The organism is Pseudomonas sp. PB3P13 (assembly GCF_054897735.1).
Genome location: NZ_CM142702.1, coordinates 2,170,720 through 2,397,965 on the forward strand (window position 1 = coordinate 2,170,720; position 227,246 = coordinate 2,397,965).

207 protein-coding genes, 10 tRNA genes, 1 other RNA gene and 4 pseudogenes (2 of these 222 only partly in view) are annotated in these 227,246 nt (G+C 58.7%); 116 read left to right on the forward strand and 106 right to left on the reverse strand.

Annotated features, from left to right (window positions below; all coding sequences use genetic code 11):
* From nuoL to ACYZT1_RS10065, 20 genes are all read right to left on the reverse strand, one after another.
* Positions 1 to 79: the 5' end (the start) of an NADH-quinone oxidoreductase subunit L gene (nuoL, locus tag ACYZT1_RS09970; RefSeq protein ID WP_462018781.1), read on the reverse strand. Its footprint begins 1,775 nt before the window's first position; the window shows 79 of its 1,854 coding nt (coding positions 1–79); the start codon lies at positions 77 to 79; the stop codon falls past the left edge of the window.
* The gene (gene nuoK, locus ACYZT1_RS09975) at positions 76 to 384 is read right to left on the reverse strand and encodes an NADH-quinone oxidoreductase subunit NuoK (RefSeq protein WP_010458852.1); all 309 of its coding nucleotides are present in this window, start codon (positions 382 to 384) and stop codon (positions 76 to 78) included. The genes nuoL and nuoK overlap by 4 nt, the downstream gene beginning before the upstream one ends.
* A 2-nt stretch (positions 385 to 386) precedes the next feature.
* Complete coding sequence (gene nuoJ / locus ACYZT1_RS09980; protein WP_028623951.1) at positions 387 to 890, reverse strand: NADH-quinone oxidoreductase subunit J; 504 nt, start codon at positions 888 to 890, stop codon at positions 387 to 389.
* 9 nt (positions 891 to 899) lie between these two features.
* Positions 900 to 1,448 carry an NADH-quinone oxidoreductase subunit NuoI gene (gene nuoI, locus ACYZT1_RS09985; RefSeq protein ID WP_462019220.1) on the reverse strand — a complete coding sequence of 183 codons (549 nt, stop codon included), beginning with the start codon at positions 1,446 to 1,448 and terminating at the stop codon, positions 900 to 902.
* A 9-nt stretch (positions 1,449 to 1,457) separates the two neighbouring features.
* The gene (nuoH, locus tag ACYZT1_RS09990; protein ID WP_028623953.1) at positions 1,458 to 2,465 is read right to left on the reverse strand and encodes an NADH-quinone oxidoreductase subunit NuoH; all 1,008 of its coding nucleotides are present in this window, start codon (positions 2,463 to 2,465) and stop codon (positions 1,458 to 1,460) included.
* Positions 2,462 to 5,176, reverse strand: coding sequence for an NADH-quinone oxidoreductase subunit NuoG (gene nuoG / locus ACYZT1_RS09995; RefSeq protein WP_462018782.1), 2,715 nt, complete (start codon positions 5,174 to 5,176; stop codon positions 2,462 to 2,464). The genes nuoH and nuoG overlap by 4 nt, the downstream gene beginning before the upstream one ends.
* Before the next feature lie 138 nt (positions 5,177 to 5,314).
* Positions 5,315 to 6,673, reverse strand: a complete 1,359-nt coding sequence (gene nuoF, locus ACYZT1_RS10000) for an NADH-quinone oxidoreductase subunit NuoF (protein ID WP_461990460.1) — start codon at positions 6,671 to 6,673, stop codon at positions 5,315 to 5,317.
* The gene (nuoE, locus tag ACYZT1_RS10005) at positions 6,670 to 7,167 is read right to left on the reverse strand and encodes an NADH-quinone oxidoreductase subunit NuoE (protein WP_462018783.1); all 498 of its coding nucleotides are present in this window, start codon (positions 7,165 to 7,167) and stop codon (positions 6,670 to 6,672) included. Before nuoE ends, nuoF begins: the two co-directional genes overlap by 4 nt.
* A gap of 2 nt (positions 7,168 to 7,169) precedes the next feature.
* A complete protein-coding gene (gene nuoC, locus ACYZT1_RS10010; RefSeq protein ID WP_462018784.1) occupies positions 7,170 to 8,954 on the reverse strand; it encodes an NADH-quinone oxidoreductase subunit C/D in 1,785 nt (594 codons plus the stop codon).
* A gap of 72 nt (positions 8,955 to 9,026) precedes the next feature.
* Positions 9,027 to 9,701: a NuoB/complex I 20 kDa subunit family protein gene (locus ACYZT1_RS10015; RefSeq protein WP_008146035.1), complete on the reverse strand. Its 675-nt coding sequence runs from the start codon at positions 9,699 to 9,701 to the stop codon at positions 9,027 to 9,029.
* Between the two features lie 10 nt (positions 9,702 to 9,711).
* Positions 9,712 to 10,125, reverse strand: coding sequence for an NADH-quinone oxidoreductase subunit A (locus ACYZT1_RS10020; RefSeq protein ID WP_003223812.1), 414 nt, complete (start codon positions 10,123 to 10,125; stop codon positions 9,712 to 9,714).
* Between the two features lie 448 nt (positions 10,126 to 10,573).
* A complete protein-coding gene (gene aceA, locus ACYZT1_RS10025; protein WP_462018785.1) occupies positions 10,574 to 11,899 on the reverse strand; it encodes an isocitrate lyase in 1,326 nt (441 codons plus the stop codon).
* 472 nt (positions 11,900 to 12,371) lie between these two features.
* A complete protein-coding gene (locus tag ACYZT1_RS10030; RefSeq protein ID WP_462018786.1) occupies positions 12,372 to 13,133 on the reverse strand; it encodes a secretin N-terminal domain-containing protein in 762 nt (253 codons plus the stop codon).
* A gap of 366 nt (positions 13,134 to 13,499) precedes the next feature.
* Positions 13,500 to 13,925 (reverse strand): GNAT family N-acetyltransferase, encoded by a 426-nt coding sequence (locus ACYZT1_RS10035; protein WP_462018787.1) that lies wholly within the window; start codon positions 13,923 to 13,925, stop codon positions 13,500 to 13,502.
* On the reverse strand, positions 13,918 to 15,087 hold the full coding sequence (locus ACYZT1_RS10040; protein WP_462018788.1) for a ribosomal protein uL16 3-hydroxylase: 1,170 nt from the start codon (positions 15,085 to 15,087) through the stop codon (positions 13,918 to 13,920). Before ACYZT1_RS10040 ends, ACYZT1_RS10035 begins: the two co-directional genes overlap by 8 nt.
* 86 nt (positions 15,088 to 15,173) lie before the next feature.
* Positions 15,174 to 16,544 (reverse strand): adenylosuccinate lyase, encoded by a 1,371-nt coding sequence (gene purB / locus ACYZT1_RS10045; protein WP_462018789.1) that lies wholly within the window; start codon positions 16,542 to 16,544, stop codon positions 15,174 to 15,176.
* Positions 16,545 to 16,659: 115 nt separating this feature from the next.
* Complete coding sequence (gene hflD / locus ACYZT1_RS10050; RefSeq protein ID WP_462018790.1) at positions 16,660 to 17,283, reverse strand: high frequency lysogenization protein HflD; 624 nt, start codon at positions 17,281 to 17,283, stop codon at positions 16,660 to 16,662.
* Positions 17,280 to 18,425 carry a tRNA 2-thiouridine(34) synthase MnmA gene (gene mnmA, locus ACYZT1_RS10055; protein WP_462018791.1) on the reverse strand — a complete coding sequence of 382 codons (1,146 nt, stop codon included), beginning with the start codon at positions 18,423 to 18,425 and terminating at the stop codon, positions 17,280 to 17,282. Before mnmA ends, hflD begins: the two co-directional genes overlap by 4 nt.
* A gap of 59 nt (positions 18,426 to 18,484) precedes the next feature.
* On the reverse strand, positions 18,485 to 18,931 hold the full coding sequence (locus tag ACYZT1_RS10060; protein ID WP_462018792.1) for an NUDIX hydrolase: 447 nt from the start codon (positions 18,929 to 18,931) through the stop codon (positions 18,485 to 18,487).
* 99 nt (positions 18,932 to 19,030) lie between these two features.
* A complete protein-coding gene (locus ACYZT1_RS10065) occupies positions 19,031 to 21,256 on the reverse strand; it encodes an NADP-dependent isocitrate dehydrogenase (RefSeq protein ID WP_462019221.1) in 2,226 nt (741 codons plus the stop codon).
* A 490-nt stretch (positions 21,257 to 21,746) separates the two neighbouring features.
* On the opposite strand from ACYZT1_RS10065, the gene icd reads away from it, so the two are divergent.
* On the forward strand, positions 21,747 to 23,003 hold the full coding sequence (gene icd, locus ACYZT1_RS10070; RefSeq protein WP_462018793.1) for an NADP-dependent isocitrate dehydrogenase: 1,257 nt from the start codon (positions 21,747 to 21,749) through the stop codon (positions 23,001 to 23,003).
* Between the two features lie 78 nt (positions 23,004 to 23,081).
* Here the strand turns inward: icd and cspD are convergent, their stop codons facing one another.
* Positions 23,082 to 23,348: a cold shock domain-containing protein CspD gene (cspD, locus tag ACYZT1_RS10075; RefSeq protein WP_462018794.1), complete on the reverse strand. Its 267-nt coding sequence runs from the start codon at positions 23,346 to 23,348 to the stop codon at positions 23,082 to 23,084.
* 225 nt (positions 23,349 to 23,573) lie between these two features.
* On the opposite strand from cspD, the gene clpS reads away from it, so the two are divergent.
* Together clpS and clpA are read left to right on the forward strand one after the other, a co-directional pair.
* A complete protein-coding gene (gene clpS / locus ACYZT1_RS10080) occupies positions 23,574 to 23,957 on the forward strand; it encodes an ATP-dependent Clp protease adapter ClpS (protein ID WP_020799529.1) in 384 nt (127 codons plus the stop codon).
* A gap of 30 nt (positions 23,958 to 23,987) precedes the next feature.
* Positions 23,988 to 26,258, forward strand: coding sequence for an ATP-dependent Clp protease ATP-binding subunit ClpA (clpA, locus tag ACYZT1_RS10085; RefSeq protein ID WP_150582726.1), 2,271 nt, complete (start codon positions 23,988 to 23,990; stop codon positions 26,256 to 26,258).
* Between the two features lie 233 nt (positions 26,259 to 26,491).
* On the opposite strand, the gene infA is transcribed toward clpA, so the two are convergent.
* The 3 genes from infA to aat form a co-directional block, all read right to left on the reverse strand.
* Positions 26,492 to 26,710 carry a translation initiation factor IF-1 gene (gene infA / locus ACYZT1_RS10090; protein WP_002553999.1) on the reverse strand — a complete coding sequence of 73 codons (219 nt, stop codon included), beginning with the start codon at positions 26,708 to 26,710 and terminating at the stop codon, positions 26,492 to 26,494.
* 100 nt (positions 26,711 to 26,810) lie between these two features.
* On the reverse strand, positions 26,811 to 27,518 hold the full coding sequence (locus tag ACYZT1_RS10095; protein WP_462018795.1) for an arginyltransferase: 708 nt from the start codon (positions 27,516 to 27,518) through the stop codon (positions 26,811 to 26,813).
* Positions 27,519 to 27,573: 55 nt separating this feature from the next.
* Positions 27,574 to 28,254 (reverse strand): leucyl/phenylalanyl-tRNA--protein transferase, encoded by a 681-nt coding sequence (gene aat / locus ACYZT1_RS10100; protein WP_462018796.1) that lies wholly within the window; start codon positions 28,252 to 28,254, stop codon positions 27,574 to 27,576.
* A gap of 501 nt (positions 28,255 to 28,755) precedes the next feature.
* Between aat and ACYZT1_RS10105 the strand changes: the two genes are divergently transcribed.
* The 6 genes from ACYZT1_RS10105 (at position 28,756) to cysG (ending at position 36,463) form a co-directional block, all read left to right on the forward strand.
* Positions 28,756 to 31,167, forward strand: coding sequence for a DNA translocase FtsK (locus tag ACYZT1_RS10105; RefSeq protein ID WP_462018797.1), 2,412 nt, complete (start codon positions 28,756 to 28,758; stop codon positions 31,165 to 31,167).
* 66 nt (positions 31,168 to 31,233) lie between these two features.
* Complete coding sequence (lolA, locus tag ACYZT1_RS10110) at positions 31,234 to 31,857, forward strand: outer membrane lipoprotein chaperone LolA (protein ID WP_462018798.1); 624 nt, start codon at positions 31,234 to 31,236, stop codon at positions 31,855 to 31,857.
* A gap of 218 nt (positions 31,858 to 32,075) precedes the next feature.
* Complete coding sequence (locus tag ACYZT1_RS10115) at positions 32,076 to 33,398, forward strand: replication-associated recombination protein A (RefSeq protein ID WP_462018799.1); 1,323 nt, start codon at positions 32,076 to 32,078, stop codon at positions 33,396 to 33,398.
* Positions 33,398 to 33,772 carry a fluoride efflux transporter CrcB gene (crcB, locus tag ACYZT1_RS10120; protein WP_462018800.1) on the forward strand — a complete coding sequence of 125 codons (375 nt, stop codon included), beginning with the start codon at positions 33,398 to 33,400 and terminating at the stop codon, positions 33,770 to 33,772. The genes ACYZT1_RS10115 and crcB overlap by 1 nt, the downstream gene beginning before the upstream one ends.
* A gap of 15 nt (positions 33,773 to 33,787) precedes the next feature.
* Positions 33,788 to 35,068 carry a serine--tRNA ligase gene (serS, locus tag ACYZT1_RS10125; RefSeq protein ID WP_462018801.1) on the forward strand — a complete coding sequence of 427 codons (1,281 nt, stop codon included), beginning with the start codon at positions 33,788 to 33,790 and terminating at the stop codon, positions 35,066 to 35,068.
* A complete protein-coding gene (cysG, locus tag ACYZT1_RS10130) occupies positions 35,069 to 36,463 on the forward strand; it encodes a siroheme synthase CysG (RefSeq protein WP_462018802.1) in 1,395 nt (464 codons plus the stop codon). It abuts the gene before it with no gap.
* Positions 36,464 to 36,791: 328 nt separating this feature from the next.
* Here the strand turns inward: cysG and ACYZT1_RS10135 are convergent, their stop codons facing one another.
* The 8 genes from ACYZT1_RS10135 to ACYZT1_RS10170 all read right to left on the reverse strand — a co-directional run bounded on the left by ACYZT1_RS10135 (position 36,792) and on the right by ACYZT1_RS10170 (position 40,968).
* A complete protein-coding gene (locus tag ACYZT1_RS10135; protein WP_462018803.1) occupies positions 36,792 to 37,793 on the reverse strand; it encodes a glutathione S-transferase family protein in 1,002 nt (333 codons plus the stop codon).
* 90 nt (positions 37,794 to 37,883) lie between these two features.
* Positions 37,884 to 38,885, reverse strand: a complete 1,002-nt coding sequence (locus ACYZT1_RS10140; RefSeq protein WP_462018804.1) for a glycosyl transferase family protein — start codon at positions 38,883 to 38,885, stop codon at positions 37,884 to 37,886.
* Complete coding sequence (locus ACYZT1_RS10145) at positions 38,882 to 39,217, reverse strand: TusE/DsrC/DsvC family sulfur relay protein (protein WP_462018805.1); 336 nt, start codon at positions 39,215 to 39,217, stop codon at positions 38,882 to 38,884. Before ACYZT1_RS10145 ends, ACYZT1_RS10140 begins: the two co-directional genes overlap by 4 nt.
* Positions 39,214 to 39,507, reverse strand: a complete 294-nt coding sequence (gene tusB / locus ACYZT1_RS10150; protein ID WP_462018806.1) for a sulfurtransferase complex subunit TusB — start codon at positions 39,505 to 39,507, stop codon at positions 39,214 to 39,216. Before tusB ends, ACYZT1_RS10145 begins: the two co-directional genes overlap by 4 nt.
* Positions 39,507 to 39,869, reverse strand: coding sequence for a sulfurtransferase complex subunit TusC (tusC, locus tag ACYZT1_RS10155; RefSeq protein ID WP_462018807.1), 363 nt, complete (start codon positions 39,867 to 39,869; stop codon positions 39,507 to 39,509). Before tusC ends, tusB begins: the two co-directional genes overlap by 1 nt.
* 1 nt (position 39,870) lies before the next feature.
* A complete protein-coding gene (gene tusD / locus ACYZT1_RS10160) occupies positions 39,871 to 40,263 on the reverse strand; it encodes a sulfurtransferase complex subunit TusD (protein WP_462018808.1) in 393 nt (130 codons plus the stop codon).
* A 110-nt stretch (positions 40,264 to 40,373) separates the two neighbouring features.
* The gene (locus ACYZT1_RS10165; RefSeq protein WP_462018809.1) at positions 40,374 to 40,703 is read right to left on the reverse strand and encodes a DUF6388 family protein; all 330 of its coding nucleotides are present in this window, start codon (positions 40,701 to 40,703) and stop codon (positions 40,374 to 40,376) included.
* Positions 40,704 to 40,722: 19 nt separating this feature from the next.
* A complete protein-coding gene (locus ACYZT1_RS10170) occupies positions 40,723 to 40,968 on the reverse strand; it encodes a hypothetical protein (RefSeq protein WP_054053620.1) in 246 nt (81 codons plus the stop codon).
* Positions 40,969 to 41,128: 160 nt separating this feature from the next.
* On the opposite strand from ACYZT1_RS10170, the gene ACYZT1_RS10175 reads away from it, so the two are divergent.
* Positions 41,129 to 41,479: a hypothetical protein gene (locus ACYZT1_RS10175; protein ID WP_462018810.1), complete on the forward strand. Its 351-nt coding sequence runs from the start codon at positions 41,129 to 41,131 to the stop codon at positions 41,477 to 41,479.
* A gap of 45 nt (positions 41,480 to 41,524) precedes the next feature.
* On the opposite strand, the gene ACYZT1_RS10180 is transcribed toward ACYZT1_RS10175, so the two are convergent.
* The gene (locus tag ACYZT1_RS10180; RefSeq protein WP_462018811.1) at positions 41,525 to 41,971 is read right to left on the reverse strand and encodes a GNAT family N-acetyltransferase; all 447 of its coding nucleotides are present in this window, start codon (positions 41,969 to 41,971) and stop codon (positions 41,525 to 41,527) included.
* A gap of 144 nt (positions 41,972 to 42,115) precedes the next feature.
* Here ACYZT1_RS10180 and ACYZT1_RS10185 point away from each other — a divergent pair, with 144 nt between their 5' ends.
* Positions 42,116 to 42,559 carry a hemerythrin domain-containing protein gene (locus ACYZT1_RS10185; RefSeq protein WP_462018812.1) on the forward strand — a complete coding sequence of 148 codons (444 nt, stop codon included), beginning with the start codon at positions 42,116 to 42,118 and terminating at the stop codon, positions 42,557 to 42,559.
* A 46-nt stretch (positions 42,560 to 42,605) separates the two neighbouring features.
* A complete protein-coding gene (locus ACYZT1_RS10190; RefSeq protein ID WP_462018813.1) occupies positions 42,606 to 43,199 on the forward strand; it encodes an NUDIX domain-containing protein in 594 nt (197 codons plus the stop codon).
* A 98-nt stretch (positions 43,200 to 43,297) separates the two neighbouring features.
* On the opposite strand, the gene ACYZT1_RS10195 is transcribed toward ACYZT1_RS10190, so the two are convergent.
* Positions 43,298 to 43,813, reverse strand: a complete 516-nt coding sequence (locus tag ACYZT1_RS10195) for a methylated-DNA--[protein]-cysteine S-methyltransferase (RefSeq protein WP_462018814.1) — start codon at positions 43,811 to 43,813, stop codon at positions 43,298 to 43,300.
* A 135-nt stretch (positions 43,814 to 43,948) separates the two neighbouring features.
* On the opposite strand from ACYZT1_RS10195, the gene ggt reads away from it, so the two are divergent.
* The 9 genes from ggt (at position 43,949) to recR (ending at position 54,814) form a co-directional block, all read left to right on the forward strand.
* Entirely contained in the window at positions 43,949 to 45,676 is a 1,728-nt protein-coding gene (ggt, locus tag ACYZT1_RS10200; RefSeq protein WP_462018815.1) for a gamma-glutamyltransferase, read from the forward strand.
* A gap of 135 nt (positions 45,677 to 45,811) precedes the next feature.
* The gene (locus ACYZT1_RS10205; protein WP_462018816.1) at positions 45,812 to 46,345 is read left to right on the forward strand and encodes a cysteine hydrolase family protein; all 534 of its coding nucleotides are present in this window, start codon (positions 45,812 to 45,814) and stop codon (positions 46,343 to 46,345) included.
* Positions 46,346 to 46,524: 179 nt separating this feature from the next.
* Complete coding sequence (locus tag ACYZT1_RS10210; protein WP_462018817.1) at positions 46,525 to 48,318, forward strand: thiamine pyrophosphate-requiring protein; 1,794 nt, start codon at positions 46,525 to 46,527, stop codon at positions 48,316 to 48,318.
* Between the two features lie 210 nt (positions 48,319 to 48,528).
* Complete coding sequence (locus ACYZT1_RS10215; protein ID WP_462018818.1) at positions 48,529 to 49,695, forward strand: zinc-binding metallopeptidase family protein; 1,167 nt, start codon at positions 48,529 to 48,531, stop codon at positions 49,693 to 49,695.
* Positions 49,696 to 49,991: 296 nt separating this feature from the next.
* An RNA gene (gene ffs / locus ACYZT1_RS10220) (signal recognition particle sRNA small type) lies at positions 49,992 to 50,088 on the forward strand.
* Positions 50,089 to 50,376: 288 nt separating this feature from the next.
* On the forward strand, positions 50,377 to 52,434 hold the full coding sequence (gene dnaX, locus ACYZT1_RS10225) for a DNA polymerase III subunit gamma/tau (RefSeq protein WP_462018819.1): 2,058 nt from the start codon (positions 50,377 to 50,379) through the stop codon (positions 52,432 to 52,434).
* 65 nt (positions 52,435 to 52,499) lie between these two features.
* Complete coding sequence (locus ACYZT1_RS10230; protein ID WP_028621409.1) at positions 52,500 to 52,838, forward strand: YbaB/EbfC family nucleoid-associated protein; 339 nt, start codon at positions 52,500 to 52,502, stop codon at positions 52,836 to 52,838.
* 260 nt (positions 52,839 to 53,098) lie between these two features.
* On the forward strand, positions 53,099 to 54,133 hold the full coding sequence (locus tag ACYZT1_RS10235) for an NADP-dependent oxidoreductase (RefSeq protein WP_462018820.1): 1,035 nt from the start codon (positions 53,099 to 53,101) through the stop codon (positions 54,131 to 54,133).
* Positions 54,134 to 54,211: 78 nt separating this feature from the next.
* Positions 54,212 to 54,814: a recombination mediator RecR gene (gene recR / locus ACYZT1_RS10240; RefSeq protein ID WP_462018821.1), complete on the forward strand. Its 603-nt coding sequence runs from the start codon at positions 54,212 to 54,214 to the stop codon at positions 54,812 to 54,814.
* Between the two features lie 100 nt (positions 54,815 to 54,914).
* On the opposite strand, the gene ACYZT1_RS10245 is transcribed toward recR, so the two are convergent.
* The 17 genes from ACYZT1_RS10245 to ccoN (ACYZT1_RS10325) form a co-directional block, all read right to left on the reverse strand.
* On the reverse strand, positions 54,915 to 55,463 hold the full coding sequence (locus ACYZT1_RS10245) for an adenine phosphoribosyltransferase (RefSeq protein WP_462018822.1): 549 nt from the start codon (positions 55,461 to 55,463) through the stop codon (positions 54,915 to 54,917).
* Positions 55,464 to 55,542: 79 nt separating this feature from the next.
* Complete coding sequence (gene fnr / locus ACYZT1_RS10250; RefSeq protein ID WP_462018823.1) at positions 55,543 to 56,277, reverse strand: fumarate/nitrate reduction transcriptional regulator Fnr; 735 nt, start codon at positions 56,275 to 56,277, stop codon at positions 55,543 to 55,545.
* A 91-nt stretch (positions 56,278 to 56,368) separates the two neighbouring features.
* Positions 56,369 to 57,751, reverse strand: a complete 1,383-nt coding sequence (gene hemN, locus ACYZT1_RS10255) for an oxygen-independent coproporphyrinogen III oxidase (protein ID WP_462019222.1) — start codon at positions 57,749 to 57,751, stop codon at positions 56,369 to 56,371.
* Positions 57,752 to 57,991: 240 nt separating this feature from the next.
* On the reverse strand, positions 57,992 to 58,675 hold the full coding sequence (locus ACYZT1_RS10260; RefSeq protein ID WP_462018824.1) for a sulfite exporter TauE/SafE family protein: 684 nt from the start codon (positions 58,673 to 58,675) through the stop codon (positions 57,992 to 57,994).
* A complete protein-coding gene (gene ccoS, locus ACYZT1_RS10265) occupies positions 58,668 to 58,886 on the reverse strand; it encodes a cbb3-type cytochrome oxidase assembly protein CcoS (RefSeq protein WP_462018825.1) in 219 nt (72 codons plus the stop codon). The genes ACYZT1_RS10260 and ccoS overlap by 8 nt, the downstream gene beginning before the upstream one ends.
* A 24-nt stretch (positions 58,887 to 58,910) precedes the next feature.
* A complete protein-coding gene (locus ACYZT1_RS10270) occupies positions 58,911 to 61,361 on the reverse strand; it encodes a heavy metal translocating P-type ATPase (RefSeq protein WP_462018826.1) in 2,451 nt (816 codons plus the stop codon).
* Positions 61,362 to 61,534: 173 nt separating this feature from the next.
* Positions 61,535 to 62,074 (reverse strand): FixH family protein, encoded by a 540-nt coding sequence (locus ACYZT1_RS10275; protein ID WP_462018827.1) that lies wholly within the window; start codon positions 62,072 to 62,074, stop codon positions 61,535 to 61,537.
* 11 nt (positions 62,075 to 62,085) lie between these two features.
* Positions 62,086 to 63,501: a cytochrome c oxidase accessory protein CcoG gene (ccoG, locus tag ACYZT1_RS10280; RefSeq protein WP_462018828.1), complete on the reverse strand. Its 1,416-nt coding sequence runs from the start codon at positions 63,499 to 63,501 to the stop codon at positions 62,086 to 62,088.
* A 204-nt stretch (positions 63,502 to 63,705) separates the two neighbouring features.
* A complete protein-coding gene (locus ACYZT1_RS10285) occupies positions 63,706 to 64,116 on the reverse strand; it encodes a PIN domain-containing protein (RefSeq protein ID WP_462018829.1) in 411 nt (136 codons plus the stop codon).
* Complete coding sequence (locus ACYZT1_RS10290; protein ID WP_462018830.1) at positions 64,116 to 64,370, reverse strand: type II toxin-antitoxin system Phd/YefM family antitoxin; 255 nt, start codon at positions 64,368 to 64,370, stop codon at positions 64,116 to 64,118. The genes ACYZT1_RS10285 and ACYZT1_RS10290 overlap by 1 nt, the downstream gene beginning before the upstream one ends.
* 173 nt (positions 64,371 to 64,543) lie before the next feature.
* On the reverse strand, positions 64,544 to 65,527 hold the full coding sequence (ccoP, locus tag ACYZT1_RS10295) for a cytochrome-c oxidase, cbb3-type subunit III (RefSeq protein ID WP_462018831.1): 984 nt from the start codon (positions 65,525 to 65,527) through the stop codon (positions 64,544 to 64,546).
* Positions 65,524 to 65,709 carry a CcoQ/FixQ family Cbb3-type cytochrome c oxidase assembly chaperone gene (locus ACYZT1_RS10300; protein ID WP_003175465.1) on the reverse strand — a complete coding sequence of 62 codons (186 nt, stop codon included), beginning with the start codon at positions 65,707 to 65,709 and terminating at the stop codon, positions 65,524 to 65,526. Before ACYZT1_RS10300 ends, ccoP (ACYZT1_RS10295) begins: the two co-directional genes overlap by 4 nt.
* 5 nt (positions 65,710 to 65,714) lie before the next feature.
* Positions 65,715 to 66,323 (reverse strand): cytochrome-c oxidase, cbb3-type subunit II, encoded by a 609-nt coding sequence (gene ccoO, locus ACYZT1_RS10305; RefSeq protein ID WP_028621424.1) that lies wholly within the window; start codon positions 66,321 to 66,323, stop codon positions 65,715 to 65,717.
* Positions 66,323 to 67,765 carry a cytochrome-c oxidase, cbb3-type subunit I gene (gene ccoN / locus ACYZT1_RS10310; RefSeq protein ID WP_462018832.1) on the reverse strand — a complete coding sequence of 481 codons (1,443 nt, stop codon included), beginning with the start codon at positions 67,763 to 67,765 and terminating at the stop codon, positions 66,323 to 66,325. Before ccoN (ACYZT1_RS10310) ends, ccoO (ACYZT1_RS10305) begins: the two co-directional genes overlap by 1 nt.
* A 476-nt stretch (positions 67,766 to 68,241) precedes the next feature.
* Complete coding sequence (ccoP, locus tag ACYZT1_RS10315) at positions 68,242 to 69,198, reverse strand: cytochrome-c oxidase, cbb3-type subunit III (RefSeq protein ID WP_462018833.1); 957 nt, start codon at positions 69,196 to 69,198, stop codon at positions 68,242 to 68,244.
* A gap of 61 nt (positions 69,199 to 69,259) precedes the next feature.
* Entirely contained in the window at positions 69,260 to 69,868 is a 609-nt protein-coding gene (gene ccoO / locus ACYZT1_RS10320) for a cytochrome-c oxidase, cbb3-type subunit II (protein ID WP_462018834.1), read from the reverse strand.
* 10 nt (positions 69,869 to 69,878) lie between these two features.
* Positions 69,879 to 71,303, reverse strand: coding sequence for a cytochrome-c oxidase, cbb3-type subunit I (gene ccoN / locus ACYZT1_RS10325; protein ID WP_462018835.1), 1,425 nt, complete (start codon positions 71,301 to 71,303; stop codon positions 69,879 to 69,881).
* A 94-nt stretch (positions 71,304 to 71,397) separates the two neighbouring features.
* On the opposite strand from ccoN (ACYZT1_RS10325), the gene ACYZT1_RS10330 reads away from it, so the two are divergent.
* Positions 71,398 to 72,075 carry an alpha/beta family hydrolase gene (locus ACYZT1_RS10330; RefSeq protein WP_462018836.1) on the forward strand — a complete coding sequence of 226 codons (678 nt, stop codon included), beginning with the start codon at positions 71,398 to 71,400 and terminating at the stop codon, positions 72,073 to 72,075.
* A 262-nt stretch (positions 72,076 to 72,337) separates the two neighbouring features.
* On the opposite strand, the gene ACYZT1_RS10335 is transcribed toward ACYZT1_RS10330, so the two are convergent.
* A protein-coding gene (locus ACYZT1_RS10335) for an IS3 family transposase (protein ID WP_462018837.1) occupies positions 72,338 to 73,713 on the reverse strand; the annotation gives its coding sequence in 2 pieces (ribosomal slippage) (positions 72,338 to 73,240 and positions 73,243 to 73,713; 1,374 coding nt in all).
* Positions 73,714 to 74,075: 362 nt separating this feature from the next.
* Complete coding sequence (locus ACYZT1_RS10340) at positions 74,076 to 75,641, reverse strand: methyl-accepting chemotaxis protein (protein WP_462018838.1); 1,566 nt, start codon at positions 75,639 to 75,641, stop codon at positions 74,076 to 74,078.
* On the opposite strand from ACYZT1_RS10340, the gene ACYZT1_RS10345 reads away from it, so the two are divergent.
* Positions 75,640 to 75,885: a hypothetical protein gene (locus ACYZT1_RS10345; RefSeq protein WP_462018839.1), complete on the forward strand. Its 246-nt coding sequence runs from the start codon at positions 75,640 to 75,642 to the stop codon at positions 75,883 to 75,885. The genes ACYZT1_RS10340 and ACYZT1_RS10345 overlap by 2 nt on opposite strands.
* Before the next feature lie 90 nt (positions 75,886 to 75,975).
* Here ACYZT1_RS10345 and ACYZT1_RS10350 read toward each other — a convergent pair.
* Positions 75,976 to 76,104: pseudogene (locus tag ACYZT1_RS10350) on the reverse strand (hypothetical protein); the annotation flags it as partial.
* A gap of 221 nt (positions 76,105 to 76,325) precedes the next feature.
* Here ACYZT1_RS10350 and ACYZT1_RS10355 point away from each other — a divergent pair.
* Positions 76,326 to 78,173, forward strand: coding sequence for a colicin-like pore-forming protein (locus ACYZT1_RS10355; RefSeq protein WP_462018840.1), 1,848 nt, complete (start codon positions 76,326 to 76,328; stop codon positions 78,171 to 78,173).
* Between the two features lie 73 nt (positions 78,174 to 78,246).
* Entirely contained in the window at positions 78,247 to 78,795 is a 549-nt protein-coding gene (locus ACYZT1_RS10360) for a hypothetical protein (RefSeq protein ID WP_462018841.1), read from the forward strand.
* A gap of 78 nt (positions 78,796 to 78,873) precedes the next feature.
* Here the strand turns inward: ACYZT1_RS10360 and acnA are convergent, their stop codons facing one another.
* Positions 78,874 to 81,615 (reverse strand): aconitate hydratase AcnA, encoded by a 2,742-nt coding sequence (gene acnA / locus ACYZT1_RS10365; protein WP_462018842.1) that lies wholly within the window; start codon positions 81,613 to 81,615, stop codon positions 78,874 to 78,876.
* A gap of 209 nt (positions 81,616 to 81,824) precedes the next feature.
* Between acnA and rlmM the strand changes: the two genes are divergently transcribed.
* Positions 81,825 to 82,898 (forward strand): 23S rRNA (cytidine(2498)-2'-O)-methyltransferase RlmM, encoded by a 1,074-nt coding sequence (gene rlmM / locus ACYZT1_RS10370; RefSeq protein WP_462018843.1) that lies wholly within the window; start codon positions 81,825 to 81,827, stop codon positions 82,896 to 82,898.
* Positions 82,899 to 83,080: 182 nt separating this feature from the next.
* Positions 83,081 to 83,332, forward strand: a complete 252-nt coding sequence (gene tusA / locus ACYZT1_RS10375; protein ID WP_462018844.1) for a sulfurtransferase TusA — start codon at positions 83,081 to 83,083, stop codon at positions 83,330 to 83,332.
* On the opposite strand, the gene ACYZT1_RS10380 is transcribed toward tusA, so the two are convergent.
* Positions 83,329 to 84,738, reverse strand: coding sequence for an MATE family efflux transporter (locus ACYZT1_RS10380; RefSeq protein WP_462018845.1), 1,410 nt, complete (start codon positions 84,736 to 84,738; stop codon positions 83,329 to 83,331). The two genes, tusA and ACYZT1_RS10380, sit on opposite strands and share 4 nt — an antisense overlap.
* 332 nt (positions 84,739 to 85,070) lie before the next feature.
* Between ACYZT1_RS10380 and pdxB the strand changes: the two genes are divergently transcribed.
* The gene (gene pdxB, locus ACYZT1_RS10385) at positions 85,071 to 86,222 is read left to right on the forward strand and encodes a 4-phosphoerythronate dehydrogenase PdxB (RefSeq protein WP_462018846.1); all 1,152 of its coding nucleotides are present in this window, start codon (positions 85,071 to 85,073) and stop codon (positions 86,220 to 86,222) included.
* 57 nt (positions 86,223 to 86,279) lie between these two features.
* Here pdxB and ACYZT1_RS10390 read toward each other — a convergent pair whose 3' ends face one another.
* Positions 86,280 to 86,459 carry a PA1571 family protein gene (locus tag ACYZT1_RS10390; protein WP_462018847.1) on the reverse strand — a complete coding sequence of 60 codons (180 nt, stop codon included), beginning with the start codon at positions 86,457 to 86,459 and terminating at the stop codon, positions 86,280 to 86,282.
* Between the two features lie 255 nt (positions 86,460 to 86,714).
* On the opposite strand from ACYZT1_RS10390, the gene ACYZT1_RS10395 reads away from it, so the two are divergent.
* Both ACYZT1_RS10395 and ACYZT1_RS10400 read left to right on the forward strand, forming a co-directional pair.
* Entirely contained in the window at positions 86,715 to 88,481 is a 1,767-nt protein-coding gene (locus ACYZT1_RS10395; RefSeq protein WP_462018848.1) for an ABC transporter transmembrane domain-containing protein, read from the forward strand.
* Between the two features lie 67 nt (positions 88,482 to 88,548).
* The gene (locus ACYZT1_RS10400; RefSeq protein WP_462018849.1) at positions 88,549 to 89,583 is read left to right on the forward strand and encodes a Fic family protein; all 1,035 of its coding nucleotides are present in this window, start codon (positions 88,549 to 88,551) and stop codon (positions 89,581 to 89,583) included.
* Between the two features lie 61 nt (positions 89,584 to 89,644).
* Here ACYZT1_RS10400 and ACYZT1_RS10405 read toward each other — a convergent pair whose 3' ends face one another.
* Entirely contained in the window at positions 89,645 to 91,573 is a 1,929-nt protein-coding gene (locus ACYZT1_RS10405; RefSeq protein WP_462018850.1) for a transglycosylase SLT domain-containing protein, read from the reverse strand.
* 214 nt (positions 91,574 to 91,787) lie between these two features.
* Here ACYZT1_RS10405 and ACYZT1_RS10410 point away from each other — a divergent pair, with 214 nt between their 5' ends.
* Positions 91,788 to 93,707 carry an ATP-binding cassette domain-containing protein gene (locus ACYZT1_RS10410; protein ID WP_462018851.1) on the forward strand — a complete coding sequence of 640 codons (1,920 nt, stop codon included), beginning with the start codon at positions 91,788 to 91,790 and terminating at the stop codon, positions 93,705 to 93,707.
* 101 nt (positions 93,708 to 93,808) lie between these two features.
* Here ACYZT1_RS10410 and ACYZT1_RS10415 read toward each other — a convergent pair whose 3' ends face one another.
* Positions 93,809 to 94,249, reverse strand: a complete 441-nt coding sequence (locus ACYZT1_RS10415; RefSeq protein ID WP_462018852.1) for a universal stress protein — start codon at positions 94,247 to 94,249, stop codon at positions 93,809 to 93,811.
* A gap of 104 nt (positions 94,250 to 94,353) precedes the next feature.
* On the opposite strand from ACYZT1_RS10415, the gene ACYZT1_RS10420 reads away from it, so the two are divergent.
* The 7 genes from ACYZT1_RS10420 (at position 94,354) to ACYZT1_RS10450 (ending at position 103,021) form a co-directional block, all read left to right on the forward strand.
* Positions 94,354 to 94,791 (forward strand): hypothetical protein, encoded by a 438-nt coding sequence (locus ACYZT1_RS10420; protein WP_462018853.1) that lies wholly within the window; start codon positions 94,354 to 94,356, stop codon positions 94,789 to 94,791.
* A gap of 659 nt (positions 94,792 to 95,450) precedes the next feature.
* Positions 95,451 to 97,598 (forward strand): fatty acid oxidation complex subunit alpha FadB, encoded by a 2,148-nt coding sequence (gene fadB, locus ACYZT1_RS10425; RefSeq protein ID WP_462018854.1) that lies wholly within the window; start codon positions 95,451 to 95,453, stop codon positions 97,596 to 97,598.
* 32 nt (positions 97,599 to 97,630) lie between these two features.
* Positions 97,631 to 98,806: an acetyl-CoA C-acyltransferase FadA gene (fadA, locus tag ACYZT1_RS10430; protein WP_462018855.1), complete on the forward strand. Its 1,176-nt coding sequence runs from the start codon at positions 97,631 to 97,633 to the stop codon at positions 98,804 to 98,806.
* A gap of 99 nt (positions 98,807 to 98,905) precedes the next feature.
* Positions 98,906 to 99,142, forward strand: a complete 237-nt coding sequence (locus ACYZT1_RS10435) for a DUF1653 domain-containing protein (RefSeq protein ID WP_046047845.1) — start codon at positions 98,906 to 98,908, stop codon at positions 99,140 to 99,142.
* A gap of 114 nt (positions 99,143 to 99,256) precedes the next feature.
* Positions 99,257 to 101,887 (forward strand): type I DNA topoisomerase, encoded by a 2,631-nt coding sequence (gene topA, locus ACYZT1_RS10440; RefSeq protein ID WP_462018856.1) that lies wholly within the window; start codon positions 99,257 to 99,259, stop codon positions 101,885 to 101,887.
* A gap of 222 nt (positions 101,888 to 102,109) precedes the next feature.
* On the forward strand, positions 102,110 to 102,634 hold the full coding sequence (locus ACYZT1_RS10445; protein WP_462018857.1) for a DUF6586 family protein: 525 nt from the start codon (positions 102,110 to 102,112) through the stop codon (positions 102,632 to 102,634).
* A 153-nt stretch (positions 102,635 to 102,787) separates the two neighbouring features.
* On the forward strand, positions 102,788 to 103,021 hold the full coding sequence (locus ACYZT1_RS10450; RefSeq protein ID WP_150582097.1) for a hypothetical protein: 234 nt from the start codon (positions 102,788 to 102,790) through the stop codon (positions 103,019 to 103,021).
* 86 nt (positions 103,022 to 103,107) lie between these two features.
* On the opposite strand, the gene sulA is transcribed toward ACYZT1_RS10450, so the two are convergent.
* Positions 103,108 to 103,581, reverse strand: a complete 474-nt coding sequence (sulA, locus tag ACYZT1_RS10455) for an SOS-induced cell division inhibitor SulA (protein WP_462018858.1) — start codon at positions 103,579 to 103,581, stop codon at positions 103,108 to 103,110.
* A gap of 10 nt (positions 103,582 to 103,591) precedes the next feature.
* Positions 103,592 to 104,200 carry a transcriptional repressor LexA gene (gene lexA / locus ACYZT1_RS10460; RefSeq protein WP_028621954.1) on the reverse strand — a complete coding sequence of 203 codons (609 nt, stop codon included), beginning with the start codon at positions 104,198 to 104,200 and terminating at the stop codon, positions 103,592 to 103,594.
* Positions 104,201 to 104,430: 230 nt separating this feature from the next.
* On the opposite strand from lexA, the gene ACYZT1_RS10465 reads away from it, so the two are divergent.
* The 4 genes from ACYZT1_RS10465 to ACYZT1_RS10480 all read left to right on the forward strand — a co-directional run bounded on the left by ACYZT1_RS10465 (position 104,431) and on the right by ACYZT1_RS10480 (position 110,399).
* Complete coding sequence (locus ACYZT1_RS10465) at positions 104,431 to 105,138, forward strand: TetR/AcrR family transcriptional regulator (protein WP_461992332.1); 708 nt, start codon at positions 104,431 to 104,433, stop codon at positions 105,136 to 105,138.
* A 158-nt stretch (positions 105,139 to 105,296) separates the two neighbouring features.
* Positions 105,297 to 106,307 (forward strand): beta-N-acetylhexosaminidase, encoded by a 1,011-nt coding sequence (gene nagZ / locus ACYZT1_RS10470; protein WP_462018859.1) that lies wholly within the window; start codon positions 105,297 to 105,299, stop codon positions 106,305 to 106,307.
* 12 nt (positions 106,308 to 106,319) lie between these two features.
* A complete protein-coding gene (locus ACYZT1_RS10475; protein ID WP_462018860.1) occupies positions 106,320 to 107,063 on the forward strand; it encodes an S-methyl-5'-thioinosine phosphorylase in 744 nt (247 codons plus the stop codon).
* A gap of 39 nt (positions 107,064 to 107,102) precedes the next feature.
* Entirely contained in the window at positions 107,103 to 110,399 is a 3,297-nt protein-coding gene (locus tag ACYZT1_RS10480) for a DEAD/DEAH box helicase (RefSeq protein ID WP_462018861.1), read from the forward strand.
* 139 nt (positions 110,400 to 110,538) lie between these two features.
* Here the strand turns inward: ACYZT1_RS10480 and ACYZT1_RS10485 are convergent, their stop codons facing one another.
* Genes ACYZT1_RS10485 through mfd form a run of 3 tightly spaced genes read right to left on the reverse strand, consistent with a single transcriptional unit; the run spans position 110,539 to position 117,267 of the window.
* The gene (locus ACYZT1_RS10485) at positions 110,539 to 113,229 is read right to left on the reverse strand and encodes an SNF2-related protein (protein ID WP_462018862.1); all 2,691 of its coding nucleotides are present in this window, start codon (positions 113,227 to 113,229) and stop codon (positions 110,539 to 110,541) included.
* A gap of 11 nt (positions 113,230 to 113,240) precedes the next feature.
* Positions 113,241 to 113,807 carry a CsiV family protein gene (locus ACYZT1_RS10490; protein WP_462018863.1) on the reverse strand — a complete coding sequence of 189 codons (567 nt, stop codon included), beginning with the start codon at positions 113,805 to 113,807 and terminating at the stop codon, positions 113,241 to 113,243.
* Positions 113,808 to 113,817: 10 nt separating this feature from the next.
* Positions 113,818 to 117,267: a transcription-repair coupling factor gene (gene mfd, locus ACYZT1_RS10495; protein WP_462018864.1), complete on the reverse strand. Its 3,450-nt coding sequence runs from the start codon at positions 117,265 to 117,267 to the stop codon at positions 113,818 to 113,820.
* 365 nt (positions 117,268 to 117,632) lie between these two features.
* Between mfd and ACYZT1_RS10500 the strand changes: the two genes are divergently transcribed.
* From ACYZT1_RS10500 to sthA, 3 genes are all read left to right on the forward strand, one after another.
* On the forward strand, positions 117,633 to 119,096 hold the full coding sequence (locus tag ACYZT1_RS10500) for a glyceraldehyde-3-phosphate dehydrogenase (protein ID WP_462018865.1): 1,464 nt from the start codon (positions 117,633 to 117,635) through the stop codon (positions 119,094 to 119,096).
* Positions 119,097 to 119,237: 141 nt separating this feature from the next.
* Positions 119,238 to 120,182 carry an FAD:protein FMN transferase gene (locus tag ACYZT1_RS10505; RefSeq protein ID WP_462018866.1) on the forward strand — a complete coding sequence of 315 codons (945 nt, stop codon included), beginning with the start codon at positions 119,238 to 119,240 and terminating at the stop codon, positions 120,180 to 120,182.
* Positions 120,183 to 120,389: 207 nt separating this feature from the next.
* Positions 120,390 to 121,784 (forward strand): Si-specific NAD(P)(+) transhydrogenase, encoded by a 1,395-nt coding sequence (gene sthA, locus ACYZT1_RS10510; protein WP_462018867.1) that lies wholly within the window; start codon positions 120,390 to 120,392, stop codon positions 121,782 to 121,784.
* A 42-nt stretch (positions 121,785 to 121,826) separates the two neighbouring features.
* Here the strand turns inward: sthA and ACYZT1_RS10515 are convergent, their stop codons facing one another.
* Together ACYZT1_RS10515 and ACYZT1_RS10520 are read right to left on the reverse strand one after the other, a co-directional pair.
* The gene (locus tag ACYZT1_RS10515) at positions 121,827 to 122,549 is read right to left on the reverse strand and encodes a glycerophosphodiester phosphodiesterase (RefSeq protein ID WP_462018868.1); all 723 of its coding nucleotides are present in this window, start codon (positions 122,547 to 122,549) and stop codon (positions 121,827 to 121,829) included.
* A 14-nt stretch (positions 122,550 to 122,563) separates the two neighbouring features.
* The gene (locus ACYZT1_RS10520; RefSeq protein ID WP_462018869.1) at positions 122,564 to 123,145 is read right to left on the reverse strand and encodes a PilZ domain-containing protein; all 582 of its coding nucleotides are present in this window, start codon (positions 123,143 to 123,145) and stop codon (positions 122,564 to 122,566) included.
* Positions 123,146 to 123,239: 94 nt separating this feature from the next.
* On the opposite strand from ACYZT1_RS10520, the gene ACYZT1_RS10525 reads away from it, so the two are divergent.
* The 3 genes from ACYZT1_RS10525 to ACYZT1_RS10535 all read left to right on the forward strand — a co-directional run bounded on the left by ACYZT1_RS10525 (position 123,240) and on the right by ACYZT1_RS10535 (position 126,490).
* A complete protein-coding gene (locus tag ACYZT1_RS10525) occupies positions 123,240 to 124,490 on the forward strand; it encodes a lipoprotein-releasing ABC transporter permease subunit (RefSeq protein WP_462018870.1) in 1,251 nt (416 codons plus the stop codon).
* A gap of 7 nt (positions 124,491 to 124,497) precedes the next feature.
* The gene (gene lolD, locus ACYZT1_RS10530) at positions 124,498 to 125,181 is read left to right on the forward strand and encodes a lipoprotein-releasing ABC transporter ATP-binding protein LolD (protein WP_177326960.1); all 684 of its coding nucleotides are present in this window, start codon (positions 124,498 to 124,500) and stop codon (positions 125,179 to 125,181) included.
* Positions 125,182 to 125,245: 64 nt separating this feature from the next.
* Positions 125,246 to 126,490 carry a lipoprotein-releasing ABC transporter permease subunit gene (locus ACYZT1_RS10535; RefSeq protein ID WP_462018871.1) on the forward strand — a complete coding sequence of 415 codons (1,245 nt, stop codon included), beginning with the start codon at positions 125,246 to 125,248 and terminating at the stop codon, positions 126,488 to 126,490.
* Positions 126,491 to 126,615: 125 nt separating this feature from the next.
* Here ACYZT1_RS10535 and ACYZT1_RS10540 read toward each other — a convergent pair whose 3' ends face one another.
* Together ACYZT1_RS10540 and ACYZT1_RS10545 are read right to left on the reverse strand one after the other, a co-directional pair.
* Entirely contained in the window at positions 126,616 to 127,965 is a 1,350-nt protein-coding gene (locus ACYZT1_RS10540; protein ID WP_462018872.1) for a heavy metal sensor histidine kinase, read from the reverse strand.
* The gene (locus ACYZT1_RS10545) at positions 127,965 to 128,645 is read right to left on the reverse strand and encodes a heavy metal response regulator transcription factor (RefSeq protein ID WP_462018873.1); all 681 of its coding nucleotides are present in this window, start codon (positions 128,643 to 128,645) and stop codon (positions 127,965 to 127,967) included. Before ACYZT1_RS10545 ends, ACYZT1_RS10540 begins: the two co-directional genes overlap by 1 nt.
* A 154-nt stretch (positions 128,646 to 128,799) precedes the next feature.
* Between ACYZT1_RS10545 and copI the strand changes: the two genes are divergently transcribed.
* The gene (copI, locus tag ACYZT1_RS10550; protein WP_462018874.1) at positions 128,800 to 129,318 is read left to right on the forward strand and encodes a copper-resistant cuproprotein CopI; all 519 of its coding nucleotides are present in this window, start codon (positions 128,800 to 128,802) and stop codon (positions 129,316 to 129,318) included.
* Between the two features lie 54 nt (positions 129,319 to 129,372).
* Positions 129,373 to 130,203 carry an NADPH-dependent 7-cyano-7-deazaguanine reductase QueF gene (queF, locus tag ACYZT1_RS10555; RefSeq protein WP_462018875.1) on the forward strand — a complete coding sequence of 277 codons (831 nt, stop codon included), beginning with the start codon at positions 129,373 to 129,375 and terminating at the stop codon, positions 130,201 to 130,203.
* A gap of 73 nt (positions 130,204 to 130,276) precedes the next feature.
* On the opposite strand, the gene ACYZT1_RS10560 is transcribed toward queF, so the two are convergent.
* Together ACYZT1_RS10560 and ACYZT1_RS10565 are read right to left on the reverse strand one after the other, a co-directional pair.
* Positions 130,277 to 130,540: a DUF4404 family protein gene (locus ACYZT1_RS10560; protein WP_462018876.1), complete on the reverse strand. Its 264-nt coding sequence runs from the start codon at positions 130,538 to 130,540 to the stop codon at positions 130,277 to 130,279.
* A gap of 110 nt (positions 130,541 to 130,650) precedes the next feature.
* Positions 130,651 to 131,271: an HAD family phosphatase gene (locus ACYZT1_RS10565; RefSeq protein WP_462018877.1), complete on the reverse strand. Its 621-nt coding sequence runs from the start codon at positions 131,269 to 131,271 to the stop codon at positions 130,651 to 130,653.
* A 199-nt stretch (positions 131,272 to 131,470) separates the two neighbouring features.
* Between ACYZT1_RS10565 and ACYZT1_RS10570 the strand changes: the two genes are divergently transcribed.
* A complete protein-coding gene (locus ACYZT1_RS10570) occupies positions 131,471 to 132,160 on the forward strand; it encodes an MlaA family lipoprotein (protein WP_462018878.1) in 690 nt (229 codons plus the stop codon).
* Between the two features lie 60 nt (positions 132,161 to 132,220).
* Here ACYZT1_RS10570 and ACYZT1_RS10575 read toward each other — a convergent pair whose 3' ends face one another.
* Entirely contained in the window at positions 132,221 to 132,520 is a 300-nt protein-coding gene (locus tag ACYZT1_RS10575; protein ID WP_462018879.1) for a PilZ domain-containing protein, read from the reverse strand.
* Between the two features lie 275 nt (positions 132,521 to 132,795).
* Between ACYZT1_RS10575 and rssB the strand changes: the two genes are divergently transcribed.
* A complete protein-coding gene (gene rssB, locus ACYZT1_RS10580) occupies positions 132,796 to 133,980 on the forward strand; it encodes a two-component system response regulator RssB (protein ID WP_462018880.1) in 1,185 nt (394 codons plus the stop codon).
* Positions 133,977 to 134,459, forward strand: coding sequence for an anti-sigma factor antagonist RssC (gene rssC / locus ACYZT1_RS10585; RefSeq protein ID WP_462018881.1), 483 nt, complete (start codon positions 133,977 to 133,979; stop codon positions 134,457 to 134,459). Before rssB ends, rssC begins: the two co-directional genes overlap by 4 nt.
* Positions 134,460 to 134,531: 72 nt before the next feature.
* Here the strand turns inward: rssC and tal are convergent, their stop codons facing one another.
* The 5 genes from tal to ACYZT1_RS10610 form a co-directional block, all read right to left on the reverse strand.
* Positions 134,532 to 135,458, reverse strand: a complete 927-nt coding sequence (gene tal / locus ACYZT1_RS10590) for a transaldolase (RefSeq protein WP_462018882.1) — start codon at positions 135,456 to 135,458, stop codon at positions 134,532 to 134,534.
* Between the two features lie 223 nt (positions 135,459 to 135,681).
* Entirely contained in the window at positions 135,682 to 136,701 is a 1,020-nt protein-coding gene (gene dusA, locus ACYZT1_RS10595) for a tRNA dihydrouridine(20/20a) synthase DusA (RefSeq protein ID WP_462018883.1), read from the reverse strand.
* A gap of 223 nt (positions 136,702 to 136,924) precedes the next feature.
* The gene (locus tag ACYZT1_RS10600; protein WP_462019223.1) at positions 136,925 to 137,371 is read right to left on the reverse strand and encodes an OmpA family protein; all 447 of its coding nucleotides are present in this window, start codon (positions 137,369 to 137,371) and stop codon (positions 136,925 to 136,927) included.
* Between the two features lie 77 nt (positions 137,372 to 137,448).
* On the reverse strand, positions 137,449 to 138,711 hold the full coding sequence (locus ACYZT1_RS10605) for a diguanylate cyclase domain-containing protein (protein ID WP_462018884.1): 1,263 nt from the start codon (positions 138,709 to 138,711) through the stop codon (positions 137,449 to 137,451).
* Positions 138,708 to 139,271 (reverse strand): YfiR family protein, encoded by a 564-nt coding sequence (locus tag ACYZT1_RS10610; protein WP_462018885.1) that lies wholly within the window; start codon positions 139,269 to 139,271, stop codon positions 138,708 to 138,710. Before ACYZT1_RS10610 ends, ACYZT1_RS10605 begins: the two co-directional genes overlap by 4 nt.
* A 354-nt stretch (positions 139,272 to 139,625) precedes the next feature.
* Between ACYZT1_RS10610 and ACYZT1_RS10615 the strand changes: the two genes are divergently transcribed.
* Both ACYZT1_RS10615 and ACYZT1_RS10620 read left to right on the forward strand, forming a co-directional pair.
* Positions 139,626 to 140,822 (forward strand): sensor histidine kinase, encoded by a 1,197-nt coding sequence (locus ACYZT1_RS10615; protein WP_462018886.1) that lies wholly within the window; start codon positions 139,626 to 139,628, stop codon positions 140,820 to 140,822.
* Between the two features lie 579 nt (positions 140,823 to 141,401).
* On the forward strand, positions 141,402 to 141,767 hold the full coding sequence (locus ACYZT1_RS10620) for a histone-like nucleoid-structuring protein, MvaT/MvaU family (protein WP_462018887.1): 366 nt from the start codon (positions 141,402 to 141,404) through the stop codon (positions 141,765 to 141,767).
* Between the two features lie 359 nt (positions 141,768 to 142,126).
* Here ACYZT1_RS10620 and ACYZT1_RS10625 read toward each other — a convergent pair whose 3' ends face one another.
* Positions 142,127 to 142,831 carry a murein L,D-transpeptidase catalytic domain family protein gene (locus ACYZT1_RS10625; protein ID WP_462018888.1) on the reverse strand — a complete coding sequence of 235 codons (705 nt, stop codon included), beginning with the start codon at positions 142,829 to 142,831 and terminating at the stop codon, positions 142,127 to 142,129.
* Between the two features lie 82 nt (positions 142,832 to 142,913).
* On the opposite strand from ACYZT1_RS10625, the gene ACYZT1_RS10630 reads away from it, so the two are divergent.
* Entirely contained in the window at positions 142,914 to 144,653 is a 1,740-nt protein-coding gene (locus ACYZT1_RS10630) for a L,D-transpeptidase family protein (RefSeq protein WP_462018889.1), read from the forward strand.
* 146 nt (positions 144,654 to 144,799) lie between these two features.
* Positions 144,800 to 146,371 carry a sensor domain-containing diguanylate cyclase gene (locus ACYZT1_RS10635; RefSeq protein WP_462018890.1) on the forward strand — a complete coding sequence of 524 codons (1,572 nt, stop codon included), beginning with the start codon at positions 144,800 to 144,802 and terminating at the stop codon, positions 146,369 to 146,371.
* Positions 146,372 to 146,439: 68 nt separating this feature from the next.
* Here the strand turns inward: ACYZT1_RS10635 and ACYZT1_RS10640 are convergent, their stop codons facing one another.
* Complete coding sequence (locus tag ACYZT1_RS10640) at positions 146,440 to 146,742, reverse strand: hypothetical protein (protein WP_462018891.1); 303 nt, start codon at positions 146,740 to 146,742, stop codon at positions 146,440 to 146,442.
* 169 nt (positions 146,743 to 146,911) lie between these two features.
* Between ACYZT1_RS10640 and xth the strand changes: the two genes are divergently transcribed.
* Entirely contained in the window at positions 146,912 to 147,706 is a 795-nt protein-coding gene (gene xth / locus ACYZT1_RS10645) for an exodeoxyribonuclease III (protein ID WP_462018892.1), read from the forward strand.
* 113 nt (positions 147,707 to 147,819) lie between these two features.
* Entirely contained in the window at positions 147,820 to 148,647 is an 828-nt protein-coding gene (locus ACYZT1_RS10650) for an arylamine N-acetyltransferase family protein (protein WP_462018893.1), read from the forward strand.
* A gap of 68 nt (positions 148,648 to 148,715) precedes the next feature.
* Here ACYZT1_RS10650 and ACYZT1_RS10655 read toward each other — a convergent pair whose 3' ends face one another.
* Positions 148,716 to 149,033, reverse strand: a complete 318-nt coding sequence (locus ACYZT1_RS10655) for a BrnA antitoxin family protein (RefSeq protein ID WP_462018894.1) — start codon at positions 149,031 to 149,033, stop codon at positions 148,716 to 148,718.
* Positions 149,023 to 149,319: a BrnT family toxin gene (locus ACYZT1_RS10660; RefSeq protein WP_462019224.1), complete on the reverse strand. Its 297-nt coding sequence runs from the start codon at positions 149,317 to 149,319 to the stop codon at positions 149,023 to 149,025. Before ACYZT1_RS10660 ends, ACYZT1_RS10655 begins: the two co-directional genes overlap by 11 nt.
* 255 nt (positions 149,320 to 149,574) lie before the next feature.
* On the opposite strand from ACYZT1_RS10660, the gene ACYZT1_RS10665 reads away from it, so the two are divergent.
* The gene (locus ACYZT1_RS10665; protein WP_462018895.1) at positions 149,575 to 151,092 is read left to right on the forward strand and encodes a nucleobase:cation symporter-2 family protein; all 1,518 of its coding nucleotides are present in this window, start codon (positions 149,575 to 149,577) and stop codon (positions 151,090 to 151,092) included.
* 147 nt (positions 151,093 to 151,239) lie between these two features.
* On the opposite strand, the gene ACYZT1_RS10670 is transcribed toward ACYZT1_RS10665, so the two are convergent.
* Positions 151,240 to 151,315: transfer RNA gene (locus ACYZT1_RS10670), tRNA-Asn, on the reverse strand.
* 227 nt (positions 151,316 to 151,542) lie between these two features.
* On the opposite strand from ACYZT1_RS10670, the gene ACYZT1_RS10675 reads away from it, so the two are divergent.
* Positions 151,543 to 151,773 (forward strand): hypothetical protein, encoded by a 231-nt coding sequence (locus ACYZT1_RS10675; RefSeq protein ID WP_462018896.1) that lies wholly within the window; start codon positions 151,543 to 151,545, stop codon positions 151,771 to 151,773.
* Here the strand turns inward: ACYZT1_RS10675 and ACYZT1_RS10680 are convergent.
* Positions 151,770 to 151,979, reverse strand: a complete 210-nt coding sequence (locus ACYZT1_RS10680; protein WP_462018897.1) for a hypothetical protein — start codon at positions 151,977 to 151,979, stop codon at positions 151,770 to 151,772. The genes ACYZT1_RS10675 and ACYZT1_RS10680 overlap by 4 nt on opposite strands.
* Positions 151,980 to 152,109: 130 nt before the next feature.
* Complete coding sequence (locus tag ACYZT1_RS10685) at positions 152,110 to 153,306, reverse strand: amino acid aminotransferase (protein ID WP_462018898.1); 1,197 nt, start codon at positions 153,304 to 153,306, stop codon at positions 152,110 to 152,112.
* A 338-nt stretch (positions 153,307 to 153,644) separates the two neighbouring features.
* Between ACYZT1_RS10685 and uvrB the strand changes: the two genes are divergently transcribed.
* The 12 genes from uvrB (at position 153,645) to ACYZT1_RS10745 (ending at position 163,293) form a co-directional block, all read left to right on the forward strand.
* Complete coding sequence (gene uvrB, locus ACYZT1_RS10690) at positions 153,645 to 155,660, forward strand: excinuclease ABC subunit UvrB (protein ID WP_462018899.1); 2,016 nt, start codon at positions 153,645 to 153,647, stop codon at positions 155,658 to 155,660.
* A gap of 122 nt (positions 155,661 to 155,782) precedes the next feature.
* Complete coding sequence (gltX, locus tag ACYZT1_RS10695) at positions 155,783 to 157,264, forward strand: glutamate--tRNA ligase (RefSeq protein WP_462018900.1); 1,482 nt, start codon at positions 155,783 to 155,785, stop codon at positions 157,262 to 157,264.
* Between the two features lie 316 nt (positions 157,265 to 157,580).
* Positions 157,581 to 157,656: transfer RNA gene (locus ACYZT1_RS10700), tRNA-Ala, on the forward strand.
* 79 nt (positions 157,657 to 157,735) lie between these two features.
* Positions 157,736 to 157,811, forward strand: a tRNA-Glu gene (locus ACYZT1_RS10705).
* A gap of 53 nt (positions 157,812 to 157,864) precedes the next feature.
* Positions 157,865 to 157,940: transfer RNA gene (locus ACYZT1_RS10710), tRNA-Ala, on the forward strand.
* A gap of 79 nt (positions 157,941 to 158,019) precedes the next feature.
* Positions 158,020 to 158,095, forward strand: a tRNA-Glu gene (locus ACYZT1_RS10715).
* Between the two features lie 183 nt (positions 158,096 to 158,278).
* Positions 158,279 to 158,818, forward strand: coding sequence for a TetR/AcrR family transcriptional regulator (locus ACYZT1_RS10720; protein WP_462018901.1), 540 nt, complete (start codon positions 158,279 to 158,281; stop codon positions 158,816 to 158,818).
* A 31-nt stretch (positions 158,819 to 158,849) separates the two neighbouring features.
* Positions 158,850 to 159,683 carry an alpha/beta fold hydrolase gene (locus tag ACYZT1_RS10725; RefSeq protein ID WP_462018902.1) on the forward strand — a complete coding sequence of 278 codons (834 nt, stop codon included), beginning with the start codon at positions 158,850 to 158,852 and terminating at the stop codon, positions 159,681 to 159,683.
* A gap of 48 nt (positions 159,684 to 159,731) precedes the next feature.
* Positions 159,732 to 160,169: an acyl-CoA thioesterase gene (locus ACYZT1_RS10730; RefSeq protein ID WP_462018903.1), complete on the forward strand. Its 438-nt coding sequence runs from the start codon at positions 159,732 to 159,734 to the stop codon at positions 160,167 to 160,169.
* A 69-nt stretch (positions 160,170 to 160,238) separates the two neighbouring features.
* Positions 160,239 to 161,198, forward strand: a complete 960-nt coding sequence (locus ACYZT1_RS10735; RefSeq protein ID WP_462018904.1) for a tRNA dihydrouridine synthase — start codon at positions 160,239 to 160,241, stop codon at positions 161,196 to 161,198.
* A 118-nt stretch (positions 161,199 to 161,316) separates the two neighbouring features.
* Positions 161,317 to 161,763, forward strand: a complete 447-nt coding sequence (locus ACYZT1_RS10740) for an Hsp20 family protein (protein ID WP_462018905.1) — start codon at positions 161,317 to 161,319, stop codon at positions 161,761 to 161,763.
* 105 nt (positions 161,764 to 161,868) lie between these two features.
* Positions 161,869 to 163,293: an IS1182 family transposase gene (locus tag ACYZT1_RS10745; RefSeq protein ID WP_462015231.1), complete on the forward strand. Its 1,425-nt coding sequence runs from the start codon at positions 161,869 to 161,871 to the stop codon at positions 163,291 to 163,293.
* Positions 163,294 to 163,459: 166 nt separating this feature from the next.
* Here ACYZT1_RS10745 and ACYZT1_RS10750 read toward each other — a convergent pair whose 3' ends face one another.
* Together ACYZT1_RS10750 and ACYZT1_RS10755 are read right to left on the reverse strand one after the other, a co-directional pair.
* The gene (locus ACYZT1_RS10750) at positions 163,460 to 166,738 is read right to left on the reverse strand and encodes a sensor domain-containing protein (protein ID WP_462018906.1); all 3,279 of its coding nucleotides are present in this window, start codon (positions 166,736 to 166,738) and stop codon (positions 163,460 to 163,462) included.
* A 68-nt stretch (positions 166,739 to 166,806) separates the two neighbouring features.
* Positions 166,807 to 167,697, reverse strand: a complete 891-nt coding sequence (locus tag ACYZT1_RS10755; RefSeq protein ID WP_462018907.1) for a LysR family transcriptional regulator — start codon at positions 167,695 to 167,697, stop codon at positions 166,807 to 166,809.
* A gap of 149 nt (positions 167,698 to 167,846) precedes the next feature.
* Between ACYZT1_RS10755 and leuC the strand changes: the two genes are divergently transcribed.
* From leuC to ACYZT1_RS10850, 19 genes are all read left to right on the forward strand, one after another.
* A complete protein-coding gene (leuC, locus tag ACYZT1_RS10760; protein WP_462018908.1) occupies positions 167,847 to 169,265 on the forward strand; it encodes a 3-isopropylmalate dehydratase large subunit in 1,419 nt (472 codons plus the stop codon).
* A gap of 11 nt (positions 169,266 to 169,276) precedes the next feature.
* A complete protein-coding gene (leuD, locus tag ACYZT1_RS10765) occupies positions 169,277 to 169,921 on the forward strand; it encodes a 3-isopropylmalate dehydratase small subunit (RefSeq protein ID WP_462018909.1) in 645 nt (214 codons plus the stop codon).
* A 147-nt stretch (positions 169,922 to 170,068) separates the two neighbouring features.
* Complete coding sequence (locus tag ACYZT1_RS10770; protein ID WP_462018910.1) at positions 170,069 to 170,836, forward strand: class I SAM-dependent methyltransferase; 768 nt, start codon at positions 170,069 to 170,071, stop codon at positions 170,834 to 170,836.
* A gap of 66 nt (positions 170,837 to 170,902) precedes the next feature.
* Positions 170,903 to 171,985 carry a 3-isopropylmalate dehydrogenase gene (gene leuB / locus ACYZT1_RS10775; protein ID WP_462018911.1) on the forward strand — a complete coding sequence of 361 codons (1,083 nt, stop codon included), beginning with the start codon at positions 170,903 to 170,905 and terminating at the stop codon, positions 171,983 to 171,985.
* A 68-nt stretch (positions 171,986 to 172,053) separates the two neighbouring features.
* Complete coding sequence (asd, locus tag ACYZT1_RS10780) at positions 172,054 to 173,166, forward strand: aspartate-semialdehyde dehydrogenase (RefSeq protein ID WP_046026895.1); 1,113 nt, start codon at positions 172,054 to 172,056, stop codon at positions 173,164 to 173,166.
* A gap of 286 nt (positions 173,167 to 173,452) precedes the next feature.
* Entirely contained in the window at positions 173,453 to 174,463 is a 1,011-nt protein-coding gene (locus ACYZT1_RS10785) for an aspartate-semialdehyde dehydrogenase (RefSeq protein WP_462018912.1), read from the forward strand.
* A gap of 205 nt (positions 174,464 to 174,668) precedes the next feature.
* On the forward strand, positions 174,669 to 177,344 hold the full coding sequence (locus tag ACYZT1_RS10790) for a FimV/HubP family polar landmark protein (RefSeq protein WP_462018913.1): 2,676 nt from the start codon (positions 174,669 to 174,671) through the stop codon (positions 177,342 to 177,344).
* A gap of 161 nt (positions 177,345 to 177,505) precedes the next feature.
* Positions 177,506 to 178,330, forward strand: coding sequence for a tRNA pseudouridine(38-40) synthase TruA (gene truA, locus ACYZT1_RS10795; RefSeq protein ID WP_462019225.1), 825 nt, complete (start codon positions 177,506 to 177,508; stop codon positions 178,328 to 178,330).
* 62 nt (positions 178,331 to 178,392) lie between these two features.
* Complete coding sequence (locus ACYZT1_RS10800; RefSeq protein ID WP_462018914.1) at positions 178,393 to 179,013, forward strand: phosphoribosylanthranilate isomerase; 621 nt, start codon at positions 178,393 to 178,395, stop codon at positions 179,011 to 179,013.
* Positions 179,014 to 179,194: 181 nt separating this feature from the next.
* Positions 179,195 to 180,115, forward strand: coding sequence for an acetyl-CoA carboxylase, carboxyltransferase subunit beta (gene accD, locus ACYZT1_RS10805; protein WP_462018915.1), 921 nt, complete (start codon positions 179,195 to 179,197; stop codon positions 180,113 to 180,115).
* Complete coding sequence (gene folC, locus ACYZT1_RS10810; protein WP_462018916.1) at positions 180,112 to 181,419, forward strand: bifunctional tetrahydrofolate synthase/dihydrofolate synthase; 1,308 nt, start codon at positions 180,112 to 180,114, stop codon at positions 181,417 to 181,419. Before accD ends, folC begins: the two co-directional genes overlap by 4 nt.
* Positions 181,403 to 182,086: an SPOR domain-containing protein gene (locus tag ACYZT1_RS10815; protein ID WP_462018917.1), complete on the forward strand. Its 684-nt coding sequence runs from the start codon at positions 181,403 to 181,405 to the stop codon at positions 182,084 to 182,086. Before folC ends, ACYZT1_RS10815 begins: the two co-directional genes overlap by 17 nt.
* Positions 182,087 to 182,254: 168 nt before the next feature.
* Positions 182,255 to 182,815: a CvpA family protein gene (locus ACYZT1_RS10820; protein ID WP_462018918.1), complete on the forward strand. Its 561-nt coding sequence runs from the start codon at positions 182,255 to 182,257 to the stop codon at positions 182,813 to 182,815.
* Between the two features lie 41 nt (positions 182,816 to 182,856).
* A complete protein-coding gene (gene purF, locus ACYZT1_RS10825; RefSeq protein WP_462018919.1) occupies positions 182,857 to 184,362 on the forward strand; it encodes an amidophosphoribosyltransferase in 1,506 nt (501 codons plus the stop codon).
* Positions 184,363 to 184,438: 76 nt separating this feature from the next.
* Positions 184,439 to 185,650: an O-succinylhomoserine sulfhydrylase gene (locus ACYZT1_RS10830; protein ID WP_462018920.1), complete on the forward strand. Its 1,212-nt coding sequence runs from the start codon at positions 184,439 to 184,441 to the stop codon at positions 185,648 to 185,650.
* A complete protein-coding gene (locus ACYZT1_RS10835; RefSeq protein WP_462018921.1) occupies positions 185,647 to 186,420 on the forward strand; it encodes an SDR family oxidoreductase in 774 nt (257 codons plus the stop codon). Before ACYZT1_RS10830 ends, ACYZT1_RS10835 begins: the two co-directional genes overlap by 4 nt.
* A gap of 181 nt (positions 186,421 to 186,601) precedes the next feature.
* A tRNA-Val gene (locus ACYZT1_RS10840) sits at positions 186,602 to 186,677 on the forward strand.
* Positions 186,678 to 186,731: 54 nt separating this feature from the next.
* A tRNA-Asp gene (locus tag ACYZT1_RS10845) sits at positions 186,732 to 186,808 on the forward strand.
* 105 nt (positions 186,809 to 186,913) lie between these two features.
* Positions 186,914 to 186,990, forward strand: a tRNA-Asp gene (locus ACYZT1_RS10850).
* A 122-nt stretch (positions 186,991 to 187,112) separates the two neighbouring features.
* Here the strand turns inward: ACYZT1_RS10850 and aldA are convergent.
* From aldA to ACYZT1_RS10870, 4 genes are read right to left on the reverse strand one after another with little or no spacing between them, the layout of a single operon-like run.
* Positions 187,113 to 188,546: an aldehyde dehydrogenase gene (gene aldA / locus ACYZT1_RS10855; protein ID WP_462018922.1), complete on the reverse strand. Its 1,434-nt coding sequence runs from the start codon at positions 188,544 to 188,546 to the stop codon at positions 187,113 to 187,115.
* Between the two features lie 14 nt (positions 188,547 to 188,560).
* Positions 188,561 to 189,361 carry an aldolase/citrate lyase family protein gene (locus tag ACYZT1_RS10860; RefSeq protein WP_462018923.1) on the reverse strand — a complete coding sequence of 267 codons (801 nt, stop codon included), beginning with the start codon at positions 189,359 to 189,361 and terminating at the stop codon, positions 188,561 to 188,563.
* 12 nt (positions 189,362 to 189,373) lie between these two features.
* Complete coding sequence (rhmD, locus tag ACYZT1_RS10865; RefSeq protein WP_462018924.1) at positions 189,374 to 190,558, reverse strand: L-rhamnonate dehydratase; 1,185 nt, start codon at positions 190,556 to 190,558, stop codon at positions 189,374 to 189,376.
* A 17-nt stretch (positions 190,559 to 190,575) separates the two neighbouring features.
* A complete protein-coding gene (locus ACYZT1_RS10870) occupies positions 190,576 to 191,871 on the reverse strand; it encodes an MFS transporter (protein ID WP_462018925.1) in 1,296 nt (431 codons plus the stop codon).
* A gap of 126 nt (positions 191,872 to 191,997) precedes the next feature.
* Between ACYZT1_RS10870 and ACYZT1_RS10875 the strand changes: the two genes are divergently transcribed.
* The 5 genes from ACYZT1_RS10875 (at position 191,998) to ACYZT1_RS10895 (ending at position 198,698) form a co-directional block, all read left to right on the forward strand.
* A complete protein-coding gene (locus ACYZT1_RS10875; RefSeq protein WP_462018926.1) occupies positions 191,998 to 192,939 on the forward strand; it encodes a LysR family transcriptional regulator in 942 nt (313 codons plus the stop codon).
* Between the two features lie 184 nt (positions 192,940 to 193,123).
* Positions 193,124 to 195,955, forward strand: coding sequence for a xanthine dehydrogenase family protein molybdopterin-binding subunit (locus ACYZT1_RS10880; RefSeq protein ID WP_462018927.1), 2,832 nt, complete (start codon positions 193,124 to 193,126; stop codon positions 195,953 to 195,955).
* A complete protein-coding gene (locus tag ACYZT1_RS10885) occupies positions 195,948 to 196,487 on the forward strand; it encodes a (2Fe-2S)-binding protein (protein ID WP_028624063.1) in 540 nt (179 codons plus the stop codon). The genes ACYZT1_RS10880 and ACYZT1_RS10885 overlap by 8 nt, the downstream gene beginning before the upstream one ends.
* A 2-nt stretch (positions 196,488 to 196,489) precedes the next feature.
* The gene (locus ACYZT1_RS10890) at positions 196,490 to 197,725 is read left to right on the forward strand and encodes a c-type cytochrome (RefSeq protein WP_462018928.1); all 1,236 of its coding nucleotides are present in this window, start codon (positions 196,490 to 196,492) and stop codon (positions 197,723 to 197,725) included.
* Position 197,726: 1 nt separating this feature from the next.
* Positions 197,727 to 198,698, forward strand: a complete 972-nt coding sequence (locus tag ACYZT1_RS10895) for an XdhC family protein (RefSeq protein ID WP_462018929.1) — start codon at positions 197,727 to 197,729, stop codon at positions 198,696 to 198,698.
* A 204-nt stretch (positions 198,699 to 198,902) separates the two neighbouring features.
* On the opposite strand, the gene ACYZT1_RS10900 is transcribed toward ACYZT1_RS10895, so the two are convergent.
* On the reverse strand, positions 198,903 to 200,186 hold the full coding sequence (locus tag ACYZT1_RS10900) for an NAD(P)/FAD-dependent oxidoreductase (protein WP_462018930.1): 1,284 nt from the start codon (positions 200,184 to 200,186) through the stop codon (positions 198,903 to 198,905).
* A 182-nt stretch (positions 200,187 to 200,368) separates the two neighbouring features.
* Here ACYZT1_RS10900 and ACYZT1_RS10905 point away from each other — a divergent pair.
* Positions 200,369 to 200,445 (forward strand) — tRNA-Val (locus ACYZT1_RS10905).
* Between the two features lie 153 nt (positions 200,446 to 200,598).
* On the opposite strand, the gene ACYZT1_RS10910 is transcribed toward ACYZT1_RS10905, so the two are convergent.
* Entirely contained in the window at positions 200,599 to 201,174 is a 576-nt protein-coding gene (locus tag ACYZT1_RS10910) for a hypothetical protein (RefSeq protein ID WP_462018931.1), read from the reverse strand.
* Between the two features lie 149 nt (positions 201,175 to 201,323).
* On the opposite strand from ACYZT1_RS10910, the gene ACYZT1_RS10915 reads away from it, so the two are divergent.
* The 4 genes from ACYZT1_RS10915 (at position 201,324) to ACYZT1_RS10930 (ending at position 204,086) form a co-directional block, all read left to right on the forward strand.
* The gene (locus ACYZT1_RS10915) at positions 201,324 to 201,632 is read left to right on the forward strand and encodes a hypothetical protein (RefSeq protein ID WP_462018932.1); all 309 of its coding nucleotides are present in this window, start codon (positions 201,324 to 201,326) and stop codon (positions 201,630 to 201,632) included.
* Between the two features lie 508 nt (positions 201,633 to 202,140).
* On the forward strand, positions 202,141 to 202,392 hold the full coding sequence (locus ACYZT1_RS10920; protein ID WP_462018933.1) for a hypothetical protein: 252 nt from the start codon (positions 202,141 to 202,143) through the stop codon (positions 202,390 to 202,392).
* Positions 202,393 to 202,467: 75 nt separating this feature from the next.
* Positions 202,468 to 203,541, forward strand: coding sequence for a reverse transcriptase family protein (locus ACYZT1_RS10925; protein WP_462018934.1), 1,074 nt, complete (start codon positions 202,468 to 202,470; stop codon positions 203,539 to 203,541).
* A gap of 83 nt (positions 203,542 to 203,624) precedes the next feature.
* Complete coding sequence (locus tag ACYZT1_RS10930) at positions 203,625 to 204,086, forward strand: hypothetical protein (protein ID WP_462018935.1); 462 nt, start codon at positions 203,625 to 203,627, stop codon at positions 204,084 to 204,086.
* Positions 204,087 to 204,297: 211 nt separating this feature from the next.
* Here the strand turns inward: ACYZT1_RS10930 and ACYZT1_RS10935 are convergent.
* The 4 genes and pseudogenes from ACYZT1_RS10935 to tnpA form a co-directional block, all read right to left on the reverse strand.
* Positions 204,298 to 204,878 (reverse strand): annotated as a pseudogene (locus tag ACYZT1_RS10935) (plasmid pRiA4b ORF-3 family protein).
* Between the two features lie 3 nt (positions 204,879 to 204,881).
* The gene (tnpC, locus tag ACYZT1_RS10940; RefSeq protein ID WP_462018458.1) at positions 204,882 to 206,387 is read right to left on the reverse strand and encodes an IS66 family transposase; all 1,506 of its coding nucleotides are present in this window, start codon (positions 206,385 to 206,387) and stop codon (positions 204,882 to 204,884) included.
* Between the two features lie 35 nt (positions 206,388 to 206,422).
* Positions 206,423 to 206,764 carry an IS66 family insertion sequence element accessory protein TnpB gene (gene tnpB, locus ACYZT1_RS10945; RefSeq protein WP_462018936.1) on the reverse strand — a complete coding sequence of 114 codons (342 nt, stop codon included), beginning with the start codon at positions 206,762 to 206,764 and terminating at the stop codon, positions 206,423 to 206,425.
* Positions 206,761 to 207,135, reverse strand: a complete 375-nt coding sequence (gene tnpA, locus ACYZT1_RS10950; RefSeq protein ID WP_462018937.1) for an IS66-like element accessory protein TnpA — start codon at positions 207,133 to 207,135, stop codon at positions 206,761 to 206,763. The genes tnpB and tnpA overlap by 4 nt, the downstream gene beginning before the upstream one ends.
* A 208-nt stretch (positions 207,136 to 207,343) precedes the next feature.
* Between tnpA and ACYZT1_RS10955 the strand changes: the two genes are divergently transcribed.
* Positions 207,344 to 207,544 (forward strand): hypothetical protein, encoded by a 201-nt coding sequence (locus tag ACYZT1_RS10955; protein ID WP_462018938.1) that lies wholly within the window; start codon positions 207,344 to 207,346, stop codon positions 207,542 to 207,544.
* Between the two features lie 592 nt (positions 207,545 to 208,136).
* Here ACYZT1_RS10955 and ACYZT1_RS10960 read toward each other — a convergent pair.
* The 5 genes and pseudogenes from ACYZT1_RS10960 to ACYZT1_RS10980 all read right to left on the reverse strand — a co-directional run.
* Positions 208,137 to 208,436 (reverse strand): hypothetical protein, encoded by a 300-nt coding sequence (locus tag ACYZT1_RS10960; protein WP_462018939.1) that lies wholly within the window; start codon positions 208,434 to 208,436, stop codon positions 208,137 to 208,139.
* Entirely contained in the window at positions 208,411 to 208,980 is a 570-nt protein-coding gene (locus ACYZT1_RS10965) for a hypothetical protein (protein ID WP_462018940.1), read from the reverse strand. The genes ACYZT1_RS10960 and ACYZT1_RS10965 overlap by 26 nt, the downstream gene beginning before the upstream one ends.
* A gap of 333 nt (positions 208,981 to 209,313) precedes the next feature.
* Entirely contained in the window at positions 209,314 to 209,649 is a 336-nt protein-coding gene (locus tag ACYZT1_RS10970) for a hypothetical protein (RefSeq protein WP_462018941.1), read from the reverse strand.
* A gap of 134 nt (positions 209,650 to 209,783) precedes the next feature.
* The gene (locus ACYZT1_RS10975; protein WP_462018942.1) at positions 209,784 to 210,071 is read right to left on the reverse strand and encodes a hypothetical protein; all 288 of its coding nucleotides are present in this window, start codon (positions 210,069 to 210,071) and stop codon (positions 209,784 to 209,786) included.
* 695 nt (positions 210,072 to 210,766) lie between these two features.
* Positions 210,767 to 211,273, reverse strand: a pseudogene (locus ACYZT1_RS10980) (site-specific integrase); the annotation flags it as partial.
* Between the two features lie 299 nt (positions 211,274 to 211,572).
* Here ACYZT1_RS10980 and ACYZT1_RS10985 point away from each other — a divergent pair.
* Positions 211,573 to 212,052 carry a hypothetical protein gene (locus ACYZT1_RS10985; RefSeq protein ID WP_462018943.1) on the forward strand — a complete coding sequence of 160 codons (480 nt, stop codon included), beginning with the start codon at positions 211,573 to 211,575 and terminating at the stop codon, positions 212,050 to 212,052.
* 140 nt (positions 212,053 to 212,192) lie between these two features.
* On the opposite strand, the pseudogene ACYZT1_RS10990 reads toward ACYZT1_RS10985, so the two are convergent.
* Positions 212,193 to 213,149: pseudogene (locus tag ACYZT1_RS10990) on the reverse strand (tyrosine-type recombinase/integrase).
* A gap of 23 nt (positions 213,150 to 213,172) precedes the next feature.
* Between ACYZT1_RS10990 and ACYZT1_RS10995 the strand changes: the two are divergent.
* From ACYZT1_RS10995 to ACYZT1_RS11005, 3 genes are all read left to right on the forward strand, one after another.
* Positions 213,173 to 213,272, forward strand: a tRNA-Val gene (locus ACYZT1_RS10995).
* Between the two features lie 514 nt (positions 213,273 to 213,786).
* Positions 213,787 to 215,079 carry a group II intron reverse transcriptase/maturase gene (gene ltrA, locus ACYZT1_RS11000; protein ID WP_462018944.1) on the forward strand — a complete coding sequence of 431 codons (1,293 nt, stop codon included), beginning with the start codon at positions 213,787 to 213,789 and terminating at the stop codon, positions 215,077 to 215,079.
* Positions 215,080 to 215,308: 229 nt separating this feature from the next.
* Positions 215,309 to 215,764 (forward strand): DUF2214 family protein, encoded by a 456-nt coding sequence (locus ACYZT1_RS11005; RefSeq protein WP_462018945.1) that lies wholly within the window; start codon positions 215,309 to 215,311, stop codon positions 215,762 to 215,764.
* A gap of 205 nt (positions 215,765 to 215,969) precedes the next feature.
* Here the strand turns inward: ACYZT1_RS11005 and ACYZT1_RS11010 are convergent, their stop codons facing one another.
* The gene (locus ACYZT1_RS11010) at positions 215,970 to 216,182 is read right to left on the reverse strand and encodes a hypothetical protein (RefSeq protein ID WP_462018946.1); all 213 of its coding nucleotides are present in this window, start codon (positions 216,180 to 216,182) and stop codon (positions 215,970 to 215,972) included.
* 309 nt (positions 216,183 to 216,491) lie between these two features.
* The gene (csrA, locus tag ACYZT1_RS11015; RefSeq protein ID WP_245141876.1) at positions 216,492 to 216,683 is read right to left on the reverse strand and encodes a carbon storage regulator CsrA; all 192 of its coding nucleotides are present in this window, start codon (positions 216,681 to 216,683) and stop codon (positions 216,492 to 216,494) included.
* A gap of 250 nt (positions 216,684 to 216,933) precedes the next feature.
* On the opposite strand from csrA, the gene ACYZT1_RS11020 reads away from it, so the two are divergent.
* Positions 216,934 to 217,299, forward strand: a complete 366-nt coding sequence (locus ACYZT1_RS11020) for an SPOR domain-containing protein (RefSeq protein WP_462018947.1) — start codon at positions 216,934 to 216,936, stop codon at positions 217,297 to 217,299.
* Between the two features lie 79 nt (positions 217,300 to 217,378).
* On the opposite strand, the gene ACYZT1_RS11025 is transcribed toward ACYZT1_RS11020, so the two are convergent.
* From ACYZT1_RS11025 to ACYZT1_RS11035, 3 genes are all read right to left on the reverse strand, one after another.
* Positions 217,379 to 218,068 carry an endonuclease gene (locus tag ACYZT1_RS11025; protein WP_462018948.1) on the reverse strand — a complete coding sequence of 230 codons (690 nt, stop codon included), beginning with the start codon at positions 218,066 to 218,068 and terminating at the stop codon, positions 217,379 to 217,381.
* A gap of 4 nt (positions 218,069 to 218,072) precedes the next feature.
* Positions 218,073 to 218,363 carry a DUF1654 domain-containing protein gene (locus ACYZT1_RS11030; RefSeq protein WP_462018949.1) on the reverse strand — a complete coding sequence of 97 codons (291 nt, stop codon included), beginning with the start codon at positions 218,361 to 218,363 and terminating at the stop codon, positions 218,073 to 218,075.
* A gap of 161 nt (positions 218,364 to 218,524) precedes the next feature.
* Positions 218,525 to 219,613, reverse strand: a complete 1,089-nt coding sequence (locus ACYZT1_RS11035; protein ID WP_462018950.1) for an asparaginase — start codon at positions 219,611 to 219,613, stop codon at positions 218,525 to 218,527.
* A 350-nt stretch (positions 219,614 to 219,963) separates the two neighbouring features.
* Here ACYZT1_RS11035 and ACYZT1_RS11040 point away from each other — a divergent pair, with 350 nt between their 5' ends.
* The 8 genes from ACYZT1_RS11040 to ACYZT1_RS11075 form a co-directional block, all read left to right on the forward strand.
* Entirely contained in the window at positions 219,964 to 220,413 is a 450-nt protein-coding gene (locus tag ACYZT1_RS11040; protein ID WP_462018951.1) for a hypothetical protein, read from the forward strand.
* Between the two features lie 175 nt (positions 220,414 to 220,588).
* Positions 220,589 to 221,545 (forward strand): substrate-binding domain-containing protein, encoded by a 957-nt coding sequence (locus ACYZT1_RS11045; protein WP_462018952.1) that lies wholly within the window; start codon positions 220,589 to 220,591, stop codon positions 221,543 to 221,545.
* 55 nt (positions 221,546 to 221,600) lie between these two features.
* A complete protein-coding gene (locus ACYZT1_RS11050; protein WP_462018953.1) occupies positions 221,601 to 223,154 on the forward strand; it encodes a sugar ABC transporter ATP-binding protein in 1,554 nt (517 codons plus the stop codon).
* Positions 223,151 to 224,128, forward strand: a complete 978-nt coding sequence (locus ACYZT1_RS11055; protein WP_462018954.1) for an ABC transporter permease — start codon at positions 223,151 to 223,153, stop codon at positions 224,126 to 224,128. Before ACYZT1_RS11050 ends, ACYZT1_RS11055 begins: the two co-directional genes overlap by 4 nt.
* Positions 224,129 to 224,131: 3 nt before the next feature.
* Positions 224,132 to 225,151 carry a LacI family DNA-binding transcriptional regulator gene (locus ACYZT1_RS11060; protein ID WP_462018955.1) on the forward strand — a complete coding sequence of 340 codons (1,020 nt, stop codon included), beginning with the start codon at positions 224,132 to 224,134 and terminating at the stop codon, positions 225,149 to 225,151.
* Between the two features lie 44 nt (positions 225,152 to 225,195).
* The gene (gene rbsK / locus ACYZT1_RS11065; protein WP_462018956.1) at positions 225,196 to 226,113 is read left to right on the forward strand and encodes a ribokinase; all 918 of its coding nucleotides are present in this window, start codon (positions 225,196 to 225,198) and stop codon (positions 226,111 to 226,113) included.
* Positions 226,110 to 226,514, forward strand: coding sequence for a D-ribose pyranase (gene rbsD / locus ACYZT1_RS11070; RefSeq protein WP_462018957.1), 405 nt, complete (start codon positions 226,110 to 226,112; stop codon positions 226,512 to 226,514). Before rbsK ends, rbsD begins: the two co-directional genes overlap by 4 nt.
* Positions 226,515 to 226,558: 44 nt before the next feature.
* Positions 226,559 to 227,246 carry the 5' portion of a nucleoside hydrolase gene (locus ACYZT1_RS11075; protein WP_462018958.1) on the forward strand. Its footprint extends 341 nt past the window's final position, so the window shows 688 of its 1,029 coding nt (coding positions 1–688); it begins with the start codon at positions 226,559 to 226,561; the stop codon falls past the right edge of the window.

The following is a 227,246-nucleotide window of genomic DNA, read 5'->3' on the forward strand; positions in this document are numbered from 1 at the left end:
CCGAGAGCCGTCCACGGGAGAACGACAGCAGCAGAAAACCAATCAGAGGGAATACGAAAGTCAGATAGAGAAGATTCATCCGCGCATCTCGCTGGCAGCGTCGATATCGAGAGTGTGGAAGCGGCGATACAGCTGCAACAGAATCGCCAGGCCAATACTGGCCTCGGCGGCCGCGAGGCTGATCACCAGGATGAACATGATTTGCCCATCCGGCTGACCCCAACGGCTACCGGCAACGATGAAGGCCAGTGCGGAGGCATTCATCATGATCTCCAGGCTCATCAGCACGAAAAGAATGTTGCGGCGGACCATCAGGCCGACCAGACCGAGGCAGAACAGGATGCCGGCGACCGCCAGACCATGCTCCAAAGGGATAGCAGGCATCGTCATTGCTCCTTGGCTTCGTTACGGCCGAGATGGAACGCCGTGACAGCTGCAGCGAGCAGCAACATCGAGGCGAGTTCGACCACCAGCAGATACGGGCCAAACAGGCTGATGCCCACGGCCTTGGCGTCTACGGTGGTGTGGCCGATGGCCTGACCGCTCTGGTCGCTGAACAGCACATACAGCAGTTCGACCAGCAGCAAGGTGCCGAGAATCACCGGGCCCAGCCAGATACCTGGCTTGAGCCACACGCGCTCCTGCTGAACTGAGGCGGGGCCGAGGTTGAGCATCATCACCACGAACACGAACAGCACCATGATGGCGCCAGCGTAGGCGATCACTTCCAGCACACCGGCAAACGGTGCGCCAAGGGCGAAAAACGTCATCGCCACGGCAATCAGCGAAATGATCAGGTAGAGCAGGGCGTGCACAGGGTTGGTGTGAGTGATCACGCGAAGCGTGGACACCACAGCGATACCCGATGCGAAATAGAAAGCGAATTCCATCTTTCTTCCTTAAGGCAGCAAGCTCTTCACGTTGATCGGTTCGGCTTCATTTTGCGCGGAGCCTTTGGGCTTACCGGCAATCGCCATACCTGCAACACGGTAGAAGTTGTAATCAGGGTTTTTGCCGGGGCCGGAGATCAGCAGATCTTCTTTCTCGTAAACCAGGTCCTGACGTTTGAACTCGGCCATCTCGAAGTCCGGTGTCAGCTGGATCGCGGTGGTCGGGCAGGCTTCCTCGCAGAGGCCGCAGAAAATGCAGCGCGAGAAGTTGATGCGGAAGAAGTCCGGGTACCAGCGACCGTCTTCGGTTTCAGCTTTCTGCAGCGAGATGCAGCCCACCGGGCACGCCACGGCGCACAGGTTGCAGGCTACACAGCGCTCTTCGCCATCGGGGTCGCGGGTCAGAACGATACGGCCCCGGTAGCGCGGCGGCAGGTAAACCTGCTCTTCCGGATACTGCAGCGTGTCGCGCTTGCGGAAGGCATGGCCGAAAATCATCACCAGGCTGCGAAGCTGGGTGAAGAAGCCATGCACGATGTCAATTATGTACTTCATGATTCTCTATCCTCACTGAGCCGCGACGGCGGGCGTGTTGAGCAACACGATCGCAGCGGTCACCAGCATGTTGACGAGGGTCAGCGGCAGGCAGAACTTCCAGCTGAAATCCATCACTTGGTCATACCGTGGGCGCGGAATCGAGGCGCGCAACAGGATGAAGATCATGATGAAGAACGCGGTTTTCAGCGCGAACCAGATGAACGGGATCTGCGGCAGAATGCCGAACGGGCCGTGCCAGCCACCAAAGAACAAGGTCACCAGCAGCGCCGAAATCAACACGATGCCGATGTACTCGCCTACAAAGAACATGCCCCATTTCATGCCGGCGTATTCAATGTGGTAGCCGTCGGCCAGTTCCTGTTCCGCTTCCGGCTGGTCGAACGGGTGACGGTGAGTCACGGCGACGCCGGCAATGAAGAAGGTCAGGAAACCGAAGATCTGCGGAATGATGAACCACAGGTTCTGCGCTTGATATTCGACGATGTCGCGCATGTTGAACGAGCCGACCTGGATCACGATGCCCATCAACGACAGGCCCATGAACACTTCGTACGACACGGTCTGTGCCGAGGCCCGCAAGCTGCCCAGCAGGGCGAACTTGTTGTTGCTGGACCAACCGGCGAACAGCACCGCGTAAACCGACAGACCGGCCATGGCGAAGAAGAACAGGATGCCGATGTTGATGTCCGCCACGCCCCAGGTCGGGGTGATCGGGATGATCGCGAAGGCAATCAGCAGGGCGCTCATCGCCACAACCGGTGCCAGGGTGAAGATCATCTTGTCGGCGAACGGCGGCGTCCAGTCTTCCTTGAAGAACATCTTGATCATGTCGGCCGCGATCTGGAACGCGCCGAACGGGCCGACGCGGTTCGGACCGTAACGGTCCTGCCAGAGGGCGAGCAGACGACGCTCGACCCAGCTCAGCAGCGCGCCGCACACCACCACGGCGAGCAGAATCACGATGGCCTTGAGGACCGCGATGATCACGTCAATCACTTCAGGCGTGAACCAGGTCATTGAGCTGCCTCCTGCAGACCGTCAACGGATGTGCCGAAGATGGCGGGCGGAATGCCGGCGATGCCCGCAGGCAATGCCACCAGACCGGCACCCAGCGTTTCGTTGATGCGCAGCGGCAGACGCAAGGTCTGGCCGGCAACATTCAGGCTCAGCAGCGCACCGTCGTTGACACCCAGGCGGTCGGCTTCGGATTTGGCCAGCGACACGTAAGCGGCCGGAATGCGTTCCTGAACCGGTGCGGCTTTCGAAGAGTTTTCTTCGCTGCCGAACAGGTGGAAGAACGGCACAACCTGCCAGGTGCCCGGTGCCGGGTTGAAGGCACGCGGTACGGCGGCGAACCAGTTCAGCGAATCTCCCGTGCTTTCGATCAGGCGGGTGCCCGGGTCGCCAGCGCGGATGTGACCACCGACTTCATCCTGGAACTTGTTCCACGCTTGCGGCGAGTTCCAGCCCGGAGACCAGGCGAATGGCACTTGCTGACGCGGTTCAACCGAGCCCGAGTAACCTTCCATCGAGAAGTTGAACGCGGTGTCGTTGTCCTGCGGGGTACGCGGTTCATGCACGCTGATGTCGGCGCGCATGGCGGTGCGACCGGAATAACGCAGCGGCTCGCGGGCCAGTTTCATGCCCTTGATGCGGAATGCGGCGGACGGTGCAGCGTCGACGATGCGCGCCAGTTGCGGGGTGCTCGAAGCGACGGCAGCGGTGACGTGATCCAGCTGGGTCCAGTCGATCGGCTGGTTCAGCAGAGTGGCGCGCAGGGCATGCAGCCAGCGCCAGCCTTCATGGACCAGGATGCTCGCGTCCATGTATTTCGGGTCGAACACCTGGAAGAAGCGTTGGGCGCGACCTTCCTGGCTGACCAGCGTACCGTCGCCTTCAGCGAAGCTCGCGGCGGGCAGAACCAGGTGCGCACGATCGCTGGTGGCGGTTTTCTGATGGTCGGCGACGATCAGCACTTTCGCGGCGTTCAGGGCGGCATCGACCTTGGCCTTGTCAGTGCGGGTGTACAGGTCGTTTTCCAGCACGACGAGGGCATCGGCACGGCCGTCGATGACCGCTTGCAATGCATCGTCGACCGAATCACCACCGAGCATGGCCAGGCCGAGGCTGTTGGCCTCTGGCACGATCAGGCTGATGGAACCGTTCTTCTCGCGCAGCTTCAGTGCCTTGGCGATGTTCGCAGCCGCTTCGATCAGCGCCTTTGAACCCAGCGAGGTCCCGGCAATGATCAGTGGACGTTTGGCCGCGAGCAGAGCGTCGGCAATGCGTTGAGCCAGGCCGAGGGCTTCAGGGTCCAGGCCTTCAACCGCCGGGGCAGTGGCATCGAGGGCGTGCGCCACGGCGAAACCGATGCGGGCCAGGTCGTCTGGCGCTGCGTGAACGCATTCTTCGGCGATGTCGTCGAGCTTGGTTTCAGCCAGGCTGGCAATGAACAGCGGGTTCAGCGCGTGCTGACCGATGTTCTTCACCGCCGCATCCAGCCAAGGCTGAACGCGCATGGCGTCGGCCATGTCTTCGGCTTTGCCCTTGACCGATTGACGCAGGGACAGTGCCATGCGCGCAGCGGTCTGGGTCAGGTCTTCACCGAGGACGAAGATTGCATCGTGGTCTTCGATGTCGCGCATGTTCGGGATTGGCAGCGGGCTGTCTTTCAACACCTGCATGACCAGACGAATACGCTCCAGCTCGGCAGCTTCGATGCCGGAGTAGAAGTGCTCGGCGCCAACCAGTTCGCGCAACGCGTAGTTGCTTTCGAGGCTGGCGCGTGGCGAACCGATGCCGACGATGTTGCGACCGCGCAGCAGGTCAGCGGCTTTATCCAGCGCTTCGTCGAGGCTCAGCTTGACGCCATCGGCCAGCAATGGTTGACGCGGACGGTCTTCGCGGTTGACGTAGCCATAACCGAAACGGCCACGGTCGCACAGGAAGTACTGGTTGACCGAACCGTTGAAGCGGTTTTCGATCCGGCGCAGTTCACCGTAGCGCTCGCCCGGGGAAATGTTGCATCCGCTGGAGCAGCCATGGCAGATGCTCGGCGAGAACTGCATGTCCCACTTGCGGTTGTAGCGCTCGGAGTGAGTCTTGTCGGTGAACACACCGGTCGGGCAGACCTCGGTGAGGTTGCCGGAAAACTCGCTTTCGAGGGTGCCGTCTTCAACGCGACCGAAGTACACGTTGTCGTGGGCGCCGAATACGCCCAGGTCGGTGCCGCCGGCGTAGTCCTTGTAGAAGCGCACGCAGCGATAGCAAGCGATGCAGCGGTTCATCTCGTGGGAAATGAACGGACCCAGTTGCTGGTTCTGGTGAGTACGCTTGGTGAAACGATAACGGCGCTCGTTGTGGCCGGTCATCACCGTCATGTCTTGCAGGTGGCAGTGGCCGCCCTCCTCACAGACCGGACAGTCGTGGGGGTGATTGGTCATCAGCCATTCAACGACGCTGGCGCGAAATACTTTCGCTTCTTCGTCGTCGATGGAGATCCAGCTGCCGTCGGTGGCGGGGGTCATGCAGGACATGACGATCCGACCACGCTTGTCGTTCTCGTCGGTGTACTGCTTGACCGCGCACTGGCGGCAAGCACCAACGCTGCCTAGGGCTGGGTGCCAGCAGAAATACGGAATATCGAGGCCTAGCGACAGACATGCCTGTAACAGGTTGTCTGCCCCGTCGACTTCGAGCTCTTTGCCGTCTACGTGGATAGTGGCCATGGTTCAAAGTTCTTCGTTGGCCCGGTGTCAGCGGGCGTGGCTAATGGAATCTTGTTGTTCGCACGAATCAAAACAGCCCATCAAAGGCGTCATCGAACGAGAAGGCGAAGGGCACGGACCCTTCGCCTTGTTAAGCGTTTACACGCCAACCATGGTCGGCGTTACCACTTGATTGAGGTCGCCTGCGCGGGTTGGCGCGATGCCGGCCTCGAACTCGTGGCGGAAGTATTTGATTGCGCTGCCCAACGGCTCCACGGCGCCCGGTGCGTGAGCACAGAAGGTCTTGCCCGGGCCGAGGAAACCGACCAGACCCAGCAGGGTCTCGATGTCGCCGGCTTGACCTTCGCCGTTTTCGATTGCGCGCAGCAGCTTGACGCTCCACGGCAAACCGTCACGGCATGGGGTGCAGAAACCGCACGACTCACGGGAGAAGAACTCTTCCATGTTGCGCAGCAGGGACACCATGTTGACGCTGTCGTCCACCGCCATGGCCAGGCCGGTACCCATCCGGGTGCCCACCTTGGCGATGCCGCCGGCGTACATTTGTGCGTCGAGGTGTTCCGGCAGCAGGAAACCGGTACCGGCGCCTCCTGGCTGCCAGGCCTTGAGCGTGAAGCCGTCGCGCATGCCACCGGCGTAGTCTTCGAACAACTCGCGACCGGTGACGCCGAATGGCAATTCCCACAGACCGGGGTTTTTGACCTTGCCGGAGAAGCCCATGAGCTTGGTGCCCATGTCTTCACTGCCTTCACGGGCCAGCGATTTATACCAGTCGACGCCGTCGGCAATGATCGCCGGCACGTTGCACAGGGTTTCCACGTTGTTCACGCACGTCGGCTTGCCCCACACGCCAACGGCGGCAGGGAAGGGCGGCTTGGAGCGCGGGTTGGCGCGGCGACCTTCGAGGGAGTTGATCAGTGCGGTTTCTTCACCGCAGATGTAACGCCCGGCGCCGGTGTGGACGAACAGCTCGAAATCGAAGCCGCTGCCCAGGATATTTTTACCCAGCAGGCCTGCGGCCTTGGCTTCTTCCACGGCACGGTTGAGGTGCTTGGCGGCGGTGGTGTATTCGCCTCGCAGGAAGATGTAGCCACGGTAGGTTTTCAGCGCGCGGGCACTGATCAGCATGCCTTCGATCAGCAGATGGGGCAGTTGCTCCATCAGCATGCGGTCTTTCCAGGTGTTCGGTTCCATCTCGTCCGCGTTGCACAGCAGGTAGCGGATGTTGATGGATTCGTCCTTGGGCATCAGGCCCCACTTCACGCCCGTGGGGAAGCCTGCACCGCCGCGACCTTTGAGGCCGGCGTCTTTCACGGTCTGGACGATGTCGTCCTGGGCCATGTCGGCGAAAGCCTTGCGCGCAGCGGCGTAACCGTTCTTGGCCTGGTACTCGTCGAGCCACACAGCCTCGCCGTCGTCACGCAGGCGCCAGGTCAGCGGATGAGTCTCGGCCGAACGCTTGATGCGGTTGGCAGGACCGAAGGAAGTCAGGGTCATACGTAGCCCTCGAGCAGTGTGGCAACGCTGGCAGGCTGCACATCACCGAAAGTGTCGTCGTCGATCATCAACGCCGGCGCCTTGTCGCAGTTGCCGAGGCAGCAAACCGGCAGCAGCGTGAAACGACCGTCGGCGGTGGTCTGGCCGAGGCCGATGCCGAGTTTGCTCTGGATTTCGCTCACCACCGACTCGTGGCCGCCGATGTAGCAGACCATGCTGTCGCAGACGCGAATGATGTGACGGCCGACCGGCTGACGGAAGATCTGGCTGTAGAAAGTCGCCACGCCTTCGACGTCGCTCGCCGGGATGCCCAGGATTTCGCCGATCGCGTAGAGCGCGCCGTCAGGCACCCAGCCACGTTCCTTCTGGACGATCTTCAAGGCTTCGATCGACGCCGCTCGCGGGTCTTCGTAGTGATGCAGCTCGTGCTCAATGGCCGAGCGCTCGGTTTCACTGAGGGTGAAACGGTCTGTCTGGATAAGCGTGCTGTTCATGCTTAGCGGTCCACGTCGGCCATAACGAAATCGATACTACCCAGGTACGCAATCAAGTCCGCGACCATGCTGCCTTTGATCACCGAAGGGATCTGCTGCAGGTGCGGGAAGCTTGGGGTGCGAATCCGGGTGCGGTAGCTCATGGTGCCGCCATCGCTCGTCAGGTAATAACTGTTGATGCCCTTGGTCGCTTCGATCATCTGGAAGGATTCGTTGGCCGGCATGACCGGGCCCCACGAAACTTGCAGGAAGTGCGTGATCAGGGTCTCGATGTGCTGCAGCGTGCGCTCTTTCGGTGGCGGCGTGGTCAGCGGGTGATCCGCCTTGTACGGGCCTTCCGGCATGTTGCGCATGCACTGCTCGATGATCTTGATGCTCTGGCGCATCTCTTCCACGCGCACGATGCAACGATCGTAGGCATCGCCATTGGCGGCCAGCGGCACTTCGAATTCGAAGTTCTCGTAACCGGAATATGGACGCGCTTTACGCAGGTCAAAATCGCAACCGGTGGAACGCAGGCCGGCACCGGTGACACCCCATTCCAGCGCTTCCTTGGTGTTGTAGGCGGCGACGCCGATGGTCCGGCCACGCAGAATGCTGTTATCCAGGGCGGCTTTCTGGTACTCGTCCAGACGCTTTGGCATCCACTCGACGAAGTCTTTCACCAGTTTTTCCCAGCCGCGTGGCAGGTCGTGGGCGACGCCGCCGATGCGGTACCAGGCCGGGTGCAGACGGAAACCGGTAATGGCCTCGATCACCGTGTACGCCTTCTGGCGGTCGGTGAAGGTGAAGAACACCGGGGTCATGGCGCCGACGTCCTGGATATACGTCCCGAGGAACAGCAGGTGGCTGGTGATCCGGAAGAACTCGGCCATCATGATGCGGATGACGTCGACCCGGTCCGGTACCTTGATCCCGGCCAGTTTCTCGACCGAGAGCACGTACGGCAGGTTGTTCATCACACCACCGAGGTAATCGATACGGTCGGTGTATGGAATATAGCTGTGCCAGGACTGGCGCTCGCCCATCTTCTCGGCACCACGGTGGTGGTAGCCAACGTCCGGCACGCAATCGACGATTTCTTCACCGTCCAGTTGCAGGATGATGCGGAAGGCACCGTGCGCCGAAGGGTGGTTGGGACCGAGGTTGAGGAACATGTAGTCCTCGTTCGCGCCGGAACGCTTCATGCCCCAGTCTTCAGGTTTGAAGCGTGCAGCTTCTTCCTCGAGCTGTTGCTTGGCCAGCGTCAGGCTGAACGGGTCGAACTCGGTGGCACGGGCCGGGAAGTCCTTGCGCAGCGGGTGACCTTCCCAGGTCGGCGGCATCATGATGCGCGTCAGGTGCGGGTGACCGGCGAAGTTGATGCCGTACATGTCCCACACTTCACGTTCGTACCAGTTGGCGTTCGGCCAGAGCCCGGTAACGGTTGGCACATTCAGATCGCTCTCGGACAGGGCGACCTTGATCATCACGTCACTGTTACGTTCGATCGACATCAGGTGATAGAACACGGTGAAGTCGGCGCCGCTTGGCAGCCCTTGACGCTTGGTGCGCAGACGCTCGTCCACACCGTGCAGGTCATAGAGCATGACGTACGGTTTTGGCACATTGCGCAGGAAGGTCAGGACTTCAACGAGTTTGGCCCGGGCAACCCACAGCACCGGCATGCCGGTGCGGGTAGGCTGGGCGGTGAACGCCTCGGGGCCAAAACGGTTATTCAGTTCGACGACCACATCCTGGTCGTCTGCCTTGTAAGGCGGGATGTACAGAGCACTGCCTGTAGTCATGGTTATTTATCGCTTTCGGTCAACGTAAAGAATGAAGCCAGGTTCTCGTTCTATTAAAGAAGCAGAGCTGGATCAGACTTCGTCGGGGCTGCGCAGGTTGGTGACTGCGATTCGCTGTTCGCGGCGCTGTTCCTTTTGCGAAGGCATCTCGGCGCGATAAACGCCTTGATCACCCACGACCCAGGAAAGCGGACGACGCTCCTGTCCAATCGACTCTTGCAAGAGCATCAAGCCTTGCAGAAAAGCTTCGGGACGGGGCGGGCAGCCAGGCACGTAGACGTCCACGGGCAGGAACTTGTCCACCCCTTGAACGACAGAGTAGATGTCGTACATGCCACCGGAGTTGGCGCACGAACCCATGGAAATCACCCATTTAGGTTCGAGCATTTGCTCGTAGAGACGCTGAATGATCGGCGCCATCTTGATGAAGCAGGTACCGGCGATAACCATGAAATCCGCCTGGCGCGGCGATGCCCGGATAACCTCGGCGCCAAAGCGCGCGATGTCGTGGGGCGCCGTGAAGGCGGTGGTCATTTCCACGTAGCAGCACGAAAGGCCGAAGTTATACGGCCACAGGGAGTTCTTGCGCCCCCAGTTGATCGTGCCGTTAAGCACGTCTTCGAGCTTGCCCATGAAAATGTTTTTGTGGACTTGATCTTCTAACGGATCGGAAACGGTTTCCCGCTCGCCAATCGGATACTGCTCGTTAGGAGCATCGGGGTCGATCCTGGTGAGATTGTATTGCATTGCCAAAGCCTCATTGTTTCAGCTTCGCCTGCCGCTTGCGACGAGCTTCCGGAGCCCAGTCAAGGGCGCCCACTCGGAACAGGTAGACAAGACCTGCCAACAGAATTGCTATGAAAACGAGAGCTTCGACGAATCCGGTCCAGCCGCTTTCGCGGACGGACACAGACCAGGCAAAGAGAAAGAGGGCTTCGATATCGAAGATCACGAACAGCATCGCGACCAGATAGAATTTGGCTGAGAGCCGCAAGCGGGCGCCACCTGTAGGTAGCATGCCGGATTCGAACGGTTCGTTTTTGCTGCGGCCCCAGGCTTTTGACCCAAGGAGGCTGGAGACACCCAGCATGAAGGCACAGAGGCCGACAACGCCCAGAAGGAAAATGGCAAAGCCCCAATTGTGGGCCATGAGTCCTGTCGCTTCGGGCATGCTGATAATCCTTAACAGAGAGCAAAGGTCTCTGAGCTTGAATAGAACAAAGCAGTGACGATATGTCGCAGCAATCAATCGCGATGATTTTATGGCACAACACGGTGCAAGTAAAATTCCTGTAGCGAAATTATTTAGCGGAATAAGGACATAGCGCGCCCCCGAAACCGCGCAGGCCATGCGATGCGGGCATTAGCCGGGTTTTCATCAATTAAGTTTGGTTGTGAATGTAACGGATATAATTCCCGCTAAATGATAATCACTATTGTTTGTGCGAGTTTTGTAACTTTTTACCGGGTGCGCAAGTGGGAAGTTGTCTTATATAGCGGTTATTGCAAGTAGCAAGAGCACCAAAAAAAACGCCCCGAACCAGTCGGGGCGTCAGATGTGCGGCGTTGCGGTTAGCTTTTATTCGGTCCGCAACGGCCGTTTGTTCAGGTGAAGCAGATCAGTGGAACTGCTCTTCTTCGGTCGAACCGGTCAGCGCGGTGACCGAAGACGAGCCACCTTGAATCACAGTGGTCATGTCGTCGAAGTAGCCGGTGCCCACTTCCTGCTGGTGAGCCACGAAGGTGTAGCCCTTGGCGGCGTCAGCGAATTCCTGCTCTTGCAGCTTCACGTAGGCGGTCATGTCGTTGCGGGCGTAGTCGTGCGCCAGGTTGAACATGCTGTGCCACATGTTGTGAATGCCGGCCAGGGTGATGAACTGGTGCTTGTAGCCCATGGCGGACAGTTCGCGCTGGAACTTGGCGATGGTCGCGTCGTCCAGGTTTTTCTTCCAGTTGAAGGAAGGCGAGCAGTTGTACGACAGCAGTTGGTCCGGGTATTCCTTCTTGATCGCTTCAGCGAAACGGCGGGCTTCGTCCAGATCCGGCTTGGCGGTTTCGCACCAGATCAGGTCGGCGTACGGCGCGTAAGCCAGGCCGCGAGCGATGGCCTGGTCGAGACCGGCGCGCACTTTGTAGAAACCTTCCTGGGTACGTTCGCCAGTCACGAACGGCTTGTCGTACGCGTCGCAATCGGACGTGAGCAGGTCAGCCGCGTTAGCGTCGGTCCGCGCCAGAATGATGGTCGGCGTGCCGGCAACGTCAGCCGCCAGACGAGCAGCGGTCAGCTTCTGCACAGCTTCCTGGGTTGGCACCAGTACCTTGCCGCCCATGTGGCCGCATTTTTTCACGGAAGCCAGTTGGTCTTCGAAGTGAACGCCGGCGGCGCCTGCCTCGATCATGCTTTTCATCAGCTCGTAGGCGTTCAGTACGCCGCCGAAACCGGCTTCAGCGTCAGCCACGATTGGTGCGAAGTAGTCGATGTAGCCTTCGTCGCCCGGGTTCTTGCCGGCTTTCCACTGGATCTGGTCGGCACGACGGAAGGAGTTGTTGATGCGCTTGACCACAGTTGGAACCGAGTCCACCGGGTACAGCGACTGGTCCGGGTACATCGATTCGGCGGAGTTGTTGTCCGCAGCCACTTGCCAGCCCGACAAGTAAATTGCCTGGATGCCGGCTTTGACTTGTTGCACAGCCTGGCCGCCAGTCAGGGCGCCCATGCAGTTGACGAAATCTTTCTCGGGACGGAAGGACGGTTTGGCACCTTGGGTGACCAGGTTCCAGAGCTTCTCTGCGCCCATTTTTGCAAAGGTGTGCTCAGGTTGCACCGAGCCACGCAGACGGACGACGTCAGCAGCGGAGTAAGCGCGTGTCACGCCTTTCCAGCGCGGGTTTTCAGCCCAGTCTTTTTCGAGGGCTGCAATTTGCTGTTCGCGTGTCAGTGCCATGGAGATAAACCTCGTCGCGTCTTGTATGGAAAGTTGTTCTGCGGTGAAGCAATGCGCTCGCTGACCAGAAGCTTAGGCGGTCAAGTCGGATTCGGCGGGGGTGGCGACGGGATGAACGATGGGCTCGAGGGGAAGTGAGCAGGTAAAGGCGAACTGGCGAGCGCATTCGGGCGTCGTGGGCCTTGGTGCAAACATCAGTGTGAAGCCGGGTTACCTAATTACGCTTCCGTCCCTCGGGACAACTTCGTTCCAGTCGGCAACCTCGTCAAACACACCTTGTGGGCGGTACAGACACGAAACGGCTCGCGGGGTAGGTGCGAGCATCGCTTCGAAGGCCCTTGCCAGGGCCCCTGATTAGCGGGAGCGAGGCCATCATGCCTTTGCTTTTTTCGATCGTCAAACGTTTTGTAGTGCTTTTTTTCGAGCACTACATATTTGCTCCGATACGACTAATCAGTCAGTTTTCGGTGGTTTAGTCCAAGGTGTCGACTTTCACCCGCAAGATCATGTCATCGCGGCCTTGAGTCGAGTAGCTGCGGGTCAGGCCCTGTTGGTCGGCCTGGGTCTGGCGATTGACGCCGGCCAGCATGATCCATTCGCCGAGACGTCCGGTGACAGTTGTGTCGGTACTTTGCACGTTCACTACATCGGGGCGTTCCTGGCTCATACGATCACGATTGGTGCTGATCGACAGGTGAACGATGTCGCCGGTAACGCTGGCGGTGACATAGAAACCCTGCGTGACGTTGCGGTATTCGGTCTGGCTTTGCAGATCGCCGTAGGAATCGGCACGGCTACTGGTGAGCGGCACGCTCTGGCCAACCTGGATCAACGCCGGGGAACCTTCGCTGGCCTGGATTTGCTGAATGCCCCCGTCACGGCTGTTGGTGCTGCGATTGATGATTCGCGTCTGGCTCGGCCTGGCACCGTTCACCGAGTAGCCTTGATCTCCCTGAACGTTGTTTTCATTGGTGTCGACGGTGATCAGCAACCGCTTTGGCGCGATATCAAGCTGAGCGACAAGGGCTTTAAGTTCGTCGATCCTGCGCTGATCGGCGTTGACGATCAGCTGGTTGCCATAGGCGCTGACCTGACCGTCCTTGCCGATGAAATCCTGCGCCATCGGAAGCATGTCGGCGCTGGTGTGATAGTTCAGCGGCACGATTTCGGTGGCGGCCATGACCGGAATATTGCAGGTCAGCAGCAATGTGGTGAGCAGGGTTCGTAGGAACATGTCCGTTATCTCCGACATCTTGAAGTGTTGATATTGCCAGTTTGTCGGCCCGGCGTGGGGCAAGTTGAATCCCGGACAGCAAAACGCCCCGGCATCCGAAGACGGCGGGGCGTTTTGTGGTGTTCTTCAGAACGTTGTGGCGAGGGGGCTTGCCCCCGTTGGGCTACGCAGTAGCCCCATAAAACTTGGGGCCGCTGCGCAGCCCAACGGGGGCAAGCCCCCTCGCCACAAGATCTTCTACCCTGTGCCACAAGATCTTGAACCCTATGCCACAAGATCTTGGAGTTTATGCCACAAGATCTTGAACCCTATGCCACAAGATTTGGACGTGATGCCTCAAAATCTCAGACCTTCTGCCGCAGGTTCTCAGGCCGAATGCCGCACCATGTCCACATGCGGAATCCCTGCTTCCAGAAACTCTTCACTGACCAGGCTGAAACCCAGGCGCTCATAGAACGCCGTGGCCTGCACCTGTGCGCTTAGCATCTGCTGCTTCAAGCCGCGCTGCTCCGCTTCACCGATCACGGCCTGCATCAGCGCATCGCCGACTTTCAAGCCGCGCCAGTCTTTCAGCACCGACACTCGGCCGATGTGGCCATCGGGCAGCAAGCGCGCGGTGCCAATCGGGAAGTCGCCTTCGAATGCGAGGAAATGCACCGCTGTCGCGTCGTCAGCATCCCATTCCAGTTCAGGTGGAACGGATTGCTCGGCGATGAACACCGTCTCACGAATGCGCCGGATCTCGGCGTTGTCCTTTTGCCAGTCTGCGACACGTACGTGAATTTTATTCATCAGCAAACCCCAGGCTTCCTTGCTTGATCAGTTCACACAGCAGGCAGCGACCGTCTTCGTCGTTCAACCAATCACCGAGGTTGTCGGCGTGCAGCGCATCAGCGGCGCAAATCATCTTCAGCAACTCACGCAGCTTGCCCGGCAGGTAACGGCTCTGGCCGCTGGCGAAGAGCAGCAGGTCGTCGTCGACTTCGGACCAGGCCAGACGCGCGCTCGGATTGCGAATCAACACTGCGCCTTGTTCAAGGCTGGCGAGCAGGTCTTCTTCTTCGATTTCTTCCGGGCCCACCACCAGCTCCGGGTAGCGCGGTTCGGTCATGAACTGGCCGAACCAGGTCAGCAGCAGACGCTCGTCGCTCATGTGCTCGGCCAGCAGGCCCTTCAAGCGATCCAGAGCATCGTGCTGAATCTGATGCGGATCAGCAGCGGGCAGGGCGTCAGCATCGGTGTAGCGCTCTTCGTCCGGCAGGAACTGGCTGAGGAAGTCGGTGAAGTGGGTCAACACTTCAGCGGCACTCGGTGCGCGGAAACCCACCGAATACGTCATGCAGTCATCGACGGCTACGCCGCAATGGGCCAGGCGCGGTGGCAGGTAGAGCATGTCACCCGGTTCCAGAACCCATTCATCGGTGGCTTCAAAATCCGCGAGTATGCGCAGATCGGCATGTTGCAGCAGCGGGCTCTCGGAATCGCACATCTGGCCGATTTTCCAGTTGCGCTTGCCGTGGCCCTGCAACAGGAATACGTCGTAGTTGTCGAAATGCGGACCGACGCTGCCACCCGGGGCAGCGAAGCTGATCATCACATCGTCGATGCGCCAGCTCGGCAGAAAGCGGAAGTGCTCAAGCATTTCGCTGACTTCCGGCACGAACTGGTCGACGGCTTGCACCAGCAAAGTCCACTCGGTTTCCGGCAATTTGCTGAATTCATCTTCAGCGAACGGGCCGCGGCGCAATTCCCAGGGACGCTCGCCGTGCTCGATCACCAGGCGCGATTCAACTTCTTCTTCCAGCGCCAGACCGGCCAGTTCGTCGGCGTCGATCGGGCTTTCGAAATCAGGAATCGCCTGGCGGATCAGCAGCGGTTTTTTCTGCCAGTAGTCGCGCAGGAACTCGCGCGCCGTGATGCCGCCCAGAAGTTGAAGAGGAATATCAGGATTCATGTGTAACCTATTGAAAAAATGTACTTTCCAGACGGGAATAAAAACGCCCGGCGCAGCCGGGCGTCTCAAACGGGTACAGCGGTCGATCAGACGCGTCTGGCTTGTGCCGCGGCGTTGCCGATGTAGTTTGCCGGGGTCAGCAATTTCAGCTCGGCCTTCGCCGCGGCTGGCATGTCCAGACCGTCGATGAAAGTTTGCAGCGCTTCAGGGCTGATGCCCTTGCCACGGGTCAATTCTTTCAACTTTTCATACGGATTTTCGATGTTGTAGCGACGCATCACAGTCTGGATCGGCTCGGCCAGTACTTCCCAGCACGCATCCAGGTCAGCGGCGATTTTCTGCGCGTTGAGCTCCAGTTTGCTGATGCCTTTGAGGCTGGCTTCGTAGGCGATCACGCTGTGAGCGAACCCGACGCCGAGATTGCGCAGTACGGTGGAGTCGGTCAGATCACGCTGCCAGCGCGAGATCGGCAGCTTGCTCGCCAGGTGCTGGAACAGCGCGTTGGCGATACCCAGGTTGCCTTCGGAGTTTTCGAAGTCGATCGGGTTGACCTTGTGTGGCATGGTCGACGAACCGATTTCGCCAGCGATGGTGCGCTGCTTGAAATAACCGAGGGAAATGTAGCCCCAGATGTCGCGGTCGAAGTCGATCAGGATGGTGTTGAAACGTGCATTCGCGTCGAACAGTTCGGCAATGTAGTCGTGCGGTTCGATCTGCGTGGTGTACGGATTGAAGCCCAGGCCCAGCTCGTCTTCGATGAAGGCGCGGGCGTTTTCTTCCCAGTCGATGTCCGGGTAGGCCGACAGGTGCGCGTTGTAGTTGCCGACAGCGCCGTTGATCTTGCCCAGCAGCGGGACGGCAGCGACCTGAGCGACCTGACGCTCCAGACGGTAAACCACGTTCGCCAGCTCTTTGCCCAGCGTGGTTGGCGAAGCCGGTTGACCGTGGGTGCGCGACAGCATCGGCACGTCGGCAAAACGGATGGCCAGTTCGCGGATGGCATCGCAGGTCTGGCGCATCAGCGGCAGTATCACATCATCACGGCCTTCGCGCAGCATCAAGGCGTGGGACAGGTTGTTGATGTCCTCGCTGGTGCAGGCAAAGTGGATGAATTCACTGACGGCGGCCAGCTCTGGCAGTTTGGCGGCTTGCTCTTTGAGCAGGTATTCGATGGCTTTGACGTCGTGGTTGGTGGTGCGCTCGATCTCTTTGACGCGCTCGGCGTGGTCCAGAGAGAAGTTTTGCGCAAGGGTGTTCAGTACAGCGTTGGCCTCGGCGGAGAACGCCGGCACTTCGCTGATGCCAGGGTGAGCGGCCAGGCGCTGGAGCCAGCGCACTTCAACCAGGACGCGAGCACGGATCAGGCCGTACTCGCTGAAAATCGGGCGCAGGGCCTGGGTTTTGCCGGCGTAGCGGCCGTCAACAGGGGAAACCGCAGTGAGCGAAGAAAGCTGCATAGGGTGTTCTCGGACAGTCGGGCAACGAAATGGGGCGCGTATCATACATGAAAAAAACCGCCGGTCCGTTGCCAACTGACCAGCGTCTTACGCGTTACAGGCTACAACAGGTGGTTCAGCTGTTGCGCATCAACGGGTAGAGCTCTTTAAGCAATTTGCGTCGGCTGATCACCAGTTGCCAGCGATGACCGCCCAGCTGTCGCCACAGGCGCGCCGAACGAATGCCGGCAAGCAACAGGGCGCGGATCTTCGAGGCGTTGCTCGGTTGCTGCAGATTGCGCATGTCGCCGTGCACCTGAATCCGTTGGCGCAATGTGCTCAAAGTGTCCTGATACAACGCGCCGCACGCCGCAATCACGTTTTCGTGCGCCGTGCCAAAGTGCTCGACCTGAGCCTGGATCTGCGGCAGACGCTTGCCGATCTCGTCCAGCATGTCGTCACGTTTGGCCAGTTGCCGCTCAAGGCCAAGCATTGCCAGCGCGTAACGCAAAGGTTCGCGCTGCAGGGTGCTCGGATCACGCTCGAGGGCGCCGATCAGTGCGCGGTAACCTTCCCGCAGATTGAGGTCGTCGCCGCCGTAGACTTCCAGCGTGTCCTTGGGGTCGCGAATCAGCAGGCTGCCGAGCATGCAGGTCAGGCCGGCTTCGGTGGTCTGCCCGGTCTTGGCGATCCTGTCGACCAGCACGGCGGCGAGGAAGACGCCGCCCAGCGCCGTCAGTTGCTCCTGAGTCGGATTCATTGGGCCTGGCTCTGGGGTTGCGTGCTGCTGGTCCACGGCTCGGCCACTTCGATCACGCCGCCGCCGAGGCAGATTTCGCCGTCGTAGAACACCACGGACTGGCCGGGTGTGACTGCGCGCTGCGGGTCATCAAAGGTTGCGCGGTAACCGGTGGCGGTTTTTTCCAGCGTGCAGGGCTGGTCACTTTGGCGATATCGCACCTTGGCGGTCAGCCGGCGCGGCTCGCTCAGATCGATCGGGTTGACCCAATACATGTCTGAAGCGAGCAGGGCGCGGGAAAACAGGTACGGGTGATCGTTGCCCTGGCCGACGATCAGTTCGTTGTGTTCCAGGTCCTTGATCAGCACGTACCACGGCTCGTCACCGGCGTCTTTCAAGCCGCCGATGCCCAAACCCTGACGCTGGCCGATGGTGTGATACATCAAGCCGTGGTGACGGCCGATCACTTCACCTTCGGTGGTCTTGATCTCGCCGGGCTGGGCCGGCAAGTACTGCTTGAGGAAGTCGCTGAAACGACGTTCGCCGATAAAGCAGATGCCGGTGGAGTCCTTTTTCTTCGCGGTGGCGAGGTCGTGCTTCTCGGCAATCGCGCGCACTTCAGGTTTCTCCAGCTCGCCGACCGGGAACAGCGTCTTGGCAATCTGCTCGCCGCCAACGGCGTGCAGGAAATAACTCTGGTCCTTGTTGGGATCGAGGCCCTTGAGCAGTTCGGTACGGCCGTCGATGTCGCGACGGCGCACGTAGTGACCGGTGGCGATCAGGTCGGCGCCGAGCATCATCGCGTAGTCGAGGAACGCCTTGAACTTGATCTCGCGGTTGCAGAGGATGTCCGGGTTCGGCGTGCGACCGGCCTTGTATTCGGCCAGGAAGTGCTCAAACACGTTGTCCCAGTACTCGGCGGCGAAGTTGGCGGTGTGCAGCTTGATGCCAATCTTGTCGCACACGGCCTGAGCGTCCGCCAGGTCGTCCATGGCGGTGCAGTACTCCGTTCCATCGTCTTCTTCCCAGTTCTTCATGAACAGGCCTTCCACCTCGTAACCCTGCTCGATCAGCAGGAGAGCGGAAACGGAAGAGTCCACGCCGCCGGACATGCCGACAATGACGCGCTTCTTTTGTGTGTCAGAAGGGGCTGGATCACGCATAGGGATTCAACGAGTGTCTTGAAAAAGGACGCGATTCTAGCAGGCCCAAGGCCACAAGGCTAAAGAGAAGGGCGGATCAATTCGAGGCCGAAGTGTTTGCCGTCCAGATAATCATCGATGCAGCGGATGATCAGTTCACTGCGCCAATTGCCCCGCTGTTCGATTAATTCCTCACGCGTCAGCCACTTGGCGCCGACGATGCCTTCGTCCAACTGATAGTCGGGGTGATGCCGGAGCGGTTTGGCGGTAAAACAAATCCGCTGATAGGTCACGCCGTTGCTTGGCGCGGTGTAGAGGTAAATGCCCACGATGCCGGCGGGTTCAACGTCCCAGCCGGTTTCTTCGAGGGTTTCGCGGATGGCGGCGTCAATCAGCGTTTCGTCCGGGTCAAGATGACCCGCGGGCTGATTGAGCACCATGCGCCCGCCCTTGAGCTCTTCGACCATGAGAAAGCGGCCGTTGTCTTCGACGATGGTCGCGACGGTGATGTGGGGTTTCCAATCCATGAACTTACCTCGGTCTTGTTGGAAGGTGTAGCAGAGGCAGCGCCAGTCAGAAACAAAAACCCCGGCACTGGGCCGGGGCTTCTTTGCTTCCTTACAACCTTACACCAGCGCAGCAATTGCCGCGTTGAAGGTGTTGCTCGGGCGCATGGCCTTGCTGATCAGCTCGGCATTGGCGTGGTAGTAACCGCCGATGTCCACTGGCTTGCCCTGAACGGCGTTGAGCTCGGCAACGATGGTTGCCTCGTTCTCGGTCAGGGTCTTGGCCAGTTCGCCAAACTGCGCTTGCAGTGCTGCGTCTTCAGTCTGGGCGGCCAGGGCCTGAGCCCAGTACAGCGCCAGGTAGAAGTGGCTGCCGCGGTTGTCGATGTTGCCGACTTTGCGCGATGGCGACTTGTTGTTGTCGAGGAACTGGCCAGTGGCCTGATCCAGGGTCTTGGCCAGCACCAGCGCTTTCGGGTTGTTGTACGTCACACCCAGATGCTCAAGGGACGCGGCCAGGGCGAGGAACTCACCCAGCGAATCCCAGCGCAGGAAGTTTTCTTCCAGCAGTTGCTGAACGTGCTTGGGTGCCGAACCGCCGGCGCCGGTTTCGAACAGACCGCCGCCATTCATCAGCGGCACGATCGACAGCATCTTGGCGCTGGTGCCCAGTTCCATGATCGGGAACAGGTCAGTCAGGTAGTCGCGCAGCACGTTGCCGGTCACCGAGATGGTGTCCTTGCCGTCGCGAGTGCGCTGCAGGGTGAACTTCATCGCATCGACCGGCGCCATGATCTGGATATCCAGACCGGCCGTGTCGTGATCCTTCAGGTAGGCCTGAACTTTTTCGATCACTACGCCATCGTGAGCGCGCATCGGGTCCAGCCAGAAAATCGCTGGCGTGCTGCTCGCGCGAGCGCGGTTGACGGCCAGTTTGACCCAATCCTGGATCGGCGCATCTTTGGTCTGGCACATGCGGAAGATGTCACCGGCTTCCACCGATTGCTCCAGCAGCAGGGCGCCCTTGCTGTCAGTGACGCGGACGACGCCGTTGGTCTTGATCTGAAACGTCTTGTCGTGCGAACCGTACTCTTCGGCTTTTTTCGCCATCAGGCCAACGTTTGGCACGCTGCCCATGGTGGTCGGATCGAACGCGCCGTTGACCTTGCAGTCTTCGATCACCGCCTGGTAAATGGTGGCGTAGCAGCGATCCGGGATCACCGCCTTGGTGTCGTGCAACTGACCGTCAGTGCCCCACATCTTGCCGGAGTCACGGATCATCGCCGGCATCGAGGCGTCGACGATCACGTCGCTCGGCACGTGCAGGTTGGTGATGCCTTTGTCGGAGTTGACCATCGCCAGCGACGGACGAACGGCGTAGACCGCCTGAATGTCTGCTTCGATCTGCGCTTGCTGCTCAGCCGGCAGGGCTTTGATGCGAGCGTACAGATCGCCAATGCCGTTGTTCAGGTTGAAGCCGATCTGTGCCAGCACGTCAGCGTGCTTGGCCAATGCATCTTTATAGAACTCTGCAACGATCTGGCCGAACATGATCGGGTCGGAGACCTTCATCATGGTGGCTTTGAGGTGAACCGACAGCAATACACCTTTGGCCTTGGCGTCTTCGATTTCCGCTGCGATGAAGCTGCGCAGGGCGTTTTTGCTCATGACGGCGCAATCGAGGATCTCACCGGCTTGCACGGTGGTCTTTTCTTTCAGGACGGTGGTGGTGCCGTCTTGAGCGAGCAGTTCGATTTTGACAACGTCAGCTGCGTCGATCAGGGCAGCTTTCTCGCTGCTGTAGAAATCACCGCTGCTCATGTGCGCAACGTGGGACCTGGAATCGGCAGCCCAGGCGCCCATTTTGTGCGGGTGCTTGCGCGCGTAATTCTTGACCGACAGCGGTGCGCGGCGATCGGAGTTGCCTTCGCGCAGAACCGGGTTCACGGCGCTGCCCTTGATCTTGTCGTAGCGCGATTTGGCTTCTTTGTCAGCGTCGCTGGTCACGGCTTCCGGATAGTCCGGCAGCGCGAAGCCCTGTGCTTGCAGTTCTTTGATCGCGGCTTGCAGCTGCGGAACCGAAGCGCTGATGTTCGGCAGTTTGATGATGTTGGCTTCAGGCGTAACGGCCAGGTCGCCCAGTTCGGCGAGGTGGTCGGCTACGGCTTTGTCGCCCAATTGCTCGGGGAAGCTGGCCAGGATGCGCCCTGCAAGAGAGATATCGCGGGTTTCAACGGCGATATCAGCCGAAGCGGTGAACGCTTCTACGATAGGCAACAGTGAATAGGTGGCGAGGGCTGGGGCTTCGTCGGTGAAGGTATAGATGATCTTCGAGCGGGTGGGCATATTCGGATTAACTCTCTCTTCTTTGCTAAGCGTGCGCAGAAACTCGAGGGGCGCCGGGTAAGCGCGTTCGTTCAAAGTCATCCATGAGCCGAATGTCGAGATTGTGCGCGGTGATGTTGGGTGCATCAGTCGAGCGGCAGCGGGTGGACTGCGATAACAGTCCTGCTTTTCGGGCCGGAAGTCTCGTCGTAGAGAGGTCGGCCGTCGTGACTCTGTGGTCAGCGGGCGGCATTATACATAGGTAGCTGGCAATCTGCCGATGGTTCATAGGTGACGATTCTCGTCCATTGGTCTAAAGGTCGCAGGGCAGCGGGGCACGGTGAGTCGTCGAACATGCTTGAGTTTGGCGCTTTTCCCTTTGCTTTCAGGCTTGTATGTCGCGAACGGCGCAGCTTTGCGCCAGATGGCTGGAACATAGGGTTTGCGTGCTGATTCAACTGGGGTACGCTCGGACGAAGCCAGATGTCCAATCCAAACAATGGAGTTCAGCATGGGATACAAGAAGATTCAGGTTCCAGCCGACGGCGACAAAATCACCGTCAACGCGGACCATTCTCTCAATGTTCCTGACAACCCGATTATCCCCTTCATCGAAGGTGATGGTATTGGTGTTGATATCAGCCCGGTCATGATCAAGGTTGTCGATGCTGCTGTTAAGAAGGCTTACGGCGGCGAGCGCAAAATTTCCTGGATGGAAGTCTACGCCGGGGAGAAAGCGACTCAGGTTTACGATCAGGACACCTGGCTACCTCAGGAAACCCTCGACGCAGTCAAGGATTACGTGGTTTCCATCAAGGGCCCGCTGACCACGCCGGTCGGTGGCGGCATCCGTTCGCTCAACGTGGCACTGCGTCAGCAACTCGACCTTTATGTGTGCCTGCGCCCGGTGCGCTGGTTCGAAGGCGTGCCTAGCCCGGTCAAAAAGCCTGGCGACGTCGACATGACGATCTTTCGCGAAAACTCGGAAGACATTTATGCCGGTATCGAGTGGAAGGCCGGTTCGCCGGAAGCGATCAAGGTCATCAAGTTCCTCAAAGAAGAAATGGGCGTCACCAAGATCCGGTTCGACGAGAACTGTGGCATCGGCGTCAAGCCGGTTTCCCTGGAAGGCACCAAGCGTCTGGCGCGCAAGGCCCTGCAATACGTGGTCGACAATGACCGCGACTCGCTGACCATCGTGCACAAAGGCAACATCATGAAGTTCACCGAAGGTGCCTTCAAGGAATGGGCCTACGAAGTGGCGGCCGAAGAATTCGGCGCGACCCTGCTCGACGGCGGTCCGTGGATGCAATTCAAGAATCCGAAAACCGGCAAGAATGTCGTCGTCAAGGATGCCATCGCCGATGCCATGCTCCAGCAGATCCTGCTGCGCCCGGCCGAATACGATGTGATCGCGACCCTCAACCTGAACGGCGATTACCTCTCCGACGCTCTGGCGGCGGAAGTGGGTGGCATCGGTATCGCACCGGGTGCCAACCTGTCCGACACCGTGGCCATGTTCGAAGCCACCCACGGTACTGCGCCGAAATACGCCGGCAAAGACCAGGTCAACCCGGGTTCGCTGATCCTGTCCGCCGAAATGATGCTGCGTCACATGGGTTGGACTGAAGCGGCTGACCTGATCATCAAAGGCACCAACGGCGCAATTTCCGCCAAAACCGTGACCTATGATTTCGAGCGTCTGATGGACGGCGCGAAGCTCGTATCGTCTTCCGGGTTTGGTGAGGCGCTGATTTCGCATATGTAAGCGAATTGCAATAACAAAAAAACCGCCCGACTTGGTCACTGAGTCGGGCGGTTTTTTTCTGGCCGGAGAATGCTCGAATTACGCTGTAACAGTTGTTTCGTCAGCGGGAGCGAAAGCTGGCTGAGTTTCCTGAGCCTCGCAGATGTTCACGGCGTGCAGGCCCTTCGGCCCCTGGATTATTTCGAAGACCACGGCCTGGCCGGCTTTGAGGGTTTTATAACCGTCCATCTTGATGGCCGAATAGTGAGCGAACAGGTCTTCACTCTTGCCTTCCTCAAGGATGAAACCGTAACCCTTGGCGTTGTTGAACCATTTCACCTTGCCACTGACCCGGACAACTGACATACCCATATCCCTCTGCTACAGACTCCATCACTGGAGTATCATCCAGTACATCCGCAATCGAATCCGATAAATAAGATTGACTCAGCGGACCTTTTTTACCCACTGTGGGCTCTATTGGTTGTAACACCGTTTTGCCGATAGTCAAGGTGACGAGGCGGTCGGAGTTGAAATCGCCGCGGCCCGCCCCCACCACTGTATTTGAACCACAGACGAACCTTTCTTTCCATGCATGCAATCAGCCAGATTCGACTAACATTCAATCAGGATCGCCCGACTCTCCAAAAAGATCGCCCGGAGGAACACGACGACGATTCCGCAGGCATTGCTGTTCAGGAGGCCAAGCCTGCGTTACAGGCGCCGCCGATGTACAAGGTGGTTTTGTTTAATGATGACTACACACCGATGGATTTCGTCGTCGAAGTGCTCGAGGTGTTTTTTAACCTGAATCGCGAGCTGGCGACCAAGGTCATGCTGGCCGTCCATACAGAAGGACGGGCAGTATGTGGAGTGTTTACCCGCGACATCGCCGAGACCAAGGCCATGCAGGTCAACCAGTACGCCCGGGAAAGCCAGCATCCGCTGCTCTGTGAAATCGAGAAGGACGGTTAATCGCCGACCACTTGGGTATGAGGTGAAGCTATGTTAAACCGCGAGCTCGAAGTCACCCTCAATCTTGCCTTCAAAGAGGCACGTTCGAAGCGTCATGAGTTCATGACCGTCGAACACCTCTTGCTGGCCCTATTGGATAATGAGGCTGCCGCCACCGTATTGCGTGCGTGCGGCGCCAACCTCGACAAACTCAAGCATGATCTGCAGGAGTTCATCGACTCCACTACGCCGCTGATCCCCCTTCATGACGAGGATCGCGAGACCCAGCCAACCCTGGGCTTCCAGCGCGTTTTGCAGCGTGCTGTGTTTCACGTGCAGAGCTCGGGCAAGCGCGAAGTGACCGGCGCGAATGTGCTGGTTGCAATCTTCAGTGAGCAAGAGAGTCAGGCAGTGTTCCTGCTGAAACAGCAGAGCGTTGCGCGCATCGATGTCGTCAACTACATCGCCCACGGCATTTCGAAGGTGCCGGGGCATGGCGATCACTCTGAAGGTGAACAAGATATGCAGGACGACGAGGGCGGCGAGTCTTCTTCTTCAGGCAATCCGCTGGATGCTTATGCCAGCAACCTCAACGAACTCGCGCGCCAGGGTCGAATCGATCCATTGGTCGGCCGTGAGCTGGAAGTCGAACGTGTCGCGCAGATTCTCGCGCGACGTCGTAAAAACAATCCGCTACTGGTTGGCGAGGCGGGCGTGGGCAAGACCGCGATTGCCGAAGGACTGGCCAAGCGCATAGTCGACAACCAGGTGCCGGACTTGCTGGCGAACAGCGTGGTGTATTCGCTCGATCTGGGCGCATTGCTGGCCGGGACCAAATACCGCGGTGATTTCGAGAAGCGCTTCAAGGCGTTGCTCAATGAGCTGAAAAAACGTCCGCAGGCAATCCTGTTCATTGACGAAATCCATACCATCATCGGTGCAGGTGCTGCATCCGGTGGCGTCATGGATGCCTCGAATCTGCTGAAACCGCTGCTGTCCTCGGGCGATATTCGATGCATCGGTTCGACTACGTTCCAGGAGTTTCGCGGGATTTTCGAGAAGGATCGGGCCTTGGCGCGACGCTTCCAGAAGGTCGACGTATCGGAGCCGTCGGTGGAAGACACCATCGGTATCCTGCGCGGTTTGAAAGGGCGCTTCGAACAGCATCACAGTATCGAATACTCTGACGAAGCCCTGCGCGCCGCTGCCGAACTGGCCTCGCGTTACATCAACGACCGGCATATGCCGGACAAGGCCATCGACGTGATCGACGAGGCGGGCGCCTATCAGCGTCTGCAGCCGGTCGAGAAACGCGTGAAACGTATTGAAGTGCCACAGGTCGAGGACATCGTTGCAAAAATCGCGCGGATTCCGCCGAAGCACGTCACCAGCTCCGATAAAGAGCTGCTGCGTAACCTTGAGCGTGACCTGAAGTTGACCGTGTTTGGCCAGGATGCTGCGATCGACTCGCTGTCGACCGCGATCAAACTGTCCCGTGCGGGCCTCAAGTCGCCTGACAAACCAGTCGGCTCGTTCCTGTTCGCAGGACCGACGGGTGTCGGTAAGACCGAAGCGGCGCGTCAGCTGGCGAAGGCGCTCGGGATTGAACTGGTTCGCTTCGACATGTCCGAGTACATGGAGCGCCACACCGTTTCGCGTTTGATCGGTGCGCCTCCGGGGTATGTCGGGTTTGATCAGGGCGGTCTGCTGACCGAAGCGATTACCAAGCAGCCTCATTGCGTGCTGCTGCTCGATGAAATCGAGAAAGCGCATCCGGAAGTCTTCAACCTGCTGCTGCAGGTCATGGACCACGGTACGCTGACCGACAACAACGGGCGCAAGGCGGATTTCCGTAACGTGATCGTCATCATGACGACCAACGCCGGCGCCGAAACTGCGGCACGTGCTTCGATCGGTTTCACCCATCAGGATCATTCCTCTGATGCGATGGAGGTGATCAAGAAGAGCTTTACGCCCGAGTTCCGCAACCGTCTGGACACCATTATCCAGTTTGGTCGCCTCAGTCATGAGGTTATCAAAAGCGTGGTGGACAAGTTCCTTACCGAGCTTCAGGCGCAGCTGGAAGACAAGCGTGTGCTGCTTGAAGTAACCGATGCTGCGCGTAGTTGGCTGGCGGCGGGCGGTTATGATTCGGCAATGGGTGCTCGACCAATGGCTCGTTTGATTCAGGACAAGATCAAGCGTCCGCTGGCGGAGGAGATTCTGTTTGGTGAACTGGCCGAGCATGGCGGTGTGGTGCACATCGACATCAAGGACGGGGAGTTGACGTTTGACTTCGAGACGACGGCGGAGATGGCCTGACGGTTAACCGCAATAAGCAAAAGGCGCCGAGAGGCGCCTTTTTGCTGTCAGTGAGTCGAGCACCGACCCGTGGGAGCGAGCTTGCTCGCGAATGCGTCAGCATGTTCGATGACACTGCAGCTGACCCACCGCCTTCGCGAGCAAGCTCGCTCCCACAGGGGATGGTGTTGATCCATCAAATTTCAGACAAACAAAAACGCCCGGCATACACCGGGCGTTCTGTATTGACCTGATTAGCGAGCGCGGTAAGTGATGCGCCCTTTGCTCAAGTCATAGGGCGTCAGCTCGACGCGCACTTTGTCACCGGTAAGAATACGAATGTAGTTCTTGCGCATCTTGCCGGAGATATGCGCGGTTACGACGTGCCCATTTTCCAACTCCACACGAAACATGGTGTTGGGCAGGGTGTCGACGACAGTGCCTTCCATTTCGAAGCTGTCTTCTTTCGACATGCAGTAAAGCCCTCGGTGTCCAATGAATGGCCCGGTGCAACTGCGCCAGGCAAAAGCGGCGTGCATTGTGCCCGAAAAATGGGGTTTAAGCCAAGGGGTTCTAGTTCAGGATGACCCAACGCTGATTAATCAGCAGTTCAATAGGCCGATATTGCGTCTTGTAACTCATCTTCTTGCAGTTCTTGATCCAGTAGCCCAGGTAGACCGCTTCCAGTTGCAGGCGCCGGGCCTCGGCGATTTGCCAGAGGATCGCGTAGCGCCCCAGGCTGCGGCGTTCTTCGTCGGGTTCGTAGAAGGTGTAAACGGCCGACATGCCGTTGGGCAGCAAATCCGTTACTGCCACGGCTAACAGCCGGCCTCCGAGGCGAAACTCATAAAATCGCGAGAAGGGCAGATCACGCACCAGGAACGTCGAAAACTGATCGCGACTCGGCGGATACATGTCGCCATCGGCATGCCGCTGTTCGATATAACGCTGATAAAGGTCGAAGTACTCTTCGCTGAACTTCGGCTTGGCCGGACGCACCTGCAGGTCGAGGTTGCGCTTGAAAATGCGTTTTTGCTGACGATTGGGTGTGAACTGCGCAACGGGAATGCGTGCCGGGACGCAGGCGTTGCAGTTTTGGCAATGCGGCCGATAGAGATGATCGCCACTGCGCCGAAAGCCCATTTCCGACAGATCCGCGTAGACATGCACGTCCATGGGCTGACTAGGATCGAGGAACAGGGTCGTCGCCTGCTCTTCAGGCAGATAGCTGCAAGAGTGGGGCTGAGTGGCATAAAACTTCAAGCGCGCCAACTCGGTCATGATCGACCCTCGGGATAAGCTTTTGTTAAGTGTAAGCCACGCACGCCAAAGTCGCTCAGCAAACCCAGGTAGCGCGGTCGGGCTGATCGAGGTGGCGGGCCAGATAGCCGGCAAATTCCCTGCGGGGAATCGCCCGGGCGCCAAGGCTGTGCAGGTGGTCGGTCGGCATCTGGCAATCAATCAGCACGAACCCCGAATCTTTCAGATGACGCACCAGCGTGGCAAAACCGAATTTTGATGCATTGTCCGCGCGACTGAACATCGATTCGCCAAAAAATAGCTGCCCCATGGCCAGGCCGTACAGCCCGCCAACCAGATTCTCACCCTCCCAGACTTCGACCGAATGCGCGTAGCCGCGCCGATGCAGCTCAAGGTAAGCGTCCTGCATGGCCTGCGTGATCCAGGTGCCGTCGGCATAGTCGCGAGGTGCGGCACACGCGCGGATGACCGCCGCGAAATCCTGATCGAATGTCACCCGATAGCGTTGCTGGCGCAGCAATTTGTTGAGACTGCGCGATACATGCAATTCGTCGGGAAAGAGCACTGTGCGTGGATCGGGTGACCACCAGAGAATCGGCTGGCCTTCCGAAAACCATGGAAAGCAGCCGTGCCGGTAAGCCTGAATGAGTCGATCTGCGCAGAGATCGCCGCCCGCAGCGAGTAACCCGTTGGGGTCACGCATGGCTTTGTCCAGCGGCGGGAAACTCAAGGTATTACGTTGTAACCAAGTCAACATGGCATTCAGGCTTGCGGAAGGGGAGGGCGGGTGGCGGGCCAGGGTCCGCCGTCGGTGTGCCGTCAAAATGCACGGGATGTCCTTCAGGATAACCGCGACATCGCAGGATGCAATTGCAACTTGCCCGTATGGGCAGGGTCGTAAACGAGCCCGGTGGTAGAGTGTCAGGGTGTTTCCTGGCACTGGCCGCGCATCGCTTCGTCCATAACAACGCCTCATAAGCCTTTGTCACACAAGAAAATGCATGCTCAAATTGAACCGCTGATTCAGGCTGGTTGATCCGGGCATTCACGGCAGCCGCGACCATGGCATCCCGCGAACAAATCCGTACAATGCCGGCTTGTTACAGAATATTCGGTACGCACTGAGTTTTTAAAAGCCTGAACGCAGTGTTAAAAGTATTCCGGGTTGCGCCGGTTCACTGTTCACCTGCCTGGATTGGGCAGTTTTTCATAGTCATTCAACAGATGGACGCGCCGTTGGCGCAGGAAAAGAAGCGTTTTGAAGAAATCCACCGCAGCACCTAAACCAGCCGTCGTGCCGCTCTGGCGCCAGCAATTGCACTACCGACTCAAGGAAGGTGCATTGATCGCCATTGGCGCCCTGTGCCTGTTCCTGATGATGGCCTTGTTGACCTATGGCAAGGACGATCCGGGCTGGAGCCATAACAGCAAGATCGACGACGTACAGAATTTCGGCGGCCCTGCCGGTTCGTACAGCGCCGACATCCTGTTCATGGTGCTGGGTTATTTCGCCTACATTTTCCCGTTGTTACTGGCGGTCAAGGCGTATCAGATTTTTCGCCAGCGGCATCAACCGTGGGAATGGAGCGGCTGGCTGTTTTCCTGGCGTCTGATCGGCCTGGTGTTTCTGGTCCTGTCCGGTGCTGCGCTGGCTCATATCCATTTTCACGCCGCGACCGGTTTGCCGGCCGGCGCGGGCGGTGCGCTGGGCGAAAGCCTGGGCGACCTGGCCCGCAACGCGCTCAATATTCAGGGCAGCACGTTGCTGTTCATTGCGCTGTTCCTGTTCGGGCTGACGGTGTTCACCGACTTGTCGTGGTTCAAGGTGATGGACGTCACCGGCAAGATCACCCTCGACCTGTTCGAACTGTTCCAGGGCGCGGCCAATCGCTGGTGGACCGCCCGTGTCGAGCGCAAGCAGCTGGTCGCGCAACTGCGTGAGGTCGATGACCGCGTGCATGACGTCGTGGCACCGATGGTGACCGACAAACGCGAGCAAGCCAAGGTCAAGGAGCGCCTGATCGAGCGTGAACAGGCGTTGAGCAAGCACATGCAGGAACGCGAGAAGCAGGTGCCACCGGTGATTGCCCCCGCGCCACCGAAGCCTGCCGCACCCAGCAAGCGTGTGGAGAAAGAGAAGCAGGCGCCGTTGTTCGTCGACAGCGCGGTTGAAGGCACCTTGCCACCGATCTCGATTCTCGACCCGGCAGAAAAGAAACAGCTTAACTATTCCCCGGAATCGCTGGCCGCGGTCGGCCATCTGCTGGAAATCAAACTGAAAGAGTTCGGCGTGGAAGTCTCGGTGGATTCGATCCACCCGGGCCCGGTGATTACCCGCTACGAGATTCAGCCAGCTGCCGGGGTCAAGGTCAGCCGCATTTCCAACCTGGCCAAGGACCTCGCGCGTTCGCTGGCTGTGACCAGTGTGCGGGTGGTGGAAGTGATTCCGGGCAAGACCACGGTCGGTATCGAGATCCCCAACGAAGACCGGCAGATCGTGCGCTTCTCCGAAGTGCTGTCGACCCCCGAGTACGACAACTTCAAATCCCCGGTCACTTTGGCCCTGGGGCATGACATCGGCGGCAAGCCGGTCATCACCGACCTGGCCAAAATGCCGCACTTGCTGGTGGCCGGTACGACCGGTTCCGGTAAATCGGTGGGTGTGAACGCGATGATCCTGTCGATCCTGTTCAAGTCCGGGCCGGAAGACGCCAAGCTGATCATGATCGACCCGAAGATGCTTGAATTGTCGATCTACGAAGGCATTCCGCATTTGCTCTGCCCGGTCGTGACCGACATGAAAGATGCGGCCAACGCGCTACGCTGGAGCGTGGCGGAGATGGAGCGTCGCTACAAACTGATGGCGAAAATGGGCGTACGTAACCTTGCCGGCTTCAATGCCAAGATCAAGGAAGCCCAGGATGCGGGCGAGCCGTTGTCCGATCCGCTGTACAAACGCGAAAGCATTCACGACGAAGCGCCGCTGCTGACCAAGCTGCCGACCATCGTCGTGGTCGTCGACGAATTCGCCGACATGATGATGATCGTCGGAAAAAAGGTTGAAGAACTGATCGCTCGTATTGCGCAGAAGGCGCGTGCGGCCGGTATTCACTTGATTCTCGCCACCCAGCGGCCATCGGTGGACGTGATCACCGGCCTGATCAAGGCGAACATTCCCACGCGTATGGCGTTCCAGGTGTCGAGCAAGATCGATTCCCGGACCATCATCGACCAGGGCGGCGCCGAGCAGCTGCTGGGTCACGGTGACATGCTCTACATGCCGCCGGGCACCAGCCTGCCGATTCGGGTCCACGGCGCATTCGTGTCCGATGACGAAGTCCACCGTGTGGTTGAAGCCTGGAAACTGCGCGGCGCGCCTGAATACAACGATGACATCCTCGCCGGCGTCGAAGAGGCCGGCAGCGGTTTCGAAAATGGCGGCAGCGGCGGTGGTGACGACGATGCGGAAACCGATGCGCTCTACGACGAAGCCGTGCAGTTCGTGCTGGAAAGCCGCCGGGCGTCGATCTCGGCGGTGCAGCGCAAGCTGAAAATCGGCTACAACCGCGCAGCACGCATGATCGAAGCCATGGAAATGGCCGGCGTCGTGACCTCCATGAATACCAACGGTTCGCGTGAAGTCCTGGCGCCTGGCCCGGTTCGCGACTGATCTGAATTTGAAGGGGGGGCGCCATCGGGCGCCACCCGCACTCCCACGAATGTTATGAGGACTCCCATGCGTCTTATCCGCATGCTGTTGCTGCCGGTACTGGCTTTGACCACGTTCTCGGCCCACGCCGATGACAAGGACGTGACGCGTCTGACCCAACTGCTGGAAAAATCCCAGACCCTGTCCGCACGTTTCTCGCAGCTGACCCTCGATGGCGGCGGCACCCAGTTGCAGGAGACCACCGGCGAGATGGCGCTGCAGCGTCCGGGCCTGTTCTATTGGCACACCGATGCGCCGGCCGAGCAGACCATGGTCTCTGACGGCAAGAAAGTGACCCTGTGGGACCCGGATCTCGAGCAAGCCACCATCAAAAACCTTGATCAACGCCTGACCCAGACCCCGGCCTTGCTGCTTTCCGGCGACGTGTCGAAGATCAGTCAGAGTTTCGATATCAGTGCCAAGGAAGCTGGCGGGGTGATCGATTTCACCCTCAAGCCGAAAACCAAAGATACCCTGTTCGACAGTCTGCGCCTGTCGTTCCGCAATGGTCTGGTCAATGACATGCAGATGATCGACAGCGTCGGTCAGCGCACCAACATCCTGTTCACGGGCGTGAAGGCCAATGAACCGATTGCCGCGTCCCGATTCAAGTTCGACATCCCGAAGGGTGCGGACGTGATTCAGGAGTAGGACGCATAACCTGTGCGAGAGAGCCATTTGTGGTGAGGGGGCTCGCCCCCGTTGGGCAGCGAAGCAGGCCCTTTCGATTCATCAGTGAGACCTGATTGGCAGGTTTTACGACTGCTCCGCAGCCGAACGGGGCGGTGCGACGTTTCACCAAGCCTCCTCGCCACAGATTTCGCCAGACGATGAGTACTGCGCAACAATTGAGGTTTTAACAATACGTGATGGACCTGTTTCGCAGTGCCCCGATTGCTCAACCATTGGCCGCGCGTTTGCGTGCGACCAATCTGGACGAGTACGTCGGTCAGGAGCATCTGCTCGCCCGCGGCAAGCCTCTGCGTGAAGCGCTGGAGCAGGGCGCTCTGCACTCGATGATTTTCTGGGGCCCGCCGGGTGTCGGCAAAACCACCCTGGCGCGTTTGCTTGCGGAAGTCTCCGATGCCCACTTCGAGACCGTTTCGGCTGTGCTGGCCGGCGTCAAGGAAATCCGCCAGGCCGTTGAAATTGCCAGGCAGCAAGCAGGGCAATATGGCAAACGCACCATTCTGTTCGTCGACGAAGTGCATCGCTTCAACAAGTCGCAGCAGGATGCTTTCCTGCCTTACGTTGAGGACGGCACGCTGATCTTCATCGGCGCGACCACCGAAAACCCTTCATTCGAACTCAATAACGCCTTGCTCTCGCGGGCGCGTGTCTACGTGCTGAAAAGCCTCGACGAAGCGGCGCTGCGCAAATTGGTGCACCGCGCGCTGACCGAAGAGCGTGGCCTTGGCAAACGCCAGCTGACCATCAGTGACGAGGGCTTTCAGATGCTGTTGTCGGCCGCCGATGGCGACGGTCGGCGCTTGCTCAATCTGCTCGAAAACGCCTCGGACCTGGCGGAAGATGACAGCGAGATCGGCACTGACCTGTTGCAAAGCCTGCTGGGCGACACCCGTCGGCGGTTCGACAAGGGTGGCGAAGCCTTTTACGACCAGATTTCCGCTTTGCACAAATCGGTGCGCGGCTCCAACCCCGACGGCGCGCTGTACTGGTTCGCGCGAATGATCGACGGCGGTTGCGATCCGCTCTACCTGGCGCGGCGCGTAGTACGCATGGCCAGCGAAGACATCGGCAACGCCGACCCGCGCGCCCTGAGCCTGTGCCTGGCCGCGTGGGAAGTGCAGGAGCGACTGGGCAGCCCTGAAGGCGAACTCGCTGTTGCACAAGCCATTACCTATCTGGCCTGTGCACCGAAGAGCAACGCGGTGTACATGGGTTTCAAAGCGGCGATGCGCAGCGCTACCGAACACGGTTCGCTGGAAGTGCCGCTGCACCTGCGCAACGCACCCACCAAGCTGATGAAGCAGCTGGGTTACGGCGACGAATACCGTTACGCCCACGATGAGCCTGACGCTTATGCCGCTGGCGAAGATTATTTCCCGGACGAGCTCGATCCTCAGCCGTTCTATCAGCCGGTGCCTCGCGGTCTGGAACTGAAAATCGGCGAGAAACTGAACCACCTCGCGCAACTCGACCGTCTCAGCCCCCGACAGCGGAGAAAATAGTGCTGCCATTGATCGTTGCAGTTTCCATCGGCGGCGTCGCCGGTACGCTCTTGCGCTTTGCCACCGGCAACTGGATCAACGCGAATTGGCCGCGGCACTTCTATACCGCGACGCTGGCCGTTAATATCGTGGGCTGTTTGCTGATCGGCGTTCTTTACGGTCTGTTTTTGGTCCGCCCGGAGGTGCCCATCGAGGTCCGTGCCGGGCTGATGGTCGGCTTCCTCGGGGGGCTGACAACTTTTTCATCCTTTTCACTGGATACGGTGCGCCTGCTGGAAAGCGGGCAGGTGCCGCTGGCTCTGGGCTATGCGGCCATCAGCGTATTCGGCGGGCTGCTTGCCACCTGGGCCGGCCTGTCCTTGACCAAACTTTGATAACGAGAGACCGACATGCTCGATTCCAAACTGTTACGTAGCAACCTTCAGGACGTAGCGGACCGCCTCGCATCCCGTGGTTACACGCTGGATGTTGCGCGCATCGAAGCGCTGGAAGAACAGCGCAAGACCGTCCAGACCCGTACCGAAGCACTGCAGGCTGAACGAAATGCGCGCTCCAAATCCATCGGTCTGGCCAAGCAGCGCGGCGAAGACATCGCGCCGCTGATGGCGGACGTCGAGCGCATGGCGAACGAATTGAGCGCCGGTAAGGTCGAGCTGGACGCGATCCAGACCGATCTGGACTCGATCCTGCTGGGTATTCCCAACCTGCCGCACGAGTCCGTGCCGGTCGGCAAAGATGAAGAAGACAACGTTGAAGTGCGCCGCTGGGGCACGCCGACCGCGTTCGATTTCCCGGTTCGGGACCACGTCGCCCTGGGCGAGAAGTTTGGCTGGCTGGATTTCGAAACGGCGGCCAAATTGTCCGGCGCCCGTTTCGCCGTGTTGCGTGGCCCGATCGCACGCCTGCACCGTGCACTGGCGCAGTTCATGATCAACCTGCACACCAGCGAACACGGCTACGAAGAGGCTTACACGCCGTATCTGGTCCAGGCGCCGGCGCTGCAAGGCACCGGTCAGTTGCCCAAGTTCGAAGAAGACCTGTTCAAGATCGCCCGCGAAGGCGAGGCTGATCTGTACTTGATCCCGACTGCTGAAGTCTCGCTGACCAATATCGTAGCCGGCGAAATCGTCGATTCGAAACTGCTGCCGATCAAGTTCGTCGCGCACACACCGTGCTTTCGCAGTGAGGCCGGTGCCTCGGGGCGCGATACTCGCGGCATGATCCGTCAGCACCAGTTCGACAAGGTTGAAATGGTCCAGGTTGTCGAGCCTTCGACTTCGATGGAAGCGCTCGAAGGCCTGACCGCCAACGCCGAGAAGGTCCTGCAATTGCTGGAACTGCCTTACCGCACGCTGGCACTGTGCACGGGGGACATGGGCTTCAGTGCGGTCAAGACCTACGACCTGGAAGTGTGGATTCCGAGCCAGGACAAATACCGCGAAATTTCCTCATGCTCCAACTGCGGCGATTTCCAGGCCCGCCGCATGCAGGCGCGTTTCCGCAACCCGGAAACCGGCAAGCCCGAACTGGTTCACACCCTCAACGGCTCCGGCCTGGCAGTCGGGCGTACGCTGGTGGCCGTGCTGGAAAACTATCAGCAGGCCGACGGTTCGATCCGTGTGCCGGACGTGCTGAAGCCGTACATGGGTGGCCTCGAGGTCATCGGTTAAATGGACTATCTGCCGCTGTTTCATAACCTGCGCGGCAGTCGTGTGTTGGTCGTCGGCGGGGGGGAGATTGCCTTGCGCAAATCCCGCCTGCTGGCCGAAGCCGGCGCGCTGCTGCGGGTCGTTGCGCCCGAAATCGAACCACAACTGCGAGAGCTGGTGGTGGGCAGCGGTGGCGAGTGCGTGTTGCGTGGCTACGTCGAGGCGGATCTTGACGGTTGCGGGCTGGTCATCGCCGCCACCGACGACGAACCGTTGAATGCGCAGGTCTCCGCCGACGCGCATCGGCGCTGTGTACCGGTGAACGTGGTCGATGCGCCTGCGCTGTGCAGCGTGATCTTCCCGGCGATCGTTGACCGTTCTCCGTTGATCATCGCGGTGTCCAGCGGCGGCGATGCACCCGTTCTGGCGCGGCTCATTCGGGCCAGGGTGGAAACCTGGATTCCTTCCACTTACGGACAATTGGCCGGTCTGGCGGCGCGTTTTCGCAGCCAGGTCAAAGGGTTGTTCCCCGACGTGCAGCAGCGCCGGGCATTCTGGGAAGACGTTTTCCAGGGTCCGATCGCCGACCGGCAATTAGCCGGGCAGGGGGCTGAGGCCGAGCGCTTGCTGCTGGCAAAAATTGCCGGCGATGCACCAGCCGCCACTGGCGAGGTTTATTTGGTGGGCGCTGGCCCGGGTGATCCCGATCTGCTGACTTTTCGCGCCTTGCGCCTGATGCAGCAAGCCGATGTGGTGCTGTATGACCGTCTGGTAGCGCCGGCGATTCTCGATTTGTGTCGTCGCGACGCCGAGCGGGTCTACGTCGGCAAGCGCCGCGCTGAACACGCGGTGCCACAGGATCAGATCAATCAGCAACTGGTTGATTTGGCCAAGGCGGGCAAACGCGTCGTGCGGTTGAAGGGCGGTGATCCGTTTATCTTCGGCCGTGGCGGTGAAGAGATTGAAGAGCTGGCGGCGCATGGCATTGCGTTTCAGGTCGTGCCGGGCATTACCGCAGCGAGCGGTTGTGCGGCTTACGCGGGTATCCCGTTGACCCACCGTGATTACGCGCAGTCGGTCCGCTTTGTCACCGGTCACTTGAAAGACGGTTCGACTGATTTGCCGTGGGCTGATCTGGTCGCACCGGCGCAGACTCTGGTTTTTTACATGGGTCTGGTCGGGCTGCCGGTGATCTGCGAGCAATTGATCAAACACGGTCGTGCGGCCGATACGCCGGCAGCGTTGATTCAGCAGGGCACTACGGTGAATCAGCGGGTCTTTACCGGCACGCTGGCGGACTTGCCACGAATGGTCGCGGAGCACGAGGTGCATGCGCCGACACTGGTGATCGTGGGTGAGGTGGTGCAGCTGCGCGAGAAGCTGGCGTGGTTTGAAGGGGCTCAGTCCCAGGTTTGAACGGTGGCGAGGGGGCTTACTGTGGCAAGAAGGCTCGCTGTGGCAAAGAGGCTTGCTGTGGCAAGAAGGTTCGCTGTGGCAAGAAGGTTCGCTGTGGCAAGAAGGTTCGCTGTGGCAAAGAGGCTTGCTGTGGCAAAGAGGCTTGCTGTGGCGAGGGGGCTTGCCCCCGTCGGGGCGCGCAGCGCCCCTAAAATCGGTGAATGCAGATAGACGACTCGGTTTGTCTGATAAAACACGGTGGCAGTTTTTGGAGGGCTGCTTCGCAGTCCAGCGGGGGCAAGCCCCCTCGCCACAATGATCGCTGCCACGCCAAGGCCGCAGCCGGGTATCAAACCCCGCGCCAAACCCCTTTCCCGCTCAACCGAGCCCGATCATGCGGCGCGGCGAAATCCTGGTCCGGACCTTTTGGCACAATCCCGGTCGGGTTTATCGTCTTGTGACTGCCGTAGTAGTGGTTTTTGATGTGGGTGAAATCCACGGTTTCGGCGATCCCCGGCCACTGGTACATTTCCCGCAGCCAATTCGACAGGTTCGGATAATCGGCAATCCGCCGCAGGTTGCACTTGAAGTGGCCGTAATACACCGCGTCAAACCGAATCAGCGTTGTAAACAGTCGAACATCCGCTTCCGTCAGGTATTCACCGACCAGATAACGATTGGCGTCCAGTACCTGCTCCAGCCGATCCAGCTCGGCAAACACTTCATCGAATGCTTCCCCATAAGCCTGCTGCGACGTAGCAAACCCGGCGCGGTACACGCCATTGTTCACCGCCGGATAAATCCGCTCGTTCAAGCCATCAATTTCCGCTCGCAGCGGCGCCGGATAGAAGTCCAGGTCATTGCCGGTCAAGTCGTTGAACGCGCTGTTGAACATGCGGATAATTTCCGCCGATTCATTGCTGACGATGCGATTGTGCTGGTTATCCCACAGCACCGGCACGGTGACGCGGCCGGTGTAGTCGGGAGCGTCAGCGGTATAACGCTGGTGCAGAAAATTCAGGTCGTCGAGCTTGTCGCCGGTGGAACCGTTGGCTATGTCGAACGTCCAGCCGTTCTCCAGCATCAAATAGCTGACGACTGATACATCGATCAGTTTGTCGAGGCCTTTGAGTGTGCCCAGGATCAGCGTGCGGTGCGCCCACGGACAGGCGAGCGAGACGTAAAGATGGTAGCGGCCGGGTTCGGCAGCGAAACCACCGACACCGCTCGGTCCGGGCTTGCCGTCTGGGGTGACCCAGTTGCGACGCTGCGCCTGCTCACGCTGGAATGCGCCGTCCTTGCTGCTTTCGTACCACTGGTCATGCCAGCGACCTTCCACTAACAAACCCATGTTCAGGACTCCTCAACCAGTAAGCGTTGGAGAAGAGTTTATCCGCATAGGTTCGATTAAATAGCGCAAAGGTTGGACGCTTATGATCGGTTAAATCGATTTGTCTCGTGCGTCCCAATATTGCCGGGCGGTGTCGAATGCCTGCTCGCGGGGTTGACCGAGGCCGCGCAGGGCCAAAGCCATGGTGGCGATCAGCGCCATCTGCGGATACCTGTCGACCACTTCGCCGCGCCATACAGCCTTTAAATGTTCGGGGTCGAGCGAAGAGGGTTTGACGTGGCGCTGGCTGGACATCTGCGGCCATTCCTCGTCCCAACTCACGCCACCGGTAGTGCCATACAAGTGGCTGCCGGCATCCGGGTTGATCTCGATTTCGCCGCCATCGCCTTTGACCACAATTGCAGTGTCACCCAGCAAGCCGCTGGCATCGCGGTGGACCGCCTGATAGCCGGGGTGAAAAATGCTTTGCAGGCCGCAGCGGGCGCCCAGTGGATTGAGAATTCGCGCCAGGGAGTGGATCGGCGAGCGCAGGCCGAGGGTGTTGCGCAGGTCGATCATGCGCTGCAGGGCAGGCGCCCAATCGATCAGAGGCATGAAGGCCAGGCCGCCGTTATCCAGCGCCGAGCCGACCTGTTGCCAGTCGCGGCATAACGGTATTTTCAGTTCACTCAGCAGTTGCTCGCTGTACAGGCGCCCGGCCGTGTGTGCGCCGCCACCGTGCATGAAAATCCGCACTCCGTTCTGCCCCAAACACTTGGCCGCCAGCAAATACCAAGGCAGATGACGCTTCTTGCCGGCATAGGTTGGCCAGTCCAGATCGACATTAAACAGCGGTGCCTGCAAACGCTGGCGCAAGGCTTGCGTGAACCCGGCCATTTCCTCGGCGCTTTCCTCCTTGTGCCGCAACAGCATCAGGAACGCGCCAAGCTGGGTGTCTTCGACCTGCTCGTCGAGCAGCAGGCCCATGGCCTCGCGGGCTTCTTCGCGGGTCAGGTCGCGGGCACCGCGTTTGCCTTTGCCAAGGATCCGCACGAATTGCGCGAACGGATGTTCGGCGGGTGTTTCGAGGGTCAGCGCTGGGTAATCGGTCATAAGCAGTTCGTCGGTTTGGGCAGGCCCGCCAGTTTTGCGGCGAGTTTGGCAGGGGTGCCTTTGAACAGTCGGTTCAGGTGCAGGCTGTTACCTTTTTCCGCGCCGAGCTTCAACGCGGTGTATTTGATCAGCGGGCGCGTCGCTGGCGACAACTGGAATTCGGCGTAAAAGCTGCGCAGCAATTCGAGGATTTCCCAATGTTCGAGGCTCAACTCGATACCTTCACCCGCGGCGAGAGCGCTGGCTACATCGGCGGACCAATCGCTCAGTTCGAGCAAAAAGCCGTCCTTGTCCAGCTCGATGGCGCGGGAGCCCACTGTCAGTGAATTCATAGCCAACTGTTGACCTTGTGGTATTGGATCGACAGCTCGACGAAGGCCGGATAGTCAATGGCCGTGGCGGCGTCGGGGATATCCAGCGCGCGCGCCTGGACGTCTTCGGCCAGTACGAACAATTTCAACTGTCGAGCATTGAGCGCGGCGAACGGCGCAGTGCCGGGCTGCAGCGCGTACACCGCGTCACCGGTCAGCAACAACGCATCGTTGGCGCCGATCACGCGCAGACAACTGGTCAGGCGTTCATCGCCGAACGGGGAATGAGACAACACATGCAAAGTCGACATCAGAGGGTGATCACCTGGTCGTAACGGTCAATAAGTGCGGTGATTTCGAACGCGCTCAGCACCTGCGCTTCTTCGAGCGATAAACCGGCCAGGTCCAGACCGCGTTCGGCAGCGCTGTCGGCGCAGACAAACAGGTCTTCAACACCAAACATGGGCAAGGCCTGGAGGTTGGCGCTGAGGTCTTTCTGCTGCAGGGTTTTGGCGTCCTGTTTCGTGGCAAGCTGCAATACGCCATCGTCGAGAAACAGCAAGCCTATTGGCAGATCAAAGGCGCCGCCGGCCAGCACAATGTCCAGCGCTTCCCGGGCGCCGGGCCCGGACCACGGCGACTGACGACTGATGATCAGCAAGGATTTAGGCATGTCACGCGCCTCCGAAACAGATCAAGCGGTCGGCATCCTGCACCGCATCGTGCAACTGGCCCAGGCCGGACAAGTCCCACGGCGCGCCGACTGCAACGGCTTCGCGCTGATAGCGCCGGGCCTCTTCTTCATTCAGCACGCCACGGCGCAAAGCGGCCGCTATGCAGACGACGCCGTCCAGTTGATGCTCGGCGACGAAGGCGCGCCATTGCTTGGGCAAATCTTGTTCATCCTGGGGCGTAACCACGCTGCCAGACGCGTTATAAACGCCGTCCTGATAAAAAAACAGCCGGACAATTTCGTGTCCGCCAGCCAGCGCCGCCCGGGCAAACAGCAAGGCGCGGCGCGAGGAGGGCGCATGGGCGGCGGAGAACAGTGCGATGGCGAACTTCATGACGGACTCGGGTCGACGGAACTGGGGCAATGATAAAGCTTTATGAGTGGTGCGGCGAAGTCTGACTGCCAGTGAACGCATAGGCTGACTCTGGCGTGACTCCAGCCAGCCTACGGCTCCAACCCATACAAGTCACAATATTCCAGCCAGTCCATCCCGGCCATTTCGGCGACTTCCTTATGCACCTCCCTACGCTGAGCCTGATACTCCTCGGCAGTCGCCGCAGTCAGTTGCAACGTCAACTCCCAGGCAAACAGACCGAGGTGTTCCGCTTCAGCCTCGAAGGCTTCATGCAAGCGTTCTTCGCGGTACTGCGCAGCGGTTTCGCCTTTCGCCTGCGCCAGCAGAGGGTTGAGGTTGTCCAGTTCTTCGCGCAGCTGCGGGCGCTCATCGAGAAATTTTCGCAGGGCGTGTTCGTGTTGCTGTTCAGTTGCCGCCATGGTCGCTCCTGGAAATGTATTAAGAAGACTGTTTCTTGGCTTTGGCCGCTGCCGCCAGACATTCGAGGGCGAATTGCTCCGGGTAAGTCATCTGGATAGGCGTGGTCTCGCCCTTGACGGTTCTTTCGCCGTCGAGGATGTAACGAATGCGCTTGTCGGTCACGCCGATGCGCTTGGCGATCCACGACGGCGTCTGTCCGATCTGGCTGATCAGTTTGTCGGCATATTCGGCGGTGGGTTTGTAAAATTCGGCATTGGGTGTCATGGGACGTTCCAGAAATAGGCCCGCTCGAAACGGGCGATGCGACATTTGGCGCGACAGGGTGCGCGAATCGTTGCGCGGTGTCTCGCTATAAATGCAGTAAAGCAGAACGATACGCCGCGCTGCGATGGTACAGTCCGTTTTTTCTTGAAGAGCACATGCAATGCGAATTCTGATGGTGGCGCTGGCCGTGACGTTGCTGGCGGGATGCGCCGGTTCGGCAATGAACGATGCCCGCACGGGAACCCCTTACAAAACCCTGACGTCGGACAAACCGGAAAAAGTCGTGGCCCAGTGTGTGCAGTTTGCCTGGCAGGACGAGACGGTATTCGGCATTGACGCCGGTGCGTATCTGCAGCCGGGCAAGAAGGGCGGCTCGACGGTGTACACGCGTTCGGCCGAGTCGTTTGTCGACCTGACCACCGCGGTGACAGGGACGGAGTTGAGCTATTACGCCCAGCGTGATGACTTTGTCGCCAAACGCCGGTTGGCGGCGTTGGCGACCTGTCTCTGAACTCACTCGCGAACAGATCACCAGTGGGAGCCCACAAAGAGCATTTCAGTCGTCAAAATTGTCAGGGCTGTTGAGCAAGCGCTTCTGTAAAAAGAAGCGTCGATGCCCCGGCGGGTAGTCGGCAATCTCGCCTACTTCAGTGAAGCCCAGCTTTTTGTAAAACTGCGGCGCCTGAAAGTCGAAGGTGTCCAGCCAGATTCCCACGCATTCCTTCTCCCGCGCCAGATCTTCGGCCATCTTCATCAGCCGCGAACCCATGCCCTGGCCCCGAGCCTCGTCTGGCACCGACAACAATTCGATAAACAACCATTGATAGAAAAACCGGCCATACAGCCCGCCGAGGATTTCATCGTTGGCGTCACGCACCAGCAGCGCCAGCAATTCTGATTCGCCATCCCCCGCTTGCGCGAGGTTGTAGGCGCGCAAGGGGGCAAGAATTGCCTCTCGATCCTCGGGGGTCGGTTCCTGGGTCATTTCTATTCGTAAAGTCATCAGCTACATCCTTATGGCGTTGAGCCCCGAGCGTAGCCGGGGCGCCGTAAATGTTCCATCCCCGCGCGAGGAACCCTCGCGAGTGCGCAGATGTCTAGGCATAACAGCGTCATTTCAGAACGCAGCCGATGAGGGCCATATTCCTTGAACATTTTTGAAGCCTTGCGCGAAAGCCATGACCGTCAACGCACCTACGCCGAGGCGGTGGTCCGCACCAGTGGCGACACTCCGGAACGCAAAGAAGCCTACGAGCGGCTCAAAGCCGAACTCCAGGCGCACGAAACCGCTGAAGAGCGGCATTTCTACATCCCGTTGATGCAATTCGACAACGGCGTCGACCTCAGCCGTCATGCGATCTCCGAGCACCACGAGATGGACGAAATGATGGAGGAACTCGACGAGACCGAGATGTCCAGCCCGTCATGGTTGGCCACAGCGAAAAAACTCTCGGACAAGGTTCATCACCACCTCAAGGAAGAAGAGAACAAGTTTTTCCAGAGCGCCGGCAAGCTGCTTAGCGACAAGCAGAAAATCAGCCTGGCGAAAGATTATCTGAAGGAGTTCGACGAACAGCTTGCGTCGTCATGATTTCGTTTAGCATGCGCATCTTTTGACAGGAAACGGATGGGTTGTCATGGTCAATACAGCCGAACGGGTCAACATCGTCGAGTCTCAGGTGTTGTCCCACGACTGGTACTTGCTGAAGAAAATCACTTTCGATTACCTGCGCAACAACGGCGAATGGCAACGCCAGACCCGCGAGGTTTATGACCGCGGCAATGGCGCGGCGATTTTGCTGTTCAACCGGGAAAAGCAAACCGTTGTGCTGACGCGTCAGTTCCGTTTACCGGTTTTCGTCAACGGCCATGACGGTTTGCTGATCGAAGTGGCAGCAGGGCTGCTCGAAGGGGCAGCGCCGGAGGAACGCATCCGCGACGAGGCAGAGGAGGAGACCGGTTATCGCGTGCACCACGTGAAGAAAGTCTTCGAGGCGTACATGAGCCCCGGCTCGGTGACGGAAAAGCTGCATTTTTTCATCGCCGAGTATGACGCCTCATCCAAAGTCAGCGAAGGCGGCGGACTGGAATCGGAGACCGAAGAACTGGAAGTGCTGGAGTGGACGTTGGACGAAGCACTCCAGGCTTTTTATCGCGGCGAGATCTGCGACGCGAAAACCATCATGCTGCTGCAGTACGCAGCCATGAATAACCTCTTCGCCACCCTTTGATCCATGTAGCAGCTGCCGAGCCTGCGAGGCGGCGTCCAGCGGACCTGAGCCGGACGCCGCCTCGCAGCCCCGGCAGCTGCTACACAGCCGGGTGCGATTCAGAAAAGGCTTCCAGTGCGATTGGTGCCAGCCCAATCGCCACCTTCCAGCGTCAGCAAAAACTCTTTCGCTTCGAGGCCGCCCGCGAATCCGGTGAGTTTGCCCGAGGCCCCGATCACCCGATGACACGGCGCCACGATTGAAATCGGGTTTCTTCCGTTCGCCGCACCCACCGCTCGCACCGCACCGGGACAGCCGATCTGCACGGCGATCTGGCGGTAGCTGCGCGTCTCGCCGAACGGGATGGTGAGCAATGCCTGCCACACTTTCTTCTGAAACGGTGTCCCGACAAAATCCAGCTCCAGCTCAAAACGCTCCCGCGTCCCCGCGAAATATTCCGTCAGTTGCTGCGCCGTGCGCAAAAGGACCGGGGAGTTCGCCGCGATGCTCATCGGCCCCAGCCTTACGCGATTGAGTCTGTCGTTTTCCCAGAGGATGGCCACCAGTCGCGCGCCGTTCGCGACCAGCTTCAGCTGGCCGACCGGAGAGTCCAGCGTCATGCAGGTATATGTCATGCAGATGGATTCCGCAGGTGGGCTGATCGAGGCTCAGCATACTGCCTCGGCGGGGAGGCGCAAAACGCAATTGCGACCATACTTGGCTACTGCTCTTGGCGCCTTTTCCCCTCAAAAACAAAAAGAGACTGACCCATGAAGTTCGAACCTTTGGCCAAATCGCTCATTGCGACCTCCCTGGCATTCAGTTGCCTGTCCGTCTATGCGGCCTCGGTCGCCCCGGTGGGCGCCGAAAACGGCATGGTGGTCACCGCCCAGCATCTGGCCAGCCATGTCGGCGTCGATGTGTTGAAGAACGGCGGCAACGCCGTCGATGCCGCCGTGGCGGTAGGTTATGCGCTGGCGGTGGTGTATCCCGCAGCGGGCAACCTTGGCGGCGGCGGTTTCATGACCATTCAGCTGGCGGACGGGCGCAAGACCTTCCTCGATTTCCGGGAAAAGGCCCCGCTCAAAGCCACCGCCGACATGTACCTCGACAAGGAGGGCAATGTCATACCGGAACTCAGTACCCGTGGTCACCTGGCGGTCGGCGTTCCCGGCACCGTGTCTGGCATGGAACTGGCGCTGCAGAAATACGGCACCAAACCGCGCAAGGAAATAATCGCACCGGCAATCAAACTGGCCGAAGAAGGTTTTGTACTGGAGCAGGGCGATGTCGAGTTGCTCGAATATGCCACCGACGTTTTCAAGAAAGACATGCGCGACTCCGGGTCGATCTTCCTGAGCAACGGCGAGCCGATGCAGGTGGGGCAGAAGCTGGTGCAGAAAGACCTGAGCAAAACCCTGCGGGAAATCTCCGAGAAGGGCGCCGACGGTTTCTATAAAGGCTGGGTGGCTGACGCGATTGTCACCTCAAGCCAGGCCAACAAAGGCATCATCAGCCAGGCCGATCTCGATAATTACAAGACCCGTGAACTGGCGCCGATCGAATGCGACTACCGCGGTTACCATGTGGTCTCGGCGCCGCCACCGAGCTCTGGCGGGGTGGTGATCTGCCAGATCATGAACATTCTGGAAGGCTATCCGATGAAGGACCTGGGCTACCATTCGGCCCAGGGCATGCACTATCAGATCGAAGCGATGCGCCACGCGTACGTGGACCGCAACAGCTTCCTTGGCGACCCGGACTTCGTGAAAAATCCGATCGCTCATCTGCTCGATAAAAACTACGCGACCAAGCTGCGCGACGCTATTTCGCCGCAAAAAGCGGCGGTGTCCAGCGAACTCAAGCCCGGCGTCGCGCCCCATGAAGGCAGTAACACCACGCACTATTCGATCGTCGACAAGTGGGGCAACGCGGTGTCGGTGACCTACACCCTCAACGACTGGTTCGGCGCCGGGGTCATGGCCAGCAAAACCGGGGTCATCCTCAATGATGAGATGGACGACTTCACCTCGAAAATCGGCGTGCCTAACATGTACGGCCTGGTGCAGGGCGAGGCCAATGCCATCGCACCCGGCAAGGCGCCGTTATCGTCCATGAGCCCGACCATCGTCACCAAGGATGGCAAGGTGGTGATGGTGGTCGGTACGCCGGGCGGCAGTCGCATTATTACCGCTACATTGCTGACCATGCTCAACGTGATCGACTATGGCATGAACATTCAGGAAGCGGTCGATGCGCCGCGCTTCCACCAGCAGTGGCTGCCGGAAGAAACCAATCTGGAGAACTTCACCACCAGTCCCGACACGGTAAAGATGCTGGAAAGCTGGGGGCACAAGTTTGCCGGGCCGCAGGATGCCAACCATCTGGCGGCCATTCTGGTCGGCGCGCCGTCGCTGGAGGGCAAACCGGTGGGCAAAAACCGCTTCTACGGGGCGAACGATCCGCGGCGTAATAGCGGGTTGTCGTTAGGGTATTGATCAGCGAAGATCCGGGACGCAGCCTCGCAGGCTCGGCAGCCGCTTCAACGGGGCGCCCGCGCCTGAAGGCTCGAGGTATGGGGATCGGCGCGAAGGCGTGACCGTTCTGTTTTTTCAGACTTGCAAGGAAGGCTCATGACCACTGCACTGTTAATCATTGATGTTCAACATGCGCTGTGCACCGGTGATTACGAATGTTTCGAGATCAAGCGCGTCATCGACGCTATCAACGGCCTCAGTGCCAAGGCCCGGAAGGCCGGGGCACCGGTGGTACTGATTCAACACGAAGAAGAGAGCGGCCCGTTTGTGCATGGAACTCCCGAATGGCAGCTGGCCGAAACACTGGTCACCGCTCCCCAGGACCTGCGTGTCCGTAAAACCACGCCGGATTCGTTCTATCAGACTCCATTACGCAAATTGCTGCCCGAACAGGATTTCGAACAACTGATCATCTGTGGGTTGCAAACCGACTACTGCGTCAATGCCACCGTGCGTCAGGCGCTGAAACTGGGTTACGACGTGGTGCTGGCCGGCGATGCGCACTCCACGGTCGACCACGGGAATCTGCGCGCCGAGGACATCATTGCCGAGCACAACAAAGACCTCGCACGCCTGACCGGATCGGTGGCACGCATCGATGTCAAACCTGCAGCGGACATCAGCTTCTAGCCGTACGACGCACCAGTGTCGTCGACAGTCCGCGGTGGTAGCGAGCTTGCTCGCGATGACTGAGTCACATCCGACATTGACGTCGCCCCACTGAGCACGTCCGGCCAATCCGTCGAAACTTCGCAGCCCGCCGGGCTGTCCAGACCTTACACCTCTGAGGCACCAAGGCGAGGATCGACATGACAACGACAGTAGGCGATTTTCTGGTTGAGCGACTCAGCCAATGGGGCGTCACGCGGATTTTTGGTTATCCGGGCGACGGCATCAATGGCGTATTCGGAGCGCTGAGCAGGGCTCAGGGCAAGATCGAATTTGTCCAGGCGCGGCATGAAGAAATGGCCGCGTTCATGGCATCGGCGCACGCCAAGTTTACCGGCGAGCTGGGCGTTTGCATTGCCACGTCCGGCCCCGGCGCTTCGCACCTGATCACCGGGCTCTACGATGCGCGGATGGACCACATGCCGGTGCTGGCGATTGTCGGGCAACAGGCACGCGCGGCGCTCGGCGGTCACTATCAGCAGGAACTGGATCTGCTCTCGATGTTCAAGGACGTCGCCGGCGCATTCGTGCAGCAGGCTTCGGAACCGTCCCAGGTCCGGCATCTGGTCGACAGGGCGGTGCGCACGGCCGTGGGCGAACGTCGCGTTACTGCGTTGATCCTGCCGAATGACCTGCAGGATGCCGAGTACAAGGAGCCGGAGAGGGCGCACGGTACCGTGCATTCCGGCGTCGGTTACAGCAAACCAAAAGTGGTGCCGTATGACGCGGATTTGCAGCGCGCCGCCGATGTGCTCAACGCCGGTGAGAAAGTCGCGATTCTGGTGGGCGCCGGTGCGCTGCAGGCAACTGAGCAAGTCATCGCAGTGGCGGAGAAACTTGGCGCCGGCGTGGCCAAAGCGCTGCTCGGCAAGGCGGTATTGCCGGACGATCTGCCTTGGGTCACCGGCAGCATCGGCCTGTTAGGCACCGAGCCCAGCTACAAACTGATGATGGAATGCGACACGCTGCTGATGATCGGTTCGGGATTCCCGTATTCCGAATTCTTGCCCAAGGAAGGCCATGCACGCGGCGTGCAGATTGATTTGCAGCCGGACATGCTCAGCCTGCGCTACCCGATGGAGGTCAACCTGGTCGGTGATTCCGCCGAAACTCTCGCGGCGCTTTTGCCTTTGCTGCAGCACAAGTCCCAGCGCAAATGGCGCAAGAAAGTCGAAGGCTGGCACGCGAGCTGGGACAAAACCCTGGAGAAACGCGCGCTGGTCAAGGCTGACCCGGTCAACCCGCAGCGGGTGGTCCACGAATTGTCGCCACGCTTGCCCGACGCGGCCATCATCACCTGCGATTCCGGCTCGTGCGCCAACTGGTTTGCGCGTGACCTGAAAATCCGTCGCGGCATGATGTGTTCACTGTCAGGCGGGCTGGCCTCGATGGGTGCCGCGGTGCCCTACGCGATTGCAGCCAAATTCGCCTACCCGCAACGGCCGGTGATCGCACTGGTCGGCGATGGGGCGATGCAGATGAGCAACATGGCCGAGTTGATCACCGTCGCCAAGTACTGGCGCCAGTGGCAAAGCCCCAAGTGGATCTGTGCGGTATTCAACAATGAGGACCTCAACCAGGTCACCTGGGAGCAGCGGGTGATGGAGGGCGACCCGAAATTCGAAGCGTCGCAGAACATTCCTGACGTGCCTTATCACCTGTTTGCGATTTCCATCGGCTTGAAAGGCATTTTCGTCGATCGCGAAGAGGACGTCGCCGCCGCCTGGGAACAGGCATTGGCCTCGGACGTGCCGGTGGTGATCGAATTCAAGACTGACCCCAACGTGCCGCCGTTGCCGCCGCATATCAAGCTGGAACAGGCGAAGAAATTCGCCACGACCCTGCTTCGGGGCGATCCGGATCAGGCCGGCGTGATCGTGCAGACGGCCAAGCAGGTGCTCAGTGCGGTATTGCCGGGAGGTTCGAAGAAATAGCGGTGCATGGTGTTTTCATGTGTGGGCAAGCCTTGCTCCCACACTGGGCTGAAGTGCGCCCCAAAACCTGGACACCCGTGTTTCTTCTGCGGGAATGCGATCAAACGTACGAGTTTGCCCGCGAAAGCGATATCAGCCGTTGCGCAATAAACGGGAACGATTCCCACAGGGCAATGATCTAGTCTTCGCACGCCCCAGGGAGAGATCGCCATGTACCGCTTTTTCGAACAGCTCAGCTCACGCATTGCCGCGCCGTTGCTTGGCGAGCGTTCGCGCAACAGCAAGGTCTGGCAATGCCGCTGCGGGCAGTCGCTGTTCTTTCCCAACACTCAGTGCCTGGCCTGTTTGGCGATGTTGGGTTATCAACCGCAGCATCATCGCCTGTCGTCGCTGCAGCCCGGTCCTCAGCCGGATACCTGGCTGCTCGATGCCGAGCCTGAAGCCGGGGTCTTGCGTCGCTGCGCCAATCTTGATTCCCCGGCGGCCTGCAACTGGTTGCTGCCGGCCAGCGATCACTCAGTGCTCTGCATTGCCTGCAGCCTCAATCACACCATTCCTGACCTGTCGATCACCGAAAACCACGAGCGTTGGCGCAAGGTCGAAACGGCCAAGCGGCGTCTGGTCGCACAGCTGATCAGCCTCGGATTGCAGGTGATTCCCAAAACCGTGGACGATGAGGCCGGACTCGCGTTCGATTTCATTGGCGTCGATCTGGAGGGCAAACCACCCACCACCGGCCATGCCAACGGCCTGATCACCCTCGACATCAAGGAGGCTGACGATGCCCATCGCGAACAGGTGCGGGTGCAGATGCATGAACCCTATCGCACATTGCTTGGGCATTTTCGGCATGAGGTCGGTCATTATTACTGGGATCGGCTGATCGCCGACAGCCAATGGCTGGGCTCGTTCCGCGCGTTGTTCGGTGACGAGCGTGCCAGCTATGCCGACGCGCTGGAGCGGCATTATCAACAAGGTGCACCGCTCGACTGGCAGACACGCTGCGTCAGCGAGTATGCAACGATGCACCCATGGGAAGACTGGGCGGAAACCTGGGCTCACTATTTGCACATGATGGACGCGGTGGACACGGCGCTAGGGTTTGGCATGAGTGCGCGGGAGATGGATCTCGACTATCAGCCATTTCCACCCAGCGCGCTTTACAACCCGGAGCATCCCGGCGGTGCGGCGTTTCTCTCGTTCGTCAACGCATGGATCGAACTGGCCGGCATGCTGAACGAATTGTCGCGCAGCATGGGTCAACCGGATTTTTATCCGTTCGTTCTGCCGCCTGCCGTCATTGCCAAGCTGCACTTTATCCACCTGGTAATCCAGCAAGAGGGCGGAAAGGCGGATGAGGTGCTGCAGGACCTGTAACCTTCCACAAACCACCCCCAACCTGTAGCAGCTCCTGAAGGCTGCGTCTGGCTGCGAAGCAGCCGTAAACCCTGAGTTCGCGGTTTGGCGACAAACCGCAGCCGCCGTTTTAACGACTGCTGCGCAGCCGGACGCCGCCTCGCAGGCTCGACAGCTGCTACAAGGTCCGGGTTTTGGAAAATGTGCATGTCCTTGAACGTATTCATATTTTTTAATCTGCGCGAACGGTTGTAACTTCGTCTCAGACAGGTACAATGGCGCGGCTCGCCGTCAGGTGAGCGTCGTTATGGTGACCCCATCGGTCCCCCCGCAACGATTACCCGTGAACCTGGTCAGATCCGGAAGGAAGCAGCCACAGCGGGAACATTGTGTGCCGGGGTGTGGCTGGTGGGGTTGCCTCCATAACGCAACGTGAATGTCTTTCGCGTTAGCTGCCCATTTTGATTTTAATGTTCTGCCATTGGATTCTGTCCAGGGCGGATTTTTTTTCGTCTGCGTTTTGATGACCGGTAAACCGGAGGTGTTTGGGGAGGCCGCATAAACACTCCTATACAAATGAAAATCGGCCCCTAAGCGCCCGCAGATTGCATCTTCGGCAGATTAGGCGAGCGCGCCGGATGCAATTTTGCCCTTGCTCCGCTAGCATTAGCCGCTTCTGCTTTCCAGTGGCGACGGTTTTCGATGAGTTATCAGGTTCTTGCACGTAAATGGCGCCCGCGCTCGTTCCGCGAAATGGTCGGCCAGACCCATGTGCTCAAGGCTCTGATCAATGCCTTGGACAGCCAGCGGCTGCATCACGCCTACCTGTTCACCGGCACCCGCGGTGTCGGCAAAACCACCATCGCGCGCATTATCGCCAAATGCCTGAACTGTGAAACCGGCATCACTTCTACACCCTGCGGCGAATGCTCGGTGTGCCGGGAAATCGATGAAGGACGCTTTGTCGACCTGATCGAGATCGACGCCGCAAGCCGGACCAAGGTCGAGGACACCCGCGAGCTGCTCGACAACGTGCAATACGCCCCAAGCCGCGGGCGCTTCAAGGTCTACCTGATCGACGAAGTGCACATGTTGTCCAGCCACTCCTTCAACGCGCTGCTCAAAACGCTTGAGGAACCGCCGCCCTACGTCAAATTCATCCTGGCGACCACCGATCCGCAGAAACTTCCTGCGACCATACTTTCGCGGTGCCTGCAGTTTTCCCTCAAAAACATGACGCCGGAGCGGGTGGTCGAGCATTTGACTCACGTCCTCGGTGTGGAAAACGTGCCGTTTGAGGACGACGCACTGTGGCTGCTGGGGCGTGCCGCCGACGGTTCGATGCGCGACGCCATGAGCCTGACCGATCAGGCGATCGCTTTCGGTGAAGGCAAGGTCATGGCCGCCGATGTGCGAGCGATGCTCGGCACCCTCGATCACGGTCAGGTCTATGATGTACTGCACTCGCTGATCGATGGCGACGCCAAGGCCCTGCTCGAGGCCGTCCGCCATCTGGCAGAACAAGGTCCGGACTGGAACGGCGTGCTCTCGGAAATCCTCAATGTGCTGCACCGTGTCGCCATCGCCCAGGCCTTGCCTGAAGGCGTCGACAACGGTCACGGCGACCGTGACAGGGTGCTGGCGCTGGCCCAGGCGTTGCCGGCCGAAGATGTGCAGTTTTATTACCAGATGGGCTTGATTGGGCGCCGTGATTTGCCGCTGGCGCCGGACCCCCGGGGTGGTTTCGAGATGGTCCTGCTGCGGATGCTCGCGTTCCGCCCGGCGGACACGGCGGACACCCCCAGGCAACCGCTAAAGCCAGTGGGGATCAGCCAGGCCACAGTTGATTCCGCACACTCAGTGGCTGCCGCGCCTGTCGTTGCGCCGGTGGCTCCTTTGGCGGTTGTACCGGTTGCGAAGAATCCGCCGCCCGTTTCTGAAACCGTCGCCCCGGTCGTCGAGCCAGAGCCGGTGGCAGAGCCTGTCGCCATCGAAGCGGTTGTCGACCTGCCGTGGAATGACCCGGTCGAACCCGAGGTGGTACAGCAGGCCGCAGTCGAACCAATGCTGGAAACGGCCGCCGAGCAGCCCGAGCTGCCACCGATGCCGTTGCCGACCCCGGACAGCGTCGTCCCCAATGCCCCCGAATGGGCCGCAGCGCCAATTCCGGAACCCTCTGTAGCCGACGTCGATGCAGCCACGCCCGGCATCGACCTCGATGACGAGCCGCCGCTCGACGAGGATTACATCGAGCCGGATATGGATTCGTCCTACAGCTACCTCGATGAGCTGGCCAGCGAACACGCTGCCGAACCAGCGCCGGAGCCCGAGCCTGAACCGGCTGCAATGCCGGCGACCGGTCTGGCGCTGCAATGGCTTGAATTGTTTCCGAAACTGCCGGTTTCCGGCATGACCGGCAGCATCGCCGCCAACTGCACGCTGATCGCCGTAGATGGCGACAATTGGTTGTTGCACCTGGACCCTGCGCACAGCGCGTTGTTTAACGCGACCCAGCAACGGCGTCTCAATGACGCGTTGAACCAATATCACGGGCGCACGCTCACGCTGAGTATGGAGTTGATCAAACCGGAGCAGGAAACACCCGCTCAGGCGGCGTCTCGCCGGCGTGTTGACCGCCAGCGCGAAGCCGAAGCCTCGATTCACGGTGATCCGTTCATCCAGCAAATGATGCAACAGTTCGGTGCGGTCATCCGTAACGATACTATTGAACCTGTCGAAGCCCTGGCGAGTCAGGGCTAATAACTGAAGGCGTGTGGCCGCAGGGCCGGGCGCTGTTTTATTCCAAGTACTTTGAGGTGATTACCATGATGAAAGGTGGCATGGCCGGCCTGATGAAGCAGGCGCAGCAGATGCAGGAAAAAATGGCCAAGATGCAGGAAGAACTGGCCAACGCCGAAGTCACCGGTAAAGCCGGCGGCGATATGGTCACTGTGGTGATGACCGGTCGTCACGACGTCAAGCGCGTGAGCATCGACCCAAGCATGGTTGAAGGTCTGAGCGAGGACGATCGCGAAATGCTGGAAGCCGTGTTTGCCGCCGCCGTCAACGACGCCGTGCGCAAGATTGAAGCCAACAGCCAGGACAAAATGTCCGGCATGACTGCTGGCATGCAACTGCCTCCGGGGATGAAACTCCCGTTCTGATTCGCAGCGCCGGTTGAACGAGTTACAAAAACTGCCAGGCATTACGCCTGGCATCTTTTTTTTTGTGGCTCTTGGCAACATTTTATGTGTGCAGCCGTTTTTACAGGCAGGCCAGCTCTATCAGGTGTCAGCTTTCCGGGGGGAGCAAGGCTTGCCCGCGAAGAACACCACTGGGTCTTCGGGCAAAAACATCGAACGCCGCCCCCCTTCAAATGTCTGCTCCTATATCGCCAATTTCACCGATCACAGGAGAAGCTCACATGTCAGACGCATTGACCCTCAACCAACGATTCGTTTTGGCGTCCCGCCCGACAGGAGCGCCGACGCCGGAAAACTTCCGCCTGGAAAGGGAGGCTCTGCCTGATCTGGCCGAGGGTCAGGTGCTGCTCAAAACCCTTTACCTGTCGCTGGACCCCTACATGCGCGGGCGTATGAGTGACGCTCCGTCCTACGCCGCGCCGGTCGAAATCGGCGAAGTGATGACCGGAGGCGCTGTCAGTCGCGTCGAGCGCTCACGGCATCCGAAATTCCATGAAGGTGATCTGGTTGTGGGCGCGACGGGATGGCAGAGCCACAGCATCAGCGATGGTCGCGACATCATGCCGGTGCCGTCAGGTCTGCCGAGCCCTTCGATGGCGTTGGGCGTATTAGGCATGCCCGGGATGACCGCGTACATGGGCCTGATGGACATTGGTCAGCCCAAAGAAGGTGAAACCCTGGTGGTGGCCGCCGCGTCTGGCGCCGTTGGCTCGGTAGTCGGCCAAGTGGCGAAGATCAAAGGGCTACGGGTCGTTGGCGTCGCCGGCGGTGCAGAAAAATGCCGCTATGTAGTGCAAGAGCTGGGTTTCGATGCCTGCGTCGACCACAAGAGCGACAACTTCGCCGAAGAGCTGGCCCAGGCGTGCCCCGAGGGCATCGACATCTACTACGAGAACGTCGGCGGCAAAGTCTTCGACGCCGTAGTGCCGCTGCTTAACGCCAGGGCGCGCGTTCCTCTGTGTGGCTTGATCGCTTCCTACAATGCCCATGAAGCACCGAGTGGGCCGGATCGTCTGCCGCTGTTGCAGCGCACGCTGCTGACGAAGCGAGTGCGCATTCAGGGCTTCATCGTATTCGACGACTACGGAGATCGGCAGCCGGAATTTGTCAGCGCAATGGCGCCGTGGGTGCGCGATGGCAAGGTCAAGTTCCGTGAAGACGTGGTCGATGGCCTGGAGAACGCGCCCGAGGCCTTCATCGGTCTGCTGGAAGGCCGCAACTTTGGCAAACTGGTCGTGCGTGTTGCTCAGGACTGAGTAATTGCCGCCGCGATTTGACGCTCAACGGAGGCGCGGGTATAAACCGCGTCTCGTTATGTTGTCGGATGTTTCCTCATGAGCTTCAGCCCTTTGATTCGCCAACTGATCGATGCCCTGCGAATTCTGCCGGGCGTGGGTCAGAAAACTGCCCAGCGCATGGCATTGCAGCTGCTCGAACGCGATCGCAGCGGTGGCTCGCGCCTGGCGTCGGCGTTGAGTCAGGCCATGGAAGGGGTGGGCCACTGCCGTTTGTGCCGCACACTGACTGAAGACGATCTGTGCCCGCAATGCGCTGATACCCGCCGCGACGACACCTTGCTGTGTGTGGTGGAAGGGCCGATGGATGTTTATGCGGTCGAGCAGACCGGTTTCCGCGGTCGCTATTTCGTCTTGAAGGGGCATTTGTCGCCGCTGGACGGGCTGGGGCCTGAAGCCATTGGTATCCCGCAGCTGCTCGAGCGGATTCAGCAGGCGGGCACGTTCACCGAGGTAATCCTCGCCACCAACCCGACGGTCGAAGGCGAAGCCACGGCGCACTACATCGCCCAGTTGTTGAACAACAAAGGCCTGATTGCCTCACGCATCGCCCATGGCGTGCCGCTGGGTGGCGAGCTGGAGCTGGTCGATGGCGGAACGCTGGCGCATTCGTTTGCGGGGCGCAAGCCGATTGCCCTATAGCGTCAGTACGGACGCCATCGCTGGCAAACCAGCTTGGCTTTACCTGAATAACCGGATTCTGCTCCGGGATTCCGCCGAAGAGGCCTCTGAAGGCGCGGCGTTACTTATCTGTCAACGCAAACTGCGTCAGGCAAAACGTCGGGATCCCCATGTCCTGCAGGCGCTGCGAACCACCCAGCTCTGGCAGATCAATGATCGCCGCCGCCTCATGCACCTGCGCGCCCATGCGTCGAATCAGGTTCGCTGCCGCAATCAGGGTGCCGCCGGTGGCGATCAGGTCATCGAACATCACGACCGAATCACCCTCGCACAGGCTGTCGGCATGCACTTCGAGAAACGCTTCGCCGTACTCCGTCGCATAACCTTCGGCCAACACATCGGCCGGCAGCTTGCCTTGCTTGCGGAACAGCACCAGCGGCTTGTTCAACTGATAGGCCAACACCGAACCGATCAGAAAGCCACGGGCGTCCATGGCGCCGATGTGGGTGAAATCGGCCTCGACATAACGGTGAGCGAAACTGTCCATTACCAGACGCAAGGCCGTAGGCGACTGGAACAGCGGGGTAATGTCGCGAAAGATCACGCCCGGTTTCGGGAAGTCGATTACAGGGCGGATCAGGGATTTGATGTCGAAGGAGTCGAAGACCATCGTCGAGGTGTCCTGGCAGGCTACAAACGACGCAGTATAACGGTGGCTGAACCGTTTCGCTCAGCCATCGTCCGTCGCATCAGCCTTCGATGGAACCGCCAGCCAGCGCACACAGCTGGATCGGGTCGAGGATGTGGATTTCCTTGCCTTCGGCCGCAATCAACTCGTTCTGCTGGAATCGCGTGAACACCCGGGACACGGTTTCCACCGCCAGGCCCAAATAATTGCCGATTTCATTGCGCGACATGCTCAAACGAAACTGGTTGGCGGAGAATCCACGAGCGCGGAAGCGTGCTGACAGATTGACCAGAAACGTGGCAATGCGCTCGTCCGCGGTTTTTTTCGACAACAGCAGCATCATTTGCTGATCGTCACGAATTTCCCGGCTCATCACCCGCATCAATTGCCGGCGCAGTTGCGGCAACTGCAAGGCCAGTTCGTCGAGGCGTTCGAAGGGGATTTCACACACCGAGGTGGTTTCCAGCGCTTGTGCCGAAACCGGATGCTTTTCAGTGTCCATCCCCGACAGCCCGACCAGTTCACTCGGTAAATGAAAACCGGTGAGCTGTTCTTCACCACCGTCGCTCAGCCCGAAGGTTTTCAAGGCGCCCGAGCGCACGGCATAAACAGCGTCGAAAACGTCGCCCTGGCGGAACAGGAATTCGCCTTTTTTCAGCGGGCGACCACGCTTGACGATTTCGTCCAGCGCATCCATGTCCTCCAGATTCAGTGAAAGTGGCAGGCACAGGGGGGCGAGGCTGCAATCCTTGCAATGGGCCTGGGTGTGAGCGCGCAGTTTGACTGGCTCAGACATTTCTTCAATCCTTGTGGGAAAAGCACACATAAGATGTAAGGGTAACCCACGACAGGACATTCAGGCCAGCTTGCGGATTTGCCGCAAGCGTTCAGATCACTCGGGAAAACCGCTGGCGATTCTGTTGCTGCAGATACCCGTCGAACACCATGCAGACGGAGCGGACCAATAAACGTCCCGCTGGCAGCACGGTGAGTCTTTGGTTATCGATCTCGATCAAGCCATCCTTGGCCATGCCCTGCAATTGCGGCCACAGCGCGCCAAAATAGTCGCGAAAAGCAATGTTAAACATCTGCTCAATCTCCGCAAAATCCAGCCTGAATGTGCACATCAGTTGCTGAATCACTTTGCGTCGCAAACGGTCGTCGGCGTTGCACACCAGGCCGCGATGGGTCGCCAGTTGCGCCGAAGCCAGGGCGTTCTGGTAGTGATTGAGGTCACTGCTGTTCTGGCAGTACAGATCGCCGATCTGACTGATCGCCGAAACGCCCAGACCGATCAGGTCGCAGTGACCGTGGGTGGTGTAGCCCTGAAAATTGCGCTGCAGAGCCGATTCTTCCTGGGCAATTGCCAGCTCATCGTCGGGCAGCGCGAAATGGTCCATCCCGATGTAGCGGTAGCCGGCGGCAGTCAGCTGTTCGATGGTGCGCTGGAGCATCTCCAGTTCGTCCGCCGGTGTCGGCAGTTCGTGGCTGTGAATGCGCCGCTGCGGCATGAAGCGTTCAGGCAGGTGCGCGTAATTGAACACTGACAACCGATCCGGTTGCAGGTGGATCACTTCGGCGACGGTGCGGGCGAAGTTGTCCGGGGTCTGTTTCGGCAGGCCGTAGATCAGATCGAGGTTGATCGAGCGAAACTGCAAGGTCCGTGCAGCCTCGATCACCGCGCGGGTTTCTTCGAGACTTTGCAGGCGGTTGACCGCTCGTTGCACCGCTGGATCAAGGTCCTGCAGACCGATACTGACCCGATTGAAACCCAGTTCTCGCAGCAGGCCCATGGTTGACCAGTCAGCCTCCCGAGGGTCGATCTCGATACCGTAATCACCGGAATCGTCGTCCAGCAGGTTGAAGCTTTTGCGCAATCTGGCCATCAACTGGCGCAGTTCATCGTGGCTGAGAAAGGTCGGTGTACCGCCGCCGAAGTGCAACTGCTCAACCTTTTGTACCGGGTCGAGATGGCAAGCAATCAGCTGGATTTCCTGCTCGATACGTTGCAGATAGGGAAGGGCGCGCCCGCGATCCTTGGTGATGACTTTGTTACACGCGCAGTAGTAGCAAATGTTCGCGCAGAACGGCACATGCACGTACAGCGAGAGCGGCCGCCGGGCTTTGCGGCTTTCACGCAGTGCGTGGAAAAAATCGAATGTGCCGACGTGAGCGCCAAACTGCATGGCGGTCGGGTAAGAGGTGTAGCGCGGTCCCGCCAGGTCGTATCGGCGGATCAGATCAGTGTCCCAACGAATGGCGTCGAGCATCATGCGGGCGTTCCCCGAGATAGACTGGCAGTGTGAGCGAGTCTAAGAGGCAGGCGCTTGAGACGTGTTGATTTGCATCAAGTGACCGCCGACCTGTAGCCGCTGCCCAAGGCTGCGTCCGGCGGCGAAGCCGTCGCAAGCCCGGACACCTCGGTATGTCAGGGAGAACTGTATGGGCCTGGTTGGCGAGGACTTTGTCCTCGGACGCAGCCTTCGGCAGCTGCTACAGGGGATGCGTTGTCAGTGGCCCATCAGCCAATGCTGATGCGGGCCGGGCAAGGTCCAGATACCAAACAGGATCACCAGCAGGCCGCCGGTGATGCGCGCGCTGCGTTTGCGCAACAGCGCCGTGACGCGCTCGGCGGCCAGGCCGGTGGCGAGCAAGACTGGCCAGGTACCGAGGCCGAAAGCGAGCATCAGCAGTGCGCTGTCGAACGCATTGCCCTGGCTCGCTGCCCACAACAATGTGCTGTAAACCAGCCCGCAAGGTAGCCAGCCCCATAACGCGCCCAGCAACAAGGCGCGAGGCAGGCTCGAGACCGGCAGCAGTTTGTTGGCAACCGGTTGTATGTGCCGCCACAGTCCGCGGCCGAGGCTTTCGATACGGGTCAAGCCACTCCACCACCCCGACAGATACAGGCCCATGGCAATCAACAGCAAACCGGCAAGGATGCGCATGAGCATCGCTGCCGGACTGTTTGCCACGGCCCATCCCGCCAGCCCGATCAATAACCCTGCAGCGGCGTAACTGAGAATTCGCCCCAGGTTGTAGGCCAACAGCAGACGAAAACGCCGGCTGCGTTGTTCCTTGGGAATCGCCAGAGTCAGCGCGCCCATCAACCCGCCGCACATGCCCAGGCAATGGCCGCCACCAAGCAGGCCGAGGATGACCGCAGACACCAGCAGTGGCGCCAACTCAAGCATGCGGTGGCGCCTTGTCGTCCGGTTTCGGCGGCGCAGCGCTGGCGGCGTCGACGGCGGCCTGGTGATTCGGGTCCTGATCGTCAAACAGAATGCTGTGCGCCGGGCCATCGAGGTCATCGTACTGACCGCTGTCGACTGCCCAGAAGAAAATGTAGATCGCAATGCCGACGATCAGCAGCGCGGCCGGGATCATCACGTAGAGAGCTGGCATGGGTGAACTCCATGCCCGCGCGGCTCAGGCCGGCAGCGGGCGGGTTTCTGCCGTGGTGCTGGCGGTGTGCGTGCTCGGCAGGCGAGTCAGGCGCAACGCGTTGAGCACCACGGTCAGCGAACTGATGGACATACCGATTGCGGCCCACACCGGCGTGATCCAGCCGAGGGCGGCAAACGGCAACATGAGACCATTGTACAACCCGGCCCAGAGCAAATTCTCGATGATCACCCGGCGGGTCCGTCGAGCCAGGCTGAAGGCCTGGATCAGTGCATCGAGCCGATTGGACAGCAGCACCGCATCGGCGCTGGTCTTGGCCAGATCAGTCGCTGAGCCCATGGCGACGCTGATGTCGGCGGCGGCCAGCACCGGCACGTCATTGACCCCGTCGCCCAGCATCAACACCTTGCGACCTTCCCGGTGCAACTGCTGCAGCACCTGCAGTTTATCGTCCGGACGCAATCCGCCCCGGGCCTCATCAATGCCCAGTTGCGCCGCAACGCTGGCAACCATCGGCGAGCTGTCACCCGACAGCAACAACGTGCGCCAGCCGCGAGCCCGGCATGCAGCGAGCAGCGCAGGAGCGTCGTCGCGCAACCGATCGTCCAGCACCAACCAGGCCAGCGGTCCATCAGCGTCGCCGAGCAGCAGCCATTGCCCGGGTTCATCGGGCATCGACGGAACGACCGCACCACTCAGTTCACAGACAAAAACGGGTTGGCCAATCCGCAAACGTTGCTCGCCCACCCAGCCTTCGAGGCCCAGTCCGGGTCGACTTTGAACGTCTTTAGCGGCCTGCGGCGCACGCCCGAATGCACGGGCGATCGGGTGTTCGGAACGATTTTCGAGGGCCGCGGCCAGGCTCAGGCATTGATCGCTGTCGAGTGCGCCGAGCGGGCGGATCGCACGCAACACCAGACGACCTTCAGTCAGCGTCCCGGTCTTGTCGAAAATCACCGTGTCGATCTGGTTCAGGCCCTCCAGGACATGGCCGCGGGTCAGCAGCAAGCCGAGTTTATGCAGCGTGCCGGTGGCCGCGGTGAGCGCGGTCGGCGTTGCGAGGGACAACGCGCACGGGCAGGTCGCGACCAGCATGGCGAGGACAATCCAGAACGCGCGGGAGGAATCCAGCTCCCACCAGACCAGCCCGATAATGGCAGCGGCGATCAGCGACAGCAGCAAAAACCACTGCGCGGCGCGGTCGGCAACTTCCGCCAGTCTTGGCTTTTCGGCCTGGGCGCGGTCGAGCAGGCGGACGATCGCGGACAGCCGCGTGTCATGCCCGAGCGCGAGCACTTCGACCGTCAGCACGCCTTCCACATTCAACGTGCCAGCGGTGACAGCATCGCCCGGCGTGCGTGTTTGCGGCAGGTATTCGCCGGTCAGCAGGGATTCATCGACGCTCGACTGCCCCTCAAGAATCTTTCCATCAGCCGGCAGTACCGCGCCGGGATGCACCAGCACGTGATCACCCTCGCGCAGTTCGCTGAGCAGGATGCGTTCGCTCTGGCCATCAGCGCTCAGACGCAGGCACGAGGCCGGCAGCAGATTGACCAGTTGCGCGGTGGCGGCAGCGGTGCGTTGGCGGGCACGGCGCTCAAGGTAACGGCCGGCCAGCAGAAAAAGCGCGAACATGCCGACCGCATCGAAATACAGTTCACCTGCGCCGGTGATCGAGGTCCAGATCCCGGCGATGTAAGCGCTGCCGATCGCCAGCGACACCGAAACGTCCATGGTCAGATGGCGGGTGCGCAGATCACGCATGGCGCCTTTGAAGAAGGGCGCGCAGCTATAGAACACAATCGGTGTCGTCAGGAACAGTGCGACCCAGCGCAAAATGGTATGCAGTTCAGGACTGAGGTCGATGTTGAATTCCGGCCAGGTGGCCATCGTCGCCATCATGGCCTGGAACCACAGCAGCCCGGCGACGCCGAGTTGGCGCAGCGCCAGACGATTCTCGCTGGCCAGTTGTTCGCTGGCGCGGTCGGCTTGATAAGGATGGGCGGCGTAGCCGATCTGGCGCAGTTCGCTCAGCACCTGGCTCAGCGGCAATTGCGCATCGGCCCAGCGTACATGCAGGCGGTGGTTGGACAGATTCAGACGCGCTTCGGCGACGGCGGGCAAGCCGCGCAAGTGTTTTTCAATCAGCCAGCCGCACGCGGCGCAACTGATGCCTTCCATCAACAGGGTGGTGTCGGCGAGGTCGCCGTCGTGGCGGACAAAGGGTTCTTGCACGTCGGCGCGATCGTACAGGGCCAGCTCATCGACCAGTTGCACTGGCAAACCTTCGGGGTTGGCCGAGGCTTCACTGCGATGTCGGTAATAATTTTCCAGGCCCCCGGCGACAATCGCTTCGGCCACCGCCTGACAACCCGGACAGCAGAACGCGCGGATTTCCCCGAGAACACCGGCGGTAAAACGGCTGCCGGCCGGGACGGGCAGGGCGCAGTGGTAGCAGGGGGTTGGCGTGGTCATCTAATTGGCCATAAAAACAAAGTGTTAAAGGCGGGCCAGGTACTGTGGCGAGGGGATTTATCCCCGCTGGGCTGCGAAGCGGCCCCCTGCATTCTTCCTGTCATATCTAGACAAAAAGCTCCACGACCGCTTCGCAGCCGAACGGGGATAAATCCCCTTGCCATATTGCGACTTCAGTTTTTCAGGTCTTCGGCGCCTTGCAGCGGTTCGTCACCGAGTAGCAGGTCCTTGTCGTGGCTGACCTGTTCTTCCTCGAACATGCGCCACGTCTTGTCGTCCTGCACGCCCAGCAACTCGACAAAGCGCCGGCCCTCAACCTTGTCGTTCACTTGACCGATGTAGCGACCCGGTTCGGAGCCGCTCTGCACCAGGCTGATCTTGCGATCTTTTTCCGGCTGCGTCGGCGAGATCAGGTTCAGCTCCAGGCTGGCCGGTTGGCTCTTGCCATTCAGACGAACCTCGACTTCACCGGTCTCGCCGTCCAGATGCACGTTGGCGCGCAGCTGCAGCGTTTGCGCCAGCAGCTCACGGTCAAGGGAGCGGTTGATGCCTTTGCCGGCCTCGTAATAATTGTCGTTGACCAGGTTGTCCGGGTTCTTTACCGCGATGGTCACCATCGACAGGGTCAGCGTGACCGAGCACGCCAGGATGGCGATGATGATCCATGGCCAAAGGTGCTTGTACCACGGGCTAGCGGCGTTTGGTGCAGGCATGATCACTTCTCTCAACGAATTTGTGGGCCGATGAACCGGCTCTTTGCTTCAACGTGGATACCGGCGTCGTCGGCGTCCTTGAGGATGAATTTCACCTCGTTGGTGCTCGATGGCAGTTTCTCCGGCGCCATGGAAAGCTCAACCGGCTGACTGAAGATTTCCCCGGCGGCGACCTTGATTTCGCGTTTGCCCTGCAGCTTGAGATCCGGCAGGCCGACCGCTTCCAGCACGTAAGTGTGATCGCGCTGGTCTTTGTTCATGACCTTCAGGCTGTAGACGTTTTCGATCCGGCCTTCGGCGTTTTCGCGATACAGCACGCGGTCCTTGCTGACGTCGAAGCCCACCAGCGAACGCATGAAAAAAGCGCCAGCAAGCAGTGCCATCATCGTCAGCAAAACCACGGCGTAACCGATCAGGCGCGGCCGCAGTTTATTGGTTTTTTGTCCGGACAGGTTGTGCTCGGTGGTGTAGCTGATCAGGCCGCGCGGGTAGTCCATCTTGTCCATGATGCTGTCACACGCATCGATACAGGCGGCACAGCCAATGCACTCGACTTGCAGGCCATCGCGGATGTCGATGCCGGTCGGGCAGACTTGAACGCACATCGTGCAATCGATGCAATCGCCCAGCCCCATGGCCTTGTAGTCGACCCCTTTCTTGCGCGGGCCACGGGATTCGCCGCGGCGCGGGTCGTAGGAAACGATCAGGGTGTCCTTGTCGAACATCACGCTCTGAAAGCGCGCATAAGGGCACATGTAAATGCACACTTGCTCACGCAGCCAGCCGGCATTGCCGTACGTGGCGAGGGTGAAGAAACCGACCCAGAAATACGACCAGCCATCGGCCTGACCGGTGAAGAAGTCGATGGTCAACTCGCGAATGGGCGAGAAATAACCGACGAAGGTCATGCCGGTGGCGAAACCGATCAGCAGCCACAACGTGTGTTTGCTGAATTTGCGCAGGAACTTGTTAGCGCTCATCGGCGCCTTGTCGAGCTTGATGCGTTGGTTGCGGTCGCCTTCGGTGACCTTCTCGCACCACATGAAGATCCACGTCCAGACGCTTTGCGGACAGGTGTAACCGCACCAGACGCGGCCGGCATACACAGTGATAAAGAACAGGCCGAAGGCGCTGACGATGAGAATGCCCGAGAGCAGGATGAAATCCTGCGGCCAGAAGGTCGCGCCGAAAATAAAGAATTTACGTTCCGGCAGGTTCCACCACACCGCTTGATGACCACCCCATTTCAACCAGACCGTCCCGAAATACAGCAGAAACAGACCGGCACCGCCGATCATGCGCAAATTGCGGAACAGGCCGGTGAAGGCGCGGGTGTAGATTTTTTCCCGTGAGGCGTAGAGATCGACCGTTTTGCTCGCGTCTTTGGCTGGCGGAGTGACGTCGTGTACCGGAATCTGGTTGCTCATCAGTTGCATCCCACGGCAGTGGAAAATTGCCGCGGTCAGTACATGCCGGCCGCGGTCAAAAAGGGTGTTGCAGTGGCGCAATGATACGCCTGTCGCTCTGGCTCAAGGGTGCGACCTTTAGTCGCGTTGGGATAATTCAACTGATGGTGTAATGACTTGAATCAATTGACAGAGCAATTATGGGCTGTTTCGAGGGGCGGACGCTTATTCAATCCACGGGTTTAGCAGTGCGACGCCGCTGGATTGAAAATCACTGATGTTACGGGTGACTACGGTCAGCCCGTGCACCAGTGCAGTTGCGGCGATCAGTGCATCGCTCTCGTTGGCGCGGTCCGGCACATGTAGACCCGCACAGCGAATGGCTACTGCGGCATCGATTGGAAGGATCCGGGCATCGAACGCCGGCATGACATGTCGCTTGAGCCAATTACGCAATATCTTTCCCTGTGCGGCGTCTCGTCGCTCCATGCGCAGCACACCGGTTTCCAGTTCCTTCAAGGTAATTGCCGACATGAACATTTTCGCCGCGATGACACTCTTCGCCCAAGACACGACATTTGGATCAGCATGGGGTTTGCGCAGTTCGGAAATTACGTTGGTATCCAGTAAATACATCAAGACAAGTCCACGGGGCGGTGAGTAATGACGGCGCGCTCGGTTTCGAACTCGATGTCTCGCGCTTCAGGCATCATCAGCAAATCGACAATGCTTGCGTTCACGCCAGTCAGTTTTTGATAGTCCTCAATGCTTAGCAGTACATGAGCCGGCTTGCCACGGTCGGTGATGATGACAGGCCCTTGGCGCGCGGCTTTTTTGGCACTGCTTGTGTCCTGATTGAATTCGCGGCTGGAAATAGTAGTGATCGACATCATCGTCGTCCTGTCTGAACGCTGGTTGTAGAAACGTTACTACCTCGGACGGCATCCCACAACCCTGCAACACGAAAACGCACCGCCTCCCGTCGCCATCTGGCCACGGCAAATGCAAAAGGCCCCGTCCATTCACATGGGCGGGGCCTTTTTTGTCGCGTCAGATTTCAGGCTTACTGTTTGTCTTCCGCCGGAGCTTTCTCGCCATGGGAGAGGCTGTAGACGTAAGCAGCCAGCAGGTGAACCTTGTCGTTGCCTTGCAACTGTTCCTGCGCAGGCATCTGGCCCTGCCGGCCGTAACGAATGGTCTGCTGCAGTTGCGCAAAGCTTGAGCCGTAGATGAACGCGCCCGGATGCGTCAGGTCGGGTGCGCCCATTGCCGGTGTGCCTTTGCCAGCCGGACCGTGGCAAGCCACGCAGTTGGCCGCGAACAATTTCTGGCCGTTGGCCGGGTCAGCCTTGGCGCTTTCCGGCAGCTTGCGGCCATCCAGGTTGGTCACGACAAATGCAGCAACGTCAGCCACGCCTTGCTCGCCGATCACTTCGGCCCAGGCCGGCATCACGGCGTGACGACCGCCCATGATGCTGGTCTTGATGGTTTCTGCCTCGCCGCCCCAGCGCCAGTCGGCGTCGGTCAGGTTTGGAAAGCCATAGGCGCCTTTGGCGTCGGAGCCGTGACAGACCGAGCAGTTGGACGCAAACAGACGGCCACCCATCTTCAGGGCTTGCGGGTCCTTGGCCACTTCTTCGATCGGCATGGATGCGAACTTGGCGAAGATCGGGCCGAAACGGGCCTCGGACCTGGCCATTTCCTTTTCCCACTCGTGAACGCCGGTCCAGCCGCTCTGGCCGTTGGCGAACGCGATTTGCTTTTCGTTATCCAGGTAGTCGTAGCCGGGCAACAGGCCTTTCCAGTTGCCCAAACCCGGGTACAGCACCAGGTAACCCAGCGCGAAAATGATGGTGCCGACAAACAGCATGAACCACCATTTTGGCAATGGGTTGTCGTACTCCTCGATCCCGTCGAAGGAGTGGCCGACCGTTTCTTCTGTCTGCTCGGCGCGCTGACCCTTGCGGGTGGACAGCAGCAGCCAGGTCAGGGCGAAGATGGTGCCCAGACTGAGGACTGTGACGTACAGACTCCAGAACGTAGTCATTCTTTGTTACTCCTAGAAGCTTGCTCGACGTGCTTGATGGCTTCGGGATCATCCGCGAAAGGCAGCAAGGTCGCGTCTTCAAACTCCGACTTGCGCTTGGGACTGAACACCCACAGCGCCAGTCCGATGAAGGCCACCATCACAACAACGGTGCCCAGGCCACGAATCATCCCGATATCCATCTAAATCACCGTTTGCTTTTGATGATGGTGCCCAGGCCTTGCAGATAGGCCACCAGCGCGTCCATTTCGGTTTTGCCCTTCACGGCATCCCTGGCACCGGCGATGTCTTCGTCGGTGTAAGGAACGCCGAGCGTGCGCAAGACTTCCATTTTCTTCGCGGTGTCTTTGCCGTCGAGCTTGTTTTCCACGAGGAACGGGTAGGCCGGCATTTTCGACTCTGGCACTACGTTGCGCGGGTTGTACAAGTGCGCACGCTGCCAGTCATCGGAGTAACGACCGCCGACGCGGGCCAGGTCCGGACCGGTACGCTTGGAACCCCACAGAAACGGGTGGTCCCAGACGCTTTCACCGGCAACCGAGTAGTGGCCATAACGTTCGGTTTCAGCACGGAACGGACGGATCATCTGCGAGTGGCAGCCGACACAACCGTTGGCCATGTAGACGTCGCGCCCTTCCAGTTCAAGCGCGGTGCGCGGTTTCATGCCTTCGACCGGCTTGTTGGTGACGTCCTGGAAAAACAGTGGAACGATTTGCGTCAGGCCGCCGATGCTGACGGCGATAACCATGAAGAAGGCCAGCAGGCCAATATTCTTCTCGACTGCTTCATGCTTCATCAGTGAGCTCCAACTACAGCAATCTGTTCAGCTGCTTCGGCTTCAGCCGGGTTCGAGGCACGTACGGTACGCCATACGTTGTACGCCATGAACAGCATGCCGCTGGCGAAGAACGCACCGCCCAGGGCGCGGACGATGAAACCAGGATGACTGGCCTGCAGCGCTTCGACGAACGAGTAGGTGAGGGTGCCGTCATCGTTGATTGCACGCCACATCAGACCCTGGGTAATGCCGTTGACCCACATCGAGGCGATGTAAAGAACGGTACCGATGGTCGCGAGCCAGAAGTGCGCGTTGATCAGGGCGATGCTGTGCATCTGCGCACGACCGAACAGTTTCGGGATCATGTGATAGATCGCGCCGATCGAGATCATCGCTACCCAGCCCAGAGCGCCGGCGTGTACGTGGCCGATGGTCCAGTCGGTGTAGTGCGAGAGCGAGTTGACGGTCTTGATGGCCATCATCGGGCCTTCGAAGGTCGACATGCCGTAGAACGCCAGCGACACCACCAGGAAGCGCAGGATCGGGTCGGTGCGCAATTTATGCCAGGCCCCCGACAGAGTCATCATGCCGTTGATCATGCCGCCCCAGCTGGGGGCCAGGAGGATGATCGACATCGCCATGCCCAGCGACTGCGCCCAGTCCGGTAGTGCGGTGTAGTGCAAATGGTGCGGACCGGCCCAGATGTACAGGGTGATCAGCGCCCAGAAGTGCACGATCGACAGACGATAGGAGTAGATCGGACGCTCGGCCTGCTTGGGAACGAAGTAGTACATCATCCCCAGGAAGCCGGTGGTCAGGAAGAAACCCACTGCGTTGTGACCGTACCACCACTGGATCATCGCATCCGTCGCGCCGGAATAAGCGGAGTAGGATTTGAACAGGCTGACCGGCAGCGAGGCGTGGTTGACGATGTGCAGCATCGCCGTCACGACAATGAAAGCACCGTAGAACCAGTTACCGACATAAATGTGCCTGGTCTTGCGCTTGACGATGGTACCGAAGAACACCAGCGCGTAAACGATCCACACAATGGCCAGCAGAATAGCCAGTGGCCATTCCAGCTCGGCGTATTCCTTGGTGGTGGTCAGACCCATCGGCAGGGTAACGATTGCGCCGATGATCACCGCTTGCCATCCCCAGAAGTGGAAGGCCGCCAGGCTGTCGGAAATCAGTCGCGTTTGGCAGGTTCGCTGCACGACGTAATAAGAAGTGGCAAACAGTGCACAACCACCGAAGGCGAAAATCACCAGGTTGGTGTGCAACGGGCGCAGGCGTCCAAAGCTCGTCCATGCCAGACCGAAGTTCAACTCCGGCCAGACCAGTTGCGAGGCGATGAAGACACCGAGCCCCATGCCAAGGATCCCCCAGACCACCGTCATGATGGCGAACTGGCGGACTACCTTATAGTTATAAGCAGTCGGACTGATTGCTGTGCTCATTCTAAGGTTCCACGGTTTGGGTGTTTTATTAGGAGTGAAAATCGGCCGCAAGTATGTAGAAAGCGGGGGGTCATTGCAACGCGCCATGACCTGCGCCAATGCTTTCAGACGCTGATTCTGCGGCCTTTCCATGCCCCGCGTAAGGGCAAAATTACCCATGGACAAAACGCCGCAGTGAGCGAACAGGATCAAGGGTCAGGTCATCTGTAACCGGGTGTGTTCAAACACGCAGGGCAGGGGGGTGCGGGCAATAAGCACGATAGCCGTCAACTATCTGCCTTTGCGGCCTGTCATCGAGCGAATGTGTCGAGCACACCGGGTGTATCGACCTTGAACCGGCTCATGCATCGGAGAAAGCTTAGACCCGAATACGGGGAACCGAAAGGTGCATCAGAGGAGGGTGTGACAAAAGGAAGCAGTTGCAAGTCTCAAGCTGCAAGTGCAAGTGTGCACACTCGCAGCCGTTGCGTTTGCCTCTACTTGCGGTCTGTAGCTTGTAGCTTGCTGCTCAACTGCTCATTCCCATGCGACAGGCTGTACACATAGGCCGCTAACAGTTGCACTTTATCGTTGCCGAGCAACTCGTTCTGCGCCGGCATATGGCCCTGACGGCCATGGCGAATGGTCTGTTGCAGTTGCGCCAGGCTCGACCCGTAGATGTAGCCGGCCGGTTGCGTCAGATTCGGCGCGCCCATGGCCTCGTTGCCTTGGCCATTGGCGCCGTGACAAGCCGTGCACCTGGCTCTGAACGCTTGCTGACCAGCCTGCAGATCGGCGCTGGTGTCTGCCGGCAGTGGCAACCCGGCCAGTTCGTGACGCACGTAAGCAGATACATTTTTCACGCCGGCCTCCCCGAGGATTTCCCCCCAGGCCGGCATCGCCGCCATGCGCCCGCCCATGATCGTGGTCTTGATCATTTGCGCGTCGCCGCCCCAGCGCCAATGGCTGTCGGCCAGGTTGGGGAAACCAAACGCGCCCTTGGCATCCGAGCCGTGGCACACCGAGCAATTTGAGGCAAACAGGCGTGCGCCCATTTTCAGCGCCTGCGGATCCTTCGCCACTTCCTCCAGCGGCATTGCAGCGAATTTGGCGAAGATCGGCCCAAACCTCGCGTCCGCCTTGTTCATCTCCCTTTCCCATTCGTGGACGCCGGTCCAGCCGTCCTCGTAACCCGGCAAAATGCCTTTCCAGTTGCCCAGGCCGGGATAAAGCACCAAATAGCCGACGGCGAACACCAGCGTGCCGGCGAACAGCATGAACCACCATTGCGGCAGCGGATTGTCGTACTCCTCGATGCCGTCGAAGCTGTGGCCCATGGTCTGGTCGACGCTGCCCTTGGTTTCGCCTTTGCGCGTGCCGATCAACAGCCAGGTCAGGCCGAGCAGGCTGCCGATGGTCAGTACGCAGATCCACGTACTCCAGAAAGTGGTCATGGCCGGTTACTCCTTGTGACGGGTTCTTGGGGGCTGTCGGTTTGCATTGCAAAGGACATGGTCACCTCTTGCTCTTGATGGCAGTGCCGAGCACTTGCAGGTAGGCGACCAACGCATCCATTTCCGTCTTGCCCTTGAGCGATTGCGCGGCACCGGCGATGTCGTCGTCGGTGTACGGCACGCCGAGGGTGCGCATTGCCTTGATCTTGCTTTCGGTGTGGCGGCTGTCGAGTGGATTGGCAACCAGCCAGGGGTAGGCCGGCATTTTCGATTCCGGCACGACATTGCGCGGGTTGTACAAATGCGCGCGGTGCCAGTCTTCTGAATAACGACCGCCAACCCGCGCCAGATCCGGACCGGTGCGCTTGGAACCCCACAGGAACGGGTGATCCCACACGCTTTCTCCCGCCACTGAGTAATGCCCGTAGCGCTCGGTCTCGGCGCGCAATGGCCGGATCATCTGCGAGTGACAACCGACGCAACCTTCGCGAATGTAAATGTCGCGACCTTCCAGTTGCAGTGCGGTGTACGGCTTCATGCCTTCCACCGGTCTGTTGGTCACGTCCTGAAAGAACAGCGGGACGATCTGGGTCAACCCGCCGATGCTCACGGCCAGGACCATCAGCAGCATCAGCAGGCCAACGTTTTTTTCGATTGTTTCGTGTTTCATGGCGGACTCCTCAAGCCATCTGCGCGGCAGCGGCGACTTCGGCAGGCTGCGAGGCCTGCACGGTGCGCCAGGTGTTGTAGGCCATCAGGAACATGCCGCTGAGAAAGATCGCACCGCCGACCAGTCGCACGACGAAGCCCGGATGGCTGGCGACCAGGGTTTCGACGAAGGAGTAAGTCAGCGTGCCGTCTTCGTTGATCGCGCGCCACATCAAGCCCTGGGCGATGCCGTTGACCCACATCGAGGCGATGTAGAGCACGGTGCCAAGGGTGGCGAGCCAAAAGTGCGCATTGATCAGGCCGATGCTGTGCATCTGCGCACGGCCAAAGATTTTCGGGATCATGTGGTACAGCGCGCCGATCGAAATCATTGCCACCCAGCCGAGGGCGCCGGCGTGAACGTGGCCGATGGTCCAGTCGGTGTAGTGGGAGAGGGCGTTGACGGTCTTGATCGCCATCATCGGCCCTTCGAAAGTCGACATGCCGTAGAACGCCAGCGACACCACGAGAAAACGCAGAATCGGATCGCTGCGCAACTTATGCCACGCACCGGAGAGCGTCATCATTCCGTTGATCATCCCGCCCCAGCTCGGCGCCAGCAGGATCAGCGACATCACCATGCCCAGCGACTGCGCCCAGTCCGGCAATGCGGTGTAGTGCAAGTGGTGCGGGCCGGCCCAGATGTACAGGGTGATCAGCGCCCAGAAGTGCACGATCGACAAGCGATAGGAATACACCGGACGCTCCGCCTGCTTGGGAACGAAGTAGTACATCATCCCGAGGAAACCGGCAGTCAGGAAAAAGCCTACGGCGTTGTGGCCGTACCACCACTGCACCATGGCATCGGTTGCCCCCGCGTACACCGAATAGGATTTGGTGAAGCTCACCGGCAGCTCAAGGTTGTTGACGATATGCAGGATCGCGACTGTGATGATGAACGCGCCGAAAAACCAGTTGCCGACGTAGATGTGTTTGGTCGTGCGCTGCATGATCGTGCCGAAGAACACCACCGCGTAGGCAACCCAGACCACGGTGATCAGAATGTCGATCGGCCATTCCAGCTCGGCGTATTCCTTGGAGCTGGTGTAGCCCAGTGGCAGGCTGATGGCCGCCAGCAGAATCACCACTTGCCAGCCCCAGAAGCAGAACGCAGCGATTTTCGGCGCAAACAGCTGCGTCTGGCAGGTGCGCTGCACCGAGTAAAAGGAACTTGCGAAGAGCGCGCAGCCGCCAAAGGCGAAAATTACCGCGTTGGTATGCAGTGGGCGCAGGCGGCCAAAACTGGTCCACGGCAACTCGAAATTGAGTTCGGGCCAGACCAATTGAGCCGCGAGAAAAACCCCGAGCCCCATGCCGACGATGCCCCATACCACCGTCATAATGGCGAATTGGCGGACCACCTTGTAGTTGTAGGCGGTACTGATAGAAGTGTTCATGTTTCCCCATCCACGGTTCAGCCGAATTGAGCGCTTGCAATAAAGCAGCGCGCCTTTCGCCTGGAGTTATAGGCAGACTAAAAGCGAGGCAAGCATGAGCAAACAGCACAACGCCAGTATTGACGGGGATCAATGGGCGCAATGTGTGCGCGATCACGGCTGGTTGTGGAATGAGGCTGCAGCACCGGCCTCGGCCACGCTGATCCTGGCCCATGGCGCGGGCGCGCCAATGGACAGCGCCTGGATGAGCGACATGGCCGCACGCCTTGCTGCACAAGGGGTCAACGTGTTGCGCTTCGAGTTCGCGTACATGGCTCTGCGGCGTGTCGATGGCGGTAAACGCCCGCCCAATCCTGCGCCGAAACTGCTGGAGTGCTGGCGCGAGGTGTACGCCGTGGTGCGGCGCCATGTCAGTGGGCGGCTGGCGATTGGCGGCAAGTCCATGGGCGGGCGGATGGCCAGTTTGCTCGCCGATGAACTGGAAGCGGATGCGCTGGTGTGTCTGGGGTATCCGTTTTACGCGGCCGGCAAACCGGAGAAACCGAGGGTCGAGCATCTGGCCGGGTTGAAGACGCGCACCCTGATTGTGCAGGGCGAGCGGGATGCGTTGGGCAATCGCGAGACGGTCGGCGGGTATGAGTTATCAGACCAGATCGAGGTGTTCTGGTTAGCCGCGGGGGATCATGATTTAAAGCCGTTGAAGGTTTCGGGGTTGACCCATGAGCAGCATTTGGCGGCGGCTGCGGGGAAGGTTGCTGCGTTTCTTCAGTGACATTTGCGCTGCCCGGTCAGCAAACATCTGTACCGACTGCTCCACCGCCATCGCGAGCAAGCTTGCTCCTACAGATTTTGCGCAGAACGGTTTTTCTACGTACCACCACAAATCTTTGTAGGAGCTGGCTTGCCAGCGATGAGGTCCGATCAGCCAACATCATTATTGACTGACCGACCCGCCGACCCATCCACCGCCATCGCGAGCAAGCTTGCTCCTACAGATTTTGTGAAGTGCGCCCCAAAACCTGGACACCGGTTGGCTAAGCTATCGCGAACTGCGCCCTGTACGCTACAGGGCTCAGTCCGCCCAGTTTCATCTTGATTCGATCATGGTTGTAGTAACGGATGTATTCATCCAGCCCGGCTTGCAACTGGGCCACGCTGTCGAAGCGCTCGCGGTAGAAATATTCAGACTTCAATGTGCCAAAAAAGCTCTCCATCGTCGCGTTGTCCAGGCAGTTTCCCTTGCGCGACATGCTTTGTTCCAGGCCCGCTTTTTCCAGGCGTTCCCGGTAATCCGGGTAGCGGTAGTGCCAGCCTTGATCGGAGTGCAGCAGGGGCTTGGCAGTCTCAGGTAGCCGCTCCAGAGCCTTCTCCAGCATGTCACCCACCAAGGTATAGCGAGGCCGGGTGGCGGTCTGATAAGCGACAATTTCGCCATTGTAGAGATCCAGCACCGGAGACAAGTACAACTTTTCACCCGCCACTTTGAACTCGGTGACATCCGTGACCCATTTCTGATTCGGCTGCCCGGCCTCGAAATCGCGAGCCAGCGTGTTGGGCGAGGCTTCGCCCATCAGCCCGCGGTATGAGCGGTATTTCTTCGGGCGCACCGTGCACTTGAGACCCAATTCGTCCATCAGCCTTCGCACCGTTTTACTGTTAACCCTCTGGCCGATGTTACGTAGCGCAGCAGTCATCCGACGATAGCCATAACGCCCCTTATGGGTGGCCTGGATGCTCTGGATAGCGGCTTTCAGTGAGGCGAACCGATCTCCACTCGCCATTGCCTTGGCTTGATAGTAGTAAGTGCTGCGTGGCAGGTCGGCGGCTTCAAGCAGCTCATCGAGCGCAAAATGCTCTCGCAACTCAGTAACTAGCGTGGTTTTTTGCCGACGGCTTTCGCCTGCTCCTGCCTTTTCTTCTCCTCCCTGAACTCTTTGAGCTTTTTTAGCCAGGCATTCTCCACCTGGAGCTTGCGAAGCTTGATCAGCAACTCTGCGTGCGAAAGGTCATCATCACTTGGCGATGTCGGGTCAGGAATCTTGTCAGGTGGCAGGGTCATGGCGGTGTTCAATCCTTTCCCTGCAGACAGGGCTTCGAAGCCGCCACTGTAATACCGCTGCTGCCATCTGCCCACCTGGCTTGAGTTGCCAAGATTGAAAAGGGCCGCCACGCGACGTAAAGACAGCTTGTCTCGCCACATGCGCTGTAGAACGCCGAGTTTGAACTCAGGGCTGTAGACCCTGTTGCGAACCTTCAGGCTGGCATCACCATGCAACCGGTAGGCCTCCACCCAGCGGCGAAGCAAGGTAGGGTCCATCTGGAATTGGGCTGCTATGAAGCGAAAACCTCTGCCTCGCTCGAGAAAAGCGGTGATAGCAGACAACTTGAATTGCGATGTGTACTGACTCATGAAAACACCCCAGAGATTGGATTGGATGTCCAACTTCTGGGGCGCACTTCATTTGCGCTGAACGGATTTTCTGCGTACCACCACAAATCTTTGTAGGAGCTGGCTTGCCAGCGATGAGGCCCGGTCAGCCAACATCATTATTGACTGACCGACCCGCCGACCCATCCACCGCCATCGCGAGCAAGCTTGCTCCTACAGATTTTGCGCAGAACGGGTTTTCTGCGTCCCACCACAAATCCATGCGGGCGCGAGCCTGCTCTGGGCAGCCTTCCGAAGGTGAAGCTCGACGGGCAGTGCCACTTTAGCCTGCAATAAAAAACCCGGAAGCTTCCACCGTCCGGGTTTTTTCTTTCCAACGCCAATCAGCGGTTGAACCGCTCCACCAACGAATACTGGGTATTCGCCGTCTTCGTCAGTTCTTCACTCAGCAAGGCCGAATGCTGCGCCTGTTCCGAGGTCTGGTCCGCCAGCTGCGAGATATTGCTGATGTTGCGGCTGATCTCCTCGGCCACAGCACTTTGCTCTTCGGTTGCCGCCGCAATCTGCGGGGTCATGTCGGTGATGTTTGCCACGGCTTCGCTGATCCCCACCAGCGCCTGATCCGCTTCCAGCACACGTGCTACACCCTCTTCAGCCTGGCGATGCCCGGCCTCCATGGTTTGCACGGCAGTGCTGGCGGTGTTTTGCAACTTGGCGATCAGCGCGTGAATCTGCCCCGTCGATTCGCTGGTGCGTTGCGCCAGTTGCCGCACTTCGTCAGCCACCACCGCAAAGCCGCGACCCATTTCACCGGCGCGTGCCGCTTCGATCGCTGCGTTCAGTGCCAGCAGGTTGGTCTGGTCGGCGATGCCTTTGATCACATCGACCACGCCGCCGATTTCATCGCTGTCCTTGGCCAGTTGCGTGACGGTCTGACCGGTTTCCCCGACCACCACCGACAAACGCTGAATGGCATCGCGGGTTTCCCCGGCGATGTCGCGCCCACGCCCGGTCAGGCGATTGGCTTCCTGGGTGGCATCGGCCGTGCGCTGCACGTGGCTCGCGACTTCCTGGGTGGTGGCCGCCATTTGGTTGACTGCCGTTGCTACCTGCTCGGTTTCCACGCGCTGACGTTCCAGCCCGGTCGAGCTTTTGTGCGCCAGGGTGTCGGATTGTTTGGCTTGCTCGGTCAAATGCTCGGCGGTGTCCTGCAGACGGGTCAGGCAGGTTTTCAGGCGCGCTTCCTGACTGAGAATCGACATTTCCAGACGCGCCTGGGCACCGCGGCTGTCGGTGTACATCTGCGCGATCAGCGGGTCGGACGTGGTCTGTTCGGCCAAACGCAGCAAGCGTTTGAGACCGCGCTGTTGCCAGCTCAAGCCGAGCAGGCCCAGCGGCACCGACAGGCCCGCCGCCAACGCAAAACCCCATTGCGATGTGAGTGTGGCGCCGATCATGAAGCTCAATTGACTGACCAGGATGAACGGCAGCCAGTCCTGCAGCACTGGCAGCCATTTGTCGGTGGACGGTATCGCCGACTTGCCCTGGTTAATGCGCTGATACAGGGCTTCGGCGCGGCGGATCTGCTCGGCCGTGGGTTTGACCCGCACCGATTCGTATCCGACCACCTGTTTGCCTTCGAAAACCGGCGTCACATAGGCGTTGACCCAGTAATGGTCGCCGGTCTTGCAGCGATTCTTGACGATGCCCATCCATGGCAAGCCTTGTTTCAGTGTGGCCCACATGTGCGCGAATACCGCGGCCGGCACGTCAGGGTGACGCACCTGGTTATGCGGCGCACGGATCAGCTCTTCACGCGAAAACCCGCTGATCTCGACGAAGGCGTCGTTGCAGTAGGTGATCACGCCCTTGGCATCGGTAGTGGAAATCAACCGTTGCTGAGCCGGGAAAGTCCGTTCGCGTTGTGTAACAGGCTGGTTGTTGCGCATGGCTTTTTCAATCCGTGAGGCTTTGAAAGGTTGTCGGCGCCGTCAGGGATTAATTGAAATTATTTTCCATTTAGCAGCGGCGCGTCGCAAAACGACCGTTGCGTCAGCCGGCAAGCATCCTTTAGGGTTTATCAACAGCCTCTCGGCTGGCCGTTCCGGGAACATCCCCAAGTATTTGGCCGAGCTTCGTGCTTCAGCGCCGCACAACGTGAGGAGCGTGTTCACCCTCGGGCCATCCGGCTGAAGTCACCGAATTATCCGATCAAAAACAAAAATGCCAGTCAGCTTAACTGACTGGCATCAGCCCGAACGCGGTGTCTTTTTCAGCAAGCGCTTACGATGCTATTAACTGCCGCAACACATAATGCAAAATCCCTCCCGCCTTGAAGTACTCAACCTCATTCAACGTATCGATCCGGCACAACACCTCGATTTTTTCGCGCCTGCCATCCTCACGGGTAATGAGGCTGATATGCCGTTATCGTGAGCACATTAAGCTCCTCCAATCTTGTGGTATGGGGAGGGCTGTGGGTGTGACGTGTGAGGCAAAGCGCATAAGAAGTCGAAGTCACGAATGGTTACCGTTTGCATATGGAGGTTTTAGCTGTGTGGATGCACAGTAGGTGACTTGGTTGTTTCCTCGAGAATGAATCAAGTCATTAAAACACTTTAAAGGGAATTTATATGTCAGGTGCTGGAAGTTATTTAGGACCGCACATAAAAACAGGACCGAATTCATACGAACTAATGCCGGTGCCTGTTAGGGCTTTTAGGCTGCCGTCTTTTAATGGTAGTAATGGCCTTTATATTAATACGGGTATCAATGATGAGCATCGCAGGGGTAGCAGCTTAGGGGGCGGAAAGCTTAGTCCCTTAACGCCGTATATCTGGGATGACTTTATGGGAGAACATCGCCTATACCAGGCTGAAATTGATAGTGAGTATGCGGCAGTTTTTAATGATGTTGTGGGTGCGGTTACCACTGAAATCGAGCAAAAAAAGCAATCGGCTAAGGCAGGGCAGGAGCTTACTCAAGTTGACGCAGCTAAATCCGATCGAAATGTTACAATTGATACAATTGCCGGCAAGGAACGAGAGTATCAGTCTAAAGTCGAGAGTGCGCATTCGCTGTATGGGCACAACCCATTTTTCTTGATGAAAGAATTACCCTTCCGAAAGGTTGTCGATGGTGTCAATTCGGTTCCACCGGATGTGGTAGGCGCATATGAATCAATAAATCAGGCGTATCGCTCCGCTCTAGAACTCAAACGACTTTCGTTGGAAAATACTATTTTGGCTGATCAGCTTGCTGGCTTGGCAAGTAAAATTAGTCAGGCTGAGGCTGAATCTCAACTCGGTCCAGGAGCCCTGGAATCTTGGTTGGCAGATAGGCTTTATGCGGTAAATACAGAGAAAAATATTAGAATTCAGTTGCTGCCCCATTTTCTTCAAGAAAATATTGTCTCTTCAACAGGTTCAGTAGAGGGGCTTACGCACTCTCAATCGTTGGCTAAATACAAGTCCGCAATAGATAGTATTATTGCGAGTGAACAATCTCAAATAGGACAGTACGTCACCGCCAACCCTAATATGCAATTGCCGTTTAGTAAGCCGGAACTTGAAGCGCTTAGAAATCTAACGCACCTTCAGGCGAATACAGATCTGGGCAAACGGTGGGATGATTACCATGTATCACTTCTTCACTCTGAAAATGTTCGACATCTAACTGCAGCGGCTACAGCCTTTGCAGAGCTGTTTGCCCGTGCCCAGCAAGCTGAGGGTTTGTTAGAACAATCTCGACTTGCAGCAGTTGCTGAAGCTCAGCGGGTTGCCGACGAGCAGGCGCGCGTTGCCGCAGAGGTTGAAGCTCAGCGAGTTGCTGGTGAGCAGGCGCGCATTGCTGCAGAAGCAGAAGGTCTTCGTTTAGCTGCCGAGGCGCAAGCGAAAGAAGCGTCTTATAAGGATGCAGTCAGCTTCTTGGCAGATACCAATAAGCATATCCTGGAAAAGTATGGCGCCAACCTAGCCAAAACCGCTAAGGACCTTCAAAATAATATTTCAGGCAAGAAGATAGGAAGCTACAGCGACGCCATGGCGACCTTTGAGAAGGTCAGTACCAATCCCCGTTTGAAATTGAATGCAAAAGATATTCGAGCTGTTGTTGATGCGCTCAGTGCCTTAGATAAAGCTAGCTTTGCTGATAATGTGAACCGGTTGGGGAAGGCGTTTGGCGTCGTGGGGAAAATTGTTCAGGCGGAGGCCATCCGACAGAAAACGATTATCGGGATTGAGACTGGGGAGTGGAAGCCGCTGGGATTAGAAGTTGAATCCTTGGCGGTTGGGACCTTGGCCGCTTTTGCAGCGGGTGCTTTATTCGCAAGTTTATTTGCATTGACTACAACACTCACGGTCATTAGCGTTCCGGTAGTCGCTGTAATAATGGCACTTTCAGCAAGTTATTTTGATGTGGATAAGGTGGAGGAAATAAATAACTATTTTCTAAACCGGTTTGGAGGTGACAACACAGTGTAGGTGATAGTGATTTTTCCCTCAGTATGCAGTACTGAGGGTTTCGACTGATGGTTGATTAAGTGAGAGCAATGGTATGAAATTCGTCAAGATGGAAATTCCATACGTATTCGCAATATTGACGTGCAGTCCGATTTTTTTATTGGTATTCCTTACTCCTTTGAATGCGGATACTCAATTGTTCCAATTAATTGAGACAGTTATTGATCAATATCTTTTCGGGAAGGTTGGTATGTGGTCGTCAGCGTTTCCTCTGGCGTCGAAAATCGTCACAAATTACTGGTGTTTGGTGATGCCTGTGTTTTCCGTGATCTTTGCGTACAGGACGCTAAAACTTTCCACTTGCGAGCGAGTGTTGTATGAAGATCACTCTGTTATAAAATTGATTCTGCTGGTGCCGGCATTGATAGTGTTGTTGGTCTTCTTTTTTTATATTTCATATGTGGGTAATACTGATTTGGCCAGCGCTGGCCGACGTTACTCTATACTTGGAAAAAACAAATTAACGTATGCTTTATTTGTTTCTGCTGGCTTATGTTCGGCTTATTTGATCGTGGTTGTGTCGTATATAGTTGGTCGATATTTCCCTTCGGTTATTCTTGCGCGGATGCGAGCCATTAAGTGACTTGAGTATCAAGTATGGCTTGTCCGGATTTGGGGTGTAAGTGGGGTTGGCTTTTAGGCGCAACCCCCACTGCTGCACTTATGAAGCAATCAACTGCCGCAACACATAATGCAAAATCCCTCCCGCCTTGAAGTACTCAACCTCATTCAACGTATCGATCCGGCACAACACCTCGATTTTTTCGCGCCTGCCATCCTCACGGGTAATGATCAGCGTCAGGTTCATGCGCGGTGTCAGGTCGACACCGGTCAAACCCAGGATGTCGAAGGTTTCTTTGCCGGTCAGGTTCAGGCTCTTGCGATTCTGATCCAGTTTGAATTGCAGCGGCAACACGCCCATACCCACCAGGTTGGAGCGGTGAATCCGCTCGAAGCTTTCGGCGATGACCGCTTTCACACCCAACAGATTGGTGCCCTTGGCCGCCCAGTCGCGGCTCGAACCGGTGCCGTATTCCTGCCCCGCGATCACCACCAGCGGCGTGCCCGACGCTTGATACCGCATGGCCGCGTCGTAGATCGCCATCCGTTCGCCGGTCGGCATGTAGATCGTATTGCCGCCTTCTTCGCCGCCGAGCATCTCATTGCGAATGCGGATGTTGGCAAAGGTGCCGCGCATCATCACTTCATGGTTGCCGCGCCGCGAGCCGTACGAGTTGAAATCGCGCGACTCGACACCTTTTTCGCGCAAGTACTGGCCGGCGGGGCTGTCAATCTTGATGTTGCCGGCGGGGGAGATGTGGTCAGTGGTGACCGAGTCGCCCAGCAGCGCCAGCACCCTGGCGCCGGCGACATCCTTGATCAGCGGCGGCGGCCCCCCGATGTCATCGAAGAATGGCGGATGCCGGATGTACGTCGAATCGTCCTGCCAGACATACGTCGCCGCTTGCGGCACTTCGATCGCCTGCCATTGCTCGTCGCCGGCAAACACTTCTGCGTATTCCTTGTGGAACATGGCGGTATTGACCTGATTGACCGCTTCGGCAATTTCTTCGCTGCTGGGCCAGATATCGCGCAGGTAGACCGGGTTGCCGTCCTTGTCATTACCCAGCGGCTCGCTGCTGATGTCAGTGCGCACCGTACCGGCCAACGCGTAAGCGACCACCAGCGGCGGCGAGGCCAGCCAGTTGGTTTTCACCAGCGGGTGCACGCGGCCCTCGAAATTACGGTTACCCGACAGCACGGAAGCGACGGTCAGGTCAGCCTTCTGGATGGCTTTTTCAATAGGCTCCGGCAACGGGCCGGAGTTGCCGATGCACGTGGTGCAGCCATAACCGACGAGATCGAAGCCGAGTTGGTCCAGGTACTGCGTCAGCCCGGCTGCGTTGTAATAGTCGGTCACCACTTTTGAACCGGGCGCAAGCGAGCTCTTCACCCAGGGTTTGCGGGTCAGGCCTTTTTCCACCGCTTTTTTCGCCACCAGTCCGGCAGCCATCATCACGCTCGGGTTGGAGGTGTTGGTGCAGGAGGTGATTGCCGCGATGACCACCGCCCCGTTTTTCAGGCGATAGGTATGGCCGTCGTACTCGTAGTCCGTTTCGCCCACCAGATCGGCGTTGCCCACCGCAACACCGCCGCCGCCTTCACTTTCCAGGCGTCCTTCTTCCTTGTTGGCGGGTTTGAACTGCAGCTCGACGAAATCATTGAACGCTTGCGCGACGTTGGGCAGCGACACTCGGTCCTGCGGACGTTTCGGCCCGGCCAGGCTGGCTTCGACACTGCCCATGTCCAGCGCCAGGCTGTCAGTGAACACCGGCTCGGTGCCGGGCAATCGCCACAGGCCCTGTGCCTTGCTGTAGGCCTCGACCAGTTTGACCGTTTCACGCGGACGGCCGGACAAGCGCAGGTAGTCCAGGGTCACATCGTCGACCGGGAAGAAACCACAGGTGGCACCGTATTCCGGGGCCATGTTGGCGATAGTTGCGCGATCGGCCAGCGGCAAGTCGGCAAGGCCGTCGCCGTAGAACTCGACGAATTTTCCGACGACGCCTTTCTTGCGCAGCATTTGCGTGACGGTCAGCACCAGGTCGGTGGCCGTGATGCCTTCGCGCAGCTTGCCGGTGAGTTTGAAGCCGATCACTTCCGGAATCAGCATCGACACCGGTTGGCCGAGCATCGCCGCTTCCGCCTCGATGCCCCCGACACCCCAGCCGAGTACGCCGAGGCCATTGATCATGGTGGTGTGGGAATCGGTACCGACCAGCGTATCGGGGAAGGCGTACGTGCGGCCATCCTCGTCTTTGGTCCAGACCGTGCGACCCAGGTATTCGAGGTTCACCTGATGGCAGATCCCGGTGCCCGGTGGCACCACGCTGAAATTATCGAAGGCGTTCTGGCCCCAGCGCAGGAATGCGTAACGCTCACCGTTGCGCTGCATTTCAATGTCGACGTTCTGCTCGAAAGCACTGGCGCTGCCGAACTTGTCGACCATCACCGAGTGGTCGATCACCAGATCCACCGGTGACAGCGGATTGATCCGCTGCGGGTCGCCGCCGGCCTTGGCCATCGCCGCGCGCATGGCGGCGAGGTCGACCACTGCGGGCACGCCGGTAAAGTCCTGCATCAAGACCCGCGCCGGGCGGTACTGGATTTCGCGATCCGAGCGGCGCTCTTTGAGCCAGGCTGCAATTGCCCGCAGGTCGGCGCCGGTGACGGTTTTTTCGTCTTCCCAGCGCAGCAGGTTTTCCAGCAGTACTTTCAGCGACATCGGCAGCTTGTCGAGATCACCGAGGCTCTTGGCAGCGTCTGGCAGGCTGAAATAGTGGTAGGTCTTGTCGTCGACTTGTAATGTTTTAAGGGTCTTCAGACTATTTAGAGACGGCATTACGATCACTCCTTTGAGTCCGCACGGCTACGGACTGAGGGGACGGACAGAGCATTTAAACTAGCCCTGTTTTAAGTCGCTGGCGAATAACTGGACTCTATCGGCAAGTCCGGGGTTCCGAAGTCGGCTATCATGCGCCGGTTTTCGTGACAGGCTTTGCTACAGGGCAAGTTTGCGCATCGATGGTTGCCGATTGCCCAGGAGATTTGATGAACACCCTCTTTATGCATTGCCGACTGGGCTTCGAGAGCGAAGTCTGCTCGGAGATTTCCGAGCACGCCGCGCGGCTCAACGTGGCCGGTTACGCCAAGGCCAAGACTGCCAGCGCTTGTGCCGAATTTATCTGCACCGAGGAAGACGGTGCCGAGCGCCTGATGCGCGGCCAACGTTTCGCCGAACTGATTTTTCCGCGGCAATGGGCACGGGGGATCTTCATTGATCTGCCGGAAACCGATCGCATCAGCGTGATTCTCGCGCACATGGCCGATTTCCCGTTGTGCGGCAGTTTATGGCTGGAAATGGTCGACACCAATGACGGCAAGGAACTGTCGAACTTCTGCAAGAAGTTCGAAGGCCACCTGCGCAAAGCATTGCTGGCCGCCGGCAAGTTGGTGGACGATCCGCACAAGCCGCGCCTGTTGCTGACCTTCAAAAGCGGCCGCGAAGTGTTCATGGGGCTGGCCGAGTCGAACAACTCGGCGATGTGGCCAATGGGCATACCGCGCCTGAAGTTTCCCCGAGAGGCGCCGAGCCGCTCGACGCTGAAGCTGGAAGAGGCGTGGCACCATTTTATTCCGCGTGATCAGTGGGACGAACGTCTGCACAGCGACATGACCGGCGTTGACCTCGGCGCGGCACCTGGCGGCTGGACCTGGCAACTGGTCAATCGCGGCATGCTGGTGACCGCCATCGACAACGGTCCAATGGCTCAGAGCCTGATGGACACCGGGCTGGTGCAGCACTTGATGGCCGACGGTTTCACCTTCAAGCCTCGCCAGCCGGTGGACTGGATGGTCTGCGACATCGTCGAGAAACCTGCACGCAATGCGGCGATGCTGGAAGAGTGGATTGGCGAGGGACATTGTCGCGAAGCGGTGGTCAACCTCAAGTTGCCGATGAAACAGCGTTATGCCGAAGTCAAACGCTTGCTGGAGCGTATAGCCGATGGCTTCAAGGAACGCGGGATCCGGGTCGAGATCGGCTGCAAGCAGCTGTATCACGATCGGGAGGAAGTGACCTGCCACCTGCGTCGACTGGATGTGAAGAAACCCAAGTCCCGCTAGTGGGTGAAATGTGCACGTACCCCTGTAGATGCTGGCGAAGGCTGTGATCTTTTGACCTTGTCCCTATAACAAATCAAAAGATCGCAGCCTTCGGCAGCTCCTACACAGGTCAAGTGTTTGCCAACAGATGACCGCACACCCGGTAGTTACGCGACAATGCCGGCCAGATTCAGGAGTAAATCATGAGTGAAATGCTTGACACGCCGGTAGACGGCATCCTCGACGCGACTGGCCTCAACTGCCCGGAACCGGTCATGATGCTGCACCAGCACATCCGTGACTTGACGCCCGGCGGTCTGCTCAAGGTGATCGCCACCGACCCGTCGACCCGTCGCGACATCCCCAAATTTTGCGTATTCCTCGACCACGAACTGGTGGCGCAGCACGAAGAGGGCGGCACCTACCTCTACTGGATCCGCAAGAAACTCGCTTAACCCGCCGAACTGCTGATGCGTATCCGCTTGCGTGCACTGCGCGTCAGGCGGATAGACAGCATCAGCGCCGCGCAACTCAACCCCACGATCAAACCTTGCCACAATCCGCTCGGGCCGCTCGGCGCGCCGAACCAATCGGTCAGGCCGAGGATGTAGCCCACCGGCAAACCGATGCCCCAGTAGGCAAACAGGGTCAGGATCATCGTCACCCGTGTGTCCTGATAACCGCGCAAGGCGCCGGCTGCAGTGACCTGGATCGCGTCGGAGAACTGGAACAGCGCCGAGTATACGATCAGCATTGCTGCCACTTGAATCACCGCCGGATCGGCTGTGTAAATGGTCGCAATGTGTTCGCGCAGCAACAGCATCATGCTCGCGGAAAGGCACGCGTACGCCAGCGCCGTGCCCATGCCGACCCCGGCGGCGAAGCGTGCTTCACGTGGCTGCTGACGCCCGAGCGCCTGACCGACGCGCACGGTCACGGCCATGCCGAGGGAGTAGGGGATCATGAACACCAGCGAGCTGAAGTTCAGCGCTATCTGATGCCCGGCGACCACCGTGGCACCGAGGCTGCCGATCAACAGTGCAATTACTGCGAAGATGCTCGACTCGGCGAACACCGCGATGCCGATCGGCAAGCCAATGCTCAGCAGACGTTTGATCACCGCCCATTGCGGCCAGTCGAAACGGCTGAACAATTGACTCGACTGGTAGGCCGGCGCCCAGCGTTCCCAGCCGGCCATGCCCAGCGCCATCACCCACATGACGATGGCGGTGGCCCAGCCGCAGCCGACGCCGCCCATGGCGGGCACGCCGAAGTGGCCGTAAATGAAGATGTAGTTCAGCGGAATATTCAACGCCAGCCCGCATAAGCCGAGGACCATCGCCGGACGCGTGCGCCCGAGCCCGTCACTGAAGCAGCGCAGCACATGGTAAATCGCCACCGCGGGTAAGCCGCTGGCGATGCCGTGCAGGTATTGCATGCAGGGGCCGATCAGTTCTGGATCGACGTTCATGATGTGCAGAATCGGCTCGGCGCCCAGCAGCATGGCGGTCGCCAGTACCCCCACGACCAGCGCCAGCCACAGGGCCTGGCGCACAATCGGACCGATCTCGCTGTGCGTGCCGGCACCGAAGCGCTGGGCGACTTTGGGCGTGGTCGCCAGCAATGTGCCGGTCATCAACAGAAAGACCGGCACCCAGATCGAATTGCCCAACGCCACCGCCGCCAGATCTCGCGGCCCGACGCGGCCGGCCATCACCGCATCGACGAAGCCCATCGCGGTCGTCGCCAACTGCGCGACCATAATCGGCAGCCCCAGGCCAAGCAGGTTTCTCAGCTCCAGACGAACCCGGGCAGGGCGGGTAAGTGGGGCGGCGTCAGAGCGTTCAGTCACAGAATTCAAGGGCAGAGCGTCCAGAAAGAATTTATGCACAAAGGCGGCGCATTCTACGCCTTGACGCATCGGTCAGGAAAAGAGCTGTGTTAGCGATTTGTAAGCACTTCTCGAATGCAGCGACATCCCCTGTGGCGAGGGGACTTGTCCCCGTTCGGCTGCGAAGCAGTCGCCAATCCATCGCACTCGGTGTTTCAGAAAGGATGAGGTTGAATCCATCAGGGCCGCTGCGCGACCCAACGGGGACAAGTCCCCTCACCACAGGGCGCGGTGAGCCTCAATCCGCTGGCCCACCACAGTCATCTGCGCCTAAACTGCCGATCCGCCAAAGGAGCCTGCCCATGCTGATTGTTGCCGACGAAAACATCCCGCTGCTTGATGCCTTCTTCGAAGGGTTTGGCGAAATTCGCCGGGTGCCGGGGCGCTTGATCGACCGCGCCACGGTCGAACAGGCCGACGTCTTGCTGGTGCGCTCGGTGACCAACGTCAACCGCGCGTTGCTCGAAGGCAGCAGGGTACGGTTCGTTGGCACGTGCACCATCGGCACCGATCATCTGGACCTCGATTATTTGCAGCAGGCCGGCATTACCTGGTCCAGCGCCCCCGGTTGTAATGCCCGCGGCGTGGTCGATTACGTGTTGGGCAGTCTGCTCACGCTGGCAGAGATCGAAGGCGCTGACCTTGCCACACGCACTTACGGCGTAGTGGGTGCCGGCGAAGTGGGCGGGCGGTTGGTCAAGGTTCTGCAAGGGCTGGGCTGGAACGTACTGGTGTGCGATCCGCCACGACAAGCCGCGCAAGGCGGCGATTTCGTCAGTCTCGAACAGGTCATCGAGCAGTGCGACGTGATCAGTCTGCACACGCCGCTGAAGAAGCACGGCAGCGATTTAACCTGGCATCTGTTTGACAAAAACCGCTTGAATCAACTCAAGCCCGGTGCCTGGTTGATCAACGCCAGTCGCGGTCCGGTGGTGGATAACGCCGCCTTGCGCCAAGTGCTGCTGGAGCGAGAGGACTTGCAAGCGGTGCTGGACGTCTGGGAAGGCGAGCCGGAGGTCGATGTGACGCTCGCTGATTTGTGCGTGCTGGCGACGCCGCACATTGCCGGTTATAGCCTGGATGGCAAACAGCGCGGCACGGCGCAGATTTATCAGGCGTATTGCAAATTTGTCGGGCAACCGGCGTCGGTCAGCCTGAATGAGTTGCTGCCGACACCGTGGTTGTCGCAGGTGACCCTGCACGCAGACAGCGATCCGGCGTGGGCGCTGGCAATGCTGTGTCGCGGCGTCTACGACCCGCGCCGAGACGATGCGGATTTGCGCCGCAGTCTTGTAGGCAGCGTGACCGAGCAGCGTGCGGCGTTTGATGTGTTGCGCAAGCAGTACCCAGCGCGCCGGGAGATCGATGGGCTGCAGGTACGCATCGACGGCGATTGTGCCGAGTTGCAGAAGATTGTGTTGGCGTTGGGGGCGAGGGTCACACCGCAACACTGAAATAACGCCCACAAAAAACCCGGCTATCAGCGCCGGGTCAGGAAGACGGTGGCTACATCACTCTTGTTCGGCAGGCTTGACCAATCGCTTTTCCAGTTCGCGGCATGCGTCCTGGATCATGCCTTCAGTGATCGGTACTTCGCGCCCCTGCTCATCAATAATCGAGCACCCCAGAGACTGGTTCGGCTGCGTGCGGATCACTTCAATCTTGTCGTCGCTGCTGTGTTGCAAGGACATGGCCTGTCTCCTCATCAGGTTGTGTACTTACTGTAGAACCGCCAGGTGACCGGGCTATGACAACTCCCTGCGATCTTTCCGGGACGGCCATTACAGTCCACCAGAAATACCGCGCCGTTGCCACCCGGATTTTAGAACGATAGCGTCTAGCTTCTAGTCATTGCGGTCATAATTAACCTGACTCATTGTGATTTACAGAGTTCCACCCCTACAGTGCCGTAAGCTGGCCCATCATTGCGTTTCAGGAAAAACCTTATGCTCTCTGCCCGTTACCGTTGTGCGATCCGCTTGGCGAGTGGCTTCCTTGTGCCGTACAAATGGCACGCCATGGGAGCCTTGCTTGCGCTGATTGTCACCGCCGGCATTACGTTGTCCATGGGGCAGGGAATCAGGTTGCTGGTGGATCAAGGTTTCATGACCCAGTCACCGCACCTGCTCAACCAGTCCATCGGCCTGTTCCTGCTGCTGGTGGCCGGTCTGGCCATCGGCACTTTTGCGCGTTTTTATCTGGTCTCTTGGATCGGTGAGCGCGTCGTCGCCGATATTCGCCGTCAGGTCTTCAATCATCTGATTTACCTGCACCCGGGTTTTTACGAGGACAACCGCAGCTCCGAGATCCAGTCACGGTTGACCGCCGATACCACGTTGTTGCAGTCGGTGATCGGCTCTTCGCTGTCGATGTTTCTGCGTAATTTTCTGATGGTGATTGGCGGCATTGTCCTGCTGTTTATCACCAACCCCAAACTCACCAGCATCGTTGTGGTTGCCTTGCCCCTGGTGATCGCGCCGATCCTGATTTTCGGGCGTCGGGTGCGCAGTCTCTCGCGACTCAGTCAAGACCGGATTGCCGACATCGGCAGCTATGTGTCCGAAACCCTTGGCCAGATCAAAACCGTGCAGGCCTACAATCACCAGCGTCAGGACGAACAGCGCTTTGCATTGACGGTGGAAGAAGCGTTCAGTACCGCGCGCAAACGGATCCTTCAACGGTCCTGGCTGATCACGCTGGTGATCGTGCTGGTGCTCGGCGCGGTCAGCGTGATGCTGTGGGTCGGCGGCATGGACGTGATGGCCGGGCGGATATCCGCCGGCGAACTGGCCGCCTTCGTGTTCTACAGCCTGATTGTCGGCAGCGCGTTCGGCACGCTGAGCGAGGTGATCGGGGAATTGCAACGCGCTGCCGGCGCCGCCGAGCGCATTGCCGAATTGCTGCGCTCGGAAAATATCATCCAACCACCGGTAACCGGGCAGGTGTCATTGCCGGAGCGGGTGCAGGGAAATCTGGAGCTGAAAGACGTGCGGTTTTCCTACCCGTCGCGGCCGGAAAGCTACGCCGTGGACGGCCTGAGTCTGACGATCAACGCCGGCGAAACCCTCGCGTTGGTCGGCCCTTCCGGCGCTGGCAAATCGACGGTTTACGACCTGTTGCTGCGCTTCTACGATCCCGCCGGCGGCAGCATCCTGCTCGATGGCGTGCCCCTCACGCAACTCGATCCACTGGACCTGCGCCGCTGCTTCGCGCTGGTCTCGCAAAGCCCGGCGTTATTCTTCGGCAGCATCGAAGAGAACATCCGTTACGGCAACCCGGGCGCGACCCTTGAACAGGTCAAGGACGCGGCAAAAATCGCTTACGCCCATGACTTCATCGAGCAAATGCCCAACGGCTATCAGACTCATCTCGGCGACGCCGGCCTCGGCTTGTCCGGCGGCCAGCGCCAACGCCTGGCCATCGCCCGTGCGCTGCTGGTCGACGCGCCCATCCTGCTGCTCGACGAAGCTACCAGCGCCCTCGATGCACAAAGCGAACACCTGATTCAGCAAGCCTTGCCGAGCTTGATGAAAAACCGCACCACCCTGGTCATCGCCCACCGCTTGGCCACGGTAAAAAATGCCGATCGTATCGCGGTGATGGATCAGGGGAGGCTGGTAGCGGTGGGGACGCATCTGGAGTTGATTGCAAGCAATGCGTTGTACGCGCGGCTGGCTGCGTTGCAGTTTAGTGATGGGCATGAAGCGGCATGAATGAGGGCTGCTGAATGACCGTTGAATCAGGCATCATGTCGGCCTTTAGTGGCAAGCCCGGATGCATATGAGCCGTTATCAACCACCGTTGACCCTGACTGCGCGAATGCTGGCATTGATCGCCGAGATCAGTGAGCAGATTGGTCAGCTTTCGGCTGTGGATGATCGTCGCCAGGCGCCACGGCTGCGCCGCAGTAATCGGATCCGGACGATTCAGGCTTCTCTGGCCATTGAGAACAACACGCTCAGCATCGAGCAGGTGACTGCAGTTCTGGCGGGGCGCCGTGTGTTGGGACTGCCCCGGGAAATTCAGGAAGTAAGGAACGCTTTTGCGGCTTACGAGGCGATGCCCGGCTGGCAGTCTGGAAGTCGCGCCGATTTGCTGAACGCGCATGAACTACTGATGGCGGGACTGATCGACGATGTTGGGCAGTTGCGCCAGGGCGGCGTGGGGATTTATCGCGGTGACAAGCTGGTGCATATGGCGCCGCCGCCCAGTCGGGTCGCGGATTTGGTTGAAGACCTGCTGACGTGGCTTGCCGCGTCTGATTGGCATCCGCTGATCACCAGTTGCGTTTTTCACTATGAGTTCGAATTCATCCACCCGTTTGCGGATGGCAATGGGCGTATGGGCCGACTCTGGCAGACGTTGATACTTAGTCAATGGCGACCGGTGTTGGCTTATCTTCCAGTCGAGGCGGTGATTCGGGAACAGCAAGACGCTTATTACGGGGCATTGTCCGCAGCGGATCAATTGGGCGAAGCGACACCTTTTGTGGAGTTCATGTTGCAGGCGTTAAGCCTTGCGCTCGCGGAGGCAGCCCGGCTTGAAGGGCAAACCGACCCAGTAACCGACCCAGTAACCGACCCAGTAGTAAAATTGCTTTCAGCGCTTCATATCAACGGTCCGCTCAAAATCAGCGACTTGATGGCGAAGGTCGGTTTGGCTCACAAGGCGACCTTTCGAGCTAATTACCTACGGCCCGCACTGGCTGCCGAATTGATCGAGATGACCCATCCAGATTCGCCGAGCAGCCCGGCTCAACAATATCGTCTGACCCGGCTCGGCAAACAGACTGCCCTTCGGCTCCAGTTGGCATAAGCGTTCAAAAAATGCCCGCATCAATCGATGCGGGCATTTTTGTTATCGTCGCAAATCAGTCTCACTGATCATCGAAATACCGCTCATGCCAATCCACCAACGGCTGTGGCGAATTGAGTTTCTGGCCGTAGATCACCGAGTACGACAGCACGTTCTGTACGTACTGACGGGTTTCATCGAATGGAATGCTTTCCACCCATACGTCGAAGCTCAAGTGGTCTGCACCGCGCAGCCACTGGCGGACGCGACCTGGGCCAGCATTGTAGGCGGCAGAGGCGAGGACGCGGTTGCCGTTGAACTGGCTGTGCACCTGACTGAGGTAGGCAGCGCCAAGCTGAATGTTTTTGTCCGGATCGAACACCTGCTGGTGCGAGGCCAGCGGAATGCTGAACTTGCGGGCGGTTTCCTTGGCGGTGGCGGGCATCAGCTGCATCAGGCCGCTGGCGCCGACGCCGGAGCGAGCATCGTCCATGAACGCACTTTCCTGCCGCGTAATGGCGAACACCCAACTCGAATGCAGGCCACGAACCCTGGCCTCACGCACCAGGGTGTCGCGGTGGGCCATCGGGAAACGGATGTCCAGGTCGTCCCAATACTGCGCCTGACTGATGGTGCGGATCGCCGGGAAGTACCATTTCAGGTCATACGCCAGTTTTGCCTGGGCGACCATTTCGTCGCGATTGAAATGGCGGCTGACGTGATACCACTCACGACGACCGTCGACGATCTGACCGCGCGCATGGAACTCCAGCGCCCGACGCACGCCGGGCGTGTTGCGCACCTTGTTGATCAGGGCCTGACTCATTACCAGCGGTCTGTTGTTCAGTGAATAGGACGATTGCGAGCGGTCTGCGGCGAGGAATCCGTAAAAATCGCGCTCACGGGCCAGGTTTTTGTACAGGTTCTGCACTTCCGGATTTTGAGGTTGTGCCAGTTCCAGGCTGCGGGCCTGCCAGTAACGCCAACGATTTGTGGTCGCCAGATCAGGTGGCAGGCGACGGGTCAGTTGATAGGCATCGTCCCAGCGTGCCAGTCGCAGCAGCAAACGCAGGCGCCATTCCGAGACCGTGTTGTCGCGCAACTCCGGGTCGTATCGGGTCATGACCTCCAGCGCACGACCGTCAAAGCGCTTGGCCAGGGTCAGGCCGATTTCACGGGCGATTGCGACTTTTTCATCCCGCGAGAAATGCATGCTGCTGGCGTAGCCCTCGAGCAGCGCCATGGCTTTATCCGGGTCCTGGCGGGCCAGTCGGCGCAAGCCAAGGCTGACCACATCCGACATCGGTTCGTCGGCGGGGCTGAAGCGCGAGGGCTGATTAAGCAGCTCGGGTTTTTGCGCCACATCGATCAGCAAACGACCGCGTGGGGCGAGGGTAGTCAGACCGTTGACCAGGCTGTTGGCCAGCGGATAGTTGCGTGCCTGGGCGGCGAGCTTGGCGCGCTCCCAGCGTTTCTGTTCGGTCAACTGGCCTTCCGCAGCCCAAATGCCAAACAGGGCATCGCACGCAGCAGGTTGGGATTTGCCGGTCAGCCAGAGTTTGTTGGCGTTGGCGTAGCCCTCGGCTTTCTGGTTATGCCCTATCTGATACTGCGCATTCAGGCAGTCCAGCTCGGTGAAGTTGAGCTTGGGGTCGTAGTACTTGACGAAGGTCGCCCAGTCGCCGCGCTCGGAAAGCCAGCGCAGCCAGCGCAATTTCATCCAGTTGGCTTGCGGCAGGTCGCCATGCTCGGCGAGGAACTTCTCGATCTCGGCATTGCTCGCGCTTTTCAGGCGCGCGGTCAGCTCGTCATACGCCAGGTACGGTTCCAGCGGATAGTCGCTGAGCGCCTGGCTGTAGCGCAAATATGGGCCGGTATCGCCCTTGGCCAGCGCACGCTTGGCTTCATCGTAATATTGGCGCTGGGTGGACAAATCCACCGCCTGGGCGGTTTGGACGGCAGTGGCTGATAAAAGAAAACACGACAAAAAACCTAAAAGGCGACTGCGCATGAGACATCCGGGCAGAGAAAATCATGACAAGTGTCGGCATGGCCGCCACTGAATAATCTGTAGCTTAGCCTTTTGCCAGCAACGGGCGAAAGCTTTGCAGCCCAGTCTGCACAAGTTCGCAACATTTATAATGCACAGTGGCGGGAAGTTGAAATTGCCGGCCTCCTGACGCCCCAAGTCAGGTAGAATGCGCGCCCGGTTTTTGGAGAAGCTCATGACCCTGCTCAAATTCAGCGATGTGTCCCTTGCTTTCGGCGCTACGCCGTTGTTGGACAAGGTGTCCTGGCAGATCGCCCGTGGTGAGCGGGTGTGCATCATCGGCCGCAATGGCACTGGCAAGTCCAGCATGATGAAGCTCGTCAAGGGCGACCAGAAGCCCGATGACGGCTCCGTTTGGCGCGCGCCCGGCCTCAAGATCGGTGAATTGCCGCAAGAATTGCCGGTAGCCGACGAGCGGACCGTGTTCGACGTGGTGGCTGAAGGTCTGGACGGTGTCGGTGAGCTGCTCGCGCAGTATCACCACCTGAGCCAGAACATCGTCACCGACGCTGACCTGGACAAGCTGATGCACGTCCAGCAAGACCTCGAAGCCCGTGACGGCTGGCGTTTGCAGCAATTGGTCGACAGCACTTTGAGCCGTCTGCAGTTGCCGGCCGACAAGACCCTCGCCGAATTGTCCGGTGGCTGGCGCCGTCGCGTTCTGCTGGCGCAGGCACTGGTTTCCGAACCGGATCTGCTGCTGCTCGACGAACCCACCAACCACCTGGACATCGGTGCCATTGCCTGGCTCGAAGAAGCGCTGAAGGACTTCCAGGGCGCCGTGCTGTTCATCACGCACGACCGTTCCTTTTTGCAGAACCTCGCCACGCGCATCCTCGAACTGGATCGCGGTGGGTTGATTGACTGGAACGGCGACTACGCCAGTTTCCTCGTGCACAAAGAAGCCTCGCTTGCCGCAGAAGAGACTGCCAACGCGCTGTTCGACAAGAAGCTGGCGCAGGAAGAAGTCTGGATCCGTCAGGGCATCAAGGCCCGTCGCACCCGCAACGAAGGCCGCGTGCGCGCCCTGAAAGCCCTGCGCGTGGAGCGCAGCGAACGTCGCGAGCGCACCGGCAAAGCCAACATTCAGCTGGACACGGCGGACAAATCCGGCAAGCAGGTCATGGTCCTCGAGAACGTGAGTTTCGCTCACCCGGGCGGTCCGTTCCTGATCAAGGATTTCTCGATGGTCTTGCAGCGTGGCGACCGTATCGGTCTGCTGGGCGCCAACGGGACCGGCAAGACCACGCTGCTGAAATTGATGCTCAGCGGTCTGCAACCTACCAGCGGCACCGTGGCGGAGGGGACACGCATCGACGTGGCCTACTTCGACCAGCTGCGCCATCAGCTGGACCTGGAAAAGACCGTGATCGACAACGTCGCCGAAGGTCGCGACTTCATCGATATCGATGGCCAGAGCCGCCATGTGCTGAGCTATCTCGGCGACTTCCTGTTCAGCCCGCAGCGTGCGCGCACGCCGGTCAAGGCGTTGTCCGGTGGTGAGCGTGCGCGTCTGTTGCTGGCGAAACTGTTCAGCAAGCCTGCCAATCTGCTGGTCCTCGACGAACCGACCAACGACCTCGACGTGGAAACACTCGAACTGCTGGAAGAGGTCCTTCTGACCTTCAACGGTACCGTACTGATGGTCAGCCACGACCGGGCATTTCTCGACAACGTGGTCACCAGCACCCTGGTCTTTGAAGGTGAAGGCAAGGTGCGCGAGTACGTCGGTGGCTATCAGGACTGGATCCGTCAGGGCGGCTCGCCGCGTCTGCTGGGCGTGACCGAAAGCAAATCCGGCAAGGCCGACCTGACCTCCGCGGTCGTCACTGCCGATGCTGCGCCTGTGGCCGCTGCAGTCGAGGCGCCGGTGGCGAAGAAAAAGCTGAGCTACAAATTGCAGCGTGAGCTGGAGATGTTGCCAGCGCAGATCGAGGCCATGGAGAAGCAGATTGCGGCAGTTGAAGCGCAGATGGCGGACGGTGGTTTTTATCAGCGGCCGGCTGCGGAAACCGCTGCAGTCATTGCTCGACTGGAGCAATTGCAAGCTGAGCACGACGTGATGGTCGAGCGTTGGGCGGAGCTGGATGCCTGAATGATCCGGTAATAAAAAGCCCGGCGCTCAGTGATGAGTGCCGGGCTTTTTGTATGCAATGCGATTTGCAGGTTCACATCGCTCCCACAGGGTTATGAGGGTCAGTTTTTGCTGGCCAGACGCACCGCCAGCACATCGCAAGGCGCGCCATGCAACACATCGTTGGCGGTCGAGCCCAGCAGCAACGCCAGGCCATGCCGGCCATGGCTACCGACCACGATCATGTCGCAGCCTTGCTCTTTGGCCAGGTGATGAATCTCCTGGCGGGGCTGGCCGTAGGTCAGGTGGCTGTACTCTTTCGAGAGTTCCGGGTACTTGATGATCAGCCGATCAAGGCGCTCCTTGGCCTGATCGAATTGTTGCTGCTGCAGCTGCGAAAGGTCCATTGGCACGTCGCCGCCGAAGGCCATGGCCATGGGTTCGACGATGTGCACGAGGGACAACTTCGCGCCGTTGCTCACCGACAACTCGCGAGCGCGGTGGATGACAGGGTCGCACTCTTCGGTCAGGTCTACAGCGACCAGAATATGGTGGTAGGGCATGAGGTGCTCCTCCTGAGGTTTGCAATGTTGGTAAGTATGGCTGGTTTCAAGCGCATTGGTTTGAAGCTGATTCCAAGCGCACATGAAAAATCGGGAGTACAGATATGACGGTCTGGATAGTGGTGTCAATCCTGCTGGTGGTTTTGAGTCCACTGGCATGGTTACGTCCGTCCCGTGGACAGAGCGGGCGCATGGCCCTGCGCATGGAAGCCCGACGCATCGGGTTGGCCATGCAATTGGCGCCACAGGAGTGGCCACACTGGCTGAGCCAGGAGCCGCCTAGCCCTTGCGCGCAGTATCACCGGCCGCGTCGTGGCAATCAGCCGGCGTGCTGGAGCTACTGGCAGAAATCACCTGGCGTGTGGGTGAATCAGTGGCAGGAAATCTGCGAAGACCGCGCGGTGCTGAATCATTTCGAAAAATTGCCGGCGAACGTTTACAAAGTCGAGGCGGACATGCAGATGATCACTTTGTATTGGGGCGAGAAGGGCGACACGGCTGTTTTGCAACAAATCGATTCGACCCTGAAAGCGCTTGCCTGAACCCTTGACCCTGTAGCAGCTGCCGAGCCCCGCGAGGCTGCGTCCGGCGACGAAGTCGTCGGACATTGAGCCCGCAGTACGGCTGTTAAGCATGGGCGCCTTACCCTACGACGGCTTCGCCGCCGAACGCAGCCTCGGGGCTCGGCAGCTGCTACAGGTCGGAGCGATTCTCGGGCAATAAAAAGCCCGACATTCATCATCGGGCCGGGTTGGCCAGGCAGGCCGGAAACTTCAACGGTCAGTCCACTCGCGCGGCGTTCGCCGACGCGTTGTTTCTCTGGCAAGTCCCGTCAGCATAGCGCCTGGGAAAAAAGCCGCCGTGAATTGGGGCGAATTTTCTAACTATTGATCCTATGAATGACTACTCATGTACTCGCCTGTTCAAGTATGGCCAGTAGGGAAGTGACCGCAAAGTCGTGTTTCAACCGGTATTTTGGGCGATTGACAATTGTCGGAATTTCCGTGAAGGTGACGTACCCGAATCAAACGGGCGTATGAATTGAGCGTTTGCATGTAAGAACGCTCCTACAGAATCCCGACTATCGCGTTGGCGGGTGTGTCGGGTGGATAGGCGTAGCATCGACGATAAGCGTCCCTGCCAAGCCCTTCGCCTGCGTCCGACGTGTACTGTTCAGCTTCCATATCGTGGAGATCAGTTGATGATTTACGAAGGTAAAGCCATCACGGTTAACGCTCTTGAGAGTGGCATCGTCGAATTGAAATTCGACCTCAAGGGTGAGTCCGTCAACAAGTTCAACCGTCTAACCCTGAACGAACTCCGTCAGGCGGTAGACACCATCAAGGCAGATGCTTCGATCAAGGGTGTGATCGTCAGCAGTGGCAAGGACGTGTTCATCGTCGGCGCCGACATCACCGAATTCGTCGAAAACTTCAAGCTGCCTGATGCCGAGCTGGTTGCTGGCAATCTGGAAGCCAACAAGATTTTCAGCGATTTCGAAGACCTCAACGTTCCGACGGTTGCCGCGATCAACGGCATCGCCCTCGGCGGCGGTCTGGAAATGTGCCTGGCGGCGGATTACCGCGTCATGTCCACCAAGGCCAAAATCGGCCTGCCGGAAGTCAAGCTGGGGATCTACCCGGGCTTCGGTGGTACCGTTCGTCTGCCGCGCCTGATCGGCGCCGACAACGCGATCGAGTGGATCGCTGCCGGTAAGGAAAACCGTCCTGAAGACGCGCTGAAGGTCGGCGCCGTGGATGCCGTGGTGGCTCCCGAAAAACTCCAGGAAGCCGCTTTGGAGCTGATCAAGCGCGCTATCTCCGGCGAGTTTGACTACAAGGCCAAACGTCAGCCGAAGCTGGAAAAGCTGAAGCTGAACGCCATCGAACAGATGATGGCCTTCGAAACTGCCAAAGGTTTCGTGGCCGGTCAGGCTGGCCCGAACTACCCGGCGCCGGTTGAAGCGATCAAGACCATTCAGAAAGCTGCGAACTTCGGCCGCGACAAAGCGCTGGAAGTTGAAGCGAACGGTTTCGTCAAACTGGCCAAGACGTCCGCTGCGCAGAGCTTGATCGGTCTGTTCCTGAACGATCAGGAGCTAAAGAAAAAGGCCAAGGCTTACGACGAAATCGCCAGAGACGTGAAGCAGGCCGCTGTGTTGGGTGCTGGCATCATGGGCGGCGGTATCGCGTATCAGTCGGCGTCCAAAGGCACGCCGATCCTGATGAAAGACATCAACGAGCACGGCATCGAGCAAGGCCTGGCTGAAGCCGCCAAGCTGCTGGTGGGCCGCGTTGATAAAGGTCGCATGACCCCGGCGATGATGGCTGAAGTGCTCAACGGCATTCGTCCGACCCTGTCCTACGGCGACTTCGGTCACGTGGATCTGGTGGTCGAGGCGGTGGTCGAAAACCCGAAGGTCAAGCAGGCCGTTCTGGCTGAAGTCGAAGACAAGGTCAAAGAGGACACCATCCTCGCATCGAACACCTCGACCATTTCCATCACCTTGCTGGCGAAAGCCCTCAAGCGTCCGGAAAACTTCGTCGGCATGCACTTCTTCAACCCGGTGCACATGATGCCGCTGGTTGAAGTGATTCGTGGCGAGAAGTCCAGCGAACTGGCCGTGGCCACCACCGTTGCCTACGCCAAGAAAATGGGCAAGAACCCGATCGTCGTCAACGACTGCCCGGGCTTCCTGGTCAACCGCGTGCTGTTCCCGTACTTCGGCGGTTTCGCCAGGCTGGTCAGCGCCGGTGTGGACTTTGTCCGCATTGACAAGGTTATGGAAAAATTCGGTTGGCCAATGGGCCCGGCGTACCTGATGGACGTGGTCGGCATCGACACCGGTCATCACGGTCGTGATGTGATGGCTGAAGGCTTTCCGGACCGCATGAAGGACGACCGTCGTTCGGCGATCGACGTGCTCTACGAAGCCAAGCGCCTGGGCCAGAAGAACGGCAAGGGCTTCTACGCCTACGAGACCGACAAGAAAGGCAAGCAGAAGAAGGTCGCCGATCCATCGGTGCTGGAAGTGCTCAAGCCGATCGTTTACGAGCAACGCGAAGTCACTGACGAAGACATCATCAACTGGATGATGATCCCGCTGTGCCTGGAAACCGTACGTTGCCTGGAAGACGGCATCGTCGAGACCGCTGCCGAAGCCGACATGGGTCTGGTCTACGGTATCGGTTTCCCTCCATTCCGTGGCGGTGCGCTGCGCTACATCGATTCGATCGGTGTTGCCGAGTTCGTTGCCCTGGCTGACCAGTACGCTGATTTGGGCGCGCTGTACCACCCGACCGCAAAACTGCGTGAAATGGCCAAAACCGGCCAACGGTTCTTCGGTTAAGCGTCCCAACACTTGAGCGAGAGTGAAATTTTATGAGCTTGAATCCAAGAGACGTCGTGATTGTCGACTTCGGTCGTACGCCGATGGGCCGCTCCAAGGGCGGCATGCACCGCAACACCCGCGCCGAGGACATGTCGGCGCACCTGATCAGCAAATTGCTGGAACGCAACGTCAAGGTCGACCCGAACGAAGTTGAAGACGTGATCTGGGGTTGCGTGAACCAGACCCTGGAGCAGGGCTGGAACATCGCCCGCATGGCTTCGCTGATGACACAGATCCCGCACACCGCCGCCGGCCAGACCGTCAGCCGTCTGTGTGGTTCGTCGATGAGTGCACTGCACACGGCCGCGCAAGCGATCATGACCGGCAACGGTGACGTGTTCGTCGTCGGCGGCGTCGAGCACATGGGCCACGTGAGCATGATGCACGGTGTCGATCCCAACCCGCACATGTCGCTGTACGCGGCGAAAGCTTCGGGCATGATGGGCCTGACCGCGGAAATGCTCGGCAAAATGCACGGCATCACTCGCGAGCAGCAAGACGCTTTCGGCGTGCGCTCCCACCAGCTCGCTCACAAGGCGACTGTGGAAGGCAAGTTCAAAGACGAAATCATCCCGATGCAGGGCTATGACGAGAACGGTTTCCTGAAGCTGTTCGACTACGACGAAACCATTCGTCCGGAAACCACCCTGGAAAGCCTGGCGGCTCTCAAGCCAGCGTTCAATCCAAAGGGCGGCACCGTGACTGCCGGTACTTCCTCGCAGATCACCGATGGTGCTTCGTGCATGATCGTGATGTCGGCGCAACGTGCTCAGGACCTGGGCATCCAGCCGATGGCGGTGATTCGCTCGATGGCAGTGGCAGGTGTGGACCCGGCCATCATGGGCTATGGTCCAGTACCGGCAACCCAGAAAGCACTCAAGCGCGCGGGCCTGGGCATCAACGATATCGACTACTTCGAGCTCAACGAAGCTTTCGCTGCACAGGCCTTGCCAGTGCTGAAAGATCTGAAAGTGCTCGACAAGATGAACGAGAAGGTTAACCTGCACGGCGGTGCAATCGCCCTGGGTCACCCGTTTGGTTGCTCCGGTGCGCGTATCTCCGGCACTTTGCTGAACGTGATGAAGCAGAATGGCGGCACCTTCGGGGTAGCCACCATGTGCGTTGGTCTCGGCCAAGGCATCACCACCGTCTTCGAACGCGTTTAAGCGTTCCGTTGACGGAAGCCGGGGCCAAGTGCCCCGGTTTTTGTTTTTCTGGATTTATTTTGTTTTTATTTTTTAAAAGATTTGAGAGGGGGCCAAACCATGCCGATACAACCTGGGCTCTACCAGCATTATAAAGGCCCGCAGTACCGCGTATTCAGTATTGCGCGGCATTCGGAAACCGAAGAAGAAGTGGTCTTCTACCAAGCCCTGTATGGCGATTACGGCTTTTGGGTGCGTCCCTTGAGCATGTTTCTGGAGTCGGTCGAGGTTGACGGCGAACAGGTGCCGCGCTTTGCTTTGGTGCAAGCTGAACCGAGCCTTTTTTCCAAGCCATAAGGTGAGTGCGCGCAAAACCCTGCGCTTGACCTCATCTTGTAGCCACTATATATAGCGGTGCCGCGTCAGGCGCCAACCGCCTTACACTTCTAGAATTCAGGAATTTTCTGATCCATGGGCAAATCGCTGGTCATTGTGGAATCCCCGGCTAAGGCCAAGACCATCAACAAGTATCTGGGCAACCAATACGTGGTGAAGTCGAGTATCGGCCATATCCGAGACCTGCCCACCAGCGGTTCGGCTAGCGCCAGCAAAGAGCCTGCCGCCAAGCGTGGCAAGGCCGCCGCGGGTGAAGGTCCGGTGCTCACGCCGAAAGAGAAAGCGCGCAAGCAGCTGGTCTCGCGCATGGGTGTCGATCCCGATCATGGCTGGAAAGCCAAGTACGAGATTCTCCCGGGCAAGGAAAAAGTCATCGAAGAGCTGCGCCGGCTCGCCAAGGATGCTGACACCATCTACCTCGCAACCGACTTGGATCGCGAGGGGGAAGCCATTGCCTGGCACCTGCGCGAAGCCATCGGTGGTGACGACAGCCGCTACAAGCGCGTCGTGTTCAACGAGATCACCAAGAAGGCGATTCAGGAAGCCTTCTCCAAGCCTGGCGAGCTGGACATCAACCGTGTCAATGCTCAACAGGCGCGCCGGTTCCTTGATCGCGTGGTGGGTTACATGGTTTCCCCGCTGCTGTGGGCGAAGATTGCCCGTGGGCTTTCCGCCGGTCGCGTGCAATCGGTCGCCGTGAAGCTGGTGGTGGATCGTGAACGCGAAATTCGCGCGTTCATTCCGGAAGAATATTGGGAGATTCACGCCGATCTGGGCACGGCCAAAGGCGCGACCGTGCGCTTCGACGTCGCTCGTGAAAAAGGCGAAGCATTCAAGCCGCTGAACGAAACTCAGGCCATGGCCGCGCTGGAAAAGCTCAAGGCTTCCAGCTACAGCATCGTCAAGCGCGAAGACAAACCGACCAGCAGCAAGCCGTCGGCGCCGTTCATCACGTCCACTCTGCAACAGGCTGCGAGTAACCGCCTGGGCTTTGGCGTGAAGAAGACCATGATGATGGCCCAGCGTCTGTACGAAGCCGGCTACATCACGTACATGCGTACTGACTCCACCAACCTCTCGGCCGATGCCGTGACGATGGCGCGCACTTACATCGAAAGCGAATTCGGCAAGAAGTACCTGCCGGAATCTGCGAACGTCTACAGCAGCAAGGAAGGCGCGCAAGAGGCTCACGAAGCCATTCGCCCGTCCGATGCCAACACCGAGCCGAGCAAGCTTTCGGGCATGGAACGTGATGCCGAACGGCTCTACGAGCTGATCTGGCGTCAGTTCCTTGCTTGCCAGATGCTGCCCGCGCAATACCTGTCCACCACTGTCACTGTGGGTGCCGGCGATTTCGATTTGCGCGCCAAGGGCCGCATCCTCAAGTTCGACGGTTACACCCGTGTGATGCCGCAGATCGCCAAGCCTGGCGACGATGACGTGCTGCCGGACATGGTTCAGGGCGACGCGATGAAGCTGATCAAGCTTGATCCGACCCAGCACTTCACCAAGCCTCCTGCGCGTTACTCGGAAGCGAGCCTGGTCAAGGAAATGGAAAAGCGTGGTATCGGTCGTCCTTCGACTTACGCCGCGATCATTTCGACCATTCAGGACCGCGGCTACGTGGCGCTGCACAACCGTCGTTTCTATTCGGAAAAGATGGGCGACATCGTCACCGAGCGTCTGTCCGAGAGCTTCTCCAATCTCATGGATTACGGCTTCACTGCCGGCATGGAAGAGAACCTCGACGATGTGGCTCAAGGTGAGCGCGACTGGAAAAACGTGCTCGACGAGTTCTACGGCGACTTCAAGAAAAAACTGGAAGTCGCGGAAAGCCCGGACAGCGGTATGCGTGCCAACCAGCCGGTCATGACTGATATTCCGTGCCTGACGTGCGGCCGACCGATGCAGATTCGTACCGCATCGACTGGCGTTTTCCTCGGTTGCTCGGGCTACAGCCTGCCGCCGAAAGAACGCTGCAAAGCCACAGTCAACCTGGTCCCGGGCGACGAAATCGCGGCGGACGACGAGGGCGAATCGGAATCGCTGGTGCTGCGCGGCAAGCATCGTTGCCCGATCTGCAGCACGGCGATGGACGCTTACCTGCTCGACGAGAAACGCAAGCTGCACATCTGTGGTAATAACCCGGATTGCGCAGGTTACGAGATCGAAGAGGGCAGCTATCGAATCAAGGGCTATGAAGGTCCAAGCCTGGAATGCGACAAGTGCGGCAGCGAGATGCAGCTCAAGACCGGCCGTTTCGGCAAGTTCTTCGGCTGCACCAACCCGACGTGCAAGAACACCCGCAAACTGCTGAAGAGCGGTGATGCGGCACCGCCGAAGATGGACCCGGTGAAAATGCCTGAGCTGAAATGCGAAAAGGTCAACGACACCTACATCTTGCGCGACGGTGCTTCCGGCCTGTTTCTGGCGGCGAGCCAATTCCCGAAAAACCGCGAGACTCGTGCTCCGCTGGTCATGGAAATTATCCCGCACAAGGATGAGATCGATCCGAAGTACCACTTCCTCTGCGAAGCGCCAAAAAAGGACCCGGATGGTCTGCCGGCCGTTATCCGCTACAGTCGCAAGACCAAAGAGCAGTACGTGCAAACTGAAGTGGACGGTAAGCCGACTGGCTGGAAGGCTTACTACGACGGCGGCAAGTGGACGGTGGAAGACAAGCGTCCGGCAAAAGCCAAAGCGTAAGCAGTAACCTGCTTGCGGGAACCCTAACTTAAACGCGTGTTGTCTGAATGGGCACGCCGTCGTCAGGTTCCGCGCGAGCAAGCTCGCTCGTACATGAATGGCCGCCTGAAACCCTGTTGGTTTTCAGGCGGCCTTTTTGTTTTGTGCTTGCTGTAGGCGAAGGTGATCCACGACACTGTTCAACTGGGGTGAAGCATTTATTTCATAGTGGAGGCTGCCGTCATGGCCCACGAACTCTATACCCGCACCAATCAGAAAATCTATTTCGCCGGACTGTCACTGGAAGCGCTTGCCAAAGCTGAAGAAGGGCGGGCAATGAACGCGCTGGCGCTGATTCAGGCAGGTCGCGAATCAGCGTTGTTTCATCTTTATGGTGCGCTGTTGGGGTTGTGCCATGAAATAGCCGGCTTCTATCGCCTGCCTCAAGCCACCGCGCCGCGCGCAGAGTTGCTGCTGACCCGGGAGGTGCTCGACGCCATCGCTATTCCTGAAATGGCCGAAATGGTCGAACTGGCGCAGAATCCGGAAACCTGGCTCGCACGGTTGTTGGCCTCCCACGCTGCGCTGTTTCAGCCTCCGCGGGCACCACACAAACCCAAGGGTGATGTCACACAACCGTTGATTCAGGCAGTGAATCTGGACGAAGAACCAGCGCCGCAAGAGCTGAGCCGGGAAGAGCTCGAGAGCTGGCGGCAAAATCTCAAGAGCCTGGCAATCCGTTTTCGCGAAGGACTGAACGAGTGCTGAGGCTGCAATATCGATGTGGAATGGCTGATCGTCTGTCAGTTCGGGGACGAGTCCTGTCAGAAATGTCGATTCGAACAGGCATCTGGTCAAGATCCCGAGCGAAGCCTGGCTGATGCCTATATAATCGCCGCCTTTCGTGGAGATCAGACCTTTATGCCAACGTCCTTTCTAGAAATTGTCGAGTTACCAGACGGCCGTATTGAGCTGCGCAGGGCCGAGGACGAAGGTTCTCTGGTTACTTTGGATTTCTCCGAGGATGCCAAGGCATTTCTGCAAGGTCAGCACGTGGAAGTCGCAAAGGCGATGCTGAGCGTCGGCGTTCAGATGGCGGGCCGCCTTGTTGAAGGTGATTTCACTACGGATGAAAGTTCTCGGGTTCTCCACTGATCCCGTTCGTCCCGTTGCTCTGATGCCTGTTTCTTCCGGCTCCTCTGTCCCTGGAGAAGCCCTGCGCTTTTATTGCTCGCGCCCGTTCAACCTAATCGGATGTTCAGGCTTTGTGCGTCGCCTGTACGAGCTGCGGTAATCAGTTGTTGCCGCGAAGCGGTGTTCAAAGGATTCAACCAGCTCACAACGGTGTGGCTACGACCCAGACGCAGCGCTTCGCATGTTAGTTGCTGAGCGCTTTGAGCGCCGCGAGGTTGTAATAGCAAGATCCGTTCACGGTTCAATCCGGCATCCCGCAGCCATGCCTGGGTGACGCTGGCCGGCGGTGCGATTAACGTCAACCAGCGCGCATCCTGATCCTGGCTTAATTCCCGGAGTACAGGAGCCAGCAGGTTCAGGCAATTCCCGGCCGCACCTCGCAGCGACAATTCGCTGAAAACATCCGGTTCGGCGCTCCAGGGCGTCGTGACCACATCTTCCAGAATCGGCGCCATCGGCTGCACCATGAATGCCTCGAACAACGGCAGTTGGGCTTGCTGTGAGGTGTGTGGGAACTGCATAAAGCCTCCTTTAGCGGCGAATGACGCCAACGCTCAAGCCTTCGATCACCAGTTCCTGATCTTTCAGGTTTACTTCGATAGGGGCAAATTCAGGGTTTTCCGCCATCAGCCAGACCTTGCTGCCGTCTCGCTTGAAGCGCTTGACGGTGACTTCGTCGCCAATGCGCGCCACCACGATCTGGCCGTTGCGGGCTTCGCGGGTCGTGTGCACGGCCAACAAGTCGCCATCGAAAATACCGACGTCTTTCATACTCATGCCATGCACCCGCAGCAGATAGTCGGCGCGCGGGTGGAAGAAGGCCGGGTTGATATTGCAGGATTCTTCGATGTGCTGCTGCGCTAGAATCGGTGCACCTGCTGCCACTCGACCAATGATGGGTAGCGTGGAGTCATCGGCTTTGGCTTCAAAACCGGGAATGCGAATACCGCGAGACGCACCCGGCGTCATCTCGATGGCGCCTTTACGGGCCAGCGCTTTCAGGTGTTCTTCGGCCGCGTTGGGCGACTTGAATCCCAGTTCCTGAGCGATTTCCGCACGGGTCGGCGGGTAGCCGTTGTCTTCGAGGCAGCGTTTGATGAAGGCCAGAATCTCTGCTTGGCGTGGCGTCAGCTTTAGCATATTGATCGCTCTGTCTTTTTATACAGTGACTGGGATTATATACAGTGAAACCTTCTTGGCAATGCCCGTTTTTTGATTTGGCGCTGGACGGTCAAAATCCCCGTTGGTCAACCACCCCGGGTTGTGTGGTTAAATAGCTGACTGACCATTCCCGAAACGAACCGGCAGGCTTGACAAGGCCTGGGCTGAAAACGTATGTTTCAAACAAGTGTTTGTCAGGCGGAGTAGTCATGGCCCAATCGGAAACCGTTGAACGCATTCTCGATGCTGCAGAACAATTGTTCGCGGAAAAAGGATTCGCTGAAACTTCTTTGCGTCTGATCACCAGCAAGGCCGGTGTCAATCTGGCTGCGGTGAATTATCACTTCGGTTCGAAGAAGGCTCTGATCCAGGCAGTCTTCTCGCGTTTTCTCGGGCCGTTTTGTTTGAGTCTCGACAAAGAGCTGGAGCGACGTCAGGCCAAACCTGAAAACAAGCCCTCTCTTGAAGAGCTGCTGGAAATCCTCGTCGAGCAGGCTCTCGTGGTGCAGCCTCGCAGCGGCAATGACCTTTCTATTTTCATGCGTTTGCTCGGACTGGCGTTCAGCCAGAGCCAAGGCCACTTGCGTCGCTATCTGGAGGACATGTACGGCAAGGTTTTCCGCCGTTACATGATGCTGGTCAATGAAGCGGCGCCTCGCATCCCGCCCATCGAATTGTTCTGGCGGGTGCACTTCATGCTTGGGGCCGCCGCGTTCAGCATGTCCGGCATTAAAGCGCTGCGAGCGATTGCCGAGACCGACTTTGGCGTGAACACCTCCATCGAACAGGTCATGCGCCTGATGGTGCCGTTTCTGGCTGCTGGCATGCGTGCCGAAACCGGTGTGACCGACACCGCGATGGCCACTGCTCAACTGCGGCCACGTAGCAAATCGACACCGATTGCGGCGAAGGTCTGACCGCGCACGGGTGGGCGCGGCAGTTGACTTCCGTTAAGCTAGCCGCCCATGCCGACTCTCGTTCTGAACCCGCTTCCGTCTGATATTGCCCACCTGCCGGGCCCGGCCCGTTGCGGCGCAAGCGTTCGGGCAGCGGTTTCCGTTATCAAGGAATTCTTATGACTGCTGGCCTCCAAGGCTCGTTGATGGTGGACGTCGCCGGTACCTGGCTGACGGCTGAAGATCGCCAATTGTTGCGCCAGCCTGAAGTGGGCGGCCTGATCATTTTTGCCCGCAACATCGAGCACCCGCGGCAAGTCCGCGAATTGAGCGCCGCCATTCGCGCCATTCGCCCCGACCTGCTATTGGCAGTGGACCAGGAGGGCGGTCGTGTTCAGCGTCTGCGTCAAGGTTTCGTTCGTTTGCCGGCCATGCGCGCCATTGCCGACAACCCGAACGCGGAGTTTCTGGCCGAGCAGTGCGGCTGGATCATGGCGACCGAGGTATTGGCCGTCGGCCTCGACCTGAGCTTCGCCCCGGTGCTGGACCTGGATTACCAGCGCAGTGCCGTGGTTGGCACCCGCTCGTTCGAAGGCGACCCGGTGCGGGCCGCGGTGCTGGCGGGTGCGTTTATCCGCGGTATGAACAGTGCTGGCATGGCCGCCACCGGCAAACACTTCCCCGGACACGGTTGGGCCGAAGCAGATTCCCACGTGGCCATCCCGAACGACGAGCGCAGTCTCGACGAGATCCGCGCCAACGACCTGGTTCCCTTCGCCCGATTGAGCAAGCAATTGGCGGCGGTCATGCCAGCTCACGTTATCTACCCGCAAGTCGATCCCCAGCCCGCCGGTTTCTCCCGGCGCTGGTTGCAGGACATCCTGCGCGGCGAATTGCAGTTCGACGGCGTGATCTTCAGCGACGATTTGTCCATGGCCGGTGCCCATGTGGTCGGCGATGCCGCCAGTCGTATCGAAGCCGCGCTGACGGCCGGCTGTGACATGGGCCTGGTGTGCAATGACCGCGCGGCCGCCGAGCTGGCTCTGTGTGCGGCGCAGCGTCTGAAAGTCCAGCCTTCCGCGCGCATTGCGCGGATGCGGGGCCAGTCGTACGCCAGCACTGAATACCGTCAACACCCGCGTTGGCTGGCCGCAATTGGCGCGCTCAAAGAAGCTCAACTGATTGAATAAGGACTTTACGTTATGACGGTTTACGCGATTATCGGTGGCACCGGCCTGACTCAACTCGAAGGCCTGAGCATTCGCCAGTCACTGGCGGTCGATACGCCCTACGGCGCGCCTTCGGCCGATGTGCAGATTGGTGAATACGCGGGCAAGGAAGTGCTGTTCCTGGCACGCCACGGCCACCCGCACCGTTTTCCGCCGCATCAGGTGAATTACCGCGCCAACCTCTGGGCGCTGAAGCAAGCGGGTGCGCAAGCCATTCTTGCCGTGAATGCCGTTGGCGGCATCCATTCGACGATGGGGACCGGCCACTTCTGTGTCCCGCATCAGTTGATCGATTACACCAGCGGTCGTGAGCACACCTATTTCGCCAGCGACCTGGAACACGTCACGCACATCGACTTCAGTTTCCCCTACAGCGAACCGTTGCGTCAGCAGCTGATTGCAGCGTTGGCGGCTGAGGGTGTCGCTTACAGTGATCAAGGCGTGTACGCCTGCACTCAAGGTCCACGTCTGGAAACCGTCGCTGAAATCGCCAGGCTGGAACGTGATGGCTGCGATATCGTCGGCATGACGGGCATGCCGGAAGCGGCGTTGGCTCGCGAGCTGGAACTGGATTACGCCTGTCTGGCACTGGTCGTGAACCCGGCGGCGGGCAAGACGACAGCTGTGATCACCATGGCCGAGATCGAACAGGCGCTGCATGACGGGATGGGCAAGGTGAAGTCGACATTGGCGCGGGTGCTTGCCGGATCCGCTTGATGCTTTTGAGCTTCGTCCATTGTCTGGAGGCTTGAGTTTATGTCCGCAATGCTTGAGTACCTTTCTCGCGAAACATGGACGAATTTTTTCAGTCATCGCTCGCAGGATAAAGGCCGCAGATACGCCAGCGAGGATCGGGTCACTATCCATCAAGTCGATGCCTTGACGGTGACCGCCACCTGCGAAGGGTCCGAAAGTCAGGCGTACAATCAGGAGATTGAACTCACCGAAGATAAGAACGGCCGGTTCTGGCTTGAGTGCAGTTGTTCCTGTCCGGTCATGTCCAATTGCAAGCATTGCGCAGCCGTTCTGTTTCACCTGCAGCACCATCCCGCCGAATTATCCGAAAGCCCTGTTCAGGTTCCTTTGAATCGTGAGCTCGAGCGCTGGCTCGACGGTGTTTGTGCCGCCGCGTTGTCCTTGGGGGAACCGGCGCAAGGGGCGGGTCCCTGCTTGGTGTACAGGCTCAAGGCAACGTCCGTCCCTGGGAAGTGGACAGTTGAGATTGCCAAGGCCCGCCAAACCAAAACGGGCCTGTTGCAAGACATCAAGACGATGTATTCGGTGTCTGAGCTGCTCATTCGTCAGCCCGGCTATGTCTCTGAACTGGACCTGCGCATCGCCAGATTGTTGGTCGCTGTCCACTCCCATCATGCGCATTACGGTGGCTACCCGCTGCAGGGCAGCAGTGGCGCGGAACTGCTCGAGATGCTGTTGAGAACGTCACGGCTGTTTCTCGATTTTGAACGGCCGCAGCCCTTGGCTTCGGGTGCTCGCAGGTCCGGTGAGTTTTCCTGGGCCGAACAATCCAGCGGGAGTTTTCATCCTCAATGGAGCAGCGCAGAGGCACCGGTGGAAACCGTGCTGGCCGTGCAGCCTTTGTATTACCTGGATCGAGAGCGACTCCAGCTCGGGCTGCTACTCAACGAATTCGAGGAAAAACTGGCCTGTCACTTGTCATTGGCGCCGGACATCCCGGCTCGTCAGGCGACGCAGTTCAGCCATCGGATGGGAGCGGCTACTCGTGTGGTACCGGCCCCGCTCACACTGGCGGAGCAATTCGTCGACGACGTCCTTCCTCAGGCGCACCTGACACTTGCCAGCGGCAAGAAGTACACGCGCTGGCATTACGAGCCCGAGCATCGCGCTGCACTTTCGTTCACCTACGACGGGCACCCCGCGCAAAACGGGCAGCCGCAAGTGCTGATTCTGTCCGGGACGCAAACCCGGCGAATTCAGCGCCATCCTGAAGCCGAAAAAGCCATGCGCCGGCTCCTGCAGAAACAAGGCTTCAAAAAGACCGCGCGCAAGAGCAGCGTGGACCGGCCCGCAGAAATGTTCGTTTTGCCGGATGACAGCGCCTGGCTGGCGTTCATGCAGCAAGGGTTGCCGTTATTGAAAGCGGCCAACTGGCAAGTGGAGATCCGTCATGACTTTCACTTCAATGTCGAACCCGTAGAGCATTGGTATGCAGAAATAGAAGAAGAATCGGGACATCAATGGTTCGATCTGCAGTTGGGTATCGTCGTTAACGGTGAGCGCCATAGCCTGTTGCCGATCCTGCTGCAGTTATTGCGCAGTCAGCCGCACCTGCTGGATCTGGCGAGCCTGGACAAGCGAGACGACGACGAGCTGTTGTTGATCGAACTGGGCAGTGGTGGCTTTGGGGCCAAACGCCGCACAAAAGCCGCGCTGCCTTATGGTCGGATCAAACCGCTGATGGCCACGCTTGGTGAATTGTACCTGGGCACCCATGAGGGTGAATCATTGCGCCTGAACGGGCCGGATGCCGCTCGCCTGAGCATGCTCGAGGACGTGCCACTGGTCTGGCAGGGTGGGGAGCGGCTGCGCAGCTTTGCCGCGCATTTGCGCGACTCGATTCATAGGCATGTCCCGGCGCCCGAGGGGCTCAATGCGACGCTGCGACCCTATCAGCTTGAAGGTCTGAACTGGATGCAAACCCTTCGGGAGCTGGAAGTCGGCGGTATCCTCGGCGATGACATGGGCCTGGGCAAGACTCTGCAAACCCTGACTCATCTGTTGGTGGAAAAACAGGCAGGGCGTATGGATCTGCCGTCGCTCGCAGTGATGCCGACCAGCCTGATTCCCAACTGGCTCGACGAGACGGCGCGGTTTACCCCGCAACTCAAAGTCCTGGCGCTTCATGGCTCCAGTCGGCAGAAGGATTTCGCCCGTCTTGCCGAGTACGATCTGGTGCTGACCACGTATGCGTTGCTACCGCGGGATCTCGAGGTGCTGCAGGCTCAGGCCTGGAGCGTGCTGATTCTCGATGAGGCGCAGAACATCAAGAACCCGCTGAGCAAAGCGGCTCAGGCGGCCCGGGATCTGAACGCCCGGCAGCGTTTGTGCCTGTCTGGCACCCCGCTGGAAAATCACCTCGGCGAACTCTGGTCGCTGTTTCACTTCCTGTTGCCCGGCTGGCTTGGCGACAGCAAAACCTTCAATCGCGACTACCGCACGCCTATCGAGAAACACGGCAACAGTGGGCGGATGCAGCACCTGACCGCACGAATAAAACCCTTTCTGCTACGCCGCAAGAAGGAACAGGTCGCCACCGAATTGCCCCCCAAGACCGAGATGGTGCACTGGGTTGAGCTCAGCGATGGGCAGCGCGACGTGTATGAAACCGTGCGCGTGGCAATGGATAAAAAAGTGCGAGACGAAATCGCCCGTAGCGGCGTGGCGCGCAGCCAGATCATCATCCTCGATGCGTTGCTCAAGCTGCGCCAGGTGTGTTGCGACTTGCGGCTGGTCAAAATGTCGCTGACGGCGAAGGCGCTTCGTGCGGGCAGCGGCAAGTTGAGCGGATTGATGGAGATGCTGGAAGAGTTGCTCAGCGAGGGTCGCAAGATTTTGCTGTTCTCGCAATTCACGTCAATGCTCGCGTTGATTGAAGAAGAGTTGCAGCAACGAGGGATCGGATTTTCATTATTGACGGGAGATACGACGGATCGGCGCACCCCGGTCAAGGAGTTCCAGAGTGGTAAGGTGCCGCTGTTTTTGATTAGCCTGAAGGCGGGGGGCACAGGTCTGAATTTGACGGCCGCTGACACGGTCATCCACTTTGATCCATGGTGGAACCCTGCGGTTGAAAATCAGGCGACGGACCGTGCTTACCGGATCGGTCAGGACAAACCGGTGTTTGTGTACAAAATGATTGCCCGCGGTACCGTGGAGGAGAAGATCCAGGCGCTTCAAGTGGAAAAAGCAGCGTTGGCCGGGGCAGTGCTTGAAGGCGGAACAACTGGCGGCTGGAAGCTTGAGCAGAGCGATATTGAGGCGCTGTTTGCGCCGCTGCCCGACGCAAAGTCATGAGGGGCTGGCCAGAAATTGAGTTGACGCCATCTCGAGCCGGCTCACTCCCACAGGGATTTGTGTCGTCCATAAAAGCGGGCGCGGCGCATTCCTCGGTGGAGGCAAGCCTGCTCTTGATATCTACCCGAAAATACCACCGCTACTTTTCGAGCCTGTCCGGCAACGGCGCAAACAGCGCCTCGATATCGTCAGTCTGCAATTTCCAGTCGCCAGCCGTGCGCCCATCCAGTACGCCCGCTGCCAGGTCGGATTTTTCCTTTTGCAGATGCTGAATCTTCTCTTCCACCGTGCCGCGTGCAATCAGCTTGTACACAAACACCGGCTTTTCCTGGCCAATGCGGTAGGCGCGGTCGGTGGCCTGGTTTTCCGTCGCCGGGTTCCACCACGGGTCATAGTGAATCACCGTGTCTGCTTCGGTCAGGTTCAAACCTACACCGCCGGCCTTCAAACTGATCAGGAAGATCTGACGCTTCCCGCTTTGGAATTCTTTCACCGGCGTGCGTCGATCTCGGGTTTGGCCCGTCAATATCGCGTAAGCCACGCCGCGTTTGGTCAATTCGTCTTCGATCAACGACAACATTGAGGTGAACTGCGAAAACAGCAGAACCCTGCGACCCTCTTCGAATAACTCTTCCAGCATTTCCATCAGGCTATCAAGTTTGCCCGAGGTGCTGCCCTTGGGCGGCAGGGCAGCATCGTTGACCAGGCGTAAATCACAGCACACCTGACGCAGCTTCAGCAGGGCTTCAAGGATAATAATCTGACTGCGCGCCACGCCTTTGCGGGTGATCTCGTCGCGGACTTTCTTGTCCATCGCCAGACGCATGGTTTCATACATATCGCGCTGGGCCTCGTTGAGCTCCACCCAATGGATGATCTCGGTTTTCGGCGGCAACTCGGTGGCCACCTGCTCTTTGGTTCTGCGCAGCAAAAACGGCTTTATCCGGCCATTCAAGTGCTGAAGCCGGACTTCGCTGCCGCGCTTTTCGATTGGCACGCGGTAATCGCGGTTGAAACTCTTGACGTCGCCGAGCCAGCCCGGCAACAAAAAGTGAAACAGCGACCACAGTTCGCCGAGGTGATTTTCCAGTGGCGTACCGCTAAGGCACAAACGCTGGCGTGCATTGAGCTCGCGGGCAGCCTGGGCGGCTTTGCTGTTCGGGTTCTTGATGTATTGCGCTTCGTCCAGAACCAATACGTGCAAAGGTTGCGCGGCCAGTCGTTCGATGTCTTTTGGCAGCAGCGCATAGGTCGTCAGGATCAGGTCATGGTCTGCGAGCTGCTCGAAATGCCTTTTGCGCCCGGCGCCATACAGCGCAAGCACTTTGAGCCGAGGTGTGAAGTGCGCCGCCTCGTCTAGCCAATTGGGAATCAGGCTGGTCGGCATCACTACCATGCAGGGCCGGTCCAGGCGTCCAGCGTCTTTCTCGATGAGAATGTGCGCCAGGGTCTGCAGGGTTTTCCCCAAGCCCATGTCATCCGCGAGAATCCCGCCAACTTCCAGTTGCCGCAGGGATTGCATCCAGCTCAAACCTTCGAGCTGATACGGACGCAGGGTCGCGTTCAGACCTTCAGGGGGGGCCGCGGTGTCATCGCGAATGTCCCGCAGACGTTGAGCGAAAGTGCGGATCTGCTCGCCGCCCTCCCAGAGCAGCGGCATGTCTTCCAGCGGGTTCAAGCGAATGGCATCAACCTTGCTCAGACGCAGCGTAGTCTCGCCGGGACCCTGCAGATAGAACTCGCCCAAAGTCGCAAGCACCGGTTTCAAACGGCCGAGGGGCAGGGCGACTTGCAGCGCGCCGTGTTCGGAATGCGGCCGATTGGGGATGTTCACCAGGATCAGTTCGTCGTCACGGCGTCGGGCAAGGCGTTCGGGGTTCAGTATTTCGGCGTGGGAACGCATCAGGTTAAGCAGAATCGGCAGCAGACTGAGTCGCTCGCCGTTCACGATGATCCCCAGTTCCAGATCGAACCAGTCACGCTCCGGTGCCTGTTCAACCGTGGCGTACCAATCGTCGACGGCGGTCAGGTCGAAACCGAAATCTTCGTCAATCTGCAGCTCCCAATTCTGGGCGCGCAGCTTCGGCAATTCGTTGAGCGTAAAGGTCAGCCAGGCGCTGTCATTGACCATCTCATAGAGTTCGCCCGCGCTTTCCGGCAAGGCCTTGCTTTGCCGGGTGGCGATCTTGAAGCCGAGGATTCTTAACTGTTCCCTGTAAGCCTGTTCGACTTCCGGATGACGTTTTATCCGCAGCGTCCGGGTTTCCTGGCGAATCAGCACATCGGTGTTTTTTTGCCCGCTGACATACTCATCCAGATAGCTGAAGGACAGCGCCGCACGATGCTGAATGTAACGTTGCATCTTGCCATTGCGCGGTTCGAACGCGCTGAACTCGATACTCGCCAGCCACAGGCGCGGAATCGGCTGGACGTTGTCCACCAGCACCTGCGGCGGCGCTTTGGGATCGCGATTTTCCAGAACGGCCTGGAGTTTTTCCAACAAATCGGCGTCCTGTGCCGCGGCAGGATAGGCCAGTGTTTCCTGGACTTTCAGCAGCACGGCCGCGCAATGTTTGCAATTGCTGCGGACCGGGCAGGTGCAGGTTGCATCAACCATCAGCAGGGTGGCTTTGGCTGACTCGCGCAGGCGAATCGTCTGACGGTAAACGTTACCGCCGGAGCCTTCGCAAGCCGCCGTAATGGTGGCGTCTGCCACCTCGACGATTCTGACGCGATTCTCCAGCGCGTAGCGGCGGCCACGTTCCAGGCTTTGTTCCTTGAATCGGCTGACCCAGGAAGGTGCGAGGGGTTTGCTCAGGGTCGCAGGCATATGGACTTCAATCAGTCCGGAATTTCTTCGGGGACCGGCCGAGGGGCCGGTGCGGTCAGCGATGTGATCTTGATCAGCAGGCCCAAGTGGCCATTGTCGAGGAAGTTTAGCTGACCGTTTTTGGTGTGGCTTTCCTGTTTCAAGCGTTCGCTGGCGGTGACCATGCCATTGGCATCGATTTGATTGACCCAAAAATCCGCAGCAACATCGGTGAAACGTCCCAACTTCAAACCCAGCGTGCCCTCGATCGGGAATTGCCCGAACTGCTCGTCGCCTTCACTGATCGCGACCTTACTGACTTGCTCGCCGAGATTCTGTTGCCAGGCTTTATGCAGCAACACCGTGTATTCATTGCTCGCCGTCAGCTTTTCAACTTCCATGTTCAGGCTCGGCGTGCGCAAGCTGTCGGCGCTGAGGCGTTGTGCCCCGGCAGCCCAGTCTTCGGGGGCGGCTCGGCTGACAATGGCCGGTACTGCATTCTGGCGGACCAGAATCATTTCGACCTGATACAGGTCGTCGGCAAATGCCGCAGGGGTGACCAGAGTCATTAGCAAAGTCAGCGTGTGAAACAGGCGCATGCGGCGTCCTTCAAGCAGTTTTCGGAATGAGGCGCTCGAACAGCGCCTCAACAGTATTAAAGCGCTCTTCCGAGCGTTCCATCGGCACCTGGAATTTAAACATCGTCGCGCCTTCGAACTTGTAGCGTTTGGGCTGGCTCTGGATAAGTTTGATCAGGGTCAGCGGATCCACCGGCGTTTGCGCGGCGAATTCGATCCGGCCGCCTTGCGGGCCGCCGTCGACTTTCCTGATGCCCAGCAGCTCGGCCTGCAACTTCAGCGCAGTGATACGCATCAGGTTTTTGGTCGGCTCTGGCAGCAGGCCGAAACGGTCGATCATCTCGACCTGCAAGTCCTTGAGACCTTCCTCGTCCGTCGCTGAGGCAATGCGTTTGTACAGGATCAGGCGCGCATGGACGTCCGGCAGGTAATCTTCGGGAATCAATGCCGGAACGCGCAGGTTGACTTCCGGCCCACCACCGAGCGGTTGATCGAGGTTCGGCTGCTCACCTTTGCGGATCGACTTGACCGCGCGCTCGAGCATTTCCATGTACAGCGTGAAACCCACGGCCTGAATCTGACCGCTTTGACCATCGCCCAGCAGCTCGCCAGCGCCGCGGATTTCCAGGTCGTTGGTCGCGAGCACGAAGCCCGCGCCGAGGTCCTGAGTGTTGGCAATCGCTTCCAGACGCTTTTCGGCGTCCGCAGTAATTTGCTGGCGCGGCGGCGTTAGCAGGTACGCGTACGCCTGGTGGTGGCTGCGACCGACACGGCCGCGCAATTGGTGCAGCTGCGCCAGGCCGAATTTGTCGGCGCGCTCGATGATGATGGTGTTGGCGCTCGGCACGTCGATGCCGGTCTCGATGATGGTCGAGGCGATCAGCACGTTGAAACGCTTGTGGTAGAAGTCGCTCATCACCTGTTCAAGTTCGCGCTCACGCATCTGCCCGTGGCCGATAGCGATCCGTGCTTCCGGCACCAGTTCGGCAAGGTCGGCAGCGCATTTTTCGATGGTCTTCACGTCGTTGTGCAAGTAGTAGACCTGGCCGCCGCGCAGCAACTCACGCAGCAACGCTTCCTTGACCGTGCTTTTGTTCTGCTCCATGACAAATGTCCGCACCGACAGGCGACGTGCCGGCGGTGTGGCGATGATCGACAGGTCGCGCATGCCCGACACCGCCATGTTCAGCGTGCGCGGAATCGGCGTGGCGGTGAGGGTCAGGATGTCGACCTCGCTGCGCAGTGCCTTGAGTTGTTCTTTCTGCCGGACGCCAAACCGGTGCTCTTCATCGATGATTACCAGCCCGAGGTTTTTGATCTTGACGTCGTCCTGCAGCAGTTTGTGCGTGCCGATGACGATGTCGATCTTGCCTTCGGCGAGGTCCGCGACGGCGGCGTTTATTTCCTTGGCCGACTTGAAGCGGCTCATCACTTCCACGGTCACCGGCCAATCGGCGAAGCGATCGCGGAAACTGTTGTAGTGCTGCTGAGCGAGCAGGGTGGTCGGCACCAGAATTGCCACTTGGCGTCCGCCGTGGACTGCAATGAACGCTGCGCGCATGGCCACTTCGGTCTTGCCGAAACCAACGTCGCCGCACACCAGCCGGTCCATCGGTTTCGGTGCGAGCATGTCGGCACGCACGGCTTCGATGGTGGTCTGCTGGTCCGGCGTTTCTTCAAACGGAAAGCCGGCGCTGAATGTCGCGTAGTCGGCTTTCGGATCGGCGAAGGCGTAACCTTCACGAGCTGCGCGGCGCGCATAGATGTCGAGCAACTCGGCGGCGACATCGCGCACTTGTTCAGCCGCTTTGCGCTTGGCTTTTTGCCAGGTTTCCGAGCCGAGGCGATGCAACGGGGCCAATGCATCGTCGCTGCCGGTGTAGCGGGCGATCAGGTGCAGGTTGGCCACCGGCACGTAAAGCTTGGCATTTTCCGCGTATTCGAGGGTCAGGAATTCAGCGGCCTGGTCATCGATCTCCAGGATGGTCAGCCCGAGATAGCGGCCGACACCATGATCGATGTGCACCACCGGCGCGCCTTCGCGCAGCTCGGTGAGGTTCTTGATCACGGCATCGTTATTGGCGTCGGCGCGTTTTTCGCGGCGACGGCGTTGCATCACGCGCTGCCCGAACAGCGGGCTCTCGGCGACCAGCGCCAGGGCCGGGTCATCCAGTACCAACCCTTCGTCGAGTGGTGCGATGGTGATTGCCAGGCGCTCTTTGCTTGCGACGAAATCAGGCCAGCTGTCGACGGTTTTGGGTCGCAACTTGAGGCGTTCGAGCAATTCCAGCAGTACTTCGCGCCGGCCCGCGGACTCGGCGGTAAACAGCACGCGACCGGGAAACTCATCGAGGAAACCGGCCAGCGCCGCCAATGGCTGGGTCGCCTTGGCTTCGATAGCCAGGTCCGGCAACGCGCGAGCGGGGAAGCGCTCACGGCCGACGCCGGTTTCCACGTCCTGCTGGCTGGCGACCACACGCGGCCAGTTCTTCAGTCGGGCAAAGCAATCTTCCACCGGCAGGAACAATTCGCCAGGTGGCAATAAAGGACGGGCCGGGTCAACGCGACGTTCTTCGTAACGATTGCGCACGTCATTCCAGAAATTTTCTGCCGCCTGCTCGATGCCTGGCAGGGAGAAGACCTGGGTGTCTTGTGGCAGATAATCGAACAGCGTTGACGTTTCATCGAAGAACAGCGGCAGGTAATACTCGATACCCGCTGGAGTAATCCCGCTGCTGAGGTCCTGAAAGATCGGGCACCGACGGAAGTCGACATCGAAGCGTTCACGGAAGCGCGCCTTGAAGCGCGTGACTGCATCTTTTTGCAGCGGAAATTCACGCGCCGGTAACAGTCGAACGGTTTCCACTTTGTCGATGGAGCGCTGGTTTTCCGGGTCGAAGGTTCGCAGCGTCTCGATTTCGTCGTCGAACAGGTCGATGCGATAGGGCAATTTGCTGCCCATCGGAAACAGGTCGATCAGCGAGCCACGCACGGTGAACTCGCCGTGTTCGTACACCGTATCAACGTAGCGATAACCGCTCGCTTCAAGTCGGGTGCGCATTTGCTCGACGTCGAGCTTCTGGCCGATGTCCAGCACCAGGCTGCTGCCGAGCAAGAATTTCGTCGGCGCCAGCCGGTGCAAGGCTGTGGTGATCGGCACCACCAAAACGCCGTGACTCAGTTCAGGCAACCGGTACAAGGCTGCGATACGCTGGGAAATGATGTCCTGGTGCGGCGAAAACAGATCGTAGGGCAGGGTTTCCCAGTCCGGGAAATGCAGCACTGGCAAATCCGGGGCAAAGAAACTCAGTTCCTGCTCAAACCGTTCGGCGCTTTGGCTGTCGGCAGTCAGCAACAGGGTAAAGCGCTTGGCAGCGCTGGCAGCCTCGGCAATGGCCAGGCTCAGGGCGGCACCGGGCAGGTTGCCCCAGTGCTGTTTACCTGCCGCGGCAGGCAGTAGCGGTAGACGCAGAACGGGCACGGAAGGTTAAGCTCCAAGCGTTGCGACAAAGTCGGTAATTGTAGCGGTCCCGGGTGCCGCCTGTCAGTTGCAGACTGTGTCTAATACGCAGGTTGAGTGAAATGTAGTGGTAAAGACAAAATTGCGCGGTTTTTTGTTCAAAAATAATGAATATGTAGTGGCAAATCCATCGTGTGTTACGGAGGGTTACGGACACTTTGGGGGGGCAGTTCAAAAATTTGACTATTCTGCAGGCCCCGGTTTTACTGGGCTTGAGCGAGGCGTTAATTTTTTGAACAGGAAAAATGTTTCGTCTCGTGCGACAGGTGCGCATTGCTACGAGAAGCACTCGGCGGCATAATGTAGCCCCTTTTTTCTGCCCCTACATGTGGAAGGTTCCCGTGACTCAGAAGCCCGACCAGTGTCTTGGTGAATGGATCGACCGTGAAGCACTCGCAGAAGCGATGATTCCGCTTATCGGTCAGCTGTACCGCAATAATAATGTGGTGAGCTCGATCTATGGCCGCAGCCTGATCAATCGTTCAGTCATCGCAATTCTCAAAGCTCACCGCTTTGCTCGTCACCGCCAGTCCGATGACAGCGAATTGTCCGTCCACGAAACATTCCCGCTGCTGAAGGCAATGAGCGAACTCAAGCTCGGCGCTGCTTCGGTAGACCTGGGCAAGCTGGCCGTCAAGTTCAAGGCCCAAGCCAACGGCCGTAACGCCGAGCAGTTCGTTCGTGAAGAACTGGCTGACGTCGTTGGCCAGCAAAACGTCAACGCTCGCAAGGGCACCGACGTTGTCCTGTACGGTTTCGGTCGTATCGGCCGTCTGCTGGCGCGCATCCTGATCGAGAAAACCGGTGGTGGCGACGGCCTGCGTCTGCGTGCCATTGTGGTCCGCAAGGGCGCCGAAAACGATCTGGTCAAGCGCGCAAGCCTGCTGCGTCGCGACTCGGTTCACGGTCCGTTCGATGGCACCATCACCATTGATGAAACCAACAACACCATCACCGCCAACGGCAACCTGATTCAGGTTATCTACGCGAAAAACCCTACCGAAGTGGACTACACCCAGTACGGCATCAACGATGCGCTGCTGGTGGACAACACCGGTGTATGGCGTGATGCCGACGGTCTGGGCCAGCATCTGGCGTGCCCGGGCGTTGATCGCGTTGTTCTGACCGCGCCTGGCAAAGGCAAGCTGAAGAACATCGTTCATGGTATCAACCACGGCGAAATCACCGCTGACGACAGGATCGTTTCCGCGGCGTCCTGCACCACCAACGCCATCGTGCCGGTGCTGAAGGCTGTCAACGACAAGTTCGGCATCGTCAACGGTCACGTTGAAACGGTTCACTCGTACACCAACGACCAGAACCTGATCGACAACTTCCATAAAGGCGATCGTCGTGGCCGTAGCGCTGCGTTGAACATGGTCATCACCGAGACTGGTGCTGCCACTGCTGCTGCCAAGGCTTTGCCGGAATTGGCCGGCAAGCTGACCGGTAACGCGATCCGCGTTCCGACGCCAAACGTGTCGATGGCCATTCTCAATCTGAACCTTGAGAAAGCCGCCACCCGTGAAGAGATGAACGAGTACCTGCGCTACATGGCGCTGCACTCCGATCTGCATAAGCAAATCGACTTCGTCAATTCGCAGGAAGTGGTTTCCACCGACTTCGTCGGTTCGCGCCATGCCGGTGTTGTCGATGCCGAAGCCACTATCTGCCAGGACAACCGCGTTGTGCTGTACGTTTGGTACGACAACGAATTTGGTTACAGCTGCCAGGTAGTTCGCGTGATGGAAGACATGGCCGGTGTAAACCCGCCAGCATTCCCGCGCTAAGCTTCATGGGTATATGAAAGCGCCCCGACTCAGGTCGGGGCGTTTTTGTTTTTGACAGGGGAGAATGTATTTTTGAGGCGGTGGAAAAATATTGTCCTGGTGCTGTGCGGCGCGCTATCCGGCTGCGGCAATGGCGACTCCATGGAAAACGTCAGCGGCCCGTCCATGGGCAGCACCTATTCAATCAAATACCTGCGCCACGCCGGTCTTCCCGCCGCGAAAGAAGTCCAGCGAGAAGTCGAACAGATCCTCACGGACGTCGATCAGCAGATGTCGACCTACCGCAGCGACTCGGACATTGCCCGCTTCAACACGCTGCCCGCCAACCACTGTCAGAAAATGCCTGCGCCGGTGCTCGAGTTGGTCCGCGTTGGCCAGGCCCTGTCCGACCAGAGTGAAGGCTCGTTCGACCTGACTGTGGCGCCGCTGCTCGACCTCTGGGGGTTCGGTCCGCAATCACGAGGAGAGAACGTTCCCACTGCTCAGGCGCTGGCTCAGGTGCAGAGTCGTGTTGGTTATCGGCACTTGCGAATTGAAGAAGACCGGCTATGCAAAGACGCTGCTGTCGCCGTCGATTTCAACAGTATCGCCGCCGGTTATGCGGTTGACATGATCGCAAACAGGCTCGAAGCGCTGGGCATTCACAACTATCTGGCCGAAGTAACCGGCGAACTCAAGGCTGCGGGAAAAAAGCTCGACGGTTCGGCCTGGAAGATTGCCCTGGAGGAACCTCGCGACGATCAGCAGGTGGCGCAGCGCATCATCAGCGTGGACGGCTACGCCGTTTCCACCTCCGGCGACTACCGCCACTATTTCGTGCAGGGCGGCAGGCGGTATTCCCACGCCATCGATGCCCGCACCGGCGCGCCCGTCCTGCACACGCTGGCGTCAGTCACGGTCATTGATCCTTCAGCGTTGATGGCCGATGGACTATCGACACTGTTGCTGATTCTGGGGCCGGATCGGGGTTGGGACTTTGCCCAACGCCATGACATCGGTGCATTTTTTGTCGTGCGTGCCGATACAGGTTTCATTGCTCGCACAAACCCGGCTTTCGAGCGCCTTGCAGGTAAGAAAACCGAATGAACACGGCAAGTCCAACATTGAAAACTGGCGTTGTGGCGCAGGCAAAAGTAGCCTACGACGCGACCAAGGGTTAATGTGCCCGGCGTTGACGCTTCTATAGACTGTGTCCGGGTTCTGCACAGGCCCCAAATTGTTCCTTCACGTCACAGATCGGCGTGATTTAGCCGCAGGTGCCGAGTGCACCGCGGCCTGTTCTGAGGAGTACGCATGGCTGTCTACAACTACGACGTGGTGGTGTTGGGTTCCGGCCCCGCCGGAGAAGGCGCGGCAATGAACGCCGCCAAGGCAGGGCGCAAGGTCGCGATGGTCGATAGCCGTCGCCAGGTCGGCGGCAACTGCACCCACCTGGGCACTATCCCGTCCAAGGCCCTGCGTCACTCGGTCCGGCAGATCATGCAGTTCAACACCAACCCGATGTTTCGGGCGATTGGTGAACCGCGCTGGTTCTCGTTTCCGGACGTGCTGAAAAGCGCCGAGAAAGTCATCTCCAAACAAGTCGCGTCACGTACTGGCTACTACGCCCGTAATCGCGTCGATGTATTTTTTGGCACCGGCAGCTTTGCCGACGAACAAACCATAGAAGTGGTCTGCGCCAATGGTGTAGTCGAAAAGCTTGTTGCCAAGCACATCATCATCGCCACCGGCTCGCGCCCGTATCGCCCGGCGGATATCGATTTCCATCACCCGCGTATCTACGACAGCGACACCATCCTCAGCCTCGGCCACACCCCGCGCAAACTGATCGTCTACGGCGCCGGCGTGATCGGTTGCGAGTACGCGTCGATCTTCAGTGGTTTGGGCGTGCTGGTTGAACTGGTGGATAACCGCGGTCAACTGTTGAGCTTCCTCGATTCGGAAATTTCCCAGGCGCTGAGCTACCACTTCAGCAACAACAACATCACGGTTCGTCACAACGAAGACTATGAGCGCGTCGAAGGCGTGGACAACGGCGTGATCCTGCACCTCAAATCCGGCAAAAAGATCAAGGCCGACGCCTTGCTCTGGTGCAACGGTCGTACCGGCAACACCGATCAGTTGGGCCTGGAAAACATCGGCGTCAAGGTCAACAGTCGTGGCCAGATCGAAGTTGACGAGAACTACCGCACCGGTGTCCAGAACATCTACGGTGCCGGCGACGTGATCGGCTGGCCGAGCCTGGCCAGTGCCGCGCATGACCAGGGCCGTTCGGCCGCCGGCAGCATCATTGACAACGGCAGTTGGCGTTTCGTGAATGACGTGCCGACCGGCATCTACACCATTCCGGAGATCAGCTCGATCGGCAAGAACGAGCAGGAGCTGACCCAGGCCAAGGTGCCGTACGAAGTCGGCAAGGCGTTCTTCAAAGGGATGGCGCGGGCACAGATCGCCGGTGAACCACAAGGCATGCTGAAGATCCTCTTCCACCGTGAAACCCTGGAAGTGCTGGGCGTACATTGCTTCGGTTATCAGGCGTCGGAGATCGTGCACATCGGTCAGGCGATCATGAACCAGCCAGGCGAACTGAACACGCTGAAGTATTTCGTCAACACGACGTTCAACTACCCGACCATGGCCGAAGCCTATCGGGTAGCGGCATACGACGGCCTCAACCGGCTTTTTTGAGCGGCTCCGGCCGGTGGCCTGAGCCGGCCGGGGAGACCGATTTCAGCAATTCTCGAGCGTGGCGCTGGCCAAACCGGGAAAGTCTGTAATCAGGCTGTCAACGCCGAAGTCGGCGAGCCTGCGCATCAGCGCGGGCTCGTTGACTGTCCACACCGACACATGCAGCCCCTGACGCTGCGCTTTCTGCAGGCGTTCCGGCGTGCACAGCGTCCAGTTCAACGCGAGAATTTCACAGCCGTAGCTTTGCGCGACCTTCAGCGGATCGAGCCAGGCATACTCGGCCACCAGTCCACGAGACACGTCTGGCACCAGGTCCAGCGCAGCCTTCAACACCTCCCTTGAACTTGAGGTGATGGTGATCTTTTCGAGCATGCCGAAGCGTTGAGCCATTTCACGGATTGCCAGCACGGTGGTCGCGGCGCGGGTGCGTGAAGCGCTTTTGACTTCAAGTTGCCAATGATCGAAGTCGCATTTTTCGAACAATTCTTCCAGCGTCGGGATGGGGCATGGTTTTATCCAGCCGGGGCCACCTTTGCGCGCGTCGTAGGTCACCAGCTCTTTCGCGGTGTGCTCGACAACCTTGCCCCGGCGCTCGGTGGTTCGCTTGAGCGTCGGGTCATGAATGACCATCAGCTCGTTGTCCTTGGACAAATGCAGGTCCAGTTCGCAGCGTCGCACGCCGTGCTTAAGACATTCCTGAAAACCGGTCAGGGTATTTTCCGGTGCTTCGCCCTTGGCGCCGCGATGGCCGTAGATGAGGGTCACGGTTCTTCCTTAATTTAAATGCCGGGATCGTTTTTTTCGCGGGCCAGACGTCTTTCCTGAGCCTGCTTCTGCAAAATGTAACGGGCGAGCAACTGCCGCTGGGCATCGGTGGGGCGCTGGAACTCGGTGCCCACGTCATAGCCGTCGCCCCTGGCATCGCAATGAGTGACGCGTGCGCGCAACAGCAGGCCGAGAGCTTGCGGCATCAGCACCAGTTTCACCGACAGGTGCGTGCCCGCAGCGATCGGCGTCGGATACTGAAATTCCACGCCGCCTTCGGAGATGGTCACCGGTTGCGGCTCGCCAATCTGTCCCAGCACGGTGATGGCGAGTACCTGGCTGAGCAGGTCGATGCGCTTGTTCTGCGATTTCAGGAAAGCGGCGATATTGCGGTCGCGGTCACTGATCTGGCGCAGCAAGTGTTGGGATTCGAATTCGCTCAGATGCAATTCACTGAGCAGGTTGAAAAGCGGGGAAGTATCCTGCAAAACTTCCTGGCCTGCGGCTTCGGGAGCAGACAGGGGCCTAATTTCCAGTGCGATCGAATCCTCGATACGGTAGTATTCGCGGCGATCTTCTTCATCTAATGTCGACATGGCGAACCCATGGTAGCGGCGGTGGTCTGAGTGTAAAGCTGGTTATCGACCCCCGCCACAAGGACGTTCCTTTTCCCTCCGAACAAGCCCCGACATGTTCAGACCTCTCTTCGTATTTATTGGCACGCGTTATACCCGTGCAAAGCGTCGCAATCATTTTGTGTCCTTCATTTCCCTGACCTCGATGATCGGACTCGCCCTCGGCGTGGTCGTGATGATCGTCGTACTGTCGGTCATGAACGGCTTCGATCATGAGATGCGCACCCGCGTGCTGGGCATGGTGCCCCACGCGACCATCGAGTCCGGTGACCCGATCAACGACTGGCAGGACCTCGCCGCCAGGGTCAAGCAGAACCCGCAGGTGACGGCCGTGGCGCCGTTCACGCAAATGCAGGGCTTGCTGACCAACAATGGCAAAGTCTCCAAAGTTTTGCTCAATGCAATCGATCCGGCGCTGGAGCGGCAGGTGTCGATCATCGACAAGTTCATGCTGCAGGGCAAACTCGACGATCTTGCCCCCGGCAGCTTCGGCATCGTGATCGGTGACAAAGCCGCCGCCAAGCTTGGCGCGGCCATCGGTGACAAACTGACATTCGTTGCACCGGAGGTCACCGTGACCCCGGCCGGGATGTTCCCACGCATGAAGCGCTTCACCGTGGTCGGTATTTTCCATGTCGGCGCCGGTGAAATCGACGGTTACCTGGGCGTCACCAATCTGCAGGACCTGGCGAAACTGCACCGCTGGAAACCCGATCAGGTGCAGGGCATCCGCCTGAAGTTCGACGACCTGTTCCAGGCACCACGCACTGCCTGGAACATCGCCCAGCAGCTCGGCGAAGACCGTTATTACGCTCGCGACTGGACCCGCACCCACGGCAATCTGTATCAGGCGATCCGCATGGAAAAAGCCATGATCGGTTTGCTCTTGCTGCTGATTGTCGCAGTGGCCGCGTTCAACATCATCTCCACGCTGGTGATGGTGGTGAACGACAAGAAAGGCGACATCGCCATTCTGCGGACCCTCGGCGCCACGCCGGGTACGATCATGGCGACGTTCATGGTCCAGGGCACGGTCATTGGTGTGGTCGGCACGCTGATCGGCGCCGTGGTCGGGATCTTTGCCGCGCTGAATGTGAGCGCCGCTATTTCGGCCCTCGAAGGCCTGATTGGCCACAAATTCCTCAACGCCGACGTGTACTTCATCGATTACCTGCCATCGCAAGTGCAGAGCCAGGATGTGTTGATGGTCTGCGCCGCCGCGTTGGTTCTGAGTTTCCTCGCCACCCTGTATCCAGCCTGGCGTGCCGCGCGCACCCAGCCTGCGGAGGCGCTACGTTATGAGTGAGTCGGGCATGAGTGATAAAGCAATCTTGAGTTGCCGCAACCTGGGCAAATCCTACGAGGAAGGCCCGGAATCGGTAGAGGTTCTGGCCGGTCTGCAACTCGAGTTGCATCCGGGTGAGCGTGTGGCGATTGTCGGCACTTCGGGCTCGGGCAAAAGTACCTTGCTCAACCTGCTGGGCGGCCTCGATACACCGTCAAAGGGTAGCGTCTGGCTGGCGGGCGAAGAATTGTCGGCCCTGAACGAAAAGGCGCGCGGTCTGTTGCGTAACCGCTCGCTGGGTTTCGTTTACCAGTTCCACCATCTGCTCCCGGAATTCACCGCGCTGGAAAACGTCTGCATGCCCTTGCTGATCGGCAAAACGCCTATCCCCGAGGCGCGTCAGCGGGCGACCGCGTTGCTGGAGCGGGTAGGGCTGGGCCATCGCCTGGAACACAAACCGTCGGAATTGTCCGGCGGCGAACGTCAGCGCGTGGCCATCGCCCGCGCGCTGGTGAACAAGCCCGGCCTGGTGATGCTCGATGAGCCTACGGGCAACCTCGATTCCCACACGGCGCAAGGCATTCAGGATCTGATGCTCGAACTCAGCACCTCGATGCGCACTGCTTTTCTGGTGGTGACCCACGACATGAATCTGGCTCGTCAGATGGATCGAGTCCTGCACCTGCAGGAAGGTTGCCTCACCCCGATCTGACTGACCGAAACCCGACCGCACTGAGGTGCGTCGGGTCTTTTATTTTTATACGGTGCCCCAGCGAATGTTCAGACCGTTATCGATCTTTATCGGCACGCGCTATACCCGCGCCAAGCGCCGCAATCGCTTTGTCTCCTTCATCTCGATGACCTCGATGATCGGCCTCGCCTTGGGCGTGCTGGCAATGATCGTGGTGTTGTCGGTGATGAACGGCTTCCAGCGCGAGATGAGCTCGCGAATTCTCGGCATGGTGCCGCACGCGACCATCGTCGGCGTCAACCCGATTGACGACTGGCAACCGGTGGCCGCCGCGGCCATGAAAAACCCCGAAGTGACGGCTGCCGTGCCGTTCACCGAGATGGAAGGCATGCTGTCCTATAAAGGCTCGATGCAGCCGATTCAGGTCAGTGGTGTCGATCCGGCCCTTGAAGGCAAGGTCTCGATTGTCGCCAAACACATTGTTCAGGGGCGACTGGATGCTCTGAAGCCCGGCGAATTCGGCGTGGTGATTGGTGAGATCACCGCGCGCCGGTTCCGCCTCAATGTCGGCGACAAGATCACCCTGATCGTTCCGGAAGTCAGCACCGCACCGGGCGGCATCACCCCGCGCATGCAGCGGCTGAACGTGGTTGGCGTGTTCAAGGTCGGCGCCGAACTGGATGGTTCGATGGCGCTGATCCACGTCGCCGATGCCGCGCAGATGCAGCATTGGCAGCCCCATCAGGTGCAGAGCGTGCGTCTGGCGGTCAAGGATTTGTACGCAGCGCCCAAGGTTTCCAGCGATATTGCTGGCGGACTGGGCACTGCTTACAGAGCGGACGACTGGACTCACACCCAGGGAAGTCTGTTCAGTGCGATGAAAATGGAAAAAACCATGATCGGTCTGTTGCTGCTGATGATCGTCGCCGTGGCAGCGTTCAATATCATTGCGACGCTGATCATGGTGGTGAACGAGAAGGGCGCGGACATCGCGATCCTGCGCACTATCGGCGCCACGCCTCGACAGATCATGGCGATCTTCATGGTTCAGGGCACCGTGATCGGTATCGTCGGCACCTTGCTCGGCGGCGTGCTGGGTGTGATCGCGGCGCTCAACGTCAGCGAGCTGGTCGGTTGGGTGGAGCGGGTCAGTGGCCAGCACATCTTCAGCTCCGACGTGTATTTCGTCAGCAACCTGCCTTCGGAGCTGCAGGCCGGGGATGTGGTGTTGATCTGCTCGGCGGGGTTTGTGTTGAGCTTTCTGGCGACGCTGTACCCGGCGTGGCGAGCGGCGAAGATCGAGCCGGCAACGGCATTGCGCTATTCATAGGCCGTTAGATCGCTATCGCGAGCAAGCTCGGCTCCCACGATTGACCGTGTTGAATCACTCACTGGTGGGCACCTCTGATCCTGTGGGAGTCGGGCTTGCCCGCGATTAGGCCAGGCCTGCTGGCCTCAATCTTCCTTGGGCAATTCGATCAAAAACCGCGTCCACCCCCGATCCGATTCGCATCGAATCTGCCCGCCATGGGCACGCACGATCGACTGGGTAATCGCCAATCCCACCCCCGCATGTTCGCTGCTGCCTTCCCTGCGCGCCGGGTCTGCCCGGTAGAATCGATCAAACAAACGCGGCAACAGTTCTTCTGAAATCCCGTCCCCGGTATTTTCGATCAACAGGCTCAAAACTGCGGATCGATCAATTACCCGCACCCGCACCTCGCCATTCACCGGGGTAAACCGCAGCGCGTTGTCCAGCAGGTTGGAAAGCGCCCGCCGCAACATGTTGCGGTCGCCCATCAATTGCCCGCTGCCATCACGGCTGAGCGTCACTCGGGCGTCTTCGGCCAGTGGCGCAAAAAACTCCAGCAACACATCCACTTCTTCCGCCAGGTCCAATAACTCGCGCTTGGGCGTCAGCAACCCATGGTCTGCTTTGGCCAGGTACAACATGTCGTTGACCAGTTGCGCCATCCACTGCAACTCCTCAAGGTTGCTGTGCAATGCCTCGCGGTAGTCTTCGATCGGCCGTGGGCGGGTGAGGGTGACCTGGGTATGGGTCAACAGGTTCGACAGCGGCGTGCGCAGTTCATGGGCGATGTCGGCGGAGAACGCCGAGAGGCGCTGAAAAGAGTCGTCGAGGCGTCCCAGCATGGCGTTGAAGTGATGGGCCATTTCCGCCAGCTCTGGCGGCATGTTCGCTTCCGGCAAGCGGGCGTTCAAGGACTGCGCCGAAACGCCGCTGGCCACCGCACTCATGCGGCGCAACGGGCGCAGACCACTGCGCGCGGCCCAGGCGCCCAGCAGCGCGGTGGCCAGGGCCGAGAGGCCGACGGTCAGCCAGATAAGGCGCTGCATGCGCTGCAAAAAGTGCTGGTGATGGGTGATGTCCAGCAGCAGCGTCAACTGTGGCGAAGCCGGGTTTTCTGGAAACAGTGGCGCGTTCAGGACGCGATAGTCCGTACCGGCATCACTGACCGTCGCCAGGCCGGGCTTTTGCGGCAGCTGGTCGGGCAAGCGTGACGAGCTGTCGTACCAACGCCGGCCGTCGCTACCGGTGATCCGCAGCGACAGATCAGCCTCGCGGCTCAACTCATCCGCCAGCCTGACTTCGCTGTCACTCGACTGAAGGTCGTGCAGCGCCCGGCGCAGACCAATCAACTTGCCATCCAGCAGTTGCTGGTCCAGCTCAACGAAGTGCGCTTCGCTGGCGCGGCTGAACAACAGTCCGGCGAACAACGACACCACGGCCGTGCACGCGGCAAACAGCAGTGCCAGGCGGCTGCTCAAGGAAATCTTGCGCATCAGACGCCACGCTCTTCAAGCACGTAACCCATGCCGCGCACGGTGTGGATCAACTTGTTGGGGTAATCATCATCGACTTTAAGACGCAGGCGACGGATTGCGACTTCGATCACGTTAGTGTCGCTGTCGAAATTCATGTCCCAGACTTGCGACGCGATCAGCGACTTGGGCAGGACTTCGCCCTGACGGCGCAGCAGCATCTCCAGCAGAGCGAACTCCTTGGCGGTCAGATCAATCCGCTGCCCACTGCGCTCGACGCGGCGGCGGATCAGGTCCAGACGCAGATCGGCCAGTTGCAGGCTGGTTTCCTGCGGCGTCAGGCTGCCACGCCGCAGCAGGCTGCGCACCCGAGCCAGCAACTCGGAAAAGGCGAACGGCTTGACCAGGTAATCGTCGGCCCCCAGCTCAAGACCGTGAACCCTGTCCTCCACCGCGTCGCGGGCCGTGAGAAAAAGCACCGGCGTGTCGAGCCCTGCGTTGCGCACGGCTTGCAGAATCTGCCACCCGTCGCGGCCCGGTAGCATCACATCGAGTATCAACAGTGCGTAATCGCCGCTCAGTGCCAATTGCTGCCCGGTGTTGCCATCGGCCACCAGTTCGGCATTGAACCCGGCCTCGGCCAGGCCTTGGCGCAGGTAATGGCCGGTTTTCGGTTGGTCTTCGACAATCAGCAGTTTCATGGGCGACTCGGGATTAGCGAAACGTGAGCTTTATACCGTGGGTGGGTGTGGTACGGGCCAACCTGACAAAGTTGTAATCTGCCCGTCAGGTTGCGGGCAGTGTCGGCAGTTTAGAGTTTTCACGGGCTGAATCCTAACGTGTTGGAGTACGACAATGTTTTTGCACAAACCCCTTTTGCTGGCCGCATGTCTGTTGGCGTTGATTTCGCCGGTATGGGCTACGCCGGCGCATACGTTCGATTTCGGTCAGCCGACTGCGGCCGCCGAGGCCACGCGTAGTGTCGAAGTGGTGATGGGTGATATGTCGTTCACGCCAAAATCGATCAATATCAAGGCCGGTGAGACAATTCGCTTTGTCTTGGTGAATAAAGGCCAGTTGCTGCATGAATTCAACCTCGGCGATGCGGCGATGCACGCCCGGCATCAGCAGGAAATGCTCAAAATGCAGCAAAGCGGCATGCTCACGCCTACAGGCATGAAGGAAATGGACCACAGCACCATGCACCACGGCATGAAGCATGACGACCCTAACAGCACGCTGGTCGAGCCGGGCAAAACCGCCGAGCTGAACTGGACATTCACCAAGGCTACCGAACTTGAGTTCGCCTGCAATATTCCTGGCCATTATCAGGCCGGGATGGTTGGCAAGTTGGCCGTCGACGCTGGCGAGTGAAACGCGGCGGCGAACTTGTTAGAATCGGCTGATTCTTCAGTCAGGTTTTCCGCCATGCATCCCGCAGCCGAACATTCGCCGCTGGGCAAATCCAGTGAATACATCGCCACGTACACGCCGTCCTTGCTGTTCCCGATTCCGCGCACCGCGAAGTGGGCCGAGCTGGGCCTGACGGCTGAAACCTTGCCGTACACGGGCGTGGATTTCTGGAATTGCTTTGAGCTTTCGTGGCTGCTGCCATCCGGCAAGCCGGTGGTGGCAATCGGCGAATTCAGTATTCCGGCGGATTCGCCGAACATCATCGAATCCAAGTCGTTCAAGCTGTACCTGAACTCCTTGAACCAAACCCCGTTCGCCGACACCGCCAGCCTCGAAGCGACGCTGGTCAAAGACTTGTCGGCTGCGGCCGGTAAGTCGGTCGGCGTGCGCATTCGCAGTCTGGATGAGGTGGCGGCGCTAGGCGTTGTTGCGTTGCCGGGCCTGTGCATTGACGACCTCGACATCAGTGTCAGCAACTACGAGCAGCCGCGTCCGGAACTGCTGCGTTGCGATGATTCGCGCATCGTCGAAGAGAGCGTGCACAGTCATTTGCTCAAATCCAATTGCCCGGTGACCAGTCAGCCGGACTGGGGCAGCGTGGCAGTAGAATATCGCGGTGCTGCGCTCGATCACGCCAGTCTGTTGGAATACATCGTGAGTTTCCGTCAGCACTCCGACTTCCATGAGCAGTGCGTGGAGCGGATTTTCCTCGATCTGCAACGCTTGCTCAAACCAGAGAAACTGACGGTGTATGCGCGTTATGTTCGGCGTGGTGGGTTGGACATAAACCCGTATCGCAGCACTGAAGATGTGCAGTTGCCGAACCATCGTCTGGTCCGCCAATAACGCAGTCGATTGTAAATCGCAGGCATGAAAAAGCCCCGCTATCGCTAGCGGGGCTTTTTTGCATCCGCAGGATTCAGATCCCCATATTCCCCAGCGTCTGCACGATGTTGCGCAAGGTGCCGGCAAGGGTAGGGTGTTCCAGTTCGAAACGCTCGACAGCCCGGTTCACGTTGTCGGCGAGGTTGGTGTCCTGGGTTTTGGTTTCCAGTTCGATCTCGGCTTCAATCTGCGCCATCAAGTCGCGCAGGTTCTCGCGCTCGGCTTCAGTCAGCGGCGGATTTTGTTCCAATTGCTCGCGCAGAGTATTGAGCTGTTCTTGCAGTTCGCGGGCAGGCATGGCGTTCTTCCTTTTAATCGATAGGCACTGGCATAGACCGCGGCGGCACGCCAAAGGTCTATGGCTGAGCTTTAGATTAATCCACTCGTGCCCAATCTGCATGATTGCGGTCAGGGCTTTTCGCCTTTGAGCCGGCGCAGGCTGATGTCGGCCAGGCAGCTGTCGAGCGCATCGAGGTGATCGATCACCGAATGAACGCCCAACGTGAACAGGTCCACCGTCGCTTTGCCGCGCTTCATTTCCCGTTCCTGTTGGGACAGCGCCTGCCATTCGTTCGGCGCCAGGCCGCAGAGTGAGCCGTAGGAGGCCAGGCCAATTGTCCACAACCCGGCATTCAGCCCCGATTGCAGCAGCCGCGGTTCGCCGCTGACAAGCACGCAGCCGTCCAGACGTTCGACGCCCAGGCTCATCAGCGCCTGCCAGCAGGCATGCGGAGCGGGCCACGGATGAACTGCTGCGGGGTGTTGCGATGGTTTGATCCAGGCGGGCAAGTCGGCTGCGAGCCAATGGCTCAGCTCGGCAGAATGCTCATCCAGCCAGGCACAGGGGATTTGCTGAAGTTGCAAGCTGCGCAGGCTATCGAGCGCGCCCGGGGTGACGACGGCATTGTCGGCAGAGTGCCCACGGTCCAGGCGCGTGCGAGCACCGAAATCCACCAGGCAACCCGTGAGACCGAACAGAACCGCAGTCAGGCTGGGTGCTGCGAGAGGCAAGGCTTCGGCGCGCGGCATATCAACGTCCCTGAAATAAACACCACGCTAGGCGACACAGGTGACAGTTGAATGACAGAGATGTGAATCGCCCGGATCCGGACAATTGATCTGCGGGCCAGCGCGCACATAAGTGTCTAAAGCGACTTTTCCGCCTTATACTAGCCAGCTTAATGCCCCGGCCACGTGCTCGGGCCAGTACAGTCCAAGGAGTTCTTTTATGCGCTGGAGCAATCATCTAGCTCGGCTTTCTGTGTGCGCCAGTGTGCTGCTGGTTCCGTTCGCTGCTCAGGCGGCGACGGAAGATGACCCTTGGGAAAGCTTCAACCGCCCGATCTTCAAATTCAACGATGTGCTCGACACCTATGCGCTAAAACCGCTGGCGCAGGGATATCAGTTCGTGACCCCGCAATTTCTTGAAGACGGCATCCACAACATGTTTCGCAACGTCGGTGATGTCACCAACCTTGCCAACAACATCATGCAGGCCAAACCTGCGGCCGCAGGCGTAGACACGGCGCGCCTGATCTTCAACACCACCTTCGGTGTGCTGGGGTTTTTCGATGTGGGCACGCAGATGGGGCTTAACCGCAGCGACGAAGACTTCGGTCAGACTCTGGGCTATTGGGGCGTAGGAAGCGGCCCTTATGTCGTGCTGCCCCTGCTGGGCCCGAGCACACTGCGTGATACACCGGCCAGGTATGTTGATGGCTACACCGGGCCCTACCGCTACATCAACGACGTGCCGGTGCGCAATTCGATCTTCGGCCTGAACATTGTCGATACCCGCGCGAGCTTGCTGTCGGCGGAGAAGCTGATCAGTGGCGACAAGTATATTTTCGTTCGCAATGCGTATCTGCAGAACCGCGAATTCAAGGTCAAGGACGGTCAGGTCGAAGACGATTTCTGATCTTGATCTGAAATGCACGAAGGCGGCCTGAGGGGCGCCTTCTGCTTCTGTGGATAGTGCTTATGTCATCTTCAGGATTGTAAGGCCGAGTTTCTGACTAACGCCGTCCTCTTCTTTGACCCACACCACTTCGGTATCGGCCTCCAGGCCCTTCAAAGCGGCGTGATCGGATTCGATGCGCACGTCGATGCGGTCGCCGACCTTGAACCTTCGCGGTGCCTCTATCTGCATACCGCTGCTGGAAAGGTCGATACAGACGGCTGCCACTTCGTCACCCTCATGAATCAGCGCTATATCCGCATCAACCCGCATGCGGATGAAATCACGCTTTTCGCTGTAGTCCCGATCGCTTTGAGGCATGGGCTCATCCTTCCATTGGGTTTCGGTTTCGTCTGTTCTTATAACTCCCGGTCATTTGACTCGTAAAGAGGTCAGGCGACGATCGGCGTGAGCTTGAAACGCCCCGCGGATGGGAGTACCGTCTGCGCCTTAGAAGGGCACCTCTGGTGGATCTGTAAATCGGGCAAATGCTCGAAAGCAGTGCGTTAGAGAGGCTAGAAAGCGAATCCAGTAGTCTGTGCCGGGTCAATCACCCCAGCCACTACGCCAACCTAATTCTGGCGCCGTTTGCCCACATGCCAAAAACCAGTGCCACGTTGCTGATAATCGATGATGACGAAGTAGTGCGCGCGAGCCTTGCCGCCTATTTGGACGACAGTGGTTTCAGCGTCTTGCAGGCCAGCAACGGCCAGCAGGGTCTTCAGGTATTCGAGCAGGACAAGCCCGATCTGGTCATCTGCGATCTGCGCATGCCGCAGATGGGCGGGCTCGAACTCATCCGCCAGGTCACTGAGCTTTCGCCGCAGACCCCGGTTATCGTGGTGTCCGGCGCGGGCGTGATGAATGATGCGGTCGAAGCCTTGCGTCTGGGCGCTGCCGATTACCTCATCAAGCCGCTCGAGGATCTGGCTGTGCTCGAGCACTCCGTACGCCGGGCCCTGGATCGCGCGCGTCTGCTGCTGGAAAACCAGCGCTACCGCGAGAAGCTGGAAAAGGCCAACCGCGAACTCGCAGCCAGTCTGAACCTGCTGCAGGAAGACCAGAACGCCGGGCGCCAGGTGCAGATGAACATGCTGCCGATCAGCCCGTGGAGCATCGACGAGTTCCAGTTTGCCCACCAGATCATCCCGTCGTTGTACCTGTCGGGTGATTTCGTTGACTATTTCCGGGTCGACGAGCGCCGGGTGGCGTTCTATCTGGCGGATGTCTCCGGCCACGGTGCCTCTTCAGCATTCGTCACCGTACTGTTGAAGTTCATGACCACGCGTTTGTTGTTTGAATCCAAACGCAGCGGCACATTGCCGGAATTCAAACCTTCGGAAGTCCTCGGTCATATCAACCGCGGCCTGATCAGTTGTAAGCTGGGTAAACACGTCACGATGGTCGGTGGAGTCATCGACGAGGAGACAGGTTTGTTGACCTATAGCATCGGTGGTCATTTGCCGTTGCCTGTGTTGTACACGCCAGACAGTGTTCGGTATCTGGAAGGACGCGGTCTGCCGGTCGGCCTCTTCAACGAGGCCACCTATGAAGACCATGTGCTCGAATTGCCGCCGGCGTTCAGTCTGACGCTGATGTCGGACGGCATTCTGGATCTTTTGTCGGAACCTACACTCAAAGAGAAGGAAGCGGCGTTGCCCCAACGGGTCAAGGCTGCGGGCGGCACCCTGGATGGGTTGCGGCAGGTTTTTGGACTGGCCACGCTGGGGGAGATGCCGGATGATATCGCCCTGTTGGTGTTGAGCAGGAATCTTCAATGAGTACCGGTAGAATCCAGTTCGCCGAGCAGGACGGCACCTTCGTCCTGAAGTTCGTCGGTGAAGTTCGCCTGACCCTGTGTTCGGCGTTGGATGCGACTATTGAGCGGATCTTCAGCGCGTTGAACTTCAATGCGATCGTGATTGACCTCACCGAAACCCGCAGCATCGACAGCACCACCCTTGGCCTGCTGGCCAAACTGTCGATCCTGTCGCGGCAAAAGATCGGTCTGTTGCCCACCGTGGTCACCACCCATGAAGACATCACCCGTCTGCTGCAGTCCATGGGCTTCGAGCAGGTGTTCAACATCGTTGATCGGCCGATCCCGTGCCCGGAGTGCCTGACGGACCTGCCGGACCAGGATCAGTCGGAAGAGGTGGTGCGGATCAAGGTGCTCGAGGCCCACAAGATCCTCATGGGCCTGAACGACTCCAATCGTGAAGCGTTTCATGACCTGGTAAATGCGCTGGAGCGCCACTGACTCGTGCGATCGACGCATAAAAAAGGGCGAACCCGTCAAGGTTCGCCCTTTTTGCATCAACGCTGAATCAAATCACAGCTTGGCCTGCAACAGCGCCTCAAGCTTCTCCTGATCGCGAGCGAACTGACGAATCCCCTCAGCCAGTTTCTCGGTGGCCATCGCATCCTCGTTGGACAACCAACGGAACTGCGCTTCGTTCAGGCTCAAACGCGCTTCACCCGCATGGCCCGGCGTCAATTTGCGCTCCAGCTTGCCAGTGTCTGCTGCCAGTTTATCAATCAGATCCGGGCTGATGGTCAAACGATCACAACCGGCCAGTTGCTCGATCTGGTTCAGGTTGCGGAAGCTCGCACCCATGACAACGGTCTTGTAGTCATTGGCCTTGTAATAGTTGTAGATGCGCGTCACCGACTGCACGCCTGGATCATCCGCACCGCTGTAGTCGCTGCCGTTGGCTTTCTTGTACCAGTCGTAGATTCGGCCTACGAACGGCGAAATCAGGAACACACCCGCATCGGCACACGCAGATGCCTGAGCAAACGAGAACAGCAGGGTAAGGTTGGTCTGGATGCCTTCCTTTTCCAGAATCTCGGCAGCGCGGATACCTTCCCAAGTGGACGCGATCTTGATCAGCACGCGGTCACGGCCAATGCCGGCCTTGTCGTACAGCTCGATCAGGCGGTGCGCGCGCTCCAACACAGCATCAGTGTCGAACGAGAGGCGCGCATCCACTTCGGTGGAAATACGGCCAGGAATTACCTTCAGGATCTCTTGCCCGACCGCGACGCCAAAACGGTCGCTGGCGAGGCCGACATCACCTTTGCAATCGCTGACGCAAGCGTCGAGCAGCTCGGCGTAACCGGTGATGGCCGCCGCTTTGAGCAGAAGGGAAGGGTTGGTGGTAGCGTCTACAGGTTTTACGCGAGCGATCGCTTCGAAGTCGCCGGTGTCGGCAACCACGGTGGTCATTTGCTTGAGTTGTTCCAGCTTGGAAGTCATGGGCGTGCTCTGTCCTATGGGTCTGATGACATTACCCGAGCGCTTGCGGCCACTCAAGGGCGTGTACGTGTATCGATGGCCCCGATGGCAACAACCGGAGAAAGGCTGTTTGAAGGGCGGGGCGCGGTATCGATCGTTCGATGCCGAAAGACGTCACAGGTTCAACCCATATGACCGCCTGCGCCCAGGAAACTGACGCTTGGCAAGCGATCACCGAAATGCATTAGCGTCCTTCAAGCAACGTCGCGGCCTGGTCCAGCAGCTTCAGTGGCTCTCTGGATTTGTGAATATCCACCGACAACAACTGGCGAAATTTTCGCGCGCCCGGAAAACCGGTTCCCAACCCCAACACGTGCCGGGTGATGTGATGCATCGACCCGCCCGCTTCGATATGGGCGGCTATATAAGGCCGCAACTGCGCCAGCGCTTGCGCACGACTGATCACCGGCGCCGTGCTGCCGAACAGCTGCTGATCCACCTCGGCCATGATGTAGGGATTGTGATAGGCCTCGCGACCCAGCATCACACCATCGAAGATTTGCAGGTGTTCATGACAGGCTTCCAGCGTCTTGATCCCACCGTTGAGAATGATCTCCAGTTCCGGAAAGTCAGCTTTCAACTGCGCCGCGACGTCGTAACGCAGAGGCGGAATGTCACGGTTTTCCTTCGGCGATAACCCCTCCAGAATCGCAATCCGCGCATGCACCGTAAAACTCGTGCAGCCAGCTTCCCGAACCGTGCCGACGAAATCACACAATTGGGCATAACTGTCGCGCCCATTGATGCCGATGCGATGTTTCACCGTCACCGGAATCGACACCGCATCGCGCATCGCTTTCACGCAGTCGGCGACCAGATGCGGATGCCCCATCAGCACCGCGCCGATCATATTGTTCTGCACCCGATCACTCGGGCAACCGACGTTGAGATTCACTTCGTCGTAGCCATGCGCTTGCGCCATCCGCGCACAGGCAGCCAGGTCCAGCGGCACGCTGCCGCCCAGTTGCAGGGCGAGCGGGTGTTCGGCTTCGTCATGGCGCAAAAAACGCTCATGGTCGCCGTTGAGCAGCGCGCCCGTGGTGACCATTTCGGTGTAGAGCAGCGCGTTTTTGGAGAGCAGGCGCAGGAAGAAGCGGCAGTGACGGTCGGTCCAGTCCATCATCGGCGCGACACTGAAGCGGCGGGATGGCTCAGGGCCGACAGGGCTAGTGCTTACGGACGTTTCAGATTTTTGGAAATTCATTGGTACTGATCTTTTATACAGCGGTTTTTGACAGCTCGACGGCCTACACGGCGCAGATACGGATCAATCGGGACGGGAAAACAGTTTATCAGGAAAGCCAGACCTTCGACTTGAGAGAAGGGAAGGTCATCCTGACGAGGATGACCTTCTCCGGACCGGGTATTTGTTTCGCCCCTGCCAGGATATTAAAGCCCTTGCCAACCGGTTTTTTTTGTTCGCAGGTTTAATGCGAAGCCACCACAATCGCCACTCTACGGTTTTCAGTCCGGCCTTCGGCCGTGTTGTTGGGGGCCACGGGATAATTGCTACCTAACCCCCGGATCTGCAGGTTTTCCTGGCGCATGCCGATTGCTACAAGTGCATCGCTAACACTTTTCGCTCGAAGCAGGGACAACTGCTCGTTGTAAGTTGCTTTGCCAGAAGCGTCGGCATGACCATCCACCCGTAGGTGGTCGATCCCAACGCCCATTAATGCCTTGCCGATGCGCTCGACTATCTCTCTGCTCTGCTTGTTTACCGCCCCTACATCACTACCAAAGAGCACCTTGCCCGACAAGTCGAATACCCAGCCCTCGTCGTTCGGTCTAAAGCCTTGAGCTTTCAATACTGCTATCTGCTCAGCCGTCAGACCCGAGGGCGGCGACGTGCTTTGACATCCTGCCAGACTCATCACGACTAGAAAAAATCCCAACAAGTAAAAACGCACATTCCACGAACTAGACGAAATCACCGCAAATTCCTTTTCATTTAAAGTGTTTGATCTGACAGCGCGATATGAAGACCACCCAGTCTTGATCGCTTGGCTTCATACATCGCTGCGTCTGCAGCATCCAGCAGTTGGTCAGGGGTTTTACCGTGCAAAGGAAAAACAGCCACTCCAATGCTTAACGATGTTGTTACTGATTCGTTATCCGGAATGTTGATGGGCGCCTTCATGCTGGTGATGATGGCGTCAGCTATTTTCACAACGTCATCAATGTGACGAATCGGCGAAAGCAGCACTGCAAATTCGTCCCCGCCAAGTCGAGCAACCAGGTCAGTATTACGCACTTGTGAGCTGACCCTGGCCGCGACGCTTGTTAACACCGCATCACCTGCGGCATGACCATGAGTGTCATTGATAGTTTTGAAACGATCACTGTCGAGAAACAGCACGGCGAACTTGTCATTCGATGTCCTGGCGTCGATCAATGCGCGACTTAAACGGCCATTGAAAAATGCCCGATTGGGAAGTCCGGTCAAGCTATCGTGAGAGGCCTCATGCGTCAGGGCGCGATTCTGGTTTTCGAGGTGCGCTTGCCAATTTTCGAGCTCGCCCAGCATGCAGTTAAAGTCGCTGTTCAGATGGTTTAACTCGGCAATATCCGCTTTCGGCACACGCTGATCAAACGTTCGGTTGACGCGAGCCACATGTGCGGCTTCGGCAAGTTTTCGCAATGGCCGCACGATGCTCCTCAGCAGTCGTCGCGACAAATATTGAGCGACTACGATGCTCAGTGCCAGGCACCCGATGATCCCGCAGAAAACACTGACCAAAAAATGCAGCAAGTTTGTCCCATCACCAGCGACCATCACCGTGCCAATGGTGCGGTCGTGGTGCAGGATTGGTAATGAAACGGGCTCAACCATCAGCAAATCGGCGAGTAACGCTTCTGCCTTTGATCTTTGCTCAACCTCCGGACGGGCCCAGCTTGCCATGGCGTCACCGCTCGGTTTGAGCAACTGAACCTCTGCCACCTCTTCCGAAGCTGCAATTAGCGACAGCACCTCAGTTGCAGCCGCCTTATCGTCGAATACCACGGCTGCTTCCACTGTGTAGCTGATAGACCTGGCGATGAGCTGCAGGTTGTGGTCGGCGTAAGCTCGCAGTGCAAACAATGCCAGTAACGTTAAAGACAGGCCAGCCAGGCTGACCGCCACCAACGCAACTTTCAGATGCCCTCGTCTTAAAACTGTGCGCAGTGTCGGGAGTGAGGCCGAGCCAGGGGATTCTGGCGATGCGCTGCTCATTGGATTGATGTCCGATGCCGTGAAAGCTGCAGAACGTTAGGGTGAATGCGTACACCACTTCGGGCTACCGAATCCAGATTGATTTCGAATCCAACCTGGCTATCGCTGACTTGCAAACAAAAAGCGCTGCCTACGGTGCACTGGTCGGGTTGCTCACTAACGCTCAACACGGCGAGTCCGGTCAGGGCGGCGAACACGTTGCTGCGGTCGTGGGGCGTAAGGACGCCAATGTAAAGCGCATCGCATTCGGCGGGGAGTTGCGGATCATTGACTAGCAGACGGCGAACCACGACCGGGCGTCCAGCAGACTGTTTCGCGCCATTCATTAAATCATCGGCGTATTCTGTTGGCCCAACCACGCACAAGCGAATTTGCTGAAGATCAGCAGGCCAGCGGGCATAGCTGAAGATGCCCATTATCACTTGAGTGACAGTCGCAGCGCGTCGCTGTGCTGAATTGCCGGCGGGGTCTGCAGCGGCGAAACTGCTTAGTGCGCAGAGGACTAACAAAATTGTCCCTAAGTACCGCTTGCGCAACACGTCAGGGCCCGGTGCATCCATGTCAGTAACGCTCCATACAAATGTCTATGCGGCGCGTAGGCCGATAGTTGCAGAGCGACATCATAGTGCCTTGCGTTAATCCCTACAAATGCTCTGCTTAACAGCGAATATCGACCGCCTCCGGATTCAAGTATTCACCGGCTTGTTCATCGCCGCCCCCTGCGCCGCATAAAACGCGCCGGTGTGCGAATGCTCCCAGACGCATCTCTTGCTGTCATAATACTGCGCAGCGCCTTGCTGGCCTCAAGGCCTCCCGATCAAGTGCGAAGCGGACGCCCCGGTTCGAACTGTTAGAGTGGCCGTCCCGTCGGATCAACCTCAATTGCACTGGCCCTAGACCTTTTGGAGTGATAAATGACCGTGATCAATATGCCTCACTCCGCAAGCTCTGGTGAACTGGCGCCAGATGAAGCCCTGCGGATGAGCGTTGTCCGCAGATATGCCATCCTTGATACGCCTCCGGATGGCGCGTTTGATCGTGTGACTGCAATCGCAGCGCGCCTTCTCGGAACTCCGATAGCAATCGTGAGTATCGTCGACACGGATCGAATCTGGTTCAAATCCCATCATGGGCTCGCCGCAAATCAAATTCCCCGCCATTCAGGGCTATGTTCCTCTGCGATACTGCAGAGTGCGCCTTGGTTGGTAACCGATGCCAGGCGTGACCCTCGAACGCTTACCAATCCCCTTGTGGCAGGAGAATTTGGGCTTCAATTTTACTTGGGTGTGCCGCTGCATACCCACGACGGCTTCAATCTGGGTACGTTATGTGTGTTGGACAAGCAGCCGCGCACCGTTACCCAAGAACAGATAGACACATTGACGGATCTTGCCAGCGTTGTAATGGATCAGCTCGAGCTGCGCCTTTCGTCCATACGGTCCATAGCCGAGAAGGAAGCTGCGCTGAAACATTCCAACTTGATGGCCGAGGAAATTGACCATCGAGTCATGAATAGCCTCCATTTGATTGTGTCGATGTTGAGCATTCAAAGTGCGCAGTTGGGCAGCTCTGAAGCGGCTAACGAGATTTCCAGGGCGGCTGCCAAAATATTTGCCGTAGCCAATGTGCATCAACATATTCACATCGGCAAAGCCGCCACGACACTCGATAGCGCTGACTATCTGGTCCAACTCTGTGCTGGCTTATCGACAATGTTAGGTTGTGGGGATCAAGTGGCGATTTCGGTTGAAGCTGTTCCGTTAGCCTTGGCGAGCGAACAACTCAGTCAACTCGGCCTTATCGTTAACGAATTGGTGACTAACGCTTTGAAATACGGCGCCTCCAGGGTCGACGTGCAATTAGCACCCAATGCGCACCAATACTGCTTAACCGTAAGAGACAATGGCAAGGGCCTTCCAGCCGACTTTGATGTAAATCAGATGTCGGGCCTGGGAATGAAAGTAATTACTTCGCTTGTAAGAAACCTGGGCGGCTCGCTAAGTCATGAGTCCGATGCAAATGGCGGCACGGTGTTTCAGATATTGTTTTCTCCTATGTTGAGTTCGCGTCCTGCCGCAGGTCCAGCTCCTGAAGCACAAGCGCAATACTGACGTCAGAAGAAAAGTGCGGGTGCCGTCGGCGGATGAAAGTGCTCCCGGACGCCATGGGCATCAAAACCGCGAATGCCGCCGATCGGGTAGCAGTGGCGGCCTCCCGGATGCGCGCCTCGGTGCAGGATGAACCTCGTCAGCATCCTCAGGGACATGTCCAACCCGCAACGGGCACGGGACGAATGGCGTGGTGCCCGGGGTGAATGGGCGATGCGACGGGATGATACTTGCGCCGGCACCCTGCAGGCGCCGGTAGTGCCAAGCAAATTCAGCCATCGTGCTGACAGTCCGGTGTCACACAATGCCGATAAAAGACAGGATAAACAGGACGATCACAACGGCGCCGACGATGTAGATAATGTTATTCATGGTTCGTTTCTCCAGTTTGACAGGGTTCTGACACGTTGGTGTCTACTACAACGGACAGCCTTGATGACGTTTCCGTTCCGTAGCTATCACTTGCAATGCGAGTGACGAGCGCACGTTGAAGGAATTACTTGCTGAGTTGGATTAAGTTAACTAAATTCAATCAGGTGCTTTTGGTGTACCGTCTGGTTACTAACCACATAGAGATTAATAATGTCCAAGCTCGCAGAATTCCGCCAACTCGAGAAACACCTTGCCGAACAGCTCCAGGCGCTCGAAGCCCTGAAGGGCGACGCGGGTCTGAAAAAAGAGATTGAGTTCGAGACCAAGTTGCGCGACTTGCTCGCCAAATACAGCTACAGCCTGAAAGATGTGATCAACCTTCTTGACCCGAAAGCGAGTCGTCGCGCCCCTGCCAACGAGCCGAAAACCGGTACTCGCAAGCCTCGTGAAATGAAGATCTACAAGCACCCTAAAACGGGCGAAGTGGTTGAAACCAAAGGCGGAAACCACAAAACCCTGAAGGAATGGAAAGCTGAACACGGCTCCGCCACCGTCGAGTCGTGGCTGACCAAGTAATTGGGATCTGCAAAAAATCGGGCCCTTCGAGGGCCCTTTTTATCGCCGTACATTTAATCAGCGACTTCGGTCCCGCTTCATCGCTCGGAAACGGAAACGTCCGCAGTTGGTCGTTTCAAGCGACTCACGAGTTCGCCACTTTGCAACTCATGCTGTACGAAAATCTTGAGAACGATCCTGGCGCCACATGGTCTGGTCGCAACCGAAGCCATGGGAAATCAACAGTGTTGCCGGACCATCACTACTGACTGTTACGTTGTTGCGATGTTGAAGGTCCAGGCTTGGGTTTCCCGGTCCAGCCAATAGTGTTTGGCCGTCTGCGGGAGTTTAAATAGTCCCGGCAGCAGGTCACGCTGCATTCAACGATGGGTCACTGGCCTGGAAGCTGAAGCCACGGTGCCGCTACCGCAATTGATATAGGACGAGGTTTTCAACCAGCTGTTATCCGGGTAATAGGAAAACAACAGTTGTCCGTCTTTCATCGAATCGATCAACTTGTGCGCGACCGCCGGTCGGACAGCCGGGCAACCGAGGCTACGGCCAATGCGTCCGTTTGCCCGGGCCAGCACGGGGCTGACGTAAGGCGCGCCGTGAATGACGATTGCGCGGTCAAACGCGTTGTCGTTGAAGCCCGGCTCCAGGCCTTCCATGCGCAGCGAATAACCGTTTTGCCCGACATAGCTCTGTTGCGTGCGGTACAAGCCGAGGCTGGTGGCAAAACTTTCATTCTGGTTGGAGAAATTCACCGCCATGTTTTCGCCGCTGTTACGTCCGTGGGCGACCAGTTCCTGAAACAGCAACTTGCGCTTTTTCAAATCGAACACCCACAAGCGTTGTTCGGTCGAAGGCAGGGAGTAATCAATCACCGCAAGTCTTTGCGCGGGAGCTGCGCCTTGGGCGACGCTGCATTGCGAAGCGCGAACAGCGAGGTAGATGACGTTGGCATTGGCTTTCGGCGCTGCTTTGATCAGAGCAGTCGCAAGCGAATCGGCGTAGGCTGACGCTCCAGACATTGCAGTCAGAAGCAGCGCCGGGAATACACAGCCAAAACGTAGTAGCGCCATATAGATGTCTCATCATGTTGAGTTCGAGTCTAGCAGTGCGTTGGAATGCCGGACGTTGAATGCGGGGAATTAAGGATTATCCATGGTGCTTTTAACAAGGTTATTCGTCATAAGCCGCGTTTTTTTTATGGGCTTTCTGATCAGCGGCACTGCGCTGGCGGGAACTTCGTCGATTGCGCCGACAATTTCGCCCAGCGTGTTATCGGCAGCCGCGCCTGACGACAGCGTTGGTCAAGCGATTCAGGCATCGCTCGAGCCGTTGCAAAGTGCCTTCCCGCCGCTGCTCACTGGACCGCGCCATCGACGTGTGGATGTCAGCCGACTGGTGCTGGATTTCTATGCTCATCGTGCCTATCGGCCGGCATGGACCCACGAAGGCGACATCGAGCAATTGATTACCAGTTTGCAGGCGACGGACATCGACGGTTTGACGCCGACGGATTTTCACATCGGCGAACTGGTTCGATCCAGATCGGCGTTGCAAGCCACACCTGCAACGGCGCAGCAGCAGGCGGCCTTTGATCTGGCGACTACCCACACGTTCATCAGCGCATTGATGCAGCTGCGGCGGGGCAAGGTCGATCCTGCACGTCTGGACAATCACTGGAATTTCGACGCAAACGGCGTCGATCCGCGTGACGATGTCAACGCTTTCTTCGCCGCTCTGGATAATCACGATGTAGCCAAAGCGTTCGCCCAGGCACCGCCGCAAGAAGCGGTGTATGTCGGCTTGCGCCAGGCCCTGGCACAGTTGCGTGATGTACGTCAGCGCGGCGGCTGGCCGAAAGTTGTGGTCGATCATTCACTCAAACCCGGCATGGACGAACCGGCCGTGGCGCAGTTGCGCGCGAGGCTGGTAGCTGCAGGCTTCCTCGATCCGCGCCTGATTCGCGGCACTCAATACGACGGTGCCGTGACCGCTGCGGTGAAAAAATACCAGAACGCGCAATATTTGAGCGCCGACGGCATGGCCGGCGCCACGACGCTGGCGGCGTTGAATGTGCCGGTGGAAGCGCGTATCGATCAGGTGCGGGTCAACATGGAGCGTGCTCGCTGGCTGCTTTACAAGCTTCAAGGCACGTTCGTCATCGTTGATATCGCGGGTTATAAAGTGGCGATGTACCGAGACGGTCAGCCTATATGGCGCTCTCGGGTGCAGGTCGGTAAAGCGGCGCGCAATACGCCGATCTTCCAGGCGCAGATCAGCTACATCACCTTTAACCCAACCTGGACGGTGCCGCCGACGATCCTCAAGGAGGACGTGTTGCCGAAGGTGCAGAGTAATCCCCATTACCTGGCGGCCCATCGCATACGCGTGCTCGATCGCGAGGGCAACGTGCTGGATCCTTCGACCGTCGACTGGAGCAATCCGCGTGGCATCAGGTTGCGCCAGGACGCAGGCCCGGACAGCTCGCTGGGGCAAGTGGTGATCCGTTTCCCTAACGATTACGCGATTTACCTGCACGACACCCCGCATCGCGAGCTGTTTTCCCGAACCGTTCGCGCGACCAGTTCGGGCTGCATCCGGGTAGAGAATCCGCTGCAGCTGGTGGAGTTGCTGTTCAACGATCCGGTCAAATGGAACAGCGCCGGTATCCAGAAGCAACTGGCCAATGGCAAGACGCAAAACATTCAGCTGCCGGTAAAAGTCCCGGTGTTGCTCGCTTACTGGACAGTCGACATGGGCAGCGACGGGCGAGTGGCGTTCAAGCCAGACGTGTACGGTTACGATGCGCCCGTGCTGCGCGCATTGAATCGACCTTCAAAAATGCCGGTGTTGAATTTGCAGGCTGCGACTGCGGTTGGAGGCGCCCGCCAATAAGAGCACGCCGCTTTTGAGGCCGGCATCGCTGGTAGTGGTGAGCAGCGGTTGCAAGGGCTATTGCCGTGCGCCTTGGCGTACACTAGGCGCGCCAATTACAAGAGTATTGGGCCTTCGCCCATGCCGTACTCCTGCAGGACGAGCTTTTGCCTATCTCTCCAGACGATCCGCGCCACGCCACCGGTGGCGCATTGAAACGGCTGCCGCTGCGCAAGGCAGCGGTACTGTTTGTCGTCGTTGTGTGCCTGTGCCTTTGTGGTCTGTTGTACCTGCAACTCGAGCAGTCGCGTCGGCACGATCTCGCGTTGGCTGAAGAGGACTCTTCGAACCTCACACGCGCCATGGCCCAGCAGGCTGAAGACACCTTCATGAAAGCCGATCTGGTGCTGACCAGCCTCGCGGACTGGATTCAGGAAGAGGGCTTCAACGATGCGCAAAAGCCACTGTTACGCAAAACCTTTGCTCGCCGCGTCCAGGCACTGAGCCAACTGCACGGGGTGTTCCTGTTCGATCAGAATGGCCAGTGGGTGGTGACCTCGTTCGGGGATCTGCCGCGCGGTACGGGTGTCCACGACCGTGAATATTTCAAATATCACCAGCAAAACGTCTCATCCATCGCGCACATCGGCCCGGCCATTCGCAGCCGCCAAAACGGTGAATGGATCATCCCGGTTTCCAAACGGGTAAACGACAAAGCCGGCATGTTTCAAGGCGTGCTGATGGCCGGCATCAAGATGTCGTATTTTGACCAGTTCTTCAAAAGCTTCAGCATCGATAACGAGGGCTCGATGTTCCTCGCGCTCAGTGACGGCACATTGTTGGCGCGACGCCCATTCGTCGAAGCGCAGATTGGCAAGTCGTTGGCCAGTGGCGAGATGTTCACCAAATACCTGGCGGGTGCGATGTCGGGCAACGCGATGATTGCTTCCGTGCTCGATGACACCGTTCGTCTGTATGGCTTCCGTCAGCTCGATGCTTATCCCGTGGTGGTCTCGGCCGCTTCATCCAAGGACGCAATACTCAAGGACTGGTACGCCACCGCGTTTCATTCCACCGTGATCGTCGCGCTGGTCGTGCTGGGCGTGGGTTTGTTTGGCTGGGTGTTTGTGCGTCAGGTGCGCGTGGGCGAGCGCATCGAGAAAGATCTGCGCGAGGCCCAGGAAGCGCTGAAGCTGATTGCGGACCAGGACAGCCTTACGGGTCTCGGCAATCGCCGGCTGTTCGAGCACGCGCTCGACATCGAGTTCGGTCGAGGCGCTCGGCACACGACTCCTTTAAGCCTGATCATGCTCGACATCGATTACTTCAAACGCTACAACGATGCCTACGGACACGTCGCCGGCGATCACTGCCTCGCGCAAGTCGCCAAAGTGGTCAAAAGTTGTTGCCATCGGCCCACGGACCTCGCCGTACGCTATGGAGGCGAAGAGTTTGCTGTGTTGCTGTCAGATACCGACATCCACGGTGCGATGGCCATTGCCGAACAGATTCGACGCAGCGTCATGGCGCAAAACATTCGCCACCGCGGCTCTCCGAACGGGTTTGTCACGGTCAGTCTTGGTTGCTACGCGTTTGTGCCGACGGGACTCGACGACAAGGAAGTGTTCATCAAACGCGCAGACGCTGCGCTGTATCAGGCCAAACATTCGGGACGTAATCGCTCGGCGGTGCTGTCGATGGAAGGCGCTGTCGAGGCGTTGATGCGCTCGGACCGTTAAGCGGTTATTGCGGTGGTTTCATTCAGGAAAACAGCCGATGTTGTCTGTCATCGGCTGTTTTTGCGCGTTCAACTGCCCGTGCCACCGCCAGCTCCACCAGTGCCGCCACCCGCTGCGCCCGTTCCGCCGCCTGCGCCGGAGCCGCTGGTGCCGCCGCTTCCGCCGGCTGGGGGCGGAGGTGTCGGATTGACACTGCCGTCGGTGTTCGGACGTGGGGGAGCGCTCGGGTTGGGGGCTGTGGTAGAACCGCCGACCGAGCCGGATTTGGTGCCGGTGGCATCTGCACCATCACCAGAACCTGCAAATGCAGTCACGGAAGCTGCACAGAGCAGACCGGCCAGAAGCAACGGCGTGATTTTGATGTTCATCATCGTTCGTCTCCAAAGGTGAGTCGTTACTTCAGTTTGGTGTCGCCGGCGAGGAGGTTGGTGCCCATTGCGTGACGAGTGGTCGTCTGCGACGCGGCAGTGCGCCAATCAACGCAACCACCGGAACACGCCGAGGTCACACAATGATCATCCTCGGCAGGAGCGCTGACCTGTGAAGAATCTGCGAATCGCAACGTTCAACGTCAATGGCATGCGTGCCCGGCTGCCCAATCTGCTGGCGTGGCTGGAGCGCGAGAAACCGGACATTGTCTGTTTGCAGGAACTGAAATCGGTGGACGCCGCGTTCCCTGCAGCCGAAATCGAGGCTGCCGGTTATGGTGCGATCTGGCAGGGGCAAACGTCGTGGAACGGTGTAGCGATTCTGGCGCGTGATGCGCAACCGCTGGAGAGTCGCCGAGGCTTGCCCGGCGATGACAGCGACACCCATAGCCGCTACATCGAGGCTGCGGTGCATGGCGTACTGGTGGGCTGTTTGTACTTGCCCAACGGTAACCCGCAGCCTGGGCCGAAATTCGACTACAAGCTGGCGTGGTTCGAACGGCTGATCAGCTACGCGAAAGATTTGCAGAGCAGTGACCACCCGGTGGTGCTGGCGGGCGACTACAACGTGGTGCCCACCGACATGGACATCTACAACCCGCGATCGTGGCTCAAGGACGCGCTGCTGCAACCGGAAAGCCGCGAGTGCTACCAGCGCCTGCTGGATCAGGGCTGGACGGATTCCTTGCGGCATTTGTATCCCGAAGACCGGCTCTACACGTTCTGGGATTATTTCCGACAGCACTGGCAGAAAAATTCGGGGCTGCGCATCGATCACCTGCTGCTTAATCCGGCGCTGAGTCCCTACCTGCACGAAGCGGGCGTCGACGCGTGGGTGCGCAATGAACCGCATGCCAGCGACCATGCACCGACGTGGATCCGTTTGGGCTCGCGCAAGCGTCGGTGAATTCGTCGAGCGGCGACGATTGCTTAAATCAATTGTCGTGCCCGGCAGCTGTTGCTTTATACATGGCGACCATCGGCAGAGCGATCCGCGGTTGCCTGTATAAGGACCGATTCATGAACGAACCACGCCTGAGCCATCCTGAGCTGTACCTTCAACGCCTTGGATTCGAGGCGCCGCCACCGCCCACACTGCAGACTCTGCGTCAGCTGCAATTTCGCCATACCAGCGTTTTTCCTTTCGAAAACATCAATACCCTGGCGGGCGTGCCGGTGCTCATCGACCTGCCATCGATCGAGCAAAAACTCCTTCAGGACGGTCGCGGTGGCTACTGCTACGAGCTCAACGGGATGTTCTTTGCGCTGCTGCAGGAACTGGGTTTCGACGTGCGCGGCATCACCGGCCGTGTCGTCATGGGGCAGCCCGAAGGCGCCTGGACTGCGCGCACGCACCGCCTGAACCTGATCGTTCTGGAGGGCGTGCGTTACATCACCGACGTCGGGTTCGGAGGCATGGTGCCCACGGCGCCACTGCTGCTCGACACTCTGGAAGAGCAGGCGACGGCGCATGAGCCTTACCGAATCGAACAGCACAGCGACGGCTACACCCTGCGCGCCAGGGTCGCCAATGAATGGCGAGCAATGTACATCTTCGACCTGCAACGTCAGGAAGAGGTCGATTACGCCGTCGGCAACTGGTACGTCTCGACCTGTCCGCAATCCTCCTTCGCCAGACAACTCATGGTGGCACGAACGGGGGAGGGCTGGCGCCGCACGTTGAACAACGGCAGCTTCGCGATTCACCGGACAGGCCAGGAAAGCGAGCGCCGTGAGATCACCGATCTGGATGAATTGGTCGCAGTGCTAGCCCGTGAGTTCTCCATTCGATTGCCTGATGATGCACAGATCAGAGGTGCGCTGGAAAAATTGCTCATGTCCGCTTGATGGTGGACTGGGTGTCGGCAGGATTTTGGCCATGGGTGATATTCACACCAAGGTATCGGGCTGCTCGTTTATGGGTGAGCATCCTGCTCCATCAAGCGATGAATCTCAGCAACGGCGTCGTTCAATTTTTTCTCCAGGCTTTTAAGCTCGGGATGCGTAATTCCCGCCTTGAGGTGCGCTGTCTCCATGTTTTTGCGTTTCTCGCCAAGCAAGATCCGCCGCAAGTGGCCGTTTATGACGGTTTGATAGCCCAGCCCCTCACGCTCAGCCTGTGTTCGAGCTGCTTCCAGAACGGCGTCGTCCAGCATGATGGTAATGCGGGTCTTGCCTTTGCTATTCGCAATGGCGCCGCGCTTCGCCTCGCTGAAATCGTATTCATTTTTCATAGGTTAAAACCTCCAGGTACCGCTGACGTTCTGTTTTAGTAGCGAGGCGGGCGGAAATAACCCGAACAAAATTCGGGTCGCGGTAGGTATAGGCCACCACCAGCAAGCGACCTCTCGCGTCCATTCCGACAATGACCCAGCGCTGTTCGTCGTGATGATTATCCTGAAGCGTAAGCGCTTGCTCATCGTGAAAAACCGGTTCCGCCTCGGACAGGCTGACGCCCTTGACCTTGAGTTTGTTGGCTGCATTTTTCCCTTTGTCGTACTGAATCTCGAATGACATTATTATGCATATTCTATATGTATATGAAAGGGGCGACCCTACCGATGGTCACCAGGAACCTTGAAGCTTAGTGGGCGTTATCGAGTGAATAGCGGCAGATTTATTGCAAGGTGTTGTAGCGCGCTGAAAGCGTTACTCAGGGCCGATTGGAACGCCTGTTCATAATTTGACTGGGTAGTTGTATACAACTCTATAGACATTTGTCGTGAGTCTTGCATACAGTGTGCGCATAACAAAAAACCAGGGAACCCCCCAATCATGAAAACGCCCCATGTTTCACACCAACGACCTGAGGACGAAAACCTCGGGGTCGGCGCGAATATGGCTTACGGCCTGCAACACGTTCTGACCATGTACGGCGGCATTGTCGCGGTGCCATTGATTATCGGCCAGGCGGCCGGGCTGTCACCGGCGGACATCGGTTTATTGATTGCTGCTTCATTGTTTGCGGGGGGCTTGGCGACATTACTGCAGACGCTGGGCTTACCGTTTTTCGGCTGTCAGTTGCCGCTGGTGCAGGGCGTGTCGTTCTCGGGTGTCGCCACCATGGTGGCGATTGTCAGCAGCGGCGGCGAGGGCGGGTTTCAATCGATTCTGGGGGCGGTGATTGCCGCATCTCTAATCGGATTGCTGATCACGCCGGTGTTCTCGCGAATCACCAAGTTCTTCCCGCCGCTGGTCACCGGCATCGTCATCACCACCATCGGCCTGACGCTTATGCCGGTGGCTGCACGCTGGGCCATGGGCGGCAACAGCCAGGCGCCAGACTTCGGCAGTATGTCCAACATCGGTTTGGCGGCAGTGACGCTGATGTTGGTGTTGTTGCTCAGTAAAGTCGGCAGCGCGACCATCTCGCGCTTGTCCATCCTGCTGGCGATGGTCATTGGAACGGTGATCGCGGTATTCCTCGGCATGGCGGACTTTTCTTCGGTGACGCAAGGGCCGATGTTCGGTTTCCCCGAGCCGTTTCACTTCGGCATGCCGACCTTTCATTTCGCCGCGATTCTGTCGATGTGCATCGTTGTCATGGTGACCTTGGTAGAGACCTCGGCAGACATCCTCGCGGTCGGTGAAATCATCGAAACCAAGGTCGACTCCAAACGTCTGGGCGATGGTCTGCGCGCCGATATGCTGTCCAGCATGATCGCACCGATCTTCGGCTCCTTTACCCAGAGTGCCTTTGCCCAGAACGTCGGGCTGGTGGCGGTGACCGGGATCAAGAGCCGTTTTGTGGTAGCCACCGGCGGTCTGTTTCTGGTGATACTCGGATTGCTGCCATTCATGGGCCGGGTGATTGCTGCCGTGCCGACCTCCGTACTCGGCGGCGCCGGTATCGTGCTATTCGGAACAGTGGCGGCCAGCGGCATTCGCACGCTGTCCAAGGTCGATTACCGCAACAACGTCAACCTGATCATCGTCGCCACTTCTATCGGTTTCGGCATGATTCCGATTGCTGCGCCACACTTCTACGATCAATTCCCGAGCTGGTTCGCGACGATTTTCCATTCGGGCATCAGCTCCTCGGCGATCATGGCCATCGTCCTGAACCTGGCTTTCAACCACCTGACTGCCGGCAACTCGGATCAACAGTCGGTGTTTGCGGCAGGTACCGAACGGGTGCTGCGCTACAAGGATCTGGCGGCGTTACGCGAAGGGGATTATTTCAGCGAAGGCAAACTGCATGATTGCGACGGCAAGGAAATTCCGGTGGTGGAGCCAGACACCGGGCATGGCGAGCCGCGGGCTTTGCATGTGAAAAGCAGTGAGCACGTGTAACGGCACCACCAGGTGTTAAACAATGATCGCTCGCAGGCTACCAAGCCTTCGAGCGACTTTCTTGATCAAACGACAGCCCTTGATCAAACGAAAGCCACAAAAAAGCCCCTGAATCTTTCGATTCGGGGGCTTTTCGTTATTGCTGTCTGGCTCCACGACCTGGACTCGAACCAGGGACCCAGTGATTAACAGTCACTTGCTCTACCAACTGAGCTATCGCGGAATGGCGTGTATGTTACTGATTCAAAAAGAGAAGTCAAGCCTATGTTTTCTGTTGAGCCAATTTGGCAAGACGGGCGGCGGTTTATCAGCGATTGGCGGTTACCAGAAAGGCACGAGAGGTCTACCATGGTCGCCCGGCAGCGGTTACACGCGCTGCCGGCCATTCGCCGAAAAGGTACGCGTCATGACCCACCTGTTTTCCACACCTTGCCCTTGCGGGGTGTTCGCATGAGCATCGCTCAAATCAGCTTGCCAAAAGGCGTAGGTCCGCACGCCGAGAAACTGCTCGATGCAATCACTCAGGCCGGCACCGCTGACGAATTGAATCGTGCAGGCGGCAAGGCCGAGGGTTTTGTCCTTGGTCTTGAAAGTGCCAAAGCCATCAAAAGCCAGATTGCAGAATCGCTGTATGTCGTTTATGACGATGCCGCCAGCCAGCGTGCAACCGAACTGGCTTAACCGCCGAACGTGACGGTGGCCAGCATCAATTTGTTGTAAAGCAGCGTGGCGCCCAGTTGCACCAGCCACAAGGCCAGACCGCCGAGAAACACGCCGGTGGCCACTTGCATCACCAGGCTGGTGCTGCGTTTGGCCGGCGTGCGAGGGATGAAGTCGTCGTGGTGATCGAGGTCGTCGCGCTCGGCGCGCAGGTCATCGTTTTTCATGGCAATTCTCTGAAATAGCGGAAACACGCGTGCAGTCTAGAGCGGCAGGCTGGCCCGCCGCTGAATTATCTGAAACAAATAAAAAACGGGAAGCCATCCAGCTTCCCGTTTTTGCGTCTCAGCAAGCGACTCAGATCACCGCAACGATAGCCTTGGTCACCGCATCGATGTTGCTCTGATTCAGCGCCGCCACGCAGATGCGGCCCGTGTCGAGGGCGTAGATGCCGAACTCGCTGCGCAGGCGGGTCACTTGCTCAACCGTCAGGCCGGAGTAAGAGAACATGCCGCGTTGACGGCCGACAAAGCTGAAATCGCGATGCGGGGCATTGGTCGCCAGCAGATCGACCATCCGGGTGCGCATGCCACGAATGCGCAGGCGCATTTCGGCCAGTTCCTCTTCCCACTGAGCGCGCAATTCCGGGCTGTTCAGTACGGCCGCGACGATGCTTGCACCGTGGGTCGGCGGGTTGGAGTAATTGGTGCGGATCACGCGTTTGACCTGCGACAGCACGCGCGCGCTTTCTTCCCTGGATTCGCTGACGATCGACAGCGCGCCGACGCGCTCGCCATACAGCGAGAAGGATTTCGAGAACGAGCTGGAGACGAAGAATGTCAGGCCCGATTCGGCAAACAGGCGCACGGCAGCAGCGTCTTCGTCGATGCCGTCGCCAAAGCCCTGATAAGCCATGTCGAGGAACGGCACGTGACCTTTGGCCTTCACGACTTCCAGCACGTTTTTCCAGTCCGCCGGGCTCAAGTCCACGCCGGTCGGGTTGTGGCAGCATGCGTGCAGCACGACAATCGATCCGGAGGGCAGGGCGTTCAAGTCTTCGAGCAGGCCTGCGCGGTTCACATCGTGGGTCGCGGCGTCGTAATAACGGTAGTTCTGCACCGGGAAGCCGGCGGTTTCGAACAGCGCGCGGTGGTTTTCCCAGCTTGGATCGCTGATGGCCACAATGGCGTTTGGCAGCAACTGCTTGAGGAAGTCTGCACCGATCTTCAATGCGCCGGTGCCGCCGACGGCCTGAGTAGTGATAACCCGGCCAGCAGCAATCAGCGGGGAGTCATTGCCGAACAGCAGTTTTTGCACGGCCTGGTCGTAGGCGGCAATGCCATCAATTGGCAGATAGCCACGGGAGGCGTGTTGAGCGACGCGAATCGTCTCGGCTTCGACAACGGCGCGCAGGAGTGGAATTCGCCCCTCCTCGTTGCAGTAAACACCGACCCCCAGGTTGACTTTGCTGGTACGGGTGTCGGCGTTAAATGCTTCGTTGAGGCCCAGGATTGGATCGCGTGGTGCCATTTCGACAGCTGAGAACAGGCTCATTTTTGCGGCGGCTCTGAATGGGGAGTGGAGGGACGTGTCGCGCTCCAGCCGAATGCACTAGAGCGGTGCACAAACGGGGAGCTAGTATAGAGGCCATTCCTGATCGATGGCGACAGACGTTTCCGTTTTTACTGCAAGTTTTCCCGTTTATTTTTCGACCGTTCCTCGATTGCTCACGTCAAAGACTTCAATGGATGTAGGACATTTGCCTTGAAAGCGCAGGCAATCGGCTCCACATTGAGATGAATCCAGTTTTTTCCTCGGGCGATCTCGGTCGTTTGCGGTCTTTCTCGTTCCCGTCCGGTTTAACCATGCGGGAATGAACCCAGAGGTATTTCATGTCTGAATTCCAGCTAGTCACCCGCTTCGAGCCTGCCGGCGATCAGCCGGAAGCCATTCGCCTTATGGTCGAAGGCATCGAGGCCGGGCTGGCGCACCAGACGTTGCTCGGTGTGACCGGTTCGGGGAAGACCTTCAGCATTGCCAACGTTATCGCTCAGGTTCAGCGCCCGACGCTGGTATTGGCGCCCAACAAGACCCTGGCCGCGCAGCTATACGGCGAATTCAAAGCGTTCTTTCCGAACAACGCCGTCGAGTATTTCGTTTCCTATTACGATTACTACCAGCCGGAAGCGTACGTGCCGTCCTCGGACACCTTCATCGAGAAAGACGCCTCGATCAACGACCACATCGAGCAGATGCGTTTGTCGGCGACCAAAGCGTTGCTGGAGCGCAAAGACGCGATCATCGTCACCACGGTGTCCTGCATCTACGGTTTGGGCAGCCCCGAGACATATCTGAAAATGGTCCTGCACGTTGATCGTGGCGACAAGCTTGATCAACGTGCCTTGCTGCGCCGTCTGGCTGACCTGCAGTACACCCGCAACGACATCGATTTCGCTCGCGCTACCTTCCGGGTGCGCGGTGATGTGATTGATATCCACCCGGCAGAATCGGATTTCGAAGCGATCCGCATCGAGCTGTTCGATGACGAGGTGGAAAGCCTGTCAGCGTTCGATCCGTTGACCGGCGAGGTCATTCGCAAACTGCCACGGTTCACTTTCTACCCCAAAAGCCACTACGTGACACCGCGCGAAACCCTGCTCGGCGCCATCGAGGGGATCAAGGTCGAATTGCAGGAGCGTCTCGAATACCTCCGCTCCAACAACAAACTGGTCGAAGCCCAGCGTCTGGAGCAGCGCACCCGTTTCGATCTGGAGATGATCCTCGAACTGGGTTACTGCAACGGCATCGAAAATTACTCGCGCTACCTGTCGGGCCGTGCCTCCGGGCAGGCGCCGCCGACGCTGTTTGACTACCTGCCAGCCGACGCGCTGCTGGTGATCGACGAATCGCACGTCAGCGTGCCGCAAGTCGGCGCCATGTACAAAGGCGACCGTTCGCGCAAGGAAACGCTGGTGGAATACGGCTTCCGGCTGCCCTCGGCGCTGGATAACCGGCCGATGCGTTTCGACGAGTTCGAGGGCATCAGCCCGCAGACCATTTTTGTCTCGGCCACGCCCGGCAACTATGAGGCTGAACACGCCGGCCGTGTGGTCGAGCAACTGGTGCGTCCGACTGGCCTGGTCGACCCGCAGATCGAAATTCGCCCGGCACTTACCCAGGTCGACGATCTGCTCTCGGAAATCACCAAACGTGTTGCGCTGGAAGAACGCGTACTCGTCACCACGCTGACCAAACGCATGTCTGAAGACCTTACCGATTACCTGGCCGATCATGGCGTGCGCGTGCGCTACCTGCACTCGGACATCGACACCGTGGAGCGGGTCGAAATCATTCGGGATCTGCGCCTTGGCACGTTCGATGTGCTGGTGGGGATCAACCTGCTGCGCGAAGGTCTCGATATGCCGGAAGTTTCGCTGGTGGCGATCCTCGATGCCGACAAGGAAGGCTTCCTGCGTTCCGAGCGCTCGCTGATCCAGACCATCGGCCGCGCGGCGCGTAACCTCAATGGCCGGGCGATTCTGTACGCCGACCGCATGACCGGTTCGATGGAACGGGCGATCGGTGAAACCGAGCGGCGTCGCGAGAAACAGATCGCCTTCAACCTGGCCAACGGCATCACGCCCAAAGGCGTATTCAAGGATGTCGCCGACATCATGGAAGGCGCCACCGTGCCGGGTTCGCGCAGCAAGAAGCGCAAAGGGATGGCCAAAGCCGCCGAGGAGAGCGCCAAATACGAAGCCGAACTGCGCTCCCCGGGGGAAATCGCCAAGCGCATCAAAGCGCTGGAAGAGAAGATGTATCAACTGGCCCGGGATCTGGAATTCGAAGCCGCAGCGCAACTGCGTGACGAGATTGGCAAGCTGCGGGAGCGGTTGATCGAGGTCTGATCACCAGCATCTGCTGCTCGGCGGTGGGCGGGAACTTTGCTTAAATCCCTGCCTCACTGGAGCCCGGCCCGTCACGCCTGTTACCATTCGCGCTTTGTTTTATCTTCATTCCGAGATTTGCCATGACCACCGTCCGCACGCGCATCGCGCCATCGCCTACCGGGGACCCCCACGTAGGTACCGCTTACATCGCTTTGTTCAACTACTGCTTTGCCAAGCAGCACGGTGGCGAGTTCATTCTGCGGATCGAAGACACCGACCAGGTGCGTTCCACCCGTGAGTCCGAACAGCAGATTTTCGACGCTCTGCGCTGGTTGGGCATCGACTGGAGCGAGGGTCCGGATGTCGGCGGTCCGCACGGTCCGTATCGCCAAAGCGAGCGCGGCGACATTTATCAAAAGTACTGCCAGCAACTGGTCGAAATGGGCCATGCCTTCCCGTGCTTCTGCACCGCCGAAGAACTGGACCAGATGCGCGCCGAGCAACAGGCGCGCGGCGAAACCCCGCGTTATGACGGCCGTGCACTGCTGCTGTCAAAAGAAGAAGTCGCCCGTCGGCTGGCCGCTGGCGAGCCACACGTGATCCGCATGAAGGTGCCGAGCGACGGCGTGTGCGTGGTGCCGGACATGCTGCGCGGCGACGTCGAGATCCCGTGGGATCGCATGGACATGCAAGTGCTGATGAAAACCGACGGCCTGCCGACGTACTTCCTCGCCAATGTGGTCGATGACCATTTGATGGGCATCACCCACGTGTTGCGCGGCGAAGAATGGCTGCCTTCGGCGCCGAAGCTGATTCTGCTGTACGAGTACTTCGGCTGGGAGCAACCGGAGCTGTGCTACATGCCGCTGCTGCGTAACCCGGACAAGAGCAAACTGTCCAAGCGCAAGAATCCGACGTCGGTAACATTCTACGAGCGCATGGGCTTCATGCCGGAAGCGATGCTCAACTACCTCGGCCGCATGGGCTGGTCGATGCCGGACGAGCGCGAGAAATTCTCGCTGCAGGAAATGGTCGACAATTTTGACCTCAAGCGCGTTTCTCTTGGCGGGCCGATTTTCGACATCGAGAAACTGTCGTGGCTCAACGGCCAATGGTTGCGTGATCTGCCGGTGGAAGAGTTTGCCTCGCGTCTGCAGACCTGGGCGCTGAACCCGGAATACATGATGAAAATCGCCCCGCACGTGCAGGGCCGGGTTGAGACCTTCTGCCAGGTCGCACCGCTGGCCGGGTTCTTCTTCGCCGGTGGCGTGAATCCGGATGCCAGCCTGTTTGAGTCGAAAAAGCTCTCGGGCGATCAGGTTCGCCAGTTGATGCAGCTGATTTTATGGAAGCTGGAAAGCCTGCGTCAGTGGGAGAAGGACAGCATCACTGCGACGATTCAGGCAGTGGTGGAATCCCTCGAACTGAAGCTGCGTGACGCCATGCCGCTGATGTTTGCTTCAATCACCGGCCAGGCCAGCTCGGTTTCCGTGCTGGATGCGATGGAAATTATCGGCCCGGACCTCACGCGTTTCCGTCTGCGCCAGGCCATCGATTTGCTCGGTGGCGTGTCGAAGAAGGAAAACAAGGAGTGGGAAAAATTGCTGGCGAACATCGCCTGATCTCACTCGCTGCCACCTGATTAGACCGTTCCCATGTAGCAGCTGCCGCAGGCTGCGTCGGCTTGCCCGGCAACCCCTGGCTGGCGCGCCACGACCTGCTTGAAAGGGCGGGGGGCCTGTAAGGCGAGCGCTGCGCACTCGAACGTCCGAACGCGGCACGAGCCTGCGGCAGCTGCTACAGGGAACGCATCGCCCCGAGATTACGGGGGCGGGCGGTAAGTGATTGTTATGTCGGCAAAAAACTTTGGAGATTGTTAAAAATAAGTTTGACACACTTCTAAAGCGCCATTAAGATTCGCCCCGTCCTCAGCGATGAGGGGCTTTAGCTCAGCTGGGAGAGCGCCTGCATGGCATGCAGGAGGTCAGCGGTTCGATCCCGCTAAGCTCCACCAATTTACACTTCAAGGTCTGGCCACACGGGTCTTGAAGCGATCAACACTCAGCGTTGATCTGTTGTATAGAAGGGTTTACGTCCCCTTCGTCTAGTGGCCTAGGACACCGCCCTTTCACGGCGGTAACAGGGGTTCGAGTCCCCTAGGGGACGCCAGTTTTACAGAAGCGATGTTGCAGTATGTCGCTCCGCCGCGAGGCGAAAAATCCGGGGCTTTAGCTCAGCTGGGAGAGCGCCTGCATGGCATGCAGGAGGTCAGCGGTTCGATCCCGCTAAGCTCCACCAATTTACAGTTCAAGGTCTGGCCACACCGGCCTTGAATCGATCAGTTCTCAGCGCTGATCAGTTGTATAGAAGGTTTTGCGTCCCCTTCGTCTAGTGGCCTAGGACACCGCCCTTTCACGGCGGTAACAGGGGTTCGAGTCCCCTAGGGGACGCCACGATTACCCGCTCTGCGGGATTTTATAAGGGTCATTCAATTATTGAATGGCCCTTTTGTTTGTCTGGCGTTTGGCCAAATCCCTCCGTTCTCTCAAACTGTGCTTCAGACCAGCGGTCACAGCCAAGACTTGCGGAAAATTATTATGCGAATAATATTCTAATCGTAATATTCGGAGGCAACGATGAACGATAAAAAAGCTCAAACCCGCGAACGCATTCTCAGGGCTGCCAGCGCGGCGTTGATCCAGCGCGGTCCGGCTGAGCCAAGCGTCGGCGAAGTGATGGGTGCGGCCGGCCTGACGGTCGGCGGATTCTACGCACACTTCGAAAGCAAGGACGCGATGATGCTGGAGGCGTTCAAGCAGTTGCTTGGCCACCGCCGTGGCTTGATCGCCGACATGGACGAGCAACTGACCGGTGAAGAGCGCCGCGCCTTGGTCGCCGCGTTTTACCTGTCGCGCAAACACCGCGATTCCTCTGAGTCGGCGTGCCCGATCCCCGCATCCGTGGGTGAGCTGGGACGTCTGCCGGAGGCGTTTCGGGTGGCGTTGAATGAGCACGTTGAATTGATGGTCGCGCAGTTGGCGGCCAGCCCGGAAGACACCGAAAAAGCTTTGGCCGACATGGCGTTGATGGTGGGCGGTTTGGCGTTGGCCCGCGCGTTGGGGCCGGGTGAGTTATCTGATCGATTGCTGCGCGCCGCCAAATCGGCGGTGCTATGACCTGAAGGCTGCGGCCTGAGGAGTGAGGGCGATGGGCACGTTAAAATGGGTTCGTGGCGTTAATGGCACCTTGGGCTGGTTCGCACCGAAACTGGTTGCGAGCAAAATGCGATTGGCATTCATGACTCCCCGGGACTTGCCGCCCCGCGATTGGGAGTTGCCATTGCTGGCCAGATCCGAACGCATCACCTTGCGCTTCGGCCTGTCGGCCTTGCGCTGGGGGCAAGGCCCCGCAGTGCTGCTGATGCACGGGTGGGAAGGGCGGCCGACGCAGTTTGCCAGCCTGATCACCGCACTGGTCGACGCCGGCTATACCGTGGTCGCGCTGGACGGTCCGGCGCACGGTCGCTCACCCGGGCGCGAAGCCAACGTCGTGCTGTTTGCCCGGGCCATGCTCGAAGCGGCCGCCGAATTGCCACCGCTGCAGGCGGTGATCGGTCACTCCATGGGCGGCGCCAGTGCCATGCTCGCCGTGCAACTGGGCTTGCGCACCGAGACGCTGGTGACCATCGCCGCACCGGCGCGGATTCTCGGCGTGTTGCGCGGTTTTGCACGTTACGTGCGGTTGCCCCCGAAAGCGCGTTCGGCGTTCATTCGCCAGGTCGAGAGCGACGTCGGCATGCGCGCCGCCACGCTGGATGTCGCGCATTATCAACTCGACATGCCCGGGCTGATCGTTCATGCCGAAGACGACAACCTCGTCGGGGTCAAAGAGTCGCAGCTGATTCATGAGGCCTGGTTCGACAGCCGTTTGCTGCGCCTGGAAGAGGGCGGTCATCAGCGCATCCTGGCAGACCCTCGGGTGATTGATGGTGTGTTATCACTGCTGTCGGGGCGCAGCCTGCAATCGCGCCAATCCGCCTGAGCATCCGCTACACTGCCTCGGTCGTAATAATCTGACCGGGAGTGGGGCATGGGCTGGGATCGGGCAACGCCTTTTATCATTGATCTGGAAGTGGCTGCCGAAGACATCGACGGGCTGGGTCACGCCAACAACGCGGTGTACGTGACCTGGCTCGAGCGCTGCGCCTGGCGGCACTCGCAGCGGCTCGGTCTTGACCTCGTCGAATACCGCCGACTGGATCGGGCGATGGCCGTCGTGCGTCATGAGATCGATTATCTGGCGGCGGCCTATGAGGGCGACGAGCTGCAGTTGGCCACCTGGATCGTCGACTGGGACCAGCGCTTGAAAATGACCCGCCACTTCCAGCTCAAACGCCCGTGCGACAACACCACGCTGTTGCGCGCGAAAACCACGTTTGTCTGCATCGAGCTGTCATCGGGCAAACCCAGGCGCATGCCGACAGAATTCATCGAAGGCTACGGCCCGGCGTTGCAAGTTCCTGCCTGACAGGCGCTTACCTTTTAGCAGCTGAAAACCAGTAAACTGCCGCACGTTTTTCATCGAGTGTGTTTTTTCATGCAAATTGCTTTGGCGCCCATGGAGGGGTTGGTCGACAACATCCTGCGCGACGTGCTGACTCGCGTCGGTGGCATCGATTGGTGCGTGACCGAGTTCATCCGCATCAACGATCAACTGCTCACGCCGGCCTACTTCCACAAGTTCGGTCCTGAGTTGCTGACCGGTGCCCGCACCGCGTCGGGCGTGCCATTGCGCGTCCAGTTGCTCGGGTCCGACCCGGCTTGCCTCGCGGAAAACGCGGCCCTGGCTTGCGAACTCGGCTCTGAAGTCATCGACCTTAATTTCGGTTGCCCGGCGAAAACGGTCAACAAGTCCCGCGGCGGCGCGGTGTTACTCAAGGAGCCTGAGCTGCTCAACCAGATTGTCGAGCACGTACGCCGTGCCGTGCCCGCGCACATCCCCGTCACCGCCAAAATGCGTCTGGGTTTCGACAGTCCCGACGGCGCGCTGGTTTGCGCGACTGCGCTGGCCGAAGGAGGCGCGGCGCACATCGTGGTGCATGCGCGGACCAAAATGGACGGCTACAAACCGCCGGCGCATTGGGAATGGATACCCAGGGTGCAGGAAGTGGTCAAAGTGCCGGTGTTCGCCAATGGCGATATATGGAGTGTGGAAGACTGGCGCCGCTGCCGCGAAATCAGCGGCGTCGAAGACATCATGCTCGGTCGCGGGCTGGTGTCGCGCCCGGACCTGGCTCGACAAATCGCTGCGGCGAGAGCCGGTGAGGAAGTCGTCGAGATGACCTGGGCCGAATTGTTGCCACTGCTCCAGGACTTCTGGCTGCAAGCCAAGGCCCAGATGACCGCGCGTCAGTCGCCGGGTCGCTTGAAGCAATGGCTGGCCATGCTGACGCGCAATTACCCCGAAGCCGTAGAGCTTTTCACTGTCCTGCGACGCGAAACCGAGCTGGACCAGGTCTCGCGTTTGCTGGGTTTGCCAGTGGCCGAAGCGGCCTGAAAAAAATCTTCAAATAATGGCTTGAAATCAAATCAGCGGTCCCTATTTAGGGATTACGCGATGCCGAATTCGGGTCGCGGAAAAAAAACTTGCTGATTGTTTTCAGGAGATTTGAATCATGACGACTGCATTTTCCATGGCCCCGCTGTTCCGTTCCTCGGTAGGTTTCGACCGTTTCAACGATCTGTTCGAAACCGCCCTGCGCAATGAGCCAGGCAGCACTTACCCACCTTACAACGTTGAAAAACACGGCGACGACCAATACCGCATTGTCGTAGCGGCCGCTGGATTTCAGGACGAAGACCTGGAGTTGCAGGTGGAAAAAGGTGTGCTGACCATCAGCGGCGGCAAACGCGATACCACCGACGGCGTGACCTTCCTGCATCAAGGCATCGCGCAACGAGCATTCAAACTGTCGTTCCGTCTGGCGGACCATATCGAAATCAAGACCGCCGACCTGCGCAACGGTTTGCTGAGCATCGATCTGCTGCGAGTGATTCCGGAAGAGGCAAAGGCAAAGCGCATTCCGATCAACGGGATGGAAAAACCTGCTTTGCAGCACTGAGTGTGAGCAGGAAAAAAGGGCGCCATTGCAGGCTGTGTGAAAACCTAGCAATCTGCCGCCGGGTTTAAGAAAATGCCCGTATCGCAAGATACGGGCATTTTTCTTATGCGCTACATCCAAGGTGAAGATCGTACGCAGGGCACTCTGTTTCCAGTCTCACTGGACGAACTCATTCCCGAAGACCATCTGGTTCGGGTGATCGAGGCGTACATTTCTCTGCTGGACCTTGAGCAACTCGGGTTCGACAAAGCTGCTCCCAAAGCAACCGGGCGCCCTTCGTACCATCCCGGCGACCTGCTTAAACTCTATCTTTACGGCTATTTCCAACAAATTCGATCCTCCAGGCGGCTGGAAGCGGAGTGTCAGCGCAACGTCGAGGTCATGTGGATGTTGGGCCGATTAGCTCCGGACTTTAAAACCATCGCCGACTTCCGGCGCGACAACAGCGCAGCTTTTGTCGCGACATGCCGTGCGTTTGTTCGATTTTGTCGGGGAGCCGGCCTGATTGCTGGCGAGTTGGTGGCCATCGATGGCAGCAAGTTCCAGGCCGTGGCTTCGAACCGAAAACAGATCACCCCTAAAAAGCTCCAACAGCGCGAGGCAAAGCTCGACAAGCGTATTGCGCACTATCTGGCTCAGCTTGATGAAGCTGATCGCGGCGAGCACAAAGAAGCTATTGATCGTTCTGCTGTGCAGACGGCGCTTGAGAAACTGAAGATAAAAAAGGCCAATAACCAGACCTGCCAAGTGCTGATGCAAGCTCAAGGTCTGGTGCAGCATGTGGTGGGTGAGTCCGACGCGCAAAAAATGCGCACCCCTTCAGGCTCGCGTATTTCCTATAACGTTCAAAGTGCGGTTGACGCAAAACACTGCCTGATCGTGCACCATGAAGTGACTCAGGAAGGAACCGATAACCGCCAACTGGAGCCGATGGCCAAGGCTACCCAAGAGGCGCTGGAGCAGGCCAAACTCAGTGTCGTTGCTGATGCGGGTTACTCCAACGGCAGTCAATTCCAGGCATGTGAAGACGCTGGCATCACTCCCTATGTCCCGCCAAACCGAGCCGTTAATACCAAGGGTGATGAAGAGCAAAACTTTGATCGCACACTCTTCCATTACCACGAAGAAAGTGACAACTATCAATGCCCAAACGGCAAGATACTCACGCTTAAAGCCCTCAACAAAGGAGACCGGGTCTATCACGCCGCCGTCGACGACTGCACTGTTTGTCCGCTGAAAAACCGATGTACCAAGGCCGAACGCCGATACGTCACGCGTCATGCCCACGAAGCCGCATTTGAACGAATGGAACGGCGCATGAAAGCCAATCGAGACATGATGAGCCAGCGGCGATCTATCGTTGAGCATCCGTTTGGGAACCTGAAGCAATGGTCTATGGGCAACGCCAGGTTTTTACTGCGTCAACTGAAAGGCGCTCGAACGGAAATGGCGCTTGCGATACAAACGTACAACCTGAAAAGAGCCATAAACGTGCTGGGTGTGCGGCGAATGATGGAATTGATGGGCTGAAAAGCCCTTTTTGCTTTTCAAAACCGGAAAAGCAAATGCCCCGACAAGTCGGGGCATTTGCTTTTGACCGGCACAGGCTGCGTTTTCACACAGCCTGCATTGGCGCCCTTTTTTATTGGCTGAAGTCGCTCTACGGGTAGGCGGGACGATGACGAGTTTCAGCGGATTATCGGAGCAGCTTCTGCAAACCCTCCACCGGCACCGGCGCGCTGTGCAGATAACCCTGATAGTAATGACACCCCAGCCTTTGCAGAAACTCCAGTTGCTCCGCCGTTTCCACGCCTTCTGCGATTATTTTCAGGCCCAGGCTGCGGGCCATGGCGACGATCGCGCGGATGATTTCAGCATCGTTGGGGTCGGTGGTGGCGTCGCGGATAAACGACTGATCGATTTTCAGGGTGTCCACCGGCAGGCGCTTGAGGTAAGTCAGCGAGGAATAACCAGTGCCGAAATCATCCATGGCGAAGCTGACGCCAAGCTTTTTCAGGCGGCGCATTTTACCGATGGTGTCGTCCAGGTTCTGAATGACGATGCCTTCAGTGATTTCCAGATTCAGTAACGAGTAGGGCAGGCCGTGGCTGCTGAGGCTGTGATCGATGCGTTCGACGAAATCGTTCTGGCGAAACTGCCGTGGGCTGATGTTCACGCACAGACTGAAATCCAGCGGATCTATCAGGTCCTGTTCGATCAAGTATTTGAAGGCATTGCAGGCTTCATCGACGATCCAGGTGCCGACTTCCAGAATCAGCCCGCTGTCTTCAAGCACCTTGATGAATTCGTGAGGCGATTGCGCGCCGAGTTCCGGGTGATTCCAGCGCAGCAGCGCTTCGGCACCGACGATACGGCCGTCGCGCGCGTCAACCTGGGGCTGGTAATACACGCGCAATTCACCCCGGGACAGGGCCAGGCGCAAGTCGGTTTCCATGCGCAGGCGTTCGCTCGCGGCTTTCTGCATGGTGTTGTGGTACATCTGCGCAGTGTTGCGGCCCGAGTCCTTGGCGCGATACAGCGCGATGTCCGCGCGCTTGAGCAGATCGATCGGGGTCGAGCCGTGGTCGGGAATCAGTGCGATGCCGATACTCGGCGTGACTTGCAGGCGTTGGCCATCCAGAAACATCGGTTCCGAGAGCAGTTCGCGCAGGGTATCGGCCAGTTCCATAACCTGATCGCTGACTTCGTTTAGCGGTCCTTCCAGGCCACTGAGCAGCACCACGAATTCGTCGCCGCCGAGCCGCGCTACGGTGTCTTCCATGCGCACGCTCGCTTCAAGGCGGGCGGTGATGATTTTCAACACCGTATCGCCCACCGGGTGTCCCAGTGAGTCATTGATGTGCTTGAAGTGGTCCAGATCGAGGAACATCAGCGCGCCGCGCAGATTGTGTCGCTTGAGCAGCGCGATTTGCTGGCTCAAGCGATCCATCAACAGCGCGCGGTTGGGCAGGTTGGTCAACGGATCGTGATAAGCCAGATGGCGAATTTGCGCCTCGGCATTTTTCAGCAGGCTGACGTCTCGTGCGGTCAACAGCAGACAGGCGGTTTCATTCAGTGTGATCGGCTCCACCGACACTTCGACTGTCAGCAGGTCGCCGCGCTTGTTATGCGCGAGCATCTCCTGATGGTGCACCCGGCCCTTGAGCTGCAGCTCGGCCAACAGCGCCGAACGTTGTTTTTCATCGGCCCAGATGCCCACCTGATGCACCGTGCGCCCCAACACTTCATCTGCGCGGTAGCCTGTCAGGCGGCAGAAGCCGTCGTTGACCTCCAGATAGCGCCCGCTGTCGCGTTCGGTAATAGTGATGGCGTCGGGACTTGAGTGGAAGGCTTTGGCGAATTTCTCTTCGCTGGCCTTGAGCGCCGCTTCGGAGCGCTGCTGCTGGGTGATGTCGCGCAGGGTTGTGACTATGCACGGCTGATCGCCGACGCTGATTTGCCGGCTGGAAATCACGCACGTCAACACTTGGCCATCCTTGTGCTGAACGTGGATGGCGACATTGTTCAGGCCTTGTTCGCGGATGACCTGTTCGATCCGCCGCAGGCTTTTCGTCGACCCGTCCCACAGGCCGATTTCGTCGGCGCTGTGACCCATCACCTCGGCGGTGCTCCAGCCGAAGGTCTGCGAAAAACTCGAATTGATCTCGATGAACTGGCCGGTGTCCTGGCGCGTCACGCAGATCGGGTCGGGGCTGACCTGAAACAGCGTGGCGAATTTCTCTTCGGAGGCGACCAGTTTTTGCTCGCGCTCCACTTGATCGGTGATGTCCAGCAACGTGCCAGCCATGCGCAAGGGTGCGCCGTTGTCGTCGCGATAAAGGCGGGCGCGGCTTTCCAGATAGCGCGAACTGCCGTCGGGCAGCTGCACGCGGTAAGTCAGTTGGTAATTGCCGGCCGGCCCCTCGCGCAGGCTGCGATAAGCGTCGCGCATGGTGTCGCGTTCCTCGCCGGGAACGCCCTCGAAAAACTCCTCGAACGATTCATGAAAAGGCATGGCTTCGAGGCCGTGCAACTGCGCGGCCCGCGCCGAGCCGTAGAGCATGCCGCTGGGAATGTGCCAGTCCCAGGTGCCCAGCTGCGCGGAATCGAGCGCCAGGTCGAGGCGCTCCTGGCTGTCCTTGAGCGCATGTTCGGCGACCTTGCGTTCAGAGGTGTCGAGAAACGTGCTGAGCAAGTATGGCTGGCCTTCGAGCTCGACTTTCTGCGCGCTGAGAATGCCATCGTGGATCTGCCCGTTACTGGCACGGAGCTGCACTTCCATGCTGGTCAATTCACCTTTGGCCTTGGTGGCGATGACCAGCGCCGCCCGTTGCTCCGGGTGCACCCACAAACCCAGTTCGACCGTGGTGCGACCAATCGCATCCTGCACCGGCCAGCCGAACAGACTTTCGAAATACTGATTGGCCTCGGTGATCAGGCCGTCTTCCTGCCGCGTCAGCAAGACCATGTTCGGGCACAGATGAAACAGTGTTGCGAAGCGTTTTTCCGAGCTGCTCAGCGCCTGTTCGCGCTGGCGCTGATGAGTGATTTCGCGGATCACGCCGATCATGCGCGGGCGCCCGTTTCTGTCTGGCAGCAAGCTGCCGCTGACCTCCAGCCAGTGCAGGCTGCCGTCGGGCCAGCGGATACGGTGATGCATCGCCTGTTCCAGTGGCGCGCCGGCAATCACTGCGTGAAAGGCGCGCACGGTTTTCGCGCGGTCTTCGGGCGGCAGCAGGTCGAGGTATTCCAGGTCCTTGGGCAACGGTTGTCGGGGATCGAAGCCGAACAACGCCTGCGTGCCGCGCGACCAACTGATCTGACCGCGCTCGATGTCCCAATACCATGCACCCAAACGCGCGCCGTTGAGGGCGGCCAGTAATTGCGGGGCACTTTCCCAGCTCTGTTCGGATTGTCGCGGGTCGATGACCTGGATGCGGGGCATCGGCGGCACACGGTCAAACGATTTCGGCATTGGCTACGAGCCTTGAACTGATTAAGGCGTTAGTGACCGGGAATCTGGCTCTACAGGAGTCGCACAACTCAGCCTTGAGTCCCTGGCAGATCGATTTGCGCGTCCAGCAAAGCCATAAAGGCTTTCGCGGCGTTCGACAGCGTCCGTTCGGTGTGCACGATATAGCCTAGCTGGCGAGTGAGCTGTATGCCCGGCAATGGGATGCTTGCGACCTGGTCATCGAGCATTGTGCGGGGCAGCACGCTCCAGGCCAGGCCGATGGAGACCATCATCTTTATGGTTTCCAGATAATTGGTGCTCATGGCGATATTCGGGGTCAGCCCTTGTGCCTCGAACAGGCGCTGGACGATATGGTGGGTAAAGGTATTGCCGCCCGGGAAAACGGCCGGATGCAAAGCGATATCGGCCAGACTGACCGCGCCATTGCTGATCAACGAATGTTCAGGGGCGACCACGAAATCCAGCGGGTCGTCCCACACCGGCGTCGCCTTGACCAAGGTGTGCGGCTCGGGCGCCAGGGTGATCACCGCCAGTTCCGCGCGGCCGTGCAGGATTTCCTCGTAGGCCACTTCCGAATCAAGGAACTGAATATCCAGCGCAACCTGTGGGTATTGGCGAGTAAACGCGCGCAACACCGGTGGCAAGCGATGCAAGCCGATGTGGTGACTGGTCGCCAGCGTCAGACGGCCGCTCACCTCGCCAGTCAGATTGGTCAGCGCGCGCCGTGTATCGTCCAGCACATTCAGAATCTGGTAAGCCCGGGGCAGCAAGGCGCGTCCGGCCTCGGTCAGGCCAACTTCCCGGCCCAATCGATCAAACAGTCGTACTTTCAATTGCTGCTCAAGCCCGGCAATACGCTTGCTGATGGCCGGCTGTGTCAGGTGCAGCCGTTCGCCTGCGCCGGAGAAGCTGCCGGTCTCGGCGATGGCAATAAAGGCATTGAGGTTGGCGAGGTCCATTTGCAGTATTCCAGTTGGTTATCCAAAGCATAAAAAATATGAATTTGAGTTATTTAATGTAACCCCCTAGGATCGACCTCACAAGCCAAAGGGTTATTGAGTTTCTCGAAGCCCGGGGCATAGAAATACGCTGATGAGGAAAACGTCTGATGGCCGGCAAAACGCTCTACGACAAGCTCTGGGATTCGCATTTGGTCAAACAGCGCGACGATGGCTCTGCGCTGATCTATATCGATCGTCACATCATCCACGAAGTGACCTCGCCGCAAGCCTTCGAAGGCCTGCGTCTGGCCGGTCGCAAGCCCTGGCGCATCGATGCCAACATCGCCACCCCCGACCACAACGTACCGACTACTCCGGAGCGCAAGGGCGGCATCGAAGCCATTGCCGACCAGGTCTCGCGTTTGCAGGTTCAGACCCTCGATGACAACTGCGATGAATACGGCATCGTCGAATTCAAAATGAATGACGTGCGTCAGGGCATCGTCCATGTCATCGGCCCGGAGCAGGGCGCGACCTTGCCTGGCATGACCGTGGTGTGCGGCGATTCGCACACCTCGACTCACGGCGCATTCGGCGCGTTGGCCCACGGCATTGGCACTTCCGAGGTCGAACATGTGCTCGCCACGCAGTGCCTGGTCGCCAAAAAAATGAAAAATATGCTGGTCTCGGTCGAAGGCCGGTTGCCGTTCGGCGTGACGGCCAAGGACATCGTCCTGGCGGTGATCGGCAAGATCGGCACGGCCGGCGGTAATGGCCACGCGATCGAATTCGCCGGCAGCGCGATTCGCGACCTGTCCGTCGAAGGGCGTATGACCATCTGCAACATGTCCATCGAGGCGGGCGCACGCGTCGGCCTGGTTGCTGCCGATGAAAAAACCGTGGCCTACGTGAAGGGCCGGCCCTTTGCCCCGAAAGGCGCAGAATGGGACCTGGCAGTCGAAGCGTGGAAAGACCTGGTGTCCGACGCCGATGCGGTGTTCGACACCGTGGTCGAACTCGACGCTACCCGGATCAAACCGCAAGTCAGCTGGGGCACGTCGCCGGAGATGGTCCTTGCCGTTGATCAAAACGTGCCGGACCCGGCGCAGGAAGCCGATCTGGTCAAGCGTGGCTCGATCGAGCGCGCCCTGAAATACATGGGCCTGACCGCCAATCAGGCGATCACCGACATTCAGCTGGACCGTGTTTTCATCGGTTCCTGCACCAATTCGCGGATCGAGGATTTGCGCGCAGCAGCTGTCATCGCCAAGGGTCGCAAGGTGGCTTCGACCATCAAGCAGGCGATCGTGGTGCCGGGTTCGGGTCTGGTCAAAGCCCAAGCGGAATCGGAAGGCCTCGACAAGATTTTCCTCGAGGCCGGTTTTGAATGGCGCGAGCCGGGGTGCTCGATGTGTCTGGCGATGAACCCGGACCGCCTGGAGTCGGGCGAGCACTGCGCCTCGACCTCCAACCGTAACTTCGAAGGCCGTCAGGGCGCCGGTGGTCGAACCCACCTCGTGAGCCCGGCCATGGCCGCCGCCGCCGCGGTAAATGGTCGTTTTGTCGACGTCCGTGAATTGATCTGAAGGAGCGCAGCATGAGAGCTTTTACCCAGCACACTGGACTTGTCGCGCCTCTGGATCGTGCCAACGTCGACACCGACCAGATCATCCCGAAGCAGTTTTTGAAATCGATCAAGCGCACAGGCTTTGGCCCTAACCTGTTCGATGAATGGCGTTATCTGGATGTCGGCCAGCCGTATCAGGACAACTCCAAGCGCCCGTTGAACAAGGACTTCGTCCTCAACGCCGAGCGTTATCAGGGGGCCAGCGTGTTGCTGGCCCGGGAAAATTTCGGCTGCGGCTCCAGCCGTGAGCACGCGCCGTGGGCCCTGGAAGAATACGGTTTTCGCAGCATCATCGCGCCGAGCTATGCCGACATCTTCTTCAATAACAGCTTCAAGAACGGCTTGTTGCCGATCATCCTGAACGACGCTGAAGTGGATGAATTGTTCAAGCAGGTCGAGGCGAATCCGGGTTATCAACTGCAGGTGGATCTGCAAGCCCAGACCGTGACCCGTCCGGATGGCAAGGTGTTGGGCTTTGAGATCGATGCGTTCCGCAAGCATTGCCTGCTCAACGGTCTGGACGATATTGGCCTGACCTTGCAGGACCACGAGGCAATTGCGACGTTTGAAGGCAAGCATCGGGCCAGTCAGCCTTGGTTGTTTCGTGATGCGTAGTTCCCGATAGTCCGTACCGGCCCGATCGCGAGCAAGCTCGCTCCCGCATTGGATGTGCAGGGTTCACGAAACCCCTGTGGGAGCGAGCTTGCTCGCGATGACGGTGGCCCAGGCAGCACAAGACTCACACACAAAAGGAATTTCCCCATGACCCGCACCGCCCGGCACACCCAGGTCGTCCAAAAGCAATTCGGTGAACAGGCCGCCGCGTACCTGAGCAGCGCCGTTCACGCTCAGGGCACCGAATTCGCACTGCTACAGGCCGAGCTGGCCGGGCAGGGTGATGCCCGTGTACTGGACCTGGGTTGCGGTGCCGGCCACGTGAGTTTTCATGTCGCCCCGCTGGTCAGGGAAGTGGTGGCTTACGACTTGTCGCAACAAATGCTCGATGTGGTCGCAGCCGCGGCAATTGATCGTGATCTGGGGAACATCAGCACCGTTCACGGTGCCGCCGAGCGCCTGCCGTTTGCCGAGGGTGAATTCGACTTCGTCTTCAGCCGCTATTCGGCGCACCATTGGAGCGACCTTGGTTTGGCCCTGCGCGAAGTTCGCCGGGTGCTGAAACCCGGTGGCGTGGCGGCATTCATCGACGTGTTGTCACCGGGCAGTCCGCTGTTCGACACCTATTTGCAAAGCGTCGAAGTGCTGCGCGACACCAGCCATGTGCGCGATTATTCCGCCGGAGAGTGGTTGCGTCAGGTCAGCGAAGCGGGGCTTCACACTCGCAGTACATCGCGTCAACGCTTGCGTCTGGAGTACAACTCGTGGGTTGAGCGCATGCGCACGCCACAGGTGATGCGCGCGGCCATTCGCGAGCTGCAGCAGTCAATGGGCAATGAGGTGCGCGACTATTTCGAGATCGAGGCGGATGGCTCGTTCAGCACGGATGTGCTGGTGTTATGGGCTGAAAAATAAGCGCTGCGACATTTGAATTTTTCCGGGCGCGCTCACGGGCGCGCCGACTGATGACATGAGGAAAGCATGAGCAAGCAGATTCTGATTCTCCCAGGCGACGGTATTGGTCCGGAAATCATGGCCGAGGCGGTCAAGGTGCTGGAACTGGCAAACGACAAGTACAGCCTGGACTTCGAATTGAGCCACGACGTGATTGGCGGCGCCGCGATCGACAAGCACGGCGTACCGTTGGCCGACGAAACCCTCGATCGTGCTCGCGCTGCCGACGCCGTGCTGCTGGGCGCTGTTGGCGGTCCGAAATGGGACACCATCGAACGCGACATTCGCCCGGAGCGCGGCCTGCTGAAGATTCGTGCGCAACTGGGCCTGTTCGGCAATCTGCGTCCCGCGATTCTTTATCCGCAACTGGCCGAAGCGTCGAGCCTGAAACCGGAAATTGTCGCGGGCCTGGACATCCTGATCGTCCGTGAACTGACCGGCGGCATCTACTTCGGCGCACCGCGCGGCACCCGCACGCTGGAAAACGGCGAGCGCCAGGCGTACGACACGCTGCCGTACAGTGAAAGTGAAATCCGTCGCATCGCCCGTGTCGGCTTCGACATGGCCCGCGTGCGTGGCAGGAAAGTCTGCTCGGTGGACAAGGCCAACGTACTGGCCTCCAGTCAGCTGTGGCGCGAAATCGTCGAGCAGGTGGCCAAGGATTACCCGGACGTCGAACTCAGCCACATGTACGTCGATAACGCCGCGATGCAACTGGTGCGTGCGCCGAAGCAGTTCGACGTGATCGTCACCGACAACCTGTTCGGCGACATCCTGTCCGATCAGGCGTCGATGCTCACCGGTTCCATCGGTATGCTGCCGTCGGCCTCTCTGGACGCCAACAACAAGGGCATGTACGAGCCGTGCCACGGTTCCGCGCCGGACATCGCCGGCCAGGGCATTGCCAACCCGCTGGCGACCATTTTGTCGGTGTCGATGATGTTGCGTTACAGCTTCAATCAGCAGGATGCGGCGGACGCCATCGAGAAAGCCGTGAGCCTGGTGCTGGATCAGGGGCTGCGCACCGGTGATATCTGGTCGGCCGGTTGCACCAAAGTCGGTACGCAGGAAATGGGCGACGCAGTAGTCGCCGCGCTGCGGAATCTGTAATCTCTCGGGCCCGCTGCCACTTTCAACTCTGAAAGCAGCGGCCCACTTTTCAAGAAGGTGTAGTTGCGATGAAACGTGTAGGTCTGATCGGTTGGCGCGGTATGGTCGGTTCCGTGCTCATGCAGCGGATGCTGGAAGAGCAGGATTTCGATCTCATCGAGCCGGTGTTTTTCACCACTTCCAATGTCGGTGGCCAAGGCCCGTCCGTGGGCAAGGACATTGCTCCGCTCAAGGACGCTTACAGCATTGAAGAGCTGAAAACCCTCGACGTGATTCTGACCTGTCAGGGCGGCGACTACACCAGCGAAGTGTTCCCGAAACTGCGTGAAGCCGGCTGGCAGGGTTACTGGATCGACGCTGCGTCGAGCCTGCGCATGCAGGATGATGCAGTCATCGTCCTCGACCCGGTGAACCGCAAGGTCATTGATCAGCAACTCGATGCCGGCACCAAAAACTACATCGGCGGCAATTGCACCGTCAGCCTGATGCTGATGGGGCTGGGCGGGCTGTTCGAAGCCGGTCTGGTCGAGTGGATGAGCGCCATGACTTATCAGGCGGCTTCCGGCGCCGGCGCGCAGAACATGCGTGAACTGATCAAGCAGATGGGCGCCACCCACGCCGCCGTCGCCGATCAACTGGCTGATCCGGCCAGCGCCATCCTCGACATCGACCGACGTGTGGCCGAGGCCATGCGCAGCGACGCGTACCCGACGGAAAACTTCGGCGTACCGTTGGCCGGTAGCCTGATCCCGTGGATCGACAAGGAATTGCCGAACGGCCAGAGCCGCGAGGAGTGGAAAGCCCAGGCTGAAACCAACAAGATCCTGGGTCGCTTCAAGAGCCCGATTCCGGTTGACGGCATCTGCGTGCGCATCGGCGCCATGCGTTGCCATAGCCAGGCGCTGACCATCAAGCTGAACAAAGACGTACCGATTGCCGACATCGAAGGGCTGATCAGCCAGCACAACCCTTGGGTAAAACTGGTGCCGAACAACCGCGATATCAGCATGCAGGAGCTGAGCCCGACCAAGGTTACCGGCACCCTGAATGTGCCGGTAGGCCGACTGCGCAAGCTCAACATGGGGTCGCAGTTCGTCGGCGCATTCACCGTCGGCGACCAGCTGCTGTGGGGCGCCGCTGAACCGCTGCGTCGCATGTTGCGGATTCTGCTTGAGCGTTGATTGATTGAAGTAAGGAAGGAGCCCGCGCCTTTAAAGAGGTGCGGGTTTTTTATGCTCTCCTGTCGACCTGTAGCAGCTGGCGAAGCGGGCCGCGTTCGGGCGTCCGGCTGCGAAGCAGTCGTAAAACTAAGCTCGCGATGCTCTGAAATGACTGAAAAGATGCCAGTACGAGGACTTAGTCCTCGAACGCAGCCTTCGGCAGGTGCTACAAGGGTGCGCCCAGAAATTGCCTGCACCCCCACCACCCGGTAAAGTGCCGCTCCCCCGTTTCGCCAGAGGTAGAACCATGACCCAGTCCTTTGATATTGCCGTGATCGGCGCCACCGGAACTGTCGGCGAAACGCTCGTGCAGATCCTCGAAGAACGCGACTTCCCGGTCGGCGAGCTGCACCTGTTGGCCAGTAGCGAATCCGCCGGGCACTCTGTACCGTTTCGCGGCAAGAACGTGCGTGTGCGTGAGGTCGATGCGTTCGAGTTCAGCAAAGTGCAATTGGTATTCTTCGCTGCCGGCCCGGCAGTCACCCTCAGTTTCGCCCCGCGCGCCACCGCTGCCGGTTGCTCGGTGATTGATTTGTCCGGCGCTTTGCCCGCTGATCAGGCGCCGCAGGTTGTGCCCGAGGCCAATGCAGAAATACTCACCAGTCTGAAGCCGCCGGTTCAGGTGAGCAGCCCGAGCCCGGCCGCCACCACCCTGGCGGTGGTGCTGGCACCCTTGCTCGGCTTGCTGGATCTGCAACGCATTAACCTGACCGCCGCTCTGGCCGTTTCCGCCCAGGGCCGCGAGGCCGTAACCGAACTGGCCCGGCAAACCGCCGAGCTGCTCAATGTGCGCCCGCTGGAGCCGACATTCTTCGACCGGCAGATGGCGTTCAACTTGCTGGCCCAGGTCGGCAAACCGGACGAGCAGGGCCATACACTGCTGGAAAAACGCCTGGTGCGTGAGCTGCGTCAGGTCATGGCACTGCCTTCGCTGAAGATTTCCGTCACTTGCATTCAAGCCCCGGTGTTTTTTGGCGATAGCTATAGCGTGAGCCTGCAATCAGCCAATGCCGTCGACCTTGCAAAAGTCAACGCAGCACTGGAAGCCGCCCCAGGTATAGAGCTGGTCGAGACCGGCGATTACCCGACTGCCGTCGGTGACGCGGTCGGGCAGGATGTTGTCTACGTTGGTCGGGTTCGTGCGGGAATCGACGACCCGTCGGAACTTAATGTGTGGCTGACGTCAGATAACGTGCGCAAAGGCGCGGCGCTGAATGCTGTGCAGGTGGCTGAATTGTTGATAAAAGACCTGCTGTGAAAGATATTTGAAACAAATTGCAGAATGATTCTTGCCCGGCGTTATGCTTGGCCGGATGCATCCGGCGAGTCACCCTGCGGGCTCTTCGGGCACGAATGAAACGATCGCGCGCGACGACCCTTCGCCGCCGCGCGCAATGCCTTACGGCAGCGGCTAATCAACACCTTCTCGCTGGCCGAGGAATGTTCAAACAAAGGAAGAGGCTATGGTTCAAGTTCGCAAACTGGTGTTAGCAATAGCGGCCGCCTCGGCGCTGTCCTCCGGTATGGCGCATGCCCTCGGCCTCGGGGAACTGACCCTCAAGTCGTCGGTGAACCAGCCGCTGGACGCAGAAATCGAATTGCTCGACGTCAAGGATCTCACCGCTGCCGAAGTGGTGCCGAGCCTGGCGTATCCAGAAGATTTCGTCAGGGCAGGGGTGGACCGTCAGGCGTTCCTCAACGACCTGAGTTTCACCCCGGTGCTCAACCCCGGTGGCAAAAGCATCTTGCGCATTACGTCCAGCAAGCCGCTGTCCGAACCGATGTTCAAATTCCTGGTTCAGGTGACGTGGCCTAACGGCCGCTTGTTGCGCGATTACAGCGTGCTGCTTGATCCGTCCAAATTCTCACCGCAAACGGCCGACGCGGCTGCGCAACCGGCACCGACGCAAGCCGTTACCGCGCCGGTCACCGCTGCCGCAAAAATCACAAATACCACCCAATACACCACTACGCCGCGCGATACCCTGTGGGAAATTGCTGCGAAGGCGCGTAACGGTGGTTCGATCCAGCAAACCATGCTGGCGATCCAGGCGTTGAACCCGGATGCCTTCATCAACGGCAATATCAATCTGCTGAAAACCGGTCAGGTGCTGCGCCTGCCGGACCAGACGCAAAGCACCGACCTTGCTCAGCCGGCGGCTGTCGCTGAAGTAGCGGCGCAAAACACCGCGTGGCGGCAGGGTCGTCGCTATACGCCGAAGACAGGTGCGGGCCAGCAGCAACTCGATGCCACCAACCGTGCACGCACCGAGGGCACGCCGACGCAACCCGCTCAGGACAAACTGAGTCTGGTTTCTGCTGAAGCGGCCAACGCCGGTGCTAAAGGCGCGGGGGGCGACGCCAAAGCGTTGAACAACAAGCTGGCGCTCACGCAGGAAAGTCTCGACACCACCCGTCGTGACAATGCCGAGCTGAAAAGCCGCATGAACGATTTGCAAAGTCAGCTGGACAAGCTGCAGCGTCTGCTCGAATTGAAGAACAATCAGCTGGCCAAATTGCAGGCCGAAGGGGGCGCCGGTGCTGCGGCCCCTGCCGGTACGCCGGATGCATCGGGAGCTGTCGCGACCGCCCCGGTGATCTCCGCTGAATTGGCGCCGAACCCTGCGGCGGCCCCGACGCAAGCCTTGCCGCAAGCGTCTGCGCCTGATACGGCTGCGGCTCCCGAGGCGGTCCCGGCGCCCGCCCAGACGCCCGTGGAGCCCGCTGTGGCGTCATCCGACGAGCAAAAATTCAATGACCTGCTGACCAACCCGGTGCTGCTGGGTCTGATCGGCGGCGGGGCTGTGGTGCTGCTGCTGTTGCTGCTGTTGCTGGCACGTCGGCGCAAAGCCCGGCAGGAAGCCGAGAAGCACGTGCGCATGGCTCGCGCGTTGTCCGAGGAGCAGGAGTTCTCGGCCGAACACGACCTGCCGGAAAGCAGTTTCGAAGGCCTGGAAGTTCCGCCACCCAGTGTCAATCTCGTCACTGCTCCAGCTCCAGCCCCTGCGCCAGTGCCAACTCCGGCACCGGTGATTGCGCCCGTGATCGTTACACCGCCGATCGCCGCGCCACTGGTTTCGCCCTCCGGCGATCCGGATGCCGACGTTCTGACCAAGGCCGAGTCGCATATCGCTGCCGGTCGTCTGAATCAGGCCGCTGCGTTGCTCGAAGACGGCATCAAAGAGGAGCCTCAGCGCAGTGACCTGCGCCTCAAGCTGATGGAAGTCTACGGTCAGCAGGGCGACCGCGATGCGTTCGTGGTCCAGGAACGTCAACTCGTCGCCAACGGCGAAAATTTCGCCCGCGTCGAGGAGCTGAAAAGCCGCTTCCCGGCCATGGCTGTTGTCGCCGCCGGTGGCCTCGCGGCGGCTGCTCTGGCTGCGGAGCTGGACGCACAATACGTCAAGGACCTGTTGCTGGACGAACAGGAAGAACCCGCGCCGGTCGCGGCCGATGAAGACTTCGACAGCGCGTTCGACCTGAGTCTGGATGACCTGGAAACTGCCTCGCCTGCGGTGGTTACGCCAGAGCCGGGGCCAGCGCCTGAGCCTGCAGCCGGGCTCGACGAGTTCCCGGTGGATGACGACCTGAGCTTTGCCTCGGTGCTGCAAGAGCAGACCGAGACCAAGGAAAATCTCGACGACCTGTCGGATTTCGATCTGGACATGGACCTGGGCAATGAGCCGTCTCCGGCAACGTTGGCCGAAGACGATTTTCTATTGAGTCTGGGTGATGAGCCAAAGGATCTGCCGGACGCGCCAGTGCAGGCGGCTCCTGAACCCGCGGTAGATGATCTGGAGCTGCCAGCCGATTTCGACCTGTCGCTGGCAGATGAAATGGATGCGCCGGACGCCTTTGCGGCTGAGCTGAACGACGTCAACGCCGAGCTTGATCGTCTGTCGCTGAGCATGGCGGAGCCGACGTTTACCGAAGAAGATGCGCTGGCTTCGGCTGCAGACGAGCCGGATTTCGATTTCCTCTCGGGCACCGACGAAGTCGCGACCAAGCTCGACCTGGCTCAGGCCTACATCGATATGGGCGACGCCGACGGCGCCCGCGACATCCTCAACGAAGTGGTAGGCGAGGGTGATGACGGTCAGAAGAGCGAAGCCCGGGAGATGCTCTCGCGCCTGGTTTGATCGGCCATAAGCGGTAAATGAACGGCAGCCCGATGTGGCTGCCGTTTTCGTTTGGTGCGTTGATCCACTGGCATCCCCGTCCCGTCGCCTTATAATGCCCGCCTTTGCGTACCTCAGCAGGCTGTCACCCCTTGGCAAACATAGATAATCCGGCCGCCGAAATGGCGCCCGAGGGCTTGTTCCGAATCGCGTTGGGCGTTGAATACAAAGGCTCGCGCTACCGCGGCTGGCAACGTCAGGCGTCCGGCGTGCTCACCGTGCAGGAAACCCTGGAAAACGCGTTGTCCAAGGTGGCCGATTCACCTGTCTCGCTACTCTGTGCCGGGCGCACGGACGCTGGCGTGCACGCCTGCGGGCAGGTTGTGCATTTCGACACCCCGGTCGAGCGGTCGATGAAAGCGTGGGTCATGGGCGCCAACATCAATTTGCCTCACGATGTCAGTGTTACCTGGGCCAAAGTCATGCCGGCGCATTTCCACGCGCGCTTCAAGGCGATCGCCCGTCGCTATCGTTACGTCATCTACAACGACCAGATCCGTCCGGCGCACCTGAACGAAGAAATCACCTGGAACCACCGTCCGCTTGACGTCGAGCGCATGGCCGAGGCTGCTCGATATCTGGTCGGCACCCATGATTTCAGCGCGTTTCGCGCGGGTCAGTGCCAAGCCAAATCGCCGATCAAGGAGCTGCATCACCTGCGCGTCACGCGTCACGGCAAAATGATCGTCCTCGACATCCGTGCCAGTGCTTTTCTGCATCACATGGTGCGCAATATCGCGGGGGTACTGATGACGATTGGTACCGGCGAGCGGCCGGTGGAATGGATGAAGGAAGTACTGGAAAGTCGCATTCGCCGTTCCGGTGGCGTCACGGCTCACCCGTTCGGCCTGTATCTGGTGCAGGTCGAGTACCGCGACGAGTTTGATTTGCCGCAGCGTTACATCGGCCCACACTTCCTGACCGGTTTCGCCGAACTTGACGGCTGACGCCCTCGAACGCATTTGTTACCATCCGGGACTTCACTGATTGGCCCCGAGGTTTTATCGACATGTCAGCCGTTCGCAGCAAGATTTGCGGGATTACCCGCATAGAGGATGCGTTGGCGGCGGTCGAGGCCGGTGCCGATGCCATCGGTTTTGTGTTCTACGCCAAGAGCCCGCGGGCAGTAACGTTCCAGCAGGCGCGCTCGATCATCAAAGCGCTGCCGCCGTTTGTGACCACCGTTGGCCTGTTCGTCAATGCCAGCCGCTGCGAACTCGGGGAAATCCTCGATGCCGTGCCGCTGGACCTGCTCCAGTTCCATGGTGACGAAACCGTCGAGGCGTGCGAAGGCTGGCATCGCCCGTACATCAAGGCGTTGCGGGTCAAGGCGGGCGATGACATCGCTGGCGCCTGCGACGCCTTTGCGAGTGCCAGCGGCATCTTGCTGGATGCTTACGTGGAAGGCGTGCCCGGCGGAACCGGTAAAGCGTTCGACTGGTCTCTGATACCGCAAGGCCTGAGCAAGCCAATCATCCTCGCGGGCGGCCTGACTCCGGATAACGTCGCCGAGGCGATTGCACGGGTTCGGCCTTACGCGGTGGACGTCAGCGGCGGCGTAGAGGCGAGCAAGGGCATCAAGGATCACGCGAAGATCAAGGCATTCATCGAGGCAGTACGCGTTACCTGATGTGACGGCTGGCACACTGCCGCCGTCCACAGGCATGGCTGAGGGTTTTCGGGGTGTACGCAGGTCACATTAAGCTGATCCGGCCTCCCGCAATCATCGCCACACACATGAATTTAGCTCAAGGGCATACGCGGGGCCGCGAACCAGAGCGTTCGGGTCGCCGGTACTGGAGAAAGAAAGCATGAGCAACTGGTTGGTAGACAAACTGATCCCTTCGATCATGCGTTCCGAGGTCAAGAAGAGCTCGGTGCCTGAAGGTCTGTGGCACAAATGCCCGTCTTGCGAAGCGGTGCTGTACCGTCCGGAGTTGGAAAAGACCCTGGACGTCTGCCCCAAGTGCAATCACCACATGCGTATCGGCGCGCGCGCCCGCATTGATATTTTCCTCGACGCCGAAGGCCGCAACGAGCTGGGCGCGGACCTGGAGCCAGTCGACCGTCTGAAATTCCGCGACGGCAAGAAATACAAGGACCGCCTGACCGCTGCGCAAAAGCAGACCGGTGAAAAAGACGCGTTGATTTCCATGAGCGGCACCTTGCTGGGCATGCCGGTGGTGGTGTCTGCGTTCGAATTCTCCTTTATGGGTGGTTCGATGGGTGCGATCGTCGGTGAGCGTTTTGTTCGCGCCGCCAACTACGCCCTGGAAAACAAGTGCCCGATGATCTGCTTCGCCGCTTCCGGTGGTGCACGGATGCAGGAAGCCCTTATTTCCCTGATGCAAATGGCCAAGACCTCCGCGGTGCTGGCGCGTCTGCGTGAAGAAGGCATCCCGTTCATCTCGGTGCTGACCGACCCAGTCTATGGCGGCGTTTCTGCCAGCCTGGCGATGCTCGGCGACGTGATCGTCGGCGAGCCAAAAGCCCTGATCGGCTTTGCCGGTCCGCGCGTGATCGAGCAAACCGTTCGCGAAAAACTGCCGGAAGGTTTCCAGCGCAGTGAATTCCTGCTGGAACACGGTGCGATCGACATGATCATCCACCGTCAGGAGCTGCGTCCGCGCCTGGGTAACCTGCTGGCGCAATTGACCGGCCAGCCGACGCCCCAATTCGTCGCTGCACCTGTCGAGCCGATCGTGGTTCCGCCGGTTCCTGCCGGCCTATGACCGAACGTACCCTTGGCGAGTGGCTCGCCTACCTCGAGCAGTTGCACCCGTCGGCCATCGACATGGGCCTTGAGCGCTCGCAACGGGTAGCGTCCCGCATGGGACTGGGCCAGCCGGCGCCTCGGGTGATCACGGTCACCGGCACCAACGGCAAGGGTTCTACCTGTGCATTCCTGGCGTCATTGCTGATCGCGCAGGGCCTCAAAGTCGGTGTCTACAATTCTCCGCACCTGCTGCGGTATAACGAGCGGGTGCAGGTCAATGGCGTCGAAGCGACTGACGCCCAGCTGTGCGCAGCCTTTGCCGCAGTGGAAGCGGGGCGCGGCGACACGTCCCTGACGTATTTCGAGATGGGCACCTTGGCGGCGTTCTGGTTGTTTCAACAGTCAGCGCTGGACGCCGTGGTGCTTGAAGTCGGCCTTGGTGGGCGTCTGGACACGGTCAACGTGGTGGACGCCGACATTGCGCTGGTCACCAGTATTGGCGTCGATCACGCCGATTATCTGGGTGACACCCGTGAATCCGTGGCTTACGAAAAGGCCGGGATTTTCCGTCAGGGTGCGCCTGCGCTGTGCGGCGATCTTAATCCTCCGCAACCTCTGCTGGACAAAGCTCGCGAGCTGGCTTGCCCGTTTTTCCTGCGGGGGCGCGATTTTGACCTGGGCGTAACGGATAACAACTGGCAATGGCGCGGTCTCGATGCTCAAGGGCGCGTCGTCGAGCTGCACGATCTGCCTTTGCTCGATCTGCCCATGGAGAACGCGGCGCTGGCATTGCAGGCGTACCTGCTGCTCGGCTTGCCTTGGGTGGATGAGCAGATCATCCGGGCGCTGAAAGCCACCCGTGTGGTCGGACGGCTCGATCGTCGCCGGTTCGAGTGGCAGGGCAAGCGGCTGAACCTGTTGCTGGACGTGGGGCACAACCCGCACGCGGCCCAATACCTGGCTCGGCATCTGACCGGTCGACCACCGGTCGGCAAGCGTCTGGCGGTATTTGGCTTGCTTGCGGACAAGGACCTGGATGGCGTCGTCGGTGAATTGAATGCTAGTGTCCAGCATTGGGCCGTTGCGCCGCTGGATTCTGCCCGCGCACGGCCGGTGGCCGATTTGTGCGCGGCATTGCAGAACCTTGGTGCTTCGGTAGCGTCGTATGACAGCGTTACCGCCGCTTTGGAAGGGCAGTGTGCGCAAGCGACGAACGACGATGAGATTCTGTTGTTCGGATCATTTTATTGTGTCGCCGAGGCCCTTGAATGGCTGGCCCGGCGCTCCACGGAGGAAGCGGCAAATGGCATTGCTGGATAAGGCATATAAGCAACGCATGGTTGGCGCTCTGGTTCTGGTGGCGCTGGCGGTGATCTTCCTGCCGATGTTGTTCTCCCGTCAGGATGAACAGCGCCAGGTCACGGTGGACGCGCCGGCTGCTCCGCAAGTGCCTGCGGTGCCGCAGGTGCAGGTCGAGCCGGTGGTGGTGCCAGAGCCGCAAGCCCTGCCGCAGGAGCCGGTGCCGAGCGATGACGAAATCGCCCGGCAGGAAGAGCCTTCCGCGCCTGTTGCCCCAGCTGCACCCGCTGTGCCCGTGGCACCGGCGGCTGCCGCCAAGCCGGTTACGCCACCTCCTGCACCTGTTGCTGTTCCGCCGGTCACCAAACCAACGACCGCACCAAGCCAGCCCATCACGGCTGCGCCGGGCAAGCCTGACACCACGCAAAGTCGTGTTGATGCCAATGGCCTCTCAGTCAGTTGGTCGGTGCAACTCGCAAGCCTGGCGAACCGTGCGAGCGCGGAAAACCTGCAGAAAACCCTGCGAAGCCAGGGCTATAACGCCTACATCCGCACGGCCGACGGCAAGAATCGGGTGTTTGTCGGGCCGCTGATCGAGCGTGCCGAAGCCGATCGTCTGCGTGATCTGCTCAATCGCCAGCAAAACCTCAAGGGTTTTGTCGTGCGCTTCCAGCCAGAGCGCGGCTAACACACCCTGCAGCAGCTGGCGCAGCCTGCGCCAGCTGCTATGAGAAACTCCGCGGCTTCCATAGGGTTAACGCTATCGCCCCCATTTGAAATGCACTGACAATCGCAGCTTACCGATCAGCACGTGCTCTGCTAAAATGCGCCGCCTTATCTGTCTGTAGGCTGCACTGTGCCATTTACCTGGGTTGACTGGGCGATCGTAGCAATCATCGCCATCTCCGCATTGATCAGTCTGAGCCGCGGCTTCGTCAAAGAAGCATTATCGCTGGTGACCTGGATCATCGCAGGAGTCGTCGCCTGGATGTTCGGTGGCGCATTGTCCGAACACCTCACCGGATACATCGAAACGCCTTCAGCCCGCGTGATCGCAGGTTGCGCAATCATGTTTGTCGCCACGCTGATCGTTGGCGCAATGATCAATTATCTTATCGGCGAGTTGGTACGTGTCACCGGGCTGTCCGGGACCGATCGATTCCTCGGCATGGCTTTCGGTGCCGCGCGTGGCGTGTTGCTGGTCGTCGTGGCGGTCGGGCTGTTGAGCCTGGGCCCGGTACAGCAGGATGGGTGGTGGCAGCAGTCACAGCTCGTGCCAAAATTTCTATTGGTCGCAGACTGGTCCAAAAACCTGATCCTTGGGTGGAGCAGTCAGTGGCTTGCCAGCGGTATCAGCGTACCCGCTGAAATACCGTTCAAGGAACAGCTCTTGCCGACGGCGAAAACGCCTCAGTGAGTGCTGTTCAGTTCAGATCCATAAAGTAGGGGTTGCGTCGCATGTGTGGCATCGTCGGTATCGTCGGTAAGTCGAACGTCAATCAGGCGCTGTATGACGCGCTAACCGTCCTCCAGCACCGCGGCCAGGACGCTGCCGGTATCGTGACCAGCCATGACGGCCGGTTATTTCTGCGCAAGGACAATGGTCTGGTGCGTGACGTGTTCCATCAGCGTCACATGCAGCGCCTCGTCGGCCACATGGGCATTGGCCATGTGCGTTATCCGACCGCGGGCAGCTCGACCTCGGCCGAGGCCCAGCCGTTTTACGTCAACTCGCCTTACGGCATCACCCTGGCGCACAACGGTAACCTGACCAACGTTGAACAGCTGGCCAAGGAGATTTACGAATCTGACCTGCGCCACGTCAACACCAACTCCGACTCGGAAGTATTGCTGAACGTGTTCGCGCACGAGCTGGCCCAGCGTGGCAAGTTGCAGCCAACGGAAGAAGATGTCTTCGCCGCCGTGACTGACGTGCATAACCGTTGCGTGGGTGGTTACGCCGTCGTGGCGATGGTGACCGGTTATGGCATCGTCGGTTTCCGCGACCCGCACGGTATTCGTCCGATCGTCTTTGGTCAGCGTCATACCGATGAAGGCGTTGAGTACATGATCGCCTCCGAAAGCGTGTCACTCGATGTGCTCGGTTTCACTCTGATCCGCGATCTGGCACCGGGCGAAGCGGTCTACATCACTGAAGACGGCAAACTGCACACCCGTCAGTGCGCAAGCAACCCGTCGTTGACCCCGTGCATTTTCGAACACGTCTACCTCGCGCGCCCGGATTCGATCATCGATGGCGTATCGGTTTACAAGGCACGTCTGCGCATGGGTGAGAAACTCGCCGACAAGATTCTGCGTGAGCGCCCGGATCACGACATCGACGTGGTCATCCCGATCCCGGACACCAGCCGCACCGCGGCCCTGGAGCTGGCGAACCACTTGGGCGTCAAGTTCCGTGAAGGCTTTGTGAAGAACCGCTACATCGGCCGGACCTTCATCATGCCGGGCCAGGCGGCACGCAAGAAATCCGTACGTCAGAAGCTCAACGCCATCGAGCTGGAATTCCGCGGCAAGAACGTGATGCTGGTGGACGACTCGATCGTTCGCGGCACCACCTGCAAGCAGATTATCCAGATGGCTCGTGAAGCCGGCGCCAAGAACGTTTACTTCTGCTCTGCGGCGCCTGCCGTTCGCTACCCGAACGTCTATGGCATCGACATGCCGAGCGCTCACGAGCTGATCGCGCACAACCGTTCGACTCAGGACGTGGCTGACCTGATCGGCGCCGACTGGCTGATCTACCAGGACTTGCCCGACTTGATCGAAGCGGTCGGCGGCGGCAAGATCAAAATCGACAAGTTCGATTGCGCGGTGTTCGACGGCCAGTACGTCACCGGCGACGTCGACGAGGCTTATCTGAACAAGATCGAGCAGGCGCGTAACGATGCCTCCAAGGTCAAGACGCAGGCAGTCAGCGCGATCATTGATCTGTATAACAACTGAGTTTCTACCGGCCCTGAGGGGCCGGTTTCGTATCTACTACACTTTTTATTTCGAGACCAGGGCAAGGAGTGACAGCATGAGTCAGGATTGGGATGCCGGTCGGCTGGACAGCGACCTCGAAGGCGTAGCGTTCGATACCCTGGCCGTACGCGCCGGTCAGCACCGCACGCCGGAAGGCGAACACGGTGAGCCGATGTTTTTCACCTCAAGCTATGTTTTCCGTACGGCGGCCGACGCGGCCGCACGCTTTGCCGGCGAAGTGCCGGGCAACGTTTATTCGCGTTACACCAATCCGACCGTTCGTGCATTCGAAGAGCGCATTGCCGCGCTGGAAAGCGCCGAGCAAGCCGTGGCCACGGCTACCGGCATGGCCGCGATCATGGCCGTGGTCATGAGTTTATGCAGCGCCGGTGATCATGTGCTGGTATCGCGCAGCGTGTTCGGTTCCACCATCAGTCTGTTCGAGAAGTACTTCAAACGCTTCGGCATTGAAGTCGACTACGTGCCTCTGGCTGATCTGTCCGGTTGGGAGGCTTCGATCAGGGCCAACACCAGATTGCTGTTCGTCGAGTCGCCGTCCAACCCGCTGGCCGAACTCGTGGACATCGCCGAACTGTCGAAAATCGCCCACGCCAAAGGCGCGATGCTGGTCGTCGACAATTGCTTCTGCACGCCTGCGCTGCAACAGCCGTTGAAGATGGGCGCAGACATCGTCGTGCATTCGGCGACCAAGTTCATCGATGGTCAAGGCCGTTGCATGGGCGGTGTGGTGGCTGGTCGCAGCGAGCAGATGAAGGAAGTAGTGGGTTTCCTGCGCACTGCCGGGCCGACTCTCAGCCCATTCAACGCATGGATTTTCCTCAAGGGTCTCGAGACCTTGAGCCTGCGCATGAAGGCGCACTGCGCCAACGCCCAGCAACTGGCCGAATGGCTGGAGCAACAGGACGGCATCGAGAAAGTCCATTACGCCGGCCTCAAAAGTCATCCGCAGCATGAGTTGGCTCAACGTCAGCAGAAAGGTTTTGGCGCGGTGGTGAGTTTCGAAGTCAAGGGCGGAAAAGACGGCGCCTGGCGCTTCATCGATGCGACCCGCCTGATTTCGATCACCGCCAACCTGGGCGACAGTAAAACCACCATCACCCACCCAGGCACCACTTCCCATGGTCGTCTCGCTCCGCAAGAGCGCGAAGCGGCGGGCATTCGTGACAGCCTGATCCGCGTGGCGGTCGGCCTGGAAGACGTGGCAGACCTGCAAGCCGATCTGGCGCGCGGTTTGGCCGCCCTGTGATCGAGTTGTCGACGCCAGCCACGGGAACCCATGGCCGCGTTGCGCTGGTCACGGGGGCCGCGCGCGGGATTGGGCTGGGGATCGCGGCCTGGTTGATCAGCGAAGGCTGGCAAGTGGTTTTAACCGATCTGGACCGCGAGCGAGGTTCGAAAGTGGCAAAGGTGCTGGGTGACAATGCCTGGTTCATCGCCATGGACGTTTCGAACGAAGGCCAGGTCGCGTTGGGCGTTGCCGAAGTGCTGGGGCAGTTCGGTCGACTGGATGCGCTGGTGTGCAACGCCGCGGTGGCCGATCCGCACAACATCACGCTGGAAAGCCTTGATCTGACGTACTGGAACCGGGTGCTGGCGGTGAACCTCGGCGGACCGATGCTGTTGGCCAAGCACTGCGCGCCGTACCTGCGGGCGCACAGCGGCGCCATCGTCAACCTGGCCTCGACCCGCGCCGGGCAGTCGGAGCCTGACAGCGAAGCTTACGCGGCGAGCAAGGGCGGCTTGCTGGCCCTGACTCACGCGTTGGCCATCAGCCTCGGGCCGGAGATTCGTGTCAACGCCGTCAGCCCGGGCTGGATCGATGCACGGGATCCTTCTGTGCGACGTGCCGAGCCGTTGACCGATGCCGACCATGCGCAGCATCCGGCGGGCAGGGTAGGGACGGTCGAGGATGTTGCTGCGATGGTGGCGTGGTTGCTTTCGCGTAATGCGGGTTTTGTCACGGGGCAGGAATTCGTGGTGGATGGCGGCATGACCAAGAAGATGGTCTACGCGTAGGCGCTGCATGCATCAAGCTACAAGCGGCAAGTAGAGGCGACCTGTGTGGAGGCTCGATGCATCATCCTGCTTTTACTTGCCGCTTGTAGCATGCGACTTGAAGCTGTTTTGAAAAAACTTCAATCCTGCTGTTGACTTAGCTTCGTTAGGTGCGTAAATTTCGCGGCCTCGGAGAAGCAAAGGGTGATTAGCTCAGCTGGGAGAGCGTCTGCCTTACAAGCAGAATGTCGGCGGTTCGATCCCGTCATCACCCACCACTTCTTGAGACTCTTGCGCAAGCAAGAGGGAAGCTGAAAAGCCTCCACCGACGCGCAGCGGTAGTTCAGTCGGTTAGAATACCGGCCTGTCACGCCGGGGGTCGCGGGTTCGAGTCCCGTCCGCTGCGCCATATTTTCCGGGTCAGGTTTAGCTGATTCGAGATTGAAAGTCCGAGACGAACAACCTCGGAGTTTTTGGTCAGACGAGTTACTTGGGCGAAAGTCCAAAGCGATACGCAGCGGTAGTTCAGTCGGTTAGAATACCGGCCTGTCACGCCGGGGGTCGCGGGTTCGAGTCCCGTCCGCTGCGCCATATCTGCCTCAAGGCCCACTGAACGCCTTGAAGCTACGAAGAAAACTACTGGTTCTCTTCGAGTCGATAGCAAAAACCCTGGTCGAAAGACCGGGGTTTTTTGTGCCTGAAATTTAGCTTTCTCAACCCTGCAAATACACCGCATGCGTATGCGTGTATTCATACAACCCATGCTTGCCGTCCGCACCGCCGATCCCGGATTTACGCACGCCGGCATGGAAACCCTGCATCGCTTCGAAGTTCTCCCGATTGACGTAAGTCTCGCCGAAGTCCAGCTCGCGCATGGCCTGCATGGTTTTGCTCAGGTCGCGGGTGTAGATCGACGAGGTCAGGCCATAATCACAGTCGTTGGCCATGGCGATGGCTTCATCGAGGTCATCGACGATCTGGATGGGCAGCACCGGACCGAAAATCTCTTCTCGCATGATTTCCATTTCGGCACTGCAGCCTGCCAGTACCGTCGGTTGAAAATGAAAGCCATTCGGCAGATCGGCCACCTGGCCACCGCTGATCAAACTCGCGCCCTGGCTCAACGCCGTGCGCACTTTGCGATCCACGCTCTCCAGTCCCTGACGATTGATCAGCGGGCCCATCTCTACATCCGGCCGCGAGATCGGGTCGCCGTAGCGGGTCGCGTTCATTGCCGCCGCGATCCGTTCAATGAACTCATCCGCCACTTTGCGCTCGACGTACACTCGCTCAGCGCAGTTGCACACCTGGCCACTGTTGATGATTCGCGAATCGCGGATGGCTTTCACCGCCAGATCGAGATCGGCATCGGCCAACACAATCGCCGGCGCCTTGCCGCCCAACTCGAGGTTGAGCTTGGTAATGTTCGGTGCGGCGGCGGCCATGATCCGTGATCCGGTGTCGACACTACCGGTGAAGCTGATCATGTCCACGCCTTTATGCGCGCTCAACGCAGCGCCGACTCGACCATCCCCACACACCACGTTGAACACGCCGGTCGGCAAGTCGGTTTCAGCGACCAGACGGGCGAATTCGAAACAGTTGTTCGGCGTCTCTTCGCTGGGTTTGATGACGATGGTGTTGCCGGTCAGCAACGCCGGGGCCATTTTGCGCGCGATCAGGAAGAAGGGAAAATTCCACGGCAGAATCCCCGCAACCACACCGAGCGGTTTGCGGAACAGGAAAATGTTTTCGTTCTGGCGGTCGCTGGTGATGATCTCGCCCTCGATGCGGCGCGCCCATTCCGCCATGTAGTCGAGGTAATCAGCGGTGAAGTTGACTTCGACTTCCGCCAGGGAGCTGATCTTGCCTTGTTCCAGGGTGATGGTGCGCGACAAATGCGCAACGTTCTCCCGCAGCCTGGCGGCAATGCGCCGCAAATGCCCGGCGCGCTCGATGGCCGGTGTGCGCGACCAGTCTTTTTGCGCGGTGCGGGCGGCGGCGAGGGCGCGGTCAACGTCTTCAGCGGTAGATGCTGGCACCTTCGACAGCACGGCACCGGTGGCCGGGTTGATGACCTCAAGATGGGCGGCGCTGGCGACAAATTGGCCGTTGATGAAATTCTGGTAAACAGGCACAGATGACATGCGGCGACTCCTGATCAATAGGTACGCGACGGTACTGGGGCGTGGTCCGGGGTGCGATAGCGGGCGAGGGTCGCCGTGGCGCTCTGGCGTAACAGGCTGATGTCGATGGCCACCGCAATGAACTGGCAGCCCCAGCTTTGATAGCGGCGCGCGTCGTCTTCGTTCGGCGCCAGAATCCCGCAGGCCTTGCCGGCCGCCAGCGTGGCCTGCACCGCGTGTTGAATGCGTTCCTGAACCTCGGGATGACCTGGATTGCCAGCATGGCCGAGGCCGATGGACAGATCCGCGGGGCCGATAAACACCGCGTCAACGCCTTCGACGGCAGCGATGGCTTCGACGTTTTCCACTCCGGTGCGCGATTCGACCTGCACGATCAGGCACAACTGCTCATGGGCAGTGGTCAGGTAGTCCGGCACGCCGTCCCACCGTGTAGCACGGGTCAAGCCGCCGCCGACGCCGCGAATGCCGTGTGGCGGATAGCGCATGGCGCGGACCAGCGCCGCGGCTTGCCCGGCGGTTTCGACCATTGGAATCATCAGGGTCTGCGCGCCGATATCCAGCAGTTGCTTGATCAGGCTGGCGTCGCCGTTCACCGCGCGCACCACCGGCGCGGTGGAATAGGGCGCGACGGCTTGCAACTGCGCGAGCACGCCCGGCACCGTGTTTGGCGCATGTTCACCGTCTATCAACATCCAGTCGTAACCGGTCGTGGCGACAATCTCGGCGGCGTAACCGGTGGCGAAACCGGCCCAGATGCCGTATTGCGTGGCGCTGTTGCTCAGCGCCGCTTTAAACGCATTGTGAGGCATGTTCATGACGGTTCCTTCTTAGCGGTTATACGGCCGATGCAGTTGGCATTCCGGGTTGAGCGTCACGCCGAACCCCGGCTGGTCGAGGGCCGACAGGCGCATGCGACCGTTAACCGGCACCGGTTCACCGAGCAATTGCGGATGGAACATCGGCACCACCTCATCAGCCTTCGGCGCCATCATCAAAAATTCTGCAAACGGGCTGTTATGCCGCGTCGCGACAAAGTGATAGCTGTACACCGAAGATCCATGGGGGATGACCAGCGCGTTGTGTGCGTCGGCGAGGGCGGAAATTTTCACCAGTTCGGTGATCCCGCCACACCAGCCGACATCCGGCTGAATGATGTCGCAGCAACCCATTTCCAGCAGCATGCGGAAACCCCAGCGGGTTGCTTCGTGCTCGCCAGTGGTCACCAGCATGCCTTGGGGGACGTTCTTGCGCAGCGCCGCGTAGCCCCAGTAATCGTCAGGCGGCAGCGCTTCTTCGATCCACTTCAAGCCATGTTCATGGGCGCCGACAGCGAGTCTGGTCGCGTAGTTGGGGTCCAGGCTCATCCAGCAATCGAGCATCAGCCAGAAGTCCGGGCCGACGCGTTCGCGCATGGTCGCCAGTTCCTCGAGATTTTTGCGCAGGCCTTCTTCTCCCTCGGCCGGGCCATGGTGCAAGGGCATCTTGCCGCCGATGAAACCCATTTTCTGCGCCAGGTCCGGACGGGCACCCGTGGCGTAGAACTGCAATTCATCGCGCACCGCACCGCCGAGCAACTGATGCACCGGTTCCTGGCGGATCTTGCCGAGCAAGTCCCAGAGCGCCAGATCGACCCCGGAAATCGTGTTGATGACGATCCCCTTGCGCCCGTAATACAAAGTCGACTGGTACATCTGGTCCCAGATTTTCTCGATGTCGGTCACTCGCGCCCCTTCAAGAAAACGCGCCAGGTGTTTCTCGACGATGTAAGCGGCCGGTTCACCGCCGGTGGTCACGGCAAAACCGACGGTGCCATCGCTGGCTTCAATCTCGACCACCAGGGTGCCGAGCACATTGATGCCGAAGGTGCGGCGGCTCTGGCGGTACTCGGGGTATTTGCTCATCGGCGTGGCGATGTGATCGTCGATCCAGTGACCGTCCGCCTGATCGTGATAATCCGCACCGCCTCCACGCAAGGTGAAAGCGCGCACGTGTTTGATGGTTGGAATGCCCATGGTTTGACTCCTCAGGTTTAAACGGTGGCCGGTTTGTTCGAAGCTGTTTGCCCGGGGGCGCGAACGCCCAGGACCAGCAACGCGGCGATGACAGTGGTGGCGGCCAGCACATACAAACCGGCGGCCGGGGATTGGAAGGCGCCTTCAGCCCAGTTCTTCAGGACCGGGGCGATGAACCCGCCGAGCGCGCCGAACGAGTTGATCAAGGCAATGCCCGCTGCGGCGGCGCTCCCTGCGAGATAGCTGGAAGGGAAAGTCCAGAACACCGGTTGCACGGCGATGAAACCGGAGGCGGCGAAGCACAAGGCGATGATGCCGAGGAACGGGCTGCTGAACGTCACCGAGCAGGCGATACCGGCGGCGGACATCAGCAAGGTCAGGCATGCAGTGTGGCGCCGTTCGCCGGTGCGGTCGCTGTAGCCGGGGATGAAGTAGGCCGCAACGATTGCGCAGATCCATGGAATCGCCGTGACCAGCCCGACCATCAACCCGACTTTGGTGCCCAGCAAGCCGCCGACTTGAGTCGGCAGGTAAAACACGACGCCGTAGACACTGGCCTGAATCAGCAGGTAAATCAGGCACAAGTACAGCACCGACGGTTGGCACAACACGTTCAGCAAACTGCGACCGTGATTCTGTTTGTGACTGTCTTCCTGATCGAGCAGGGTCTGGATCTGCACGCGTTCTTCAGCGGTCAGCCATTTGGCATCTGCCGGGCGATTGTCCAGGTACCAATAAGCCCAGATGCCCACGGCGGTGGCCATCAAGCCCTCCACCGCGAACAGCCATTGCCAGCCATGGAAACCGGCAAAGCCGTCCATTTCCAGAAGCAGGCCGGACAGCGGGCTGCCGAAGATGAACGCCAGCGGCGCGCCGAAGTAGAAGAAACCCATGGCCTTGCCGCGCACGGCGTTGGGAAACCAGTAAGTCAGGTAAAGAATCACGCCGGGGAAGAAACCGGCTTCAGCCACGCCGAGCAAAAAGCGCAGGACATAGAAGGTGGTTTCGTTATGAGCGAAGACCATGGCGGCAGAGACCAGGCCCCAGGTGACCATGATGCGACACATCCACAACCGGGCGCCGACGCGATGCAGGATCAGGTTGCTCGGCACTTCGAGCAGCGCGTATCCGACGAAGAACACCCCGGCGCCGAAGGCGAAAGCGGCGTCGCTGATGCCGGTGTCGGCTTGAAAGGCTTGCTTGGCAAACCCGACGTTGGCGCGGTCGAGGAAGGCCATGATGTACATCAACAGCAGGAAGGGCAGGAGCCGCCAGGAAATTTTGGCGAGCAGAGGTGCGGGTAGAGTCTTCATCGCAGTATTCCTTTGGTAGGGCATTTGTTCTTATGGAGAAGACTGTACGGCGGTGAATCGATGCGTTACAAATCGAATCTAGCTAACAACTGATACCTTCAGGGTATCGATAAAAAAGAGCTCGCCATGACCACTCCAGCCATTTCCCGCAGCCTGCTCAATCGCCTGCGTTACAAGCATCTGCACATGCTCGTCGCGCTCAGCAGCAGCCAGAACCTGCATCGCGCTTCGCAAAGCCTGAACATGTCACAACCGGCGGCAACGCGGATGCTGCATGAGATCGAAGACATGTTCGGTTGCGATCTTTTCGAACGCCTGCCTCGCGGAATGCGCCCGACTGCGCTGGGCAGTGAACTGATTCGTTTCGCCGAGTCGGCGATCAGTGGTCTCGACCGTTGCGCCGAAGACCTGATCGCTCGACAGCAGGGGGGTTACGGTTATTTGTCGATCGGCACGATCATGGGGGCCGCGCCGGACCTGGTGATGGACTCGATTGCCGAAATAAAATCGCTCAACCCGCAACTGCGCATCCGCATCATGGGAGACACAAGCGACCAGGTGATTCAGCTGCTGGAGCAGGGCCGCATTGACCTCGCCATTGCTCGCCGCAATGCCGCCACCGACAGCGAGCATTATCAATTCGAGCAATTGGGTAACGAACGGCTGTTGGTGGTGGTGCACGCCGGCCATCCGTTGGTGAAGCGCAAAAAACTTGATCTCGCGGAACTGGTCAGCGGTTGGCCATGGATTGTGCAACCGCAGAGCAGCCCGGCGCGGATTGGTCTGGATCAAGCGTTGCAGCGCCAGGCGTTGCCGACGCCGGCCGACATCATCGAATGCAGCTCTGTCTATTCGATGCAGCAGCTGATTCAACTGACCGACGCGATCATGGTGCTCTCGGAAACCGCGTTGCGCGACTACCTGAAAATGGGGCTGGTGGTCGCGTTGCCGATCGAGCTGGACGTGCAACTGGCGCCGTTTGGTTTGCTGCTGCGCAAAGGTGAGCACATCAGCCGCGAGCTCGGTTTGTTCATTGAGTTGCTGCGCCGCAAAGCGGTCGTTTTCTGATTTATCGGTCAGATAGTTGTTACCCGTTGTTTTCTAATTCCGGATAACGCTATAAAGTTAACCTTTCGGTCAGCTTTGCACTGTCATATCAGCCCTTTGCTTCGTCAATAAGGGCCTCTGCACGACTCGAGATTCCCAGAACATAACCACAAGGGCGGACCTATAACCGCCCAGAGGATGATCCATGTCCAACCGTGATATCTCCCGGCGCTCGTTCCTTCAGGGCGGGCTGGTAGCGGGCGTGAGTGTGACGCTCACGCCGCTCAGCAGTCAGGCGCTGGCGGCCCTGATGGAAAACAGCGTGACCGTGCCGTCCGAGCAATGGCTCGGCAATAACGGCAAGGCCCGCGCGCGTAATGATGCCTTGTCGAAAGTCTGCGGCAGCAAAGTGTTTGCCCGCGATATTCGCGCCAAGGACATGCCTGGATGGCCGCAGCAGCAGGGGCACGCCATGCTGCTGAAAATCACCAAGGCTGATCGCATCTACGCGGGTTACGACCTGACATGGCTCGGCGCCGATTTGCAGCCGGACCGCATCGTTACCGCCGCCGATCTGGAGAAGGACGGCATCGTTTTTCCGGAGGAGCACGCGCCCGATCCGCTGCTGCCGGAAGGCAAGGTGCCGATGTTCATCGGTCACCCGGTGGCGATCCTGATCTGGAACGACTTCGAGCGTTTTCGGCAGGCCAAGGCCAAACTCAAATTCAACGACAAGGCCATCCGCTACGGCGCTCAGGTGCCGTTCTACGAAGGCGATCCTTACGGCAGCTTCCGCTACGTGCGGGTCGGCGGTGCGACCTCGGCGGACGAGGATGAATTCGCCAGCCTCAAGGATTCGATCCTTTTTCCGATGCTGCGCAACCGGCGCCCGGTCTGGGATTCCCAGCCGAACCTGCACGGCAACCTGACCGAGCGCGGGCTGTATTATGCCGACCGGATGAAACAGCAGATTGATACGCCGCCGGACAACTGGCTGGTGTTTGACGAGCGCTATAAAACGCCGTCGATCGAACCTGCCGCACTGGAGCCGGACAACGGCAACGGCTGGTACGACCCCGCCACCAAGACCCTGCATTTCGTGGTCGCCACCCAGTGCCCACTGGAAACCGCCACCGACACCGCGAAGATGATCGCGCCGTCGCGTTTCGGCCTGGCCAATCTCAACATGCACCCGGGTTATACCGTCGGTTACGGCTCCAAAGACCACAACATTTTCGTCTACTACGCTGCGCTGGCTGCGTTGTATGGCGCCGGTGTGCCGGTGCGTCTGGCTAACGATCGCTACGAGCAATTCCAGAGCGGGATCAAGCGTCACCCGTTCGATATCCGCTATCAACTGGCGGTCGACAAGACGGATCACAGCTTCAAGATTTTCCGCGCCGAGATGAGCGTCGACGGCGGCGGACGCATCAATTACAGCCCGTCGGTGGCGGCTGTTGGTGCGACGGCAGCGCAATCGATCTACTACATGCCGCAGAACGACCTGCAGGTCACCGCCTATCATTCCCGTGCTGTTGAAGCCGGATCGATGCGCGGTTATGGCACGCTGCAAAGCATGGCATCGACGGAAATGATGGTCGATGAAATTGCCGATCGCCTCGGCATCGACGCGATTGATCTGCGCCGCAAAAACGCCCTGCGCTCGGGCATGAAAAATACCCAGGGGGCGGTCCCGGCCGGCGCCTTGCGCCTGCATGAAATTCTCGACAAGGCTGCCGTCCACGAAGTCTGGAAAAACCGTGCGGCGATGAAAAAGCAGCGCGAGGCCAAGGACCCGGATAACTGGTACGGCGTGGGTTTTGCGATCTGTCAGAAAGACTTCGGCACCGGTTCCGAAGCGCCAATGGCCAGCGTCGAATTCAACGCGGACGGGCGCATTCACTTGCGCCACATCGGCATTGAGATCGGCACCGGCATGTCCACCTCGCAAGCACTGGTCGTCGCCGACTTCCTCGGTAACCCGGCGCACGAAGTAAAGACCGGCGAAACTGAATGGCACGAGTTGCAACTCATCACCGGCGGCAACCCGTACACCATGAGCCAGGCCGAGCAGGACAACTGGCTGCGTAATCCGCGCTGGGTCGGCAAAATAGCGTCGGCTTCATCGGCGACCAACTCCGCTTATTACTTCAGCCACGCCACCCGTGAAGCGGCCCGCGTGCTGTTCAACCACGGTCTGTGGCCGGCGGCACTGCAGATCTGGCGCCAAGGTCCTTATGGTGGCCAGGCCAATCCTTACGTGGTGCGCCGCGAAGACGCGCATTGGGTCGACGGCAAGCTCACCGCCAACGGCATGCAGCCGCTGACGTTTGCAGAGCTGGCAAAGTACGCCCACGAAAAAGGCCTGGTCACTGGCGCCAGCGTCCACGGTTTCAACCGCTGGAGCTGGGCCGAGTCCGAGTTCAGCATCGATGGCGTGCGTGAACGCTTGCCACTCGATGGGCTGGCGGTGAAGTACGGCGACGGTGCCCCGAGCGTGAAAAAAGCGCAGATGAACAGCGCCGGTTTCCATCTGCTCGACCGCCAGAACACGCATTACCCGGACACTCAGCTCAACAACGCGGCCGTAACTTACTACAGCCCGGTCGCGACGCTGGTGGAAGTGAAAGTGAACAAAGGCTCAGCCGAGGTAGAAGTGCTCAACCATCACTCGTGGGTCGAGTGCGGGCGGGTGCTGGTCGAAGAATTGGTCAGAGGTCAGCTTGAAGGCGGCATCGCCATGGGAATTGGTCATGCGCTGATGGAGGAGATGTCGCTGTACGAAGGCGGGCCGGGGGAGGGTGACTGGAATTTCAACCGCTACCGTTTGCCGATGGCGCGGCACGTTGCAGTGTGGAAACAGACAGCGGAAATCCTGCCGCCACTGTCACCGAGCGACCCCTCCAAAGGCATTGCCGAAGTGGTGATGATTCCGGTGGTCGGTGCGATCGGCAATGCCGTGGCTCACGCCATCGGCAAACGTGTTCGCGACCTGCCTATCACTTCTGCCCGCATCAAGGAGGCCCTCAATGGCTAACCGTCCGCTTCAACTGACCCTCAACGGTCAATCCGTCGGCCCGGTGGACATCCCTGATGACCTGCCGATGATCGACTATCTGCACGAATACAAAAACCTGACGGGCTCGCGCCTCGGTTGTGGCCAGGGCATCTGCCATGCCTGCGTGGTCATCGTCGACAACCCGGATGGCACCAGCGAAGAAGTGCGCACCTGCATCACCGGTGCGCATTACTTCGAAGGCAAAAAAGTCCGCACCATCGAAGGCCACGCAACCCGTGATGAGCAAGGTCAGGTCACCGGGCTGAACCCGATCCAGCAGCGTTTCGTCGATGAGTTTGCGTTCCAGTGCAGCTACTGCGCACCGGGTTTCGTGAATGCCGCAACGGTGCTGGTGGAAAAGCTGCAGCGTCAGCCGATCGTTAAAAGTCAGCTGGAAAAAGTCATCGAGGACAGCCTCGGCCATCACATCTGCCGCTGCACTGGCTACGTTCGCTATTACAGCGCGACGCGCAACGTGTTGACTGATCTCGGCCTGGTCAAGGAGGGTTGAGCATGAAGCACTTACTGTCCCGCCTGGCATTGGCGGTCGGTCTGGCTGTGCCGGCGTTGTTGGCGCAGGCGCAGGATCAGGTCGCGCGCGGTGAATACCTCGCGCGCGCTGCCGATTGCGTGGCCTGTCACACTGCACCGGGCGGCGCGCCGTACGCGGGCGGTCTGCCGATCGTTTCGCCGTTCGGTACCATTTACGGCACCAATATCACGCCGAGCAAGAAGCACGGTATTGGCCTCTACAGCGATGACGAGTTCTTCGCCGCGCTTACCCAAGGCAAGCGTCGCGACGGCGCGAACCTGTACCCGGCGATGCCATACACCTCGTACCACCTGATGCCTCGGGCGGATTCGGATGCGATTCACGCGTACCTGAGAACCTTCGAGCCCATCGAGCGGCCGGCGCCGGTCACCCGCCTGACTTTCCCGTTCAACGTGCGGCCGGGCCTGACGGGTTGGAACATGCTTTACGGCAAAGACATGAAGCTGGCCCCAACCGAGGGCAAAAGTGAGGCCTTCAAGCGCGGCCAATACCTGGTCGATGTACTCGGTCACTGCGGCGAATGCCACACGCCGCGCGGCTTGCCGGGTGCGATGCAGCTGGACAAACGCATGACCGGTGGTGTCCTCAATGGTTATCTGGCGCCGAGTCTGCTCGCCGATGATCTGGCCGCTCGCGGCTGGAATCATCAGGACCTCAGCTCATTCCTCAAGCACGGCATGAGCGCGCAGGGGACGATGTTTAACGAGATGTTCCCGGTGTTTCACAACAGCACTCAGCGCCTGACGGACCCCGACCTGGCGGCGATGGCGACTTTCCTGCTCGGCGATCAACCGCCCGCGGCCAAAGTGGTTGCCGACGTGCCGCTGGATCAATTGGCGGCCAGCGCCAGGCGCGGTCGTCAGGATTACCTGAACGTTTGCGCCGGTTGCCATGCGCCAGAGGGTGAAGGTAAACCGCACATAGCCGTGGCGATGCGCGGCAACACCACGTTGCGCCTGGAAGACCCGCGAAACCTGCTGCGCGTGATCGAGGACGGCATCGGCGAGCAGCAATTCGTCGGTTTCGAACGCATGCAGCCCATGCCGGGGTTTGCCGACAAGCTAAGTGACGAGCAACTGACCGATCTGTTGAATTACCTGCGCCAGGGCTGGGGCGGTCAATCGGCAGAACTGGCGGTGGGTGACGTGCAGAAGCTGCAGGCAGATGCGCCGCCCGCCGAGCACAAGGCGCACTGACATGCAGCATCTGGATCTGCAAGTCATACGCCGTGCGCTGCAGTGGTCAACGGCCGGTCAGCGCGTCTGGCTGTGCACGGTGCTCGCGACGTATGGCTCGGCGCCGCGTGCGCCGGGCTCGTTGCTGGCGGTCAACGCTGACGGGCAATGGATCGGCTCGTTGTCCGGCGGTTGCGTCGAGGAAGATTTTCTCGAGCGTGTTGCTGAGGGGGCGTTTATCGAGGAGGTCAGCGTTGTTCGTTATGGCGAAGGCGATGATCCACGCTCTCGCGTGACGCTGCCCTGTGGCGGCGTACTTGATGTGCTGGTGGAGAAACTGGACGCTGACTGTGACGTGCAGGCGCACTTGCGCGAGTTGGAGTCGGCGTTGCTCGGCCAGCGTCGATTGATTCGCGAAATTGATCTGGCCAACGGTGCGCGCAGCCTGTTCACGAATCGCGAGCAGGGCGCGCGTATCGAGCGAGAGATTGACCGGGTCCGGGTGCGCATTGGCGCCGCGCAACGGCTGCTGCTGGCCGGGTATTCCAGCGTCGCGCAGGCGTGTGCGGAGTTTGCGGTTGGCTTGGGTTTCGAGGTGATTCTGTGTGATCCGCGTGACGAGGTGCTCGACGGCGTGGTGTTGGAGCATGTCGAGATTCGCCGGCAGTTGCCCTCAGTGTTCATCGCCGACGGTGGCTGCCACAGCGACACGGCGGTGGTCGCATTGACTCACGATCCGCGCATTGATGACCTGGCGATGATGGAGGCAGTGCGCACCGAGGCGTTTTATATCGGAGTGATGGGTTCAATGCAGACGTCACGCAAGCGCTTCGAGCGACTGCGGCGAATTGGTGGTTTGGGTGAGGCGCAGCTGGCGCGAATTCATGCGCCGATCGGGTTGAACCTGGGCAGCAAGACACCGCCGGAAATCGCGCTGGCGGTGCTGGCAGATATCCTTAGGATCCGCAGCGGTATCCCGCGAGATCGAGTCTAAAACCCTATTGAGGGCTATGAAAGCCACACAGAGATCTGGCGCTTTGCAGTACTTGTGGGAGCGTGGCTTGCCCGCGATGACGTCGTGTCATTCAGCATCCTGGTTGATTGAAATACCGCATTCACGAGCAAGCTTCGCGCCTACAGGGCCGCTCTATTGCCAATGAAAAGGGCCGCATCAAGCGGCCCTGTTTCTATCCGGTCCTCAAAACCCCAACCTGTCCCGCAACCCGTAATACCAGGCGCCCAACGCCGCAAACGGTGTCCGCAACATCTGCCCGCCCGGAAACGGATAATGAGGCAGGTCGGCAAACGCATCAAAACGCTCCGCCTGCCCGCGCAATGCCTCGGCCAGCACCTTGCCGGCCAGGTGCGTGTACGTCACGCCATGCCCGCTGCAGCCCTGGGAATAATAGATGTTATCGCCCAGACGTCCGACCTGCGGAAGACGCGACAAGGTCAGCAGGAAATTGCCCGTCCAGGCGTAGTCAATTTTGACGTTCTTGAGCTGCGGGAAGGCCTTGAGCATTTTCGGGCGGATGATCGCTTCAATATTTGCCGGATCCCGCGCGCCGTATACAACGCCGCCGCCGAAAACGAGGCGCTTGTCGCCGGTCAGTCGGTAATAGTCGAGCAGGTAATTGCAGTCTTCAACGCAGTAGTCCTGCGGCAACAGGCTGTTTGCCAAGGCCTCGCCCAACGGCTCGGTCGTGATCACCTGGGTACCGCAAGGCATCGACTTCGCGGCCAGTTCCGGCACCAGATTGCCAAGGTATGCGTTGCCCGCGACAATAACGAACTTCGCCCGGACCTTGCCCTGCGGCGTATGCACCACCGGATTGGCGCCGCGCTCGATGCGCACCGCCGCAGACTGCTCGTAGATAGTGCCGCCCAAGGACTCCACTGCAGCGGCTTCGCCTAGCGCAAGGTTCAACGGATGAATGTGGCCACCGCTCATGTCGAGCAGGCCGCCGACATATTGATCGCAACTCACCACTTCACGGATGCGCCGTTGATCCATCAGCTCCAGCTGCGTGTGACCGAAACGCTCCCACAGACGCTTCTGCGATTCCAGATGGCCCATCTGTTTGGCGGTGATCGCAGCAAACACTCCGCCGTCTTTAAGGTCGCACTGGATATTATATTTGGCGACTCGCTCGCGAATGATGCGGCCGCCCTCGAACGCCATTTCACCGAGCAGCTGAGCCTGCCGGGGGCCGACCGTGCGCTCGATGACATCAATGTCGCGGCTGTAACTGTTAACGATTTGACCACCGTTGCGGCCCGAAGCCCCGAAGCCTACTTTTGCGGCTTCCAGCACGGTCACCTTGAAACCGTTCTCCAGCAGAAACAGGGCAGAGGACAAACCGGTGTAACCGGCGCCGATGACACAAACGTCAGTCTCGATATCACTTTGCAGCGCCGGACGCGACGGAACAGCGTTAGCCGATGCCGCGTAATAGGATTCTGGGTAGGAAATATTCGCCATCCGGCAGCCTCTGTTTAATATATTTTACGAGTCCGCCGATCCTACCCGAGATAAAAATCAACCGCCAGCTACCGGAAAATCTCCGTCGCAGCGGCGAAATTAATATTTTGCATATTCATAGGGTTAGCTCAAAAAAAGGTGTTGACACCCCTTCGAATTTACGTAGAATGCCGCCTCACAGCAGGCACGTAGCTCAGTTGGTTAGAGCACCACCTTGACATGGTGGGGGTCGTTGGTTCGAGTCCAATCGCGCCTACCAAACAAAATCCGCTCTGCTGGGCGGTCTAGAAAGGCTCACCGAAAGGTGGGCCTTTTTTGCTTTCTGGGATTCAAGCAGAACGTTCACAAAATATAGGGTTCGTTCACACTGGGCAATGTGAACGGGCAATCGACGGGCGTTGACGGTGTGAAACTACCGGCCAGCAGGTGAGGCTTCTCGCATTTGGTCTAAGTAAAACTCACGACCACGGTGCGTCAGATCAATGTACTCGTAGCCCATGGTGTCCGTTGCACCAGTAATCAGTTGATACCCCCCTAGAACGTCGAGTGCGTGGTGAGTGGTGATTCTTGGTAGGCGGGTGTACTCAAGCAAGCCACTGAACGTAAGGTTCTCCCCTCGATTCACCGAACTCCCCACGCACAGGAACACCTGCATTTGCTCATTGCTCAAGGGGTGTGATTTGACTTCCTCTGCGTCCGGCTCGTATCGGGCGTAGATGAAAATCAGGAGTGGGATCGCCAGTAAGGTCATAATCACTAGCAGCAGCAGTACACACCAGAACGGTAACGAGACGTCACGTGTGAGCCATGCTCCGAGCGCCGTGAACCAGCTCCACAGCCCATCAATGGCTGGGCTGAAGAACGATACATTCAGTCGTGTCTCTACCCACTGCGTTATCGGGACGGCGGCCATCGTGGCTACTATCCACCAAAACACCTTAATCACTGTGTTCCATTTGGTCTTTCCATTAGTGTCTGTAGCTCGCATTCTTTCACCTGCCCTCGCCCAATGTTTCTGATGGTAACCGCCGCATTCGTATGAAAGCCAGCCAGAAGCGCACCTCCCAGGAACACAACTATTGAGTCTCCCGAACACTAGCTATACTGTTTGCACATACAGTATTTGGTGTGTGCGTGATGGAAGACGATTTGATGGACGACAGCGGATTTGAATTGAGGATGCCCACCCGCGTAGAGATGCTGAAGCACTACTGCTCGGTACTGGAAGCTGAGCTGGATACAACACGTCAGGTTCTACGCAGGGCCCATAAGACCATTGCCGGGTTGATCGTCATGTACAGGGGCGGATCGAAGGAGCTTGCCGCCCTAAAAATCGAACACGAACGGCTGAAGTGGGCGCTGAGTGATGTGTATCGTCGAGAGAGTGAACGGGAGACGGCACAGATGGGCTACGCATATGGTGATCACACTAAAGATAAGACCTAGCTTCACGGCTGCTCTAATCAGACCTTGGTGGCACATCGACATATTTTATTGCCAAGCGACTTGGCAAGGGGTATAAGGAAATCGCTGGGCGTACCGTCCAGGTGCTCTTTAAACATGGTGAATATTCTCTGGGCTTGCAGTTGGTGGTCGGGAAACTGACCGGCTTTGGTGTTCTTCAAAGCTACCTCTCCGCAACGACTCAGTCCCCAAGGTCGTCCTATGTGTGTGTCCTGTGCTCGGGCCGCGCGTCATCGAGGTGTCCCGTGTTAGCGTTTGCTCTATGCGGTGGCGAAGTGTTCCTCGTTAACGTAACGCTGTTCGGTTTGCGCAATTGGCATGTGTTGATGGATGAATTCTAAGGTGACGAAGTTTGTGGCGGCGACGGCTTATCGATATTGATAAATCAATATCAATAAGCAGAACTGTGGTTTGTAGTGGTGTCTTGGAAGTTCCATTCGGCCCGGAATGCTTTGGCGGCGGCAATTTCGCCGGCGAAGGAGCTACAACCATGCGTAAGACGAAAGCAGTCCGTTCTCGGACTATTCTGAAAAAGCACAATATCCAAGACACCCGCGTTACAGTTGATAGTGAACGTTCTCATAGCAATAAAGGAAGCAGCAGTCGGTTGAAACGAATCCGCCATGCGGTGGAGGGACTTCTGATTCGCCAAGCGCTTTTGGAGATCTGGGAACGTAAGCAGGAGTACTGGGATGGAGCCTGCGAGGCTGTAGGCAAACTCCTTGAGGTTGTTCTCTCATGACGCAACAAATCACATCATTCGAATTCTGAAGGGCCGATCTAAGAATCGGCCTTTCTTCATTTTAGGGATCGGAAAATGGACGCTCCTACGTACCCTTTCAAGCCTATTCACAGTATCCAAGCATTAGCCTTGGCGCTGGGCGAGAGCGAACGTCTGCTAGAGCGCCTTGCGATCCGTGCTGACCGAATGTACCGCCATGTACCTCAAGAGAAGAAAGGTAAGAAGCGGGATACTTACGATGCTCACGAGCCTCTCAAGCGGGTTCAGCGAAAGCTAGTTGACCGGGTGTTGTCCAAAGCGATCTTCCCCGCGTATCTTCACGGAGGCATAAGGGACCTTAAGTCCCCACGGAGCATTCATAGCAATGCGACTGTGCATGCGGGAGCAAGGTTCGTCATCCTCCAAGATATCCGTAACTTCTACCCGTCCATATTGAAAAGCCAAGTTAACGCCTTATTTCGCGGGCTGTTCGGGTTTGGAGCGAGTGTAGCGGCCCTGCTGTCGTCAATTTGTACCCGCGACGGGAGTGCGCCTCAGGGGGCTAGTACGAGTGGCTACATCGCCAACCTGGTTTTCTGGGATGTTGAACCAAAGATCGTGAAGGACCTCTTGGACCGAGGCTTCCAGTACTCTCGATTCGCTGACGATATCACTATCTCCTGTAGCCGCGAGCCGTCGACGAACGAGCTTTCCGGCATAGTTTCGACCATCACCGGGATGTTGGCTGCCAAAGGCTGTCATCAGAAGCGTACAAAGCTCCACATGCGTGTTCGTGGGCAGGGCATCAAGACTGATGACGCTACTTTCCAGCCGGTCACGGTAACAGGGTTGAGCGTCTTCAATAGCACTCCGAGCCTAACCAAGTTGGAACGAAAGCGTATACGTTCAGCGGTCAGGGAGTTGGAAGTGGTGAGCGAGTCGATGCCGGGCTGGGCTGTCCTTGAACCGATGTATCACCGTGCGATGGGGCGGGTAGGAAGACTTCTGGCGTGCGGTCATCCAGACGGCGAGGCATTAAAGGCTCGTCTCAATGTGGTTAAGAGGTCGTACCAAACTCCGTTGCTCGAACGGTATCAGCAAACAATCACCACATGCTTGGCTATAGCGACTGATTCCCTCGGCAGCGCTTCTTCCTGTTCTGATCTGTAGCTCCAAGTCTTCGAAGTGGTGTGATGGCAAGCGGCCACAACAAGCGGTAGGATGCCGCCACTAATTCGCATCGGAACGCGACTATGAAGACGGTTTTCGCTGTCACTGCCTGTCTGCTGTCACTCGCGGGATGCCAAGACTCAGAAGAGCAACGCTTACTAACGGTGGCTAATGCTGCAAAGAAGAGCATCGCTGCAAGGTACAAAGACCCCGACGCAGTGCAATTCAAAGACCTGACACTGGACTGGCAACAGCAGCACATGTGCGGAATGCTCAATGCCAAGAACGGATTCGGTGCATACACCGGATACGAAAGGTTCCGAGCAGACCTGAAAGGGGATGGTGCCGGTACGGTTGTGACCAACGTTTGGACTCAAACAGAGATGGTCAATCGATTCGAGGCAGACGGTGCAGCAGGACGGCTAATTGCTTCCGAGGCCAAGACGGCTTACAAAATCGCCTTTGAACTTATGTGTGACGATGTTGAGCGACTTAAGGTTAAGGGCCCAGCCAAGACGCCTATCAGTATTCCTGCCCCAAGCTGACCAAGGGCGTGTCCCACAGAATCCATGCCCCCGCCGCTACACGGGTGCATTCTCGGTGCGGTCGGCTACGGGGAAGGAGAGAGTCGTCTGAGGCCTACGACTGGCGAAGTCGCATGATGGCGTCCGTGATTCCTTGAGCATTTGTGTCCAGCGTTTCCATGGCCGCCATTGCGTTAGCAGCGTAAGCGTACGCCCAACCCCCTCTAGCTGATCAGACCTTCGCCTGCTTCAACCATTGATTGACCCACTCGCAATCAAACGCCGTCGGATCGAACCCATCATCCCCATACCACTCCGACATTGCCTCGTGCTCAGGGTGATTCGGATCCGCCAACGCCGCCAGAAAATCTCGTACCCTGGGGCGCCACCGATGTCCTCCGGCGGGCGAGCATTGGCTCCTTCGATGCAACACGGCACTTGCGGGAAAATAATCGCGGGCAACGTTTTCTCGACTTTAATTCGCAGTTCCCAGTTGTCGCCGAAGTCATAGACATAGCGAAACGTCTTCTTCCCGTACAACACGCTGATCAGCTTTTTGCGCTGCTCCGAAATCACTGGCGGGCCCCATTCCGGGTCCGGCACGCCATAACTTTCACCATCAATTTCAAACTCGTGCAGGTGCGTATCGCTCCAGCCGAAAACGACCTGGATCACGCGATGCAACTTGCTCAAGGTGATGCTTTCAGGCACTGCCACCCGGCGCCAGATCGAAGGTTTTATCCATTTAAATTCCATGTGCAGTATCAGCACACGGTCGGTTTCAACCACGGAGAGATGAGATGTTTTTGGCATTGATCAAGCAGCCTCGCAGCGTTCGAAAGGGTTAAGAGAAACGTTCCAGGGTAGTAGTTCGTCCACCCGATTGACGGGATGGTCGGCGATTCGCTCCAGCACATGGGTCAAATAGGCTTGCGGGTTCAGGTCGTTCAGTTTGGCCGAGCCTACCAGGCTGTAAATTGCAGCGGCTCGCTCTCCACCGGCATCGGAACCCACGAACAGATAATTTTTGCGACCCAAAGCGACGGCGCGCAGCGCGCGTTCGGCAGCGTTGTTGTCGATTTCGATCCGTCCGTCATCGCAGTAGCACACCAAGGCCTGCCACCGGTTGAGGGCATAGAAAATCGCACCGCCTAATGCCGATTTTCTCGACAGTTGCGTCAGCGTCTGGTTAAGCCACGCGTGCAGCTGTTCCAGCAGCGGGCTTGCCCGGCTTTGCCGAGCGGCTTTTCGCAGGTCGGGTGGTTGGCCTCGAATCTCGCTTTCGATGGCATATAAGGCCGCGATACGTTGCAGCACTTCGGCGGCAAGTGGTGAGGACTGGTCTTTATAAACGTCGTAAAACTTACGCCGGGCGTGAGCCCAGCAGGCAGCTTCTTGAACACTACCCGAGCTATACAACTGAGCAAAACCGGCGTAGCCATCGGCCTGCAAGATCCCGCTGAAGTTTTTGAGATGAGCACGGGGATGTTGCCCCTTGCGATCCGGCGAGTAAGCAAACCAGACCGCCGCCGGCGTCGTGTAGCCGGCGGGTCGGTCATCGCGCACGTACGTCCACAGGCGTGCCGTTTTTGTTTTGCCGGTGCCCGGTGCAAGCACGCCAATCGGCGTGTCGTCGGCGTGGACTTTATGGCCGCTCATCACATGGCGCTCAAGCGCGTTGATCAGCGGCCTGAGCAGCTGGCTGCTCTGCCCAACCCAGTCGGCCAGGGTTGAGCGTTCCAGATCCACACCTTCACGGGCATAGATCTCGGACTGCCGATACAGCGGAAGATGATCGACAAATTTGGAGACCAATACATGGGCCAGTAACCCCGGGCCTGCAAGGCCGCGAGCTATCGGACGACTCGGTGCAGGTACTTGCGCTATGTGTTCGCAGCAACGGCAAACCAGCTTGGGGCGAACATGGCGAATCACTTTAAAGCGTGCCGGAACGTACTCCAGCACCTCAGACACATCCTCGCCCAGCTGGCGAAGCGCCCCACCACAGCCGGAACATTGCGACTCAGGCTGATGAATATGAATTTCGCGTGGGAGATAGTCCGGCAATGGCTTGCGGCGGGAAGTTGTACGAGGTGCTGGCTCAGCGACCGGTATCACTTCGGCTTGGCTGACCTCCAGCTCTTCAAGGCTCAACTGGAGCTGATCGATCATCGCGTCCAACTGCTCGGAGCGACGACCGAACTGCGTACGCCGTAGCTTGGCGATCATCATTTTCAGGCGTTCAATCTCTGCTCGCTGAGCAGAGACCAGGGCCTTCAAGGCATGAAGATCATTCGGCAGGGAATCGGTCACGAGATTCATGGCCGAATATTACTAAGATCTTTCAGCGCGTAAAGTCAGACCGCGAGGACGGGTGCTGTACGAATTGGCCTGCGCCAATCAATGCCTTCCAACAGCATCGACAACTGCGCCGCCGTCAGCGACACGCTGCCGCTGGTTGCTTGCGGCCAGACGAAGCGACCTTGCTCCAGGCGTTTGCAGAACAGGCACAAACCGTCGCCGTCCCACAGCAATTTGATCCGATCACCGCGTCGTCCGCGAAAGGCAAAGATCTGGCCGCAGAAGGGATCGGCTTCCAGCTGTGTTTGTACCAATGCTGCCAATCCGTCGAAGCCACGGCGCATGTCGGTGACGCCAGCGGCGATCCAGATACGGGTTCCAGCGGGAGGCGCAATCATCGCAGCAACTGCTGCAAGGTGAGTTGCAAGGTCTGCGGGTCAGGTGAGCCGGTGATGCGTAGCTTGGCTTTTCCTGCTTCTATAACGATCTCGGAATGGGGTTTTTGCGGCAGCGGCGCTGCTGACTGCAAGTCGATGGGTGCTTTGATCACCTCGACGGGCAAGAACGTTGCGCTCAGGCTGACCGGGCCGAATGCGCCGTCCTGGTATTGCTGCCGCCAGCGAAAAACCATGTTGGCATTGACGTCATGCTCGCGAGCGATCATCGACACTGAGGCGCCGGGTTGATATGAGGCTTCGACGACTTTGCGCTTGAATGCGGATGGGAAGTTCGGGCGGCGACCGGAGCGACGAGTGGGAGTTATATTCAAGATAGTGTCCACTAAAAAATGGTGTCCACTATCTTGGTTAATTTGGAGAACGGTCAGGAGTGGGTGCTGAGCGGACGGTTACAGTAAACACCCGCTTAACGGCGGTGAATGTTCACTAGGCGAAAACTGCCCGATGCCCATTTCCGCACGCTAATCATCACATCTGGACGTTAACGTGCGTGGAATGGGCCATCCCTAGCCCACCTAGATGGACTACTTAAAGAATCCAATCGTCCCCCGCTGGCACCTTACACATGGGCAACCCTGCACGCTTGCGATCAGCTCACTCAGTTTCCGTATGCCGCTCGGCATGGTCGACATCGACATCGACATCGACATCAACATCGACATCAACATCGACATCAACATCAGGGTGGTGGCTGAGCCCCCTATCCACCCTGCTGAATAGAGTTGTTCTCTTGCCTCGCGGCGTAAGCATGTAATCGGTGGGGTAGGGGCAGACAAACCCCACACGCTTTTGATCTGAACCCTGTAGGTAAGTGGTGACTGACAGTCACGGATAACTGACTTCCAAGTCTGTAGCCTCCATTATTCCTACCTTTGCCTCAGGGCACGATTAACAACTGTTTAAGTTCCAAGGGAGGAAAGGGGGTGACCCCCTCCCGCTGTTGCTCTTGCTCTGAATTGTGGAGGTATAACAGGTGCCCATAGGCACGGACTAATTCCCTGTGACTCCGTCACTGTTATTCCTGTTGAGTTGCTCAATCGTGGCTCACGCCACAAGTTACTAAGCAAGGTTGAGAGCAAAAGCAAAGCGGGCTGTCCGCCCCATCTCCCCCTTAATCCTATAGAGTTGTCATCCGTGCCTGGTGGCACAGGCTATTGTCAGTGACGGTAACGTCACAAGTTATAGATAATGTAGAGGTAGTTAATCCCAAAGCTCCGCTTTGGCGATTGTGCCCCATTCCGCCCTTTGGCGGAAGTTGGCACTTGCCTTTGATACATGCGGCCGAATTACTCCCCCCTCCGGCAGGTGTAGGTTAGGCCGCCTGAAACTCGCCTTGTGCAGCGAGCATCTCGTCGCGCCACTTCTTGATGGTCTTCGCAGACACACCAGTTTCTCTCTCGATGGATTTGACCAACATTCCATCCATCAGCATCTGCAACACCTGGCCTTTCTTCGGATGCTGCTGACGGGCAGGAAATTGAATAATGTTCGGCAGGAGGGTTGTGTACTCCGACTCCGATTCATATTCTTCGGCGGTCTTGTACTGGGTTAGTGTCCGTAAGTCAAAATGTAACTTGGCCAACTCTTCAGGTGTTGGATGGCCCCAGTTCATCTTGGTCTCGCCAGTCGCATGGCGGTTGCTCTGGTTCGATACCTTCCATCTCGTTGTACAGTGACCTAGGGCGACACTCCTTCATCCTGGGGGTAATCAGTTCGATTGCTTTTACATAGCGCCTCGAATGTCGTTCACCCAGTTGCAGCAAGTCCTCTACGGCTTCGTTGGTCACGATTGGTAAGTGTTCCAAGATTACCGCTATGTTACGCACGGATAGTGGCATCGACTTTCCCCCTGACTCGACAGGGCGATCATGCCAGTCGAGTCGTGCTACTCCCTCGATGATGTCCAGTGCGAACACGGGGTAACGACCCCAGTATGTGAAGCAGCCAATGTACCCCAAGAACGGGTTCCGAATCACCTTGGCTTTTCGGCCACGAGTACCTTTTGTCTTTTGGGCAATCCTGGCTCTAGCTGCCGGTGCGTTATCTTCCAGCCATTTACTTGCATTGGCACCAATGCGTGCGTCCAATGCGACCAGTTCTGAGCGGGAGAGAAGATTGCTAGTGCAGCTGTTCGATACGTGCAGTTTCTTTTTCATTGTTGTTTCTCTTTATAGTGTCGTCAGTTCATAAGCAACCCTCGGTGTGTTCCGGATACTGTCGATGGGAACGCTTGGCCCTTATTACGGGGGCACGAAAATCAATCAGTTCAGTTGCCGATTGGCCCGAGTAAGCGAAGCGTTGGTCTGCCGTGGGGGATGTTTTGCGTAGACAGAGATAAGCCTGCTCTCGGTTGTAGTGCTGTAACCTGCATCTAAAACCCAGCCGGCAGCACCGCCACAAGCCTTTAAAACCGTGGCTTGTAGAGCGCTACCACCCCCCTAGAAGGTAGGTCTACCAAGGGTAGGGGGCTGGTCGGCTAATAATGGCGGTTACAAGTTTTCTAGAACTTCTCGAACTGCTCGTTCGGAGACTCGCCACACCCACGCCATTCGCTCAACGGTTTCTCGATGGCGAGACTTTGAGACGTACTTTCTCAGGCTGGCACGGTCGTCTGTCGTCAGCGGGAGAATCTCAGGAATCTTCAGCTTGGGAATGATCGAATAAAGATCGATGGGTTTCGCCCACTTCTTTCGCTCATAATATTGATTAAGACGGCCATCAGTAGCAGGGATAAACAAAGTTGTTTCAGTGTTAGTCGGAGCTTCGGTTGAAGTGATGACGTTAACGATTGTGTTTGATTGTACGTTAATTACAAAGTAGTTCACGGGTATTTATCCTTAATATGATATTGCCTCCAGTTCCTTGGCTAGTGTGAGATTGGCGTTTAGTTGTGGCCTGTTACTCGTCTTCTGCGTTTGGTGGGAGGTGGATTGTTGGCTGCTACTAACAGCCGGTTGGGTTATATCGCAAAGTAGTTGGATGCCGCTTCGCCTGGTAGTGATCGTCTTTGTAGTTCTGGGCGGTCTCCTACTGTTCTAAAGGCGGTATCTGCTTTCTTCCAGAGCCGGTAAAGCTCTAGTTCTGAAAGTAATGGACTTACGTGAGGCCAGGTCTTTCCCCACGCGTCAAAGAACGCGAAGTCGATATCCTTCTCACGTACATAGTCGAACTCATGTTCGTTAAACCGACCTGAGTAAAGGCCAAGTATCTCGTCAGTGATCGGGTTAATCTGGTAGTAAAGTTTCATGATGCTTTTTCCTGTTGGTTAGTATGCTGTGCTTCGTGGGCCAAGTATTCTTGCTCCAATCGCTCAGGTGTTGCCTTGTTGTTCTCGCGAAAGTTCCGGGTTTGGCAGGCTGAACTGCACCATCGGGAACGATGTGACCGACTGTAGTAGGTCTTGTTGCAGTGGTCGCAAGACTTCCGCTGCAATGAATAACTCTTTTGCATATACATACTCTTAGTTGTGGTGGTACTTTTCGAAGGCAAAGAAATGCCGGCAACTCTTGTCATGGAATTCGGGAAGTGTCTTCAGGTTGTTGCACCAGGGTAGTGCGAGATAGAAGTGGAACTGGGGAAGGGTATTGCGTTGCTCTTCTAACTGGTGATCACGTTACGGTAGAATCCTGATCTGTCAAGTGGCTTGGTAGTGTTTAGATGGGTTTTCTCTGCTAATCCGACGAGCGGTAAATCATTCGCGTTGCTACGCGAAATCTGCTGTGCTCCGCCCCACGCTGATAGCCAGACTTCACGCAGGAGCACGTGTTCGTACTGAGTACATTGCTTTTCAGCTGACCCCGCTGGGTTGTCGTCAGCGGAGCGGATGAGTTCAAGGTTCCCGCTGCAAAACCCACCGCTCATGTCGGCCCCAGCAAAAGCGGGCTTCTTTATATACAGCAGGGATGGCCCGACTAATGGCTCGTACGAGAGTCAGGGCGATGGTTAAATGCTGATGTGACTAAGGGCCTCAGCTATCGCCTTCAGTGGGCTGCGACTGCCGTAAATGCTGACCGTGACCGCTCCGTCCTAGTGTCCTGCTATCCGTTTGATGAGCGAGTCTTGCACCCCGGCATCACGTAGATCGTCGATGAGCGTGTGCCGAAAACTATGAAACGTCTTCCAAGGGGCGGTGGTGCCCATTTTGATTTTATACCGACCAAACCACTTCGATGGTGCATGTCCCAGTTTCCCCCGAACTGCTTCCAGTTCAGGGAATAGCCGATCCGCTCCCGTGCTCCTGACTGTCTCGGCATGTTGGATCAGCCCCAAGTCGATCAGGGCTGGGTGCAAGGGCAGAATGCGTCGGCTGCTGGAGTTTTTCAGGTTCTGGCCTTCGCGGCTGTCATCGATGCGGATGCACTGGATGCCCTGTTGTTCGATGAAGTCATCCACACGCAGTTGGCAGAGCTCTTCCAGCCGGGCTCCTGTAGTTCGTCCAAGTAGCGGCAGCTAACAACTTGGAAGGCTTTCAAACAGTTTTCAAGGCAGCCAACCTATAAACTTGATTTGGCTAACCCATCTGCGAAACTGCACTCCACTTGACCACCCGTTTGCATTCGTACTGACCAACGATTGCACCGGATTTGCCAGGCGAACTTTGTGACCATGATCGGCAGAGAGCGGCCAGAAGCAGACGCTCATGGACGACCGCGTTCGGCCAGAAGCAGCCCATCGCGATCAGAAACGTTTGACGACAACGCGTCGCTCTCGCACTCTGTTTTGCCCCCTATTCTTCATTAGGCTTCCCTATGTCATTCGCAACCGTAGTGCTGCTTGACTCCTGGCCACAGCCAAGTACGTCGCCCGAACCCATCGTGTTTGCCACGGACACGCAGCTATGTTTACGGTATTGCACCGCAGGGGAAGAAATAGCTGTAATCCATTTTCCCCTAGTTAAAAAAATTCAATTCGGCTCACCAAACGACGAGGCTTTGGGTGGTCATCCGCTTATTGGACTTGGCCTCAAGCATTACCAAATTCATCGAATAGATAATTCGCCTTGGCTAGCAGAGCTTGAGCAGAGAAACGCCATTCATCCGCGACACGATAGACAGAGGTTTCTAAAAGATGCCATCCATTATGTCTTCACGTTTCAGGACTCTACCCTGGAATGCATCGTAATTGAGGGGCAGTTCTGGCATCCAAAAGTACAAGTCTTTACCTCGGAGCAGAAAGCAAGGGATGCCTGGCGCGAACTGATAAATGACGTGGGCGCATGTTCCCAATAGTCGCGAGTGGATGCCCGCTTTGGGTCGTTTTCTGCCGGTCACGGCCACGCAGTTTGATGGTCAAATCCGTTGGAAATGATTGGTCAGGTCGAGTGCGAATGGGTGGGAAAGTCTCTGCAATTACCCACCGTCCGAATCGATCAGCCGATCAGGTGCAACACGTCCCTGACGTTGAGGTGGGAGTATCGCGCTACGGATCGTGTATCTCGGTGGCCTGACACGATCATTATCTGGGCGTTGTTGAAACCCTTTTTTGCGACGTTCGTTATTCTGGTGTGCCTGAGCTGGTGTAGTCGAACGCTACTGTCCAAGCCTGCCTTTACTCTTGCCAATCGCACTGCCTGAGAAACTGCATGTGGAGTGACCGGGAAGATCAGGTTATTCGGGTGACGTTCTACGGCGGCACACAGTTGGGCGAGTTGGAGAATTTCCACTGCACGGTGGGTGAGGGGAACTGATCGTGTGCCGTTCTTCCCATCAATCACATCGGCAATTCGCTCTTTGAGGTGCAGGCAGTCTTTGGTCAGCTTTAGGATCTCAGAGCGGCGCATGGCAGTCTCGTAAGCCAGTTCAACAATCAGTTTCATGGTGGGTGACAGCTTTGCGAGCAAACGTTCAAGCTCGCTCGCACTAATCACCTTGTCAGAGGATCGATCAGGCTTTGGAAGTGCGATATCGCTGACGGGGTTGTGGATGTCGATCAATAGGCCGCGTTTGGCGAACCTTTAGAAGCGGGACATGAACGCAAGCTGCGTCCTGCATGTGGAAGGCTTCACCTTCTTCAGCCGCATAATCTTGAAGTCGTTGATCATCTGCGGTGTAATTTCGTGGATGGGCTGGGTGAAGTGTCTGCCCAAATGCTCCACGATTTTAAGTGCATGGTCGTAGCTGCCTTTCCCCTTGAGCATGGTTTCGCAGTAGGTCATGCCCAGCGTATATATAGTGTGATGCTTGCGATCCGCCGTCACGGCTTCAATCTGTTTCGCCCATGACTCTGCTTCGGCTTTCGTGCAGAAGGTTTTCGACTGGGGAGATTTACCTTTAACCCGTACCTGAGCGTTCCAGTTGCCGGACGGGAGTAAGCGGAAATTAGCCATTTTTAACGCCTCATGATGTGAATGGGCGTTCTGTGAAATCCAAGAGCAGCAGGGCTTGGAGCTTGCTCCTAGCAGACCTTGACATGGTGGGGGTCGTTGGTTCGAGTCCAATCGCGCCTACCAAACAAAATCCGCTCTGCTGGGCGGTCTGGAAAGGCTCACCGAAAGGTGGGCCTTTTTTTGTGTGCGCCCAGCATGGGCGCAATCTTGTGGGTGAAAGTCCCGCCGTAAGCTGACCACAGCGAACGAAGTGAAGCGCAACTGCACGAGGGCGACTGAGTGTGGGGAGGAAGCGTGAATCGAAGCCATGAGCCGATGTACAAGAACCGGATAAAAGGCGCGGCCGATCAGGGCGAGCGGGCACAAAACCGCGAAGCTCTTGTGGTCAAGGATCAGGTTGTGTAAATCCGGCGGTTGTGTGGTGAAGGATTGCGTTCTTACCTGGGGAGATCTCGCCTCATGCCTGAAAGGGCGACGGCGCCAGCCGGAGCGAGAAGTCAGCAGAGGCCGTAGTAGTCTTTTTTTTTTTGACGAAGGGCCGAACGAGAGAAAGCGTTATAGGCCATGTTGATGTGAAAGACCGGAAGTCAGATGCCCGCCAAACGCGGGGCGGATGGGGACTGCGAACGGTGAAGCCGTGAGAAGCTCCGTCAGCGACGAGGTCAATCGCCCGCAAAATGAACCCGACAACGCAGGGCAAGGGCTGCTGGAGCGGGCCTTTGCGAGAGAAAACCTGAAACGGGCATGGAAGCGGGTCAAGGCCAACAAAGGTGCAGCGGGAGTCGACGGTCTGGATATTGATCAGACGGCCGAGCACCTGCTGACCCAATGGGCGGCGATTCGTGAACAGCTTCTATCAGGTGTCTACCGGCCCAGTCCGGTACGGCGTGTGGCCATTCCCAAACCTGACGGCGGTCAACGCGAGCTGGGTATCCCAACGGTTACTGACCGTTTGATCCAACAAGCGTTACTGCAAGTCTTGCAGCCATTACTCGATCCAACTTTCAGTGACCACAGTTACGGCTTTCGTCCGGGACGCTGTGCGCAGGGCGCCGTTTTAGCGGCTCAGCGCCATGTTTCTTCAGGACGTAAAGTGGTGGTGGATGTTGATCTGGAGAAGTTCTTCGACCGGGTCGATCACGACATCTTGATGGAGCGTTTGCGCAAACGGGTTACGGATCAGGCGGTCATCCGGCTGATTCGCGCCTATCTGGATGCCGGAACGCTGATCAATGGCGTGGTCGAGAAAAGCCGCTGCGGGGCGCCGCAAGGCGGCCCGCTGTCGCCGCTGCTGGCTAATGTGCTGTTGGACGAAGTGGATCGCGAGCTTGAACGTCGAGGCCATTGTTTTGTGCGCTATGCCGACGATGCGAACGTGTACGTTCGCAGCCAGAAGGCGGGGCAACGGGTAATGGCTTTGCTGAGGCGTCTATATGAAAAGCTGCACTTGAGCGTCAACGAGAGCAAGAGTGCAGTGACGAGTGCGTTTGGTCGCAAGTTTCTGGGCTATGAGTTGTGGTCAGCCCGCGGCGAAGTCAAGCGTGCTGCATCCTATAAGGCGCAGAAGCAGTTCAAGCAGCGAATACGCTGGTACACCCGACGCTCGTGTGGTCGTAGCTTGCAGCAGATCGTCGATGACCTGCGTCCTTACATTTTGGGTTGGAAAGCTTACTTCGGGTTGTCGCAAACCCCAGCCGTTTGGCGTGCGTTGGACGAATGGATACGACACCGACTGAGAGCGATCCAGCTTAAGCAATGGAGACGTGGCCCGACGATCTACCGCGAACTGAGGGCGCTGGGAGCCAGCCGTCAAACGGCTCGAAAAGTGGCGGCCAACTCGTCTAGCTGGTGGCGAAACAGCCGTTTTGAGCTGAATCGAGTGTTAGATATTGCATGGTTCGACAGGCTGGGGCTGGTACGACTCTCATAACCTCAATCCCTCGAACCGCCCGGTGCGGACCCGCATGCCGGGTGGTGTGGCAGGGGAGCGGCCTATGAAGGCCGCCCCCTATGCCGATTGTAAAGAATTCCTGATCGGCGCGACAGCCGCCTGATTTATGTCTCTACAGCTCTGATTGATTTGCACGGGCAAGCGAAAATTCGGTTCATGAACTACTACTTTCAGGCCGACCCAACGTTGATCTGACGGGAGTATCTCAATGCTTGTTCACTGGTCCCTCGCCGCAATCCATCTCCTGGCTTTAGCGATTGCTTTCTGGGCAGTGCTGACGCGTGGCACAGCGTTTCGGCGCCTCGCCGCCGGGCTGGGGGAAGCCCGCAACGCCCTGGTCGCGGATAACGTGTGGGGCGTTTCCGCGCTGCTTTTGCTGATCACAGGTGGGATGCGTGCCTTTGGCGGGTACGAAAAGGGCACTGACTATTATCTGCATCAACCCCTGTTCCACCTGAAAATGACGCTGTTCATCCTTATCCTGTTGCTGGAAATCGCACCGATGGTGACGCTGATCAAATGGCGGATCGCCCTGGGGCGAGGTGCGCCCATCGATACCGCTCGTGCGAAGGTCTTCGCGCGGATCTGTCACGTTCAGGCGCTGCTGGTGATGTCGATGATTGTGGCGGCGACGGGTATGGCGAGAGGGGTGACGTTTGGATAGTCAATGCACTGATAACAATTCACGCAACATGCCTACTTTAGTGACGCGGTCAGACGCAGGCTTTGCCGGCTGCTGCATTGTTTAGGCAGCGATCTGAAATGTCATTGTCTTGCGAGACTCTAACGGCCTGCCCTAGGGCAGGCCTTCGCTTCACCAGTACTTCTGATGACCCGATTTCCGGTCAATCCCGCTAACCGGGGTCAGCTTATTTTGCGTTCAACTTGCGCAGTTCTTCGTACGTCGCCGACTGGACGAACCAAAAGCCGGAAATGACGCACCACACCAGAGTGCCCAGGATGAACGCGCCGACGCCGGACCAGAAGCCCTGAACGAACATGCCGACTATTGAGGTGATGACGATAACGGCCAGCAGAATGTACATGACGGCGTTGTTGACGCTGATGACGATGTCTTTCAAGTGAATTCCCTTTTGGATAATTGTCCTCTGGCGCTCTTGGTTGAACGCCAGTGAGAATATGATATTGCGATCGCTGCGCGTTTCGCCAGTCGTCAGTGAGTACTCGCCTGAAAACATTCCGTTGGGGATATAGCTGGAGTCAGGTGCGATCGCACTTTTCCCTGGAAGGATGCGAAGCGTCTGACAGCCAAGCCATCGAGTGGTCGGTATTATCGGCGGCAGGTTTTGGCGGGGGGGAGGGGTGACGCTCGAATCTTAGCCAGCCGGTGTTCGGGGGGTGAACGGGCTGGCTACTGATTGCAGCAGAATTCAGGACTGCGGCTTGTCCGGGGCGGTAAGACCGGCCTGAATGCGCTGATAAATTTCTTCGCGATGAACAGCTACGTTCTTCGGGGCATTGATGCCGATTCTGACTTGCTGGCCGCTTACGCCCAAAATAGTGATCGTAATGTCATCGCCAATGTTTATGCTTTCACCGACTTTGCGGGTGAGTATCAGCATGGTCTTCTCCTTGTTTGCTTTGTAGGGCACCTGATTCGAACAGTGCAGAGGTCGGTGATAGGTATAGATTAGTGCGAAGTCTCACGGTTTGGGTGCCTCTTTCTGACGCGCAGATGCTGCATTAATTCCCAAGGCGTAACTATACAGAGGCGGCACCTATCATTCTCGTTGTTTTGAGCCCATTTTGCGGCACTCGGGAAGTATTCATGAATGTTAAAATCCTCTTTTTCAGTATTCAGAGGGAAGCGTTGTGCGCAAATTGGCCTTGGTAATCGCAGTACTGGCACTGGCGGCATGTGGCGAAGGCAAGAATACCCAGGCGCCGCAACCCCGGCCGGCAACGGAGGCGACGTCTGCATCAGCCGCCACACCTCAATGGCACCTTGAAGTGCGCGGCGAGATAACTCAGGCAGTCAGCGACCTTAGCGGATGGCTGATCGAACACAGCTACGTGTCCAGCGTGATCAGAGAGGAGGGTAAAACACGCATTCTGATGGGGCCGTACAAAACGAAACCCGAGGCTGAGGCCAAACAGGCAGAGGTGCTCGCGGCACTTGCGAAGGCGAAAAAGCAAAACATCGAAGTGCTGGTTATCGAACATCCGGTCATTCAGTAAGCCGGTGGGCTGCGGCGCGATCATGAATAAAAAAGGCCTCGGGTAGCAAAACCCGAGGCCTTTTCATTTTCAGGAACCGTCAACCGCAAGTTTTCATATCGACCGGACCGACAAATTCATTGGCGCGCCCCATGACACACGCCACGCTCTGATTGCGCTGGCGTTCCCACGCCTGGACGGGATAGGTCTTACTCCAGGCTTCATACAATTGCCGATCCTGTTTCGACAGACGCAACCCGTATTGCTTGCTCATGTAGAAATAAGTCCGGGCGATCATGCCGCGAATCGAAGGGCGTGGCATCACCTTCTTCGCCTTGAAATCCACCTGCGTCAGGCAAGAGCCATACTGCCCCGACTGCTCCGGCAGCCAGCCAAAGCTGAAATTGCTGCGGTCGCCGTTCACTTCTCCAATGCTGGGTACCAGGTTGTGCAGATCGGCCTCTGCCTTCTGATAGATCGGGTCATGACGTGTGCAGTTTTTGCGTCCGCCCTGTTGCCAGCACTGACGCTGATGACCGATCTGCCAGGCCGGGACGATATGTTCCCACTCAATTCGGGAAGCGCGTTTGGCGTTCTTTCGCGGGACATAGCCGCAGGCCGACAGGTTCACCTTATTGCCCGTGTATTTGCAGCCGCAGTAAAACTCGGTGGACTGCGGGGCGTACAGCTTCCAGGCAACCTTCTTGGCTTCGTTGAAAGTGCGGGGAGCGTCAGCCTGAACGCTCATGGCGAAAAACAAAAACAGCAAAGCAAAACAACGGACACTCATTGACTCAATCTTCCTTCGGCACAACCCAGAAAATCTGCACGCCGCCATCGTCGCGGTAGGCGAGGGTGACGTTGTCGTTCTCGTCGATTTCTTCGAGCAGGCGCTCCCACTCGGCCACTGGTTCGTCCGGGAGACGGAAGATCAGTGCAGCCTTGGCTTTTTGAGCGGTTGGAGAATTGATGATTTTCTGAACGCGAATGCCCATGCGTTCAAAGGCGTCAGGTGAGGCGGAGGTGGTGGCCACAGGATTATCCTTATTAAGCTGTACGTGCATACAGTATTTAACTGTAGGCATTTTCGCAACTGCTTAAAATTCAAGAAAATCCTCTGACAGTGGTTTTTTCTGTTTGGTGTAGGACGCGGGCAATAAACTTGTCGGAGAAAATCGGCGACACTCGCCAGGACTGACGAGTGGATGCAGCAGTGCCCGGCTGGAGTCAGCCGGGCGACGGCAGATCAGTATTCCCAGAACATCCGCTGCAGCTCTTTGGCGTCGTTGGTCCTGGTCAGTGCAACCATGGCCAGGATCCGGGCTTTCTGTGGGTTGAGGTCGTGGGCTACTACCCAATCGTACTTGTCATCCGGCTGTTCGGCGTTGCGCAATACGAAACCGCCCGCGTTGACGTGGGAAGAGCGAATGATTTGTACACCGTCTTTTCGCAGGGTTTGAAGGGTTGGCACCACGCGCGAGGATACCGAACCATTACCGGTACCGGCGTGGATGATGGCTTTGGCGCCAGACTGGGCGAGCGCTTTGTAAGCCGTGTCGCCGACGTTGCCGTAGGAATAGGCAATTTCTACGTTCGGTAGAGTTTCGATCTGCTTGATATCGAATTCCGAATCCATGGTGTGACGCTTGGCCGGCAATCGGAACCAGTAGGATTTGCCTTCAACGACCATGCCCAGCGGACCCCAGGTACTTTTAAATGCCTCGGTCTTGATGTTGATCATTTTGCTGACGTCACGACCCGACTGGATTTCATCGTTCATGGTCACTAGTACCCCCTTGCCACGTGCCTCCTTGCTGCTGGCCACGGCCACGGCGTTGTACAGGTTCAGCATGCCGTCCGCCGACATCGCAGTGCCTGGGCGCATCGAGCCGACGACGATGATTGGCTTGTCGGTTTTTTCCACCAGGTTCAAGAAGTACGCGGTCTCTTCCAGCGTGTCGGTGCCGTGGGTGATGACGATGCCATCCACGTCAGCGCTGTCCGCCAGTTCAGCCACGCGGCGACCCAGTTGCAGCAGGTTGTCGTTGGTGATGCTCTCGGACGCGATTTGCATCACTTGCTCACCGCGAACGTTGGCCAGCTGGCTCAGTTCCGGAACGCCCGCGATCAACTGTTCGATGCCAACCTTCGCCGCTTGATAGGTGGCGCTGTTGGCAGCGCTGGCGCCCGCTCCGGCGATAGTGCCGCCCGTGGCGAGCACCACCACATTGGCCAGCTTCTGTTGTGTTTCGACTTCTTTGGCCTGGAGGGCGGCAGGTAAAAGCAGGAGGAGGGCCAAGGCGCCCGGAACGAAAGTCTTCAATGCAGATGTCATTTTATTTTTTTCTCTGGTTGTTTGACGATGCTGGTGCAGTTTCATCTGGATTTGCCTCAGGCCGATCTGGAAGCCCGAGGCATATGACAGAGAGCAGGATCCATACCAGTCGTATCCGCGGTCAGGAAAATCGCTCAAGTTAATGATTTGTCAGTGTTATTCGTTTTCATCAAGTAAACGCCAAACTGTCTTCTGGACGGTATTCCGAATACAAGACGTATTTCCGTTCGGCTTTCCGATAAAGACCTTTCGTATTTTTTAAGCGGTCAGCATGCGACCAGGTCAACAAGCGCTAAAGAAAGCGGTGCGGCAGTCGATGCCCTCCAAAGGATTTTTTCTCAGGAGCTCACATGTCGTTTTCCGTAGGTTTTCCAAATGCCGGCAGCATCACCATTGGTGGCAAATCCACGGCCACCCTCAAAGCGTTGAGCGAGTCCGCCGAACAGGCCTCGGCACTTGTCCCGGCCGATGAAAAGGAACGTGATTCGAACCAGGTTCGGACCGGGGGCGGCGCACCGGCGCAAGCCAAGGAGGAGAGTGGAAGCACTCAAAGCATCGCAGTGAAAGTGCTGCTCAAACGCATGCAGGAATTGCAGCAGCAGTTGCGCGAACAACAGCAGCAGCTGGCCGCTGCGCAGGCCGCGGCTTATCCGACAGAGGAAGCCAAGGCAACGGTCGTCATGTCCATTCAAGGGCAGATTGTCGAAACGAACGGGGCATTGGCGCAGGTGACTGCCAGCCTGATCAAGGAATTGACAAAGGACGGCGCGTCCGGAGGATTGGTTAGCACCACCGTGTAACCGCGTTCTGCGCAGACTTGGAAATGCGCTTCGCCCGTTGACAATTGCCTGCAGGGTTCGCATAGTTCGATCAACGCAAACGTTTGCGCGCCAAGCTCGTCGGCGGTAGTATCGACCGCGATGGTAACGTCGGCGCACGCGTTGCCCAGAATAATCATAAGATCGGAGTGAACCCATGAAGCTGCCATTCGCTGCACGTCTTCTCGCTGTCGCCATGTTGGCTGCCGCTTCCGCGGCGCTGCCTGTCTCCTCGGCATTCGCCGAAACCCCGGAAAAACCCAAAGTCGCGCTGGTCATGAAATCTCTGGCCAATGAATTCTTCCTGACCATGGAAGACGGCGCCAAGGCGTATCAGAAAGATCACTCCGGCGAATTCGAATTGATCTCCAACGGCATCAAGGATGAGACGGACACCGCTAACCAGATCCGCATCGTCGAACAGATGATCGTTTCCAAAGTGAATGCTCTGGTCATCGCACCGGCCGACTCGAAGGCGATGGTGCCGGTGATCAAGAAAGCGGTGGATGCCGGCATCACCGTGATCAACATCGACAACCAGCTGGATCCAGCGGTGGTCAAGAGCAAAAATATCACCGTTCCGTTTGTAGGTCCGGATAACCGCAAAGGTGCACGTCTGGTCGGCGAGTACCTGGCCAAGCAGCTGAAGGCCGGTGACGAAGTCGGCATCATTGAAGGCGTTTCTACCACCACCAACGCGCAGGCCCGCACTGCAGGCTTCAAGGATGCGATGGAAGCGGCGCAGATCAAAGTGGTGTCCCTGCAATCCGGTGACTGGGAAATCAACAAAGGCAACCAGGTTGCCTCCTCCATGCTCAGCGAATACCCGAACCTCAAGGCCCTGCTGGCCGGCAACGACAGCATGGCGGTCGGCGCGGTTTCGGCCGTGCGCGCGGCAGGCAAAGCGGGCAAGGTGCAAGTGGTCGGCTATGACAATATCAACGCGATCAAACCCATGTTGAAGGATGGTCGAGTCATGGCCACGGCCGACCAGTTCGCCGCGAAGCAAGCGGTGTTCGGCATCGAAACGGCGCTGAAAATAATCAAGGGCGAGAAAGTCGATAGCGGCGCCAATGGCGTCATTGAAACGCCGGTAGAGCTGGTTACCAAGTAAACCTTCTGGCGACGCAACGGCGCTCGTCCGTCCGGACGAGCGCATGGAGATTTCTATGTCAGTTTCCGCTCCGAACGCTGTCCTCTCGGTCAGCGGCATCGGCAAGACTTATGCCCAACCCGTTCTCACCGGTATCGATTTGACGCTGATGCGCGGCGAGGTGCTGGCGCTGACCGGCGAAAACGGTGCTGGCAAGAGCACGCTGTCGAAGATCATCGGCGGGTTGGTCACCCCGACCACAGGTCAGATGCAATTCCAGGGGCAGGCTTATCGCCCTGGCAGCCGCACCCAGGCAGAAGACCTGGGTATCCGCATGGTCATGCAGGAACTCAATCTGCTGCCGACCCTGTCGGTGGCCGAGAACCTGTTCCTCGACAATCTGCCCAGCAACGGTGGCTGGATCAGTCGCAAGCAACTGCGCAAGGCGGCAATCGAAGCCATGGCCCAGGTTGGACTCGATGCGATAGACCCGGACACGCTTGTCAGTGAACTCGGCATCGGCCATCAGCAGATGGTCGAGATCGCCCGCAATCTGATCGGCGATTGCCACGTGCTGATTCTCGATGAGCCCACCGCGATGCTGACGGCCCGGGAAGTCGAGATGCTTTTCGAGCAGATCACTCGTCTGCAAGCACGTGGCGTCTCGATCATTTATATCTCGCACCGTCTGGAAGAGCTGGCTCGTGTAGCCCAGCGCATCGCGGTGCTGCGCGACGGTAACCTGGTTTGCGTCGAACCGATGGCCAATTACAACAGCGAGCAACTGGTCACGCTGATGGTCGGCCGCGAGCTTGGCGAACACATCGACATGGGTTCGCGCAAGATCGGCGCCCCCGCCTTGACGGTCACCGGTCTCAGCCGCGCTGACAAGGTCCGCGACGTGTCTTTCGAAGTGCGCGCCGGAGAGATTTACGGGATTTCCGGTTTGATCGGGGCAGGGCGCACGGAACTGCTGCGCCTGATTTTCGGCGCCGACGTCGCGGACAGCGGCACCATCGCACTGGGTTCGCCGACGCGGGTAGTCAGCATTCGATCGCCGGCCGATGCGGTGGCACATGGCATCGCCCTGATCACCGAAGACCGCAAAGGCGAGGGTTTGCTGCTGACGCAATCGATCAGTACCAATATTGCTTTGGGCAACATGCCGGTGATCTCCAGCGCCGGGTTCGTCAACAACGCTGACGAAATGTCCTTGGCTCAGCGGCAGATCGACGCCATGCGCATCCGCAGCTCCAGCCCGACGCAACGGGTATCCGAGCTGTCTGGCGGCAATCAGCAGAAAGTCGTGATAGGCCGCTGGCTGGAACGCGATTGCTCGGTGTTGCTGTTCGACGAGCCAACCCGCGGCATCGACGTCGGAGCCAAGTTCGACATCTATGCATTACTCGGTGAACTGACGCGTCAGGGCAAAGCGTTAGTGGTGGTCTCCAGCGACCTGCGTGAACTGATGCTGATCTGCGACCGCATCGGTGTCTTGTCGGCGGGGCGCCTGATCGAGACATTCGAGCGCGACAGCTGGACCCAGGATGACTTGCTTGCAGCCGCTTTTGCCGGCTACCAAAAACGTGATGCGTTGCTCAACGAAGCGGCGCCAAAGGATTTTTCATGAAGATTGCAACGTCTGTCGGCACACGTAGTGGCAACTTTTATGGCCTCGGTACCTATCTCGGCCTGGCCGGTGCCTTGCTGGCGATGATCGCGCTGTTCTCGATGTTGAGCAGCCATTTCCTCTCATACGACACCTTCAGCACGTTGGCTAACCAGATCCCGGATCTGATGGTGCTGGCCGTCGGGATGACCTTCGTGCTGATCATCGGCGGTATCGACCTGTCGGTCGGTTCGGTGCTGGCGCTCGCGGCGTCCACGGTGAGTGTGGCGATTCTCGGCTGGGGCTGGAGCGTTCTGCCAGCGGCGTTGCTCGGTATGGCAGCCGCTGCATTGGCGGGCACCCTCACGGGTTCGATCACGGTAGCGTGGCGTATTCCTTCGTTCATCGTGTCGCTGGGGGTGCTGGAAATGGCTCGCGGCGTGGCCTACCAAATGACCGGATCGCGCACCGCTTATATTGGCGATGCCTTTGCCTGGCTTTCCAACCCGATTGCATTCGGCATTGCGCCGTCCTTTATCATTGCCTTGCTAATCATCTTCATTGCCCAGGCTGTATTGACGCGCACGGTGTTCGGCCGTTACCTGATCGGCATTGGCACCAACGAAGAGGCCGTGCGTCTGGCCGGGATCAACCCAAAGCCCTACAAGATTCTGGTGTTCAGTCTGATGGGGCTGCTGGCCGGTATTGCGGCACTGTTCCAGATTTCCCGCCTGGAAGCGGCGGACCCGAACGCGGGCTCCGGCCTGGAGCTGCAAGTGATTGCCGCCGTTGTCATTGGCGGGACCAGCCTGATGGGCGGCCGCGGTTCGGTGATCAGCACATTCTTCGGTGTGCTGATCATCTCGGTGCTGGCAGCAGGCCTGGCGCAGATCGGCGCGACCGAGCCGACCAAGCGGATTATCACCGGTGCAGTCATCGTGATTGCCGTGGTGCTCGACACTTATCGCAGTCAGCGCGCAAGCCGGCGGACCTGAGTCATGGCAACAATCAAGGATGTGGCAGCGCTCGCGGGGATTTCCTACACGACGGTTTCCCACGTGGTGAACAAGACGCGCCCGGTCAGTGAAGAGGTGCGGATCAAGGTCGAAGCGGCCATCAAGACGCTCGACTATGTGCCCAGTGCAGTAGCCCGTTCGCTCAAGGCGAAAACCACGGCGACCATCGGACTGTTGGTGCCCAATAGCCTCAACCCTTACTTTGCCGAACTGGCACGAGGCATAGAGGATTACTGCGAGCGTAACGGTTACTGCGTGATCCTCTGCAATTCCGACGACAACCCGCAAAAGCAGCGCAGCTATTTGCGCGTGTTGCTGGAAAAGCGCATCGACGGTCTGATCGTGGCTTCGGCTGGCGGTGATGGCGGTCTGGCGGAAGGCCTGGCCGGCGTGCGGACGCCGATGGTGATTGTCGACCGGGGACTGGAAGGACTCGATGCGGACCTGGTGCGCATCGATCACGAATTCGGCGCCTATCTGGCGACACGTCATTTGCTGGAGCTGGGTCACCGGGACATCGCCACCATCGGCGGTCCGGCCAGTACCAGCGTGGCGCAAATGCGTCTGGCGGGTTATTGCCGTGCGTTGGCTGAGGCAGGCGTCGACGTGTCCGGCGAGCGCATGCTGGAAAGTGACTTCACCAGCAACGGCGGTTACAACGCCGCGGTAGTCCTCCTGGAAAAGGATCCGCCCAGCGCCATCTTCGCCGGCAACGACATGATCGGCATAGGTGTATTGCGCGCCGCTGCGGAGCGCAATATCCGGGTGCCGATTGAACTGTCGGTGATCGGTTTCGACGATATCCAGATGAGCCGTTATGTTTACCCGGCGTTGACCACCGTAGGGCAGTCCATTGTGCAGTTGGGTGAAATGGCGGCCGAAGTGCTTCTGCGCCGGATCGCCAATCCAACTGTGGCCACCGATCAGCGAATCGTCACGCCCAGTATCGTTTTGCGCGAATCGACTGCTCCGCTGGCGGGCCAGTTTGATCAAAACCGTTGAATCCTGAGCATACCCGCTGAAACCGAATTGATGAGTAGCAACGTATGTCAGCAAAAGTAGTGGTGATAGGCAGCCTGAACATGGACCTGGTGACGCGAGCTTCACGCCTGCCCCGGGGCGGCGAGACGCTGATTGGCCAATCGTTTGCCACGGTCTCGGGCGGTAAGGGCGCGAACCAGGCTGTTGCCGGAGCTCGCCTGGGTGCACAGGTGTCGATGGTCGGTTGTGTGGGCAGTGACACGTACGGTGACGAATTGCGCGGGGCGCTGTTGGCCGACAACATCGATTGTCAGGCAGTCAGCACCGTCGAAGGCGCCAGCGGTGTGGCATTGATCGTGGTCGACGACAACAGCCAGAACGCCATCGTGATTGTTGCCGGTGCCAACGGCGCTTTGACGGCCGAGGTGATCGATCAGTTCGATGCAGTGTTGCAGGCCTCGGACGTGATTATCTGTCAGCTGGAAGTGCCTGATGCTACGGTGGGCCACGCTCTCAAGCGTGGTCGCGAATTGGGCAAAACGGTGATTCTCAACCCCGCCCCAGCCAGTCGTCCGTTGCCGGCAGACTGGTACGCGGCCATCGATTACCTGATTCCCAACGAAAGTGAAGCCTCGGCCTTGAGCGGTTTGCCGGTCGATTCACTGGAAACCGCAGAAGTCGCCGCGACCCGCCTGCTCGCCATGGGCGCGAGCAAAGTCATCATCACCCTTGGGCCCCAGGGTTCACTGTTTGCCAATGGCCAAAGCTTTGAGCATTTCCCGGCGCCAAAGGTTAAAGCGGTCGATACCACGGCGGCTGGCGATACCTTCGTTGGCGGTTTTGCCGCAGCGTTGTCCGCCGGTCAAAGCGAAGCCGACGCCATCCGTTTCGGCCAGGTGGCTGCTGCGCTGTCTGTGACTCGCGCAGGGGCTCAACCTTCGATTCCCACGTTGAATGACGTCAAGGCATTTAAAACATCATGAAAAAAACACCTCTGCTCAATGTCGCACTGTCGAGGCTGATCGCATCCCTCGGCCATGGCGACATGGTCGTGATCGGCGACGCCGGGCTGCCGGTGCCGGCAGGCGTCGAATTGATTGATCTGGCCCTGACCCATGGCATTCCCGATTTCATCAGCACCCTGGACGTGGTGCTCAGTGAAATGCAGGTGGAAAGCCATGTGCTGGCCGAGGAGATTCTGCAAAAGAAACCGGCGGCGTTGCCCGTGCTGGATGCGTTAAACGCAGACGGTGCGCTCGGTCGGCGCGACCTGCTCAGCCATGAGCAATTTAAAGTCCTTAGCCGACAAGCACGGGCGATTGTTCGTACAGGCGAATGTCAGCCGTACTGCAACATTGTGCTGGTGGCTGGGGTAACGTTCTGATCGGCTGTTTCATTTCTGCTTTTCCTACGCACAAGGAGTGCGCCATGCACCGCTATGCTCAGACACTGCACCACCTGCTTCGGAGTTTTCTGCTTTTGTCCCTGATTAGCGCAACAAGCGCCCATGCGGCGGAAAAAATCGATTTGATCATCGACACCGACCCCGGTGCCGACGACGTCGTCGCATTGCTGTTCGCTCTGGCCTCGCCCGAAGAACTGCATATTCGTGCGCTGACCACCGTTGCCGGCAACGTGCGCCTCGACAAAACCTCGCGTAACGCACGACTGGCCCGCGAATGGGCGGGGCGTGAGGATGTTCCGGTCTACGCTGGTGCGCCCAAGCCGCTGATGCGCACGCCGATCTACGCCGAGAACATCCACGGCAAGGAAGGTCTGTCGGGCGTGACGGTTCACGAGCCGAAGAAGGGGCTGGAGAAGGGCAGTGCGGTCAATTATCTGATTGACACCTTGAAGACTGCCAAGCCGCAGAGCATCACGATTGCCATGTTGGGTCCACAAACCAACCTGGCTTTGGCGCTGATTCAGGAGCCCGGGATTGTTCAGGGCATCAAGGAAGTGGTGATCATGGGTGGTGCGCACTTCAACGGCGGCAATATAACGCCGGTGGCCGAGTTCAACCTGTTCGCCGATCCGCAGGCTGCGGAAGTCGTGCTGAAAAGCGGCGTCAAACTGACGTATCTGCCATTGGACGTGACCCACAAGATCCTGACCA

Coding starts and splice junctions, on each gene's coding strand:
- nuoK (WP_010458852.1), bottom strand. CDS start 384: ATGCCTGCTATCCCTTTGGAGCATGGTCTGGCGGTCGCCGGCATCCTG.
- nuoJ (WP_028623951.1), bottom strand. CDS start 890: ATGGAATTCGCTTTCTATTTCGCATCGGGTATCGCTGTGGTGTCCACG.
- nuoH (WP_028623953.1), bottom strand. CDS start 2,465: ATGACCTGGTTCACGCCTGAAGTGATTGACGTGATCATCGCGGTCCTC.
- nuoG (WP_462018782.1), bottom strand. CDS start 5,176: ATGGCCACTATCCACGTAGACGGCAAAGAGCTCGAAGTCGACGGGGCA.
- nuoF (WP_461990460.1), bottom strand. CDS start 6,673: ATGACCCTGACTTCCTTCGGTCCTGCCAACCGCATCAAGCGTTCGGCC.
- nuoE (WP_462018783.1), bottom strand. CDS start 7,167: ATGAACAGCACGCTTATCCAGACAGACCGTTTCACCCTCAGTGAAACC.
- nuoC (WP_462018784.1), bottom strand. CDS start 8,954: ATGACTACAGGCAGTGCTCTGTACATCCCGCCTTACAAGGCAGACGAC.
- ACYZT1_RS10015 (WP_008146035.1), bottom strand. CDS start 9,701: ATGCAATACAATCTCACCAGGATCGACCCCGATGCTCCTAACGAGCAG.
- ACYZT1_RS10020 (WP_003223812.1), bottom strand. CDS start 10,125: ATGCCCGAAGCGACAGGACTCATGGCCCACAATTGGGGCTTTGCCATT.
- aceA (WP_462018785.1), bottom strand. CDS start 11,899: ATGGCACTGACACGCGAACAGCAAATTGCAGCCCTCGAAAAAGACTGG.
- ACYZT1_RS10030 (WP_462018786.1), bottom strand. CDS start 13,133: ATGTTCCTACGAACCCTGCTCACCACATTGCTGCTGACCTGCAATATT.
- ACYZT1_RS10035 (WP_462018787.1), bottom strand. CDS start 13,925: ATGAATAAAATTCACGTACGTGTCGCAGACTGGCAAAAGGACAACGCC.
- ACYZT1_RS10040 (WP_462018788.1), bottom strand. CDS start 15,087: ATGAATCCTGATATTCCTCTTCAACTTCTGGGCGGCATCACGGCGCGC.
- purB (WP_462018789.1), bottom strand. CDS start 16,544: ATGCAGCTTTCTTCGCTCACTGCGGTTTCCCCTGTTGACGGCCGCTAC.
- hflD (WP_462018790.1), bottom strand. CDS start 17,283: ATGAATCCGACTCAGGAGCAACTGACGGCGCTGGGCGGCGTCTTCCTC.
- mnmA (WP_462018791.1), bottom strand. CDS start 18,425: ATGCGTGATCCAGCCCCTTCTGACACACAAAAGAAGCGCGTCATTGTC.
- ACYZT1_RS10060 (WP_462018792.1), bottom strand. CDS start 18,931: ATGGATTGGAAACCCCACATCACCGTCGCGACCATCGTCGAAGACAAC.
- ACYZT1_RS10065 (WP_462019221.1), bottom strand. CDS start 21,256: ATGCCCACCCGCTCGAAGATCATCTATACCTTCACCGACGAAGCCCCA.
- icd (WP_462018793.1), top strand. CDS start 21,747: ATGGGATACAAGAAGATTCAGGTTCCAGCCGACGGCGACAAAATCACC.
- cspD (WP_462018794.1), bottom strand. CDS start 23,348: ATGTCAGTTGTCCGGGTCAGTGGCAAGGTGAAATGGTTCAACAACGCC.
- clpS (WP_020799529.1), top strand. CDS start 23,574: ATGCATGCAATCAGCCAGATTCGACTAACATTCAATCAGGATCGCCCG.
- clpA (WP_150582726.1), top strand. CDS start 23,988: ATGTTAAACCGCGAGCTCGAAGTCACCCTCAATCTTGCCTTCAAAGAG.
- infA (WP_002553999.1), bottom strand. CDS start 26,710: ATGTCGAAAGAAGACAGCTTCGAAATGGAAGGCACTGTCGTCGACACC.
- ACYZT1_RS10095 (WP_462018795.1), bottom strand. CDS start 27,518: ATGACCGAGTTGGCGCGCTTGAAGTTTTATGCCACTCAGCCCCACTCT.
- aat (WP_462018796.1), bottom strand. CDS start 28,254: ATGTTGACTTGGTTACAACGTAATACCTTGAGTTTCCCGCCGCTGGAC.
- lolA (WP_462018798.1), top strand. CDS start 31,234: ATGCGTCTTATCCGCATGCTGTTGCTGCCGGTACTGGCTTTGACCACG.
- ACYZT1_RS10115 (WP_462018799.1), top strand. CDS start 32,076: ATGGACCTGTTTCGCAGTGCCCCGATTGCTCAACCATTGGCCGCGCGT.
- serS (WP_462018801.1), top strand. CDS start 33,788: ATGCTCGATTCCAAACTGTTACGTAGCAACCTTCAGGACGTAGCGGAC.
- cysG (WP_462018802.1), top strand. CDS start 35,069: ATGGACTATCTGCCGCTGTTTCATAACCTGCGCGGCAGTCGTGTGTTG.
- ACYZT1_RS10135 (WP_462018803.1), bottom strand. CDS start 37,793: ATGGGTTTGTTAGTGGAAGGTCGCTGGCATGACCAGTGGTACGAAAGC.
- ACYZT1_RS10140 (WP_462018804.1), bottom strand. CDS start 38,885: ATGACCGATTACCCAGCGCTGACCCTCGAAACACCCGCCGAACATCCG.
- ACYZT1_RS10145 (WP_462018805.1), bottom strand. CDS start 39,217: ATGAATTCACTGACAGTGGGCTCCCGCGCCATCGAGCTGGACAAGGAC.
- tusB (WP_462018806.1), bottom strand. CDS start 39,507: ATGTCGACTTTGCATGTGTTGTCTCATTCCCCGTTCGGCGATGAACGC.
- tusC (WP_462018807.1), bottom strand. CDS start 39,869: ATGCCTAAATCCTTGCTGATCATCAGTCGTCAGTCGCCGTGGTCCGGG.
- tusD (WP_462018808.1), bottom strand. CDS start 40,263: ATGAAGTTCGCCATCGCACTGTTCTCCGCCGCCCATGCGCCCTCCTCG.
- ACYZT1_RS10165 (WP_462018809.1), bottom strand. CDS start 40,703: ATGGCGGCAACTGAACAGCAACACGAACACGCCCTGCGAAAATTTCTC.
- ACYZT1_RS10170 (WP_054053620.1), bottom strand. CDS start 40,968: ATGACACCCAATGCCGAATTTTACAAACCCACCGCCGAATATGCCGAC.
- ACYZT1_RS10175 (WP_462018810.1), top strand. CDS start 41,129: ATGCGAATTCTGATGGTGGCGCTGGCCGTGACGTTGCTGGCGGGATGC.
- ACYZT1_RS10180 (WP_462018811.1), bottom strand. CDS start 41,971: ATGACTTTACGAATAGAAATGACCCAGGAACCGACCCCCGAGGATCGA.
- ACYZT1_RS10190 (WP_462018813.1), top strand. CDS start 42,606: ATGGTCAATACAGCCGAACGGGTCAACATCGTCGAGTCTCAGGTGTTG.
- ACYZT1_RS10195 (WP_462018814.1), bottom strand. CDS start 43,813: ATGACATATACCTGCATGACGCTGGACTCTCCGGTCGGCCAGCTGAAG.
- ggt (WP_462018815.1), top strand. CDS start 43,949: ATGAAGTTCGAACCTTTGGCCAAATCGCTCATTGCGACCTCCCTGGCA.
- ACYZT1_RS10205 (WP_462018816.1), top strand. CDS start 45,812: ATGACCACTGCACTGTTAATCATTGATGTTCAACATGCGCTGTGCACC.
- ACYZT1_RS10210 (WP_462018817.1), top strand. CDS start 46,525: ATGACAACGACAGTAGGCGATTTTCTGGTTGAGCGACTCAGCCAATGG.
- ACYZT1_RS10215 (WP_462018818.1), top strand. CDS start 48,529: ATGTACCGCTTTTTCGAACAGCTCAGCTCACGCATTGCCGCGCCGTTG.
- dnaX (WP_462018819.1), top strand. CDS start 50,377: ATGAGTTATCAGGTTCTTGCACGTAAATGGCGCCCGCGCTCGTTCCGC.
- ACYZT1_RS10230 (WP_028621409.1), top strand. CDS start 52,500: ATGATGAAAGGTGGCATGGCCGGCCTGATGAAGCAGGCGCAGCAGATG.
- ACYZT1_RS10235 (WP_462018820.1), top strand. CDS start 53,099: ATGTCAGACGCATTGACCCTCAACCAACGATTCGTTTTGGCGTCCCGC.
- recR (WP_462018821.1), top strand. CDS start 54,212: ATGAGCTTCAGCCCTTTGATTCGCCAACTGATCGATGCCCTGCGAATT.
- ACYZT1_RS10245 (WP_462018822.1), bottom strand. CDS start 55,463: ATGGTCTTCGACTCCTTCGACATCAAATCCCTGATCCGCCCTGTAATC.
- fnr (WP_462018823.1), bottom strand. CDS start 56,277: ATGTCTGAGCCAGTCAAACTGCGCGCTCACACCCAGGCCCATTGCAAG.
- hemN (WP_462019222.1), bottom strand. CDS start 57,751: ATGCTCGACGCCATTCGTTGGGACACTGATCTGATCCGCCGATACGAC.
- ACYZT1_RS10260 (WP_462018824.1), bottom strand. CDS start 58,675: ATGCTTGAGTTGGCGCCACTGCTGGTGTCTGCGGTCATCCTCGGCCTG.
- ccoS (WP_462018825.1), bottom strand. CDS start 58,886: ATGCCAGCTCTCTACGTGATGATCCCGGCCGCGCTGCTGATCGTCGGC.
- ACYZT1_RS10270 (WP_462018826.1), bottom strand. CDS start 61,361: ATGACCACGCCAACCCCCTGCTACCACTGCGCCCTGCCCGTCCCGGCC.
- ACYZT1_RS10275 (WP_462018827.1), bottom strand. CDS start 62,074: ATGCCTGCACCAAACGCCGCTAGCCCGTGGTACAAGCACCTTTGGCCA.
- ccoG (WP_462018828.1), bottom strand. CDS start 63,501: ATGAGCAACCAGATTCCGGTACACGACGTCACTCCGCCAGCCAAAGAC.
- ACYZT1_RS10285 (WP_462018829.1), bottom strand. CDS start 64,116: ATGTATTTACTGGATACCAACGTAATTTCCGAACTGCGCAAACCCCAT.
- ACYZT1_RS10290 (WP_462018830.1), bottom strand. CDS start 64,370: ATGTCGATCACTACTATTTCCAGCCGCGAATTCAATCAGGACACAAGC.
- ccoP (WP_462018831.1), bottom strand. CDS start 65,527: ATGACTACGTTCTGGAGTCTGTACGTCACAGTCCTCAGTCTGGGCACC.
- ACYZT1_RS10300 (WP_003175465.1), bottom strand. CDS start 65,709: ATGGATATCGGGATGATTCGTGGCCTGGGCACCGTTGTTGTGATGGTG.
- ccoO (WP_028621424.1), bottom strand. CDS start 66,323: ATGAAGCATGAAGCAGTCGAGAAGAATATTGGCCTGCTGGCCTTCTTC.
- ccoN (WP_462018832.1), bottom strand. CDS start 67,765: ATGAGCACAGCAATCAGTCCGACTGCTTATAACTATAAGGTAGTCCGC.
- ccoP (WP_462018833.1), bottom strand. CDS start 69,198: ATGACCACTTTCTGGAGTACGTGGATCTGCGTACTGACCATCGGCAGC.
- ccoO (WP_462018834.1), bottom strand. CDS start 69,868: ATGAAACACGAAACAATCGAAAAAAACGTTGGCCTGCTGATGCTGCTG.
- ccoN (WP_462018835.1), bottom strand. CDS start 71,303: ATGAACACTTCTATCAGTACCGCCTACAACTACAAGGTGGTCCGCCAA.
- ACYZT1_RS10330 (WP_462018836.1), top strand. CDS start 71,398: ATGAGCAAACAGCACAACGCCAGTATTGACGGGGATCAATGGGCGCAA.
- ACYZT1_RS10345 (WP_462018839.1), top strand. CDS start 75,640: ATGGCTTTTTCAATCCGTGAGGCTTTGAAAGGTTGTCGGCGCCGTCAG.
- ACYZT1_RS10340 (WP_462018838.1), bottom strand. CDS start 75,641: ATGCGCAACAACCAGCCTGTTACACAACGCGAACGGACTTTCCCGGCT.
- ACYZT1_RS10355 (WP_462018840.1), top strand. CDS start 76,326: ATGTCAGGTGCTGGAAGTTATTTAGGACCGCACATAAAAACAGGACCG.
- ACYZT1_RS10360 (WP_462018841.1), top strand. CDS start 78,247: ATGAAATTCGTCAAGATGGAAATTCCATACGTATTCGCAATATTGACG.
- acnA (WP_462018842.1), bottom strand. CDS start 81,615: ATGCCGTCTCTAAATAGTCTGAAGACCCTTAAAACATTACAAGTCGAC.
- rlmM (WP_462018843.1), top strand. CDS start 81,825: ATGAACACCCTCTTTATGCATTGCCGACTGGGCTTCGAGAGCGAAGTC.
- tusA (WP_462018844.1), top strand. CDS start 83,081: ATGAGTGAAATGCTTGACACGCCGGTAGACGGCATCCTCGACGCGACT.
- pdxB (WP_462018846.1), top strand. CDS start 85,071: ATGCTGATTGTTGCCGACGAAAACATCCCGCTGCTTGATGCCTTCTTC.
- ACYZT1_RS10390 (WP_462018847.1), bottom strand. CDS start 86,459: ATGTCCTTGCAACACAGCAGCGACGACAAGATTGAAGTGATCCGCACG.
- ACYZT1_RS10395 (WP_462018848.1), top strand. CDS start 86,715: ATGCTCTCTGCCCGTTACCGTTGTGCGATCCGCTTGGCGAGTGGCTTC.
- ACYZT1_RS10400 (WP_462018849.1), top strand. CDS start 88,549: ATGAGCCGTTATCAACCACCGTTGACCCTGACTGCGCGAATGCTGGCA.
- ACYZT1_RS10405 (WP_462018850.1), bottom strand. CDS start 91,573: ATGCGCAGTCGCCTTTTAGGTTTTTTGTCGTGTTTTCTTTTATCAGCC.
- ACYZT1_RS10410 (WP_462018851.1), top strand. CDS start 91,788: ATGACCCTGCTCAAATTCAGCGATGTGTCCCTTGCTTTCGGCGCTACG.
- ACYZT1_RS10415 (WP_462018852.1), bottom strand. CDS start 94,249: ATGCCCTACCACCATATTCTGGTCGCTGTAGACCTGACCGAAGAGTGC.
- ACYZT1_RS10420 (WP_462018853.1), top strand. CDS start 94,354: ATGACGGTCTGGATAGTGGTGTCAATCCTGCTGGTGGTTTTGAGTCCA.
- fadB (WP_462018854.1), top strand. CDS start 95,451: ATGATTTACGAAGGTAAAGCCATCACGGTTAACGCTCTTGAGAGTGGC.
- fadA (WP_462018855.1), top strand. CDS start 97,631: ATGAGCTTGAATCCAAGAGACGTCGTGATTGTCGACTTCGGTCGTACG.
- ACYZT1_RS10435 (WP_046047845.1), top strand. CDS start 98,906: ATGCCGATACAACCTGGGCTCTACCAGCATTATAAAGGCCCGCAGTAC.
- topA (WP_462018856.1), top strand. CDS start 99,257: ATGGGCAAATCGCTGGTCATTGTGGAATCCCCGGCTAAGGCCAAGACC.
- ACYZT1_RS10445 (WP_462018857.1), top strand. CDS start 102,110: ATGGCCCACGAACTCTATACCCGCACCAATCAGAAAATCTATTTCGCC.
- ACYZT1_RS10450 (WP_150582097.1), top strand. CDS start 102,788: ATGCCAACGTCCTTTCTAGAAATTGTCGAGTTACCAGACGGCCGTATT.
- sulA (WP_462018858.1), bottom strand. CDS start 103,581: ATGCAGTTCCCACACACCTCACAGCAAGCCCAACTGCCGTTGTTCGAG.
- lexA (WP_028621954.1), bottom strand. CDS start 104,200: ATGCTAAAGCTGACGCCACGCCAAGCAGAGATTCTGGCCTTCATCAAA.
- ACYZT1_RS10465 (WP_461992332.1), top strand. CDS start 104,431: ATGGCCCAATCGGAAACCGTTGAACGCATTCTCGATGCTGCAGAACAA.
- nagZ (WP_462018859.1), top strand. CDS start 105,297: ATGACTGCTGGCCTCCAAGGCTCGTTGATGGTGGACGTCGCCGGTACC.
- ACYZT1_RS10475 (WP_462018860.1), top strand. CDS start 106,320: ATGACGGTTTACGCGATTATCGGTGGCACCGGCCTGACTCAACTCGAA.
- ACYZT1_RS10480 (WP_462018861.1), top strand. CDS start 107,103: ATGTCCGCAATGCTTGAGTACCTTTCTCGCGAAACATGGACGAATTTT.
- ACYZT1_RS10485 (WP_462018862.1), bottom strand. CDS start 113,229: ATGCCTGCGACCCTGAGCAAACCCCTCGCACCTTCCTGGGTCAGCCGA.
- ACYZT1_RS10490 (WP_462018863.1), bottom strand. CDS start 113,807: ATGCGCCTGTTTCACACGCTGACTTTGCTAATGACTCTGGTCACCCCT.
- ACYZT1_RS10500 (WP_462018865.1), top strand. CDS start 117,633: ATGTGGAAGGTTCCCGTGACTCAGAAGCCCGACCAGTGTCTTGGTGAA.
- ACYZT1_RS10505 (WP_462018866.1), top strand. CDS start 119,238: ATGGAAAACGTCAGCGGCCCGTCCATGGGCAGCACCTATTCAATCAAA.
- sthA (WP_462018867.1), top strand. CDS start 120,390: ATGGCTGTCTACAACTACGACGTGGTGGTGTTGGGTTCCGGCCCCGCC.
- ACYZT1_RS10520 (WP_462018869.1), bottom strand. CDS start 123,145: ATGTCGACATTAGATGAAGAAGATCGCCGCGAATACTACCGTATCGAG.
- ACYZT1_RS10525 (WP_462018870.1), top strand. CDS start 123,240: ATGTTCAGACCTCTCTTCGTATTTATTGGCACGCGTTATACCCGTGCA.
- lolD (WP_177326960.1), top strand. CDS start 124,498: ATGAGTGATAAAGCAATCTTGAGTTGCCGCAACCTGGGCAAATCCTAC.
- ACYZT1_RS10535 (WP_462018871.1), top strand. CDS start 125,246: ATGTTCAGACCGTTATCGATCTTTATCGGCACGCGCTATACCCGCGCC.
- ACYZT1_RS10540 (WP_462018872.1), bottom strand. CDS start 127,965: ATGCGCAAGATTTCCTTGAGCAGCCGCCTGGCACTGCTGTTTGCCGCG.
- ACYZT1_RS10545 (WP_462018873.1), bottom strand. CDS start 128,645: ATGAAACTGCTGATTGTCGAAGACCAACCGAAAACCGGCCATTACCTG.
- copI (WP_462018874.1), top strand. CDS start 128,800: ATGTTTTTGCACAAACCCCTTTTGCTGGCCGCATGTCTGTTGGCGTTG.
- queF (WP_462018875.1), top strand. CDS start 129,373: ATGCATCCCGCAGCCGAACATTCGCCGCTGGGCAAATCCAGTGAATAC.
- ACYZT1_RS10560 (WP_462018876.1), bottom strand. CDS start 130,540: ATGCCTGCCCGCGAACTGCAAGAACAGCTCAATACTCTGCGCGAGCAA.
- ACYZT1_RS10565 (WP_462018877.1), bottom strand. CDS start 131,271: ATGCCGCGCGCCGAAGCCTTGCCTCTCGCAGCACCCAGCCTGACTGCG.
- ACYZT1_RS10570 (WP_462018878.1), top strand. CDS start 131,471: ATGCGCTGGAGCAATCATCTAGCTCGGCTTTCTGTGTGCGCCAGTGTG.
- ACYZT1_RS10575 (WP_462018879.1), bottom strand. CDS start 132,520: ATGCCTCAAAGCGATCGGGACTACAGCGAAAAGCGTGATTTCATCCGC.
- rssB (WP_462018880.1), top strand. CDS start 132,796: ATGCCAAAAACCAGTGCCACGTTGCTGATAATCGATGATGACGAAGTA.
- rssC (WP_462018881.1), top strand. CDS start 133,977: ATGAGTACCGGTAGAATCCAGTTCGCCGAGCAGGACGGCACCTTCGTC.
- tal (WP_462018882.1), bottom strand. CDS start 135,458: ATGACTTCCAAGCTGGAACAACTCAAGCAAATGACCACCGTGGTTGCC.
- dusA (WP_462018883.1), bottom strand. CDS start 136,701: ATGAATTTCCAAAAATCTGAAACGTCCGTAAGCACTAGCCCTGTCGGC.
- ACYZT1_RS10600 (WP_462019223.1), bottom strand. CDS start 137,371: ATGAGTCTGGCAGGATGTCAAAGCACGTCGCCGCCCTCGGGTCTGACG.
- ACYZT1_RS10605 (WP_462018884.1), bottom strand. CDS start 138,711: ATGAGCAGCGCATCGCCAGAATCCCCTGGCTCGGCCTCACTCCCGACA.
- ACYZT1_RS10610 (WP_462018885.1), bottom strand. CDS start 139,271: ATGGATGCACCGGGCCCTGACGTGTTGCGCAAGCGGTACTTAGGGACA.
- ACYZT1_RS10615 (WP_462018886.1), top strand. CDS start 139,626: ATGACCGTGATCAATATGCCTCACTCCGCAAGCTCTGGTGAACTGGCG.
- ACYZT1_RS10620 (WP_462018887.1), top strand. CDS start 141,402: ATGTCCAAGCTCGCAGAATTCCGCCAACTCGAGAAACACCTTGCCGAA.
- ACYZT1_RS10625 (WP_462018888.1), bottom strand. CDS start 142,831: ATGGCGCTACTACGTTTTGGCTGTGTATTCCCGGCGCTGCTTCTGACT.
- ACYZT1_RS10630 (WP_462018889.1), top strand. CDS start 142,914: ATGGTGCTTTTAACAAGGTTATTCGTCATAAGCCGCGTTTTTTTTATG.
- ACYZT1_RS10640 (WP_462018891.1), bottom strand. CDS start 146,742: ATGATGAACATCAAAATCACGCCGTTGCTTCTGGCCGGTCTGCTCTGT.
- ACYZT1_RS10650 (WP_462018893.1), top strand. CDS start 147,820: ATGAACGAACCACGCCTGAGCCATCCTGAGCTGTACCTTCAACGCCTT.
- ACYZT1_RS10655 (WP_462018894.1), bottom strand. CDS start 149,033: ATGAAAAATGAATACGATTTCAGCGAGGCGAAGCGCGGCGCCATTGCG.
- ACYZT1_RS10665 (WP_462018895.1), top strand. CDS start 149,575: ATGAAAACGCCCCATGTTTCACACCAACGACCTGAGGACGAAAACCTC.
- ACYZT1_RS10675 (WP_462018896.1), top strand. CDS start 151,543: ATGAGCATCGCTCAAATCAGCTTGCCAAAAGGCGTAGGTCCGCACGCC.
- ACYZT1_RS10680 (WP_462018897.1), bottom strand. CDS start 151,979: ATGAAAAACGATGACCTGCGCGCCGAGCGCGACGACCTCGATCACCAC.
- ACYZT1_RS10685 (WP_462018898.1), bottom strand. CDS start 153,306: ATGAGCCTGTTCTCAGCTGTCGAAATGGCACCACGCGATCCAATCCTG.
- uvrB (WP_462018899.1), top strand. CDS start 153,645: ATGTCTGAATTCCAGCTAGTCACCCGCTTCGAGCCTGCCGGCGATCAG.
- gltX (WP_462018900.1), top strand. CDS start 155,783: ATGACCACCGTCCGCACGCGCATCGCGCCATCGCCTACCGGGGACCCC.
- ACYZT1_RS10720 (WP_462018901.1), top strand. CDS start 158,279: ATGAACGATAAAAAAGCTCAAACCCGCGAACGCATTCTCAGGGCTGCC.
- ACYZT1_RS10725 (WP_462018902.1), top strand. CDS start 158,850: ATGGGCACGTTAAAATGGGTTCGTGGCGTTAATGGCACCTTGGGCTGG.
- ACYZT1_RS10730 (WP_462018903.1), top strand. CDS start 159,732: ATGGGCTGGGATCGGGCAACGCCTTTTATCATTGATCTGGAAGTGGCT.
- ACYZT1_RS10735 (WP_462018904.1), top strand. CDS start 160,239: ATGCAAATTGCTTTGGCGCCCATGGAGGGGTTGGTCGACAACATCCTG.
- ACYZT1_RS10740 (WP_462018905.1), top strand. CDS start 161,317: ATGACGACTGCATTTTCCATGGCCCCGCTGTTCCGTTCCTCGGTAGGT.
- ACYZT1_RS10745 (WP_462015231.1), top strand. CDS start 161,869: ATGCGCTACATCCAAGGTGAAGATCGTACGCAGGGCACTCTGTTTCCA.
- ACYZT1_RS10750 (WP_462018906.1), bottom strand. CDS start 166,738: ATGCCGAAATCGTTTGACCGTGTGCCGCCGATGCCCCGCATCCAGGTC.
- ACYZT1_RS10755 (WP_462018907.1), bottom strand. CDS start 167,697: ATGGACCTCGCCAACCTCAATGCCTTTATTGCCATCGCCGAGACCGGC.
- leuC (WP_462018908.1), top strand. CDS start 167,847: ATGGCCGGCAAAACGCTCTACGACAAGCTCTGGGATTCGCATTTGGTC.
- leuD (WP_462018909.1), top strand. CDS start 169,277: ATGAGAGCTTTTACCCAGCACACTGGACTTGTCGCGCCTCTGGATCGT.
- ACYZT1_RS10770 (WP_462018910.1), top strand. CDS start 170,069: ATGACCCGCACCGCCCGGCACACCCAGGTCGTCCAAAAGCAATTCGGT.
- leuB (WP_462018911.1), top strand. CDS start 170,903: ATGAGCAAGCAGATTCTGATTCTCCCAGGCGACGGTATTGGTCCGGAA.
- asd (WP_046026895.1), top strand. CDS start 172,054: ATGAAACGTGTAGGTCTGATCGGTTGGCGCGGTATGGTCGGTTCCGTG.
- ACYZT1_RS10785 (WP_462018912.1), top strand. CDS start 173,453: ATGACCCAGTCCTTTGATATTGCCGTGATCGGCGCCACCGGAACTGTC.
- ACYZT1_RS10790 (WP_462018913.1), top strand. CDS start 174,669: ATGGTTCAAGTTCGCAAACTGGTGTTAGCAATAGCGGCCGCCTCGGCG.
- truA (WP_462019225.1), top strand. CDS start 177,506: ATGGCGCCCGAGGGCTTGTTCCGAATCGCGTTGGGCGTTGAATACAAA.
- ACYZT1_RS10800 (WP_462018914.1), top strand. CDS start 178,393: ATGTCAGCCGTTCGCAGCAAGATTTGCGGGATTACCCGCATAGAGGAT.
- accD (WP_462018915.1), top strand. CDS start 179,195: ATGAGCAACTGGTTGGTAGACAAACTGATCCCTTCGATCATGCGTTCC.
- folC (WP_462018916.1), top strand. CDS start 180,112: ATGACCGAACGTACCCTTGGCGAGTGGCTCGCCTACCTCGAGCAGTTG.
- ACYZT1_RS10815 (WP_462018917.1), top strand. CDS start 181,403: ATGGCATTGCTGGATAAGGCATATAAGCAACGCATGGTTGGCGCTCTG.
- purF (WP_462018919.1), top strand. CDS start 182,857: ATGTGTGGCATCGTCGGTATCGTCGGTAAGTCGAACGTCAATCAGGCG.
- ACYZT1_RS10830 (WP_462018920.1), top strand. CDS start 184,439: ATGAGTCAGGATTGGGATGCCGGTCGGCTGGACAGCGACCTCGAAGGC.
- aldA (WP_462018922.1), bottom strand. CDS start 188,546: ATGTCATCTGTGCCTGTTTACCAGAATTTCATCAACGGCCAATTTGTC.
- ACYZT1_RS10860 (WP_462018923.1), bottom strand. CDS start 189,361: ATGAACATGCCTCACAATGCGTTTAAAGCGGCGCTGAGCAACAGCGCC.
- rhmD (WP_462018924.1), bottom strand. CDS start 190,558: ATGGGCATTCCAACCATCAAACACGTGCGCGCTTTCACCTTGCGTGGA.
- ACYZT1_RS10870 (WP_462018925.1), bottom strand. CDS start 191,871: ATGAAGACTCTACCCGCACCTCTGCTCGCCAAAATTTCCTGGCGGCTC.
- ACYZT1_RS10875 (WP_462018926.1), top strand. CDS start 191,998: ATGACCACTCCAGCCATTTCCCGCAGCCTGCTCAATCGCCTGCGTTAC.
- ACYZT1_RS10880 (WP_462018927.1), top strand. CDS start 193,124: ATGTCCAACCGTGATATCTCCCGGCGCTCGTTCCTTCAGGGCGGGCTG.
- ACYZT1_RS10885 (WP_028624063.1), top strand. CDS start 195,948: ATGGCTAACCGTCCGCTTCAACTGACCCTCAACGGTCAATCCGTCGGC.
- ACYZT1_RS10890 (WP_462018928.1), top strand. CDS start 196,490: ATGAAGCACTTACTGTCCCGCCTGGCATTGGCGGTCGGTCTGGCTGTG.
- ACYZT1_RS10895 (WP_462018929.1), top strand. CDS start 197,727: ATGCAGCATCTGGATCTGCAAGTCATACGCCGTGCGCTGCAGTGGTCA.
- ACYZT1_RS10900 (WP_462018930.1), bottom strand. CDS start 200,186: ATGGCGAATATTTCCTACCCAGAATCCTATTACGCGGCATCGGCTAAC.
- ACYZT1_RS10910 (WP_462018931.1), bottom strand. CDS start 201,174: ATGCGAGCTACAGACACTAATGGAAAGACCAAATGGAACACAGTGATT.
- ACYZT1_RS10915 (WP_462018932.1), top strand. CDS start 201,324: ATGGAAGACGATTTGATGGACGACAGCGGATTTGAATTGAGGATGCCC.
- ACYZT1_RS10920 (WP_462018933.1), top strand. CDS start 202,141: ATGCGTAAGACGAAAGCAGTCCGTTCTCGGACTATTCTGAAAAAGCAC.
- ACYZT1_RS10925 (WP_462018934.1), top strand. CDS start 202,468: ATGGACGCTCCTACGTACCCTTTCAAGCCTATTCACAGTATCCAAGCA.
- ACYZT1_RS10930 (WP_462018935.1), top strand. CDS start 203,625: ATGAAGACGGTTTTCGCTGTCACTGCCTGTCTGCTGTCACTCGCGGGA.
- tnpC (WP_462018458.1), bottom strand. CDS start 206,387: ATGAATCTCGTGACCGATTCCCTGCCGAATGATCTTCATGCCTTGAAG.
- tnpB (WP_462018936.1), bottom strand. CDS start 206,764: ATGATTGCGCCTCCCGCTGGAACCCGTATCTGGATCGCCGCTGGCGTC.
- ACYZT1_RS10955 (WP_462018938.1), top strand. CDS start 207,344: ATGGACTACTTAAAGAATCCAATCGTCCCCCGCTGGCACCTTACACAT.
- ACYZT1_RS10960 (WP_462018939.1), bottom strand. CDS start 208,436: ATGAACTGGGGCCATCCAACACCTGAAGAGTTGGCCAAGTTACATTTT.
- ACYZT1_RS10965 (WP_462018940.1), bottom strand. CDS start 208,980: ATGAAAAAGAAACTGCACGTATCGAACAGCTGCACTAGCAATCTTCTC.
- ACYZT1_RS10975 (WP_462018942.1), bottom strand. CDS start 210,071: ATGAAACTTTACTACCAGATTAACCCGATCACTGACGAGATACTTGGC.
- ACYZT1_RS10985 (WP_462018943.1), top strand. CDS start 211,573: ATGTCATTCGCAACCGTAGTGCTGCTTGACTCCTGGCCACAGCCAAGT.
- ACYZT1_RS11005 (WP_462018945.1), top strand. CDS start 215,309: ATGCTTGTTCACTGGTCCCTCGCCGCAATCCATCTCCTGGCTTTAGCG.
- csrA (WP_245141876.1), bottom strand. CDS start 216,683: ATGCTGATACTCACCCGCAAAGTCGGTGAAAGCATAAACATTGGCGAT.
- ACYZT1_RS11025 (WP_462018948.1), bottom strand. CDS start 218,068: ATGAGTGTCCGTTGTTTTGCTTTGCTGTTTTTGTTTTTCGCCATGAGC.
- ACYZT1_RS11030 (WP_462018949.1), bottom strand. CDS start 218,363: ATGCCTACAGTTAAATACTGTATGCACGTACAGCTTAATAAGGATAAT.
- ACYZT1_RS11035 (WP_462018950.1), bottom strand. CDS start 219,613: ATGACATCTGCATTGAAGACTTTCGTTCCGGGCGCCTTGGCCCTCCTC.
- ACYZT1_RS11040 (WP_462018951.1), top strand. CDS start 219,964: ATGTCGTTTTCCGTAGGTTTTCCAAATGCCGGCAGCATCACCATTGGT.
- ACYZT1_RS11045 (WP_462018952.1), top strand. CDS start 220,589: ATGAAGCTGCCATTCGCTGCACGTCTTCTCGCTGTCGCCATGTTGGCT.
- ACYZT1_RS11050 (WP_462018953.1), top strand. CDS start 221,601: ATGTCAGTTTCCGCTCCGAACGCTGTCCTCTCGGTCAGCGGCATCGGC.
- ACYZT1_RS11055 (WP_462018954.1), top strand. CDS start 223,151: ATGAAGATTGCAACGTCTGTCGGCACACGTAGTGGCAACTTTTATGGC.
- ACYZT1_RS11060 (WP_462018955.1), top strand. CDS start 224,132: ATGGCAACAATCAAGGATGTGGCAGCGCTCGCGGGGATTTCCTACACG.
- rbsK (WP_462018956.1), top strand. CDS start 225,196: ATGTCAGCAAAAGTAGTGGTGATAGGCAGCCTGAACATGGACCTGGTG.
- rbsD (WP_462018957.1), top strand. CDS start 226,110: ATGAAAAAAACACCTCTGCTCAATGTCGCACTGTCGAGGCTGATCGCA.